A 230,686-nucleotide genomic window follows, 5' to 3' on the forward strand; every position below is an offset into this window, starting at 1 on the left:
TGCTCCCGTTTCTCCACTTAGAGAGATCAAGCATTTGGCTGTTTGATCTCTTTTTCGTTTAAGGGCAACGCAAATCTTGCCGCCTTCCTTGTACCGGGCAATTCACGTACGCTTTGAAGATCGTTCGATCTCTGTATTAGACGCAATGACCATCGCGTACGACCCAGGCAAGACAGCCCGGGCAAGATTTATTGCAGACGAAGAATCATTCTAAGGGAACTAGAACATGTCATCCGCCAAGAGCGTCATCAGCAGCAATCGAGACGCCTGGAACGCCTCCGCCGACCACCACAGAACCAGCCGCGCCTGGACGACTCTCCTCGAATCTGTCGGCATGCCGGACTTTTCCTGCCTGGATGCAACCCTGACCGAGCGCTTGCGTGAGGTCGGTATCGCCGGCAAGGACGTTATCCAACTGGGCTGCAACAACGGCCGCGAATCACTTTCGTTATTTGCCCTGGGCGCCCGAACCGTCGTGGGGCTGGACCAGGCCTCGGCCTTTCTCGATCAGGCCCGTGAGCTGACCGCACGCTCCCCATATACACCGACATTCGTCGAATCCGATGTGCATGAGTTACCGGCCGATCTTCACGAAAATTTCGATATCGCCCTGATCACCATCGGCGTCCTGAACTGGATGCCAGACATCAAGGCGTTCTTCGTCCACGCAGCGAAGGCGCTCAGGCCGGGCGGCACGCTGGTGATCTACGAAACCCATCCCTTTCTGGAGATGCTGGACCCCGAGTCTACCGACCCGTGGAGAATCTCCAGCTCCTACTTCCAGACCGGCCCAATCGTTGAAGACAAAACCATCGTCTACGAAGGCCAAGCCGAGGCCAACGGCATCAGTAGCTACTGGCATCCTCATACCTTGACTGAAATCATCACCGGCACGATCAGTGCCGGTTTGCGCATCAGTCATTTCTCGGAGTACCCGCACTCCAACCGGGAAGAGATCTATGACATCTATGAAGACGGCTATTGGGCTGTGCCGATGTGTTACACCCTGACGGGCATCAAGATGTAGCGAGGATGAAGCAACCGGTAGACATGCATCACTCCAATAAAAAACAAGGATCCGTTCATGACGTTCAATCTCCCCCGCACCGTATTGGCCACCACCCTCGGCCTGGCGCTCGCCTGCGGTTTCACCGCACCGGCCTGGAGCGCCGAACCCCATAAACAAATCCAGGCCGACGCCGAACAGTACAAGGCCGAAGCCCTGAAGCTGCTGGAGCTCCTGGTGAATATCGATTCGGGTTCCGGCTACGAGCCGGGCCTGACCCAGGTGCGCGATATCGCCGTCGATGAGCTGAAAAAACTCGGCGCGACCATTGAACTGGTGCCCGACGCACACGCCCGTAACAGCCACGTACTCGCTACCTTCAAGGGCACCGGCAAGGCCAAAATCCTGTTGATGGCGCATATGGACACGGTGTTCAAGGAAGGCTCGGCAAGCGAGCGTCCATTCCAGATCAAGGACGGTCGCGCCTACGGCCCTGGCGTGATGGATGACAAGGGCGGCATCGTCGCCGGGATCTATGCCCTCAAAGTGCTGAAGAACCAGAACTTCCAGGACTACGCGCAAATCACCTTCCTGCTCGACGCCAGCGAGGAAACCGGCTCGGAGATCGCCTCCGAACTGATCCGGAACACCGCCAAGGCCCACGACGTCACCCTGAACCTGGAACCCGGTCGTCCGGCCGATGGCCTGGTGGTCTGGCGCAAGGGCAGCGCCACCGCGGTAGTCGAGATCAAGGGCAAGGCCGCGCACGCCGGCGTGGCACCGGAGTTGGGACGCAACGCGGCCATGGAAGCAGCCCACCAGATCCTGCAACTGAGCAAGCTGGGCGATGAAGAGAAGAAGACCACCATCAACTTCACCGTGCTCAAGGCCGGGGACCGGATCAATGTGATCCCTGACCAGGCCACCGCCAAGGCCGATGTGCGGGCGGCATTGCCGGAGGAGTTCGATCGGATCGAGAAGGACCTGGCACGGGTTTCGGCCAACAAGCTGATTCCGGAAACCGAGGTCAAGACCAGTCTGTTGCGCGGTTTGCCGCCGATGCCGGAAACCGCCGAGTCGGATGCGCTGGTGACCATCGCCCAGGGGATCTACGGTGAGCTGGGCCGCAAGCTGACTATCGAGGGCAGCGGCGGGGCGGCGGATGCCAGCCTGTCGGCGGGCGTGGGCACGCCGACGCTGGATGGCTTCGGCATTGTCGGCGGTAATATCCATACCCCCGAGGAATACGCCGAGGTGGAAAGCGTGTCTCCCCGGATCTATCTGCTGAGCCGCATGATCATGGAACTGGCCAAGCGCTAGGGCCTGGTTTTGTCAGATCGTTCCCGCAACGCCGGGAACGATCTGAGCGCAGGTTGCCCCCAACTTTGCATCAACCCGCCTGGGTATAACGTTCGATAGTGGGCTGTTCTCGATGCTCCACCGTCTGCCTGAATACTCAGCCAGAGACGTGCAGTACTGATGCCAGCGCGCTCCAGTCTTACAGCAAGATCTGGGCTGATGGGGGCATGCCCATGAAGGAGCTCCGTTCAGTGGTAGTCCAAGTAGTTGACCAATTCGACGCCCGTTCCTACGAAACGGAAGATTACACGCCAGTTGGCGGTCACGGTGATTGGCCAGAATCCTGACATTTCACCTTCTAGCGCGTGTAGCCTCCAACCAGGAAGGTTCACATCATCTGGAGTCTCTGCCCGGTTTAGCGCGAGCAATACGCCGGATAATCGCTTTGCCTGGTCCGGGCTGATGCCACTGGTTGAGCCGCTTTCGAAAAAAATCCGAAGGACTTTGCCTCAATCGACAAAGATGATCTTCGACACCAGGTCCGCGCTGTTCTTGGCCTGCATCTTTTTCATCAGGCGGGCACGGTGGACTTCCACGGTCCGATGGGAAATCGCCAGCTTGCGGGCTACTTCCTTGCAGGTCAGGCCGTTGACGATATGCATCGATATTTCCCGTTCCCGCGGCGTGAGGTCCACCGTGGCGTGGTGTGCCCGATCCAGGCGTTCGAAGTGCCAGACCATCAGCTTGAACGGATCGTCCGGAGTCAGGGTATAGCCCTGGGACCTGGCCCAGAACACCTCGCCGTTCTTGTGCTGCATAAAACGTTCGTCGGCGTAGGAGCCGCTCTTGCTGCGGCGCAGCCAACTGCGACTGCGATTGCCGATGGTCTTGTAGTCGGCCTGGGACGGGTAGATCAGCAGGGTCAACTGCCCCAGCAGCTCTTCGCGCGGGTAACCGAACAACTCCAAGAAGGCCTCGTTGCAATCGAGCATCAGGCGATTGCCGGTGATCAATTGCGCTGCGGGCGAGACCATGAAGGCCAGGCGCTGAAGGTCTTTCAGTTGTTGTGTGAAGACGGTCATTGGCATCCTGCCTCAAGGTAAGTCCGATACTGGCGATTTCCGGCCCGGAATCGCTACGTACCCAGGTAGGTAGTTGTACTAACTGGCGAGCGATACCGGCGATGCGCCATTGTAAGCAATGCCTGATCCATGCCAAGAAGAAAATCACCATGATTCATGATTGTGTCTCCATTGTTGCGGCCGGCCACTCGCGCTTTGGCCGGCTTGAAGGTTCCACCCTGGAAGATCTGATCGTTCAAGTGACCCGTCAGGCGCTGACGGATGCCGCGATCTCGGCTTCGGAGATCGATGCGTTATTCCTCGGGCATTTCAATTCGGGCCTGGTCCCGGACGGTTTTGCCAGCTCGTTGCTGCTGCAAGCCGACCCGGGGCTGCGCTTCAAACCCGCCACCCGCTGTGAAAACGCCTGTGCTTCGGGCTCGGCGGCGATCCAGGCGGGGATCAACGCGATTCTCTCGGGCTCCGCCGAGCTGGTGCTGGTGGTGGGCGCCGAGAAGATGACCGGCAACTCCACGGCCAAGGTCACCAAGGCCCTGGCCGGTGCCGGGTACCAGAACGATAGCGAGGAGGCGGGCTTGAGTTTTCCGCAACTGTTCGGCCTTGCCGCGCAGCAGTACCGCCAGCGTTACCACTGCCCCATGGCGTCCATGGCCGCCATCGCGTCCAAGAACCACGCCAATGCCATGGCCAATCCCCTGGCCCAGATGCATCGGGTGATGGATTTCGAACACTGCAACAACGTTTCCCGGAGCAATCCCTATGTCGCGCCGTCGCTGCGCCTGACCGATTGTTCGCTGATCAGCGACGGCGCGGCGGCCATTGTGCTGGCCTCGTCCCGGCGCGCGCAGCAGTTCCGCCGCGAGGTGCGGATCCGCTCTACCGCCCAGGTCAATGATCTTCTGCCGATCGCCCGCCGTGACATCCTCGCCTTCGAAGGGCCGCAGCGGGCGATCCACTCGGCCCTGCGCAGCGCCAGTGTGACCCTCGGCGACCTCGGCTTTGCCGAAGTCCATGACTGCTTCACCATCGCCGAGCTGCTGATCTACGAAGCCATGGGCCTGGCGCCCCGGGGCGAAGGGCATCGGGCCCTGGATGACGGCACCGTGCGCCCGGGTGGGCGGCTGCCGGTGAACCTGTCCGGCGGACTCAAGGCCAAGGGACACCCGGTGGGCGCGACCGGGGTCTCGATGCATGCCCTGGCATTTCGGCAACTGACCGGCGAACCGATTGGCCTCGCGGCCCAGAATCCCGAGTTCGGTCTGGTATTCAATATGGGTGGCATGGCGGTCGCCAACTACGCTTCGGTTCTTCAGGCACGCAGGAGCTGAGCATGAATATCGCCAACTGGCTGGAAGACACCGCCTTGCGTTGTCCGGAGCAACCCGCCTTGTTCGAGGGGCTGAGGCAAGTCGCCAACTATGGGGCCTTTGTGGCCCTGGTTCGGCACCGGGCCGCGTATCTGGTCAACGAGCACGGGATCGTCCCTGGTGATCGTGTCGCCCTGTTCATGCTGAACTGCTGTGAATACCTCGAGCTGCTCTACGCCATCTGGTGGGTCGGCGCCGTGGCGGTGCCGATCAACTGCAAGCTGCACCCTGTCGAGGTCAGCTGGATCGTCGAGAACGCCCAGGCCCGGCTGATTTTCACTGACGGTGGCGAGGTGTTCGCGCCCGATATCCCGCTGCCGGGTTGCCGAGAGCTGGATCGGGAAGACATGGGCGAGTTCGAGCCGGTGGCTTCGACGGCGCTGGATACCCCTTGTCTGCGTCATGCCGATGACCTGGCCTGGTTGTTCTACACCTCCGGCACCACCGGTCGATCCAAGGGCGTGATGCTGAGCCATGGCAACCTGATGGCCATGTCGCTGTGCTATCCGCTGGATGTGGACCCGGTCAGTGCCGAGGATGCCGTGGTCTATGCGGCGCCGATGTCCCATGGTGCCGGTCTCTACAACTTTATCCACGTGCGCCGTGGCGCGCGCCATGTGGTCCCTGAGTCCCGTGGCTTCAGGGCCGACGAGCTGTTCGGCCTGGCGAACTGGCTGGGCAATGTCAGTCTGTTCACGGCGCCCACCATGCTCAAGCGCATGGTCGAGCAGGCCCGCCGTCAAGGTTATAGCGGGGAGGGCATCAAGACGATTGTCTATGGTGGCGCTCCCATGTACCAGGCGGACCTGAAGGAGGCCCTCGTTACTTTCGGGCCACGACTGGTGCAGATCTATGGCCAGGGCGAGAGCCCGATGACCATCAGTGCCTTGTCCCGCCAGGTGATTGCCGATCGCAAACACCCCGAATGGGCGACGCTGACCGCGTCCGTGGGCCGCGCCCAGTCCTGCGTGGAAATCCGCATCCTCGATCCCGGACACCGGCCGCTGCCGGTTGGTCAGATGGGCGAAATCGCCGTGCGCGGGCCCACCGTCATGCAAGGTTACTGGCGCAACGAGGCCGCAACGCGCCAGACCCTGGTGGAAGGCTGGCTGCTGACCGGTGACGTGGGCTTTGTCGACGAGGCCGGTTACCTGACGCTCACCGACCGCTCCAAGGATGTGATCATTTCCGGCGGCAGCAACATCTATCCCCGGGAAGTCGAGGAAGTGCTGGCACAGCACCCGGGGGTCTTTGAAGTCTGTGTGGTCGGCGAAACGGATGCCCACTGGGGTGAATCGGTGGTAGCGTTCGTCGTCGCGCGCATCGCCGGGACGCTTGACGAGTCGTCGCTCAATGCCTGGTTCGTCGAGCGCATGGCCTCGTTCAAGAAGCCGAAGAAGTATGTCTTTCGCAGCGATCTGCCAAGAAACAGCTATGGCAAGGTCCTCAAGACCGAACTGCGCCTGTGGTTGAAGCACAGCGCCAATGACACCCTCGTTCCCTGAACAACCCTTTTACGGATAGCCATCAGACAGGAGTCCCTTCCATGGGAATGCAACACACAGACCCGGCCCGGCAACGACGCCGGGCGTTTATCGGTGCAACTTCCGGCCACCTGATCGAATGGTACGACTACGGCGTCTACGGCTTTCTCGCCGTCTATATCGGCCGGTCGTTCTTCGTCTCCGACGACCCCACCACCAGCCTGCTCGCCAGTTTCGCCGCCTTTGCCCTGAGCTTTTTCATCCGGCCGTTGGGCGGACTGTTCTTCGGCCCGCTGGCGGACAAGATCGGTCGACGCAAGACCCTGATCACGGTGCTGGTGATGATGGCCGGTTCCACCTGCCTGCTGGGGTTGTTGCCGACCTATGCAACCTTGGGGATTGCCGCGCCGATCCTGCTGGTGCTGATTCGTTGCGTGCAGGGTTTTTCCGCCGGCGGCGAGATCGGCACCATCACCAGCTTTATTTCCGAGTACGCGGGGCCAGGACGGCGAGGCTTTGCCACTTGCTGGCTGATGGTCACGGCGGTGCTTGGCCTGTTGCTCGGTGGCGCGGTGGCCAACGGCATGACCTGGACCCTGGGCGCAGAGCTGATGCAGGACTGGGGTTGGCGCATTCCCTTTTTGATGGCGGCGCCCCTGGGCCTGATCTCGATGTACATTCGCCTGAAGCTGGAAGACAGCCCCGAGTTTATCGCCTTGTTGCAGGCCGGGCAGACCTCGAAGGCGCCACTGCGGGAAGTCTGGCAGTGGAAACGGGCGATTGCCCTGGTGTTCTTTATCATCACCCTGCACAGCTCGATCTTCTACCTGGTACTGACCTTTGCCTCGACCTACATGTCGAGCATTCTCAAGTTCGACAGCGGCACGACCCTGCTCTACGTCTTTACCGCCAGCTTCTCGGCGGCCTTTGTCATGCCGTTCGGCGGGGCGTTCACCGACCGCTACGGGCGCAAGCCGTTTCTGCTGGTGGTGGGGACCCTGGCGACCCTGGCGATGTTCTGGCTGTTCAAGTCGGCGCCGACGGCCACGGCGGCCTCGTTTTTCTGGCCGCTGATGGCGGTGGCGATCCTGTTCGGGCTGTATGCCTCGTCGACCTACGCACTGATGAGCGAACTGCTGCCCACGCGCATCCGTTCCACCGGTATCGCGGTGGCGTACAACATTCCGGTGGCGGTATTCGGTGGCAGCGCGCCGCTGATTTCCACCTGGCTGATCAAGTTGACCGGGGACATTACTTCGCCCTGGTACTTCTATGTCGGCACGGGGGTGGTGTCGCTGATTGCGCTGGTGTTGTTGCGTCAGGGGGATTTTGTTGCCAGCACCGGTGCGGCCCAGACCCGCAAAGTGGTGCCGAGCGCCGCTGCACCGATGCCGGCCAGTTAATGAGATCTTGAGAACGCCACAACCTTGTAGGAGCAGGGCTTGCCCGCGAAGGCGTACTTGAGGCCGCCAAAAGTTTCGCGGGCAAGCCCTGCTCCTACAGGACCGTGTTCAGCCTTGATTGGGCACCGCTTCCCTGGGCGCCAGAATCAGGTCCCGCGCAGAATAGAAACCCTGCACCAACCGATTCTTGGCCCGGTACTCGCACAACACCAGCAGGGTCTCCGGGAGATGGGCGGCCGTTGAGCCGTGCTTGACCACCATTATCTTGCCGCCCGAGCGCAGGCGTACATGTGAACCAGGTTCGAATGTGCCCATCATCAGTGACCTCACAAGGTTACAAGGTTTTTTGTGTCCGCTGCGTCCAACCCCCACCGAGGGCCTTGTAGAGATTGACCTCGGCGGTCAGTTGCGACAGTCGATCGGTGATCAGGCTCTGCTGGGCGCTGAACAATGAGCGCTGGGCATCGAGAAAGGTCAGGCTGTTGTCGACGCCGATACGATAGCGGCGTTCCGCCAGGCGGTAATACTCCTGGTTGGCCTGTACCAGATCGTTCTGCGCTTTCAATTGGTTCTTGTAGGTCTGGCGTGCCGCCAGGCCATCGGAAACTTCCTGGAAGGCGGTCTGGATCGATTTCTCGTACTGCGAAACGCGGATGTCCTTCTGGATCTTCGAGTAATCCAGGCTCGCCTGCAGGCTGCCGGCGTTGAAAATCGGGATATTGATCTGCGGTTGAAACAGCCAGCCTCCCGAGCCGCCCTTGAACAGCCCGGACAGTTCATTGCTGGAAGTCCCGGCGTTGGCGGTCAGGGTGATGCTCGGGAAAAACGCCGCGCGGGCGGCCCCGATGCTGGCATTGGCCGACTGCAACTGATATTCGGCCTGGAGGATGTCCGGACGCCGTTGCAGCAGGTCCGAAGGCAGGCCGGCCGGTACTTCGGCGAGCCAGTCGGAGGCCAGTGGGCGGCTGGACGGGGTGTCCGCGACCGCGGTGCCCACCAGCAAGGTCAGGCTGTTGAGGTCCTGGGCGACCTGGCGCTGAAAGGTCGCCAGGCTGGTCCTGGCGCTTTCCACCGAGGTGCGCGACTGGGCCAGGGCCAGGGACGAGGTGGTGCCGACTTGCTGGCTGCGTTCGGTCAGGCGCAGGCTCTTCTCGTAGGAGCTGAGGGTGTCCTGGGTCAAGGCCAGCAGTTCCTGGTCGGCGCGCCAGGTCAGGTAGGCGTTGGCGACACTGGCCACCAGGCTCAACTGGGTGCTGCGCCGGGCTTCTTCGCTGGACAGATAGGTCAACGAGGCCTGGTCACTGAGGGCGCGGATGCGTCCGAACAGGTCCAGTTCATAGGAACTGATCCCCAGTGTTGCCGAATAGGTGCTGCTGGTCACCGCGCTGCCGGTTTGCGTGAGACTGGCCGGCAGGCGCTGGCGGGTGCCGCTGCCGTTGGCGCTGATCGCCGGGAACAGGTCGGCGCGCTGGATCTGGTATTGCGCCTGGTAGGCCTGGACATTGAGGGCCGCCACACGCAGGTCGCGATTGTTCAGCAGCGCGCTTTCGATCAGTTGTTGCAGCGTCGGATCGCGGAACAGCTCACGCCAGCCCACGTCCGCGGCCATCGTCCCGGAGAGAGCCGGGGCGTAGGCGGGTGTCTGCGGGTATTGTGCGGCGACTGGCGCGGCGGGGCGCTGGTAGTCCGGGATCAGCGAGCAGCCGCTCAGGGCAAAGGCCATGGCCACCCAGGGGCTCAGGGATTTGTTCATTATGCTCCTATCATCCACTTGGCCAACCCATGTCGCCCGCTGACACCCAGCTTGGCCGCGGAACGCTTGAGGTAGGTTTCGATGGAACTGTTCTTGACGCAGAGTTTTTCTGCGATCTCAGGTACGGTGCCGCCGGCCAGCAGCCCCAGGCAGACCTCTTTTTCCCGCACCGAGAGCGTGACCTCGCAAGCACTCAGACGCTCGTTGAACTCGCGCTGCAACTGCGTCTGTTCCAGGGCAACCAGGTTGCGTGGGCTGGACCCACTCGGGCTTTTTGCGCTGGATTGGCGATGGGCACGGGCATGTCGCTCCGTCAGGGGCAACAAGGTCTCGGAGAGGTATTTCAGAAAGGACAGCTCTTGCAGGGTGAAGTCGCGATCCACCCGTGGGCGGTGCAGCGAAATCACACAGCAACGATTGGCCTTGCGCGAAATCAGGCTGCACTGATGGGATGTGCCGAGGCAGTTATTGTCCTTCTCGTTTTTCATCCGGGCATTGAGGTGGATCAGCAGGGCGTCTTCCACTTCCAGCACGCGCTTGACCAAGGGATGGTCGTTGCGGTGCTTGGCATTGGTTGGGCAGACCGCTTGCATCTGCGGGCTCAACTCAAGACCGGCGTAGCCCAGCAACTGGACATCGACAACCGCCGATTGGGCGTCGTCGACGGTCCATTCGCTCAGTTCAACCCGGCTGACCGCCACCGAAGCGTTGATCAGTTGGTGCATGTTCGTCAGGAATGTTTCATTGCCGACGCTGGAAACCAGTTTCCCCAGCTCCAGGTAAATGTGGCTTTTCTCTACATCTTTGGCATTCGTCTGTTGGTTCATATGCTGATCCTGCATATCAGAAGTAGCTTGCAATCCTGTCGTCGGGGAGTACGAAGTCCGTCCGCCCCCCCCGGGACGCTCAAACCATTTCTAGCCTTGATACCTGGAAGTTCAGGTATCACCCGTGAATCCCTTCACAAAAACGATTCAGTCAGTAGTGATAATTAAGCTCAGTTAAGTAGGAAAAGTCTGTAGTGGAAAACAGGGACATCCTACGCCGCGGAGCCGGCGCTGTTTAGTTGACGCTGACATTTTGAGAATGAAAAGCGCTCCTGTCTGAGATTCATGACACTTCACCTGCCTTCAGCGCCTGGGAAATCGCCTGGCCCAGCGCACTGACATAAGGGGCCTTGACCAGTGTGTTGTGGGTTCCGGGCAGCGCTGTGACGCTTGGCGGGGTCCCGAGCAACGCCCCCCAGCCCAGCAGCGGGTCGCTGCGTTCCTGCCCGCTGGCGGTAAACAGCGTGACCTTGAGCGGGATGGCCGGGCTGACATAGGCGCCGACGGCCAGGCGCGTCGCATAGGCCACCGCGAGGTGGCTGCGCAACAAGCCGGCATCGACGTCCTGGGGCAGCTCCTCCGGCAGCAGCCGGTGGCTCATGCACAGGGCCAGCATCGCCTCGATGGCTTCTTCTTGGGCCAGCTCGGTCAGTTGTCGGCGCACATCCGGGTCGACCTGCCCGGGCAGCCAGGCCATCAGGAATTGCCCTTCGCTCAAGGACTCCGGCGCGGCCTGTTCAGGGCGGGCCGAGGCGTCGATGATGCCGAGGAACTCCAACTGCTCGCCGCCGGCTTGCAGCTGACGGGCCATTTCATAGGCGATCAGGCCGCCGGCCGACCAGCCGGCGAGGCGGTAAGGCCCTTGCGGCTGGATCTGGCGAATCGCCGCCAGGTAACGCGCGGCCATGGCCGGCACTTCGAACAAGGGTGTTTCGCCGGCGACCAGGCCACTGGCGGCCAGGCCGTAGAGCGGCACCTGTGGGTCGAGCACCGGGGCCAGGTCGCGGACATATTGCACTTCGCCGCCCAGGGGGTGGACCAGGAACAGCGGCCGTTGCGAGCCGGTACGGCGTACCGGCACCAGATTGCTGTGCTGACCGGGGCGCGTCTGGCCGTCCAGGGTCCGGGCGAAACCGGCGATGGTCGGTTCGACGAACAGATCGCGCACGGCAATCGGCTTGCCGAGCACCTTGCGCAAGCGCGAGGCCATCTGCACCGCCATCAGCGAAATACCGCCGAGGCTGAAGAAGTCGTCATGCCGGCTGACGTTCTCCAGCTTGAACAGGTCCTTCCAGAGGTTGGCGATGGCGATTTCGGTATCGCCCTGGGGTGCTTCGTAAGGCAGAGCCTCGGATGGCTGTTCTTCAGCGGCGGCGGGGACTGCCTCGGCATGGGCCGCACGCGGTAGTGTCGGGGTGTTCTCCAGCACCTGGCCGATCGTCTGTTGCGCGCCGGCCACCAGGTTTTCCAGGACCTTGGCAAACAGCCCGGCGATGGCCTCCACCGTCGCGGTGTCGAACAGGTCGCTGGCGTATTGCAGGCTGCCGCCGATGTGATCGGCGGTGTCCACCAGCGACAACGACAGGTCGAACTGGGTGGTGCGGTGCGCGCTGTCCAGGGACTCGACCTGCAGGCCGGGCAGTTGCAGCGGTGCCGGCGGCGTATTGTCCAGGCTCAGCATCACCTGGAACAACGGGCTGTGGCTCATGCTGCGGGTCGGCTGCAAGGCACTGACCACCTGCTCGAACGGCAGGTCCTGATGGCTGTAGGCCGCCAGTGTCAGGTCCTTGATCCGCACGAGCAACTCGGCGACACGGGTGTCGGCTCCGCTGGCAACGCGCAGCGCCAGGGTGTTGGCGAAGAAACCGATCAACGGCTCCAGTTCCGGACGTTGACGGTTGGCCACCGGGGTACCGACCACCACATCGTTCTGGCCACTCAGATGACTCATCAGCACCGACCAGCCGGCCAGCAGGACCATGAACAGCGTGCTGCCCTGGGCCTGGCTGAAGGCGCGCAGGTCGGCGCTCAAGGCCGGCGAGAAGGCGCAGTTGACGATCCCACCGGCATAACTCTGGATGGCCGGACGCGGACGATCCAGGGGCAGGTTCAGCAGGCTCGGCGCACCTTCCAGATGCTGGCGCCAGAAGTCGACCTGGGCTTGCAGCGCCGGGCCGTCGAGGGACTGGCGCTGCCAGGCGGCGTAGTCCACGTATTGCAGGGCCAGTGCCGGCAACGGGTCCTTTTGGCCTTGGCTGAACGCGGTGTACAGCACGCTCACCTCATGGGCCAGGACACTGTTGGACCAGCCGTCGGAGACGATGTGATGCAGGGTGATCAACAGCACGTGCTCTTCGTCGGCCATTTGCAGCAGCAAACCACGCAGCAATGGCCCCTGGTTCAGGTCGAACAACTGTGTCGCACTGTCCTGACCGAGGCGGACCAGGGTCGCCGCGCGTTCATCACTCGGCAATTCGCGCAGGTCCTCTTGTGCCAGCGGGAAGCGGGTATCGGCCGGAGCGATTTTCTGCAGCGGTTCGCCGTCCACCAGTTCAAAGCGCGTGCGCAGGGTTTCGTGGCGTGCCACCAGGCGATCCAGGGTGGCGTGCAAGGCGGCCTTGTCCAGCGTGCCGGTCAGGCGCAATGCCGTCGGCAAGTGGTAGGCGGCGCCGGCGGCGTGATCCAGGTGATCGAGGAACCACAGGCGTTGCTGGGAGAACGACAACGGCAGGCGGCCCGAGCGGTTGGCCAGGGGAATCGATTGCGCTTCGCTCGGTGCCGAGGCGTTGACCAGTGAGGCCAGGCCCCGCACGGTCGGTGCGTCGAACAGCTCGCGCAGGGTGATTCGCGCGCCGAGCTTGCGCCGCAGCCGCGATAGCAACTGCACGGCCAGCAGCGAATGGCCGCCCAGTTCGAGGAAACCGTCGTTGCGCCCGACCTGATCCAGGTGCAGCAAGCCTTTCCAGATCTCGGCGATGGCCAGTTCGGTATCGCCTTGCGGCGCCTCGTAGGCCTTGCTGGCCAGGGCGTCCTGGCCGGGGGCGGGCAGGGCACGGCGGTCGAGCTTGCCGTTGGCGGTCAGCGGCAGGGCGTCCAGATGGACGAAGGCGCTCGGCACCATGTACTCGGGCAGGTGCTTGAGCAGCTCGCTGCGCAGGTGTTCGGCCGGAACCGGCTCGCCACAGACATAGGCGACCAGGCGCTGGTTCTCCGAATCACCCTGGCTGTCGTCGCGGGAGATGACGATCGCTTCGCGCAGACCCGGGACGGCCAGCAGGGCGTTTTCGACTTCACCCAGCTCGATACGGAAACCGCGGATCTTCACCTGGAAGTCGTTACGGCCCAGGTACTCCAGGGTGCCGTCGGCCAGCCAGCGGCCAAGGTCACCAGTTTTGTAGAGGCGGGCATGCGGGGCGTCGGAGAAACGGTCGGCGATAAAACGTTCCGCGCTCAGTTCGTCGCGATTGAGGTAACCACGGGCCACACCGGCACCGCCGATATGGATTTCCCCGGTCACGCCCAGCGGTGCAGGTTCGCCACGGGTATCGAGGACATGCACCTGGACGTTGGCAATCGGCCGGCCGATGCTCGGTTTTTCACCGAGGTCACGGATCAGGTCGATGGTGGCGTCGACCGTGCATTCGGTCGGGCCGTACATGTTGTAGAAGCGGATGGTCGGGCAGTTGCGCAGCTTTTCCCAGGTGCTGGCGTTGATCGCTTCGCCACCCAGCAGCACGCTGATCGGCTGGTAGCTGCTGCGTTCCAGCAGGCCGGCGGAGAGCAGGGTATCGAGCTGCGACGGGGTCGAGTCGAAGGCATGCACCCGGTGCTGTTCAAGGAAGTCCAGCAGCTCGCCGCCACTGGCGCGGATCAGTTGCGGGATGATCACCAGCTTGTGGCCGGAGAACAGCTGCGAGATGCCCTTGATCGACATGTCGAAGAAGAACCCGGCGTTAAGCGCCACGGTAGCTGGCGTCGGGCAATGCTGGTGGGTGGTGCGGGTCAGCACGTTCCAGAAGTTGAACACCGAACGGTGCTCGACCATCACACCCTTGGACTGGCCGGTGGAACCGGAGGTGTAGATGACATAGGCCAGGTTTTCCGGCGTCAGGCCTGGAACCGTCGGGTTGGCATCGAAAGCCTCATCGTCAGCGGCACGTAGCGACTCGGCGGTATCGAGCAGCAACAGCGGCGTGTCGCCAGCCGGCAGGGTGAGGGCTGTTTGAGTTAGCAGAGCGCGTGGTTGGCTGTCCTGCAACATGAAGGCCATGCGGTCGGCAGGATGCGCCGGGTCGATGGGTACATAGGCACCGCCGGCCTTGAGCACACCCAGCAGACCGACAATCATGTCCAGGCTGCGTTCGGCGCAGATGGCCACGCGTTCGTCCGGCCGTACACCGAGGGCCAGCAGTTGCCGGGCCAGATGGTTGGCGCGGCGGTTGAGCTGGCGATAGCTCAGTTGCCGGTCTTCGCAGACCAGGGCCACGGCGTCGGGATTGGCACGGACCTGGCTTTCGAACAGGGCATGGATCGGCTCTGCCGGCGCGAACGCGGTAGCGGTGTTGTTGAAGCTGTTGAGCAGCAGTTGCCGCTCGGCTTCGGGCACGACGTCCAGGCTGCTGGCCAGACGTGCCGGGTCTTGCTCAAGCGCCTCGACCAGCTCGGCAACGGCCTGGCCAAGATAGGCGGCGATGCGGTGCGGGTCGATACCACTGATGGATTGCGCGGTCAGGGAGAAACCGCTGGCCACGTTCGCTACGGCAATCTCGATCGGGTAGTTGGTGCGGGTTTCAGAGGCGATGAAGTGGATACCTTCATGCTCGCTCATGTCCTCGACGTTCTCCCCGGAGGCATTCACCAGGTCACCGTGACGGCAATTGAGGATCACCGTGAACAACGGCAACGACGCATCCACCGCACTGCAACGCTGGGCCAGGGCCAACGGCGCCTGCTCGTGGGTCAGGAGTTCACTGAGCTGCTGGTAGGCGTCCTGGACAATATCGCCCACGCTGTGGTGTTGCAGGCGAATACGCATCGGCAGGGTGTTGATGAACATTCCCAGCGCATGGTCGGCACCGGTGGTGCCCTGGGAGCGCCCGGACAACACGGTACCGAAGATCCCGTCGTCGCGCCCGCTGGTGGCCGCGACCACCAGGCCCCAGGCCGCATGGAACAGCACCGAGGTCGGTACGCCCTGGGCGCGCGCGGTGCGATAGACCCGGGCACTGAGATCTTCGCTCAAGTGCTGCACCGCACGCTGGATCCCGGCGCCGTTGCCGCGAACATCGAGCACGCCATAAGGCGCGGTGGTGGCATCGACATCGGCCAGCAGGCGGCGGAAGTAGGCCTCATGCTCGGCTTGGGAAACGCTGGCGGCCTGGGCGATGAAATTGCGGTAGGGCTGCGACGGCGGCAGGCTGTCGGCCTGGCCGGCCAGCACCGCCTGGATCTCCAGCATGATCAGGCGCAAGGTGACGTTGTCGCTGACCAGGTGGTGGTCGAGCAATGCCAGCAGCCACTGTTCGCGCCGGGCATCGTAGGTGATATGCGCGGCGATCAGCGGTGCCTGTTGCAGATCCAGGCGCAGATGATGGGTGTCGGTACGCTGGCGTAACGTCTCCAGGGCGTCTTCACCGGGTGCTGTCTCCAGGTTGATCACCGGCAGTTGGGCCCGGCGGTGAACCACCTGCACCGGTTGCGGCAGGCCGTGCCAGCGCAGGGCGGTGCGCAGGATGTCATGGCGGTTGATCACCACCTGCACGGCGGCGAGGAAGTTGTCCAGCAGCGTGCGAGTGGTAAAGGTCACCACGGTGCGCATCAGATAGGCGTCGCCTTCGGACTGCAACAGGTGGTGGAAGAGGATGCCTTCCTGCAAGGACGACAGCGGGTAGATGTCCTGCACGTTGGCGGCACCGCCCGGAACATCGGCGACGATTTGTTCGATCTCCTGCGGGCTCAGCGTCACCAGCGGCAGCATCTGCGGGGTCAGCGCGGTGCAATCGGCCGGGATCAGGTTGGCCGGGACCACCCGTTCGGCACGGCTGCCGCCGGCGAGGACGGTGGCCATGGCCTGCAGGGTTGGCGCCGAGAACACGGTGCGCACATCCAGTTGCAGACCGGCCTGGCGCAGGCGTTCGATCAGGCTGATCACCAGGAAGGAGTGACCGCCGAGTTCGAAGAAGTGATCCTGGCGACCGACCCGCTCAACGCCGAGCAATTCCTGCCAGGCAGAGGCCAGGGTGGTTTCGATCGCCCCCAGCGGTGCTTCGTAGTGGCGGCTGACGGCGGCGGACAGGTCCGGTGCCGGCAGGGCCGTACGGTCGAGCTTGCCGTTGGTGGTCAACGGCCAGGCCGCGAGGGTCACGAAGGCGCTCGGCAGCATATGTTCGGCCAGCACGCCGGCCAGTTGGCCGCGCAGGGCCGAGGACTCGGGAGCGCTGCCGTCTTCGGCGATCAGGTAGGCCACCAGGCGTTTGTCGCCGGGTTGGTCCTCACGGACGATCACCAGGGCTTCGCGGACTTCGGCACAGGCCAGCAGTTGCGCCTCGATTTCACCCAGTTCGATACGGAAACCGCGGATCTTGATCTGCGAGTCGTTGCGGCCGACGTAGACCACGCCGCCATCGGTGCGGTAACGGGCGACGTCGCCGGTGCGATACAGGCGGGCACCCGGCACATCGGAGTAAGGGTCGGCGATAAAGCGTTCGGCGTTCAGCGCGTCACGGTTCAGGTAATGCCGGGCGACCCCGGCGCCACCGATATAGATCTCGCCATTGACGCCCACCGGCACCGGTTGCTGGTAGTCATCGAGGATGCGCAGGCACAGGTCCGGCAGTGCCGGGCCGATCAGGCTCGGTGCGGCGGTGTCGATCTCGGCCTGGCTGACCGGGTAGTAGGTGGCGTGCACGGTGATCTCGGTGATGCCGTACATGTTCACCAGGCGGGTGCGCGACAGCGGGGTACTCGCGGTCCACGGCCGCAGGCTGCGAAAGTCCAGGGCCTCGCCGCCGAAGATGACTTCGCGCAGGCTGTGTTCTGCCTCGCTGCGGCCGCGCGCCTCGATAAACTGGCGGAAGGCACTCGGCGTCTGGTTCAGCACGCTGACCTGCTGCTGGCAGACCAGGGCATAGAAGTCATCCGGCGAACGGGCCACGTCACTCGGCACGATCACCAGCTTGCCGCCGTAACTCAGGGCGCCCCAGATTTCCCAGACCGAGAAGTCGAAGGCGAAGGAGTGGAACAGCGTCCAGGTGTCGCTGTGGTCGAAGTCGAACAACTCGGCGGTGGTGTCGAACAGCCGCGCGACATTGCCGTGCTCCACCAGCACGCCCTTGGGCAAACCGGTGGAACCCGAGGTGTAGATGACGTAGGCCAGGTGCTGCGGCGTCAGGCCCAGTTCGTCGGCCCGCGGGTTGAGGTCCAGGTTGCTGTCAGCGGCGGCGTCTTCGCGGTTCAACTCGTCGAGTTTCAGCACCGGCACGTTATGCGCCAGCAGGGCATCGAGGCAGGCCGTCTGTGCGAGCAACGCCACCGGTGCGCTGTCGTCCAGCAGGTAGGCGAGGCGTTCGGCCGGGTAGGCCGGGTCCAGCGGCACGTAGGCGGCACCGGCCTTGAGCACGGCCAGCACTGCGCAGAGCATGTCGACGCCGCGCAGGGAGAGGATCGCCACCCGATCATCCGGGCGCACCCCCTGGGCGAGCAGGGCGCGGGCAATGCCGTTGGCGCGGCGGTTGAGGGCCTGGTAGCTCAGGCTCTGCTCGCCGAAGACCAGGGCGGTGCGCTGCGGGTGATTGGCCGCCTGGGTTTCGAAACGCTGGTGAATCAGTTGCTCGACAGCGAATGTCGCTTTCGGCGGTAGCAGCGCCGGCGAGGCCTGGCGTTGCGCGGGGGTGAGCAATGGCAGGCCGAGTACCGGTTGCGCAACATCTTCGATCATCGCTTCCAGCAGGATCTGGAAGTGCTGGGCGAAGCGTTCGACGGTGGCGCGGTCGAACAGGTCGCTGGCGTACTCGATCACCCCGGCCAGGGTACCGTTGCTGCTGCCGAGGGTCAGCATCAGGTCGAATTGCGCGGTTTCATGGGCCTGGGCCACGGGCACCAGGCTCAGGCCCGGCAGGCTCAGTTCGACGCCAGCCGGGGTATTGTCCAGCGACAGGGCGACCTGGCATAACGGGTTGTGGCTCAGGGAGCGTGGCGGCTGCAAGGCCTCGATCACTTGCTCGAACGGAATGTCCTGGTGTTCGTGGGCCGCCAGGGTGGTCTGGCGGACCTGCTCCAGCAGTTGCGCCACGCTCGGGTCCTGCCCGAGGTCGACGCGCAGGGCCAGGGTGTTGACGAAGAAACCGATCAGGTTTTCGGTTTCGGTCCGGCCGCGGTTGGCGGTCGGTACGCCGATCACCACGTCGCGCTCGTTGCCCAGGCGCGCCATCAGCACCGACCAGGCACTGAGCAGGCCCATGAACAGGGTGATGTTGTGGGCCTGGCAGAAGTGCTCCAGGCGTTGGTACAGCGCCGCATCGATCTGTACCGGTACGTCGCCGCCACGGTAGCTCTGCACTGCGGGGCGTGGCCGGTCGGTGGGCAGGGACAGCAGCGCCGGGGCGCCGCCCAGGTGCCCACGCCAGAACTCGGCCTGTTCGGCCAGGCGCTCGCCGGTGAAGGTGCGGCGCTGCCACGCGGCGTAGTCGGCATACTGGATCGACAGGATCGGCAGCGGGTCTTCCTGCTGCTGGTTGAAGGCCTGGTAAAGGGCGGCGAACTCCTTGACCAGCACCCCCACCGACCAACCGTCGGAGATGATGTGGTGCTGGGTGATCAGCAGGATGTGTTCGTCATCCGCGAGGCGCAGCAGGCGCCCGCGAATCAGCGGACCCTGGCGTAGGTCGAAGGGCGCCGTGGCTTCGCTGTTGCCAATGCGCGAGGCGCTGAGGCTGGCCTGCTCGTAGGACAGCGTGCGCAAGTCCTGCTCGGCCAGGGCGAAACCGCAGTCCGCCGGGGCGATAATCTGCACCGGCTGTTCGCCGTGGCGTTCGAAGGTGGTGCGCAGGCTTTCGTGACGCGCCACCAGGCGGTCGAGGGCGGCCTTGAGTGCGACGTGGTCGAGATTGCCGCGCAACAGCAGCGACATCGGCATGTGATAGGCACTGCTGGCGCCGGGATCGAGCTGGTCGAGGAACCACAGGCGTTGCTGGGAGAACGACAGCGCCAAGGGCGCGCTGCGCTCGACCGGCTCGATGCTGTCGGTCCCGGTCGCTTGCAGGCCGCCGACCACCCGCGCCAGTTCGGCCACGGTCGGGTGGCTGAACAGCTGGCGCAGCATCATCTCGCCGCCCAGTTGCTGACGTACCCGGGAAACCAGTTGCGCGGCCAGCAGGGAGTGGCCGCCGAGTTCGAAGAAGCCGTCATGCCGGCCCACGCGTTCCAGGCCCAGCAGTTCCTGGAATATCTGCGCCAGGGCCAGTTCGGTGGCGCCTTCCGGTGCGGTGTAGCCGCGCTCGGACATGGCATCCAGGTCCGGCGCCGGCAGCGCGTCCTGGTCCAGCTTGCCGTTGCCGGTCAGCGGGTAGGCCGCCAGGCTGACAAAGGCGCTGGGGATCATATAGTCGGGCAGGGTGGCGCCCAGTTGTTTGCGCAAGGCCGCGATTTCCAGGCGGACCGACGGCTTGGCGATCAGGTAGGCGATCAGGCGCTTGCCCTGGCCCACGTCATCGCGAGCCAGGACCCGGGCCTCGCGCACGCCGTCACAGGCCAGCAGCTTGGCCTCGATTTCCCCCAGCTCGATACGGAAACCGCGAATCTTCACCTGGGCGTCCATCCGACCCAGGTGAATGATCTCGCCGTTGTCCAGCAACTTGCCCAGGTCCCCGGAGCGATACAGGCGCTCACCGGGACGCAGCGGGTCGGCGATAAAACGTTCGGCGGTCAGCTGCTCACGGTTCAGGTAACCGCGACCGACCCCCAGGCCGCCGACACAGATTTCCCCGGCCACGCCGATGGGCAGCAGGCGCTGCTGGGCGTCGAGGACATAGGCCACGGTGGTCGGGATCGGTCGGCCGACATTGGAGATACCGGCAGCGATATCCGCCGCCGCGATGGCCTTGTAGGTCACGTGCACGCAGGTTTCGGTGATGCCGTACATGTTTACCAGCGCCACATGGGCGAAGGCTTGATGGAAGGCGTCGAGCTTGCCCAGCTCCAGGCTTTCACCGCCGAAGATCACATAACGCAGGTGTTCCAGGCGCACATCGCTGCGGGCCAGGGCGGCGCCGCTGAGCTGCAGGAAGGCCGACGGGGTCTGGTTGAGCACCGTCACCTGTTCGCGTTCGAGGAAACCCAGCAGCTCCGCCGGATCGCGGCGCAGGGCTTCGGGGACCAGGCTCAGGCGGCCGCCATGGAGCAGGGCGCCGTACATCTCCCAGACCGAGAAGTCGAAGGCGTTGGAGTGGAACAGCGACCAGACATCCTCGGCATTGAAGGCGAATTCCGAGCGATTGTTGTGCATCAGCCGCACGACGTTGCGGTGTTCCAGCAGCGCACCCTTGGGTTCGCCGGTGGAGCCCGAGGTGTAGATCACATAGCAGAGATGATCCGGGGCGTTGAGGTTGGGCAGGTTGGCCGAATACCGGGCGTTGTGGGGCGCCGCATGGGTCGATTCGGGCGCGAAGACTTCAATGCCGAGCGCCAGCAGCGCGGGGCTGATGTCCTGGCCGGCGATGGCCTTGCTGGTACCGCTGTCGCGCAACACATAGGCGATACGTTCAGCCGGCGAGGCGGGATCGATCGGCACATAGGCGGCGCCGGCCTTGAGCACCGCCAGGGTGGCGACGATCATCGCCAGCGAGCGCTCCAGGACAAGGGCCACCAGTTCCTGCGGTTGCACACCGGCGTCGCGCAGATTGTGGGCCAGGCGGTTGGCCTGTTCGTTGAGTTGGCGATAGCTCAGGTGTTCCTCGCCGAGGTTGACGGCGATATTGTCCGGAGTCAGGCGTGCCTGTTCCTCGAAGATTTGGTGCAGGGTCAGGCTGTCGGGCCAGGCGGCTTCGGTATTGTTGAAGTCGAGGACCTGCCGCTGGCGCTCGGCCGCATCCAGCAGGGCGACGTCGTCGACACGCTGTTGCGGGGTGTCGACAAAGGCCTGCAACAGGCGCACGTAGTGACGCATCAGTTGCTGGATAAATTCAGGGTCGAAGAAGTCGGCGTTGTAGGCCAGGTGACCATTCCAGTGTTGCTCGCCAGCACTGATCAACAGGTGCAGGTCGTTCTTGCCGTAGCCCAGGTTGGTTTCCAGGCTGTTGACCGCAAGCCCGGCGATCAAGGTGCGGCTGTCACTGACCTGCTGGAAGTTGAACAGCACGTCGAACAGCGCGGTGCGGCTCATGTCCTTGGCCGGATTGAGGGCCAGTACCAACTGGTCGAACTGCATGTGGCGATGGCGGCGCGCATCGGCCAGGGTACCGGCGGTCTGTTCCAGCAGGGTTTGCAGAGTGGTGTCGCTGTCGCAGGTACCGCGGATCACCAGCAGGTTGTCCAGCGGGCCGACCACGTCTTGCAGGGCCGGTTCGCGGCAGGCTGCCGTAGTGCCGATGACCAACTCGTCGTGCCCGGCATAGCGCCGCAGCAGGGCGGTGAAGGCGCTCAGCGCCAGGCTGTCGGTACTGACGCCGACTTCCCGGGCCAGCTCGCCGAGGCGCTTGACCAGCGCCGCCTCGATAACGAACTCATGGGTGGCTTCGCTGAAGACATGCACCGCCGCCCGTGGGCGGTTGAGTGGCAGCTCCAGAGCTTGCAGCTTGCCGCGCAGTTGATAGCTCCAGTAGGCCCGCAGGTTTTCGCGCACGGCGGCCGGCAACTGGCGCTGCCAGGCGGCGAAGTCGCCGTAACCCAGGGACAGCGCCGGCAGCGTGGCTTCGCGCTCGGCGCAGGCGGCTTCATAGAGGGCCAGCAGGTCGCGCTTGATCAATTGCATCGACGTGCGGTCGGCCAGCAAGTGGTGCACGGCCAGGGCCAGCACGGCATTTTTCTCGTCCGCGCGAATCAGGCTGGCACGCACCAGGCTGCCGCCGTTCATGTCCAGGGGACGGCGGGTTTCGGCCAGGGCCAGGGCCGTCAGGTTGCCCGGAGTACCCTGGAGCTGTTCCAGCACCAGGCTCGCCGGACCGTCAAAGCTCTGCCAGGCACTGGCGCCGTCGGAATGTACCCGGCAGCGCAGGATGGCGTGGCGGGCCAGCAGCCCGTCGAGGGCGGTTTGCAGGGCCGGGACCTGCAGTTCGCCGAAGATCTCCAGCAGCAGCGCGACGTTGTGATAGACCGGGTTGGCCTCGTACAGGTAGCCGGTTTCGAAGGTGTCGACGAACCAGACCCGTTCCTGGTGATAAGACAGCGGCAGCCGTGCCGGGACCGGCACCAGCGCGCTGACCTCGGGTAGCGCCAGGGCGGCGTCCAGTTCCAGGGCGCCGAGTCGGGTTTGCGGGGCTTCGGTGAAGCACCGCAGCAGGCGTTCGAAGCGCGCCGCCAGGCGTTCGACGGTACTGGCGTCGAACAGGGCGGTGGAATACGACAGGCTGCAGGACAGGCTCGCGCCGCCTTCGTCGATATGTAACGACAGGTCGTGCTGGGTGTTGTCCTTGTGCGACGGCAGGAACTCCAGGTTCAATCCCGGCAATTGCAACTGCCCGCCGGCACCCCCGGCGTTGGTGTAGAGCATGGTCTGGAACACCGGACTGTAGCTGGCGCTGCGAGGTGGCTTGAGGGCCTCGACCACTTGCTCGAACGGGGTGTCCTGGCGGCTGGCGGACTCCAGCAGCAGTTCCTTGACCTGTTGCAGCACCTGGTCGAGGGTCGGGTTGGCGTCCAGGCGCACCCGCAGGGCCAGGGTGTTGACGAAAAAACCGATCAACGCCTGCACGTCCTGGCGGTCGCGGTTGGCGGTCACGGTGCCGATCACCACGTCCTGCTGGCCACTGATCCGGCCCAGCAGGACCGCCCAGGCGGCCATCAGGGTCATGAACGGGGTCGCGGCGCGGGACTGGGCGAAACGCGTGATGGCAGCGGACAGGGCCACGGGCAAATCGAAGCTCAGGGTCTCGCCACGGTAGCTCTGCACCGCCGGACGTGGCCGGTCGGTGGGCAACGCAAGCAAGGCCGGGGCGCCGGCCAGGTGACTGCGCCAGAACTCGACGTGCTGGCTCAGGCGTTCGCCTTCCAGGTGCCGGCGTTGCCAGGCCGCGTAGTCGGCGTATTGCAGGGCCAGGGCCGGCAGGGGATCGGCCTGGCCGGTGCTGAAGGCCTGGTACAGCGCGGCGAACTCCTTGACCAGCACGCCGATGGACCAGCCGTCGGAGATGATGTGGTGCTGGGTGATCAGCAGGCGGTGTTCATCGTCGGCCAGGCGCAGCAGGCTGCCACGGATCAGCGGCCCGTTCAGCAGGTCGAAGGGCGTCGTGGCTTCGCGTTCGCTCAACCGGGCGGCCTGTTCTGCCGCCAGCTCGACGGAGAGGTGGCGCAGATCGTGCTCCGCCAGGCTGAAGCCGCAGTTGGCCGGCGCGATGATTTGCACCGGCTGCTCGCCGTCACGGCGGAAGGTGGTACGCAGGCTTTCATGGCGGGCCACCAGTTGATCGAGGGCGGCCTTCAGTGCGTTGTGGTCAAGGCTGCCGCGCAGCACCAGTGCCGCCGGCATGTGGTAGGCGGCGCTGGCCGTCGGGTCCAGCTGATCGAGGAACCACAGGCGTTGCTGGGCGAACGACAGCGCCAACGGACCGTCGCGGTCCACGGCAACCATGTCGTCCGAGGTGGTATCGACGGTCCGCGTGGCGCCGCGCTGCTTGAGCAGGCGCAGCATGGCGGCACGTTTCAACTGGTCGAGACTATCGTTATGTGAGTTCAATTTATCAAGCATCCTTGGAGACGATAGCGAGCAGTTCGCTTTCAGACAGCGAAGCCATTTCTTGTTGCAGGTCCAGCAGTTCGTCCGACTCGTACTGCGCCAGTTGCAGGGTGGTGACCAGGTCGGCCAGGGCCTGCAGCGACGGGTGTTCGAACAGGCCCCTCAGGGGCACTTCGACACCGAAGGTCTCGCGGGCCCGGAGAGTGACCTGCACCGCCAGCAGCGAATGGCCGCCGAGTTCGAAGAAGTCGTCATGCCGGCCGATGCGTTCGAGGCCCAGCAGGTCGGCCCAGATCGCCGCCAGCAGGGTTTCGGTCTCATCGTTGGGCGCTTCGTACTCGCGGTGGGCGAAGTCTTCGGCGGCAGGGGCCGGCAGGGCGCGACGGTCGAGCTTGCCGTTGGGGCTCAGCGGCAGTTGCTCGACCAGCACGAAGGCCGACGGCACCATGTAGTCCGGCAGTTGCGAGCTGAGGTAAGGCCGCAATGTATGGCTGGCATTGCGTCCGGCCAGGTGCGGCTCGACGCTCAGATAGGCCACCAGACGGGTGCTGCCCGGAACATCCTCGCGAGCGATCACCGCCGCCTCGCGGACACCCGGCAGGGTCAGCATCAGCGCTTCGATTTCACCGGGTTCGATACGGAAGCCGCGGATCTTCACCTGCTGGTCGTTACGGCCGAGGAACTCGAGCACCCCGTCGGGACGCATCCGCACCAGGTCGCCGGTGCGGTACATCCGTGCGTCGTCGCTGAGGCCGAACGGGTCGGCGAGGAAGTGCTCGGCGTTCAATTGCGGCCGGTTCAGGTAGCCACGGGCAATCCCTTCGCCACCGATATACAGCTCACCCGAAACCCCCAGGGGCACCGGCTGGCCTTGCGGATCGAGCAGGTACAGGCGGGTATTGGGAATGGCCTGGCCGATCGGCACCGTGCCCTGTTCATCACCGGAGCAGCGGTGCACCGTGGCCCAGACCGTGCCTTCGGTGGGACCGTATTCGTTGTACAGGGTGATGGCCGGTTCGAAGCTGGCGCATTCCTGCACCAGCAGCGGCGGGCAGGCTTCGCCGGCGACAATCATCTCGCGCAGGCTGGCGTGACCCTTGCCGCTGGCCAGGCTGCCCAGCACCAGGCGGCCCAGGGACGGCACGCAGAGCAGGGTGGTAATCGCCTTGGCATCGATGAAGCGGGCAACGGCTTCGGGATCGCGGGCGGTCTCGGCATCCGGGATGCACAAGGTGCCGCCGCTGACCAGGGTACCGAAAATCCCCGCCACCGAGCTGTCGAAGGCAATCGAGGAGAGCAGCAGGAAGCGCCGGTCTTCGTTCGGTGCGTAGACGGCGCAGCGGGCCAAAGTCGAGGACACCAGGTTGCGGTGCTCGATCATCACGCCCTTGGGCTTGCCGGTGGAGCCGGAGGTGTAGATCACATAGGCCAGGTGCGCCGAGGTCAGGGCGCCGGCGGCGAACCGTGGATTTTCCAGGTTGGCTGCCGGCGTCAGCGTATCGGCCTGTTCGAGCGCCAGGTAGCGGGTCGTGCCAGTCAGTTCGCCCACCGCCGCGCGTCCGAGCGGATCGGCCAGCAGCAAGCGCGGTTGGGCATCCTCGACAATCGCGACGAGGCGTTCGGTCGGGTAGGTCGGGTCCAGCGGCACATAGGCGGCACCGGCCTTGAGAATGGCGAGGATGCTGACGATCATCGCCGCGCCGCGTTCGACACAGATGGCGATCAGGTCACCTGGCTGGGTGCCGGCCGCGATCAGCTGTTGGGCCAGGTGGTTGGCGCGGGCATTGAGTCCGGCATAGTCGAGGCTGCCCTGGGCATCGACCAGGGCGATGGCTTCCGGCGTCCAGCACACCTGCTCTTCGAACAGTTGCTGGATGCAGGCGTCCGTCGGGTAGTCCAGGCGATTCTGGTTGAAGGTTTCGAGCAACAGGGTGCGCTCCGCGGGCGGCAGCACATCGAGTTGCGTGAGGGGGATTTTCGGCGTGTACATCAGCGCCTGGGTCAGTTGCTCCAGGGCACGCTGCATCAGGGCGCAGAGGCGTTGCGGGTCCACCGGCCGCACGCTTTGCACCAACAGGCCGAGGTCGTCGCCGTAGTCGTTGACCGACAGGGTCAGCGGGTAGTTGGTCCGCTCGGCGCTGTCGAGCATGCGCATGCCCGGCCATTGCAACTGGCTGTCATCGCTCTGGTGGCGGTAGTTGAGCAGGCTGGTGAACAGCGGCAGGGCCTTGGCCACGCCACTGCAACGTTGGGCCAGGGCCAGGGATGCCTGTTCGTGGGCAAGCAGCTCGCCGAGGTCGCGGTGAGTCGCCAGGACCAGCTCATGGGCCCCTTGCGCGGCCAGTTGCACCCGCACCGGCAGGGTATTGATAAAGACTCCGAGGGCCCGTTCGGCACCCGCCGAACCTTGCAGGCGACCGGCGACCACGGTGCCGAAGACCACGTCGTCGCGGCCGGTGCAGCGGGCCAGGACCTGGGCCCAGGCTACATGGAACAGCACCGCCGGGGTCATTCCGCGTTCGCGGGCCTGGGCCCGGATACGCCGGCTGAGCTCGCTGCTCAGGTGCACCTCGGCTTCTTCGATGTGGTTGCCGTCGCCCTGGACTTCCAGCAGGTCGAACGGCGCGGTCGGTGTATCGACATCGGCCAGGCGGCGGCGGAAGTAGGCTTCATGGACTTCAGCCGGAGTGGCCTGGGTCTGGGCGATAAAGTCGCGATAGGGTTGTGGCACCGGCAGGCTGTCGCCCTGTCCGTGGAGGATCGCGTGGATTTCTTCCAGGACGATTTCCAGGGTCACATGGTCGCTGGCCATATGGTGGTTGAGCAACGCCAGCAACCAGCGCTCGGAGTGCGGATCGCGGGCGATACAGGCACGCATCAGCGGCGCCTGACGCAGGTCCAGGCGCAGTTGCCGTGGATCGTTGAGGTTGCGCAACTGCTCCAGCGGGTCCTTGTCGCTGTCGAGGGTGACACTGTGCACCGGCAGGCGCGCCAGGCGTTGCACCACTTGCACCGCCTGGGGCAGGCCATCCCAGTGCACGGCCGTGCGCAGGATGTCATGGCGGTCGATCACCTTCTGCAAGGCGTTGATAAAGGCGTCGAGGTGCTGGCGGTCGTCGAACTCGAGCATCGAACGCACCAGATAGGCGTCACCTTCATGGCCGAGCAGATGATGGAAGAGAATGCCTTCCTGCAGCGGTGCCAGCGGGTAGATATCCTGGATATTGGCGGCCCCGCCGGGTACGGCGGCAACGATCCGCTCCAATTGCGTGGTGTTCAGGGTCACCAGCGGCAGCATGTCCGGGGTCAGTTGGGTGCAATCGACCGGAATCCGGTTGGCCGGTGCCTGGAACAGCGCTTCACTGGCCTGGCCCACGGCCAGGGCCAGCTCGCGCAGGCTCGGGGCACTGAAGACCCGCCGCACATCGGCGTTCAGGCCTTGTTCGCGCAGGCGTTCGATCAGGCTGACGGCCATCAGCGAGTGGCCGCCGAGCTCGAAGAAACCGTCATGGCGACCGACACGTTCCAGACCGAGCAATTGCTCCCAGATCGTGGCGATAACTTGTTCCACGGGGCCCTGAGGGGCCTCGTAGGTACGGCTGGCGTAGGCGTCCTGGCCCGGCTCCGGCAGGGCCCGACGGTCGAGCTTGCCGTTGGCGGTCAAGGGCAGGACATCCAGCACCACAAAGGCGCTCGGCACCATATGGCTGGGCAGGCGGGTCAGCAATTCGGCGCGCAATTGCTCGGCGCTGGCCGGTTCGCCACAGAGGTAGGCGATCAGGCGCTTGCTGTCGGCTTGTCCGGCCTGCTGCTCGCGGGCAATGACTGCCGCCTCGCGAACACCTGGCAGGGCGGCGAGGGCCGCCTCGATTTCCCCCAGTTCGACCCGCAGGCCACGGATCTTCACCTGGTCGTCATTGCGCCCGAGGTATTCCAGGGTGCCGTCGGGCAGCCAGCGGCCGACGTCGCCGGTCTTGTACAGGCGGGCGTTGGCCAGTGCGGAGAACGGGTCGCTGATAAAACGCTCGGCACTCAGTTGCGGCAGATTGAGGTAGCCGCGGGCAACGCCGACGCCGCCGATATGGATCTCGCCACGGACCCCCACGGGCAGCAATTGACCGTGGTTGTCCAGCACATGCAGTTGCATATTACGGATCGGCCGGCCAATCGGGATCGAACGCTCCTGGTAGGTCGCCAGGTCCGTGTCCGCCGTGTGCCAGGCGACAACGTCGCTGCACTCGGTGGGGCCGTAGCTGTTGATCACCGCCGGGCGTGGCAGGGCGAGTTTTTCCAGCATGGCGATCTGGATCGGCTCGCCCCCCAGGACCACGCGTTTCAGGCAGGCCAGGGCCTGTTGTGGGTCAGCGTCCACCAGGGCGTGGAAGGCACTCGGTGACAGGTTGATGTGGGTGACGCCGGCCTCGGCGATCTGCGCGACGATGGCCGCGGGGTTGAACGGTTCCTCGGCCAGGTGCAGCGCCGCGCCGACCATCAGCGGCGCAAGGATATTCTTCTGGGTCAGGTCGAAGTTGTAGGAGGAGGCCAGCAGCACTGCGTCCCCGGCATGCAGCGCCAGGTCCTCGAGGTACCAGTCGAGCAGGTTGCGCAGGCCGCGATGTTCGACCATCACGCCCTTGGGCAGGCCGGTGGAGCCCGAGGTGTAGATCACATAGGCCAGATGGCTGAAGTTCAGCGCCGGCACCTGCGGGTTGTGATCCGCTACGTCGAGCAGCGTCGGGTCGTTCAGTTCAAGGGTCGCCAGGCCCGCGGGCAGCGGCAGTTCGTCCAGCCCTTGCTGGAACACCAGGGCCCGTGGCGCGCTGTCGGCGAGCATATGGGCCAGGCGTTGCGCCGGGTATTGCGGGTCCAGTGGCACGTAGGCAGCACCGGCCTTGAGGATACCGAGCAGGCCGATGACCATCTCCGGACTGCGGCGGACGCAAAGGCCGACGGTGTCGTCAGGGCGCACGCCGAGAGCGATCAGGCGGTGGGCGATACGGTTGGCCCGGGCATTGAGCTCGGCGTAATCGAGGGTTTGTCCGGCGCAGACCAGTGCCACCGCGTGCGGGGTGAGTGCCGCCTGGGCCTCGAAGACACGCTGGGGCAGACGCTGCGGCTGTTCGTCCAGGGGCGTTTGCGCTGGATTGAAGGTCGTCAGCAGTTGCTCGCGTTGATCTGCGTCGAGCCATGGCAGGCTCGCCAGCGGTTGTCCGGCATCGCCGAGCAGGGCGTCGAGCAGGTGCAGCAGATGGCGGCTCCAGCGGACGATGGTGCTTTCGTCGAACAGATCGGTGGCGTATTCGAACTGGCCACGGATGCTTTCACCGTCGTCGTTGAGCGACAGGCTCAGGTCGAACTGGGTGGTGCCGGTGACTTGAGGTAGTGGGGTCAGTTCCAGGCCGGGCAGGGCCAGAACCTGGTCGTGAGGGGTATTGCCGAGCACCAGCATCGCCTGGAACAGCGGGCTATGGCCCAGGCTGCGCTCCGGTTGCAGGGCTTCGACCACCTGTTCGAAAGGCAAGTCCTGATGGCTGTAGGCGTCGAGGGTGGTGGCCTTGATCTGCGCCAGCAACTGGTCGACGCGGTGGTGGGCCTGGACATCGACCCGCAGGGCCAGGGTGTTGACGAAGAAGCCGATCAGCGCTTCGGTTTCCTGGCGTGGGCGGTTGGCCACCGGAGTACCGACCACGACTTGCGCCTGGTTGCTCAAGCGCGACAGCAGGATCGACCAGGCCCCCAGCAGGGTCATGAACGGGGTCAGGCCCTGTTGCTGGCTGAACTGGCGCAGCTTGGCACTCAGTGCAACGGGGAGTTCCAGCGGCAAGGTCGCACCGATATAACTCTGCACGTGTGGCCGTGGATGATCGCTCGGCAGTTCCAGCAGGCCGGGCGCACCGCTCAGGTGTTCGCTCCAGAAACGGGTCTGGGCCTGCAGGCGTTCGCCTTGCAGGTGCTGTTGTTGCCAGTTGGCATAGTCGGCGTATTGCAGGGCCAGCGGTGGCAGCGGATCGTCGAGACCCTGGCTGAAGGCGCTATACAGGCGGTTGAACTCGCCGATCAGCACCGCCACGGACCAGCCATCGGAGACGATATGGTGCTGGGTGACCAGCAGGATATGCTCGTCTTCGGCCAGTTGCAGCAGGCGTCCGCGGACCAGCGGACCCTGGTTCAGGTCGAAGGCTGCGTGGACTTCGGCCTGGCCCAGTTGTTCGACCGCCAGTTCACGGGCTTCGCCTGCCAGGGCGCGGAGGTCGTGCTCGGCCAGGGTAAAGCCGATGTCTTCAGCGGCGAAGCGCTGACGGACTTTGCCGTCCTGCCGTTCGAAGGTCGTGCGCAGGCTTTCATGCCGGGCGACGATGCGGTCCAGGGCACGTTGCAAGGCGGTGCGGTCGAGCTGGCCACGCAGGCGCAGGGAGGCCGGCATGTGGTAGGCGACGCTGGCGGCATGGTCCAGCTGGTCGAGGAACCACAGGCGTTGCTGGGCCAGGGACAGTGGCAGGTCCTGGTTGCGGGATACCGCTTCAATCGGCTGGACCCGCGACTGGGCCGCCTGGTCCACGCACTCGGCCAGGGCTTGCAGGGAACTCAGGCCGAACAGGCTGCGCAGATCGATCTCGGCCCTGAGGTCCTGGTGCAGGCGGGCTTGCAGTTGCACGGTGAGCAGCGAGTGGCCGCCGAGTTCGAGGAAGCCGTCGTGACGGCCGACCTGATCCAGGCCGAGCAGGCTTTTCCAGATCCCGGCGATGGCGACTTCAGTGTCGCCTTGCGGTGCCTCGTAGATCTTGCTGGCCAGGGATTCCAGGCCAGGAGCGGGCAGGGCGCGGCGGTCGAGCTTGCCGTTGGCGGTCAGCGGCAGGGCGTCCAGATGGACGAAGGCGCTCGGCACCATGTACTCGGGCAGGTGTTTGAGCAGCTCGCTGCGCAGCTGTTCGGCGGACGCCGGCTTGCCGCACAGGTAGGCCACCAGGCGCTGGTCTTCTCGGGCGATGACCACGGCCTCGGTGACGCCGGCACAGTTCAGCAGCACATTTTCGATTTCACCCAGTTCGATACGAAAACCGCGGATCTTCACCTGGAAGTCGTTACGGCCCAGGTACTCCAGGGTGCCGTCGGCCAGCCAGCGGCCAAGGTCACCGGTTTTGTAGAGGCGGGCATGCGGGGCGTCGGAGAAACGGTCGGCGATAAAACGTTCCGCGCTCAGTTCGTCGCGATTGAGGTAACCACGGGCCACACCGGCACCGCCGATATGGATTTCCCCGGCCACGCCCAGCGGTGCGGGTTCGCCACGGGCATCGAGGACATACACCTGGACATTGGCAATCGGCCGGCCGATGCTCGGTTTTTCACCGAGGTCACGGATCAGGTCGATGGTGGCGTCGACCGTGCATTCGGTCGGGCCGTACATGTTGTAGAAGCGGATGGTCGGGCAGTTGCGCAGCTTTTCCCAGGTGCTGGCGTTGATCGCTTCGCCACCCAGCAGCACGCTGATCGGCTGGTAGCTGCTGCGTTCCAGCAGGCCGGCGGAGAGCAGGGTATCGAGCTGCGACGGGGTCGAGTCGAAGGCATGCACCCGGTGCTGTTCAAGGAAGTCCAGCAGCTCGCCGCCACTGGCGCGGATCAGTTGCGGGATGATCACCAGCTTGTGGCCGGAGAACAGCTGCGAGATGCCCTTGATCGACATGTCGAAGAAGAACCCGGCGTTAAGCGCCACGGTAGCTGGCGTCGGGCAATGCTGGTGGGTGGTGCGGGTCAGCACGTTCCAGAAGTTGAACACCGAACGGTGCTCGACCATCACGCCCTTGGACTGGCCGGTGGAACCGGAGGTGTAGATGACATAGGCCAGGTTTTCCGGCGTCAGGCCTGGAACCGTCGGGTTGGCATCGAAAGCCTCATCGTCAGTGGCACGTAGCGACTCGGCGGTATCGAGCAGCAACAGCGGCGTATCGCCAGCCGGTAGCGTGAGCGCTGTCTGAGTCAACAGCGCCCGCGGCTGGCTGTCCTGCAGCATGAAGGCCATGCGGTCGGCAGGGTGCGCCGGGTCGATGGGTACATAGGCCGCACCGGCCTTGAGCACACCCAGCAGGCCGACAATCATGTCCAGGCTGCGTTCGGCGCAGATGGCCACGCGTTCGTCCGGCCGTACACCGAGGGCCAGCAGTTGCCGGGCCAGGTGGTTGGCACGACGGTTGAGCTGGCGATAGCTCAGTTGGCGGTCTTCACAGACCAGGGCCACGGCCTCGGGGTTAGCGCGGACCTGGGTTTCGAACAGGGCATGGATCGGCTCTGCGGGGGCAAACGCGGTAGCGGTGTTGTTGAAGCTGTTGAGCAGCAGTTGCCGCTCGGCTTCGGGCACGACGTCCAGGCTGCTGGCCAGACGTGCCGGGTCTTGCTCAAGCGCCTCGACCAGCTCGGCAACGGCCTGACCAAGATAGGCGGCGATACGGTGCGGGTCGATGCCTTCGATGGCCTGGGCGGTCAGGGAGAAATCGACACCCTCATCCGCAACCGCCACTTCAATCGGGTAGTTGGTGCGCGCTTCGTTGCTCAGGAAGCGCACGCCGTCCCAGGCCAGTACCTGATCCTGGTTGGCCAGGGAGCCGCCATCGCTCGAATGACGATAGTTGAACAGGCTGGTGAACAGCGGCAGGCCTGCGGCCACCCCGCTGCAACGTTGGGCCAGGGCCAGGGAGGCCTGTTCGTGGACCAGCATTTCACTGAGGTCGCGATAAGTCTCGTCCACCAGCGCGGCGACACCGAGCTGGGCCAGTTGCACCCGCACCGGCAGGGTATTGATAAACACCCCGAGGGCGCGATCAGCCCCGGCCGAGCCCTGCAGACGCCCGGCGACCACGGTGCCGAACACCACATCTTCGCGGTCGGTGCAGCGTCCGAGCACCTGGGCCCAGGCAATATGGAACAACACTGCCGGTGTAACCCCGGCGGCTTGCGCACGGGCGCGGACCTTGTGGCTCAGGGCCGGATCGAGGCGCACGCTGGTTTCCGTTACCCGGGCACCGTCGCCCTGGACATCCAGTATGCCAAATGGCGCGGTAGGCTCATCGACAGTGGCCAGACGGCGGCTGAAGTAGGCTTCGTGGACCTCGGCCGGCGTGGCGAGGATCTGCGCGACAAACTCGCGATAGGGTTGCGGGGCCGGCAGCTCGGTTGCCTGACCCAGCATCAGGGCGCGGATTTCCTCGAGCACGATCCCGAGGGACACGTGGTCGCTGATCATATGGTGGTCGAGCAGGGCCAGCAGCCAGCGCTCGGAGTGCGGATCGCGGGCGATGCAGGCACGCATCAGCGGTGCCTGTTGCAGGTCCAGGCGCAAGTGGCGTGGATCGCTCAGGCGCTCCAGCTGGCGGCGCGGGTCTTCGTCCGGTGTCAGGGTGAGGGTCTGGATCGGCAGTTGGGCCCGGCGATGGACCACTTGCACCGCTTGGGGCTGGCCGACCCAGTGCACTGCGCTGCGCAGGATGTCATGACGGTCGATCACTGTTTGCAAGGCTTCGATAAAGGTATCGAGGCGCTGGCGATCATCAAACTCGATCAGTGAGCGCACCAGGTAGGCGTCGCCCTCGTGGCCCAGCAAGTGATGGAAGAGGATGCCTTGCTGCAGTGGCGCCAGCGGGTAGATGTCCTGGATATTGGCGGCACCCCCGGGAACGGCGGCGACGATCCGTTCCAACTGGGCGGCGCTCAGTGCCACCAGCGGCAACATCTCCGGGGTCAACCGGGCGCAATCGGCCGGGATACGGTTGGCCGGGGCCTGGAACAGGGCCTGGCCGTCGCGGCTGATGGCCTGGGCCATTTCCCGCACGCTGGGGGCGGTGAACACGGTGCGCACGCTGGCGTTGAGACCGTGCTGGCGCAGGCGGTCGATCAGGCTGACGGCCAATAGCGAGTGGCCGCCGAGCTCGAAGAAACGGTCATGACGGCCGACCTGCTCGATGCCCAGCAGGTCCTGCCAGACAGCCGCGACAATCTGTTCGATCTCGCCGCGCGGTGCCTCGTAGGCACGGCTGGCGAAGGCGTCCTGTCCCGGCGCGGGCAGGGACAGACGGTCCAGCTTGCCGTTGGGCGTCAAGGGCATGGCTTCCAGGTGCACATAGGCACTCGGCACCATGTAATCCGGCAGGGCTTCGAGCAAGGCGGCACGCAGTTGTTCAACCGCTACCGGTTCACCGCACAGGTAGGCGATCAGGCGTTTGCTGTCGGACTGGCCGGGTTTGCTTTCCCGGGCCACCACCACGGCTTCGCGGACACCGGCGCAGGCGGCGAGCACGGCTTCGATTTCACCCAGTTCGACACGGAAACCACGAATCTTCACCTGGTCGTCGTTACGGCCCAGGTATTCCAGGGTGCCATCGGCGCGCCAGCGACCAAGGTCGCCGGTCTTGTACAGGCGGGCGTCGGGGTCGGTGGTGAACGGGTCGGCGATAAAGCGCTCGGCACTCAGTTCGGCACGGTTGAGATAGCCACGGGCCACGCCCACGCCACCGATATGCAGTTCTCCGGCCACACCCAGCGGCGCCAGCTGGCCGGCGGCATCCAGTACATGCAATTGGGTATTGCGCACCGGCTTGCCGATGGAGCGGAAATCTTCGTTGTCACGCTCCATCAGGCGGATCGAGGCGTTGACCGTGGCTTCGGTCGGACCATAGGCGTTGAACAGTGCCGGGCGATGGCCCTCACGTTCGAACCACTGGGCCACGGCCTGCTTGCCCACGGCTTCGCCGCCGATCATGAATTGGCGCAGGGAGGTCGGCAGCGCCACATCGGCGTCGCGGCTGACCTGTTGCCAGAACACCGTCGGCAGGTTGGCCACGGTGATCGCGTACTGCTCGCACAGGGCGGCAAAGGCCGCGGTGCCGGCGATCCAGGCATCGCTGCGCAGCACCAGGGTGGCACCGGACAGCAGCGCGCCGAAGATTTCTTCCACCGACATGTCGAAGGTCATGGTGGCGAATTGCAGGACGCGGTCCTGCGGATTGAGGCCGTAGCGCTCTTGCAGGGCACCGATCTGGTTGCACACCGAACGGTGTTCGAGCATGACCCCTTTCGGCTTGCCGGTGGAGCCGGAGGTGTACATCACATAGGCCAGGTGCCGTGAGGTCAGGCCACTGATCCGCGGGTTGGCGTCGTTGCCCGGGGTGTCTTCCAGCCGCAGCTGGGGGATCGACAGCGGCGGCAGCTGTTCGGCCAGGTTGCCCTGGCTCAACAGTACCCGTGGAGAACTGTCGTCGAGCATGTGTTGCAGGCGGTCCTGCGGGTAGTTCGGGTCGAGCGGCACGTAGGCGCCGCCGGCCTTGAGGATGGCGAGGATACCGACGATCATTTCCGGGCTGCGTTCCACCAGCAGGGCCACGCGCTCATCCGGGTTCAGGCCGGCGGCGATCAGGCGATGGGCGATACGGTTGGCCCGGGCGTTGAGTTGGGCATAGCTGAGGGCGATACCTTCGGCCTGAACGGCAATCGCCTCGGGACGTGCCTTGACCTGCTGTTCGAAAACTTCCTGCAACAGCAGGCCTTCAGGGAACGGCACCAGGGCCGGGTTGAAATTGCCGAGCAGTTCGCGGCGCTGTTGGTGATCCAGCAATGGCAGGCTTGCCAGCGGTTGCGAGGCATCCTCGAGCAGGGCGTCAAGCAGGTGCAGCAGATGACGGCTCCAGCGGGCGATGGTGCTTTCGTCGAACAGATCGGTGGCGTATTCGAACTGGCCGTGAATGCTTTCACCGTCGTCGTTGAGCGACAGGCTCAGGTCGAACTGGGTGGTGCCGGTGACCTGGGGCAGTGGGGTCAGTGCCAGGCCGGGCAGGGCCAGGGCCTGGTCACGGGGGGTGTTGCCGAGCACCAGCATGGCCTGGAACAACGGACTGTGGCCAAGGCTGCGCTCCGGTTGCAGGGCTTCGACCACCTGCTCGAACGGCAGGTCCTGATGGCTGTAGGCGTCGAGGGTGGTGGCCTTGATCTGCGCCAGCAACTGGTCGACGCGACTGTCGGCCTGGACGTCGACGCGCAGGGCCAGGGTGTTGACGAAGAAGCCGATCAGCGCCTCGGTTTCCTGGCGCGGACGGTTGGCCACCGGGGTACCGACGACCACTTGCGCCTGGTTGCTCAGGCGTGACAGCAGGATCGACCAGGCCGCCAGCAGGGTCATGAACGGGGTCAGGCCCTGCTGCTGGCTGAACAGGCGCAGCCTGGCACTCAGCCCCGTCGGCAGTTCCAGTGCCAGGGTGGCGCCGAGGTAACTTTGCACCTGTGGCCGTGGGTGATCGGTGGGCAGCTCCAGCAGGCCTGGTGCGCCGCCGAGGTGCTCGCTCCAGAAACGGGTCTGGGTTTGCAGGCGTTCGCCTTGCAGGTGCTGTTGTTGCCAGACCGCGTAGTCGGCGTATTGCAGGGCCAGCGGCGGCAATGGGTCATCGAGGCCCTGGCTGAAGGCGGCATACAGGCGGTTGAACTCGCCGATCAGTACGGCCACCGACCAGCCATCGGAGACGATGTGGTGCTGGGTGACCAGCAGGATATGCTCGTCTTCGGCCAGCTGCAGCAGGTGCCCGCGAATCAGTGGGCCCTGGCTCAGGTCGAAAGGCTTGAGGGCCTCGGTCCGGGTCAGTTGCTCGACCTCCTGTTCGCGGCTTGCGTCGGGCAGCAGACGCAGGTCGTGCTCACCCAGGGCAAAGCCGATATCAGGGGCGGCGAAGCGCTGGCGGACTTCACCTTCGTGGCGTTCGAAGGTGGTACGCAGGCTTTCGTGACGGGCGACAATGCGGTCCAGGGCATGCTGCAAGGCATTGCGGTCGAGCTGGCCACGCAGGCGCAGGGCCGCCGGCATGTGATAGGCGACACTGGCGGCATGGTCCAGCTGGTCGAGGAACCACAGGCGTTGCTGGGCCAGGGACAATGGCAGATCCTGGTCGCGGGAGACCGCTTCAATGGTCTGGACCGACGACCGGACCGCCTGGTCCACGCACTCGGCCAGGCTGCGCAGGGACGTCAGGCCGAACAGGGTGCGCAAGTCGATCTCGACGCCAAGGTCCTGGTGCAGGCGGGCTTGCAGTTGCACGGTGAGCAGCGAGTGGCCGCCCAGTTCGAGGAAGCCGTCGTGACGACCGACCTGATCCAGGCCGAGCAGGCTTTTCCAGAGTTCGGCGATGGCGACTTCGGTATTGCCTTGCGGTGCTTCATAGGCCTTGCTGGCCAGGGATTCCACGCCAGGGGCGGGCAGGGCGCGGCGGTCGAGCTTGCCGTTGGAGGTGAGTGGCAGGTTGTCCAGGTGCACAAAGGCACTGGGCACCATGTACTCGGGCAGGTGCTTGAGCAATTCGACCCGCAGTTGTTCGGCCGGTGCCGGTTCGCCGCACAGATAGGCGACCAGGCGTTTGCTGTCCGGTTGGCTCGGATCGTCCTCGCGGGCCATCACCACCACTTCACGAACACCGGCACACAGGGCCAGGGCGGCTTCGACTTCGCCGATCTCGATACGCAGGCCGCGAATTTTCACCTGGAAGTCATTGCGGCCCAGGTACTCCAGGGCACCGTTGGCCAGCCAGCGACCGAGGTCGCCGGTCTTGTACAGGCGTGCCTGCGGATCGCTGGAAAACGGGTCGGCGACAAAACGTTCGGCGCTCAGTTCCGGCTGGTTCAGGTAACCGCGGGCGACACCGATGCCGCCGATATGCAGTTCCCCGGCCACGCCCAGGGGCTGCACCTGGCCCAGGGCATCCAGCACATGCATCTGGATATTGGCAATCGGCCGGCCGATCGGCACGCTTTCGCCCGGATCGGTGGGACGGCACTGCCAGGCGGTAACGTCGATGGCCGCTTCGGTCGGGCCATACAGGTTATGCAGCTCGACCCCCGGCAGTTGTTGTTCGAAGCGCCGTTGCAGGCCACGGGGCAGGGCTTCGCCGCTGCACAGCACCCGACGCAGGGTAGGGAAATCACGGGCCGCGCGGTGTTCGAGGAACAGGTCGAGCATCGACGGCACGAAGTGCAGCAAGGTGATGCGGTTGTCGCGCATCACCTGGGCCAGGTAGTCCGGCTCCTGGTGGCCGCCCGGGCGGGCCATGACCAGTTCGGCACCGGCGAGCAGCGGCAGGAAGAACTCCCAGACCGACACGTCGAAACCGAACGGGGTTTTTTGCAGTACCCGGTCATTGGCGTCGACGGCATATTCGTCGCGGGCCCAGAGCAGGCGGTTGACCACGCCCAGGTGTTCGTTCATCACCCCTTTCGGCGTGCCGGTGGAACCCGAGGTGTAGAGCACGTAGGCCAGGTGCGTCGGCAGCAGGCCGAGGGCCTGGGTGTCCGGGTTGTAGGCGGGTTGCGCGGCCAGTTGCGCGCTGTCGTTGGTATCGTCGAGCACCAGCACCGGCACGTTCAAGGATGCCAGGCCGTCGAGCAATTCATGGGTGGTGAGCACCGCGCGCGGGGTGCTGTCGCCCAGCATGTAGGCCTGGCGGGCGCTCGGCAGGTCCGGATCGATCGGTACATAGGCGCCGCCGGCCTTGAGAATCCCCAGCAGCGCGACGACCATTTCCGGGCCACGGCGCAGGCTGACGGCCACCCGGCTGTCCGGCTCCACGCCCAGCTCGATCAGGCGATGGGCGAGCTGGTTGGCCCGGCGGTTGAGTTGCGCGTAGCTGAGCAAGGGCCCGCCATCGCCGCGTACGGCGCAGGCGTCCGGACGTTGGGCGGCCTGCTGTTCGATCAACTGGTGGATCAGCACATCGCGGGGATACTCGCGGGCGGTGGCGTTGAATTCCACCTGCAGGCGCTGGCGTTCATCTTCGGCCATCAGCGGAAAGTGCGCCACCGGCGTGTCATGCTGTTCCAGCACCGCTTCGAGCATCGCGAACATGCGCTGTTGCAGGCGCTGGGCTTCTTCGAGGCTGTAATAGGCGGTGTTGAAGTTGAAGTCGAGGTGGACGTCTTCGAACGGGTGGTAGTCGCGGACAAAGATCGCCATCGGCGTCTGCTCGTAGCCGTTGTCCATGGTGATCACCCGCGATGAGGTGCCACCGAACTGATCGTCGCCGTCCAGGCTTTCGAACGACAGCGAAACGTCGAACAGTTGCCGGCGTCCGCTCTGCGCCAGGCGCAGGGTGCGGTTGAGCTCGGCGATGGGGAAGCGCTGGTGGCGGTAGCAGCGGCGCAGTTGCCCGCCGGCGGCGTTCATCAGGTCCAGCAGCGAGCCCTGGGGATCCACCGCCAGGCGAATCGGGCTGACCGAGGAGAACATCCCGGCGGTGGCTTTCTGGCGAGCGGTGGTGCGGTTGTGCACGGGCATGCCGATGACGATTTCATCGACGCCCACGGTGCGGCAGAAATAGGTGCTGACGACGCTGATCAGCACATGGGCCACCGACAGGCTGCGTTCGCTGGCGAACTGCGTCAGGGCGTTGTACAGGGCACGCGGCAGCATGGCCTGGACCTGCTCGCTGGGGGCCAGTTCGTTGGCTTTGCCGGCCTTGAAGTCGGCCCGGCGTTGCAGCAGCGACGGTGGCAATTGCGCGTAGGTGTCCTGCCAGAACTGGCGGTCGCGCTCGTAGCGCGAGGACTGCAGGTAAGCCCGGTCCTCTTCAAGGAACGACAGGTAGGAATGGCCTTCGGCAACCTCTTCGTTGCCGGCCAGCAGACCGTTGTAGGCGGCGCCCACGGCATGGCCGATCAAGGCCACGCCGATACCGTCGGTCACCAGGTGGTGGTAGCGGTTGAGCCAGTAATGGCGCTGCGGCCCGCAACGCACCAGGCGCGCTTCCCAGAGTTGTCCGGTCAGCGATTCGAAGGGTTGACGGAAGGCATCGCGCAGGTAGGCCATGGCCAGTCCGGCATCGTCGTCGGCCTCGGAGAACTCCACCACTTCCAGCTTGACCTTGACCTCGGGCAGGACCCGCTGACGGCCGGTGCCACCCTCGTGGCTGAAGCTCAGGCGCAGGGTGTCATTGCGGTTGGCGACCATTTCAATGGCCTTCTCGAACAACGGGATGTTGACTTCGCCCTTGATCTCCAGGGACATGCCGATGTTGTAGTAGGGCAGATCAGGGTGTGCGATCTGATCGAGCCAGATGCCCTGCTGGACCGAGGCCAGTTCGTGGGACGCGCAGGCTTGCGCGGACAGCTTGTCGGTCGACGAATCCATTTCGGAGCACCTGTTTGCAGAATCAGTGGGTTCGTCTCCGCTCGAAGCGCAGTGGTGCGTAGGAGTAAGGACAACTGCCTGTCGGCGGGACGAAGGAAAAGCGTGGGAAAAAACTAGAGCATCCACTGGGCGATGTCTGTCATGGGAAGCAGGGACAACCCCGTGCGGGGGCCATCGGCGCGTTTGGGACCGCGCGCGCGAGTCTGTTATATCAACGGCCCTGAGTGTTCTTGCGAGGGTCGCACAATGTCATTGATCGCCGAAGTGGATCGCCCTGAGTCGAAGTTCTGGAGTCTGTCGCGGTTTCCCAATCACCCCCAGGCGGGACCTGTCGAGGTGATCGATGCGTTGACGATTTCCCGGGAGGAATTCACCCGTCGCTACGTCAACCACAACCGTCCCTGCCTGGTGAAAAATGCCGTGCGCCACTGGCCGGCGTTCGAGAAATGGCAACGCCTGGATTACTTCAAGACGCATTCGCGCAACAACCCGGTGGTGGTGCGCTCAAAGATCGTCTCGGAGGTCATCGGCTGGTCGAACCCCGAGGTCAAGGCGGCGTTGACCGAGTATGCGGGCACGGTTTACCGGGAAATGCCGTTTCACGAGTTTCTCGATGAGTTGGGCCAGGGGAGTGACCCCCTGGTGGCCGACAGTTGTCGTTTTTCCGAAGGCTCGGCCATCGAGCAGATGAAGGATGATGTCGGCGGCCTGCCGTTCATGCCGCAGCTGTCCAAGTCCCGGCACTACCCCTCCCATCGCAGTTTCCTGTACCGCAATTCCTACACCGACTGGCATTTCCATGTCGTCGACGAGACCTTCATGGCTCAAGTCGTCGGGGCCAAGGAGGTCCTTCTGCTGCCGCCGGACGAGACCAGTTGGCGGGCGCTGCAGCCGGTCGTCGAAGAAGCCGGCTACCTGTACGACATCGATACCCGGCGTTTCCCCGGCACCCGTGGCCTGCAGGCGTTGCGCACGGTGGTGGAGCCGGGCGATGCGCTGTATATCCCGGTGTACTGGTGGCATGCGGTGCAATCGATGGATGACGCATTTGGCGCGACGGTGGCCGCGACCTTTCCGACGCCCTTGCATGTCAGTGGCGATATCCGCTCGCCGATCGCCAGGCGGGTACTGCGTACCTATCTGTTTTCCCGCCTGGCGCCGCTGGTGCTGGGAGCGGTGGCCTACTCCCTGGCCTGGCGACTGGGGCAGCGGGTGAAGTCGGTGTTCACGCTGCGCGATGTGCGCCCATGAGCCGCAAGCGCCGTCTGCCGGCCTTCGACCTGGGGCGAAGTTTCTATTTTCTGTGGTGCGGTGAGTCCCTGGCGATCGTCGGCACGGCGCTGATGGAGTTCGCCCTCGGCGTCTGGGTCTACTCCCATACCGGCTCGGCGGTGGCGTTTGCCAATGTGGTGCTGGCGGCGACCTTGCCGGCGGTGGTGTTCCTGCCCTTGGCCGGCGGGCTGGCCGACCGGGTCAGCCACCGGCTGATCATTGTCTGTTGCGACGTCAGCCTGGCGCTGCTGCTGTTCGGCGTCATGGGCCTGCTCTGGTTCGACCGGCTGGAGCCGCTGCACCTGTACATCTTCAACTGCATGGCCTCGATCGTCTCGGCGTTCCGCAAGCCGGCCTATCAGGCTGCGGTCAATTCGATCGTCTCCCCGGAAAAGTTCACCCGGGCCTCGGGCCTGATGGGCATCAGCAAGAACGCTTCGGCGCTGGTGGCGCCGTTGCTGGCCGGGGCGATCATGGCCAGGGCCGGGTTTGTGCCGATTCTGGCGGTGGACCTGATCACCTTCTGTTCGGGGACCTTGCTGGTGATCAAGGCGTTTTCCCATGTGCGGCCGGCACCGGAGCGCGCCGATGCTGTCGGCAAGAGCTCGGTCTTGCGCGGCTCGCTGAACAATATCACCGCGGCGCTGAAGTTTTTTGCCGCCAGCCACGTGATGGCCGGCTTGCTGTTCTACACCATGCTGCGCAACGCGCTGTTGTCATTGGCAACGCTGATGATGACGCCGTTGCTGTTGTCCACCCTGGGCAGCCAGACCCTGGGCCTGGCCTACACCTGGGCGGCGCTGGGCGGATTGTCGGGCGCCGGGTTGCTGATTTCCATGGGCAACCCGCGGCGCTTGATGGTGCTGGTGGCGGTGGCCGACCTGCTGTTGTCGATCTGCGTCATTGCCATGGGCGCGGTCTCCCATGCCGTTGCCTATTGTGCCCTGGCCTTTGTCGCGATCACCGCGGCGAGTGTCGCCGATGCCAGCGTGAACTCGTTGTGGATGCGCAAGATCCCCACCGGCAATCGCGCCAGCGTGTTTGCCCTGATCAGCATGTTGACCATTGCCACCACGAGCCTGGTGATCTTCGTCGGCGGTCTGCTGGTGGATCACTGGTTCCAGCCAGCGTTGCTGCCTGGCGGTGCCTATGCAGAGTCGATCGGCCACTGGATCGGGGTGGGTGCGGGACGTGGCGTGGGCATGTTGTTTGTGGTGGCAGGGGCATTCTTTGCGTTGCTGTCCCTGACGGTCCTGATCTACGGGCCGATGCGTCGCCTGGAGGGTGCGCCGGCTGAAGCGGCGCCCCTGCGCAGCGGCGATACGGCCCCGGCCGACGCTCTGTGACAAGCGGGTGGGGGCACCCCTGTGCGATGGGGTGCCCTTGTGGGTTGTACCGGATTCCCGTGACAGACAGGCCAGGTCCCCTGGGTCAACCTTTGCAAGCTCCCGCGCAACGTCCCGGATTCGACAGGACTGCGCCGCACCGCCATCCGAGCCGACAACAATCGATAAAGGAGGACCTATGCGTCCGTCGTTTTATGAACCCAAGCGCTTTCCCAAGCTCAAGCACCTTGCCGACAACTGGGAAGTGATCCGTGAAGAGTTTCTCGCCCTCGATGCCCCGACCCTGACCATCAACCGCGTCGGCAAGTCGATCACCGAGATCGTCGATGAAGTGGCCGCCCATATGGAGGCTGGCGGCGAGTATGGCTGGCTCTGGGGTTGGGGCGACGACATGGACGTCATGCCCGAGTGGACCCAGTACGGCCTGGTGGCCTACGACACACCGATCCCCTATGCCCAGGCCGCCATGCCGGGGACCATCGAGCTGTTGAAACAGATTCCCGGGATCAAGCTGTGCGCCTTGCTGCGCATGGAGCCCAATGTGTTCCTCGGTACGCACTCACACACCGGCACCTGGGAAGAAGGCCTGCTGCACATGCAGTTGACCATCGACGCGCCGGCCACCCAGAACTATGCCTACCTCAACGTCAACGGCAGCTTCAACCAGAGCACCAATGGCAACCTGGTGATCTTCGACGGCTCCCTCGACCACTTCGCGGTCAATGCTTCGCGGGCACACCGTACCGTGCTCTATCTTGAGTTCCATCGTGAAAAACACATGGATACCTGAGGTCGACAGGAGCGGGCCGAGTGATCGGGCCGCTCCGCAGGTAGAGTACGGTTGTTGTAAAACCACAAACTGTAGAGGCCCGGCTTGCGGGCCGTACTCATTGCGCCTCGGTAGAAACCTCAATCGACAAATTCCACATGGCGGGCCATTTGACCCAGGCATCGCTTCTGCGCGATGCGGGTCAAGGCGGTCTCTACCGGCTGTCCTGGGACACTCTTCTGGACGGTCAGGCGACCACAGGCTGGAGGGTTTCTTCGAGGAAGCGGAAAGCGGTCTGTTTCGAGTACTGGGTGGAGGCGAAGAACGCCAGGTGGCTGCCGTTGTGCTCGACATGCAGGGTGGCATCGTCGATCGACGCGGCGATATAGCGTGAGCCGCCAATATGCGTGGTTTCATCCGCGTCGCCGGCCACCACCAGGGTCGGCACGTTGATGCGGGCCAGCCGCGACGCCAGCTCGGTCTTGTTCAAGGCATCGTTCAGGCGCGCATAACGATAGAACAGTTCCGGGTTGACGTAGGGGTAGAGCACCACATGGGCGATCGGCTCCGGCGTGGTGGCCAGCGTCGCCTGGTCGAGGAACATCGCCTGCAGGTCGGTGGCTTCCTGGCGGTCAAAGGCCGCCGCTTCCATCAGCCATTCGAAGTTCTGCTGATGGGTGGTGCGCAGGTTGTTGTCGCCCAGGTTGTAGTCGCCGTGCCACAGGCTCAGGGAGGTGACCCGGTTGTCGTGGGCGGCGGCCGCGCTGAGGGCGATCACCGCACCGCCACAGATGCCCATCAGGTGCGCCGTCGGCAGTTGGTAGTGATTCATCACGCTGATCAGGTCGGCGACCTGGGCTTCGGTGTCCACCGCGACCTGGTCGAAGGACGCGCAGGAGCCGAACAGGCCGCGGGTCTCCCAGGTGACCACGAAGAAGCGCTCGCTGAGGACGTTGAACCAGTCGCGGCAAAGATCGAAGGGCATGCCGCAGGGCAGGGCCAGGACAATCGCCGGACGTTCCCGGTTGGTGCTCGCATGCACCGACAGGGAAACGTTGTCGCGGGTGGTCAGGTGCAGTGTCTCGACTTCCGGCACGGCACCGCTGAATTCGAAATGCTTGAGCAGTCGCCCGAACGCCTTGGCCTCTTCGGTATCGTCGAAGTGGTCGTAGCGGTAGTCGAGCGCCTGGCAGATTTTCCGGCTGATAAAAAACTCGAAGGACGACAGCTGTGCCTCGCCACCGTGCAGGTATTGCACGGTGCGCACGCCGATCCGCGCAAAGGCGGCGTTGATCGCCCGTTCCGTGGCTCTCACGCTGGGGGAAGCCTGCTCGGGGAGCAGGCCGTTGTCCGGGGCGAGAAAACTCAGGCACATGGGATCGGGCAAATGGATGGCAAGGTGCCTAAGCATCCTCACGGTCTCGCACAGGCGCATCGCTGCGTCGGTGGAAATAGTCATGGATTTCAACTCCTGTAGGCACATTGCCAGGCCAACTGTCGCCTGGCCGCTGTGGGTCAGACCGCTTCGAATTTCTTGCCGCGGGTGGTATGGGTCACGAGACGGTTGTATTCCGGTGTCTTTTCACCGATCACCTGTACCGCGCCGTATTTCTCCAGGCTGATGCGACCGCCGTACTCTTCGATATGGTCCGAGTCCGGGTAGATCTGTACGTGCGACGGCACATAACGCGAGGCGAAGCCCATACGCATTTCTTCTGTTTCGCCGCTGTGGGGGTAGGAGGCGTGCATCAGGGTCGACCAGAAAATAATGAACTGGCCGGCTTTCATCTGCATCGGTACGGCCGCTGCCTCGTCGGGCTTCCAGTCCTTGTCTATCTGCAACTGGCGATAGTCGTAACCAAAGAAACCGCGACGTACGCCGTCCTTGACCACCTCGCTGTTGTTGGCTTCGGGGTCGTAGCTCATGCGCTTGGTTTCGTCGTAGTTCATGCTGTTCTGGGTGCCAGGAATGAACTGCAGGCAACCATTGGCGATGTTGGCGTCGGTGAACGCGGTCCAGACGGTGATGGTGCCACCGAACTCTTCGGCGTCCGGCCAGAGGATCTGCGGTTTGCCGGAAGCGTTGGCAAAGGTGTCGGCCTGGTGCCAGTCGGTACCTTCATCACCCGGGTATTTAGGGAAGAACTCGGTGCGCCAGCACAGCACATCCGGGCCGAGGATGCTTTCGACGCGGTCGCAGATCTGCGCGCGGCAGATGTGGTTGGCGAGGAATTCGTCATCCAGGTGGCGGTCGTAGTTGGCGATGTTGGTACCGGCGGAGATGGCGTCCAGGTCCTGGTAGGCCGCGGCGCTACGGTCGAGCAGGCGCAGGCGGGTACGTCTCCAGGTTTCTTTCATTTCTTCCGGCGAGTAGGCGTCGAACGGACCGATAAAACCGTTCTTTTCGAACGAGGCACGCTCTTCCGGGGTCAAGGCGAATTTTTTGCTCACGGGCTTTTCCTTTTCGGTCAATGGGCTTGAACAAGAGTGCGGGAGATGTAATCGGCCAGCGCTTTGGCGGTGGCGCCGTCGGCCAGGACAGCCGGATCGATGTTGATCTGGTAATGGCTTTTGAGCTTGCTCAGGGAGCGGATCAGGGCCAGGGAGGTGCCGCCGAAATCGAAGAAGTCATCGTTCAGGCCGATGTTCTTCAGGCCCAGGTCTTCACCCCACACCTTGAGCACGAACTGCCCGGGTGCAACGATGCGCGAGATGTAGTCGGCGAGGACCTTGGCGGTTGCGCCGTCGGCCAGGACACCGGGATCGATGTTGATCTGGTAATGGCTTTTGAGCTTGCTCAGGGAGCGGATCAAGGCCAGGGAGGTGCCGCCGAAATCGAAGAAGTCGTCATTCAGGCCGATGTTCTTCAGGCCCAGGTCTTCGCTCCAGACCTTGAGTACGAGCTGCTCCGGTTCGCTGAGACCCTGGGCGTCCACCGAGTGCGACGGGGTGACGCCGGCGGTCGGCGAGGGCAGCTGTTTCTTGTCGATCTTGCCGTGAGCGGTCACTGGCAGTTGGGTCAGCGCCAGGTAGGCCGAGGGACGCATGTAGTCCGGCAGGCTGGCGGCCACCAGGGCGGCCACTTCGCTGCGGGTCTGCTCGGTCCAGGCGCCGAGGCTCTGGGTCGGGACCACATAGGCCACCAGGCGCAGGTCGCCATCGCCGTAGTCATGGGCGCCGACATGGGCGGCAGAGACGCTCGGGCTGGTTTGCAGGCAGGCTTCGATCTCGCCCGGCTCGATACGGAAACCGCTGATCTTCAGCTGTTCGTCGCAACGGCCGGCATAACGGTACTCACCGTCATTGTCGAGGATCAGCAGGTCGCCGGTGCGGTAGGCGCGGATCGAGGTGCCGGGCAACTGGATGAAACGCTTGGCGTTGAGCTCGCTGCGATTCAGGTAACCCTGGGCCACGCCGGCGCCTTCGATGTACAGCTCGCCGGCCGTGCCCTGGGGCACCGCGACCTGGTTGGCGTCGAGCAGATGCAACTGCCAGCCGTCCAGGGGGTTGCCGATGGAGACCATTGCGCTGCTTTCCAGATCCTGGCCGAGTACGCGCTTGAAGGTGCTGTGCACCGTCGCTTCGGTAATCCCGTACATGTTGATCAGGGCCGGTTTCTGGTCGCCATGGCGTTCAACCCAGGGACGCAGCACGGTGGCCGGCAGCGCTTCGCCACCGAAGACCACATAACGCAGGGCCAGGGGCGCGGTCGCGCCGCGATCGGCCTCGTCGAGGCCACGGAAGGCCGACGGGGTCTGACTGAGCACGGTCACGCGCTGGTCGGACAGCCATTGGCGCAGGGCGGCAGGCGAGCGCGAGACGTCATACGGTACCACGCTGACCTGGCCGCCGTGGGCCAGGGCGCCCCAGATTTCCCAGACCGAGAAATCGAAGCCGATGGAGTGGAACATCGACCAGACGTCCTGGGCGTTGAAGCCGTAGGTCCGTTGTGTGCTTTCCAGCAGGCGGCTGACGTTGCCGTGGGAAACCAGTACGCCCTTGGGCTCACCGGTGGAACCGGAGGTGTAGATGACGTAGGCGCTGGCCTGGTCCGGGTCGCGGCGGCTGCCGTCAACGCTCAGTTCCAGCGCGGGCGCGGACAGCAACTGCTCGAGGGACAGCACACGCAGGGACGGGCTTTTCGGCAGGTTCGCGGCATCGCCGATCACCAGGCCCAGGCCGCTGTCACGGACGATGTGCTCAACGCGTTTGCCCGGGTATTGCGGGTCGACCGGGACATAGGTGCCGCCGGCCTTGAGGATGCCGAGCAGGCTGATGATCAGGTCGGCGCTGCGCGGCAGGTACATGCCCACACGCACGCCATCCTTGACGCCTTCGTGACGCAAACGTGCGGCCAGCTTCGACGACAGCGCCTCGAGCTGGGCATAACTCAATGTCCGAGTGGCGTCGGACACCGCCGTTCGCTCGGGAAATTCACGGGCCCGGGCACTGAATATCTCATGCAGGAAGGCACCGGGCGTGAGAGGGGCTGGCGGGGTGTTAACCGATTCGCCAGTGTTCTTGATCGGCATGACTAACGCTCCTGTGTAATAACAGGTGCAACGTCTTTTCGCCGTGGCGAAAGACGTTGCACTCGAGACATCCCTGCGGCCTGGAGGATCCATTCGAAGAGCCGGCACGATCCGCAGTTGCCGCATTTCAGCACCGACCGCGGGCCTGCGTCTGTCGCGGGAAATGGGGACAAACGCGTGCCGACGGTGATCGCGATGCATCCGCGGCCCGGGTCACCGCTGTCCCGGTTTGCGGTGACAGACAGCCCCCCGCCATCGGTGTTTTTATCCTTGCGCGGCGGCGGAGCCTGTTGATCTTGCCCCGTACAACGTGGATGTGAGGGGCTGTGGTCCAGGAGTTTGTTCATGAGTCTTCAAGCTAACGTTTCGCCTGTTTTCACCGAAGAACCGCTGGCGGATGCGCCGGCCTGGCCCGACCGGGCGGGGGATCCATCGGTACGTTTGTCCCTGCTGGCAGCCGACAGCAGTTTGCCCGTGGTGATCGAACCGGCCGCGCCTGGCCTGGATCCGGTGTTGTGGGCGAGTGCGCAACGCGAGGCGATCGAGGCGTTGCTGTGCCGTCACGGCGCGGTGCTGTTCCGTGGTTTCGAGCTGGGCTCGGTGGCGGCTTTCGAGGCCTTTGCCGAGGCGCTGTCGCCCGGGTTGCACGGCACTTATGGCGACCTGCCGAAGAAAGAAGGCGGGCGCAATGTCTATCGCTCCACGCCTTATCCCGAGCGCGAGATGATCCTCTATCACAACGAGAGCTCGCACCTGGAAAGCTGGCCGCGCAAGCAATGGTTCTTCTGCGAGCAGCCGTCACGGGTCGGTGGCGCGACGCCGCTGGCGGACATTCGCCAGGTGCTCCAGCGTCTGCCGGCCGAGGTGGTCGCGCGTTTCGAAAGCAAGGGCCTGATGTACAGCCGTACCTTTACCGCCGGCGTCGAGCCGAGCTGGGAATCGTTCTTCGGCACCCCTGAACGCAGCGTCGTCGAACAGCGTTGCCGCGAGCAGGGCACCGACTTCGAATGGCTCGACAGCGACACCCTGCAGATTCGCACCCAGTGCCCGGCGGTGATCAGCCACCCGTTCACCGGTGAGCGCTGCTTCTTCAACCAGGTGCAGCTGCACCACCCGTTCTGCCTGGGCGAGGAAATGCGCGAGGACCTGCTCGACATGTTCGGCGCCGACCGCCTGCCACGGCTGGTCAGCTATGGCGACGGCTCGGACATCGAGGACTCGGTCATGGCCTTGATCGGCGAAGCCTACGAGGCCTGTGCGGTGCGCTTCGACTGGCGCAAGGGCGATGTGGTGATGCTCGACAACATGCTCGCCGCCCATGCCCGGGATCCCTACGAAGAACCCCGTCTGATCGTCGTCGCCATGGGCGAAATGACTGCCCGGGATGACGTCTGGCAACCGACCTGAGTGATCGCAATCGAGTGACCCTGGACTTTCAACGACCGGCCATTGCGCGGGCTAATGCATTCAAGGACAGCAACCAATGAAAAACGAGCAAGAGAAGAAGGCCAAACCTGGCTCGGTCATGCGTCTGCTGTGGCGCAATCATCCCTGGCTGACGCTGATGACCCTGTTGACCGGGATCATCAGCGGGGTGGCGTCCATCGCGGTGATCAAGGTGATCAACGAGGCGATTCATGAGGAAAGCTTCCAGTTGCAGTCGTTGTACTGGTTCGTCGGCCTGAGTGCGGTGTCGCTGTTGTTCCGCAACGGTGCCGCGTTGTTTCCGGCCTACGCCAGCATGCGCATCATGACCCGCCTGCGGATTGCCCTGTGCCGCAAGATCCTCGCCACGCCCCTGGAAGAGATCGACCGCCGCGGGGCACCCAACGTTCTGACGATGCTGACCAGCGATATTCCGCAACTCAACAGTACCCTGGTGATCATGCCGTCGGTGCTGGTGGAGTTGGCGGTGCTGCTGTTCGGCATCGCCTACCTGGCCTACCTGTCCTGGGTGGTGTTCGCGGTAACCGTCGGCCTGATGGTGGTCGGGGTGGCGCTGTACCTGTTCTTTTTCCTGGGCGGTATCTCCTTCTCGCACAAAGTGCGTGACGAGTTCACCTCGTTCAACGAATACACCCACGCCCTGGTGTTCGGTCTCAAGGAACTCAAGCTCAACGGCATCCGGCGCCGCTGGTTCAGCCGCTCGGCTATCCAGGAGTCCTCGACCCAGGTGGCGCGCTACAACTTTATCGAACGGCTCTGGTACACCGCCGCCGACAACGTCGGCCAGCTGACCTTGTCGCTGCTGATCGGTTGCCTGCTGTTCGTCGCGCCCATGCTCGGGGTGATCGATACCAATACCATGACCGCCAGCGTGCTGGTGGTGCTGTACATCATGGGCCCGCTTTCGCTGCTGATCGGCGCCATGCCGTTGCTGGCCCAGGGCCGCATCGCCGGCAGCCGCCTGGCGGATTTCGGTTTCTCGATCAACGGCCCGCACCCGGAGCCGGAAGCCCTCGCCAGCGAATCCGCCAATGTGCTGCGCCTGGATCACAAGAAGTCCTGGGACAGCATCCAGTTGCGCGACGTGCACATGAACTATCAGGACCCGCTCACCGGCACCGGGTTCGGCCTGGGACCCATCGACCTGACGGTGCGTGCCGGCGAACTGATCTACATCGTTGGTGGTAACGGCTGCGGCAAGAGCACCCTGGCCAAGGTTATCTGCGGCCTGTACATCCCACAGGGCGGGCAGGTTCTGCTCGACGACAAGCTGATCAACGAAGAGTCACGCAGCGACTACCGTGACCTGTTCTCCGCGGTGTTCTCCGACTTCCATCTGTTCAACCGGCTGATCGGTCCCGACGAAGAAGAGGACGCCAGCACCGAACTGGCGCAGAAGTACCTGGCGACCCTCGGCCTGGAAGACAAGATCAAGATCGAAGGGCTCGGTTATTCCACCACCAAGGCCCTGTCCTACGGTCAGCAGAAACGCCTGGCGCTGGTCTGCGCCTACATGGAAGACCGGCCGATCTACCTGCTCGACGAATGGGCCGCCGACCAGGACCCGCCGTTCAAGCGCTTCTTCTACGAGGAACTGCTGCCGGACCTCAAGCGTCGCGGCAAGACGGTGCTGATCATCACCCACGATGACCAGTACTTCCAGTTGGCCGACCGCATCATCAAGTTGGTGGACGGGAAGATCGTCTCCGACGTGAATTGCTCGGTGCAGGGCAAGCGCGCCTGATTTCCAGCGCTGTTTAACTTTTCCAGGACCGGCCCTTCGCGAAGCTGAGCGAGGTCGGCCGGCCCCTGGACCTGACTCAATTTCCAGTTGTCGCCGCCTTTTGCGCGTGGCGAGGCTGACCCTTTGCGAGAAGAAATGTATGGCACTTGCCCTGACCGCTGCCCAACGCAATATCTGGCTGGACCAGATGACCCAGGGCGACTCGCCGTTGTACAACATTGGCGGCTACCTGGAGATTGACGGGCACCTCGACCCCGAGGTGTTCCAGCAGGCCGTGAACCTGTTGATCGATAAACACGATGCCCTGCGCATGGTCCTGCTCGAGCAGCGTGACGAGCAGGGCGTGCCGTTGCAGGCCTTCGCCGCGACACTGCCGGTATGGGTGGCACCGCTGGACCTGCAAGCACAGGCGGACCCGCGCCAGGCTGCCGCGAGCTGGATGCAGCGTCAGTTCGAACGGGCCTTCAAGCTCGATGGCGGCCCGCTGTTCCGACTGCATTTGCTCAAGCTCGAAGCGCAGCGCTTCTACCTTGTCATCCACGCCCACCATATCGTGCTCGACGGTTGGGGCATCGACGAGCTTTTTGCTTCCCTCTGCCAGATCTACAACGCCCTGCACGATCAGCGCACGCCTGATCTGTCGGCGCCGTCCTATGTCGATTTCATTGAAGACGATCGCGACTATCGCCAGTCGCCGCGTTTCGTTCGCGACCAGGCCTATTGGTTGGAAAAATACCGCGATATCCCCGAGCGCTTGCTGCTCCCGCGCTATCGCCAGGCCCAGGCTGAAGGCCCGAGCCGCAGCAGCCATTTCGCCCGCGGTTTTGCCCGGGGCCTGGAGAATCGTATCGACGACCTGGCCGGCAAGCTGCAGGCCTCGCGTTTCCACGTCCTGCTGGCCGCACTGTACGTCTACTTCACTCGGACCCAGCAGCGCGATGAGCTGGTGATCGGCTTGCCGATCCTCAACCGCTCCAACGCCAGCTTCAAGAAGACCCTGGGGCTGTTTGCCCAGCTCAGCCCGGTGCGTTTGCAGTTCAGCGCCGATCTGCCGTTCGCCGAACTGGTCCAGGGCATCGGTCGGGCGCTCAAGCAGGATTACCGCAACCAACGTTTCCCGGTCAGCGATCTCAACCGCCTGCTGGAGTTGCGCCGTACCGAGCGTACGCAGCTGTTCGACCTGACCTTCTCCTACGAGCAACACAACTCCCTGCTGCGCTTCGGACCGGCGAGCGCCCGTGCGGTGAAGTGTTCGAACAATCACGAACAGACACCGCTGGCGATCCATCTGCGGACCAATGCTTACGATAGTGAATCCCGGCTGCACTACATCTACAACGAGGCGTATTTCCAGGCGGGCGAGATCGAGTCCATGGCCGAGCGCCTGCAGCATGTGCTGGACCAGGGGCTGGCGGATGCACAGTTGCCGGTTCGCGGGTTCTCCCTGCTCAATGCCAGCGAAACCGCGCAGTTGCAGGCTTGGAATGCCGAGCCACAACACTTCGCCGAAGACCGCACCATTCACCAGCAGTTCGAGGCCCGCGCTGTCGAGCGGCCGGAGGCCGTGGCGTTGGTGTACCAGGGTGAAAGCCTGAGCTACGGCGAGCTCAACGCCCGTGCCAACCAGGTTGCCCATCGCCTGTTGGCCCTGGGTGTACGCCCGGACGATCGGGTGGCGATCTGTGTCGAGCGCGGTCCGGCGATGATCATCGGCTTGCTGGGGATCCTCAAATCCGGCGCCGGTTATGTGCCGCTGGACCCGGCTTACCCTCGCGAGCGCCTGGCCTACACCCTCGGTGACAGCGCCCCGGTGGCCTTGCTCAGCCAGCACGCGGTGCAGGAAGCCTTGCCGGCAGTGCAGGTGCCGGTCATCAATCTCGACGATGCGGATCTGCGGGACGAGTCCGTGCGTAATCCGCAGGTGGTGGTGAACCCCACGCACCTGGCCTATGTGATCTACACCTCCGGCTCCACCGGCCTGCCCAAGGGCGTGATGGTTGAGCATCGCAACGTCGCGCGGCTGTTCTCGGCCACCGACGCCTGGTTCGGCTTCAATGAAACGGACGTCTGGGCGCTGTTTCACTCGTTCGCCTTCGACTTCTCGGTCTGGGAAATCTGGGGCGCGCTGCTGCATGGCGGTCGTTTGCTGATCGTGCCACAACTGGTCAGCCGTTCTCCCGAAGACTGCTACAAGCTGCTCTGCAGCGCCGGTGTAACAGTCCTCAACCAGACCCCGAGCGCTTTCCGCCAATTGATCGCTGCCCAGGGCGAGAAGCCGCAGGCGCACGTGTTGCGCCAGGTGATTTTCGGCGGTGAAGCGCTGGACACGGCGATGCTCAAACCCTGGTACGCCCGGGAACTGAACAGTGCCACGCAACTGGTAAACATGTATGGCATCACCGAGACCACGGTGCATGTGACCTACTACCCGCTGCAGGCCGAAGACGCCCAACGGGTGGGCGTAAGCCCGATCGGCAAGCGTATTCCCGACCTGCGCCTGTATCTGCTCGACGGCTACGGCTATCCGTTGCCGCCCGGCGTGGTGGGGGAGCTGTACGTCGGTGGCGCGGGCGTGGCCCGGGGTTATCTCAATCGCGACGAGCTGAACGCTTCGCGCTTCCTCGACGATCCGTTTGACGCGACCCCGGGGGCCCGCATGTACCGCTCCGGTGACCTGGGGCGCTGGCTGGCCGATGGCAGCCTGGAATACCTGGGTCGTAACGACGAACAGGTGAAGATTCGCGGTTTCCGTATCGAACTGGGCGAGATCGAAGCGCAGCTGGCCGCCTGCGAGGGTGTGCGTGACGCCGTTGTGCTGGTGCGCGAGGACGAACCGGGCGACAAGCGCCTGGTGGCCTATGTCATCGGCAAGGCCGGCGTCGAACTGGACGCCGCGCAACTGCGTGATCAACTGCGTCTGGCGCTGGCCGAGTACATGCTGCCAAGTGCCTTTGTCAGCCTTGAAGCCTTCCCGCTGACCGCCAATGGCAAGCTGGACCGCAAGGCACTCCCGGTGCCGGCGGCCGAAGCCTATGCCCGACGCGAATACCAGGCCCCCGAAGGTCCGGTGGAAACCACCCTGGCCAGGCTGTGGGCCGAGTTGCTTGGTGTCGAGCAGATCGGTCGGCATGATCAGTTCTTCGAACTGGGCGGGCATTCGTTGCTGGCGGTGAAACTCATCGAGCGCATGCGCCAGGTCGGCCTGAGCGCCGATGTCCGCGTGCTGTTCGGCCAGCCGACCCTGGCCGCATTGGCGGCCGCCAGCGGCAAGGGCGGCGAGATTGTCGTGCCGGCCAATGCGATCCCCTCCGGCTGCCAGCACATCACGCCGGACATGTTGCCCCTGGCTCAACTTACCCAGGCCCAGATCGACCGCGTGGTGGCCGGTGTCCCGGGCGGTGTCGGCAATGTGCAGGACATCTACGCGCTGGTGCCTCTGCAGGAAGGCATCCTCTATCACCATCTTTCGAGCGACGAGGGCGATCCGTACCTGTTGCAGGCCCTGCTGCGGGTCGACACCTTTGAACAGTTGCTGGGTTTTGCCGAGTCCTTGCAGGCGGTGATCGACCGTCACGATATCCTGCGCACCGCGGTGGTCTGGGAAGAACTCGATGAGCCGGTCCAGGTGGTCTGGCGCGAGGCGCGGCTACGGGTCGAAGCCTTCCTGCCACATCCGGACCAAGGTGATGTGGCCGCCCAATTACAAGAGCATTTCGATCCTCGACGGATTCGCCTGGATTTGCGTCAGGCACCGATGATGCGCCTGCATTATGCCGAAGACGCCGACAACGGCGGCTGGGTCGCGGTGTTGCTGTTCCATCACCTGATCGATGACGCCACCTCCCTGGCCCTGCTGGGCAAGGAGATCGAGGCATTCAGCCGGGGCCGCGGCGCCGAACTGGAAGCTTCGGTCCCGTACCGCAACCATGTGGCCCAGGCCCGCCTGGGAGTGAGTCGCGAGCAGCACGAGGCGTTCTTCCGCGAAATGCTCGGTGATGTCGACGAGCCCACTTTGCCCTTCGGCCTGCAGGATGTGCAGGGCGACGGCAGCGGCGTCGAGGAAGCGCTGTTGCCGGTGGACCCGGACCTGGGCCAGCGCCTGCGGGCCCAGGCCCGACGCCTCGGGGTGAGCAACGCCAGCCTGCACCATCTGGCCTGGGGTCAGGTGGTGGCGCGCTTGTCCGGACGTCGCGACGTGGTCTTCGGCACCGTGCTGATGGGCCGCCTGCACAGTGGCCAGGGCGCCGAACGGGCCCTGGGCATGTTTATCAATACCTTGCCGCTGCGGGTGGCCGCGGGCGAGCAGGGGGTCCAGGCGGCGGTGCGGACCACCCACGCGCGGCTGGCGGCCTTGCTCGGCCATGAACATGCGCCGTTGTCATTGGCCCAGGGATGCAGTGGCGTGGCGGCACCGACGCCGTTGTTCAGCGCCCTGATGAACTACCGGCATGTCGCCGTGGGCGCCCAGGCGCCGCAGGACGCCGGCCAGGCCCGGACCTGGGCCGGGGTCGAGGTGCTTGGCGGCGAGGAACGGACCAACTATCCGTTGTCGTTGTCGGTGGACGACCTCGGCGAGTCCTTTGGCCTGACCGTCCAGGCCGTGGCCGGGGTCGGTGCCAAACGGATCGCCGGTTATATGCATACCGTGCTGGAGCAACTGACCGAGGCCCTGGAGCAACAGCCCGAAGCGCCGTTGCACAGCCTCGACTGGTTACCGGCCAGCGAGCGCCGCCAGTTGCAGGAAGACTTCAACGCCTTCGATTGCATCTATCCGACGGACCTGCTGCTGCACCAGATGTTCGAGTCCCACGCGGCGACCCGGCCCGACGCGGTGGCCGTCACCTATGAAGGCCAGCGTCTGAGCTACGGCGAACTGAACCAGTGGGCCAACCAGATTGCCCATCGGCTGATCGCCGAGGGCATCGGCGCCGACGACCGGGTGGCGATCTGTGTGGAGCGCAGCCTGGAAATGATCGCCGGCCTGGTGGGCATTCTCAAGGCCGGTGCCGGTTATGTGCCGCTGGACCCGTCGTACCCGGCCGAACGCCTGGCCTATATGCTGGAGGACAGTGCACCGAAGGTACTGCTGACCCAGCGCGGCTTGCGCGAACGCTTCCCCCAGGCGCTGATGCCGGTGTTGTTGCTGGAAAGCGAAGCGCGGATCGAGAGCGGCATCGACGCCGCGCCCCGGCACAATCCGCAGATCGAGGGGCTGAATGCGCAACACCTGGCGTACCTGATCTATACCTCGGGCTCCACCGGCCAGCCCAAGGGCGTGGCCATGCCCCACGGGCCGCTGGTCAACCTGATGCACTGGCAGATCGCCCAGACCGTCGAGCACGGCCGGCCCGGACAACGGACCTTGCAGTTTGCCGCCCTGGGCTTCGACGTGGCCTTCCAGGAAGTCTTCAGCACCTTGTGTGCCGGCGGCGAACTGTCGCTGATCCATGGCGATATCCGCCTGGATTTCCGTCGCCTGTTCCAGCATATCCGCGAGCAGCACATCGAACGCCTGTATATGCCGTGCATCGCCCTGCAAGCCCTGGCCGAAGCCATGGTCGCCGAAGTCGAGCAACCCGAGTGTGCGTTGCAGGACGTGATCACCGCCGGTGAACAGTTGCGGATCACCGAACCGATGCGGCGTTTCTTCGAGCGCCTGGATGACGCGCGGCTGCACAACCACTATGGTCCGACCGAGTCCCACGTGGTCACGGCGCTGACCCTGATGGGCGATCCGCAGAGCTGGCCGACCTTGCCGAGCATCGGTCGGCCGGTGGCCAATACCCGTGTCTACCTGCTCGACGAACAATTCCGGCCGGTGCCGGTGGGGGTGGCGGGGGAGCTCTACATCGGCGGTGCCTGTGTTGCCCGCGGCTACCTGAACCGCGATGAACTGACCGCCGAACGTTTTATCCGCGATCCGTTTGCCGCCAACCCGGGGGCGCGGCTGTACAAGACCGGCGACCTGGGTTGCTGGCAGGCCGATGGCCAGATCGACTACCTGGGCCGCAACGACGACCAGATCAAGATCCGTGGTTTCCGTATCGAACTGGGTGAAATCGAAGCGCGCCTCGGCCAGTACCCGGGCCTGCGGGACACGGCGGTGCTGGCCCGCGAAGACCGCCCGGGGGAAAAACGCCTGGTGGCGTATTTCAGCGTGCAGGCCGGACAGGTGGCGCCCGAAGCCGACCAGATGCGTCTGCATTTGCAGGCGCTGCTGCCGGACTACATGATTCCGGCGGCCTATGTGCACCTGGAAAAACTCCCGGTTTCACCTAACGGCAAGCTGGACCGTCGTGCGCTGCCGGAGCCTTCGGCCGATGCCTTCGTCAGCCGCGACTACCAGGCGCCGCTCGGCGACACCGAAACCACCCTGGCCGCGCTCTGGTGCGAAGTGCTGGGTGTGGAACGGGTCGGTCGCCAGGACCATTTCTTCGAACTCGGCGGCCATTCGCTGCTGGCGGTCAAGTTGATCGAGCGCATGCGCCAGGCCGGCCTGAGTGCCGACGTCCGCGTGCTGTTCGGCCAGCCGACCCTGGCGGCGCTGGCGGCGGCCGTGGGCGGCGGGATCGAGATCGTGGTGCCGGCCAACGGTATTCCCGCCGGCTGCGAACGCATCACCCCGGACATGCTGACCCTGACCACTCTGGACCAGGCCTGTATCGACCGCATTGTCGCCGGCGTGCCCGGTGGCACCGGCAACGTGCAGGATATCTACCCGCTGGCGCCGTTGCAGGAAGGCATTCTTTATCACCATATCGCTGCTGAAACGGGCGATCCGTACCTGTTGCAAGCAACTTTCGCCCTGCAGGACCTGGCACAGCTGCGCGGTTTCGCCGAAGCCTTGCAGGCGGTGATCGATCGCCATGACATCCTGCGCACGGCGCTGGTCTGGCAAGCTCTGGAAGAACCGCAGCAAGTGGTCCTGCGCCACGTCGAACTGCCGCTGGAACAGATCGCGCTGGACCCGGCCGCGGGCGATATCCTCGGCCAGTTGCAGCGTCGCTTCGATCCCCGCGAGTGCCGCCTGGACCTTGGCCAGGCGCCGCTGATGCACCTGGCTTTTGCCCAGGATTCGGCCAACCAGCGCTGGGTCGCGATCCTGCTGTTCCACCATATCGCCCTCGATCACACCGCCCTGGATGTGATGAGCGAAGAGATGCTCGCCCATCTGCATGGCGCGGCCGGACAACTACCGGCGGCGATGCCGTACCGCAACTATGTGGGTCAGGCCCGCCTGGGGGTGAGCCGCGAGCAACATGAAGCGTTCTTCCGCGAAATGCTCGGCGATGTCGACGAGCCGACCTTGCCGTTCGGCCTGCTGCAGGTGCAGGGCGACGGGCAGGGCGTCAAGGAGGTCCGCCGCGATCTTCCGGCTGAACTGTGTCAACGCCTGCGCACCCAGGCCCGGCAACTGGGGGTGAGCGCCGCCAGTCTGCATCACCTGGCCTGGGCCCGGGTGCTGGGCAGCGTCAGCGGCCGTGAGGACGTGGTCTTCGGTACCGTGCTGTTGGGCCGTATGCAAAGCGGCCTGGGTGCCGATCGTGCACTCGGGATGTTTATCAATACCTTGCCGTTGCGGGTCGAGGTCGGTGCCTGCGCGGTACGCCAGGCGGTGCGCCAGACCCACGCCCGACTCACCGCACTGCTCGGCCACGAGCATGCGCCCTTGGTGCTGGCCCAGCGTTGCAGCGCGGTGGCGGCCTCGTCGCCGCTGTTCAGCGCGTTGCTCAACTACCGGCACAGCCCGGCCCTTGAAGCCAGCGGCGGCGATTATTGGGCGGACACCCAGGTACTTGGCGTCCGTGAGCGGACCAACTACCCCTGCACCTTGTCGGTGGACGACCAGGGCGAAGGCTTCCTGCTGAGCGTGCAGGTGGCGGCCGGGGTCGATGGCCAGCGGGTCTGCGGTTATATGCAGACGGCGTTGACCCAGCTGGTCGAGGCCCTGGAGTCCGCGCCGGACTCCGCGGTGCGTGACCTGGCGGTGCTGCCGGAGGACGAACGGCGGCTATTGCTGCAGGACTTCAATGCCACGGCGGCCGATTACCCGATGACCCGGACCGTGCACAGCCTGTTCGAGGACCAGGTCCGCCTGCGGCCACACGCGACGGCGGCCGTGCACCATGGCCGGGTCCTGAGCTACGCGCAATTGAACCTGCGGGCCAACCAGTTGGCGGTTTATCTGTTCGGTCTCGGCGTGCAGCCAGGGGCACGGGTGGCGATCCTGCTGGAGCGTTCCCTGGACCTGCTGGTCAGCCAGTTGGCGATTCTCAAGTGCGCGGCGGTCTATGTGCCGCTGGACACCAAGGCGCCGCTGGAGCGCCAGCAGTTCATGCTTGAGGACAGCCAGGCCGCGGTCCTGCTGACCCGGGGCGGTTTTGCGCTGGCCAGCGGTACGGCGACGCGGGTCGATCTCGACACCATGGTGCTGGACGCCTTGCCGACGGATGACCGGCAATTGGCGCAATCGAGCGAAACCCCGGCCTACATCATGTACACCTCCGGCTCCACCGGGGTGCCCAAGGGCGTGGTGGTGCCGCACCGGGCCATCACGCGGCTGGTGATCAACAACGGTTATGCCGACTTCAACGAGCAGGATCGGATCGCCTTCAGCTCCAACCCGGCGTTCGACGCCAGCACCATGGATGTCTGGGGCGCCTTGCTCAATGGCGGCCAGGTGCTGGTGGTGGACCATGACACGCTGCTCGAACCGGCGCGTTTCGGCGAGCTGCTGATCAGCTCCGGGGCCACGGTGCTGTTTGTCACCACGGCGGTATTCAACCAGTACGTGCAACTGATCCCGGAAGCCATCAAGGGTTTGCGGATCCTTCTGTGCGGTGGTGAGCGCAGCGACCCGGCGTCGTTCCGCCGCCTGTTGGCGCTGGCGCCGCAACTGCGCCTGGTGCATTGCTACGGGCCGACCGAAACCACCACCTACGCCACCACCTATCACGTGACCGCGGTGGCCGAAGACGCCGAGAGCGTGCCGATCGGCCGTCCTATCGGCAATACCCAGGTCTATGTCCTCGATGCCCGCCAGCAATTGCTGCCCCTGGGCGTCAGCGGTGAAATCTGCATCGGTGGCAAGGGTGTGGCGCAGGGTTACCTCAACCGCGCCGACCTGACCGCCGAGAAATTTATCGCCGACCCGTTCAGCAACGAGCCCGGCGCCTTGCTCTATCGCACCGGCGACCTTGGCCGCTGGTTGGTCGATGGCCAGCTGGAATGCCTGGGGCGTAACGACGACCAGGTAAAGATTCGCGGTTTCCGGATCGAACTCGGGGAAATCGAGGCGCGCCTGAGCACCCATCCGCAGGTGCGCGAATGCATCGTGCTGGCCCGCGAGGACGTTCCCGGCGACAAGCGCCTGGCGGCCTATATCACCACGACCGGCGAGCCGGCCACGGTGGAAGCACTGCGCGGCTACCTGCAAGGCCTGTTGCCGGAGTACATGGTGCCCAGCGCCTATGTGCAACTGGACGCATTGCCGCTGACCCTGAACGGCAAGGTCGACCGCAAGGCGCTGCCGGTGCCGGAATCGGACGCCCTGGCCCGTGGCGATTACCAGGCGCCGCAAGGCGAAGTGGAAACCCTGCTGGCATCGATCTGGGCCGATGTGCTCAAGGTCGAGCGGGTCGGGCGTCATGACCACTTCTTTGAACTGGGCGGCCATTCGTTGCTGGCGGTCAGCCTGATCGAGCGCATGCGCCAGGTCGGCCTGAGCGCCGATGTGCGCGTACTGTTCGGCCAGCCGACCCTGGCCGCGCTGGCGGCGGCGGTGGGCGGCGGCACGGAAATCGTGGTGCCGGCCAACCTGATTGCCGATGACTGCGCACACCTCACCCCGGACCTGCTGCCGCTGATCAAGCTGACCCAGGCGCAGATCGACCAGGTGCTGGCGAGCGTGCCGGGCGGCGCACGGAATGTGCAGGATATCTACCCGCTGGCACCGTTGCAGGCGGGCATCCTTTATCACCATATCAGCGCCGAACAGGGCGACCCCTATGTTCTGCAAGCGCTGTTCGGCCTGCGGGACCGCGCGCGGCTGGAGGATTTCAGCAACGCCCTGCAAGGGGTAATCGACCGTCACGACATCCTCCGTACCGCCGTGCTCTGGGAAGGGCTCGACGAACCGTTGCAGGTGGTCCTGCGGCGGGCCACGCTGGAAGTCACCGAGCTGTTCCTCGATCCGGCGGCCGGTCCGCTGGCTGAGCAACTGCACCAGCGTTTCAATCCGCGCCACTACCGCCTCGATGTGCGCCAGGCGCCGTTGATCCGCATTGTCTTTACCCACGATGCGGCCGCTGACCGTTGGCTGGCGATGCTGCTGTTCCATCATATGGCCCTCGACCACACCGCGCTGGACGTGGTCCAGCATGAGATCCAGGCGCACTTGCTCGGCGAGGCCCATACCCTGGGCGAAGCGATGCCGTATCGCAACTATGTGGCCCAGGCGCGCCTGGGTGTCAGCCAGGCGCAGCACGAGGCGTTTTTCCGTGGGGTGCTGGGCGATATCGACGAGCCGACCCTGCCGTTCGGCCTGCAGGATGTGCAGGACGGCGGACGTGAAATCGAAGAGGCCAGCCTGGCCCTGGCGCCCGAGTTGAGCCTGCGTCTGCGGGCCCAGGCCCGCCAGGCCGGGGTCAGTGCCGCGAGCCTGATGCACCTGGCCTGGGCGCGGGTGCTGGGCAGCGTCTCGGGCCGTGAGCAGGTGGTGTTCGGCACGGTACTGCTGGGCCGCCTGCAGGCGGGCGAGGGTGCTGACCGGGCGTTGGGGATGTTTATCAATACCTTGCCGCTGCGGGTCGATATCGGTACGCAGACGGTGCTCGCCGGACTCAAGGCCACCCACGGCCAACTGACCGCGTTGCTCGGGCACGAACATGCGCCGTTGGTGCTGGCCCAGCGTTGCAGCGGCGTGGCCGCGCCGGCACCGTTGTTCAGTGCGCTGCTCAACTACCGCCACAGTGTGGTGGCCGCCCCCTCGGCCGAGCATGAAGCGGCCTGGAGCGGTATTGAAGCTTTCGGCGCCGAGGAGCGCACCAACTATCCGCTGACCCTGAACGTCGACGACCTGGGTGATGGCTTCAAGTTGTCGGTGCTGGTCACCGCCGAGGTGGGTGCGCAACGCCTGTGCGGTTATATGCAGGCGGTGGTGGCGCAACTGGTCCAGGCGCTGGAACAGACCCCGGCGGCGACGCTGGACAGCCTGTCGATCTTGCCGCCGGCGGAGCGTGAGCAGGTGTTGGTCGGTTTCAACGCCACCGCCACCGATTCGCCACGGCATACGACGGTGCACGCTCTGTTCGAGTCCCAGGTACAGCGCACGCCTGAAGCCGCGGCGGTGGTGCATGACGCGACGAGCCTGAGTTACCGCGAGTTGAACCGGCAGGCCAATCGCCTGGCGGCGGAACTGCTGGAACTCGGCGTGCAGCCTGGGGAGAGCGTGGCGCTGTTGTTGCCGCGCTCCATCGATCTGGTGGTCAGCCAACTGGCGGTGCTCAAGTGCGCGGCGGTCTATGTGCCGCTGGATATCAATGCCCCACGCGAACGCCAGGCCTTTATGGTGCAGGACAGCCAGGCCGTGCTGGTGCTGACCTACAGCGCTGAAACCCTGGACCAGGGTGTACGGCGTCTTGACCTCGACACCCGGTCTGTCAACGCAGAGCCGGCGGCCAACCCGGACCGAGCGGCAACCGCCGAGTCGGTCGCCTACATCATGTACACCTCCGGCTCCACCGGCACGCCCAAGGGTGTGCTGGTCCCGCACCGGGCCATCGGCCGCCTGGTAATCGACAACGGCTACGCCGACTTCAATGCACGGGATCGCGTGGCCTTCGCCTCCAACCCGGCTTTCGACGCCAGCACCCTGGATGTCTGGGCGCCGCTGCTCAATGGCGGTTGCGTGGTGGTGGTCGAACACTCGGTATTGCTGTCCCAGGATGAGTTCCGGGCGCTGCTGCTGGCGCAATCGGTCAGCGTGCTGTGGCTGACCGCCGGACTGTTCCATCAATATGCCGACGGCCTGATGGAGGTCTTCGCCCGCTTGCGCTACCTGATTGTCGGTGGCGATGTGCTGGACCCGGCGGTCATCGCCCGGGTACTGGCGCAAGGCGCGCCGCAACATCTGCTCAACGGCTATGGCCCGACCGAAGCCACGACCTTTTCCGCGACCTACGAGATCACCTCGGTGGGCAGCGGCGGTATTCCCATCGGTCGACCGATCGGCAACAGCCAGGTCTACGTGCTTGATGCACGTCGCCAACCGGTGGCGGTGGGCGTGCCCGGCGAGCTGTATATCGGCGGGCAGGGCGTGGCCAAGGGGTATTTGAACCGGGCGGAATTGAGTGCCACGCAGTTTGTCGCCGATCCGTTCAGCGCCCGGGAGGGTGCACTGTTGTACCGCACCGGTGACCTCGGTCGCTGGAACGCGGACGGTAACCTGGAGTACCTCGGCCGCAATGACGGTCAGGTGAAGATCCGTGGTTTCCGTATCGAACTGGGTGAAATCGAGGCCGCTCTGGTCACGCACCCGGCGGTACAGGAAGCGGTGTTGCTGGCACGGCAGGACGACGGTGAGAAACGCCTGGTGGCCTATTTCACCCAGGGCGAGTCGCAGCAGACGCTGGATATCGAAAGCCTGCGCAATCATCTGCAGGCCTGTCTGCCGGACTATATGGTGCCCGCGGCCTACGTGCGTCTCGACGTGCTGCCGCTGACCCCCAACGGCAAGCTGGACCGCAAGGCCCTGCCGGCACCGGATGCCCAGGCACTGGTCAGCCGTGGCTACGAGGCGCCCGAAGGCGTGGTCGAAACCACCCTGGCGGCGATCTGGGCCGAGGTGCTCAAGGTCGAGCGGGTCGGGCGTCACGATCACTTCTTCGAACTGGGCGGGCATTCGCTGCTGGCCGTCAGCCTGATCGAACGGATGCGCCAGGCCGGCTTGAGCGCCGATGTGCGCGTGCTGTTCGGCCAGCCGACCCTGGCCGCATTGGCGGCGGCCGTCGGTGGGGGCTCTGAAATCAAGGTCCCGGCCAATGCCATCCAGGCCGGTTGCACCCGGATCACGCCGGACCTGCTGCCCCTGGCCGATCTCGACCAGGCCGCCATTGACCGTATTGTCGCCAGCGTGCCGGGCGGGGTGGCCAATGTGCAGGATATATACCCGTTGGCGCCGTTGCAGGAGGGGATTCTTTATCACCACCTGGCGGCCGAGCAGGGCGATCCGTACGTCTTGCAGACCCTGTTCGAGATGGCCGGTCGCGAGCGCCTGAGTGCCTTTATCGACGCCTTGCAAAGCGTTATCGAACGCCATGACATCCTGCGTACCGCCGTGCTCTGGCAAGGGCTGGAGACACCGATGCAGGTGGTCTGGCGCCAGGCCCGGCTGTATCTGGAGCAGGTCGAACTCGATCCGGCCGAGGGCGATGTCGCCGAGCAGTTGCATGAACGCTTCGACGCACGTCATTCGCGGTTGGACCTGACCCAGGCGCCGCTGATGCGCCTGGTCTTTGCCGAGGACGCGCCGAACCAGCGCTGGGTGGCGATGCTGTTGTTCCACCATATGGCCTTGGACCACACCGCGATGGATGTGGTGCGCCAGGATATGCAGGCGCACCTGCTCGGCCTGGCCGGCCAGCTCGGTGCCGCCGTGCCGTATCGCAACTATGTGGCCCAGGCCCGCCTGGGTGTGAGCCGCGAGGCCCATGAAGGGTTCTTCCGCGAGATGTTGGGCGATATCGATGAGCCGACCCTGCCGTTCGGCCTGCTGGATGTGCAGGGCGACGGTCGCGATATCGAGGAAAGCAGCCTGGCGCTGGACAGCCGGCTGGACCTGCGCCTGCGGGCCCAGGCCCGTCAACTGGGGGTGAGCGCCGCCAGCCTGGTGCACCTGGCCTGGGCCCAGGTACTGGGCAAGGTGTCGAGCAAGCGCACGGTGGTGTTCGGTACCGTGCTGATGGGCCGGATGCAGGGCGGCGAGGGTGCCGACCGGGCGCTGGGGATGTTTATCAATACCTTGCCGCTGCGGGTGGACCTGGGCGAGCAGGGCGCGCGGGACGGGGTCCGGGCGACCCATGCCCGGCTCACCGCGCTGCTCGGCCACGAACATGCGCCGTTGGTACTGGCCCAGCGTTGCAGCGGGGTGGCCGCGCCGTTGCCGTTGTTCAGTGCACTGCTCAACTACCGGCACAGTGCCGCGGCGGAACAATCGGGCGAGGCCCTTGAGGCCTGGCGTGGTATCGAGGTGCTCAGTGGCGAGGAGCGCACCAACTATCCGTTGACCTTGAACGTCGACGATCTGGGCGACGGTTTCAAGCTGACGGTGCTGGTCACCGGCAGCGTCGGAGCCGGGCGCGTTTGCAGCTATATGCAGACAGCGTTGGAAAGTCTGGTGGGGGCGTTGGAACAGTCACCGGCCACGGCACTCGACAGCCTGTCGATTCTGCCGGCCGCCGAGCGTGAGCAGTTGTTGTTCGGGCTTAACGATACGGCACTGGATTATCCGCAGCAGCAGACTATCCATGGGTTGTTCGAGGCGCAGGTGGAACGTACGCCGGATGCCTTGGCGGTGGTCCATGGTGAACAGCGTCTGAGTTATCGCGAACTCAATGAACAGGCCAACCGCCTGGCGCATACCTTGCGTAAACAAGGTGTGCGGCCGGATTCGCGGGTCGGGATCTGTGTCGAGCGCGGGGCGGAGATGGTCGTCGGCTTGCTGGCGATCCTCAAGGCGGGCGGTGGTTATGTGCCGCTGGATCCGGCTTATCCGGTAGAGCGGATTGCCTATATGTTGCAGGACAGTGCTCCGGCAGCCGTACTCGCGCAGGCCGCAACCCGTGACTTGCTGGCAGGGGTTTCGGTGCCCGTGATCAGTCTCGATCAGGGCACCTGGCAGGACGAGTCCGTCCAGAATCCAGAGGTGCCGGGGCTGACGTCGGCACACCTGGCGTACCTGATCTACACCTCGGGGTCGACCGGTCTGCCCAAGGGCGTGATGATCGAACACCGCAACACGGTGAACTTCCTGACCTGGGCCCACAAGGCTTTCGACGGTTCGGCGTTGAACAAGACATTGTTCTCCACCTCGCTGAACTTCGACCTGGCGGTCTACGAGTGCTTTGCCCCTCTGACCTCGGGCGGCAGTATCAACGTGGTGAAAAACGTCCTGGAGCTGCAACACGGCGAACACGATATCGGTCTGATCAACACTGTGCCGTCGGCCCTGAAGGCCTTGCTGGAAGTCGACGGCCTGCCGGAGTCGGTGCACACGGTCAACGTTGCAGGTGAGGCGCTGAAACGCAGTCTGGTGGAATCGCTGTTCGAGAAGACCGGCGTCCAACGCCTGTGCAACCTCTATGGCCCTTCGGAAACCACCACCTATTCAAGTTGGGTAGCGATGGATCGCGAAGACGGTTTTGCCCCGCATATCGGCAAACCGGTGGGCAACACCCAGTTCTACCTGCTGGATGAGCAGCAACAGCCCGTTCCGCTGGGTGTACCGGGTGAAATCTACATCGGTGGCGCCGGTGTGGCCCGGGGTTACCTCAATCGCGACGACCTCACCGCCGAACGTTTCCTCCAGGACCCGTTCAGCCAGGACGCCTCGGCACGGATGTACCGCACCGGCGACCTGGGTCGTTATCTGGCGGACGGCAATATCGAATACCTGGGCCGTAACGACGACCAGGTGAAGATCCGTGGTTTCCGTATCGAACTGGGCGAGATCGAAGCGCGCCTGGCCAAACATCCGGCGGTGCAGGAAGCCGTGGTCATGGCCCGCGAGGACGTGCCGGGCGACAAACGCCTGGTGGCCTATTACACCGTCCAGTCCACGGATAGCGAGCCGGCCATCGACAGCCTGCGTGGCTGGCTGCTGGGGCAACTGCCGGCCTATATGGTCCCGGTGGCCTACGTACGACTCGACGCACTACCGCTGACCCCCAACGGCAAGCTCGACCGCAAGGCCCTGCCGGCTCCGGACGGCGGCGCGCTGATCAGTCGCGGCTACGAAGCCCCGCAAGGCGAGACGGAAACCCTGATCGCCGAGATCTGGCAAACCTTGCTGGGTATCGCCCAGGTCGGTCGGCATGACCACTTCTTCGAACTGGGCGGCCATTCGCTGCTCGCCGTGAGCCTGATGGAGCGCATGCGCCAGGAAGGCCTGGAAGCCGATGTCAGGACCCTGTTCGAACACCCCACCCTCTCGGAATACGCGGCAACGACGGAAAGAATGGAGATTGTTCTGTGAGCGTGATCGAACTGTTGGCAATACTGAAAGAGAAAGATGTGCAACTTGCCGTCAAGGGCGACCAACTGGTCGTCAGCGGCAGGCGACAGTCCCTCACCGAGCCCGCCGTGCTGGCGATGTTGCGCGAGAACAAGGCGGCGTTGATCGAACTGATCAATGCCGGCGAGTATTCCAGCGGCAAGGCCGGGGAAGTGGAGATTCCGGCCCAGGCGATCCCTGCCGGCTGCGCGCGCATCACCCCGGACATGCTGCCCCTGGTCCGGCTCGACCAGGCGGCCATCGAGCATATCGTCGCCAGCGTCCCCGGTGGTGTCGGCAATGTGCAGGACATCTACCCGCTGGCACCGTTGCAGGAGGGCATCCTCTATCACCATATCGCCGCCGAGCAGGGCGATCCCTACGTCCTGCAGGCGCAATTCGCGATTGCCAGCCGTGCCCGTTTCGACGAGTTCACCACGGCCTTGCAGCAGGTGATTGACCGTCACGACATCCTGCGCACCAGCGTGGTCTGGGAAGGCCTGGACGAACCGGTGCAGGTGGTCTGGCGCCAGGCGCGGCTGGTCCTCACTGAAATCGAGATCGACCCCGCTGCCGGCGCGGCTGGCGAGCAACTACGACAACGCTTCGACCCGCGCCACTACCGTCTCGATATCAGTCAGGCGCCTTTGCTGCGCCTGGCCTTCGCCCACGATGCGGCCAACCAGCGCTGGGTGGCAATGCTGCTGTTCCATCACATCGCCATCGACCACGCGGCCCTGGAAGTGGTGCAGCAGGAAATCCATGCGCACCTGTACGGCCAGGCCCAGGCCCTGGGCGAGCCGGTGCCGTATCGCAACTATGTGGCCCAGGCCCGGCTCGGGGTCAGTAGCCAGCAGCACGAAGTGTTTTTCCGCGAGATGCTCGGTGATATCGACGAGCCGACCCTGCCGTTCGGCATTCAGGATGTGCGCGGCGACGGTCATGGTGTCGAAGAAGCGACCCAGACCCTGCCCGTCGAGCTGAGCCGGCGCCTGCGGGCCCAGGCCCGGCAGCAGGGGGTGAGTGCGGCGAGCCTGCATCACCTGGCCTGGGCCCAGGTGCTCGGGCGCCTGTGCGGGCGCAACGATGTGGTGTTCGGCACCGTGCTGCTGGGGCGGATGCGCGGCAGCGAAGGGGTTCGCCGGGCCTTGGGGATGTTTATCAATACCTTGCCGCTGCGGGTTGCCGTGGGCGAGCAGGATGTGCGGGCGGGGGTCAAGGCGACCCATGCGCGGCTGACCGCGTTGCTCGGCCACGAGCACGCCTCGTTGTCCCTGGCCCAGCGTTGCAGCGGCGTGGCCGCGCCGACGCCGTTGTTCAGCACCTTGCTCAACTACCGGCACAGTTCGGCTGAGGCGGTGACGGGGGAGGCGGTGCAGCTGTGGGAAGGGATCGAGGTGTTGGGGGGCGAAGAACGCACCAACTATCCGCTGATCCTGTCCCTGGATGACCTGGGCGAAGGTTTCAGCCTGAATGTGCAGGCGCTTGCCGGTATCGGTGCGCAGCGGGTCTGCGGGTATATGCAGACGGCGTTGGAGCAGTTGGTCCAGGCCCTGGAGCGGGCTTCGACTTCGGCGCTCAACAGCCTCTCGATCCTGCCGGCCGATGAGCGCGAACAGTTGCTGGTGGGGTTCAACGATACGGCACTGGATTATCCGCGGGAACAGACTATTCACGGGTTGTTCGAGGCGCAGGTTGAGCGTACGCCGGATGCTTTGGCGGTGGTGCATGGCGAACAGCGCCTGAGCTATCGCGAGCTTAACGAGCAGGCCAACCGTTTGGCCCATGCGTTGCGCAAGCAGGGTGTGCAGCCGGATTCTCGGGTCGGGATCTGTGTCGGGCGTGGGGCCGAGATGGTTGTCGGGTTGCTGGCGATTCTCAAGGCGGGCGGCGGTTATGTGCCGCTGGACCCGGCTTATCCGGCGGAGCGGATTGCCTATATGTTGCAGGACAGCGCTCCGGCGGCGGTGCTGGCTCAGTCGGCTACCCAGGCATTGTTGGCGGGCGTTACGGTGCCCGTGATCAATCTCGACCAGGACACCTGGCAGGACGAATCCGTCCAGAATCCGCAGGTGCCAGGGCTGACCTCCGCGCATCTGGCTTACCTGATCTACACCTCGGGTTCGACCGGTCTGCCCAAAGGCGTGATGATCGAACACCGCAATACCGTGAACTTCCTGACCTGGGCTCACGCCGCTTTCGGTGATGAGGCGTTGAACAAGACCTTGTTCTCCACCTCGCTGAACTTCGACCTCGCGGTCTACGAGTGCTTTGCCCCCTTGACCTCGGGCGGCAGCATCGACGTGGTGAAAAACGTCCTGGAGCTGCAACACGGCGAACACGATATTGGTTTGATCAACACCGTTCCATCTGCACTCAAGGCGTTGCTGGAAGTCGATGGCTTGCCGGAATCGGTCCATACGGTCAACGTTGCAGGTGAGGCGCTGAAGCGCAGCCTGGTGGAATCCCTGTTCGAAAAAACTGGCGTCCAACGTCTTTGCAACCTCTACGGTCCGTCGGAAACCACCACCTACTCAAGCTGGGTGGCCATGGACCGCGAAGACGGTTTCGCCCCGCATATCGGCAAGCCGGTCGGCAACACCCAGTTCTACCTGCTGGACGAGCAGCAACAGCCCGTTCCGCTGGGCGTGCCGGGTGAAATCTACATTGGTGGCGCCGGTGTAGCCCGAGGCTACCTGAACCGCGACGACCTCACCGCCGAACGCTTCCTCAAGGACCCGTTCAGCCAGGATGCCTCGGCGCGGATGTATCGCACCGGCGACCTCGGCCGTTACCTGCCGGACGGCAATATCGAGTACCTCGGCCGTAACGACGACCAGGTGAAGATCCGTGGTTTCCGTATCGAACTGGGCGAGATCGATGCCCGCCTGGCCAAACATCCGGCGGTCCACGAAGCCGTGGTCACGGCCCGCGAAGATATTCCGGGCGACAAGCGTCTGGTGGCCTATTACACCCTGGCCGATGGACATACCTCGGTCGATATCGACAGCCTGCGCCGTCATCTGCAGGAAAAGCTGCCGGAGTACATGGTCCCGGCCATCTACGTTGTGTTGGACAAGCTGCCGCTGACCCCCAACGGCAAGCTCGACCGCAAGGCCCTGCCAGCCCCGGACAGCGATGCGCTGGTCCGTCGTGGCTACGAAGCGCCCCAAGGCGAAACCGAAATCACCCTTGCACGGATCTGGAGCGACCTGCTCAAGGTCGAGCAGGTCGGACGCCATGATCACTTCTTCGAACTGGGCGGCCATTCGCTGCTGGCCGTCAGCCTGATCGGCCATATGCGCCAGGCCGGGCTCAGTGTCGATGTGCAGGCGCTGTTCAGCCAGCCGACCCTGGCCGCTCTGGCCACTGCCGTGGGCGGCGGGCGGGAAATCGTCGTTCCGGCCAACGCCATTCCGGCAGGCTGCGAGCACATCACCCCGGAGATGCTGCCCCTGGTCAACCTCGACCAGGCCGCCATCGAACAAATTGTCGCGAACGTGCCCGGTGGCGCGGCGAATGTGCAGGATATCTATCCGCTGGCGCCGTTGCAGGAAGGCATTCTCTATCACCATCTGTCAGCCGGCAGCGGCGATCCCTACGTCCTCCATGCACTGTTCACGGTGCCGGATCGCCAGCGCCTGGACGCTTTCGCCCTGGCGTTGCAACAGGTTATCGATCGCCATGACATCCTGCGCACCGCCGTGCTCTGGCAGGGCCTGGAAGAACCGGTCCAGGTGGTCTGGCGCCAGGCCCGCCTACACCGCGAGGCCCTGGAACTTGACCCGCGTGCCGGTGATGTGGCCAGCCAGCTCAAGGAGCGTTTCGACACCTGTCACTCGCGCCTGGACGTGACCCGAGCGCCACTGATGCAACTGGTGTTTGCCGAAGATGAAGCCGAGCAGCGCTGGGTGGCGATGCTGCGCTTCCATCATATGGCCCTGGACCACACCGCCCTGGAAGTGGTCCGTCATGAAATCCAGGCACACCTGCTGGGGCAGGCCGCGCAGTTGGGCTGCCCGGTGCCGTACCGCAACTATGTGGCCCAGGCGCGCCTGGGTGGGCGTCGGGAGGAACACGAAGCGTTCTTCCGCGAGATGCTGGGCGATATCGACGAGCCGACACTGCCGTTCGGTTTGCAGGATGTGCAGGGTGACGGTCATTCCATCGAGGAAGCCACCCGCGTGCTGTCGCCGGCGCTGAGCCTGCGCCTTCGGGCTCGTGCCCGGCAGTTGGGCGTGAGCGCCGCCAGCCTGCATCATCTGGCCTGGGCCCAGGTATTGGGCAAGGTTTCGGGCAAGCAGGACGTGGTCTTCGGCACCGTGTTGATGGGCCGGATGCAGGGCGGCGAGGGGGCCGACCGGGCGCTGGGGATGTTTATCAATACCTTGCCGCTGCGGGTTGCCATCGGCGGGCAGGGCGCGCGTGCCGGGGTCAAGGCGACCCATGCGCGACTGACCACGCTGCTGGGGCACGAACATGCGTCCCTGGCCCTGGCCCAGCGTTGCAGCGGCGTGGCCGCGCCGACGCCATTGTTCAGCGCCTTGCTCAACTACCGTCACAGTGCCGTCGCCAGTGTTTCCGAAGAGGCCACCCAGGCCTGGCAGGGTATCGAGACCCTCGGGGGTGAAGAGCGCACCAACTACCCGCTGACCTTGAACGTCGATGACCTGGGCGAGGGTTTCAGCCTGAATGTGCAGGTCAACGCCGAAGTCGGCGCCATGCGGGTCTGCGCCTATATGGAGGCGGCACTGGAGCATCTGCTCCAGGCGCTGGAGCAGAACCCCGAGGCTCCGTTGAGCAGCCTGTCGATTCTGCCGGCTGACGAGCTTGAACAACTGCTGGTGACGTTCAACGACACGCTGCTGGTTTATCCGCAGGCGCAGACCGTCCATGGTTTGTTCGAAGCGCAGGTGCAGCGTACGCCGGACGCCTTGGCCGTGGTGCATGGCGGGCGCCGCCTGACTTATCGCGAGCTTAACGAGCAAGCCAACCGTCTGGCGCATACCTTGCGTAAACAGGGTGTGCAGCCGGATTCACGGGTCGGGATCTGTGTCGATCGCGGGGCCGAGATGGTCGTCGGCTTGCTGGCGATTCTCAAGGCGGGCGGCGGTTATGTGCCGCTGGACCCGGCTTACCCGGCGGAGCGGATTGCCTATATGTTGCAGGACAGCGCCCCGGCGGCGGTCCTGGCACAAGCGGCTACCCGTGATTTGCTGGCGGGTATTTCGGTGCCGGTTATCAATCTCGATCAGGGCACCTGGCAGGACGAGTCCGTCCAGAATCCAGAGGTGCCGGGGCTGACGTCGGCGCATCTGGCGTACTTGATCTACACCTCGGGTTCGACTGGTCTGCCCAAGGGCGTGATGATCGAACACCGCAACACCGTGAACTTCCTGACCTGGGCCCATGCCGCTTTCGGCGGTCCGGCGTTGGAAAAAACGTTGTTCTCGACTTCGCTGAACTTCGACCTGGCGGTGTACGAATGCTTCGCCCCCTTGATCTCAGGCGGCAGCATCGAGGTGGTGAAAAACGTTCTGGAGTTGCAACAGGGCGAGCACGATATCGGCCTGATCAACACAGTGCCATCGGCGCTCAAGGCGTTGCTGGAAGTCGATGGCTTGCCGGAATCGGTCCACACGGTCAACGTCGCCGGCGAAGCGTTGAAACGCAGTCTGGTGGAGTCGCTGTTCGAGAAGACTGGCGTCCAACGCCTGTGCAACCTTTACGGCCCGTCGGAAACCACCACCTACTCAAGTTGGGTGTCGATGGACCGCGAAGACGGTTTCGCCCCGCATATCGGCAAACCGGTCGGCAACACCCAGTTCTACTTGCTGGATGAACAGCAACAGCCCGTTCCGCTGGGTGTTCCGGGTGAAATCTACATCGGCGGCGCCGGTGTGGCACGGGGTTATCTGAACCGTGAAGACCTGACCGCCGAACGTTTCCTCAACGACCCGTTCAGCCGGGAAGCCTCGGCGCGGATGTATCGCACCGGCGACCTCGGCCGTTACCTGCCGGACGGCAATATCGAATACCTTGGCCGTAACGACGACCAGGTGAAGATCCGCGGTTTCCGTATCGAACTGGGCGAGATCGACGCCCGCCTGGCCAAACACCCGACCGTCCACGAAGCCGTGGTCACGGCCCGCGAGGATATTCCGGGCGACAAGCGCCTGGTGGCCTATTACACCCTGGCGGCCGGGCAGACTTCAGTCGATATCGAATCTCTGCGCAGCCATCTGCAAGAGCAGTTGCCGGAGTACATGGTTCCCGCCATCTACGTGCTGCTTGAGGCAATGCCGCTGACCCCGAACGGCAAACTCGACCGCAAGGCCCTGCCGACCCCGGACGGCGATGCGCTGATCCGCCGTGGTTATGAAGCGCCCCAGGGCGAAACCGAAACCACCCTGGCACGGATCTGGATGCAGCTGCTCAATGTCGAGCAGGTCGGGCGCCACGACCATTTCTTCGACCTGGGCGGCCATTCGTTGCTGGCCGTCAGCCTGATCGAACGCATGCGTCAGGCCGGCCTGAGCGCTGATGTCCGCGTGCTGTTCGGCCAGCCGACTCTTGCGGCCCTGGCTGCTGCCGTGGGCGGTGGGCGTGAAATCGTCGTCCCGGCCAATGCCATCCCGACCCCTTGCGCGCACCTCACCCCGGACATGCTGCCCCTGGTCACTCTCGACCAGGCCGCTATCGACCGGGTTGTGGCTAAGGTGCCGGGCGGCGCGGCGAACGTGCAGGATATCTACCCGTTGGCGCCGCTGCAGGAAGGCATCCTCTATCACCATCACCTGGCCGTGGACCACGTCGACCCGTATCTGCAACACGCGCTGTTCGCCTTCGACAGCCGCGACCGGCTCGACGCCTTCGCCCAGGCCCTGCAAGGAGTGATTGCACGCCACGATATCCTGCGCACTGCGGTGGTCTGGGAAGGCCTCGATACGCCGCTGCAAGTGGTCTGGCGCCAGGCGACCCTGGCGCTGAACGAAGTGTCGCCGGACCCGCTCGCCGGTGATACCGCCGGACAACTGCGCGGGCGCCTCGATTCTCCGCAGACCCGCCTGGATATCCGTCGGGCGCCGATGCTGCAGCTCGACTATGCACAGGACCCTTCCAACCAACGCTGGATCGGCCTGTTGCAGTACCACCACCTGGTCAACGACGCCACCTCCCTGGGGGCGTTGGTGGGCGAAATCGAAGCCCATATGCAGGATCGCCAGGCGCAACTGCCGGTCTCGATCCCGTACCGCAACTATGTGGCCCAATCGCGCCTCGGTGTGAGCCAGGCCGAGCACGAGCAGTTTTTCCGCGAAATGCTCGGCGATATCGACGAGCCGACCTTGCCCTTCGGCCTGCAGGATGTGCAAGGCGACGGCCAGGATATCGAAGAGGCCCGCTGTGCCGTGGACAGCGGCCTCAGCCGCCGCCTGCGGACCCAGGCCCGGCAATTGGGCGTCAGTGCCGCGAGCCTTTGCCACCTGGCCTGGGCCCGTGTGCTCGGTGCGGTCTCGAGCAAGGACGAAGTGGTGTTCGGTACCGTCCTGCTCGGTCGCCTGCAAGGCGGCGAGGGCGCCGACCGGGCGCTGGGGATGTTTATCAATACCTTGCCGCTGCGGGTGGCACTGGGTGGGCTGGGTGTACGTGAAGGGGTCAAGGCCACCCACTCACGCCTTACCGCTCTGCTCGGTCACGAACATGCGCCGCTGACCCTGGCGCAACGTTGCAGCGGCGTGGCGGCGCCGACCCCGTTGTTCAGCGCGCTGCTGAACTATCGACACCTGGCGAGTGGCAGCAGCGACCTGCCGGCCTGGAACGGCATCGAGATGCTTGGTGGCGAAGAACGCACCAACTACCCGCTGACCCTGTCGGTGGACGATCTGGGCGAAGACTTCGCCCTGCACGTCGGTACCTTGGCCGGTACCGGGGCACAACGGGTCTGCGGCTATATGCTCAGCGCCCTGGAAAGCCTGGTCGAGGCCCTGGAACAAACACCGGCCTTGCCGTTGGCGCAGTTGTCGATCCTGCCCGCCGCCGAGCGCGAGCAACTGCTGGTAGGGTTCAACGCCAGTGCTCGCGACTACCCACGGGCGCAAACCGTCCATGGCCTGTTCGAAGCCCAGGTGCGGGCGCGTCCCGAGGCTTGCGCGGCGATCCACGATGGCGTGTCGCTGACCTACGCCGAACTCAACACCCGGGCCAACCGCCTGGCCCGGCATCTGCGCGGTCTCGGTGTACAACCGGGCGACAGCGTGGCGATCCTGCTGGAACGCTCCCATGAGCTGCTGGTCAGCCAACTGGCGGTGCTCAAGTGCGGCGCGGTCTATGTGCCGCTGGATATCAACGCCCCGGTCGAGCGCCAGGGTTTCATGATCGAGGACAGCCAGGCCCGGGTCCTGCTGACTCGCCGCGAGGTGCCGCTGGTCACCAAGGTACAACGTGTGGACCTCGATCATCTGAGTCTGGAGCGCCTGGACGGCGATGACCTGGCGATACCGCAGTCCAGCGAAAGCGTGGCCTACATCATGTACACCTCCGGCTCCACCGGCACCCCCAAGGGTGTTCTGGTGCCGCATCGGGCCATCAGCCGCCTGGTGATCAACAACGGTTATGCCGACTTCGATGCCCGGGATCGGGTGGCCTTTGCCTCCAACCCGGCATTCGACGCCAGTACCCTCGACGTCTGGGCGCCACTGCTCAATGGCGGCTGCGTGGTGGTGATCGGCCAGGTCGACTTGCTCTCCCCGGACAATTTCCAGCGCCTGTTGCTGGAACAGTCGGTAACTGTGCTGTGGATGACCGCCGGACTGTTCCATCAATACGCCGCGGGCCTGGGCGACGCCTTCTCGCGTTTGCGCTATCTGATTGTCGGCGGCGATGTGCTGGACCCGGCGGTTATCGCCCGGGTCCTGGCGAACGCCGCTCCCGAGCACCTGCTCAACGGCTACGGCCCGACCGAAGCCACGACCTTTTCCGCAACCTATGAAATCACCCGGGCGGACAGCGGCAGCCTGCCGATTGGCCGGCCGGTGGGCAACGGTCGTCTTTATGTGCTCGATGCCCAGGCCCAGCCCGTGCCCCTGGGTGTGATCGGTGAGTTGTATATCGGTGGCCTGGGCGTGGCCAAGGGTTACCTGAACCGGGATGAGTTGACCCGGGAAAAATTTGTCGCCGACCCGTTCGACAGCGACCCGCAGGCGCGCTTGTATCGCACCGGCGACCTGGCGCGCTGGCGTGCCGACGGCAACCTGGAATACCTGGGGCGTAATGACGACCAGGTGAAGATCCGTGGCTTCCGGGTCGAACTGGGCGAGATCGAAGCGCGCCTGGCCGAACATCCCGAGGTCAAGGAGGCCGTGGTGCTGTGCCGCGAAGAGACCCCGGGCGACAAGCGTCTGGTGGCCTATTTCACCCCGGCCTTTGCCGGGGCGGTGGAACGGATCGACGCGTTGCGCGGGCATTTGCACGGGCAGTTGCCGGAATATATGGTGCCCATGGCCTATGTGCGCCTTGAGCGCCTGCCGCTGACGGCCAACGGCAAGCTGGATCGCAAGGCCCTGCCGGCGCCGGACGAGCGGGCGCTGATCAGCCGTGGCTACGAGGCGCCCGAGGGAGCAACCGAGACCTTGCTGGCGCAGTTGTGGTCCGAGCTGCTCAAGGTCGAGCAGGTCGGTCGACATGACCACTTCTTCGAGCTGGGCGGGCATTCATTGCTGGCGGTGACGCTGATCGAGCGTATGCGCCAGGCCGGCCTGAGCGCCGATGTGCGGGTGCTGTTCAGCCAGCCGACCCTGGCCGCGCTGGCCGCGGCGGTGGGCAGTGGTCGTGAAATTCGCGTGCCGGCCAATGGCATTACCCTCGATTGCTCGCGTATCACCCCTGAACTGTTGCCGCTGGCGAACCTGGACCAGGCCGCCATCGACCGGATCGTCGCCACGGTGCCGGGGGGCGTTGCCAACGTCCAGGATATCTATGCCCTGGCGCCGTTGCAGGCCGGCATCCTCTATCACCACCTCAGCGCGGAGCAGGGCGACCCCTACGTGCTGCAATCGCAGTTCGCCTTCGACAGCCTGGAGCGCCTGGAAGAATTTGCCAGTGCCTTGCAGTTCGTGATCCAGCGCCATGACATCCTGCGCACCGCGCTGGTCTGGGAAAGCCTCGACGAGCCGGTGCAGGTGGTCTGGCGTCAGGCGCAGCTGGTGCGCGAGAGCCTGGAACCGGACCCGCAGGGCGTTGATGTGGCGAGCCAGCTGCATCAGCGTTTCGACTCGCGGGACTACCGCCTGGATATTCGCCAGGCACCGATGCTGCGGCTGATCCAGGCCTGGGATACGCAAAACCAGCGTTGGCTGGCCTTGCTGCTGTTTCATCACCTGGCGATGGACCACACCGCGATGGATGTGGTGCAGCACGAGATGCAGGCCTATCTGCTGGGGCAGCAGGCGCAACTGGGCGCGCCGGTACCCTATCGCAACTATGTCGCCCAGGCCCGCCTGGGCGTGAGCCAGGAAGAGCACGAGCGCTTCTTCCGCGAACGGCTCGGGGATGTCGACGAACCGACCCTGCCGTTTGGCTTGCAGCTGGCTGATGTTCAAGGTATCGATGAAGCCCGTCTGCCTGTTGGGGTTGCGCTGGGTCGCCGTTTGCGAGTCCAGGCCCGTCAACTTGGGGTAAGTGCCGCCAGCCTGGTGCACCTGGCCTGGGCCCAGGTACTGGGCCGGGTTTCGGCCCGCGACGATGTGGTCTTCGGTACGGTGCTGATGGGCCGGATGCAGGGTGGCGAAGGGGCCGACCGCGCCTTGGGCATGTTTATCAATACCTTGCCGCTGCGGGTGGTCCTTGGCGCTCGCAGCGCACGGGAAGGGGTCAAGACCACCCACGACGAACTGACCGCGTTGCTTGGCCATGAGCATGCGTCCCTGGCGCTGGCCCAGCGTTGCAGCGCTGTCAGCGCGCCGCTGCCGTTGTTCAGCGCCTTGCTCAACTACCGTCACAGCAGCGTTGTCGTGACGGACGAGGCGCTGACGGCCTGGCACGGCATGCAGGCCCTGGGCGGTGAGGAACGCACCAACTATCCGCTGACCCTCAACGTCGATGACCAGAGTGAAGACTTCCTGTTGACCGCCCAGACTGTTCCGCTGATTGCGGCTGAGCGAATCTGCGCCTATATGCAGCGGGCCTTGCACAGCCTGGTCGATGCCCTGGAGCAGACGCCCCAGGCGCCATTGCAGGACTTGTCGGTGCTGCCGGAGGCTGAACGTCGGCAGTTGTTGGAAGCCTTCAATGCCACTGCGGTCGACTATCCGCAGGATCTGACCTTGCATGGCCTCTTTGAAGCTCGCGTGGCCACCGCTGGCGACGCAGTAGCAGTCGTGGACGAGAAGGGCAGCCTGACTTATGACGCGCTTAACCGTCAGGCCAACCGCATTGCTCACCGTTTGATCGGCCTGGGCATCGGCCCGGATGATCGGGTGGCGATCTGTGTCGATCGTAGCCTGGAAATGGTCGCGGGGTTGATGGGGATTCTCAAGGCCGGCGCTGCGTATGTGCCACTGGACCCGGATTATCCGATTGATCGTCTGACCTACATGTTGGAGAACTGCGCTCCGGCGGTGGTCCTCAGCCAAGAGGCTTTGCGTGCGGTACTTCCAGCCAGCAACGTACCGGTACTGTTGCTCGATCCTGAGTATGCCGAACGTGAAGGTTTCCTCGCACAACCAGATAGCAATCCGCTTCGGACCGAGGTTCGTCCCGAGCATTTGGCCTATGTGATCTACACCTCCGGTTCGACCGGCCAGCCGAAAGGCGTGATGAACGAACACCGTGGAGTGGTCAACCGCTTGCTGTGGATGCAGGACGAATACGGTCTGGATGCCTCGGACAGTGTGTTGCAGAAGACGCCATTCAGCTTCGACGTGTCGGTCTGGGAGTTCTTCTGGCCGCTGTTCAACGGCGCACGGCTGGTGATGGCGCGTCCGGGCGGTCATCGTGACCCGGGCTATCTGCGTGAAGTGATTCGCGAGCAGAAGATCACCACCTTGCACTTTGTGCCGTCGATGCTGGATCTGTTCCTCGCTCATGGCGAGGCCGGGGGTAGCGGTTTGCTGCGAGTCATGTGCAGCGGTGAAGCGCTTCCGGGGCATCTGGTGCGACGCTTCAAGCAGCAGTTGCCGGAAGTCGGCCTGTTCAACCTTTATGGTCCGACTGAAGCTGCGGTGGATGTGACGGCCTGGGATTGCACGGGGCCTGAGACGCCAGACAACACGCCGATTGGCAAACCGGTGGCGAACACGCGGATTTATCTGCTGGATGCCAACCGTCAGCCAGCGCCACTGGGGGTGGCCGGCGAGTTGTATATCGGTGGTGTACAGGTGGCTCGCGGCTACCTGAATCGCCCTGAACTGAGCGCCGAGCGTTTCCTCGATGATCCGTTCAACGTCGGGCGCATGTACCGCACCGGCGACCTGGGTCGCTATCTGCCGGACGGCACGGTGGAATACCTGGGTCGTAACGACGACCAGGTGAAGATCCGTGGTTTCCGGATCGAACTGGGCGAAATCGAAGCGCGCCTGGCCGCTTACCCTGGCGTCAAGGAAAGCGTAGTCCTGGCTCGGGAGGACAACCCGGGCGAAAAACGCCTCGTGGCCTACGTCACGGCGCAACAGCCTGAAACCATGTTGGAAATCGAAAGCCTGCGCACTCATCTGCAAGGCGCATTGCCGGAGTACATGGTCCCAGCCGCCTACGTGCAGCTCGATGCACTGCCACTGACGCCTAACGGCAAGCTGAATCGCAAGGCGTTGCCGGCGCCAGATGGTGGCGCATTGATCAGCCGTGAATACGAGGCTCCACAAGGGGAAGCCGAAACCGTACTGGCGCAACTCTGGGCGGAACTGCTCAAGGTCGAGCGCGTAGGGCGGCACGACAACTTCTTCGAACTCGGCGGTCACTCGCTATTGGCCGTGACGCTGATCGAGCGCATGCGCCAGTTCGGCCTGAGCGCCGATGTGCGGGTACTGTTCGGCCAACCGACCCTGTCGGCATTGGCCGCGGCGGCGGGCGGTAGCACGGAAATCGTGGTGCCGGCCAACCTGATCCCCGAACGCTGTGAACACATCACCCCGGACCTGTTGCCACTGGTCAGCCTGACCCAGGCACAGATCGACCGGGTGGTGGAAACGGTGCCTGGCGGTGCCGCCAATGTGCAGGATATCTACCCGCTGGCGCCATTGCAGGAGGGCATCCTGTTCCATCACCTGTCGGCCGGCGAAGGTGATCCCTATGTGCTGCAATCGCAGTTCAGCTTCGACAGCCGCCAACGCCTGGATGACTTTATCCGGGCGCTGCAAAGCGTGATCGATCGTCACGATGTGTTGCGCACCTCGATCGTCTGGGAAGGGCTGGAGACACCGGTGCAAGTGGTCTGGCGCCAGACCCGGCTGATGGTCGAGTTCTTTGAGTCGACCCCGGGAGACGCCGGACCGCTGGCGCAACTGCTGCAGCGCTTCGATCCGGCGCACTTGCGCCTGAATCTGCAACAGGCGCCGCTGCTGCACCTGGCGGTCAGCGAAGATACGCTCAACCAGCGCTGGGTGGGCGTGCTGCTGTTCCATCACATTGCCATCGACCACACCACGATAGCCGTGGTGCAGCAGGAAATGCAGGCCAGCCTGCGTGGGCAGGCGACGCCATTGGCGCCGGCCATGCCGTATCGCAACTATGTGGCCCAGGCCCGCCTGGGTGTCAGCCAGGAGGCCCACGAAACCTTCTTCCGCGAGATGCTCGGCGATATCGACGAGCCGACCCTGCCGTTCGAACAGCAGGAAGTGCGGGGTGACCAACAGGCGATCGCCGAAGCCCACCTGACGCTGGACCTTGAGCTGTCCCAGCGCCTGCGTGGCCGTGCCCGGCAATCGGGTGTCAGCGCGGCAAGCCTGGTGCACCTGGCCTGGGGCTTGGTGCTGGGCCGCCTCTGCCGACGCGAGAAAGTCGTGTTCGGTACCGTGCTGCTGGGCCGGATGCAGGGCGGCGCGGGCGCGGATCGGGCGCTGGGGATGTTTATCAACACCTTGCCGCTGCGCCTGGACCTTGGCGAGATGGGCACGCGGGCCGCGCTCAAGGCGGCCCATGGCCGGCTGACGGCGCTGCTGGGCCATGAGCATGCGTCCCTGGCCCTGGCCCAGCGTTGCAGCGGGGTGCCGGCGCCGACGCCACTGTTCAGCGCCTTGCTCAACTATCGGCACGGTGCCGGTGAGGTCAGCCAGCAGGCGCTGGATGCCTGGCAGGGTATCGAAAGCCTGGGGGGCGGCGAGCGCACCAACTATCCGCTGACGCTTTCGGTGGACGATAACGACGTGGGCTTCAGTCTGACGGTACAGGCGACTGCCGGCGTCGATGCGCAACGGGTCTGCGGTTATATGCAGGTCGCGCTGGCGAGTGTGGTGGGGGCGCTGGAGCAGAACGTGGAGGTGCCGCTGGGACGGCTGTCGGTGTTGCCGGCGACTGAGCGTGAGCAGTTGTTGTTCGGGCTCAACGCTACCGTGCTGGATTATCCGCAGGCGCAGACCATTCATGGGTTGTTCGAGGCGCAGGTACAGCGTACGCCGCAGGCCCTGGCGGTGGTGCATGGCGGGAAGCGCCTGACCTACCTCGAACTCAATGAGCAGGCCAACCGCCTGGCGCACACCCTACGTAAACAGGGTGTGCGGCCGGATTCGCGGGTGGGGATCTGTGTTGAGCGTGGGGCTGAGATGGTTGTCGGGCTGCTGGCGATTCTCAAGGCAGGCGGCGGTTATGTACCGTTGGACCCGGCTTATCCGGCGGAGCGGATTGCCTATATGTTGCAGGACAGCGCTCCGGCGGCGGTCCTGGCCCAAACCTCTACCCGGAATCTGTTAGCGGGCGTTTCGGTGCCCGTGATCAATCTCGACCAGGACACCTGGCAGGATGAGTCCGCCCAGAATCCGCAGGTGCCGGGGCTGACTTCGGCGCATCTGGCCTATCTGATCTACACCTCGGGTTCGACCGGTCTGCCCAAGGGCGTGATGATCGAACACCGCAATACCGTCAACTTCCTGACCTGGGCCCACAAGGCTTTCGACGGTTCGGCGTTGAACAAGACATTGTTCTCCACCTCGCTGAACTTCGACCTGGCGGTCTATGAGTGCTTCGCCCCTCTGACCTCGGGCGGCAGCATCGACGTAGTGAAAAACGTCCTGGAACTGCAACACGGCGAACATGATATTGGTTTGATCAACACCGTTCCATCCGCGCTCAAGGCCCTGCTGGAAGTGGGCGGCGTGCCGAAATCGGTGCACACGGTCAACGTGGCGGGCGAAGCCCTTAAACGCAGCCTGGTGGAATCGCTGTTCGAGAAGACCGGCGTCCAACGCCTGTGCAACCTCTATGGCCCTTCGGAAACCACCACCTACTCAAGCTGGGTGGCGATGGATCGCGAAGACGGCTTTGCCCCGCATATCGGCAAACCGGTGGGCAACACCCGGTTCTACCTGCTGGACGAGCAGCAACAGCCCGTTCCGCTGGGTGTTCCGGGTGAAATCTACATCGGCGGCGCCGGCGTGGCCCGGGGTTACCTGAACCGTGATGACCTGACTGCCGAACGCTTTCTCCAGGACCCGTTCGCCATCACGCCAAATGCCCGGATGTACCGCACCGGCGACCTGGGTCGTTACCTGGCGGACGGCAATATCGAATACCTGGGCCGTAACGACGACCAGGTGAAGATCCGTGGTTTCCGTATCGAACTGGGCGAGATCGAAGCGTGCCTGGCCAAACACCCCGAGGTTCAGGAGTCGGTGGTGATGGCCCGTGAAGATGTGCCGGGTGAAACCCGCCTGGTGGCGTATTTCACCCTGGCCAACGTCGGTGTGGTGCCGGACAGCGGCACCCTGCGGGCTTATCTGCAAGGACTGCTGCCGGACTATATGCTGCCGGCGGCCTATATGCAGCTCGACGCCTTGCCGCTGACTCCCAACGGCAAGCTCGACCGCAAGGCACTGCCGGTGCCGGACAGCAGCGCCTACGCCTCGCGTGTCTACGAAGCCCCGGTGGGTGAAGTGGAAGTCCGGTTGGCGGCACTCTGGGCCGATTTGCTCAAGGTCGAACGGGTGGGGCGCCACGACCACTTCTTCGAACTGGGCGGCCACTCGTTGCTGGCGGTGAGCCTGATCGAGCGGATGCGCCAGGCCAATCTGGAAGCCGATGTGCGGGTGCTCTTCGGCCAGCCGACGCTGATCCAGGTGGCTGCCTCGGTGGGCACTATTCAACGGCTGGAGGTACCGCAGACGAAGATTCCGATGCTCAATCGCAAACGCCGTATCTGAAGCCCCGGCACGGCCCGCCCGATTCGCAATCGGTCGGGCCGTCGCCCCTTTCTTTTCTCCCTCCTGTGCAACCCCCGGCAGGGCGTGCTTTCAGCACGCCTTGTCCCGGCTTCCCATGACAGACAGTCGCCCGTGGATGCTCTAATTTTTGAGGCCTGTGGGGAGCATGGCGAATGGGATGTTTCGCTGGTGTCAGTGGACCGCAGCCCTTTGTTGCTGCGGACCCGATCACGCCTGCGCCCGGACTCCCGTGTTGTCTTCGAGCTTCGAAGCCCCTCCGATCTTTTATCGCGCGAAACGCTGTCTCCGACACCGAGCCTTTGGGCTGTCACCCTCTCCGAAATGATAAACAGCAGGTTATTCGATGCACTTCAGCGAATTGATGGCAGTTCTTTCCACGCACGCGATCCGTCTTCAACAGGAAGAAGACGATCTGGTGATTCTCGGTGACGATGAGGGCCTTGACAGCGCCGTGCTCGACAGTCTCGGCGTGCATAAGGCGGAACTGCTCAAGCTGGTGGCTCGAAACGGCGGGGACTGGTTGAGCCCGGCCTTCCGGATTACCGCGGACATGCTGCCGCTGGCCGACCTCAGCCAGGAGGCGATCGACCGTATCGTCGACGCGGTGCCCGGTGGTGCCGGCAATGTCCAGGATATCTACCCGCTGGCGCCCCTGCAGGAAGGCATTCTCTATCATCACCTGGCCGCCGGGCAGGGTGACCCCTATGTGCTGCGGGCGCTGTTCGGCGCCGATAACCGCGAACGCCTCGACGATTTCGCCCAGGCCCTGCAAGCGGTGATCGAGCGTCACGATATCCTGCGCACCGCCATGGTCTGGGAGGGTCTCGACGAGCCGGTGCAGGTGGTGCTGCGCGACGCCACCCTGGCGGTGGAAGAGCTTGAACTGGCAGCCGCCGACGGGGATATCGAAACCCAGTTGCGCGAACGCTACGATTCCCGGCATTACCGCCTCGACCTGCGCCAGGCCCCGCTGATGCGCCTGGTCTGCGCCGAGGACCGGGCCAATGCGCGCTGGGTGGCGATCCTGTTGTTCCATCACATCGCCATCGACCATGCCGCGCTGGAGCTGGTGCAGGTCGAGATGCAGGCCTACCTGCTCGGCGAAGGCCATGCCTTGCCCGAGGCGGTGCCGTATCGCAACTATGTGGCGCAGGTCCGGCTGGGGGCCGGGGCCGATGCCCATGAAGGTTTTTTCCGCGACATGCTGGCGGACGTCGATGAGCCAACGTTGCCGTTTGGCGTGGTCGAAACCCCGGGCAGCGACCCGCTGATCGAAGAAGTTCGCGTGCCGGTCGCTGCCGCCTTGAGCCTGCGCCTGCGGGCCCAGGCCCGGCAGCTGGGGGTCAGCGCCGCGAGCCTGCATCACCTGGCGTGGGCGCGGGTGGTGGGCGCCGTTTCGGGCAAGTCCGATGTGGTCTTCGGCACCGTGCTGATGGGCCGGATGCAGGGCGGCGAGGGTGCCGATCGAGCCCTGGGCATGTTTATCAACACCTTGCCGTTGCGGGTGAAACTCGAGGGGCACGGGGTCCGTGAAGGGGTCAAGACCACCCACGCGCGCCTGACCGCCTTGCTCGGCCACGAGCACGCCTCCCTGGCCCTGGCCCAACGTTGCAGCGGCGTGGCCGCGCCGGCGCCCTTGTTCAGTTCGCTGCTCAACTACCGCCACAGCGCCGCCGAGTCGGTGGCTTCGGCCGAGACCCTGCAGGCCTGGGCCGGTTTGCACAGCCTCGGCGGTGAAGAACAGAGCACCTATCCGATCACCCTGTCGGTGGACGACCTGGGCGAAGACTTCAGCCTGGCGGTCCAGGCCCTGGCGGAGATCGGTGCGCAGCGCGTCGGCAACTATATGCTGGCGGCCCTCGGTGGGTTGGTCGAGGCTTTGGAGCAACAGCCACAGACACCCTTGCAGCACCTGGAAATCCTTCCGCCGGCCGAGCGTCAACAAGTGCTGCACGGCTTCAATGCCACGGCGCGCGACTATCCGCGGCACAGCAGCCTGCAGGCCCTGTTCGAACTGCAAGTGGCGGTGCGGCCCGACGCAGTGGCTGCCGTCCAGGATGGCCAGAGCCTGACCTACCAGCAACTCAACAGCCGGGCCAATGGCCTGGCCCGCCACCTGATCGGCCTCGGCGTACAGCCGGGCGAACGGGTGGCGTTGCTGCTGGCACGCTCCTTCGACCTGCTGGCCGGCCAACTGGCGATTATCAAGTGCGGCGCGGCCTATGTGCCGCTGGATATCAATGCGCCGGCGGAACGCCAGGCCTTCATGCTGAACGACAGCGCGGCGCGGCAGGTCCTGACCCTGAGCGGCAGCGCGGTGCCCGAAGGTATCCAGCGGGTCGATCTGGACACCCTGGAACTGGACGCCGATGTACCGAACCCGACACTGGCCGGGTCCTCCGAGTCGGTGGCCTATATCATGTACACCTCCGGCTCCACCGGCACGCCCAAAGGGGTACTGGTGCCGCACCGGGCCGTCAGCCGCCTGGTGGTCAACAACGGTTATGCCGATTTCAACGCTGATGACCGCGTAGCCTTCGCTTCCAACCCGTCCTTTGATGCCAGCACCCTGGACGTCTGGGCACCACTGCTCAATGGCGGTTGCGTGGTTGTGGTGGAGCAGTCGGTGTTGCTGTCCCTGGACGAGTTCCGCGCGCTGTTGCTGGCACGGTCGGTCAGCGTGCTGTGGATGACCGCCGGCCTGTTCCATCAATATGCCGACGGCCTGATGGAAGCCTTTGGCCGCTTGCGCTACCTGATCGTCGGCGGCGACGTGCTGGACCCGGCGGTGATCGCCCGGGTATTGGAAGAGGGCGCGCCGCGACATCTGCTCAACGGCTACGGTCCGACCGAAGCCACCACCTTCTCAACGACCTACGAAATTACCTCGGTGGGCAACGGTGGTATCCCCATCGGCCGGCCGATCGGCAACAGCCAGGTCTACGTCCTCGATGCCCTGCGCCAACCGGTGGCTGTGGGTGTGGCCGGCGAGCTGTATATCGGCGGGGAGGGCGTAGCCAAGGGTTATCTGAATCGCCCGGAACTGACCGTCACGCAGTTCATCGCCGACCCGTTCAACACTGAGGCCGGAGCACTGCTGTACCGCACCGGCGACCTGGCGCGCTGGACCGCGGACGGGGTTGTCGAGTACCTGGGGCGTAACGACGACCAGGTGAAAATTCGTGGTTTCCGTATCGAACTGGGCGAGATCGAAGCACGCCTGGCCGATTGCCCGGGCGTCAAGGAAGCCGTGGTGCTGGCCCGTCAGGATGAGCCCGGACATAAACGTCTGGTGGCCTACCTGATTGCCGAGGCCGACAGCACCTTGTCGGTGCCGGAGCTGCGTCGCGAGCTGGCGGCGTCCCTGGCCGAATATATGGTACCCAGTGCCTTTGTCGTCCTCGAGTCGTTCCCGCTGACCGCCAACGGCAAGCTGGATCGCCGGGCCTTGCCGGCACCGGACGCCGACGCCTATGCCAGTCGCGAGTTCCAGGCCCCCGAGGGCGAGCTGGAAATCACCCTGGCGCGGCTTTGGTCCGAGTTGCTGAAAGTCGAACGGGTCGGACGCCATGACCACTTCTTCGAACTCGGTGGGCACTCGCTGCTGGCGGTGAGCCTGATCGAGCGCATGCGTCAATTGGGCCTGAGTGCCGACGTGCGCGTGCTGTTCAGCCAGCCGACCCTGGCGGCGCTGGCCGCCGCTGTCGGTGGTGGTCGCGAAATCAGCGTACCGGCCAACCTGATTGTTGACGGTTGCCAGCGGATCACCCCGGACCTGCTGCCGCTGGCCAACCTGACCCAGGCACAGATCGACCAGGTGGTGGCGACGGTGCCGGGCGGGACTGCCAATGTGCAGGATATCTACCCGCTGGCGCCGTTGCAGGAGGGGATTCTCTATCACCACTTGGCCGCCCGGGCCGGCGACCCCTACGTGTTGCAGACCCAGTTTGCCTTTGACAACCACGAGCGTCTGGGCGCCTTTGTCCAGGCCTTGCAGATGGTGATCGACCGCCATGACATCCTGCGTACCGGGGTGGTCTGGGAGGGCCTGGATTCACCTGTGCAGGTGGTCTGGCGCCAGGCGCGCCTGCACCTTGACGCGCTTGAACTCGACCCTGCCGCCGGCGATATCGGTGCGCAACTGCACAGCCGCTTCGATCCGCGTCACTACCGCCTGGACGTGAGCGAGGCACCGCTGATGCGTCTGGCCTATGCCGAAGATCCGCTCAACCAGCGGATCACCGCGATGCTGCTGTTCCACCATATGGCCCTGGACCATATGGCGATGGAAGTGGTGCAGCATGAAATGCAGGCTTGGCTGCTCGGTGAGACCGAGGCCTTGTCGGCGCCGGTGCCATATCGCAACTATGTGGCCCAGGCGCGCCTGGGTGTCAGCCCGGCCGATCACGAAGCGTTTTTCCGCGACATGCTCGGCGAAGTGGAAGAACCGACCCTGCCGTTCGGTTTGCAGGATGTACAGGGCGATGGCAGCGATATCGAGGAAGCGGTCCAGGCGCTGGATGCGCAGTTGGACCAGCGCCTGCGGGCTCAGGCCCGGCAGTTGGGGGTGAGTGTCGCCAGCCTGGTGCACCTGGCCTGGGCCCAGGTACTGGGCAAGGTGTCGGGGCGCCGGGATGTGGTGTTCGGCACTGTGTTGATGGGCCGGATGCAGGGCGGCGAGGGTGCCGACCGGGCACTGGGGATGTTTATCAATACCTTGCCGCTACGGGTTGCCGTGGGCGGGCAGGGTGTACGCGCCGGGGTCAAGGCGACCCACGCGCGGTTGACCGCGTTGCTGGGCCACGAACACGCGTCCCTGGCATTGGCCCAACGTTGCAGCGGCGTGGCCGCGCCGACGCCATTGTTCAGCGCCTTGCTCAACTACCGGCATAGCGCCGTCGGCAGTGTTTCCGAGCGGGCCGTGCAGGCCTGGCACGGTATCCATGCCCTCAGTGGCGAAGAGCGTACCAACTACCCGTTGACCTTGAACGTCGACGACCTGGGCGACGGTTTCAACCTGACCGCCCTGGTGGCCTCGTCGATCGGTGCGCAGCGGGTTTGCGGCTATATGCACACGACGCTGGAGCATTTGGTGGAGGCTCTGGAGCAGACGCCGCAAGCGTCGTTGCAAGGCCTGTCGATCCTGCCGGCCAGCGAGCGTGAGCAGTTGCTGGTGGGATTCAACGACACGGCACTGGAGTATCCGCAGGCGCAGACCGTTCATGGGTTGTTTGAAGCGCAGGTGGAGCGCACGCCGCAGGCCCTGGCGGTGGTGCATGGCGAGCGTCGTCTGAGCTATCGCGAGCTTAACGAGCAAGCCAACCGTCTGGCGCACACCCTGCGTAAACAGGGCGTGCAGCCGGATTCGCGGGTGGGGATCTGCGTTGAACGTGGTGCCGAGATGGTCGTCGGCCTGCTGGCGATTCTCAAGGCGGGTGGCGGTTATGTGCCGCTGGACCCGGCCTACCCGGCGGAGCGGATTGCCTACATGTTGCAGGACAGCGCTCCGGCGGCGGTCTTGGCACAGGCAGCTACCCAAGATCTCTTGGCGGGTGTTTCGGTGCCCGTGATCAATCTCGACCAGGACACCTGGCAGGACGAATCCGTCCAGAATCCGCAGGTGCCGGGGCTGACTTCGGCGCATCTGGCCTATCTGATCTACACCTCGGGTTCGACCGGCCTGCCTAAAGGCGTGATGATCGAACACCGCAATACCGTGAACTTCCTGACCTGGGCCCACGCCGCTTTCAATGCGGGCGCAACCTCTGTGGGAGCCGGCTTGCCGGCGATGACGGCGGTGAATCCAACATCGCCATCGCGAGCAAGCTCGCTCCTACAGGGATCGGGTTCGGCGTTGGATAAGACGTTGTTCTCGACCTCGCTGAACTTCGACCTGGCGGTCTATGAGTGCTTCGCGCCCTTGACCTCCGGCGGCAGCATCGAGGTGGTGAAAAACGTCCTGGAACTGCAACACGGCGAACACGATATCGGCCTGATCAACACCGTACCGTCGGCCCTCAAGGCCTTGCTGGAAGTGGATGGCTTGCCGGAGTCGGTGCACACGGTCAACGTTGCCGGTGAGGCGCTGAAGCGCGGCCTGGTTGAATCCCTGTTCGAAAAAACTGGCGTCCAACGTCTTTGCAACCTCTACGGCCCGTCGGAAACCACCACCTACTCAAGCTGGGTGTCGATGGACCGCGAAGACGGTTTCGCCCCGCATATCGGCAAACCGGTCGGCAACACCCAGTTCTTCTTGCTGGATGAACAGCAACAACCGGTCCCATTGGGCGTACCGGGTGAAATCTACATCGGCGGCGCCGGTGTGGCGCGGGGTTACCTGAACCGCGACGACCTCACCGCCGAACGCTTCCTCCAGGACCCGTTCGCAAGCACGCCGAATGCCCGCATGTACCGCACCGGCGACCTGGGTCGCTACCTGGCGGACGGCAATATCGAATACCTCGGCCGTAACGACGACCAGGTGAAAATCCGCGGCTTCCGTATTGAACTGGGCGAGATCGACGCCCGTCTGGCCAAACACCCGGCGGTCCATGACGCGGTGGTCACCGCTCGTGAAGACATCCCGGGCGATAAACGCCTGGTGGCTTATTACACCCTGGCCACCGGGTACACCTCGGTGGAGATCGACAGCCTGCGTCAGCATCTGCGGGAGAAGCTGCCGGAGTACATGGTCCCGGGTATCTACGTTGTTCTGGAGAAGCTGCCGTTGACCCCCAACGGCAAGCTGGACCGCAAGGCCTTGCCGGCCCCGGACAGCGATGCGTTGGTCCGTCGTGGCTACGAAGCCCCTCAAGGCGAAACCGAAATCGCCTTGGCGCAGATCTGGGCCGACTTGCTCAAGGTCGAGCAGGTGGGGCGTCACGATCACTTCTTCGAACTGGGCGGCCACTCGTTGCTGGCGGTCAGCCTGATCGGGCGCATGCGCCAAGCGGGTCTGAGCGCCGATGTCCAGGTGCTGTTCGGCCAGCCGACCCTGGCCGCACTGGCCGCCGCCGTGGGCGGGGGCCGTGAAATCAGCGTGCCGGCCAACCTGATTGGCGAAGGGTGCGAGCGTATCACCCCGGATATGCTGCCGCTGGCCAATCTCGACCAGGCCGCTATCGACCGTATTGTCGCCAGCGTGCCGGGTGGCGTGGCGAACGTGCAGGATATCTATCCGCTGGCGCCGTTGCAGGAAGGCATTCTCTACCACCATCTGTCAGCCGTGGACGGCGACCCCTATGTCCTGCACATGATGTTCACGGTGCAGGAGCGTCAGCGGCTGGACGATTTTGCCCAGGCGCTGCAACAGGTCATCGACCGCCATGACACCCTGCGCACCTCTGTGCTCTGGGAAGGCCTGGACGAGCCGGTCCAGGTGGTCTGGCGCCAGGCTCGGTTGCAATGCGAAGCCGTGGAGCTGGACTCTGGGGCCGGTGACGCCGCCGGCCAGCTCAAGGAGCGTTTCGACAGCCGTCATTCGCGCCTGGACGTCACCCTTGCGCCGCTGATGCAACTGGTGTTTGCCCGGGATGAAGCCCGGCAGCGCTGGGTGGCGATGTTGCGCTTCCATCATATGGCCCTGGACCATACGACCCTGGAAGTGGTCCGCCATGAAATCCAGGCGTATCTGCTGGGGCAGGCCGAGCAGCTCGGCAGCCCGGTGCCGTATCGCAACTATGTGGCCCAGGCGCGCCTGGGCCTGAGCCGCGAGGAACACGAGGTGTTCTTCCGCGACATGCTGGGGGATGTCGACGAACCGACGCTACCGTTCGGCCTGCGCGAAGTGCAGGGCGAAGGCCAGCAGATCGAGGAAGCCTCGCAGGTCCTGGCGTCGAGCTTGAGCCTGCGCCTGAGGACCCGTGCCCGGCAGTTGGGGGTGAGTGCCGCCAGCCTGCACCACCTGGCCTGGGCGCGGGTGATGGGGGCGCTGTCGGGCAAGTCGGACGTGGTCTTCGGCACCGTGTTGATGGGCCGGATGCAGGGCGGCGAAGGTTCCGAGCGGGCGCTGGGGATGTTTATCAACACCTTGCCGTTGCGGGTTGCCGTGGGTGAGGAGGGCGTACGCGCCGGGGTCAAGGCGACCCACGCGCGGCTGACCGCGCTGCTCGGCCATGAATATGCGTCACTGGCCCTGGCCCAGCGTTGCAGCGGCGTGGCCGCACCGACACCACTGTTCAGCGGCCTGCTCAACTACCGGCACAGTGCCTCGGAGCAGGTTACCGAACAGGCCGTGCAGGCCTGGCAAGGCATCGAGATCCTCGGCAGCGAGGAGCGCAGCAACTACCCGCTGACCCTGTCGGTGGATGACCTGGGTGAAGACTTCGCCCTGAGTGTCCTGGCTCCGGAGGCGATCGGCGCGCAACGGATCTGCGACTACATGCACACGGCCCTGGTCAATCTGGCCGACGCCCTGGAGCAGGCGCCGCTGACGCCGCTGTCCGCGCTGTCGGTCGTCCCGGCCGCCGAACGCCAACTGCTGCTGGAAGACTTCAACCGCAGCACCGCGCCTTATCCCGCCGGCCTGACCATTGCCCGGCAGTTCGAAGCCCAGGTTCTCGCGACTCCCGACGCCCTCGCGGTGGTCCATGAAGGCCAGGGCCTGAGCTATGTCGAGCTGAATCGCCAGGCCAACCAGCTGGCCCATCATCTGCGCGGCCTTGGCGTACAGCCTGATGACCGCGTCGCCATCAGTGCGGGGCGCAGCCTCGAGATGCTGGTCGGCCTGGTGGCGATCCTCAAGTCCGGCGCCGGTTATGTGCCGATCGATCCGTCGCACCCGGCGGAACGCCTGGCCTACCTGCTGCGCGACAGCGCCCCACGGGTGCTGCTGACCCAGGCCGAGCTGCTTGAACGCCTGCCGGTGCAGGACGTGCCAGTGCTGCTGCTCGACGCCGAATCCCGCCACGCCGCGGGTGTCGACGCGCAACCGCGGAGCAACCCGGATATCGCCACACCGTCCAGCCTGGCTTATGTGATCTACACCTCGGGCTCCACCGGTGAGCCGAAGGGCGTGATGGTCGAGCACCGTCAACTGTCCAATCTGGTGAGCTGGCACTGCCAGGCGTTCGCCCTGGAAGCAGGCAGCCAGACCTCCAGTGTCGCCGGCTTCGGCTTCGACGCGATGGCCTGGGAAGTCTGGCCGGCGCTGTGTGTCGGCGCTACCTTGCACCTGCCGCCGGCTTCTGCCGGCAGTGAAGATGTCGACGGCCTGCTGGCCTGGTGGCTGGCGCAGCCCCTGGACGTCAGCTTCCTGCCGACGCCGATTGCCGAATATGCCTTCAGCCAGTCGTTGCAGCACCCGACCCTGCGCACCCTGCTGATCGGCGGCGACCGCCTGCGGCAGTTCCCCCAGGGCCAGCGCTTCGCCCTGATCAACAACTATGGCCCGACCGAAACCACGGTGGTGGCGACTTCCGGGTTGATCGACGAACACGCCGCGACGCTGCATATCGGCAAACCGGTGGCCAATACCCGGGTCTATCTACTCGACGAACAACTGCGTCCGGTACCGCTGGGCGTGCCCGGTGAACTCTATATCGGTGGCGCGAGCGTGGCCCGTGGTTACCTGAACCGCGCGGCACTGACCGCCGAACGCTTCCTCAAGGACCCGTTCAGCAGCGAACCCGAGGCGCGGATGTACAAGACCGGCGACCTGGCGCGCTGGCTGGTCGACGGCAATCTCGACTACCTGGGGCGTAACGACGACCAGGTGAAGATCCGTGGCCTGCGTATCGAACTGGGGGAAATCGAAACCCGCCTGGCCAGCCACCCTGAGATCCAGGAGGCTGTGGTTCTGGCCCGCGAAGACCACCCCGGCGACAAGCGTCTGGTGGCCTATTACAGCTCGGCTGACGCCACGCTGGAAATCGAAACCCTGCGCGCCTACCTGCAAACGCAACTGCCGGACTACATGGTGCCGTCGGCCTATGTCGCCCTGGACAGTTTTCCGCTGACCGCCAACGGCAAGATCGACCGTCGGGCACTGCCGGCGCCGGATCTGACGGCCCTGGTCAGCCGTGGCTACGAAGCGCCCCAGGGCGATATCGAAATCACCCTGGCGCGGCTCTGGGCCGATGTGCTCAAGGTCGAGCGCGTCGGTCGGCATGACCATTTCTTCGAGCTCGGCGGCCACTCGCTGCTGGCGGTCAACCTGATCGGGCGCATGCGCCAGGTCGGCCTGGCGGCGGATGTCCGCGTGCTTTTCGGCCAACCGACCCTGGCCTCCCTGGCGGCGTCGGTGGGCGCGGTCAGCGACCTGGCGGTTCCGGCCAACGGGATTGCCGCGGACTGCCGGCGCATCACCCCCGACATGCTGCCGCTGATCAGCCTGGACCAGGCCACCCTCGACCGCGTCGTGGCCACGGTGCCCGGTGGTGCGGCGAACGTGCAGGATATCTACCCGCTGGCACCGTTGCAGGAAGGCATTCTCTACCACCACCTGAGCGCCGAGCAGGGCGACCCCTATGTGCTGCAATCGCAGTTCGCCTTTGACAGCCGCGCCCGCCTGAACGATTTCGCCCAGGCGCTGCAAGCGGTTATCGACCGGCATGACATCCTGCGCACCTCCATGCACTGGGAAAGCCTCGACGAGCCGTTGCAGGTGGTCTGGCGCCATGCCGAGTTGAGCATCGAGGAGGTCCATCTGGATCCCCGTGTCGGCGATATCGCCGAGCAGTTGCAGGGGCTTTTCGACCCGCGCCAGGTACGCCTGGATGTCCGCCAGGCACCGATGCTGCGCCTGGTCTTCGCCCTGGATACGGCCAACCAGCGCTGGCTGGCGACCTTGCTGTTCCACCATATGGTCCTCGACCACACCGCGCTGGACCAGGTGAAGCAGGAAATGCAGGCCTGGCTGCTGGGCCAGACCGATCAACTGGGCGTCTCCGTGCCCTATCGCAACTATGTCGCCCAGGCTCGCCTGGGGGTCAGCGAGCAGGCCCACGAGGCGTTCTTCAAGGACATGCTTGGCGATATCGACGGGCCGACGCTGCCGTTCGGCCTGCAGGATGTGCAGGGCGATGGCCATGCCATCGAACAGGCCCATCTGGCCCTGGACGCCGGTTTGAGCCAGCGCCTGCGGGTCCAGGCCCGTCAGTTCGGGGTCAGTGCCGCGAGCCTGGTACACCTGGCGTTTGCCCAGGTCCTGGGTCGGGTCAGCGGGCGTGAGCAGGTGGTGTTCGGCACCGTGCTGTTCGGCCGGATGCAGGCCGGCGAGGGCGCCGAACGGGCCCTGGGGATGTTTATCAATACCTTGCCGCTGCGGGTTGACCTGGGTGAGCGGGAAGTCCGTGAAGGGGTCAAGGCGACCCATGCGCGGCTGACCGCCTTGCTCGGGCATGAGCACGCCTCCCTGGCCCTGGCCCAGCGTTGCAGCGGCGTGGTTGCACCGGCCCCGTTGTTCAGCGCATTGCTCAACTACCGCCACAGCAGCACGGGGGTGACCGAGCAAGGCCAGAGCGCCTGGCAAGGCATGCAGGCCCTGGCGGGCGAAGAGCGGACCAACTATCCGTTGACCGTCAACGTCGACGATCTGGGCGACGGTTTCTACTTCACCACGCTGGTGGCCGCGGCCATCGGCGCGCAACGTGTTTGCGGTTATTTGCAGACGGCCTTGGACGGGTTGGTCCAGGCCCTGGAGCAGGCGCCACAGACGCCATTGCACGCAGTGTCGATATTGCCGTCGGCCGAGCGTGAGCAGTTGCTCGAAGACTGGAATCAGTCCGGCCAGGACTATGCCGCCGAGGCATTGATTCATCGGCAGTTCGAAGCCCGTGCCGAAGAACGGCCGGAGGCCGTGGCGCTGGTGTACCAGGATGAAAGCCTGAGCTACGGCGAACTCAACGCCCGCGCCAACCAGGTTGCCCATCGCCTGCTGGCCCTGGGCGTGCGGCCGAATGATCGGGTGGCGATCTGCGTCGAACGTGGCCCGGCGATGATTATCGGCTTGCTCGGGATCCTCAAGTCCGGCGCCGGTTATGTGCCGCTGGACCCGGCCTATCCCCGCGAACGCCTGGCCTACACCCTTGGCGACAGCGCCCCGGTGGCGTTGCTTAGCCAACACTCGGTGCAGGAAGCCTTGCCGACGGTACAGGTGCCCGTTATCAATCTCGACGATGCGGATCTGCAGGACGAATCCGTGCGCAATCCGCAGGTGCCAGGGCTGACGGCCGCGCATCTGGCTTATGTGATCTACACCTCCGGTTCCACCGGCCTGCCCAAGGGAGTGATGGTAGAACATCGCAACGTTGCGCGGCTGTTCTCGGCCACCGAAGAATGGTTCGGCTTCAATGAGCAGGATGTCTGGGCACTGTTCCACTCATTCGCCTTCGACTTCTCGGTCTGGGAAATCTGGGGCGCGCTGCTGCATGGCGGCCGTTTGCTGATCGTGCCGCAACTGGTCAGTCGTTCGCCTGAAGATTGCTACGCGCTACTGTGCAGCGCTGGAGTCACGGTACTCAACCAGACCCCGAGCGCCTTCCGCCAACTGATCGCTGCCCAGGGTGAAAACGGCCGGCCACACTCGTTGCGCCAGGTGATTTTCGGCGGCGAGGCGCTGGATACGGCACTGCTCAAGCCCTGGTACGCCCGGGACCTGAACGCCGCTACACAGCTGGTGAACATGTACGGCATCACCGAAACCACGGTGCACGTGACCTATTACCCGTTGCAGGCCGAAGACGCCCAGCGCCTGGGCGCCAGCCCGATCGGCAAGCGCATTCCCGACTTGCAGCTGTATGTCCTCGATGACCGTCGCGAGCCAGTACCGGTGGGCGTGGTCGGCGAGCTGTATGTCGGTGGCGCCGGGGTTGCCCGGGGCTACCTGAACCGTGCCGAACTGAGTGCCGAGCGTTTCCTCGACAACCCGTTCAGCCGCGAGGCGAATGCGCGCATGTACCGCACCGGTGACCTGGGTCGCTGGCTGGCCGACGGCAGCCTGGAATACCTCGGTCGTAACGACGAGCAGGTGAAGATTCGCGGTTTCCGCATCGAACTGGGCGAGATCGAAGCGCAGCTTGGTGCCTGCGAGGGCGTGCGGGATGCGCTGGTGCTGGTGCGCGAAGACGAACCCGGCGACAAACGCCTGGTGGCTTATGTCATCGGCGCTGCGGGGGTTGAGCTGGACGCCGCGCAACTGCGCGAGCAACTGCGCCAGTCCCTGGCCGAATACATGCTGCCAAGCGCCTTTGTCAGCCTGGAAAGCTTCCCGCTGACCGCCAACGGCAAACTCGACCGCAAGGCCCTGCCGGCCCCGGATCGCTCGGCGGTGGCCAGCCGTGGCTACGAGGCCCCTGAAGGTGACACCGAGATCGCCATTGCGCGGATCTGGCAGGAGCTGTTGCAACTGGATCAGGTCGGTCGCCATGACCATTTCTTCGAACTGGGCGGCCACTCGCTGCTGGCGGTGAAACTGATCGAGCGCATGCGCCAGGTCAACCTCAGTGCCGATGTCCGTGTGCTGTTCGGCCAGCCGACCCTGTCCGCCCTGGCGGCCGCGGTGGGTGGCAAGCACGAGGTCGAAGTCCCGGCCAACCTCATCCCCGAAGGTTGTGAACACATCACCCCGGACATGCTGCCGCTGGTGTCCCTGAGCCAGGACGATATCGACCGCGTGGTCGCCGGCGTGCCCGGTGGCCTGGCCAATGTGCAGGATATCTACGCCCTGGCGCCGTTGCAGGAGGGGATTCTGTATCACCACCTGGCCGCGGCCCAAGGTGACCCGTACCTGCAATATGCGATGTTCGCCTTCGACAGTCTCGAACGCCTGCACAGTTTCGCCCAGGCCCTGCAAGGCGTGGTGGCGCGACACGATATCCTGCGGACCTCGGTATTCTGGGAAAGCCTCGATGCGCCGGTGCAAGTGGTCTGGCGCGAAGCGACCCTGGGTCTTGAACAGCTTGAGCTGGACCCGGCGAACGGTGAAGTGGTCGAACAACTGCGTGAACGCCTCGATCCACGCCATACCCGCCTGGATATTCGCCAGGCGCCGATGATGCGCATCGGTTATGCCCAGGACCCGGCGAATAACCGCTGGGTCGGCATGCTGCTGTTCCATCACCTGGTGGACGACGCCACCTCGCTGCGCATTCTCTGCGGCGAAATCGAGGCGCATATGCTCGACCGCCAGGCCGAGCTGCCGCCGTCCGTGCCGTATCGCAACTACGTGGCCCAGGCCTGGCTGGGTGTCAGCCGCGAGGAACACGAAGACTTCTTCCGCGACATGCTCGGCGATATCGAGGAACCGACGCTGCCGTTCGGCCTGCAGGATGTGCAGGGTGACGGTCATGCGATCGAGGAAGTGCGGCAACGTGTGGACGACGACCTGAGCCGTCGCCTGCGCTTGCAGGCCCGTCAGCTCGGGGTCAGTGCCGCGAGCCTCTATCACCTGGCCTGGGGTCGTGTACTGGGCGTGGTGTCGGACAAGGACGATGTGGTCTTCGGCACCGTCTTGCTCGGTCGCCTGCAAGGCGGCGCCGGGGCCGATCGGGCCCTGGGCATGTTCATCAATACCTTGCCGCTGCGGGTGGCCCTGGGAGAGCAGGGCGTGCGCAGTGGTCTGAAGGCCACCCATACCCGACTCAGCGGGCTGCTGGCCCATGAACACGCGTCGCTGGTACTGGCGCAACGCTGCAGCGGCGTGTCCGCTTCGACGCCGCTGTTCAGTTCATTGCTCAACTATCGGCAGATCGGCGATACCAACGTGACCGACCAGGCGTTGGCCGCCTGGGAAGGTATCCAGGCGCTGGACGGCGAAGAACGCACCAACTACCCGCTGACCTTGTCGGTGGACGATCTGGGTGAAGGTTTCAATCTGACCGTCATGGCCGAAGGGCAGATCGGTGCCGAGCGGGTCTGCGGCTATATGCACTGCGCCCTGGAAAACCTGGTGCAGGCCCTGGAGCAGGCGCCGGACACGGCCCTGGGCGCGATCAATATCCTGCCGCCGGGCGAACGCCAGCAATTGCTGGAAAGCTGGAACACTCCTCATGCGCTGTATTCCGATGACGCCTTGATCCACCGCACCTTCGAAGCCTGGGTGGTGGCGCAACCGGAAGCCGTGGCCCTGCAGTATGAAGGGCGCACGCTGACCTACGCTGAGCTGAACGCCCGCGCCAACCAGGTCGCCCATCATTTGCTGACCCTGGGCGTGCGTCCGGATGACCGGGTGGCGATCTGTGTCGAACGCGGCCTGGAGATGATTGTCGGGCTGTTGGGTATCCTCAAGGCGGGTGCCGGCTACGTGCCGATCGACCCGGCCTATCCGGCCGAGCGTATCGCCTACCAGTTGCAGGACAGTGCTCCCGTGGCGGTATTGGCCGATGCCGCCGGCCTGGCGCTGCTGGGCACCTTCGACGGCCCACGGGTCGATCTGCGCAGCCCGGCGCTGCAGGCCCAGTCGAGCAGCAATCCACGGGTCAGCGGGCTCAGCCCGCATCACCTGGCCTATGTGATCTACACCTCCGGTTCCACCGGCCTGCCCAAGGGCGTGATGGTCGAGCACCGCAACGTCGCGCGGCTGTTCTCGGCGACCCAGAGCTGGTTCGAGTTCAATGAGCAGGATGTCTGGGCCTTGTTCCACTCGTTCGCCTTCGACTTCTCGGTCTGGGAAATCTGGGGCGCGCTGCTGCACGGCGGGCGTTTGCTGGTGGTGCCACAACTGGTCAGCCGTTCACCAGAAGACTGCTACGCACTGCTGTGCAACGCCGGGGTAACGGTGCTCAACCAGACCCCGAGCGCCTTCCGCCAGTTGCTCAACGCCCAGGGCGAGAGCGATCTGCGCCATTCCCTGCGCCAGGTGATTTTCGGTGGCGAAGCCCTGGAGACCGGGATGCTCAAGCCGTGGTACGCCCGGGTGGCCAACGCCGGCACCCAATTGGTGAACATGTACGGCATCACCGAAACCACGGTGCATGTGACCTACTGCCCATTGGTGGCGGCGGATGCGCAGCGGGCGGGCGTCAGCCCTATCGGCGTACGGATTCCCGATTTGCAATTGTATGTGCTCGACAGCCGTCGCGAGCCGGTGCCGGTAGGCGTGGTCGGCGAGCTGTATGTCGGCGGTGCCGGGGTGGCCCGGGGTTATCTGAACCGTGCTGAACTGACCGCCGAGCGTTTCCTGGCGAACCCGTTCAGCAAGGAGCCCCTGGCGCGCTTGTACAAGACCGGCGACCTGGGTCGCTGGATGGCCGATGGCAGCCTCGATTACCTGGGCCGCAATGACGACCAGGTGAAGATCCGTGGTTTCCGTATCGAACTGGGTGAAATCGAAGCGGCGCTGGCTGCTTGCGAAGGCGTCCGCGAGGCGGTGGTTCTGGCCCGTGAAGACGAGCTGGGGGATAAACGCCTGGTGGCCTATGTGATCGCTGCGCCGGGCCAGGAGGTGGTTGCCGCCGAGTTGCGTGGGCAGCTGTTGCTGTCCCTGGCGGACTATATGGTGCCAAGTGCCTTCGTAGCCCTGGAAGCCTTTCCGCTGACCACCAACGGCAAGCTGAATCGCAAGGCCTTGCCGGCACCGGATGCGCAAGCCCTGGTGCGCCGTGACTACGCGGCGCCTGAAGGTGCAGTGGAAATCGCCATCGCGCAGATCTGGCAATCCTTGCTGCAACTGGAGCAGGTCGGTCGCCATGACCACTTCTTTGAACTGGGCGGGCATTCGCTGCTGGCGGTGAAACTGATCGAGCGCATGCGCCAGGTCGGCTTGGCCGCCGATGTGCGGGTGCTGTTCAGCCAGCCGACCCTGGCGGCCCTGGCCGCGGCGGTGGGCGGGCATCAGGAGGTGCGGATACCGGACAACCTGATTGCTCCGGGCTGTGAGCGTATTACCCCGGACATGCTGCCCCTGGCCGATCTGGACCAGGCGGCCATCGATCGCATTGTCGCCAGCGTTCCGGGCGGTGTGGCCAATGTGCAGGATATCTACGCCCTGGCGCCGTTGCAGGAAGGGATTCTTTATCACCACCTGGCAGCCCATGAGGGTGACCCCTATGTCCTGCAGGTGCTGTTCGCCTTCGACAATCGCGAGCGCCTGGGTGGTTTCGCCGAGGCCTTGCAGAGCGTGGTCGATCGCCATGACATCCTGCGTACCAGCGTGGTCTGGGAGGGATTGGACCAGCCGGTGCAGGTAGTCTGGCGCACCGCGCAACTGGGTGTGGAAGAGGTGGCGGTCGATCCGGCGGCGGGTGACGTACTGGAACAACTGCACGAGCGTTTCGACCCGCGCCATTACCGTCTGGACATTGGCCAGGCGCCGCTGATGCGCATCGCCTACGCACCGGACATGGCCAACCAGCGTTGGGTCGGGATGTTGTTGTTCCATCACATGGCCCTGGACCATACCGCGCTGGAAGTGGTGGTGCAGGAAATGCAGGCCAGCCTGCAAGGCCTGGGCGGGCAATTGCCGGCGCCGGTGCCGTACCGCAACCATGTGGCCCAGGCCCGCCTGGGCGTCAGCCAACAGGAACATGAAGGGTTTTTTCGCGAGATGCTCGGCGATATCGACGAGCCGACGCTGCCTTATGGCATCCAGGATGTACAAGGCGACGGCAGTGGTGTCGACGAAATCCGCCAGGTGCTTGACAGCGGTTTGAGCCAGCGCCTGCGCAGCAGCGCGCGGCAACTGGGGGTCAGTGCCGCGAGCCTGGTGCACCTGGCCTGGGCCCAGGTGGTGGGCCGGGTCTCGGGTCGTGAGGAAGTGGTCTTCGGCACCGTGCTGATGGGCCGCATGCAAGGCGGCGAGGGCACCGACCGGGCCCTGGGGATGTTTATCAATACCTTGCCGCTGCGCCTCAGCGTCGGCGCCCAGGGCGCACTGGCCGGGGTCAAGGCGACCCACGGGCGGCTGTCGACGCTGCTCGGGCACGAGCATGCCTCGTTGTCCCTGGCCCAGCGTTGCAGTGGCGTGCCGAGCTCGTTGCCGTTGTTCAGCACCTTGTTGAACTATCGCCACAGCACCAGCGGCGTGGCCTCGTCCGAGGCCTTGTCGGCCTGGCAGGGTATCCAGACCCTGAGCATGGAAGAGCGCACCAACTATCCGTTGTGCCTGAACGTCGATGACCTGGGCGATGACTTTATGCTTACCACCCAGGCGGTGGGGCAGATCGGCGCCAAGCGGGTCGGCGGTTATATGCAGGCTGCCCTGGCGAGCCTGGTGGAAGCACTGGAACAGCGGCCGCAGGCAGCGCTGAACAGCCTGTCGATCCTCCCGGACGATGAGCGTGAGCTGTTGCTGGTGGGCTTCAACGATACTGCGCTGGATTATCCGCAGGCGCAGACCGTGCATGGGTTGTTCGAGGCGCAGGTGGCGCGTACGCCGGATGCCTTGGCGGTGGTCCATGGCGAGCAGCGCCTGAGCTATCGCGAGCTTAATGAGCAAGCCAACCGCCTGGCCCATGCCCTGCGTAAACAGGGGGTGCAGCCGGATTCACGGGTAGGCATTTGCGTTGAACGTGGGGCGGAGATGGTTGTCGGCTTGCTGGCGATCCTCAAGGCGGGCGGTGGTTATGTGCCGTTGGACCCGGCTTACCCGGTAGAGCGGATTGCCTACATGTTGCAGGACAGCGCTCCGGCTGCGGTGCTGGCGCAGTCGGCTACCCAGGAGCTGTTGGCGGGTGTTTCGGTGCCCGTGATCAATCTCGAGCAGGGCACCTGGCAGGACGAATCCGTCCAGAATCCGCAGGTGCCGGGGCTGACCTCGGCGCACCTGGCTTACCTGATCTACACCTCGGGTTCGACCGGCCTGCCTAAAGGCGTGATGATCGAACATCGCAACACCGTGAACTTCCTGACCTGGGCTCACGTCGCTTTTGACGGCTCGGCGCTGAACAAGACCTTGTTCGCCACTTCGCTGAACTTCGACCTGGCGGTCTACGAATGCTTTGCGCCCCTGACTTCGGGCGGCAGCATCGAGGTGGTGAAAAACGTCCTGGAACTGCAACAGGGCGAACACGACATTGGCCTGATCAACACCGTGCCATCGGCGCTCAAGGCGTTGCTGGAAGTCGATGGCTTGCCGGAATCGGTCCACACGGTCAACGTCGCCGGCGAAGCGCTGAAACGCAGTCTGGTGGAATCGCTGTTCGAGAAGACCGGCGTCCAACGCCTGTGCAACCTCTACGGTCCCTCGGAAACCACCACCTACTCAAGCTGGGTAGCGATGAATCGCGAAGACGGCTTCGCCCCGCATATCGGCAAACCGGTGGGCAACACCCAGTTCTACCTGCTGGATGAGCATCAGCAACCGGTCCCGTTGGATGTTCCGGGCGAGATCTATATCGGTGGTGCCGGCGTGGCCCGGGGTTACCTGAACCGCGACGACCTGACTGCCGAGCGTTTCCTCCTGGATCCGTTCAGTCAGGCCCCGGCGGCACGGATGTACCGCACCGGCGACCTCGGTCGTTACCTGGCGGATGGCAATATCGAATACCTGGGCCGTAACGACGACCAGGTGAAGATCCGTGGTTTCCGTATCGAACTGGGCGAGATCGACGCCCGTCTGGCCAAACACCCGGCCGTCCACGAAGCCGTGGTCATGGCCCGTGAAGACGTGCCGGGCGACAAGCGCCTGGTGGCCTATTACACCCTGGCCGCCGAGCACACTTCGGTGGATATCGACAGTCTGCGCCTGCACCTGCAGGAGCAGTTGCCGGAGTACATGGTCCCGGCGGCCTACGTGCAGCTCGAAGCACTGCCACTGACCCCGAACGGCAAGCTGGACCGCAAGGCCCTGCCGGCACCGGATCTGCAAGCGGTGATCAGCCGTGGCTACGAAGCCCCCGAAGGCGATATCGAAATCGCCCTGGCGCAACTCTGGCAAGAACTGCTGGGCCTGCCTCAGGTCGGTCGGCATGACCAGTTCTTTGAACTGGGTGGCCACTCATTGCTGGCGATGCGTCTGATTTCGCAGATCCGCCAGCGACTGGGGGTTGAGGTGGGCCTGGCGCAACTCTTTGCCCATCCCGAACTGATGGCCCTGGCCCAGGTGATCGCCCAGGCCGGACGCAGCACACTGCCGGAGATCGTGCCGGTGGCGCGTGACCAGGCCTGGCCGTTGTCCTTTGCCCAGCAGCGCCTGTGGTTCCTCGCGCAGATGGAAGGCGCCAGCGCGGCCTACCATATGCCCGCCGGCCTCAGTCTGCGTGGCACCCTTGACCGCGTGGCCCTGCAACGGGCGCTGGAGCGCATCGTCGCGCGCCACGAAGGCTTGCGCACCACCTTTATCCTGGGCGATGACGAACAGCCACTGCAACGGATCGCCTCGGCGGATGCCGGCTTCAGCCTGCAGTTGCACGATTTGCAGGGGCTGGCGGCGGCCGAGGAGAAACTCCAGGTCCTGGCCAGCGAGGAGGCCGTGCAAGCCTTCGATCTGGAACAGGGGCCGTTGATTCGTGGCCGTCTGATCCGTATGGCCGAGGACCACCATGTCCTGTTGCTGACCATGCACCATATCGTCTCCGATGGCTGGTCGATTGCCGTGCTGACCCGCGAGCTGGCCGCGCTCTACGAAGCGTTCAGCCAGGGCCGGGACGATCCGTTGGCGCCGTTGGCACTGCATTACCTCGACTACGCCGTCTGGCAGCGTCGCTGGCTCAGTGGCGAACTGCTGCAAAAGCAGTGCGGTTACTGGCAGCGAGCCTTGGCGCAAGCGCCGGCACTGTTGATGTTGCCGACCGATCGGGTACGTCCGGCACAGCAGGACTATGCCGGTGCCGCGCTGCCGGTGGCCTTCGACGAAAACCTGACCCGTGGCCTCAAGGCCCTCGGCCAGCGTCACGGCACCACCTTGTACATGACCGTCATGAGCGCCTGGGCGGCGCTGTTGGGCCGTCTGGCCGGGCAGGACGACGTGGTGATCGGTTCGCCGGTGGCCAACCGCATGCGCAGTGAAGTCGAAGGGCTGATCGGCCTGTTCGTCAATACCCTGGCGATCCGTGTCGACCTCAGCGAGCAGCCGACGACCGAGTCCCTGTTGGCACGGGTCAAGACCGCGACCCTGGGCGCCCAGGCGCATCAGGACCTGCCGTTCGAGCAGGTGGTTGAAGTGATCAAGCCGGTGCGCAGCCTGTCTCACAGTCCGGTTTTCCAGGCGATGTTGACCTGGCAGGACATGGGCGGTGGCGACTTCGCCCTGGGCGATCTGCAACTCGAAGGCCTGGGCGCGACCCAGACCCTGGCCAAGTTCGATATCTCGCTGGACCTGGGCGAGGCCCAAGGCCGTCTGCTCGGTTCGCTGGAATACGCCACGGCGCTGTTCGACGAAGGCACCATGGTTCGTTACCTCGGCTACTTCCAGCGCCTGCTGGAAGCCATGGTTGCCGACGACAGCCAGGTGCTGGAGCGCGTGCCGTTGCTCGATGCCAGCGAACGTGAACATTTGCTGCTGGGCCTCAATGCGACCGAAGTACCTTATCCGCAGGACAGTACGATTCATCAGCTGTTCGAAGATCAGGTCCGGGCGCAACCGGAGGCCATCGCGGTGGCGTTCCAGGCGCAGCGCCTGAGCTATGGCGAACTGAACCGCCAGGCCAACCGACTGGCTCATCATCTGATCGGTCTGGGCATTGGCCCGGACGATCGGGTGGCGATCTGTGTCGAGCGCGGTGTGGAGATGATGGTCGGCTTGTTGGGTGTGCTCAAAGCGGGTGCGGCCTATGTACCGCTGGATCCGGCTTATCCGGCCGAGCGCCTGGCCTATATGATCGAGGACAGTACGCCGTCGGCCTTGCTGACCCAGCGTGCATTGCAGAGCCATTTACCCGCACTGGCCGTGCCGCTGGTGCTGCTCGACGACGATCAGCGCCAGGGCTTCAGCGAGCGTGACGACAACCCCGTGGTGCCAGCCCTTGGCTCGCGCAACCTGGCTTACGTGATCTACACCTCCGGTTCCACCGGCAATCCCAAAGGGGTGATGATCGAACACCGTGGCCTGGTCAACTACAGCGTCGACGCCGCCCGCCTGTTCGGCCTGACTGCGACAGACACCGTGCTGCAACAGAACACCCTGAACTTCGACCTGTCGGTGGAGGAAATCTTCCCGGCACTGCTGGCCGGGGCCACCCTGGCGCCAAGCCGCGAGATCTTCGGCAGCGAGGGCTCGGAGAATCATGGTATTCGCCCGACCTTCCTGCATATGACCGCCGCTCACTGGCACACCCTGGCCGCCGAATGGCACAGCCAGCCGCAAGTTGCCGCGCAACGTCTGGAAGGCGTGCGCTTGATCAACGTCACCGGCGACGCCCTGTCGGCACAAAAGCTCAAGCTCTGGGATGAAGTCCGCCCGGCACATACCCGCTTGATCAATACCTACGGTCCGACCGAGGCAACGGTGTCCTGCACCGCCGCTTATGTCACCCACGATGCGGTGGCCGGTAGCGAAGGCAGTGGCAACGCGACCATCGGCAAGCCGATGGCCAACACCCGTATCTATCTGCTCGATGCCCATCAGCAACCGGTGCCCTACGGCGTGGCCGGTGAAATCTTTATCGGTGGCGACGGCGTGGCCCGGGGTTACCTGAACCTCGAACAGGTCAACGCCGAGCGATTCCTCGTTGATCCGTTCAGCACCAGCCCTGATGCCCGGATGTACAAAACGGGCGACCTGGCCCGCTATATGGCCGACGGTCGTATCGAGTACCTGGGCCGCAATGACTTCCAGGTCAAGGTCCGTGGCTTCCGGATCGAACTGGGGGAAATCGAGGCACGCCTCGGTGGTTGCAGCGGGGTCAAGGAAGCGGCGGTGATTGCTCGCGAAGACCGTCCGGGAGAAAAGCGTCTGGTGGCCTATGTGGTCGCCCAGCCTGAAGCGAACCTGGATGTTGCCGGTTTGCGTGCGGAACTGGCACCGCAGCTTGCCGAATACATGCTGCCAAGTGCCTTCGTGATCCTCGACGCCTTGCCGTTGACACCGAACCGCAAGCTCGACCGCAAGGCCTTGCCGGCCCCAGTGGACGATGCCTTTGCCAGCCGCGAGCATGTCGCCCCGCAAGGCGCCACCGAGACGGCCCTGGCGCAGATCTGGCAGAGCCTGCTGAATCTGCAACAGGTGGGGCGTCATGACCACTTCTTTGATCTGGGTGGGCACTCGCTGCTGGCCATGCGCTTGATTTCCCAGGTGCGCCAGCGCCTGGGCGTCGAGCTGAGCCTGGCGGATATCTTTGCCCAACCGGAACTGGCGGCATTGGCCCAGGTGCTGGCGCAAGCCGCCGGCAGCAGCCAGCCGCCGATCGTGCCGGTATCCCGTGACCAGGCCTTGCCATTGTCGTTTGCCCAGCAGCGCCTGTGGTTCCTGGCGCAACTGGATGGCGGTAGTTCGGCTTACCACATTCCAGCCGGGCTGCGTTTGCGTGGTGCCCTGGATCGTATCGCCCTCAAACGGGCGCTGGATCGTATCGTTGCCCGTCACGAATCACTGCGTACCACCTTTGTGCAACTGCAGGGGCATGACGCGGAACAACGTATCGCCCCGGCCGACATCGGCTTCAACCTGCAATTGCACGTACTGGCTGGCCAGGCAGAGGCCGAAGAAGAGCTGCTGTCCATCGCCGCCGAAGAGGCTCGCGAGAGCTTCGACCTGCTGCGTGGACCGCTGGTGCGCGGGCGTCTGGTGCGCATGGCCGATGATGACCATGTGCTGCTGGTGACCTTGCACCACATCATCTCCGACGGCTGGTCTGCCGGCGTGCTGACCCGCGAACTGGGCGTGCTCTACGAGGCCTTCCGCCAGGGCGCGGAAGATCCGTTGCCGGCCTTGCCGGTGCAGTACGCCGACTATGCGGTTTGGCAGCGCAACTGGCTGAGCGGTGAAGTGCTGCAACAGCAAGGACAATACTGGCAACAGGCCCTGACCGGTGCCCCGGTCCTGCTGGCACTGCCAAGCGACCGGCCGCGTCCGGCGCAGCAGGACTACAGCGGGCATCTGTTGGGCCTGGCCCTCGATGCCGACTTGACCCGTGGTCTCAAGGCGTTGAGCCAGCGGCAGGGCACCACCTTGTTTATGACGGTCATGGCGGCCTGGGCTGCGGTGTTGAGCCGCCTGTCCGGCCAGGATGATGTGGTGATCGGTACGCCGGCGGCCAACCGTCTGCGCGCCGAGGTGGAGGACCTGATCGGGTTCTTCGTCAACACCCTGGCGGTACGGGTCGAGGTCTCGGCGGCGCTGAGCGTCGAAACCTTGCTGCAACAGGTCAAGCGCCAGACCCTGGCCGCCCAGGCCAACCAGGACTTGCCGTTCGAGCAGGTGGTGGAAGTGGTTCGTCCGCAGCGCAGTCTGTCCCACAGCCCGATTTTCCAGGCGATGTTGTCCTGGCAGAACACCGAGGACGTCGATCTGGCGCTCGGCGATATGACCCTGCATGGTGTCGGGGTGACCAGTCGCACGGCCAAGTTTGACGTGCTGCTGGATATGACCGAGGTGGGCGACCGTCTGTTCGGCACTTTGGAATACGCCACGGCGTTGTTCGACGAGTCGACCATGCAGCGTTGCCTGGGTTACCTGGAAGCCATGTTGCGTGGGATGGCGGCCGATGAACGGGCGCTGGTTGCAGAGATTCCGTTGCTGGACGAGGAACAGCGTCAGCATTTGTTGGAAGGCTTTAATGACACGGCAGTCGACTATCCGCAGGATCTGACCTTGCATGGCCTCTTTGAGGCTCGTGTTGCAACCAGTGGTGACGCGATAGCGGTCGTGGACGAGAAGGGCAGCCTGACCTATGACGCACTCAACCGTCAGGCCAACCGTATCGCCCATCGTCTGATCGGCCTGGGCATCGGCCCGGATGATCGGGTGGCGATCTGTGTCGATCGTAGCCTGGAAATGGTCGCGGGGTTGATGGGGATTCTCAAGGCCGGCGCTGCGTATGTGCCGCTGGACCCGGATTACCCGATTGATCGTCTGACCTACATGTTGGAGAACTGTGCTCCGGCGGTTGTTCTCACCCAAGAGGCTTTGCGTGCAGTGCTTCCAGCCAGCAACGTACCGGTGCTGTTGCTCGATCCTGAGCATGCCGAGCGTGAAGGTTTCCTCGCACAACCAGATAGCAACCCGTTGCGCGCTGAAGTCCGTCCCGAGCATCTGGCTTACGTGATCTACACCTCCGGCTCGACCGGCCAGCCGAAAGGCGTGATGAACGAACACCGTGGCGTGGTCAACCGCTTGTTGTGGATGCAGGACGAATACGGTCTGGATGCCTCGGACAGCGTGTTGCAGAAGACGCCATTCAGCTTCGACGTGTCGGTCTGGGAGTTCTTCTGGCCGCTGTTCAACGGCGCACGGCTGGTGATGGCGCGTCCGGGCGGTCATCGTGACCCGGGCTATCTGCGTGAAGTGATTCGCGAGCAGAAGATCACCACCTTGCACTTTGTGCCGTCGATGCTGGATCTGTTCCTCGCTCATGGCGAGGCCGGGGGTAGCGGTTTGCTGCGAGTCATGTGCAGCGGTGAAGCACTGCCGGGGCATCTGGTGCGACGCTTCAAGCAGCAGTTGCCGGAAGTCGGCCTGTTCAACCTCTACGGTCCAACCGAAGCGGCGGTAGACGTGACGGCCTGGGATTGCACGGGGCCTGAGACGCCAGACAATACGCCGATTGGCAAACCGGTGGCGAATACGAAGATCTACCTGCTGGACGCCAGTCGTCAGCCAGTACCGCTGGGTGTGGCAGGCGAGTTGTATATCGGTGGTGTGCAGGTGGCTCGCGGCTACCTGAACCGCCCCGAACTGAGCGCCGAGCGTTTCCTCGACGACCCGTTCAATGTCGGTCGTATGTACCGCACCGGCGACCTGGGTCGCTATCTGCCGGACGGCAGGGTGGAATACCTGGGCCGTAACGACGACCAGGTGAAGATCCGTGGTTTCCGGATCGAACTGGGCGAAATCGAAGCGCGCCTGGCTGCTTATCCTGGGGTCAAGGAAAGCGTAGTCCTGGCTCGGGAGGACAACCCGGGCGAAAAACGCCTCGTGGCCTACGTCACGGCGCAGCAGCCTGAAGCCGTGTTGGAGATCGAAAGCCTGCGTGGCCATCTGCAAGGCGCACTGCCGGAATACATGGTCCCGGCGGCCTATGTGCAGCTTGATGCTCTACCACTGACGCCCAACGGCAAATTGGACCGCAAGGCCCTGCCGGCCCCGGATGGCACGGCACTGATCAGCCGCGAATATGAAGCGCCGCAAGGCGAAGTGGAAAGCGTACTGGCGCAACTCTGGGCGGAATTGCTCAAGGTCGAGCGCGTAGGGCGGCACGACAACTTCTTCGAACTCGGCGGTCACTCGCTATTGGCCGTGACGTTGATCGAACGCATGCGCCAGGTCGGCCTGAGCGCCGATGTACGGGTGTTGTTCGGCCAGCCGAGCTTGTCGGCACTGGCGGCAGCGGTGGGCGGCAGCACGGAAATCGTAGTGCCGGCCAACCTGATCGTTGAAGGCTGCACGCATATCACTCCGGATCTGCTGCCATTGGTCAATCTGACCCAGGTGCAGATCGACCGGGTAGTGGCGAGCGTACCGGGTGGCGCGGTGAATATTCAGGACATCTACCCGCTGGCACCGTTGCAGGAGGGGATTCTCTATCACCACCTGGCGGCGGAGCAGGGCGATCCCTATGTGCAGCAGGCGCTGTTCTACCTGGAAGACCGCGCGCGGCTGTTGGCGTTTATCGACGCCTTCGAGGGTGTGATCGGTCGCCACGATATCCTGCGCACCGCCGTGTTGTGGGAAGGCCTGGACGAGCCGTTGCAAGTGGTGCTGCGTCGGGCACCGATGGTGCTGGAAGAAATGACCTTTGCGCCTGAGTCCGGTGATATCGCCAGCCAACTGCGTGGGCATTTCGATCCGTTGCACTACCGGCTCGATGTGCGTCAGGCGCCATTACTGCGCCTGGCCTGCACCTACGACGCCGCTCAGCAGCGTTGGGTCGCCTTGCTGCTGTTCCACCACATGGCCCTCGACCACACCGCGCTGGACGTGGTGCGCCACGAGATGCAGGCCTATCTGCTGGGGCAGCAGGCGCAACTGGGGGCGGCGGTGCCGTATCGCAACTACGTGGCCCAGGCCCGTCTGGGTGTCAGCCAGGCGGCTCACGAAGCCTTCTTCCGCGACATGCTCGGCGATGTCGACGAGTCGACCCTGCCGTTCGGCCTGGCCGATGTGCAGGGTGACGGCAGCGCCATCGAGCAGGCCCACCTGATGGTCGACGAAACCTTGAGCCTGCGCTTGCGTCAATGTGCACGCCAGCTCGGCGTCAGCGCCGCCAGCTTGCATCACCAGGCCTGGGCCCAGGTGGTCGGCGGCCTCAGCGGTCGCGAGGACGTGGTGTTCGGCACCGTGCTGATGGGCCGGATGCAAGGCGGCGAGGGGGCGGATCGGGCGTTGGGGATGTTTATCAACACCTTGCCTTTGCGCATCGAGGTCGGAGCGCAGGGTGCCCGGGCCGGTGTCCGGGCGACCCATGCCCGCCTGAGCGCCTTGCTCGGTCATGAGCACGCTTCCCTGGCCCTGGCCCAGCGTTGCAGCGGCGTCGCCGCTCCGGCACCGCTGTTCAGTGCCTTGCTCAACTACCGGCACAGTGGCGGGCAGCTCGACAACCAAGCCCAGGCGGCGTGGAACGGGATCGAGAGCCTGGGTGGCGATGAGTGGACCAACTACCCGCTGTCCCTGAGTATCGATGACCTCGGTGAAGCCTTTGTGCTGACCGCGCAAGTGCTGGCCGAAATCGGTGCCCAGCGCATCTGCGGCTACATGCATGCGGCGCTGGACAACCTGGTGGAAGCGCTGGAACGCACGCCGGAAATGCCGTTGCATGATCTGCCGATCCTGCCGCTGGCGGAACGCCGGCAGTTGCTGCTCGACTTCAACCGGACCGAACGTGCCTATCCCCACGGCCAGTTGATCCATCAGCTGTTCGAGGCCCATGCGGCGGCACGGCCACAGGCAATCGCGGCTCGTCAGGGTGAGTTGACTGTGAGCTACGGTGAACTTGATACCCGCGCCAACGCCTTGGCCCACAGCCTGCGCGAGCAGGGCGTGGTGCCGGGTACCCGGGTGGCGATCCTGCTGGATCGTTCGATTGACTTGCTGGCGAGCCTGTTGGCGACCCTCAAGTGCGGCGCCGCTTACCTGGCGCTGGATCGCCTGGCCCCCGAGGAGCGCGTGCGCTTCATGCTCGAGGACAGCGAGGCAACGGTGCTGCTGACCCGCAGCGACCTGTCGGCCCCCGAAGGCACGCCACGCCTGAACCTGGATACCCTGGAGTCGCTGACCCTGGCGGTCAACCAGGCGCCACCGGCACTTGAGGGCAACACGGCGGGAGACACCCCGGCCTGCATCATCTACACCTCCGGTTCCACCGGTCAGCCCAAGGGTGTGATCGTCAGTCACAACGGCCTGGCGCGTCTGGTCCAGGACAATGGCTACTACGATTTCTCTCCCGAGGATCGCGTGGCCTTCTCCTCCAACCCGGCGTTCGACGCCAGCAGCCCGGAAATCTGGGGTGCCTTGCTCAATGGCGGGCAGTCGGTGATTGTCGAGCATCAGGTGCTGCTTGAACCGACGGCCTTTGCCCGGTTGCTGCAGCGCAGCGAAGTGACGGTGTTGATCACTTCCACGGCCTTGTTCAACCTGTATGCCGGGTTGATCCCCGAAGCCCTGGCGGGACTGCGCATGGTCATGTGCGGTGGCGAGCGGGCTGATCCGGCGTCGTTCCAGCGGGTGCGCGAGCACTCGTCCACGGTCCGCCTGTTCAACGGTTACGGTCCGACCGAAGCCACCACCTGCGCCAGCCGCTACGAGGTGTTCGACATACTGCCGGGGACCCTCGGCCTGCCGATCGGCCAGCCCAACGCCAACGTGCGCATCTATGTGCTCAATGCCCGGCGCGAGCCGGTGCCGGTGGGTGTGGTCGGCGAGATGTATATCGGCGGTGCCGGGGTGGCACTGGGTTACCTGAATCGCCCGGAAATGACCGCCGAACGCTTCAGCGACGACCTGTTCGCCGAGCATCTCGGTGGCCGGCTCTATCGCACCGGTGACCTGGCGCGCTGGCTGCCGGACGGCAACCTCGAGTACCTGGCGCGCAACGATGGTCAGGTGAAGATCCGTGGTTTCCGCGTGGAGCTGGGGGAAATCGAGACCTGCCTGCATCACTGTGCCGGTGTGCGCAACGCCGTGGTGGTGGCGCGCGAGGACAGCCCGGGCGACAAGTACCTGGTGGCTTATTACACCGTGCAACCCGACGGCGAAGTCCCGGAGTCCGAAGCTCTGCGTGCGCAACTGGCCGCCGACTTGCCGGAATATATGGTCCCGGGTGTCTGCATTCGCCTGGATGCCTTGCCCCTGACGCTCAACGGCAAGGTCGATGTGCGGGCCCTGCCGGCACCGGAGGCGGAGCAGTTCGCCACCCACGCCTTCGAGGCGCCGCACGGCGATCTGGAACATCGTCTGGCGCAGGTCTGGGCCGAGGTGCTCGACCTGGAGCGGATCGGGCGGCATGACAGTTTCTTCGCCCTGGGCGGTCATTCGCTGCTGGCGGTGCGCCTGGTCAGCCAGCTGACGCTGGCCGGGTTGCCGGTGTCGCTGGCCGAGCTGTTCCAGCACGCCAGTGTCGCGGCGCTGGCCGGGTTGCTGGAAAGTCGCACAGGTGAAGTGCGTTCGAATGAGCAACTGGTGCCGGTACGCACCACCGGTAGCCAACGGCCGTTGTTCCTGGTTCACGAGTTCACCGGCCTGGACCTGTACTTCCCGACCCTGGGTCAGCATATCGACAGCGATATCCCGGTCTACGGCCTGCCTGGCGTGGCCCTCGGGCAGACGCAGTTGCAGACCATGGAATGCCTGGCGACCCGTCTGTTGCACCTGATGCGCACGGTCCAGCCGCAAGGGCCTTATCGCCTGGCCGGCTGGTCGTTCGGCGGGGTGTTGGCCTATGAGATCGCCATCCAGTTGGTTGGCCTCGACGAGGAAGTGGAGTTCGTCGGCTTGATCGACACTTATCTGCCGCGCCTGGTGGATCAGGGCCGGGCCCGCTGGAATCCGGATAATGCGCACCAACAGCATCTGCTGGAGCACTGCGAACGGTTCTGGACGGGCCACGACGAGGGGGCGGCTGTCCTGGCCCGGCTCGAAGGGCTGCGTTCAGAACTTCAGTCCTTCGATTTCGAAGGCCTGCTGCAACGCTGCCGCGAACAGGGCGTGCTGCCGCCGGAGCTCGATGTCTACGGGACCCAGGATCTTTGGCAGTACCTGGATCGCGAAGTCGCCCACGGTCATGCCCAAGCTCACTACACGGTGTACGCCAACAGCGTGCCGGTGCATCTGTTTACCGCCAGCGAGCGGGCCCATGACGCACCGGCCCACAGCGGCTACCTGGGTTGGGATGATGTGCTGCCGCTGAGCCAGTTGCACAGCATCAAGGTGCCGGGTGATCACCAGAGCCTGATGCAGGCGCCGCATATCGAAGGTCTGGCGCAGGCGATCAACACGGCGCTGGCCGGTCTGGCCGGTCGTCCGTCGCCGACCCGCGGTGTTCACCAACCGTTGCTGACGATCCAGGGTGGGAGCCGCGATCACACGCCGGTGTTCTGCGTGCCGGGGGCCGGCGACAGTGTCACGGGCTTTATCGGCCTGACCGATGCGTTTGGTCCGCACTGGCCGATCCATGGCCTGCAACCGCGCGGGCTGGATGGTCGCACGGTGCCCTACAGCCTGGTGGAGACGGCCGCCGAGGCTTATCTGCTGGCCATCGACAGCGTGCATCCGACCGGGCCGGTGCATCTGCTCGGTCACTCCTTCGGTGGCTGGGTGGTCTTTGAAATGGCCCAGCGCCTGACGGCGCGGGGTCGCGAGGTGGCTTCGCTGACCTTGATCGACAGCGAGTCGCCGGGGGGCAACGGTGTGGTGGGTAAACCTTATACGGCGATGGGCGTGCTGGAGCGCCTGATCGAGACCATGCAACTGGCCGCGGGCAAGTCGATGGAGGTCGATCAGGCCGCCTTCGCGGCGCAGGACGATGCCGGCCAGATGCGCTTGCTGCATGCCGGGATGGTGCGGGCCGGGTTGTTGCCGCAGCGTTCGGCGCCGGACTCGATGCGTGGGCCGGCACGGGCTTTCGGCACGGCCTTGCGTACCCGTTATCAACCGTCGTCGATCTACACCGGGCCGGTTCGCCTGGTGCTGGCCGACGACCCGGTGCTGGACGCGGCGGGCAACCAGCGCGAGCAGCAGTCGATGGTCGCCGGCTGGCGCCGTTGTGCACCGGATCTCACCGTCTGGCGTGGGCCGGGCAACCATTTCACCATCCTCAAGGCGCCGCATGTGCAACATCTGGCGAGCTGGTGGCGAACCCATCAATAACACAGTCTCTTCAAGCCCGGCGGCGGGGCCGCCGGGTCAACCCTCAACACATTCGTGGCTTTCTATGAAAAAGTTGAAGTTTCGCAAAGTGGTAATCGTGGTAGTGCTGCTGGTTCTGGCGGCGATTATTTTCTACAGCGTGCAGGCCCCGGCAAAACCGCCGGAGTACCTGACCGCCAAGGTCGAACGCACGGATATCGAGAACTCCGTGCTGGCCAGCGGGGTCCTGCAAGGTATCAAGCAGGTCGATGTCGGTGCGCAGGTCTCGGGCCAGCTCAAGTCGCTGAAGGTCAAGCTCGGCGACAAGGTCACCCAGGGCCAGTGGCTGGCGGAAATCGATCCGGTGGTGCTGCAGAACGCCCTGCGCCAGACGCAGGTCAATGAAGAGAACCTGATCGCGCAGAAACAGGCGGCGGCCTCGCAACTCAAGGATGCCAAGGCGACCTACGAGCGCTACAAGCTGCTGCGTGAGGACGACGCGATTTCCAAGCAGGACTTCGAGACCGCGCAATCGAACTTCGAGGTCAAGGGCGCCAACCTGCTGTCGCTGGAAGCGCAGGTCAGGGACGCACGGATCCAGGTCGAGACCGCCCGGATCAATCTGGGCTACACCCGCATCGTTGCGCCGATCAACGGTGATGTGGTGGGCATCGTGACCCAGGAAGGCCAGACCGTGATCGCCAGCCAGCTGACGCCGGTGATCCTCAAGCTCGCTGACCTGGACACCATGACCATCAAGGCCCAGGTCTCGGAGGCCGACGTGATTCATATCGTCCCGGGCCAGGAGGTGTATTTCACTATCCTCGGTGACGCCGACAAACGTTATTACGCCAAGTTGCGCGGCACTGAGCCGGCGCCGCAGAACTTCCTCGATGCCCAGGCCACCGGCGCCAGCAAGCAGAACACCGCGGTCTTCTACAACGCCTTGTTCGATGTGCCGAACCCGGATCATCGCCTGCGCATTTCCATGACCGCCCAGGTGCATATCGTCCGTGACCAGGCCAAGACCGTATTGACGGTGCCGGTGGCGGCACTGGGTGACAAGAACCAGGACGGCACCTTCCCGGTACGGGTGGTGGATGATCAGGGCCAGGCGCAGATCCGCAATGTGCAGACCGGCATCAACAACAATGTGCGGGTCGAGATCAAGAGCGGCCTGGCCGAGGGTGACAAAGTCGTGATCGGAGAGCCGTCGGCAACACCTGTGGTAGCGGGAGCCTGACCATGAGCCGACCCCTGTTGGAACTCAAGGGCATTACCCGCCGTTTCGTCGCCGGTGAGAAGGATTTCATCGCGCTCAATGACATCAACCTGACGATCAATGCCGGCGAGCTGGTGGCGATTACCGGCGCCTCGGGCTCCGGCAAGTCGACCCTGATGAACGTGCTCGGTTGCCTGGATCACGCCAACAGCGGCAGCTACAAGGTCGACGGGCGTGAAACCAGCACCCTCAGTGACGATGAGCTGGCGGAGTTGCGCCGGGATCACTTCGGCTTCATTTTCCAGCGCTATCACCTGTTGCCGCACCTGGGGGCGACCCACAACGTCGAAATGCCGGCGGTCTATGCCGGCACCGGCGAGACCAAGCGCTACAGCCGCGCCCAGGAACTGCTGGTGCGCCTGGGTCTGGCGGGGCACCTGGAACATCGGCCGAGCCAGTTGTCGGGCGGTCAGCAACAGCGGGTCAGTATCGCCCGGGCGTTGATGAACGGCGGCGAAATCATCCTCGCCGACGAACCCACCGGGGCCCTGGACAGCGTCAGCGGCAAGGAGGTGATGAAGATCCTGCTGGAGCTCAACAGCGCCGGGCACACGGTGATCCTGGTGACCCACGATGAAAAGGTCGCGGCCCATGCCGAGCGCATCATCGAGATGCGCGATGGCGAGATCATCGCCGACCGGGTCAACGCCAATCGCCCGGTGGTCAACGAAAAAGCCACCGAGCGCCTGCCGGCCAAACCCAAGCAGGGCAACCGGCTGATGGCCAGTCTGGCGCTGTTCCAGGAGGCCTTCGTGATGGCCTGGGTGGCGCTGATCTCGCACCGTATGCGGACCTTGCTGACCATGCTCGGGATCATTATCGGCATCACTTCGGTGGTGTCGATCGTGGCCATTGGCGAAGGGGCCAAGCGCTATGTGCTCAAGGACATCCAGGCCATCGGCAGCAACACCATCGAGATCTTCCCCGGTAGCGACTTCGGCGACAACAAGGCGGGGTCCATCGAGACCCTGGCACTGTCCGATGTCGCGGCCTTGAGCGGCTTGTACTATATCGACAGTGCCTCGCCGAATATCGGGCGCAACCTGTTGGTGCGCTACCGCAACCTCGATGTGACGGCGACGGTCAGTGGGGTCAGCCCGAGCTACTTCCAGGTGCGCGGCACCAAGATAGGCTCGGGGGTGTCGTTCACCAAGGACGACGCCAGGCGCCAGGCGCAGGTGGTGGTGATCGACTACAACACCCGTACCCGCCTGTTCGGCCCGACGGTGGACCCGCTGGGCCAGGTGATCCTGGTGGATAACCTGCCGTGTACGGTGATCGGCGTGACCGAGGACAAGAAAAACATCTTCAACACCAGCAAGAACCTGAATATCTGGATGCCCTACGAAACCGCGGCGGGTCGGGTGTTGGGCCAGAGCTTCCTGGACAGCATCACGGTGCGGATGAAGGATGGCCAGCCGAGCAAGGTGGTCGAGGACAACGTCAGCAAGCTGATGGAGAAACGCCATGGGACCAAGGACTTCTTCACCTACAACCTCGACAGCGTGATGCAGACGGTACAGAAGACCAGCCAGTCGCTGGCCTTGCTGTTGTCGTTGATCGCGGTGATCTCGTTGGCGGTAGGGGGCATCGGGGTGATGAATATCATGCTGGTATCGGTGACCGAACGGACCCGTGAGATCGGTATTCGCATGGCCGTGGGGGCACGTCAGTCGGATATCCGCCAGCAGTTCCTGGTGGAGGCGGTGATGGTCTGCCTGATCGGCGGGGTGATCGGCATCAGCCTGTCGTTCGGCATCGGCTATGTGTTTTCCCTGCTGGTCAAGGAGTGGCAGATGGTGTTCTCGGTGAGCTCGATTGTCACCGCGTTCATCTGTTCGACGCTGATCGGTATCGTCTTTGGCTTCGTGCCGGCACGCAATGCCGCGCGGCTTGATCCGATCGAGGCGTTGGCGCGGGATTAAGAAGAAGGGCCCGTCGTTTGTACGACGGGCCCTTTTTGATCTCTCGGGGTGACGCTGATCATGTGGGAGTGGTGCCTGCCCGCGAAGCTTTCAGCGTCGCGGGCAAGCACCGATGGGCTCAGCCTACCGCGCTGACGCTGGTAACCCGTGCCGCGCTGCTGCTCTTGAGAGCCTGTTCGAAGCGATCGAGGACCTGGCCCACTTCCGACTCGGTAATGTTCAGGGGGGGCAGGAAGCGCAGGACCGCGCTATGGCGTCCGCCGGTCTCGATCATCATGCCGTTGTCGAAGCACTCCAGCTTGATCGCCCGCGCCCGTGCGCCATCACCCAGCCCTGGACGCGAGCCGGTGCCCGGCTTGACGATTTCCACCCCGAGCATCAGGCCACGGCCGCGCACATCGCCGATAAAGGGGAAGTGCCGGGCAATATCCTCCAACCCGCTTTGCAACTGCTCGCCGCGCCGCGCGGCATTGCCCACCAGGTCGTGCTCCCTGATGTAGCGCATGGTCGTCGCCCCGGCGACCATGGCCACCTGGTTGCCACGGAAGGTCCCGGCGTGCATGCCCGGGCCCCAGGTGTCCAGGTGCTCGGCATAGACGATCACCGACATCGGGTAGCCGCCACCGATGGCCTTGGACAGCACCAGGATATCCGGCGTGATCCCGGAATGTTCGATGGCGAACAGGCTGCCAGTACGCCCCAGTCCGGTCTGCACTTCGTCGATGATCAGCAGGATGCCCTGCTCACGGGTGATCTCGCGCAGGGCCCGCAGCCACTCGGCCGAGGCCGCGATGCAGCCACCTTCGCCCTGGACCACTTCGACCACCACCGCCGCCGGCTTCGACACACCGCTTTCCGGGTCACAGAGCACGGTGCGGATGTAGTCGATGGAGAGACGGTCGGTGTGTTCGCCATCGGTGCCGAACGGGCAGCGGAAGCGGTAGGGGAACGGCAGGAAGTGGGTGCCCTGGGCTATCAGGCCCGCCTTGGGATTGAGGTTGCCCATGGCCGACAGCGCCCCGGCGGTCATGCCGTGGTAGCCGCCATGGAAGGCCATCAGTGGGGAGCGTTGAGTGTAATGGCGGGCCAGCTTGATCGCCGCTTCGACCGCGTCCGAGCCGCTGGGGCCGCAGAAGAGGATCTTGCTGTGGTCACGCAGGCCGGCCGGCAGGGTCGCGAACAGCTCCTGGACGAAGGCGTGCTTGGCCGGGGTGGCCAGGTCCAGGGCCTGCTGCAGGTGATCGCTGTTGAGGAACTCGATCACCGCATCACGCACCACCGGTGGGTTGTGACCCAACGCGAGGGTGCCGGCATTCGACAGGCAGTCGAGGTACTCCTGACCGTTGGCATCCTTGACCCGCATGCCCCTGCCGCTGACAAACAGGCGTTGGAACGTCGCTGCATAGGTGCGCGCGTTCGACTCCAGTTTCTTGAGATTACTTAACTCTTCCATAGTCGATCACTCATTGGCACAGGTGCGAATTCATTGGCGGCTCATTTCGAGCTGAGCCCGATTCTGTAAGAGCCCTGCGGTGATCGCCACTTTATTGCGTCCGGGATGTCCCCGTTTTCCACGCCAGACAGGCCGTGGCTGCTGGGGTTAAATGCGTGCCACGAAAGGACTTTATGGCGCGGGAAGAAAACACCGCGCCGGCCCTCGTAGCCGTCTGCGCCATCACCCGTTTTCCTATTTCCCAGGACGCCTGTGCCTAGGTGTCTTCGAGAGCGTTATGCCTATCGCCAAACCTGCCGCCCACCGCCTGCTGTCGATGTTGTTCGCGACGCTGTTGGGCGGTTGTACCTTGGGGCCGGATTACCACTTGCCGGCAGTGGCCGTGGCCCGCCAGTGGCATGCGCCGTTGCCCCATGGGGCAACGGTGGTGGGGTTGCACGATTGGTGGCAGCAGTTCAATGACCCGGCGCTGGCGACCCTGCTGCAGCTGGCCGAGGCGGACAGCCCTTCCCTTGATCGGGCCCTGGCGCGTATCGCCCAGGCCCGCGCAACCCTGGCCGGCAGCATCGCCGACGCCCAGCCGCAGCTCAACGGCGGGCTGACCAAGGCCCGGGCCGGCCTGCGCCAGAGCGGGTTGAAGCAGCGCGGCACCACCTCCGGTGCCACCCTTGATGCGGCCTGGGAACTGGATCTGTTCGGCAAGCTGCGGCGCAACGACGAAGCGTCGCGCAACTTGCTTGAGGCCCGTGTCGATGACTGGCACGACGCCCGGGTGTCGCTGGCCGCCGAGGTCGGTGATGACTTCGTGCAATACCGCGGCTGCCAGATGCTGGTGAACGCTTACCGAGACCAGGCGCAATCCCAGGACCAGACCGCACGCCTGACCCGGCTGTCGTTCCAGGCCGGCTTCACCTCCGCCGCCGACGCCGCGCTGACCGATGCCAGCGCCGCCGCCAGCAGCGCGACCCTGACCAATCAGCAAAGCGAGTGTGATGTGTTGCTCAAGAGCCTGGTGGCCCTGACCGGCGGCGCCGAAGAACAGGTGCGCGAAGTGCTCGCCCAGACGCCGGCGCGGCTGCCCGAGCCGGCGTTGCTGGACGTGCGGGAAATTCCCGCCAACCTGTTGCGCCAGCGCCCGGACCTGGCCTCCAGCGAACGCGAACTGGCCGCGGCGAATGCACAGATCGGCGCTGCCCAGGCCGACCGACTACCGAGCCTGAGCCTGGTCGGCTCGTTTGCCGTGGGCAACACCAGCGGCGCCTACAGCCGGAACTGGAGCCTCGGCCCGCAACTCAGCGTGCCCCTGTTCGATGGTGGCAAGCGCCGGGCTGCGGTCGACTCGGCCCGGGCCGGGTACGACGCGGCCCTGGCGACCTATCGACAGACCCTGCGCACGGCGGTCATGGAGGTCGAGCAGTCGCTGGTGCGCCTGGATGCCACGCGGCATTCGGAAGTCGATGCGCAGCGCGCCACCGACGGTTACCAGGAATATTTCCAGGCCATCGATCGTAACTGGCACGCCGGCAATGCCAGCCTGCTGGATCGTGAGTTGGCCCGTCGTTCGGCGTTGTCGGCGCAGATCGAGCTGATCACCTTGCAGCAGAATCAGGTGCGCTACTGGATCGCGCTGTACAAGGCCCTGGGCGGTGGCTGGCAGGATAATCGCGCGGGACTTGCCGGCGCCGCGCCGACGCGAGGCGGGGCATGAAGCCGAGCCTGGGTTATGGGCTGCTGGCGGTTGCCGCCCTGGCACTTTCGGGGTGGCTGCTGTTTGGCCGCGCCGCCTCGGCACCGGCTGCCGCGGTCGTGCCGGCCACCAGCCTGAGTGTCGAGACGGTTCAGCCGCGCCGCGAAGACTGGCCGCAGGAGTTGCTGGCCAGCGGTGCGCTCGCGCCCTGGCAGGAAGCCGTGATCAGTGCCGAAACCGGCAGCCTGCGCATCGCCAGCTTGAACGCCGATATCGGTGACCGGGTGAAGCAGGGCCAGGTGCTCGCGACCTTGGCCGATGACAGCGTGCTGGCCGAGGAAAACAAGCAGAAAGCCGCGGTCGCCCAGGCCGTTGCGCAGTTGCAGGAGGCCCGTTCCAATGCGCGGCGTGCGGCATTGGTCGGGCAGAGCGGGGCCTTGTCGGAGCAGCAACTGGAAGAATATCGGGTCAAGGTGCAGACCGCCGAGGCCAATCTGGCGGCGGCGAACGCCGACCTGCGCACCACCCGCATCAAGCTGACACAGACCCGCATCGTCGCGGTGGACGACGGGATCATCTCCGCCCGCAAGGCCTTGCTCGGCGACGTGGTGGCGGCTGGCGCCGAACTGTTCCGGATGATTCGTGATGGCCGTATTGAATGGCAGGCTGAACTGGACGCGCAACAGTTGTCGGGAGTGCGGGCCGGCCAGCCCGCCCGCGTGACGCTGCCAGGTGGCACGCAGGTCGAAGGGCGGGTGCGGCTGGTCTCGCCGGTACTCGACAGCAAGACCAGCCGGGCGCTGGTCTATGTGTCCTTGCCGAGGGGCTCCATGGCGCGGGCCGGCATGTACGCCAGCGGCCGTATCGAACTGCCGACCCGTGCGGCGCTGACCGTTCCGGACACCGCCGTGGTCCTGCGCGATGGGCGTTCCTACGTGTTTGTGCTGGGCCAGGACATGCATGTCAACCAACAGGGCGTAGAGGTCGGGCGCCGTCGCGGGCAGGCGCTGGAGATCGTCGGCGGCCTGGCGGAACAGGCGCGGATCGTGCGCAGTGGCGGCGCATTCCTCAGTGACGGGGCGAGTGTGACCCTGGTCGGCAGCGAGGCCCTGGCCCGATGAATATTTCCGCGTTGTCGATTCGTTATCCGGTCCCGGCGGTCATGCTGTTCGTGCTGCTTACCCTGTTCGGTGTGTTCGGCCTGGAACGCCTCGGCATCCAGGACTTCCCGGACACCGATCTGCCCACAGTCGTCATCAGTGCCTCGCTGGAAGGCGCGGCGCCCGAGCAACTGGAAACCGAGGTGGCACGCAAGATCGAGGACAAACTGACCTCGCTACGGCTGTTGCAACATGTCACCACGCTGATTGCCGACGGCAGCGTGAGCATCAACGTGACCTTTGCCATCGACAAGGACGGCAACGAAGCCCTCAATGAGGTGCGCAATGCGGTGGACAGCGCCACGCCGGAGTTGCCGGCGAACCTCGATACGCCGTCGGTATCGCGCCTGACCACCAATACCTCGGCGCTGCTGACCTATGTCATCGGCGCACCGCGGATGGACGAAGAGGCCTTGTCGTGGTTTGTCGACAATGAACTGAGCAAGCAACTGCTGGCGGTACGCGGGGTGGCCAAGATCGTCCGGGTCGGTGGCGTGGACCGCGAAGTCCAGGTCGACCTCGACCCGGCGATGATGGCCGGCCTGGGCCTGAGCGTGAACGACGTGGCCAGCCGCCTGCGGGCCATGCAGAAAGACAATTCCGGCGGCCAGGGTGACCTCGGCAGCGGCCAGCAGGCCTTGCGCATCCTCGGCGCTATCGACGATCCGGCGGCGCTCGGGGCCATCCGCATTCCCATCAGTGACGGGCGCATGCTCGCCTTGCAGCAGTTGGCCACGGTGCGTGATACCCATGCCGAGCGCAGCACCCGGGCTTATCGCGACGGCCAGCCGCTGATCGGTTTCCAGGTGATCCGCTCCCTGGGCTTTTCCGACGTCGGGGTGACCGCCGATGTCCGCCAGGCGATGAGCCGGTTTGCCGGGCAACACGAGGATATTCACGTCGAAGAGGCGAGTAACACCGTTGCACCGGTGCTGGACAACTATCGCGGTTCCATGGCGCTGTTGTACGAGGGCATGTTGCTGGCCGTCCTGGTGGTCTGGTGGTTTCTGCGGGACTGGCGGGCCACCATTGTCGTTGCCACGGCACTGCCGCTGTCGATCATCCCGACCTTCGGCGTGATGTATTTCGCTGGCTTCACCCTCAACACCATTTCCCTGTTGGCCCTGGCCCTGGTGATCGGCATCCTGGTGGACGATGCCATCGTCGAGGTGGAGAACATCGCGCGGCACCTGCGTATGGGCAAAAGTCCACGGCAGGCGGCGATCGAGGCTTCCGACGAAATCGGCCTGGCGGTGCTGGCAACCACCGTGACCCTGGTGGCGGTGTTCCTGCCCACGGCCTTTATGGGCGGGATTTCCGGCAAGCTGTTCCGGCAGTTCGGCGTGACCGCCAGCACGGCGTTGATCTTTTCCCTGTTGGTGGCGCGCTTGTTGACGCCGATGATGGCGGCGTATGTGCTCAAGGCCGGGCCGCATGTCGAGCATGACAGCCGCTTGATGACTCGTTACCTGGGCTGGATCCACGCCAGCCTGACCCGGCGCAAGGCCACCATGGCCCTGGTCAGTGTGCTGTTGCTCGGCTCCCTGGCGCTGATTCCGCTGCTGCCCACCAGCTTTCTGCCGGCCCAGGACAATGCCCGCAGCACCATCAGCCTGGAATTGCCGCCGGGCAGCAGCCTGGCGCAGACGGCGGCGATCACCCTGCAGGCCGATGCGCGCCTGCGCGCCATCGCCGAAGTGGCCCACGTTTTCGCCGCAGTGGGCAGTGGCGATATTGCCGGCGGTGGTAATCGCAAGTCGGTCCTGACCGTCGACCTGCTACCGCGCAACCAGCGCGAGCTCAAACAGTCGGCGGTCGAAGCGAAGATGCGCGACGCCCTGCGGGGGTTGCCCGGGGTGCGGGTCAATGTCGGCGGCGACGGCAGTGGCGAACGCCTGCAAATCGTCCTGGCCAGCGATGACGGCGACTTGCTCGAGCGTACCGCCACGGCCCTTGAGCCGCAGTTGCGGCAACTCAAGGGCATCGGCAACGTGACGTCGAGCACGGCAGTGCAGCGCCCGGAAATCCAGATGCGTCCGGATTTTGTCCGCGCAGCCGAACAAGGTATCAGTAGCCAGGACATTGCCGACACCTTGCGCATGGCCACCTACGGCGATTTTTCATCGTCCCTGGGCAAGATCAATCTGTCCCAGCGCCAGGTGGATGTCCGGGTGCGCATGCAACCGCAGGTGCGCAGTGACCTGGAGACCATCGCCCAGTTGCGGGTCAAGGGCCGTGACGGCCAGGTCGCGCTGGCTTCCCTGGGGCAGATCAGCATGGGCAGCGGCCCGGCGCAGATCGATCGGCTCGATCGCCTGCGCAATATCACCCTGTCCATTGAACTCAATGGGCGCAATCTGGGCGAGGTGATGGAGCAGGCCAGGCAGTTGCCGGTGATGCAGCACCTGCCGGCCCAAGTGAAACTGGTGGAGCAGGGCGAGTTGCAGTTGATGAGCGAGTTGTTCGGCAACTTCAGCCTGGCCATGGCCGTCGGCGTGTTCTGTGTCTATTCGGTGCTGGTGCTGCTGTTCCATGACTTCATGCAGCCGCTGACCATCCTCTCGGCCTTGCCCCTGTCGTTGGGCGGAGCCTTGTTGGCGCTGTTGATCGGTGGGATGAGCTTTTCCCTGGCCTCGGTCATCGGCTTGCTGATGCTGATGGGGATCGTGACCAAGAACTCTATTCTATTGGTGGAGTACGCGATCATGGCCCGTCGTGACCAGGGCATGAGCCGCTATGAGGCGTTGATCGATGCCTGCCACAAACGGGCGCAGCCGATTCTGATGACCACCATCGCAATGGGCGCGGGCATGCTGCCGACGGCGCTGGGATGGGGAGGGGAGTCGAGTTTCCGCCAGCCGATGGCGGTGGTGGTGATCGGCGGCCTGTTGGCCTCGACGGTGCTCAGCCTGTTGGTGGTGCCGGTGATCTTTACGTATGTCGATGATGGGCTTGAAGGGGTCAAGCGGTTCTTTCGCACACCTCGATAGATGCAACAGGCTGCTATCGAGGTGTTTTCACGAATGAGAGCAAAACGTCAGAGGGCGTTTTGCAGGGCGAGGGTGTTTTCCGGGCCCGTCCTGGCGTCCGCCGAATGCATCCAGCGGATCAGCGAACGACGACCGCCGATGCCCATCTTGATGGAGGCACGCTTGAGATAGCTTTCCACTGTATTGACCCGTAGCGCCAGCTGGTCGGCCAGTTCCGGTGCCGTACGCCCGGCCAGCAGGCCGACGCAGACTTCGGTTTCCCGTGAGGACAGATTCAACCCGGACATCTCCAGGCGTTCGATAAAGCGCTGACGCAAGGCATCCATGCCGCCGTTTTCCAGCTCCTGGGTGATCGAGAGGGCTTCCTGACGGACCGGCGTCGGCAACAGGGCCTCGATATGCTCGCCTATCATGGGCAGCAACAGGCAGGAGAAATCCTGGAGGAGCGCGCGTTCCTGCGTGGAAAATCCCAGGGACGGATTGGATCGATAGACCGACAGCGCGTAGCAGCGATTTTTCGTGCGGCATATCAGGTGCAGGTGGTTGGGGGAAGCGTGCTGCGTGGACGCTCGCTGGCAGCAGGCCAGCTCGGTTTGAGGTGCCGGCCAGGTGTCGTCGCCTGGCTGGGCGGGCTGCTTGACCGACGAGGCATTCATCAGGGTGTCGGTGCAGATCGGGCTGATGCCCACGCCACCGATACTCGAGGTGATCGACTGTGCGGCATTCGCGGTGTCGATCCGCAGCTCGGTGATGTGCGTGGCGTCGACGGGCAGTTGGGCAGCAATCAGGTCATGCAGCACGCGCGGAAAATTACGGTTGCCGGTGCTGGCAATCACTTTGCCGACTGACGGGAAAAGTCTTTGCAAGTTCATCCGTTCTCCATTTTTTTATTCTGGGCACATCGGCAAGCGCCGCCCACGGTCCATGAGGATTATTGGTACGTATTAGTTTATTTGGGTCATATAACGAGTTGCGTTGCTTAAATGAGTCGCGCCGTAATCGACCGCAGGCAATGCAATCAACGGCAGCTGATCGCCTGTCAGGCACTGCATATGATTTATCTTGAGCATATTGTCATAGATTCTGGGCGTACACTCCAAGGTGCCATAGATGACTTTCTCACCCTTGCTGCCTTGTGCCACATTGTGTCGATGGAGGGCCCAGCCAGAGCGCCTTAGAATTTTTTCCATCATGGCATCTACAATAACCTCATAAGTGCTGACCTCTTGGCTACGGGCAAACTGTAACATTGCCATGAACAGTGCGGCGGTACGAAAATCAACTTTGGTCTTGCTGAAGTCGTTGCTCGATGTGTCGGTGCTCAACAGCGCAAAGCGGGTGGCCTCCCAGCAGTCAAACGGGTCGGGCCTGGACAGATCGTCACTGAGCATGAAGCTCAAGGCGCCACACATCAGGGTCGGTTTACAGGAGGGGCGAAGTCTGACACAACCGGTCACCAGTGGCCCTTTGTGGGAGTAAATATAGATCGCATCATCATTGTCATATTCATCGAATTCATAATCGCTGCCGGCGTAGCTTTCAATATCCCATTTCCGGCGATCGATAAAAGCGGCTTTGCGGATACTGAGTATTTGCTCTAATGCCTGGGTCGGCAGTTCGCTGTAGCTGGCGATAGCGATATGCACGTCGGAGAAAATGTACGAGTGCTCGGAGAAAATGTACGAGTGAGGGAAATAGCCGATCATAAGTACGTCGCGGATAGGGAGGAGGTGCTTATTTATAGTGATCCTGTATAAGCGCGGCAACTGTACTTAAGTGCAGGTGGCTGGCGAGGGCAAAGTACTGTTTAATTGTCGTCGTGAGACTTTCGCTGATCCGGCTGTTTATCGGTGTTTGGCAGGTTGTACGATAACTGTGATGGGTGGGGGGATTATAAGAAGGTGGTCCCCGTCGCTGTGACAATGCTCACGAGTTGGCCTTCTATTTGAAGAGTCTGGACGCGAATTCATCAAGCTGCAACAAAGGCAAGGGTGTTTTTGCTGTTAATAGGAAAACGGATTTTCCACTCTGGAAAATAAGTCGACTGGAAAATAAATCTATTTTGGATTTTCGGGGGGGGGTCATGTATTACATTGCAATTGCAATGCTCACGGTATTACTGGTGCCAGGGCCGACCAATTCGCTGCTGCTGCAGTCTGGGGTCAGTCGCGGTCTGGGCGGTTATTCGCTGAAGTTGATTCTTGCCGAATGGATGGCCTACCTGATCCAGATTTCCGCCTGGGGTATATCCATCGATGCGCTGACCGCCAATTACGGCTGGGTGGTGGTGGCGACGAAGATCCTCGCGGTGGTTTTCCTGTTCTACATTTCGCTGAAGCTGTGGTTTTCGGTGCATCTGGATACGTCAGGCAAGCCCGCTGCCATCTCGGTTTCGGCGCTGTTCCTGGCGACACTGACCAATCCGAAAGGGCTGTTTTTTGCTTCGTTCGTTGCCCCCGCCGGAACCTTCATGCACCTGGAAAGTTATCTTTCATTCATGGCGATCTTCTCCCTGGTTATTCTTCCCGTGGGGATTGTTTGGGTGGGACTGGGAACGGTCTTTGGGCGCAATCTGCCATCGATAATATCTGGTAATCGGGTCAATAGATTTGTTTCATTGGTCATTGGTTTGTTTGCCAGTATGGCGTTGTATAACTTGGCCTCGAAAGTAATATTGGCGTGATGAGAACACGTGAGTCGGCCCCGCAAGTGCGAGACCTGTGCGGCGATGAAGGGGGGCGACTCGAGCGTGGACAGTTAAAAGATATTGTGCCGAATGGCCTTGACCATGGCCTGCTTGACATTGGTACAGCCCATTTTTTCGGTGATTTTCTTGGCGTAGAATTTCACCGTCCTTTCAGTGATATTCATGATCAGGCCGATTTCCTGGTAATTCTTGCCGAGGGCCAGCCAGTGGAGGAATTCAATTTCCCTGGGACTCAGCGAGAGGAGCTCTTCCTGGCTCACCTCAATCGGTCGATATTGATGGGCAATGGTCCCGATGGCCTTGATCAGGAACATGTTCGACTGGACGATACGATCAAAGTCAGGGTCGCCCTCAACACAGGGCAGGTGCAGGGAACCAAAGGCGCTGCCGGGTTCATGAAGGGGAATGCTGAAGCCTTGATCAATGCCATAGCGCGCGGATTGTTCGAAGACTTTGCTGGGCGCATGAGTGCAATCGTTTACCGTCGTCCAGAAGAACGGCCGCGAAGTGATGGCCGCGTTGGCCATCACCGGGTCGGACTTGTAGAGCGCCTGCTTGCGGTAGGTCTCAACCCATTCGGCGGGGTAGCTGCTATGGATCGAGATATCACCGTTATCAACTAAGTGCGAATCGAGGTAGACATAGGCAAATCGTGTTATTTCCAGTTTATAGAATACCCAGGTCAAGACATCTACATAGGTTTTTGTGCTGGCCCCAGGGATGTTGTTCTCAACTTCTCTAACCAAGTCAAACGTATGTTTGATTGTGCGGAGTTTAGGCATGACAAGCGGGCTCCGGTTGGCTGGATGTGCTCTGTTATATGGATCCAAATGGGGTGTGTCTGACTTATAGCATCGCCCGAAAACCATTTCAATATGTGTCAAATAGAAAACATAATTTGACGCAAGGGCGATTAAATCACTTATTTTTGACGCTTTGTGCTTTCGTCGGCTCGGCCAAGTGGTCAAGTTTCCTCGATGATTAAGGGCGTATTAAGAGTTTCGGGATAATCGCAGGGGGATGTAATGGGATCAGAGCGCCGCTCTCTTCATTCCTCCCTCAGGCCTGACGGAACCGGTCGATAGCGCCGCCCCCTCAGTCTCAGCTAAGTTTACCTGGGTAGTCTCCTCCCTGCGCCGATTGTGGCGCCGTTAAGGAGACGCCCGCAGATGAAAGCGCTGACCACAGCCGACTGGCTGAACAAGGTTCCGGAAGTGACACTGTCCTTCTGGGTGATCAAGATCATGTCCACCACCGTGGGCGAAACCGCGGCCGATTTCCTCGCCGTCGACGCCGGCCTGGGGCAGGGCCTGACCAGCATCGGCATGGCCGTACTGCTGGCCATCGCCTTGTTCGGCCAGTTGCGAACCCATGCCTACACCCCTTGGATCTATTGGCTCAGCGTGGTGCTGGTGAGTGTGGTCGGGACGCAGATCACCGACCTGCTCACGGACAAGCTGGGCATCAGCCTGTATGTCAGCACGGCGATCTTCTCGGTGTTGCTGGCGATCAATTTCGGCATCTGGTATGCCCGCGAACGCAACCTTTCGATCAATGAAATCGTTACGCCGCGCCGGGAGTGGTTCTACTGGACGACAGTGCTCTGCACCTTTGCTCTCGGTACGGCGGCGGGCGACCTGGCCACCGAGGCCCTGGGGCTTGGCTTCACCCTCGGTTCGCTGATTTTCGCCGGGTTGATCGCCTTGACCCTGATCGCCTGGCGCCTGGGCGGTAACGCAGTGCTGACTTTCTGGATCGCCTACATCCTTACCCGTCCGTTCGGTGCCTCCCTGGGCGACCTGCTGACCCAGGCCAAGACCTACGGCGGCCTGGGCATGGGCGCCGCCTGGACCAGCGCGATCTTCCTCAGTGTCATCCTGATCCTGGTGGTCGTCGCGCAGTTCAGCGTCGGCAACCGCAAGCTCGCCACTCAATAACCCATTCAAATACACCCAAGGAATTGTCATGTTCAACGTTCAATCCGTTATGCGCAAAGCCGCTGTTCTTTCCGTGATTGCCTTCCTCGGCCTGGCCGCCGGCTGCTCCAAACCCACTGACGCGGCCAAGGTTGCCGCGGCACCGGGCACGGCCAGCGCACCTGTGGCAGCAAGCCAGGCCACGGCCTCGAAACTCGGCGACCTGTCGGCCTTCCAGAACATTGCCGTCGATGTCGCCGCCCTGGTCGAGAAGAACGATCTGGCGGGCGCCAAGACGCGGATCAAGGACCTGGAGCTGGCCTGGGACTCCGCCGAAGCCGGCCTCAAGCCGCGTGCCGCGAGTGATTGGCACGTGCTCGACAAGGCCATCGACAACTCGCTGGATGCCCTGCGTGCCGGCAGCCCGAAACAGGCCGACTGCAAGGCGACGATGGATGAGTTGCTGAAAACCTTCAACGCCATGCAAGGTAAAAAATGATCTTGAGTCACCCGGTTCGAATTTTGTTGGCCGGATAAATCGCTTCGTGCACGGGTGAACAGATGCTTCAATGCAGGCTCGGCAATCATCACGCAGGATGAGCGCCGAGTCTTTTTTTAGCGGAGAGGGATATGCGGGTATTGCTGGTCGAAGACGATCCCATGATCGGCGAGGCGATCCAGGGCGCATTGATGGATGCCAGTTACGCCGCCGACTGGGTCAACAACGGCACGACCGCCCTCACGGCGCTGGACACCCAGCACTATGACCTGGTGCTGCTCGATCTCGGCTTGCCGGGCAAGGACGGGCTCGAAGTGCTGGGTTGTATTCGCGCTCGCGGTAACGGCGTGCCGCTGTTGATCATCACCGCCCGCGACAGCCTCGATGATCGCCTGGAGGGCCTGGATGGCGGTGCCGACGACTATCTGCTCAAACCTTTCGACATGGCTGAATTGCTCGCGCGCATGCGCGCCGTCCTGCGCCGCAAGGGTGGTACCGCGCTGTCGCAACTGAGCAACGGCGTGGTCTCCCTCGACCTGATCTCGAAACAAGCCAGTACCGAGGCAATCCCCGAGGTCCAGCTCTCCAGTCGCGAGTTTGCCTTGTTGCAGGCCCTGCTGATCCGACCGGGGGCGATTCTCTCGCGCAGCGATCTGGAAGACCGGATCTATGGTTGGGACAACGAAGTGGAAAGCAACGCGGTGGAGTTTCTGATCCACGGCTTGCGGCGCAAACTGGGCAGCCACGTGATCAAGAACGTCAGGGGCATGGGATGGATGGTTTCAAAAAACGCCTGAGTGAGTCGGTCCAGCTCAGGCTGTCGGTCTCGCTGTCGCTGGCTATTCTGATCGTCGCCCTGCTGGCCGGAGTCTTTGCCTTTGTCTCGGCTTTCGACGAGGCCCTCGAAATGCAGGACAACACCCTGCATCAGGTGGCCGTGCTGTTCGAACGCCAGCAGATGACGCTGGCCTATCCACGGCCGGAGGGCGTGGTTGCCGGCGACGATGAAGAGTCCCGGGTGACCGTGCAGTATCTGGGCGATGACAAGCGAGCCCCGGCCAATGTCGAGACCGGTGGACCGCTGCCGCTACCGGCGACCCTGGCCGATGGCCTGTCGACGCTGACGGTTGCTGGCGAACCGTTCCGGGTGCTGGTCAGGACCTTGGGCAACGGTCAGCGCATCGCGGTGGCCCAGGAAACCGGTATCCGTGACAGGGATGCCCGTGAAAGTGCCTGGCGCGGCCTGTTGCCGTTTCTGATCCTGTTTCCCGTGCTGCTGCTGGTGGTGGCTGACCTGTTGCGCAAGTTGTTCCGGCCTATCACGGTGCTGGCGGCGGAGATCGATCGGCGTGGCGAGCAGGAGCTCCACGCGATTGACGAAAATCATGTTCCGGCAGAAGTCCGGCCCTTTGTGCTGGCGATCAATCGCCTGCTCGGCCGGGTCGCCCAGTCGATGGAAAGCCAACAGCGTTTTGTTGCTGACGCCGCCCACGAATTGCGTTCGCCGCTGACTGCACTGTCCCTGCAAGCGGAGCGGCTGGCTGCCAGCGAGATGTCGGGTCTGGCCCGGGAGCGCCTGTTTGTCTTGCGGCGGGGCATCGAGCGGGGCAAGAGCCTGATCGAGCAACTGTTGGCGCTGGCCACCGCCCAGTCGAACGCGATGCCGTCCAGTGCGCCGGTCTCGGTGCACGCGGTCTATCGTCGGGTACTGGAGGACTTATTGCCGCTGGCCGAACTCAAGCAGATCGATATCGGTGTCGAAGGGGCAGAGGACGTGCACCTGGCGCTCAGCGAGATCGACCTGCTGGCGCTGGTCAGGAATCTGGTGGACAACGCCATTCGTTATACGCCCGCCGGTGGCCGTGTCGACCTATGGGTCAGCCGGGAGCAGGGTGGAGTGCTATTGCAGGTCAAGGACAACGGCCCCGGTATCAGCGTTGAAGAGCGCGAGCGGGTGTTCGATCCCTTCTATCGCAGCCTGGGCAGCCAGGCAGTCGGCTCCGGGCTGGGGCTGTCCATTGTCAAGGCCATTGCCGAGCGTAGCGGAGCGCGTATCCGCCTGGCGTACTGCGATGAGGTGGCGCAGCGAGGGTTGTGGGTTTCGTTGTGGTGGCCGCTGACGACAGCCTAAGCTAATGCAAAAAAGATATTTATTGAGGGTTTTTAAGATCGTATAGCTTTAACCCAGTGCTGATCAATCGCTGGGTTCCTTGTCTTTCCCCTGCCTTGAGCAGCTGTTTATCGGCGTGTCAGTTCGACTGATTGCGGGATGAATACCTTTTCAAATCACAGGGGAGTGAACCATGCCGAACTCGCTGGACATCACCGCGCTGCCTTTGCTGGACCTGTCCTTGCTTGAGGGCAGTTGCGAGCAGCGTCAGGGCTTTCTCGATGCACTGCGCCATGCCGCGCGGGACGTGGGCTTCTTTTACCTGACCGGACATGGCATCGACAGCGCGCTGTTGCAGCAGGTCCAGGTCCACGCCCGGGAGCTCTTCGCCTTGCCCGAGGCGGCGAAAAACGCGGTCGGCATGATCCATTCGCCACACTTTCGCGGGTACAACCGCGCGGCTTCGGAGATCACCCGGGGCCAGCCGGACCTGTGCGAACAGTTCGATGTCGGTGCCGAGCGTGAAGCCCTGACGCTGGATGAAAACACCCCCCGTTGGGCACGCCTGCAAGGCCCGAACCTGTGGCCTGTCGAGTTGCCGCGACTCAAGCCGTTGCTGCTGGAATGGCAGCAGGCGATGACCGCCATGTCGCTGCGCCTGCTGCGGGCTTTCGCCCAGGCCCTGTCATTGCACGAACAGGCTTTCGACCCGCTGTATGGCGACAGGCCCAATGAACATATCAAGCTGATCCGCTACCCCGGCCGCGCACCAGGCGAAAGCCGCCAGGGCGTGGGTGCCCACAAGGATTCCGGCTTCCTCAGTTTCCTCTTGCAGGACCAGCAGGCGGGTCTGCAAGTGGAGGTCGAGGAGGGCCGCTGGATTGATGCGTTGCCCCGGGACAATACCCTGGTGGTGAATATCGGCGAATTGCTCGAACTGGCCACCAACGGTTATCTGCGGGCCACGGTACACCGGGTGCAGTCTCCGCCACTGGGCAGCGAGCGCCTGTCGATTGCCTTTTTCCTCGGCGCGCAACTGGATGCGGTGGTGCCGCTGTATCCCTTGCCGACGGCGCTGTTGCGCGAAGCGCGGGGGCCGGCCAGCGATCCAGCCAATCCACTGTTACGCGATGTCGGCTGGAACTACCTCAAGGGCCGCCTGCGTTCCCACCCCGATGTTGCCCAACGCTTCTACGCCGATGCACTGCTCCCCAAGGCGCTGAGCGCCTGACCCCCATCATTTGATCAAGGACTATCAGCATGTTGAAAAAAACCGGATTGACCCTGGCGGTCTGGGCGGGCCTGTTCTCTTCGTTCGGCGCCCTGGCGGCCGAGCCGCTGCGGGTGGCGGCGGACCCGGTGCCCCACGCACAGATCCTCGCGTATGTGCAGAAAATCGACCCGCAGTTGAACCTCAAGATCATCGAGATTCCCAGCGGTGTGAACTCCAATGAGCTGCTGGCCCATGGCGATGTCGACGCCAACTACTTCCAGCACCTGCCGTACCTCAAGTCCCAGGAGCAGGCCCTGGGGCAGAAGTTCGTGGTGGCGGCGACCGTGCATATCGAGCCGCTGGGGATCTATTCGCACCGGCACAAAAGTTTTGACCAGGTGCCACAAAAAGGTACCGTCGCGCTGCCCAACAATGTCACCAACCTCAGCCGCGCGCTGTACCTGCTGCAAGACAATGGCCTGATCAAGCTCAAGCCCGGCTTCAATGATCCGGCCATTGACCAGGCAACGCCCAAGGACATTGCCGAGAACCCGAAACAGTTGAAGATCCTCGAGATCGAGTCGCCGCAGTTGCCCCGCGCCCTGGATGATGTCGACCTGGTGGTGATCAACGGCAACTACGCGCTGGAGGCCGGACTGTCCCCGGCCAAGGATGCCCTGGGCCTGGAAAAGGCGGCGAACAATCCCTACGCGAATATCCTGGTGACCACTCCGAAACTGCAGGATGACCCTCGGATCAAACAGCTGGCCAAGGACCTCAACTCAGCCCAGGTGGCGGAGTTCATCACCGACACTTACTCGGGCTCTGTGATTCCGGTGACGGTCGCGGACCGCCAGCCATGATCAGCGTCGAGCAGTTGAGCAAAAGCTACGGCGAAGGACAGGCGCCGGTCCTCGACCAGGTGTCCCTGAGCATTCCGGACGGTGCGATCTACGGGATTGTCGGGCGTAGCGGTGCCGGCAAGTCGACCTTGCTGCGTTGTCTCAATCTGCTCGAGCGTCCCAGCAGTGGACGCGTGGTGATCGACGGCCAGGACCTGACGCTGCTGTCCGACCAGGCATTGCGCCAACAGCGCCAGCGCATCGGCATGATCTTCCAGGGATTCAACCTGCTGCATTCGCGCAATGTCTTCGACAATATCGCCGTGCCGCTGGAGATCGCCGGTCTCCCCAAGGCCGCTCGCCAGGCGCGGGTGCGCGAGCTGCTGGATCTGGTCGGCCTGGGGGGCAAGGCCGAGGCGTTTCCTTCGCAACTGTCCGGCGGGCAGAAACAGCGGGTAGGCATCGCCCGGGCCCTGGCTGCGCGGCCGGCCTATCTGCTCTCGGATGAAGCCACCAGCGCCCTCGACCCGGAAACCACGGCATCGATTCTTGAGCTGTTGCGCGATATCAATCGCCGGTTGGGGCTGACCATTGTGCTGATCACCCATGAGCTGGACGTGATCAAGTCGATCTGCGATCACGCGGCTGTGCTGGATCAGGGGCGGCTGCTGGAGTCCGGGCCGCTGGAAAGATTACCGGCCGAGCGGGATTCGTCTCGCGATCGCTCCTTGCTGTCGAGCTACAACCTGCCGTTCAAGAGGGCCGTCCCAGCGCTGAAACTGGCCAAGGTGGTGGATTTTCTCAAGCAGCGCGGGGGCAGGGCTGAGCCGTCATGAATCGAACCGTCGACTGGAACGAGATTTTCCAACTGCTGCTCAATGCCACGGGCGAAACGCTTTATATGGTGCTGTTGGCGGGATTGTTCACCTTGCTGATCGGCTTGCCGCTCGGCGTCCTGCTGTTTGTCAGCCGCCGCCGTGGCCTGTACCCCATGCCCCGCTTGAACAGCAGCCTCAGCGCGCTGGTCAACCTCGGCCGCTCGCTGCCGTTCGTGGTGATGTTGATCGCCTTGATTCCACTGACCCGGCTGATTGTCGGCACCACCCTGGGCAGCACCGCCGCCGTGGTGCCGATTACCATCGGTGCCTTTCCGTTTTTTGCCCGTATCGTCGAGAACGCCATGGATGACGTCGACAAGGGACGGATCGAAGCGATCCTGTCCATGGGCGGTGACATTCGCCATGTGATTTTCAAAGTACTGTTGCCCGAAGCCCTGCCGGCCTTGCTGGCGGGGATCACCCTGACGCTGGTGATGCTGATCGGCTTTTCATCCATGGCCGGGGTCATCGGCGGTGGCGGTTTGGGGGATCTGGCGATTCGTTATGGTTATCAGCGCTTCAACAACCAGGTGATGGTCGCCACGGTGATCGTGTTGGTGATTCTGGTGCAGGGCGTGCAAAGCCTGGGTGACCGATTGGTACGTTCCCTGGCGCATCGGCGCTGAGCCGCTTGCTCAGTCCTGATTCCTTGAGATCGGCGACTGCATCCTGGTGGTCCGAGAGGGCAGAGTGGGGAGACCGAAGTCGATTGCCAGGCTCTGCTTTCAAGAAGCGGGGCTGGATTTGAATACACCGCTGAGGACAAACGCATAGCGCTCCGGACGGATAAAAAAGGTGGTCCGGTCACAGCAGCGGCCATCGGCAAAATACGAGGTGCGCTCCATCACCAGCAGCGCCGCGCCACGTTTCACATTCAGGGTATTGGCCAGGTGCTTGTCGGCTTCCTGGGCGCGAATCGCCATATCGGCGCGGGTGACCGGGGCGCCGGTGATCGATTCCAGGATCGAATAGATCGGGCGGTTCTCGACAGCCGTCCACACTACATTCGCCAGTTCGGCCGGCAGATGGCTGCGGCCCAGGGCGATGGGGTCGTCGTCGACAAAGTGCAGGCGCTCCAGCAGCAGGCACTGGTCGGTCTCCGCAAACAGGGCGTGCAGCGCCTCGGGCACCGGCTGCAACTGATGATCGAGGACCCGCATGCTCGGCTTGAGGCCTTGCAACAACAGCGCCTCATGAAAACTGCGCAAGGCATCGAGACCATGGCGGACCTGCTTGGCCGCGACGAAGGTGCCTTTGCCTTGCTTGCGTTCCACCACGCCGTCGTCGCTGAGCTTGCCCACGGCCAGGCGGATGGTCACCCGGCTCACCGCAAAGCGCTGGCCCAACTCGGCCTCCGAGGGCAGCTTGCCACTGGGTTCGTAGGCGCCGCGTTGAATCTCTTCCAGCAACTGATGGGCGATCTGTTCGTAGAGCGAGGTGGTGCTGTCACGAAGAATGGGCGTGGACACTGCGGGGTTCCGTGATCTGAGAAGCCTGGCGCCCGGCGGAGCCTTCACTTCTAAGGTTATAAAAATCGATTATTGGGATAACTTGTATTAATACGTATTATGTCATGTATTCCCATTGTAGACGACCTGACGACACTTGCCATGCCAGAAACCTTCCTTTGTGCGCCGCAGCCAGCCGATGCATTGAGCGTCGAGCAGATCAGCTTCAGCTACCCCAATGGTCATCGGGTGTTTTCCTCCTTCAGTCTCAGTGCCGCCCCCGGTGAGTTTGTCGCAATTCTCGGGCCGTCCGGCTGTGGCAAGACCACCTTGCTGAACCTGTTGTCGGGGTTTGTCCGACCGCAGGCGGGGCAGATCCGTTTGAACCAGGCCACGGTGAGCCCGGAGCGTTCGGAGTTGGGTTATGTGTTTCAGTCGCCGCAGTTGTTTCCCTGGCTGACAGCCCTGGAAAATGTCCGTTTCGGCTTGCGCATGGCCGCTGATAGCAGCGAGTCGCAGCAGCGCGAACAGGCCATGCAGTACCTGCGCCTGGTCGGCTTGGAGCAGGCCGCGCAACGTTTGCCCCATCAGCTTTCCGGCGGGATGCAGCAACGGGTCTCGCTGGCTCGTACCCTGGCGCTGGAGCCGGAGGTCTTGCTGATGGATGAGCCGTTCGCCGCACTGGATGCCATCAGCCGTAACCACATGAATGAAGAAACCCTGCGCATCTGGGCCGAACTGGGCCAGACCGTATTGTTCATTACCCACGATATCGACGAAGCGGTGTTCCTGGCGGACCGGGTCATCGTCCTCAATATTGCCCCGGGCGGTATTCACAGCGAACTGAAGATCCGGCTGCCACGGCCACGCTCCAATCTGAAAACCCGCCGCCTGCCGGCTTTCCTCGATTACCGCAATGAACTGATGGAGCGTATTTCCCAGGTCATGGCGCTGTCCGAGGCCCGTGTTTCCTCTCCCTCTCCCTGCCTTGAACTCGAGTCGATCCGATGATCAAACGTACGCTGCTTGCCCTTTCATTGTCGGTTGCCGCCATGGCCGGCAGTTCATTGGCCGTCGCTGGGGAAGCCAAGCCGCTACGGGTGGGGTATGTCTTTGCCATGGCCAACGCCCCGGCATTGATCGCGGACAAGGAGGGGTACTACCGTGAGGAAGGCCTGAACGTGGATCTCCGGGCGCTGGGTGATGGTCCGGTGATCCAGCAGGCGCTGGCGGCCGGTGAGCTGGACGTGGCCTATGTCGGTACGCCACCGGTGTACCAGTGGTTTTCCCGAGGCTTGCAGAGCCGGATCCTGGCCAAGGTCAATTACGGCCAGGCGGCGGTGATCGTCGACAGCAAAAGCCCGATCAACGCCCTGGCCGAGCTCAAGGGTAAAAAACTTGCCGGGGTGAAGAAGGGCAGCGGCATGGACGTGCTGCTGCGCGGCTATGTGCTCAAGGAAAAAGCCGGGCTCAACCCTGACCATGATCTCGATATTATCGACATGCCCCCCGGCAATATGAACGCGGCCCTGGAGCGTGGCATCGTCGATGCGGCGTTCTCCTGGGAACCCTTTGTCAGCCAATCCTTGCTGCGGGGTTCGAGCCGGGTCCTGTTCGATGTCAACCAGGCCTTGCCCCAGTACCCCTGGTACGTGGTGATCGCGCTGCCGAAAACCTTGCAGGAACGCCCGGACGACGTGGTCAAACTGCTGCGCGCGCATCGCAAGGCCATTGCCTTTCTCAACGAACATCCTGACGAGTCGAACCGGATCATCGCCGAGGCATTCAAGCTTGAAGCGGTGCAAGGACCGGACGGCAAGACCATCGCCCCGGAAACCATCGTTGCCCAGGCCCGTACCCGGCTGGGGTGGTCGGCGGACCTGGAGGCCACGGACATCCAGTTTATCCAGCGCCTGATGAACTACTCCCATGACCTGGGTTTTATCGACACCACGCTCAAGACCGAGCAGATCGTCGACACCTCCTACCTGGAAAAAGCTTCGCGCTGAGTCTGCCCATGTCCTTGCCAAAACCGAATTGGGGATGGGCCTCGCTGCCGTTCCTGCTGTTGATCTGGGTGGCCCTGGCCAGCCGTTTTCCCACCTACATCCTGCCGCAACCCTGGGACGTCGCTCGTGAGGCCCTGCGTTGGCTGGGCGACGGCTCGCTCTGGCAGCACCTGCAAGCCAGTGTCCTGGAAGAGCTCGGCGGATTCTGCGCGGCGGTGATTGTCGCCGTACTGCTGGGGGCTGCGGGTGGGCTGTCTTCGCGCTTCCGTGACTTCATCGCACCACTCAACAGCCTGTTCATGGCCATCCCGCCGATCGCCTGGGCGCCGCTGATCATGATCATCTTTGGCCTGGGTTATGTGTCCATCGTGCTGGTGATCTTTATCGCCGCGGTGTTCCCCATGGCGGTGACGATCCAGGAGGGCGTGCAGGGCATTCGCGGCGGGGAAGTCCGCGCGGCCCGCACGCTGGGGGCCAGCCCCTGGCAGTTGCTGGCCCATGTCTACCTGCCGGCCTCGCTGCCGTTTGTCACGGCGGCCCTGCGCATCGGCTTCAGCCAGGGTTGGCGGGCGCTGGTGGCGGCGGAAATGATCGGTGCCTCCCGGGGCATCGGCTGGATGGTTTCCACCGGTGGCCAGATCGGCAACAGCAGCCAGGTGCTGCTGGGCATTGTCCTGATCGGGCTGACCGCCTGGCTGATGGAGAGCTTTGTGTTCCGGCGCATCGAGCGTCATTACCAGCAATGGCGCGAGCAATAAGTCGCCGGTGCCCCCTTCAAACCTTCAATGAACCCGTACGAGGTGTCATGTGAGTCATCAGTTCGATCCCCGCGAAGCCGGGCACTATATTGCCCCGCAAGGCCTGTATGAACGCAACAAGCAACGCCCGTTCCTGGGGGCGATCAGCTGTGATCGGCAGACCCTGGTGGCCGGCCAATGGGACGAGATCACCCTGGTCTACGAGGTCGGTGGCAGCGGGCTGGCGGACGGTGCCTGGTTGAAGCTGGCGTTCAAGTTCTACTCCGACTGGGCGTTGTTCCAGACCTCGAACCCGGCCGGTCCCAACTACGTCAGTGCCGAATATCAGGCCGGTGAATTGGTGCCGGGGCAGAGCCAGGCCACGGTGCAGCACCTCAAGGTGCGCTTTGACCAGAAGGGCCATGAGCGGCCGTTCCAGAAAGCCGTGATCATCGATATCGTCGACGGCTACCTCAATCCTGGCGACCGTATCGTCATCCGCCTTGGTGACCGACGCCAGGGCGGCGCGGGTACGCGGGTGCAGAGTTTCGTCGAGAAGGACTTCCGTTTCCGCTTGTTTATCGACCCGCTGGGCAGCTCGAAGTTTGCCGAAGTGCCGGGTGATCCGTTGCTGGATATCGTCCCGGGACCGGCGCAAAGCGTGCAACTGATCGTGCCGCGGCTGATCAGCGCGGGTGAAGCGTTCGACGTGCTGCTGCGGGTCGACGATGCCTGGGGCAATACCTGTCGCCAGCTGCCACTGGAAGGGCTATTGACCCTGACCGGTCCTGAAGGCGAACAGCGGCAACAGCCGTTCCGCCTGGCGGCCGAAGGTTGGGCGATTGCCCGGCTTGAGGGGTTGAAGTTCGGCGCGGTAGGCGAGTGGCGCTTGTCAGCGGAGGTGCAGGGGGCGTTTGTGCGCGGGGCCCGGGCCTTTGTGACGGTCGACCCGGCGGGTACGGCATTGCGTCCGCTCTATGCGGACCTGCATGTGCATTCCGACGACACCGTGGGCACCAATGACACCTTGTACAACCTCAGTTATGGCCGTGACGTCGCCGGGCTCGATGTGCTTGGTTATACCGCCAACGACTTCAATATCACCGAGCAGCGCTGGGACCAGGCGGTCAAGTTGATCCACGAGCTCAATGAGCCGGGTCGCTTTGTCTGCTATCCCGGGACCGAATGGTGCGGCAATTCCTGCGCCGGCGGTGACCGCAATGTGGTGTTCCTGCACGGTCGAAAGCCGGAGTTTCCTTTCGACAACCAGGGGCGATTGGTTCGTTCCTTCGAATGGAACGAGTTTACCGCCGGGACCATCAAGCCCGGCGCCTGGCCGGTGGACGAGCTGTATGCCGCCTATGCCAAGGACCCCGAAGGCCATCTGATGATGCCGCACGTGGGTGGGCGTCGTTGCAACCTGGATTGGCATCATCCGGAGCTGGAACGTCTGATTGAAGTGGGCTCGGCGTGGGGGCAGTTCCATTGGGTCTACGCCGAAGCCTTGCAACGTGGATATCGGGTGGGAGCTGCCGCCAACAGCGATGAACACCAGGGCCGTTGCGGTGGCGGTGTACCAGCCACGGCGGTGTTCGGTTCCCGTGGCGGGCTGACCGGGGTGGTTGCCGACAGCTTTGACCGTGACAGCGTCGGCAAGGCATTGCGTGCCCGTCGGACCTTTGCCACCACCGGCGAGCGCTCGTTCGCCAGCCTGCGCGAGGGTGCGCACTTTATGGGTGAAGTGTTCACTGCACGGGCGGATGCGAGCCTGGATTATCGCTTGCTGGGGGAGGCGGGTTGGGAGCAGGTCGAGTTGTTCGACGGCGAGCAGCGGGTCTGGTCGCGCAACCTGCATGAGGAACTGGGTTTCTCGGGGCACGGCATTCGCCTGCGGTTGGGGGGTGCACGGATCAAGGACCGTTATCGCGGTGCCTACTGGACGGGTGAGATCCGGGTCACCGGCGCGGTGATCAAGGGCTTCCGCGCATTGGGTCTCGATCATCCCGAACAGACCGTGTGGCGCAAGGATGCAACGACACTGGCGTTTCGCACCGATACCAATGGTGATACCGACAGCATCGAGATCGACCTGTCGCAACTGGCGGGGGCGACCTTGCAGATTCACAGCCGTATCGATAATTACATCAAGGTCGGCGACCCGTCCGAGCCACAACCTTATGTGCATGCGCCGACGGTGCTGATGGAGTTGTCCGGTGAGCAACTGCTGGCCCAGGGGCAGGTAATCGAGGAACTGCCGGGGGCGGAGTTGAAGGTCTCCCTGGAGCGGACCACCGATGCGTTGTTGCCGCGAGAGGTACAAGGGCGGATCGAGCTGGCGGCGTTGCAGCTGGAAGCGGGGCGCGAGCATCCGTTGTTCATCTGCGCACGGCAGCGGGATCAGTCGAGGGTCTGGACTTCGGCGTTGTTTTTGACGGTGTAGGCCGACCAGGAAGCGCAGGGCGCCAACCGTCCAGGGCTGGCGCCTTGGGTTGAAACAGGCTATCTGTTTGGGCATCGCGAGGATGCTGGACTCAGGAGCAGATGATGGCCAATACACCGGATAACGATGAAGCCCTGGAGGTCCAGCGGATGTGTGAGGTTGCGCAGTTGTACTTGAAGAGAACCCTGACACCCCGGGAGGTTGAAGAGATCGTCGCTTTTGTGGCGGCTAAAAGGGCGCGGACGGAAAGTCGCCAGAAGGGATGATGAATGAGTCTTTACAGGTTTCGTGTCTCGTCAGTATTCGAGGTGCGTATGCCTGCGATCCTGTTCATCTGTATCTATCTGGCGCCCTGGTGGCTTGATAGAGTTTGAGGCTCTTCTCGGCAAGGAACTGCTCCATGGACCTGACTGCTATCCCCTTCGGTACGACTGATTGGTCGACTATCGAGCCCGTCGCCCATCCGGGCCAGACAGGCACCGCCTATTGGCGGACTTGTCAGTTTGGCGCTACCCGTGTGCGGATGGTCGAGTACAGTCCCGGATACCTGGCCGACCACTGGTGCTGGAGAGGGCATATCCTCTTGTGCCTGGAGGGCGAGCTGGAGACCGAACTGGAAGATGGCCGTCGGTTCATCCTGTCTGCGGGGATGAGCTATCAGGTCGGCAACAATAACGAGGGGCATCGCTCATCCACTACCAGCGGGGCCAAGTTGTTTATTGTGGACTGAGCACGTCGTTTAATATGACGGCGGTTATTTCCTTAAGAAATTACATGGCCTAGAAATGTGGGAGCTTGACCGTCCTTTGAAATGACTTTCAAAAAAAAGCTCAAGACAGTTGCTTCCACAGGTATTGTGTTTGCCCCTATGATCAGTAGAGGGACCTAGGTTTGCAGAAAATGGCTCGCAATGGTTCCGGAGCAAATCGGTTCAACCGATCCGGTCAGGACCACGCCGCCGACGCCATCCCATTTCACCCGCACCGTTCCACCGTCACATTCCACCTCGACGGCATTGTCCAGAAGGCCACGACGAATCCCGCCCACGACCGCCCCGCAGCAGCAGGAACCCGAGCCCAGGGCGATACCGCCGCCACGTTCCCAGATGCGTAAACGGATATGGCCACGGTCGATGACCTGGACGAAATGCACATTGGTCTTCTTGGGGAAAAACGCATCGGTTTCGACCGTGGGGCCAAAAGCCGCCACGTCGACCGCTGCCAGATCCTCGACAAAGAAGGTGCAGTGCGGATTGCCCATGCTGCAAGCCGTGGGGCTTCCGGGCAGCGGCAAGCGGTTGGTGTCGACCTCTTCGGCAAGCGGGATCGACTGCCAATCGAGCGAAGGTTTGCCCATGTCCACCGACACCCGCTGATCCGACTCGCGGACACAGGTCAGCAAGCCGCGGTCGGTCCTGAGCAGAACCGAAGTGCTATTCGCCTCACGCATCAACATATCCGCCACGCCACGGGTTGCACTGCCGCAGGTTTCGAGCCTGGAACCATCCGCGTTCCAGAACAGCAAGCGTGCCGCCGCCTCTTCGAAGTCGAGTACCACGGCCAACTGATTGAAACCGATGCCTCGATTCCGATCACCGAGGCGACGAGCCACCTCGGGAGTGATCGGATCGACTTTGCCGCGCAGGTCGACAATAACGAAATCGTCGCCGTGGGCATGCATCTTTACGAAGTTCAGCGTCATACGGGGCCTGTTTTTCCGCCTTATTTTATCTTGGGCATATCCAGTATGGATCTGATAAAGGCGTCGTCGGCGTTGGCCAGGAGTTCAGACACGTACCACTGGCCTTGGACTTGCCTGAAACCGATATGAATACCGATTAATTGCCCGTCATCGCGTTCGATCAGATAGGCTCTGTTTTCAAACACTTCACCTTTGGTCTCTTTGGGGGTCAAGTGTATTTTGTATATTTCATGTTTCCCGAGCCAGGCGGAAAGTGTGTTCTGGCTTTTGGAGATGAGATCCTTCTCCTTGGTTTGCCACTTGTCAAAGTGTCCGGAAAAAGCCTTGCTCCAGCAATCCGAGGCCAACTTGTTTTCAATGCACTGACTGTATTGGTTCTCGAACTCGTCTTTGTAGGCAATGGCGTCGTTGGCGTAGGCGGAACTTGCAGTTGCCAGGAGGGACAGGCAAAAAACAGCTTTCTTGAACATTCTGATCTCATCTTGAATTTAGGGATTTGCCTTTCGGTTCAACCCTGTCTTGCTTAGCCACCGGCATTCGCTTTCGCTCTTGCAGCCACCGATGGATCACGCGTCGTGCTCCTACAGTACCTCACCAGGTTCAGGAGTGGATAGTCGGCTTCGGAAGCCCGCGATGACAGCGCGCCCGGCGCTGTCATCGCGGTGCCGGGGGGAAGGGCTCGATCAGGCCGCGTTGGCTTCTTTCTTCAGGCTCTTGATGTCAATCACGAAACGGTATTTGACGTCGCCCTTGAGCATGCGGCCATAGGCTTCGTTGATGTCCTGGATATCGATCATCTCGATATCCGAGACCAGTCCGTGCTTGGCGCAGAAGTCCAGCATGTCCTGGGTTTCCTGGATGCCGCCGATCAGGGAGCCGGCGAGGCTGCGGCGCTTGAAGATCAGGTTGAACACCGAAGGCGAAGGGTGCGGACTGTCAGGGGCGCCGACCAGGGTCATGGTGCCGTCGCGCCTGAGCAGGGCGAGGAAGGCGTCCAGGTCGTGGGGCGCGGCCACGGTGTTGAGGATGAAGTCCAGGGTGTTGGCGAACGCGGCCATTTCATCCGCGTTCTTCGACACCACCACTTCATCGGCACCCAGGCGCAGGCCGTCTTCACGCTTGTTCGGCGAGGTGGTGAACAGCACCACATGCGCGCCCATGGCATGGGCGATTTTCACCGCCATGTGCCCCAGGCCGCCGAGACCGACCACCCCGACTTTTTTGCCAGGACCGACTTTCCAGTGGTGCAGCGGCGAATAGGTGGTGATGCCGGCACACAGCAGCGGCGCGACGGCTGCCAGATTGGCTTCACCGTGGGAAATGCGCAGGACGAACTTTTCCTTGACGACGATATTGTCCGAATAACCGCCATAGGTGTTTTCACCGCCGAACACCGGGCCGTTGTAGGTGCCGGTGAAGCCACTCTCGCAATATTGCTCTTCACCTTCGACGCAGGATGCACAGTGCTGGCAGCTGTCGACCATGCAGCCGACACCGGCCAGGTCGCCGACCTTGAATTTGCTGACATTGGCACCGATTGCGGTAACCCGGCCGACAATTTCATGCCCCGGTACCGACGGGTACAAGGTGTTGTGCCATTCATTACGCGCGGTGTGCAGGTCGGAGTGGCAGACGCCGCAGTAGAGGATCTCGATCTGCACATCGTCGGCGCCGGGAGCGCGACGTTCGAAGGTGAAAGGCTTGAGTGAATCCTTGGGATTTTGGGCCGCGTAGCTATACGTCTTGGTCATGGCGTCGTCACCTTGGGTTTCATGGGGCAGGAAATAACTTGACCAGCATAGCCACTGAATCGTTCAAGCGGATGACGATCCTGAGACAGGGGGACAAGCCGGTCTATCCGTGTCCGCAAGCCCCCCGGTTGGTTCAGCCCTGCCACATGGACAGTTCGACGTCTTCGGCGAACGGCGTGGACAGGTAACCCTCGGCAGGATTGCGCACCCGTGCCAGGTACTCGGGGCTATGGTCGGCATTGTCGGCGATGATCAGCGCGCCAGGCCGCAGGCGGTTCTGCAGCAGGCCGAGGATCTCGGGGTAGAGCGCCTTGGCACCGTCGAGCAGGACCAGGTCGATGCTTTCCGGGAGGTCGACACTGAGGGTTTGCAAGGCATCGCCCTCGCGGATATCCACCAGGTCGAGCAGCCCGCCGAGCGCCAGGTTGTTCCGTGCCCGTAGCACCTTGGATGGCTCGAATTCGCTGGTGATCAAGCGGCCGCCGCCATTGTCCCGCAGGGCGGCGGCGAGGTGCAGGGTCGAGAGGCCGAACGAGGTGCCGAATTCGACAATGGTCCGTGCCGTGCAACTGCGCGCCAGCATATACAGGAGTGTCCCGGTCTCTCGCGAGACCGCCAGGGGAAAATCCTTCAGGCGGGTATAGAACTCGAGGTAGTCAGTCTTGCTGCACATCAGGCGCACGCGCTCTTCTTCCGAGATATTGCCGGCGGCGGCGACGAGGGTTGGCCAGGTTTCATCGGCCTCGGCGAACAGGCGGTCGAGCAGGGGCGCGAGGGGGGCTTGGGTCAGGGTTTTCATGGGGTTTTCCAAGTGGGGTCGGTGAGGGTTTATAATGCGAATAAACCTTCATGTTTTCTATTCGCATTGCGAGCCTTGCCCATGACCGATCACCCAAGTACGCGGATTACCTCACGCAAACAGCCCAAGCAGGCTCGTTCCAATGACCTGGTCGATTCGATTCTGCAAGCGGCTATTCAGGTTTTGGCGAAGGAGGGCATGCGCCGCTTTACCACCACGCGGGTGGCCGAACGGGCCGGGGTCAGCGTCGGTTCGGTGTATCAGTATTTTCCGAACAAGGCGGCGATCCTCTTTCGCCTGCAGAGCGATGAGTGGCGCGAGACCAGCGAGATGCTGCGCGGCATCCTTGAAGACACCCGTAATCCGCCGCTGGAACGGTTGCGTCTGCTGGTTCACGTCTTTATCCGCTCCGAATGCGATGAGGCCGAGGTGCGCGTGGCACTGGATGACGCCGCGCCGTTTTATCGCGATGCACCCGAGGCGCAGGAGGTAAGGGCGGCGGGCAAACAGGCTGTCGAAGTGTTCATGCGCGAGGTACTGCCCGAGGCCTCGGACGCGACCCGGGCCGTGGCCGGCGATCTGATCAAGGTGACGCTCAGTTCGGTGGGCAAGCAGTTTTCGGAAAGCCCACGGACCCCGGCGCAGATCGAAACCTATGCGGATGCCATGGCCGACATGTTTTGCGCCTACCTGCGAGGCCTCGGACACTGTTGACAGCCCTCGTCGGATCAGGCCGCCTGATCCAGCACCTGGTCATCCCGTTCGGTATCGCTGTTATTCTCGACCGAGCTCCGGTCGAGAAACAGAAACACCACGGCGGCCGTCAGCACGGTGATAGCCGTCAGTACCCACAGCAAGGTGCTGAACGCGGCACTGTAGCCCTCGGCCAATGCCGCGCGTCCGGCGGCGGGCAGCAATTGCATGGCGCCGGCAAGATCGCCGGTGGCCAGATGCTGTGCGGCGCCGACGATATCGGGTGTCGCCGTGCCGCCGAGGTGGCTGGCGGTGAAGGCCGACAGCAGCGCCATGACGACGGCAATGGCCACCCCTTCACCGGCCACCCGGGTGGTGCTGAAAATACCGGTGGCCATGCCGGCGCGCTCCTTGGGCACCACGCTGACCGCCATGCCATCCATCAAGCCCCAGGGCAGGCTGATGCCGACACCGATGACGAACATGGGCCAGGCCAGCGCGGTGGTACTGCTGCCCACCGGTACATGGCCCAGCCAGAACAGCCCGGCGGCACACACCAGCAAGCCACTGCCGCACAAGGTCGAGGGCGACAGCCAGCGAGTCAGGTAGCCTGCGACAATCGGCAATACCAACAGTGGCGCCGACAACGCCACCAGCAACCAGCCGGCGGCGACCTCGCTCATGCCTTCGATGCCGACGAAGCGGATTGGCAGCAGGATCAGCAGCACGACGAAGGAATAGGCCGGTGCGGCCGCCAGCAACTGCACGCCGACGAAGCGCGGGAAGCGGAACAGCGTCAGGTCGAGCATCGGCTGGGCGACCCGCTGTTCGATGATGACGAAGGCGGCGAAGGACAGCAGCGCGACGGCGAACAACCCGAGCACCAGCGGATCGGCCCAACCGCTTTCCGGCGCCTTGAGGATGGCAAAGGTGAAGATCCCCAGCGCCCAGGTGAAGGTGATCGCGCCGGGCCAATCGATACCGGCCGCCTCGGGGTTGCGCGACTCGTTCATATAGCGCGTGGCCAGGATCAGTGAAATCGCCGCCAGCAAGGTGATCAGCAGGAAGATCACCTGCCAGCCGAACGCCTCGATCATCGCGCCGGCGGCCACGGGGCCGAAGGCCAGGCCGATACCGAAGCTGGTTCCGACGAAACTGAACGCCCGGATGCGTCCCTGGCCTTCGAAGACTTGGGCCAGGGCGGCCATGCCACTGGAGAAGGCGGCCGCGGCGGCCAGTCCCTGGGCTGCGCGCAGGACGTCGAACAGCGTCAGGCTCGGGGCGAAGGGCAAGGCCGCGGCGAGCAGGGCAAAAGCGCTGACGCCGCCGATAAAGACTTTCTTGCGGCCATAATTGTCCGCCAGCGCGCCGGCCAGCATCAGGCAACTGCCGAAGGTCAGCATAAAGGCGTTGGTGACCCAGTTCAGTTCCATCGGCGAACCGCCGAAGGTGCGGCCGATGGCAGGCAGGGCCACGGCCGCCGCGGTGAAGTTGAAGGGCATGGTGATGGCCGTGATGCAGACGGCCAGCAGTATCAGCCTCTGTTGAAGCAAGAGTGGAGTGGGCATCTTGAGAGATCCTTGTAGCGGGCGGGTGTATCTGCCCTGGGTAAGCGAGACGACGGCCGCGATTTGCTGGTTTGTCCGGGCTGTCGGAACATGCAAGGATTTTAATGAGCGGGTAATCTGGCAAAAAGCGGTAAAAATTCCGCCCATATCGGAATAAAAGGATCGAATAGGAGGCGGCAGGTGGATCGACTGAGTGGCTTGATGGCCTTTATCCGCACGGCCGAACTGGGCAGTTTCGTCGCGGCGGGCAGGGCGTTGGGGCTGTCGGCTTCGGCCGTCGGCAAGGGCGTGACCCGGCTTGAACAGCAGTTGGGCGTGCGGCTGTTTCAACGCTCGACCCGCAGCCTCAGCCTGACCGACGAGGGCCGGGTGTTCCAGGAGCGTTGCCGGCGCATCCTCGATGACCTCGACGACGCCCAGGCGACCTTGTCGCAGTCCACGGAAATCCCCCGTGGGCGCTTGCGCATCAGCATGCCGGCGGCCAGCTATCATCTGTTCCAGTCGGTACTGACGGCGTTCATGGCGCTATATCCCGATATCGAACTGGACCTCGACTTCAGCGACAAACTGGTGGATGTGATCGAGGAAGGCGTGGACATCGCCATTCGCAGCGGCGAACTGCCGGACTCGCGGCTGATGAGCCGACCGTTGCCGGGCGTGCAACCAGTGCTGTGCGCTGCGCCGGCTTATCTGGAACGCCATGGCACGCCGCAGACCCCGGCTGAACTGGACGATCACCTGGCGGTGCGTTTTCGCTATTTCAAGAATGGCAAGCTGCTGGACTTTCCGTTGATGCGCGAGGAGGGCGCGCGGGAGCCACGGACCCGCACGGTGATGATCAGCAACAATATGGAAATGGTGCTTGCGGCACTGGTCAAGGGCTTTGGCCTGGGGACCATCCCGGACTTCCTCGCCCGCGAGGCCCTGGCCGACGGTTCGTTGCGCTGCCTGCTGCATGGCTATCTGATCCCTCCGGACAGCATGAGCATCGTCTGGCCTTCGAGCCGCCAGCTGTCGCGCAAGATTCGCGTCTTCGTGGACTTCATGTGCGAGCGGCTGGAGCAGGAGGCGGTGCAGTTGCGTGCGACCCTCGCGCAGGAGTGTCTCTATGCCCGCAGGAGCGAGAGCCCGCTGGCTCGCGAGGGTGGTTGAGCGCTGATCCTGGGCGTCAATCGCTTTCCAGCAATGAGCGGGCGAAGTCATCCGAGGCTATAAAATCCAGGGTCTTGCGCAGTTGCAGGGATTCCTCTGCACCGAATGCCTGCTCGAAACGGCACGACATCCGCTGGGAGATCTGCCGGGCTTCTTCGTATTTGCGCTGGCCTTCCTCGGTCAGCAGCACGCGCCGGCTGCGCCGGTCGAGCTCGTCCACCTGCAACACCACCAACCCGTCGCGCACCAGCGGCTTGAGGGTATGGCCGAGTGCGGAAAGGTCCATCACCAGGGACTGGGCCAGGTCACGCATTTTCGGCCGGTCGGCGCGGGCGATATGCGACAGCAGGGAATACTGGGTAGCTTTCAGGCCGCAGGCTGCGAACGCTTCGTCATAGATTTGTCCCAGGCGCCGGGACGCACGGCGCACAGCACCGTTCGCGCAACTGCTGGTCTGGGGGCTGTCAAGACTGGGTGGCGCACATTTCAAGGACTGATCACTCTCTAATGCAAAGGTCGAGCCAGTAATTATGCCTGTGACCGCCTCGAGAACAAGGTTTTTTCAGGTCATGGCCGAAAACGGCCTATCTGACAAGAAATATACTTGCGTATGCCTCTAAGATCTATATCGTGGCATATACCTCTTTATGACCTGGATGTCAGGGCAATTTGCCCGGGTGGAAAAGGCGACAGGGCAGAAGCAGGGCGCTACGGCCAGCGTCCCTCTCGCCTGCATCACGTACCTTCTTCCGTGTTCAATCCCCTGTCTGGATCACACCTATGCTGAGCCTTGTGCGCATTGCATTACGGCGCCCCTACACCTTCCTGGTGTTGGCTATCTTCATCCTGATCGTCGGGCCGCTGGCCGCCTGGCGTACGCCGACCGATATCTTTCCGGAAATCCGCATCCCCGTGATTGCCGTGATCTGGCAGTACACCGGGTTGCCACCGGATCAGATGGCCGGCCGTATCACCTCGCCCTTCGAGCGGGTCCTGACCACCACGGTCAACGACATCCGCCATATCGAGGCGCAGTCGCTGAACGGTTTCGGCATCGTCAAGGTGTACTTCCAGCCGGGGGTCAATATCAGCACCGCGAACGCGCAACTGACCTCGGTGTCCCAGGCGATCCTGCGCAACCTGCCACCCGGTACCGTGCCGCCCTTGATTCTCAATTACAGCGCCTCGACGGTCCCTATCGTGCAACTGGCGTTATCGGGTAACGGGCTCAGCGAACAGAAGCTCGGCGACCTGGGGCTCAATACCGTACGCCTGTTGCTCACTTCGGTGGCCGGTGCGGCCGTGCCTTATCCGTTCGGCGGTAAAACCCGCCAGGTGCAGATCGACCTCGATTCAGCGCGGATGCAGGCCCGCGGGCTTTCGGCCCAGGACGTCGCCACCGCCCTGGCGACGCAGAACGTGATCACCCCGGTGGGCACGCAAAAGATCGGCAGCTACGAATATATGCTGCAACTGAACAACGCGCCTTCGGACTTCCGCGACCTGGAAAACCTGCCGATCAAGACCGCAGACGGTACCACGGTATTGATTCGTGACGTGGCGACGGTGCGCGACGGCAACCCGCCGCAGACCAATATCGTCCACGTCAACGGCAACCGCTCGGTGTTGATCCCGGTGCTCAAGACCGGTTCGGCCTCGACCCTGGGGGTGATCGCCGGGATCAAGGACAAGCTGGCCGAATCCAAGGCGGCCTTGCCGCCGAACCTGAATATCGACCTGATCGGCGACCAGTCGCTGTTCGTCCGTGCGGCCATCAGCGGTGTAGCTCGCGAAGGGATCATTGCCGCGGCACTGACCAGCCTGATGATCCTGCTGTTCCTCGGCAGCTGGCGTTCGACGGTGATTATCGCCGTGTCGATTCCGCTGGCGATCCTGTCCTCGATTGCCACCCTGTCGATGCTCGGCGAGACCCTCAACATCATGACCCTGGGCGGGCTCGCGCTGGCGGTGGGGATCCTGGTGGACGATGCCACGGTGACCATCGAGAACATCAACTGGCATCTGGAGCACGGCAAGCCGGTGGAGACGGCGATACTCGATGGCGCCGCGCAGATCGTCACGCCGGCGTTTGTCTCGCTACTGTGTATCTGTATCGTATTCGTACCGATGTTCTTCCTCGACGGGGTTGCGCGTTTCCTGTTCGTGCCGATGGCCGAAGCGGTGATCTTCGCCATGATCGCCTCGTTCATCCTCTCGCGGACCCTGGTTCCGACCCTCGCCAACTACCTGCTCAAACCCCATGTACATGGGGATGACGGGAAGCCCCATGTAGCGCCGTCGAACAATCCGCTGGTGAAGTTCCAGCGCGGCTTCGAGGCGGCTTTCGAGACCTTTCGCGGGCATTACCACGCAGCCCTGGAAGGTGCCTTGCAGCATCGGCGTACGGTCGTGGTGGCGATGCTGGCCTTTGTCGTGGCCTCGTTCGCCCTGGTGCCGTTCCTGGGGCGCAACTTTTTTCCCGAGGTCGACTCCGGGCAGATCCTGCTGCACGTGCGCGCTCCGGTGGGCACACGGGTGGAGAGCACCGCGCAGCTGATTGCCGAGATCGAGAAGTCGGTCCGCACGATAATCGAGCCCGAGCAACTGGCCGCGCTGGTGGACAATATCGGCTTGCCCATCAGCGGTATCAACACCGCCTACAACAACACCGGGACCGTGGGCTCCCAGGACAGCGATATCCAGATCAGCCTGAAAGAGGGACATCGGCCAACCGCCGAGTACATAAAGGAACTGCGCGAGACCCTGCCCCGTGAGTTCCCCAATGCGGTGTTCTCGTTCCCGGCCTCGGACATTGTCGGGCAGATCCTCAACTTCGGCTCTTCGGCGCCGATCGACCTGCAGATCAGCGGTAACAACCTGGCGGCCAACTTCACCTATGCCAGCAGCCTGCTGCGTGATATCCGCCGGGTCCCCGGCGTGGTGGATGCGCGTCTTCAGCAGTCGCAGCAACTGCCGACCTTCAAGATCGATGTCGACCGGACCCGGGCGCAACTGGTCGGCCTGACCGAGCGTGACGTCACCAACAGCCTGGTGGTCAACCTCGCCGGTTCCAGCCAGGTGGCGCCGACGTTCTGGCTCAACACGGCCAACGGCGTGTCCTACCCGATCGTCCTGCAGACACCGCAATACAGCCTCGACAGCCTGGCAGCCCTGCACAACCTGCCGTTGACGGGTAACGCCAGCGCCGCCGCGGACCAGACCCTCGGCGCCCTGGCGTCGATCGAGCGCAGCCATAGCAATTCGGTGGTGACCCAGTCGGATATCCAGTCGGTGGTGGAGATCCTGACCTCGATCCAGGGCCGTGACCTGGGCGGGGTGTCCGCGGATATCCAGAAGATCATCGCGGCCCATGCCAGCGACATCCCCACCGGTTCGAAAGTACAGTTGCAGGGCCAGGTGCAGACCATGAACTCGGCCTTCAACGGCCTGCTGTTCGGCTTGCTCGGCGCGGTGGTGCTGATCTACCTGCTGATCGTGGTCAACTTCCAGTCCTGGAGCGATCCGTTCGTGATTATCACCGCCTTGCCGGCGGCCCTGGCCGGGATTGTCTGGATGCTCTTCGTGACCCACACGCCGCTGTCGGTGCCGGCCCTGACGGGGGCGATCATGTGCATGGGCGTGGCCACCGCCAACGCCATCCTGGTGGTGAGTTTCTGTCGCGAACGCCTGGCCGAACACGGCGATCCGCTCAAGGCCGCCCTGGAAGCCGGTTTTACCCGTCTGCGCCCGGTGCTGATGACGGCCATCGCGATGATTATCGGCATGGCGCCGATGGCCCTGGGCCTGGGGGAGGGCGGTGAGCAGAACGCACCGCTGGGCCGCGCCGTGATCGGCGGCCTGGGCTTCGCCACCATCGCCACGCTGTTCCTGGTTCCACTGATTTTCAGTCTTGTCCATGGGCGCGATGCGCGCGCCGCATCGCCTGCCATTGCTGCTCAAGGGGTCTGACATGTCCACCGATACCACCGTACCCAATCCGCCCCCTCGCACACGCTCACGCCGTGGTTTGATCGCTCTTGTGTTGGGACTGGCGTTGCTGGTCGCCGTCGTGGTGCTGGGCATCAGCGTGCGGGCCAACGAGTCGCGGGAGCTGAAAACCTGGACCAACGCCCAGGCGCTGCCCAGCGTCAACCTGATCACCCCGGGCGTCCAGCCCCAGGGGCCGGTCCTCAATCTGCCCGGGCGGATGGAGGCGTATTCGCGGGCCTCGATCTTTGCCCGGGTCAACGGTTACCTCAAGTCCTGGAAGGTCGATATCGGGGCCCACGTCAAGGCCGGGCAACTGCTCGCCGAGATCGATACCCCCGAGCTCGACCAGCAACTGCTACAGGCCCGTGCCAACCTGGCCTCGGCCCAGGCCAATGCCACGCTGGCGCAAACCACGGCCAAGCGCTGGCAGGCGATGCTGGCGTCCGATTCGGTGTCGCGCCAGGATGTCGATGAGCGCACCGGCGACCTGGCGGCGAAACTGGCCAACGTCAAATCGGCCCAGGCCAGTGTCGAGCAGTTGGTCGCGACCAAGGGCTTCCAGCGCCTGACGGCACCCTTCGACGGCGTGGTCACCGCGCGCTCCACCGATGTCGGCGCCCTGATCAGCGCCGGTGGCAGCGCCGGGCGGGAGTTGTTTGCCGTTTCGGATGTCAGCCGCCTGCGGGTCTATGTGCAAGTGCCGCAGACCTTCTCGCCGCAGATCCGCATCGGCACCACGGCCCGGCTCACGGTGCCCGAGTACCGCAAGGAGTCGTTCAACGCCCGGGTGATCGCCACCGCCGACGCGGTGACGGCGGCTTCCGGCAGCACCCTGGTGCAACTGCTGGTGGACAACCCCGGCGGTCGCCTGTTGCCGGGTGGCTACACCAGCGTGCAGTTCGACCTGCCGGTCCAGGCCGATGTGCTGCGCCTGCCGGCCAGTGCCCTGGTGTTCGATGAGCACGGCATGCGGGTCGCGACCCTCGACAAGAACGATCATGTGCTGTTCAAGACCATCAGCATCGCCCGCGACTTTGGTGACACGGTGGAAATCGGCAGCGGCCTGGACGCCGGCGACCGGGTGATCGACACGCCGCCCGATGGCCTGGGCGACAACGATGCGGTGCGGGTGGAGGCCAAGCCCCATGGCTAAGCGCAGCCTGCTGTGGCCATCGGGCCTGTACCTGATCGCCAGCCTTGGCCTGGGTGCCTGCTCGCTGGCGCCGGCGCTGAAAGTGCCGAAGACCCCGGAGCCCGGGCAGTTCCATACCCAGGGCCCGTGGACGCTGGCCACGCCCGACGATCAGGCCAGCCGGGAAGGCTGGTGGCGGATCTACAAGGACCCGCAACTGGATGCGATGCAGCAGCAGTTGCTGGTCAACAACCCGGACCTGAGTGCTGCCTTGGCGCATTATGTCCAGGCCAGGGCGTTCGTCGACCAGACCCGCTCCGGGTTGTTTCCCAAGGTCGAGGCGATCGGCAATGGCCAGCGTATACGCCAGTCGGATACGCGCCCGTTGCGCTCGGCCACGTCGCCGAATGTCTACGACTCGGCAACGCTGGGTATCGAGGTCGACTATGAAGTCGACCTCTGGGGCCGCGTGCGCGACACGGTCGCGGCCGGTGTCAGCGAAGCCCAGGCGTCACAGGCCGACCTGGCCTCGGTACGCTTGAGTCTGCAGGCCCAGTTGACGGACAACTACATCCACCTGCGCGGCCTCGACTGGCAGAACCAGTTGCTGAGCGAAACCCGCGATGCCTATACCAAGGCGTTGAGCCTGACCGAGGGGCTGCACAGTGGTGGGATCGTCTCCGGCCTGGATGTGGCGCGGGCCCGTACCCAGTTGTCGTCGGTCAAGTCGCAGTTGAGCCAGAACCGGGTCCAGCGGGCGCTGATCGAGCATGCAATTGCCGCGATGCTGGGGGAGTCGGCGTCGACCTATGCCATTGCCTCGAACACCGCGCCGATTGCCTTGCCCAGTGTGCCCACGGGCCTGCCTTCGACGCTGTTGCAACGGCGTCCTGACATCGCCGCCGCCGAACGTCGGATCGCCGCTGCCAACGCCCGTATCGGCGTGGCCAAGGCCGCCTGGTTCCCGGCGATTACCCTGAGCGCCCAAGGGGGCTATCAGAGTGACGAGTTCGCCAACCTGCTGACGGCCCCGAACCTGTTCTGGGCGATTGGCCCTTCGCTGGTGGCGACCCTGTTCGACGGTGGTGCGCGCCAGGCCCAGGTGGATATCGCCAAGGCGGCCACCGATGAAGCGGCGGCCAAGTACCGTAGCGTGGTGCTCGGTGCCTTCGAACAGGTCGAAAACAACCTTTCGACCATCGCCGGGCTCGACAACGCACTGGTCGATCAGCGAGACGCAGCGGCGGCCGCACAGTATTCCGAAGACCTGTCCCTGGCCCGCTACCGTCAGGGAGCCGTGGCTTACCTGGATGTGGTGACGGCGCAGGTCGCCTCGCTGGAAGCGCGGCGTTCGGTGCTGGAACTGCAGACCCAGCAGTTGAGCGCCAATGTCGGCCTGATCAAGGCGCTGGGCGGTGGTTGGAACATCACGCAGTTGAACGGCAAGCCCGAGGTTGCAGTCAATCAGGCTGCAGCAGGCAGCACCACGGCACCTCATTGAACCCAAGGAGTCTATCGAGCATGACGAACCCATCGGAGTATCTGCCACCCAAGGTCTGGACCTGGCACACCGAGAATGGCGGGAAATTCGCCAATATCAACCGGCCGATTGCCGGTGCGACCCACGACCAGGACCTGCCGGTCGGACGTCACCCGCTGCAGCTGTATTCCCTGGCCACGCCCAATGGCCAGAAGGTCACCATCCTGCTCGAAGAGCTGCTGGCCCTCGGTCACTCAGGGGCGGAATACGATGCCTGGTTGATCCATATTGGTGAAGGCCAGCAGTTCGGCAGTGGTTTTGTCAGGGTGAATCCGAACTCGAAGATTCCGGCACTGATGGATTACAGCGGTACAAAACCGATCCGCGTCTTCGAGTCGGGGGCCATCTTGCAGTACCTCGCCGAGAAGTTCGGCGCGTTCTTCCCGACCGATCCCGCGGCCCGGGCCGAATGCCTGTCCTGGCTGTTCTGGCAGATGGGCAGCGCGCCGTACCTGGGCGGTGGTTTTGGGCATTTCTATGCTTATGCGCCGACCAAGATCGAATATGCGATCGACCGTTTTGCCATGGAAACCAAGCGTCAGCTCGATGTGCTCGACCGGCAACTGGCGGTCAGCGAATACATCGCGGGCAGCGAGTACAGCATCGCCGACATGGCGATCTGGCCCTGGTACGGTGGTCTGGTGAAAGGTCGGCTCTACGAGGCGGCGGAATTTCTTTCGGTGCAGGATTACCGGCATGTCCAGCGTTGGGCCGATGCTATCGACGCACGGCCCGCCGTGCAGCGTGGGCGCATGGTCAACCGGGTGTCCGGGGAGCTCTCCGGGCAGTTGCGCGAGCGCCACGATGCCAGCGATTTCGCTACCCGCACCCAGGACAAGCTGGCTGTTGCGAGCGAGTAACCCTGTCGATAGCGGCGTCTAAGCAAGATGATGAGGTGGCGTGCGCTGGCCGCCCGGGTGAGGACGTGACAAGCTGGAGCGTGCTTATTATAATTTGATTATCATAAGCCGCTTCAGAGTGTCGGTATCTCCATGGAAAGCAAGACTGCACGCTTGACCGTACTCATTGACCCGGTCAAGAAAAAGGCCCTTGAGGAGCTTTGCGCTGCCCAGGACCTGACGCCGTCCCAGGTGGTCCGCCAGTTGATTCGCGACTACCTGGAAACCCACGGTGTTTCCTATTCGACCCAGAGCAAGACCGCCGGCAAGGTGCAATGACACGGCCGTTCGACGCCGGGCAGACAGGCTTTACTGCCCGGGTTCACGGGTTGCGGTCAGTGCCGAATTGAAGTCGGCATGATAGTGCCCAGGCCCCAGTGCCTGGAGTATCCCGGCCTTGCGCAGCTTGCCGAGGACTTTCTCGTTGGCTTCGCACAACTTCACGACAATGTCTCGGCCATGTAGCTGCTCGATGACTTCGAGCAGGGTCTGCAAACCCGTGATGTCCATGAAGGGCACGTGATTCAGGCGAATGATCAGGGTCCCGGGATCGGTGTGGGTCTGTGCCAGCACCCGTTCGAAGGTCTCCGCCGCCCCGAAGAACAGCGGCCCCTCGATGCCATACACCAGGACATTGGGCGGTAACTCGAGCTGGCCGTTGAGGCGCAGCTCGACCTCCAGGTCCTTGCCGACCATTTTCTGCACTTCCACCGAAGACGCCATTCGCCGCATGAATTGCAGCATGGCGAGAATGACGCCGATATTCACGGCGATGGTCAGGTCGCTGAAGACCGTCAGCAGGAAGGTGATCAGCAATATCGCGATATCGGCCCGTGGCGCCCGCTGGAGCATGCGCTTGAAGTGCTTCAGCTCGCTCATGTTGTAGGCCACGACAAACAGAATGGCCGCGAGGGCACACAGCGGGATATTCGAAGCCAATGGCGCCAGGAAGGAAATCAGCAACACCAGGGTCAGCGCATGGGCCAGGCCGGCGAGGGGGCTGTTGCCGCCGTTGCGGATATTGGTCGCCGTTCGGGCGATGGCGCCGGTCGCGGCAAAGCCGCCGAACAAGGGGCTGAACAGGTTGGCGATGCCCTGGCCGATCAATTCCTGGTTGGAGTCATGCCGGGTGCCGGCCATGCCGTCGGCGACCACCGCCGAGAGTAACGACTCGATGGCGCCCAGCATGGCGATGGCGAACGCCGGGCCGATCAATTCGATGATTCGCGGCAGGGTCACTTCCGGCAGGCTCAAGGTCGGCAACCCCTGGGGGATCCCGCCGAAGGCGCTGCCGATCGTGGCCACTCCGGGAAACTGGAAAAACGACTGCATGACGGTGGCGACCACCATCGCGACCAATGGCCCGGGCACGCGTTTCATACCGGGGAGCCTGGGCGTGAGCAATACCAGCAGCAGGCTCAGGCATGCCAGCAGGGTTGTCGCCGGGTGAAGCTGCGGCAGCGCTTGAAGCAGGTGCCAGAGCTGTTCATGAAAATGACCGGCGGCGACTTTCGGCAGGCCGAAGAAGTCTTTCCATTGTCCGACCCAGATAATCACGCCGATACCGGCGGTGAAGCCTACGATCACCGGGTCGGGGATGAACTTGATAATGGCGCCGAGCCGGGTGATCCCGAGCAGCAGCAGGATCGCCCCGGCCATGAACGTCGCTATCTGCAGGCCGTCAATGCCGTAGCGGGCGCTGATACTGGCCAGGATCACGATAAAGGCACCGGTGGGGCCGGCGATCTGTACCCGGCTGCCACCGAACAGGGACACCAGCAGGCCGCCGACAATGGCGGTGTAGATGCCTTGTTCGGGCTTGACCCCCGAGGCGATGGCAAAGGCCATGGACAGCGGTAGCGCGACGATCCCCACGATGACGCCCGCGACCAGGTTGCGAGACCAGTGCTTGCGCCCCAGCAATCCGGATTTCCACGCTTCTCGTATCGCGATCATGACGCTTGCTCCACGGGGGTCATGTGCATAACATTAACATATGATGATAATAAAACAGCAATAGGATTCTGTAGTCCCCACCGATGCCGGAATCCTTGCTGTTCGCCGTCGTGGAATCAACGGGAGCGTCCGGAAAGCAGCCGTAGCCAGGGCGGTAGATGCAAGGCGCCCATGATCAGGTACATCGTCACCATGCCGTCGAGGGCAAAGGTTCCCTGCATCGACGAGCAGGCCATCTGCGTGCCCGGGCTGAGGGCCGTGAGCAGTGCCATGCCGGCGAAGGTTGGGGCCGCGGCCAGGCACATCCAGTCGGCAATGCTCAGCGCATTGCCGGCTGGCGCTCCGTTCGATCGATCTTCATTTGTTCGACTGGACAAGAGCATGCTGCTTACTCCTGATCGTATTCGTCGTGGCGGCGCCACCAGATACCCTGCTCGTTGCGGCCCTTGGGCGCGCGGTCGAGCCACTGGTACATGCCCCAGATACCGTCCAACCCACGGGCATAGCTGGAGTAGGTGTGGTAGATCTCGCCCTCTTCAAGCACGAAGGCGCTGAGACCGGGCCGTTCGCGAATGAAGGTGGCTATGTCGGTGCCGGTGGCGGCGGCGGTCCGGGCAATCGGACTTTCACTACCTTGCAACTGCCACTCCTTGACGGTCTGGCCTCTCTGTGGCCCCGCCAAAGGCGCCTCGCGCAGGTAGTTGTAGACGATGCCGCCTTCGCGCTGCTGCTCCTCGCTGAACCAGACATTGAAGTCACTGTTGAAATCGCTGCCGAACGAGCTGGCCCAGTCGAAGCTCCAGCCCATGCGCTGCTTGAACGCCTGCAGCTTGGCCAGCGGTGCCCGCGAGATGGCGGTAAAGGCGACGTCATGGTGTTCGAGATGGATAACGATGCCATTGAAACCATCGGCGATCGACGAGCAGGACGGGCAGCCGGCGCTGTAGTCAGGCCCGAACATGAAGTGATAGACAAGGAGCTGCGAGCGGCCCTTGAACAGCTCCAGCAGTGAGACGTTGCCCGCCGGGGTGTCGAAGCGGTAGGCCTTGTCGATCCGTACCCAGGGCAGTGCCTGGCGTCGCCGGGCCAGGGCGTCGCCGCGCCGGGTCAGTTCCTTTTCATCGGCTAGCAGGTCGAGTCGCGCCGCCAGCCATTCTTCGCGTGTGCCAATCTTCTGTGTGGTCATCAGGGTTCTCCATTTGCCAGTGCTCGTCGTACCATCGGTTGTGCGAGCGGTTACGGGGTGGTCGTTAACAGACTAGGACGGGCCTGGCAGATGGCGGGAGTGACAAGTGTGACGGGATGCCCATGGACGCGATGATCACGGCGGCGGCGCGGCTGCTTGCCGGCGGGGATGTCCTCGGCGCCTTGAAGCGGGTGGCCCTGCGCGACGACGGGCCCGGGCTTGCGCTGCGCGGTATTGCCATGGCGCAGTTGGGTGATCTGGTGCGTGCCAGGGCGCTGCTCAAGCTGGCAGTCCGTGCCTTCGGGCCGCAAGAGGCGGTGGCGAGGGCGCGCTGCATTGTCGCCGAAGCCGAGATTGCACTGGTCTCCCGTGACCTGGCCTGGCCGGTCAAGGCACTCGCCGACGCGCGGGCGGTTCTCGAGGGGTATGGCGATCGCTTGAATGCCGCGCATGCGCGTCATCTCGAAGCCCGGCGCCTGCTGTTGACCGGTCATCTTGGCCAGGCCGAACGTCTGCTGGACGCGCTTGAACCGAGATTGCTGGCGCCGCCCTTGAGGGCCGCTTACGAGTTGGCCTGCGCCGGGATCGCCATCCGGCGCCTGCACACGGCGGCGGCACGCGCTGCGTTGCAGCGGGCGGAAAATGCCGCCCATGAGGCGGGTATCGGCGTATTGGCGGCTGAAGTCGAAAGCGCCTCGCAGGTCCTGAAGATACCTGCGGCACGTCTGATCACGGGGGGTGAGGCGCGTTTGCTGCTGTTGGAGGAAGTCGAGCAACTGTTTGCCTCCGCGGCGTTGGTGGTGGATGCCTGCCGCTACGCTGTGGTTGAAGGTCACACCCAGGTATCGCTGACGACGCGACCGGTCCTGTTCGCGTTGCTCCGTGCCCTCGCCGAGAGCTGGCCGGGTGCGGTCTCGCGGCAGGTGCTGATCGCCCGGGCATTTCGCGGCAAGGAGGCCGATGAATCGCACCGGGTCCGGCTGCGGGTCGAAATAGGACGGTTGCGGGGTGAGATTCGCGGGTTCGCGCAGGTGAGGGCGACCGGCGAGGGCTTTGTGCTCATGCCGCGACAGGCCCATGAGGTGGTTATCCTGGCACCGCCTGTCGAGGAGCGGCATGGTTCGCTGCTCGCCCTTTTGGCCGATGGTGAAGCGTGGTCGAGTTCGGCCCTGGCGATTGCGTTGGGGAGCAGCCCGCGCACGGTGCAGCGGGCGCTCGAAGCCCTGGCGACGACAGGCAGGGTGCAAGCTTTCGGTCGTGGGCCGGCCTGCCGCTGGACGCTCCCGTCCGTGCCGGGGTTCCCGTCAACGTTGTTACTCCCGGGGCCGCTGGACAGCGACTAGACTGAGCTCATGAAAAACTCTCAAGCTGAAATTCTTCGTGAATACGGGCCTTTTCCAGGGGCCGACTCGGTTGCGGGCGTGACCTATGACGGCCAGCACATCTGGTTTGCCTCGGGTGACAGGCTCAATGCCCTTGACCCGGAAACCGGGGCGGTGGTGCGCTCGATCGATGTCGCCGCGCAGGCCGGCACCGCTTTTGATGGCCGGTACCTGTTCCAGATTGCCGAGGGGCGCATCCGCAAGATCGATCCGAAGACCGGCGAGGTGCTTTCGAGCATACCGGCCCCCGGCGATGGTGGTGACTCCGGACTGGCATGGGCCGAGGGAACGCTCTGGGTCGGGCAGCATCGGGGTCGTCGGATTCATCAGGTCGATCCCGAAACCGGGGCGGTTCTGCGCATTATCGAATCGAAGCGCTTCGTCACGGGGGTGACCTGGGTTGATGGCGAGCTTTGGCACGGTACCTGGGAAGACGACAAGAGCGATGTAAGGCGGGTGAATCCGCAGACGGGCGCGCTGCTGGAGCGGATCGATATGCCGGCTGGCGTGGGGGTGTCGGGGCTTGAGTCCGATGGCCAGGATCGATTTTTTTGTGGTGGCGGAAACAGTGGCAGGATCCGGGCAGTCCGTCGACCCCGATAAACAGAAAGTTGCCAGCGAGGCCGGTGGTGCCTGTTTGGGCACCATCGCTGGCAAGCTCGCCGGCCGCTGGTTGGGCAGCCTGGCTGCTTTCAAACGTGCGCGAAACCTAGGCCATCAGGCCAGGATGATTTCCTTGAAGCGGGCTTTCAGTGCCTCGAACGCCACTTCTTCGCTGGCCCGCTGATTGGTCACCAGCACATCGATGCGTTCCGGCGGGCAGAAGCTGATACGGCTTTGTACGCCGAGCTTGCTGTAGTCGGCAAGGATCACCACCCGTTCGGCGTGCTCGGCCATGGCCCGTGCCACCTCGCTTTCGCGGTGATCGTAGTTGCTGGCGCCGTGGTGGGCGTCCACGCCTACCGGCGAGAGCAGCGCGAGGTCGGCGCGATAGCGACCGATTTCCGCCACCGTGGTTGCGCCCACCGTGGCCGGTGAACGGTCACCGAGGGAACCGCCGAGGATGATCACTTCGTTGTGCAGGCTGCCCGGTGCGCTGCCGCGCAGGTGCAGCGCGACATTGAACGCGTTGGTAATCACCGTCAGCCCACCCAGTTTGGCCAGTTCCTGGGCAAGAATTTCAGTGGTGGTGCCAGCGTCGATAAAGATCGTCTGCCCATGGCTGAGCAAACCCACCGCGGCACGGGCCAGGTCACGCTTGAACTTGACGTTGATATGCGCGCGCTCGGCTATCGGCGCCTCGTCCTCGACCATGATCGCGCCACCGTGGATGCGTTTCAGCTCGCCCAGGGCTTCCAGCGCCACCAGATCACGCCGCACTGTTTCGCGGGAAACATTCAGTTCCGTGACGATGCGGTCGGTGGTCACGCGCTGCAAGGTTGCCAGCAGTGCACGAATCCGCTGGTAACGCTCTTCTTGCCACATACCTCATGTCCTTGCTGTTGGGATCAGTATCCGAGCACGCATTGTGGGAGACGGGACAGCGCTGTCAAGTCGGCGGCCCATCACCATCGGTGAGAAAGTGTCGATGTGCCATAAATGTGTAATATTGTGGCATTGTTGTATTTATGTGTATTTGGCGTTAGCCTCATTGCCGGGCGGCCGGTTCCCCTGCCCCCTTGCCTTGAAACACGCACTCGCCGTCGCCTCCGTTTGCGACCATTCTTCTAATTCCAGGAGTTATGCCATGCAGCGTCGCCAGTTTCTGAACACCCTTGCCGCCGTTTCCGTTGTCAGTCCCTTGTTGTTGAGCGGCCGCCTTGCCGAGGCCGCGACGACCAAGGCCGTGCCCAGCGAGTTGGACCCGGCACGCTGGTCGCCGTTGAACCAGAAGCGCCTGCAGGCGGTGATTGACCAGCATGGCGTGAAGAGTGCGTCCTATCACCCGGACAAGCGTCCGTACGCGGTGTTCGACTGGGACAACACCTGCATCATGAACGACTGCGAAGAGGCGCTGCTGGTCTACCAGATGAACAACTTGCAGTACAAACTCAGCCCCGACGAGTTTGCCGCCGTGCTGCGCCAGGACGTACCCAACGGTCCGTTCATGAAGGATTACCTCACGGTCGACGGCAAGCCGGTGAACATGGAAGACATCGCCGCCGACGTCGAAGCCGACTACCGCTGGCTGCACGCCAACTACAAGGGCCTGGCCGGCAGCAAGAGCCTGGAAGAAATCCACGCCACCGACCAGTTCAAGGACTTTTTCACCAAGCTCTACTTCATGTATGACGCGATCTGCGACAGCTATCCGGTGGAGATCGGCTACAAATGGATCATCTACTTCTACAAGAACATGAGCACCGCCGAGTTGCAGGCGATGGCCGAGGCGTCCAATAACCACGACCTGGGTGATGGCCTGCGCAAGGTCAAGTACGAGAGCCCGAGCAGCCTGCCGGGCAAGGCCGGGGTGGTCGCCGATACGCACTTCCACGGTATCCGTATCCACGAGGAAATCCGTGGTTTGATGCACACGCTGCGGGCCAACGGCATTGACGTGTATGTCAGCACCGCGTCCATCGACGATGTGGTCCGGGTGTTCGCCGGCAACCCCAACTACGGCTACGGCGTACCGCCGGAAAACGTGATCGGCCTGCGCCTGTCCATGACCGACGGCAAGTACGACAGCAGTTACCTGCCGAACTGGCACTTCAACTACGGCCCGGGCAAGACCATCGGGATCAAGAATATCCTGGTGGCGAAGAAGGGTTATGGCCCGGTTCTGGTGGCCGGTGACAGCGACGGCGATGCCTGGATGCTGCGTGACTTCAAGGACACCGCCGTGGGCGTGATCGTCAACCGCATGAAAAAGGGCGAGATCGGTGCCGACAGCCAGAAGGCCGCCGAGCAGTTGGGCAAGGCCGATGCGCGGTTCATCCTGCAGGGCCGCGACGAGCAGACCGGCCTGATGATCCCGGACGAGAAATCGATCAAGTACGGCAAGACCGAGCGCAAGCTGCTGGCCTGAGTCCGTCGGCTCGCGGGTGGCGCAAGGTCGCCCGCGAGTCGCGCTGTTATCCGGCTTGTTGATCCTGGCGCTGTCCAGGGTCGCAAGTCAGTTGTTGCGCACTCTTCAACATTCCGTTCGACGTGCACTATCCCGCTACGACTTTTCCTCGATTACCCGTTGTTACAGTGATCTCTCGAACGCAAGTTTTGTGACTTGTCGTTAGGTCATCAACCGGTTTTTCTATTTATCGAGAGTCGTTTTATGAATACCGACGCCCCCGTCAGCAACACCGCGCTTATCCTGCTTGAGGGCAGGAACGATATTCCCAACGTCAGCGACCTGGCCACTCATAAAGTACCCGGCCCCGATCTTGTTACGGTAGTGACCCTGCGCGATCTGACTCACCCCGATCAACCGGTGACGCTGGATACGAGCCGGCAAAAGGGCGTGCTGTTCAGTGTCAAATACGCGTTGTGCCAAAGACAGGCCAGGGGCCGGTATGAACTGTTCAGCCGAGTGTATTTCGGCGACACGCTTACCCATGAGGGACACCACCCGGTGACACTGGGCGATCAGGATCAAAGGGATATCGTCATTCGCGTGGATCCCAGGACCAGTCCGTCTCCCGTTGCAGTTACCCGGCTGGTGGTTCTTGAGGGCACTGGCGATTGGACAACCCGGGAAGCTCGTGATCCAGATCGGGTGACGGTGGTCAAACTGATGGATGTCACTGATCCCGCACAGCCGATCATTATGGACATGAGTCGAAAAACAGGAAGTCAGTTCGAAATAAAATACGCCCACTGTCAAGTTCGGCCAGGGCATGTCTATCAATTGTCAGGTGAGACTTACCAGAAAGATCAGATCACTCATGTCGGAAGTATGGGGATTAACCTGGATGGCAATGGGCACAAAGGACTGTCCATAGAGTTTCGTAAACTTGTTGATCGGGACCTGATGCCGCGCGAGCGCTGAGACCGATCTTTTGCGGGGGACGTACTACACTGGTGGAGTGATGGCGTCCGCCGCATTTGAACGCTCAAGCAGCCTGGCCTCGGAGTAGTTTCATGAAAACAAGGAACATCAGGTTGACTTCCAGATCCCTGCTCGGTTTCGGGCTGATCTGTCTGCTGCTGATCAGCCTCGGGCTGACCTCGCTGTACCGCATGAAAGAAATCCACGATGCCTCCCTGGAGTTGCAAACGAACTGGTTGCCGAGTGTGCGCCAGGCCGCCCGTATTCAGAATGCCGCGTTGCTCTACCGGCTCGATGGCCGCCGCTTCGTCATGGATGAAGACCGCCTGAGCAAAAGCTCCCTCGACAAACTGGCCGCGCTGAAAACCACCCTGAGCCAGGAAACCGAGAAATACGCATCGATGGTTTCCAGCCCCGAGGAAAAACAGCGTTATGACCAGGTGATCGTGAATGTGCGCACTTACCAGGACCTGCTCGATCAACTGGTGGGCATGAGCCAGACCGCGTCCTTCGAGGCCATGACCCATTTCATTCGTGACACCAGCAGCGAAGCGGCGAAAAAACTGCAGACGTCGATTGAAGCGCTGATGAGCATCAACGAGGAGGGCGCCGGGCGCTCGGGGCAGGTGGCGAATGCCAGCTATAACAGTGCGTTCCTGCTGACGCTGATATTCATTGTCTTGGCCCTGGTGGTCACCTGCGTCGTGGCGCTGCTGTTTACCCGCAGTATCGCGCAGCCGATCAATGCCTTGCGCCTGTCGATGCAGAAGATCGCCGACGGCGACCTGAAGAGCAAGGTGGAGATCAGCGGACGGGATGAAATCACCGACTTGCAGACCGTCGCCGCCGCCATGCGTTCGAGTCTGAAGAACACCATCGAACATATCTCCGACTCATCCCGGCAACTGGCTTCCGCGGCGGAGCAGATGAGCGCGATTACCCACGAGTCGACGGCGGGTATTCAGCAGCAGAGCATCGAAACCGATCAGGCGGCCACTGCCGTCAACCAGATGACCGCGGCCGTGGAAGAAGTGGCCAGGAATGCCGTTTCGGCCTCAGAGTCGACCCAGGCTTCGGAGCGCTCGGCGCGGGTCGTCCAGGACCGTGTGGGCGAGACCATCGACTCCATCGAGCGTTTGAGCAGCCGCGTCGAACAGACCAAGAGCGATATAGAAGGCCTGGCCGGGCAAGCCCTGCACATTGCCAAGGTGCTTGACGTGATCGGCTCCATCGCCGAACAGACCAACCTGCTGGCGTTGAACGCCGCCATCGAGGCCGCACGGGCCGGCGAGCAGGGCCGTGGCTTTGCGGTAGTGGCGGATGAGGTGCGCGCGCTGGCCCATCGGACCCAGCAGTCGACCCAGGAAATCGAGCAGATGGTCAAGGGCATCCAGGTCGACTCGAAGAAGGCTGTTGAATCGATGAACCACAGCAGCGAAGAAACCCGGGTGACCCGCTCGCTGGCCCATGAGACGGGCCTGGCAATCAAGGAAGTGACCTTGTCGATTTCCCATATCAATGACAAGAACCTGCTGATCGCCACGGCGTCCGAGCAACAGGCGCAGGTGGCCAGGTCGGTTGATCGCAACCTGGTGAGCATTCGCGATCTGTCCATCCAGAGTTCATCGGCCGCCAGCCAGACGTCGATTGCCAGCAGCGAACTGTCCAAACTGGCCGGGGGCCTGAATCACCTGATTGCGCGGTTTTCACTGTAGCCAGGCCCCTGGGGGGAGGCGCTTGAGTGTGACAAGAAACCAGGATGTCCATCATGCTAAGACAGATACAGGTGAGCGAGCTTCGTGTCGGCATGTATGTGCAATCCTTCTGTGGCTCCTGGATGGACCACCCGTTCTGGCGCAGTCACTTTCTGCTGGATGATGAAACGGATCTGCAAAAGATTCGTGCTTCCGGCCTCGCCGCGCTCTGGATAGATACCGACAAGGGTCTGGATGTCGAGGTCGAGGAACCCGCTGCGCCGGAGCTCGAGGCACTGGCGATTCCGGCGCAGGAGCGGCCACGCAATCGCCCACGGATTGCCATGAGCGACGAGGTGGTCCATGCGCTGAATCTGTGCGCCCGGACCAAGGCCGCGGTACTGAGCCTGTTCGGCGACCTGCGCATGGGCCGGGCGGTTCATCCCGAGCAGATCTCCCACCTGATCGCGGAAATCTCCGATTCATTGATGCGCCATCCCGACGCCTTGATCAGCCTGGCCCGGCTCAAGACCAGCGATGAATACACCTACATGCATTCGGTGGCGGTGTGCGCGCTGATGATGAGCCTGGCCTACCGCCTGAACCTGCCCGAGGGCCTGGTGAAGGAGGCCGGCATGGCGGGCATCCTGCACGAAGTGGGCAAGATGATGGTGCCTGCCGAGTTGCTCGGTAAAACCTCGCCACTCACTGAGGCCGAGTTCGATATCCTGCGCCACCATCCGGAGATCGGCGCGAAGATGATTCTCGACACCCACCATTTCAGCCCGAGGGTGGTGGATGTCTGCCTGCATCATCACGAGCGAATCGATGGCAGCGGCTATCCGCACAAACTCTGCGGCACGCAGATCAGCCTGTTTTCGCGGATGGCCGCGGTGTGTGACAGCTACGACTCGGTGACCTCCGAGCGACATGGCAAGCAGGCCTGGACGGCGGCCGAGGCCATTCGAAAAATGGCCGATTGGAAAGGCCAGTTCGATGAGCAGATCTTCCATGCCTTCGTCCGCTGCATCGGCATCTATCCGGTGGGAGCCCTGGTGCTGTTGCACAGCGGTCGCCTGGGGATCGTCCTGGAGCAACACGAGCATTCATTGCTGACGCCCCGGGTGAAGGTGTTCTACTCCGCGAAGCTGCGAATGCCCATTGCCCAGAGTGTTATCGATCTTGCCGTTGTCAGCGAACAGGACTCGATTGTCAGCCTGGAGTCGGTCAAGAAGTGGGGATTCAAGCACCTGGACGAACTGTGGTCGGGTATTTCCATCGGCAAGCAATCGATCTTCAGTACCGCATAGGGGTCAGGCGGTGACTTCCACCGCCAGTGCCTTGACCAGGAATTCGATAAACGCCCGGGTCTTCTGCGGCACCCGGCGCGCCGAGGGATAGACCGCGTTGATGCTGATCGCCGGGGCTTGCCACTCGCACAGCACCGGCACCAGGGTACCGGCGGCCAGGGCGTCCTCGACGATAAAGTCCGGCAGCAGGGCGATGCCCATGCCGGCTTGTGCCGCCTGGGCCAGCAGGTCGCCATTGTTGGCATGCAGGGGGCCGGTGACATTGACCCGCTGGGTTTCCTTGCCATTGCTCAGTTGCAGGCTGACACCGCTTTGCAGATAGCCGTAGTTCAGGCATTGGTGGGCCGTCAGGTCCTTGGGTGTTTGCGGTGTGCCTGCTCGGGCCAGATAGGCCGGCGAGGCCACCATGATGCGCGGCGCGGGAGCGAGCAAACGGGCGACCAGGGACGAGTCTGGCAGGCTGGCGATGCGGATGGTGACATCGAAGCCGCCGCGCACCGGGTCGACTTGCTGGTCGCTGAGCACCAGTTGCAGTTCCACGTTCGGATGCTGTTGGTGAAACAGTGGGATCAACGGCCCCAACCGCCGCAGGCCGAAGGACATGGGCGCGTTGACCCGCAGCACGCCGCGCAGTTCGCCGACGCCGTCGCGGGCCCGTTGTTCGGTTTCATCCAGGGACGCCAGCAGCTCGCGAGCCGCCTCGTAGTATTCCGCGCCGGCTTCGGTCAGGTGCAGGCTGCGGGTGGTGCGTTGCAGCAGTTGCACGCCAATGGCCTCTTCCAGCGCCTGGATCTGCTTGCTGACTTTCGAGCGCGGCACATCCATGGCCCGGGCCGCCGCGGCAAAGCCATTGGCGCCGACGGTGGCGACGAAGGCGCGCATGCAGTCGATACGATCCATATTGTCTCTTTTCCAGAATCAATGCTTTGCCGATTCTAGGGCGTTGACTTGAGCTTATCCAGCTCCGGGGATGGCGCGTCTCGAATTGATGTTCCTGTAAAAAATTTCATCCTGCGGGGAACAGGCTGAAATGCACCGATCGATAGGATGAGCCCAAGTCAGCCGGAACCCGTGCTGACGAACTCAAACTATTGGAGAGTGACTGATGAAATCCCTTAAAGCGTTGTTGATCGTAACCCTGATGACCGCCTCCGTCGCGGCGATGGCCGAAGGCGGCGGTGATAAAGTCATGGCCCGCATGGACGCGGCCCGTGATACATCCATGGCCTATTACCAGCAGGCTGAAAAGGCCCAGGCCGTGGCGGCCGGCAAGCAGGCGTCCGATAGCGTCGAACGCACCAACTGACGGTGCGGGTCGAGCAGCCCAGCGGTTCGCCCCACAGGCGTTTGACGCCTGGTGAGGCGGGCCGGGTCAGGAGAGAAAAGGCATCAAGCGAGTCGCTGACTAGCCGTGTGGCAGGAGGACTCGAAAAGAGCGTTGTCCCGGGCAGAGGAGTAACCGACTGCCCGGGTAGTCATTGGCGTATCAGTGAGCCAGCAGGGCTTCGAGCTTTTCCTGGTCACGGGCGAACTGACGAATACCCTCGGCCAGTTTCTCGGTGGCCATGGCGTCTTCGTTGGAGGCCCAGCGGAACTGCGCTTCGTTCAGGTTCAAGCGTGGTTCACCGGCGGCCCCCGGCACCAGTCGACGTTCCAGCTGGCCTTCGTCCTGGCCCAGTTTTTCCAGCAGGTCGGGGCTGATGGTCAGGCGGTCGCAACCGGCCAGTTGTTCGATCTGGTTGAGGTTGCGGAAGCTTGCGCCCATGACCACGGTCTTGTAGTCGTTGGACTTGTAGTAGTTGTAGATACGGGTGACCGACTGCACGCCCGGATCGTCGGCACCGCTGTACTCGTTGCCGGTGGACTTCTTGTACCAGTCGTAGATCCGGCCCACGAACGGCGAGATCAGGAACACCCCGGCATCGGCGCAGGCCGCGGCCTGGGCGAAGGAGAACAGCAGGGTCAGGTTGGTCTGGATACCCTCTTTTTCCAGCTTTTCGGCGGCGCGGATGCCTTCCCAGGTCGAAGCCAGCTTGATCAGCACGCGGTCACGGCCTACGCCGACCTTGTCGTACAGCTCGACCAACTGGTGGGCCTTGCTCAGCAGGGCACTTTCATCGAAGGACAGGCGTGCGTCGACTTCGGTGGAAATCCGCCCTGGAATCACTTTGAGAATGCCACTGCCCACGGACACCGCGAAATGGTCGCAGGCCAGGCCCACATCGCCCTTGGCGTGGGACACGGCGGCCTTGAGCAGGTCGGCGTAGCCTGGCAGCGCGGCAGCCTTGAGCAGCAGCGAAGGGTTGGTGGTGGCGTCGACCGGCTTCAGGCGGGTAATGGCGTCGAGGTCGCCGGTGTCCGCGACCACGGTGGTGAATTGCTTGAGTTGTGCAAGCTTCGAAGTCATGAGCGTCTCTGTCGGGAAGGGCGTGGATCCATGCACTGATTGAGTGCGGCTGCGGTGAAAAGTTCGGTCAGTCGAATGTCATCAAGAATGCCGCCGAAGCAGGGGTTTGTGCAACCCAAACTGTCGGGCGGTTCAGGTTTGTGCACTGGGCATCAGCGTGGCGATCAAGGCGCGGATGGTCCCGGGCAGGGCTTCGAGTTCGCGCACCAGGATGCTGCGCTCGCGAATCGCCCAGGGCTCGTCCAGCGCCACGGTCACCAGTTCCATGGTCCGGCTGTGCCGCATGGCGGCGGACTCGGGAATGATACCGATGCCCACCCCGGCCTCGACCATGCGGCAGATGGCTTCGAAGCTGGAGACCTGGATACGCAATGACAGGGTCTTGCCGAGCCGTTCGACATGCTCGCGCAGAAAGCTTAGCAAGGTGCTGCCTTCATGCAGGCCGATATGCTGGAACGCCAGGGTCTGGCCGAGGGTCACCGACGGCTGCGCCGCCAATGGATGGTCCACCGGCATGATCAGCACCAGGCGGTCGGTGCTGAAGTGCATCACCTGCAGGCCGCTGGCTTCCACGGGACCGGCGATGATGCCCATGTCGGTGGTGCCGTCGAGTACGCCACGAACGATATCCCGCGACAGCCGTTCCTGCAGGTCCACCGTGACCCCGGGACGCTGGGAGAGAAAACCGGCCAGCACCTCCGGGAGAAACTCGGTCACCGCCGTGGTGTTGGCAAAGATACGGATATGCCCGGCCGAATCGCCGCCGTAGCTGGTGAACTCGCTCTTCAGATAGTCGACCTGACGCATGATCAGCCGCGCATGTTGCAGCAAGCGCTGGCCGGCCGGGGTGACTTCCACGCCACGGCTGTCGCGGTACAGCAGGCGGGTGTCGAGTTGCGCTTCCAGGGCCTTGATCCGCGCGCTGGCGGCAGCCGGGGAGAGGAAGGCGCGCCGGGCGCCCTGGGTCAGGCTCGGCGATTCGGCGATATGAATGAAGAGGCGTAGATCCGCCAGGTCGAAATGCATGGGGCGACTCCGGTCAGGGGCTGCGTGCAGGTAGGACGTTGGCGTTCAGCATAACTGAACGCCGGCTTATAGAAATGCAAATTCTCGGAACGGGCTGCACCTTGCATCATCGGTTCATGACAACAACCGGCAAGGGGAAAACCTTCCATGAGTGCAACGGATCTGAGTGCCTGGCTAGGACGGACCGAAGAAGCCCACGACCAATTGAGCCGCAACCTGCTCAAGCGTATTGCCGCGACCTTCGGCGAACCGGCTCCGGCCCATGGCGAGGCGTTGCCGCCGCTGTGGCAATGGTGTTTCTTCCAGGAACCGCTGGCCGAGAGCCTGTTGGGCGGCGACGGTCACCCGGCCCGTGGCGGCTTCCTGCCGCCGGCGGACAATCGCAACCGTATGTGGGCCGGCGGGCGCCTGGAGTTCTTCGAGCACCTGCGTGCCGGTCACGATGCCACCCGGCTGTCGACCATCAGCCATATCGAGGAAAAACAGGGGCGTAGCGGTGCCTTGCTGTTTGTCACCGTGCGGCATGAATACTCCCAGGACGGCCGGCTGGCGATTCGCGAAGAACAGGACATCGTCTACCGCGAGCCCACCCCCCCGAAGCAGAGCAGCGGCGAAGCCCTGATCGAGGGCGGCTGGCGCGAAGCCGTGGAGCCGACGCCGACCCTGCTGTTTCGCTACAGCGCCGTGACCTTCAACGGCCACCGCATCCACTACGACTACCCCTATGTCACTGGCACCGAAGGCTATTCCGGCCTGGTGGTGCACGGTCCGATGATCGCCACCCTGAACCTGCGGGCGTTCTGCCGGGCCAATCCCCAGGCGACCCCGCGGCGTTTTTCCTATCGCGGCGTGCGCCCGCTGATCGCACCACAACCCTTCGAAGTCGGCGGACGGATCCTCAGTCCCGGGGTCGCCCAGCTCTGGGCCGGCAACGCCGCCGGCCTGGCCCAGCAGGCTGAAGTGCACTTCGACTAACAATAAAAAGGCCGTCACCCGATGAATCCGAATAACAACGAAGAACTCAAGGCCATTCGCGAAGGCGTGCGCGCCTTGTGCGCTGAATTCGATGCCGCCTACTGGCGCAAGATAGATGAAGAGAAGGGTTTTCCCGAGGCTTTCGTCAAAGCCCTGACCGACGCCGGCTGGCTGTCGGCAATGATTCCCGAAGAGTACGGCGGCTCCGGCCTGGGCTTGGCCGAAGCCTCGGTGATCCTTGAAGAAGTGAACCGCTGCGGCGGCAACTCCGGCACGGTGCACGGCCAGATGTACAACATGTTCACCTTGTTGCGCCACGGCAGCGAGGCGCAGAAAAGTTTCTACCTGCCGAAGCTGGCCAGTGGCGAGTTGCGCCTGCAATCGATGGGCGTCACCGAGCCCACCACCGGCACCGACACCACCAAGATCAAGACCACCGCGGTCAGGCACGGCGACAAGTACGTGATCAACGGCCAGAAGGTCTGGATCTCGCGGGTCCAGCATTCCGACCTGATGATCCTGCTGGCCCGGACCACGCCCCTGGCCGAGGTGCAGAAGAAATCCGAGGGCATGTCGATCTTCCTGGTGGACCTGCGCGAGGCCATCGGCAACGGTCTGACCGTGCAGCCCATCGCCAATATGGTCAACCACGAGACCAACGAGCTGTTCTTCGACAACCTTGAAATCCCCGTTGACAGCCTGATCGGCGAAGAGGGCAAGGGCTTTCGCTACATCCTCGACGGCCTGAATGCCGAGCGCACGCTGATCGCCGCCGAGTGCATCGGCGACGGCCGCTGGTTTATCGAAAAGGCCAGTGCCTATGCCCGCGACCGGGTGGTGTTCGGCCGCCCCATCGGGCAGAACCAGGGCGTGCAGTTCCCGATTGCCGAAGCCCATATCGAGATCGAGGCCGCCGACCTGATGCGCTGGCGCGCCTGCGAGGAGTACGACAGCGGGCAGAACGCCGGGGCCAGCGCCAATATGGCCAAGTACCTGGCGGCCAAGGCGTCCTGGGAAGCGGCCAACGCCTGCCTGCAGACCCACGGCGGTTTCGGTTTCGCCTGTGAATACGACGTCGAGCGCAAGTTCCGCGAGACCCGCCTGTACCAGGTGGCGCCGATCTCCACCAACCTGATCCTGTCCTACGTGGCCGAGCATCTGCTCGAACTGCCACGCAGCTTCTGAGGCGCCGCGCATGAGCCATACCCAAGCCCTCTGCGAATTCCTCGCCGGCCTGCGTTACGAACAAGTACCGCAAGCGGTGTTCGAGCGCACCGAAGATCTGTTCCTCGATTGGCTGGCCTCGGCCCTGGCCAGCCAGGGTGCCCATCCGATTCCGTTGTTCGAGGCCTATGCCCGCAAGATGGGCCCGGCAAGCGGCCCGGCGCGGATCCTGGTCAATGGCCAGGGCAGTTCGGCGTACTTCGCCGCCCTGGTGAATGCCGCGTCCTCCCATCTGGTGGAGCAAGACGATCTGCACAACAGTTCCGTGCTGCACCCGGCCACGGTGGTGTTCCCGGCGGCCCTGGCGGCGGCCCAGGATCTCGGCAAGTCCGGCCGCGAGCTGTTGCTGGCCTCGCTGGCCGGCTATGAGGCTGGCATTCGTATCGGCGAGTTCCTCGGGCGTTCGCACTATCGGATCTTCCACACCACGGCCACCGTCGGCACCCTGGCGGCGGCCGTGGCCGTGGGCAAGCTGATGGACTTCGACCAGGGACAGTTCAGCAACCTGCTGGGCAGCGCCGGCACCCAGGCCGCCGGGCTCTGGGAGTTCCTCCGGGATGCCGCCGATTCCAAGCAGTTGCACACCGCCAAGGCTGCGGCGGACGGCCTATTGGCCGCCTACCTGACGGCGGATGGCCTGACCGGGGCGCGCAATATTCTCGAAGGTGACCAGGGGCTGGCCGCCGGGATGTCCAGCGATGCCGATCCGACGAAGTTGTCCGATCGCCTGGGCAGCCGCTGGGCGCTGGTGGAAACCTCGTTCAAGTTCCACGCGTCCTGTCGCCACACCCATCCGGCCGCTGATGCGTTGCTGGAGCTGATGTGGCAGGAAGGCTTGAGTCATGAACATATTCGGCATGTGGAAACCCGTGTGCATCAGGGTGCCATTGATGTGCTCGGACGGGTCAAGGTGCCGCAGACGGTGCACCAGGCCAAGTTCTCCATGGGCACCGTGCTGGGCCTGATCGCCGTGCATGGCAAGGCCGGGCTGCCGGAGTTCCACCAACTGTCCTTGACCGATCCGGCCGTATCGGCGTTTCGCGAGAAGGTCAGCATGACCTTGGACCCGGAAGTCGATGGCGCCTATCCCCAACGCTGGCTGGGCCGGGTGGTGGTCACCACGGTTGACGGGCGCACCCTGTACGGCGTCATCGACGAGCCCAAGGGTGATCCTGGCAACAGCCTGTCGCGGGCCGAGCTGGAAGACAAATTCCGCCGTCTGCTGCAGTTCTCCGGGGCGCGCTCGGCCGAGCAGGCCGAGGGTTTGATCCGTCAGGTCTGGGACCTGCGTAATACCACTGACTTGAAGGAGCTGCGCTGATGAATACGGCAGCAGGCAATACCCCGGCACCGCGCCCGTTGGACGGCATCACGGTGATCAGCCTCGAACACGCCATTGCCGCGCCGTTCTGTACGCGGCAACTGGCGGACCTGGGCGCACGGGTGGTGAAGATCGAGCGCCCCGGCAGCGGCGACTTTGCCCGTGGTTATGACGAACGTGTTCGCGGCCTGGCCTCGCACTTCGTCTGGACCAACCGTTCCAAGGAAAGCCTGACCCTGGACCTCAAGCAGGAGCAGGCCGGCGATATTCTCGAAAATCTGCTGGGGCAGGCCGATGTACTGGTGCAGAACCTCGCGCCGGGGGCTGCCGCGCGCATGGGTTTGTCCTTCGAGGCGCTGCATGAACGCTTTCCACGGCTGATCGTCTGCGATATTTCCGGTTATGGCGAAGGTGGTCCTTATGAGAAGAAAAAGGCCTACGACCTTTTGATCCAGAGCGAGGGTGGCTTTCTTTCGGTGACCGGTGGGCCGGGTGAGGAAGAGCTGGCGAAGGCCGGCTGCTCCATCGCCGATATCTCCGCCGGGATGTACGCCTACAGCGGCATTCTCTCGGCGTTGCTGCTGCGGGAGAAAACCGGGGAGGGCAGCCGCATCGACGTCAGCATGCTGGAAAGCCTGGTGGAGTGGATGGGCTACCCGATGTATTACGCCTTCGACGGTGCGCCGCCGCCGCCACGGGCCGGTGCGGCGCACTCGACCATTTATCCCTACGGGCCGTTTCCGGCGGGCGACGGCGGCACCGTGATGCTCGGGTTGCAGAACGAGCGTGAGTGGGCGGCGTTCTGCGACAGGGTGCTGCTGACCCCCGAGCTGGCGGTGGACGAGCGCTTTTCGGCCAACTTCAAGCGTTCGGCCAACCGTGAGGTGTTGCGTCAGATCATCGTCGACAGCTTTGCCCGGCTCAGCACCGAGCAGGTGATTGCCCGGTTGGAAGAGGCGCAGATCGCCAATGCCCGGGTCAACGACATGCAGGGTGTGTGGGACCACCCGCAGCTCAAGGCCCGGGATGGCTGGCGCGAGGTCGGGAGTCCGGCGGGGAAACTCCCGGCGTTGCTGCCGCCGGCGCGCAATGCGGCGTTTGAGCCGCGTATGGAGGCGGTGCCGGGGTTGGGCGAGCACACCGGGGCGATCCTCAGTGAGTTGGGCTTTTCCGCGGAGGCGGTGGAGCGGCTGCGGGTGGATGGGGTGGTTTGAAAAGAATGGGCTGCTCTCAAGGGCCCCTTCGCGGGCAAGCCCTGCTCCTACAGTTTGGCGTCGTACACAAATATGGGGAACGACAGAGGACTGTAGGAGCAGGGCTTGTCGGTACGCCGCACCGCCGCGAAGAACGATAACGCGGTCCCCCCAGACAGGCCGCGCAACCAAAAAACAAGGAACACAACATGTCTTCATCCATTGCCCGCTCCGCGCTCTTCGTGCCCGGCAGTCGTCCCGAGCGTTTCGCCAAGGCCCTGGCCAGCGGCGCCGATGCCGTGATCGTCGATTTCGAAGATGCCGTCGAAGAACCGCTCAAACGAATCGCCCGTGACCACCTCGGCCAATTCCTTACCGCCAATCCCCAGGCCCGGGTCCTGGTCCGCATCAACGCCCCGGACCACACCGAACACAGCGCTGACCTGGCGTTCTGCAAGCAACACCCTGGCGTCAGCGGCGTGCTGCTGCCCAAGGTTGAGAACGCCGCCCAGGTCGGCGCCGTGGCGGCGACCGGCAAACCCGTCTGGCCGATCATCGAAAGTGCCCGCGGTTTGTTGAGCCTGGCTGAAATCGCCAGCGCCCCCGGCGTCGAGCGCTTGTCCTTCGGCGGCCTGGACCTGGCCCTTGACCTCAACCTGAGCAGCGGCTCGGACGCCGCGCAGTTCGCCCTCGACCAGGCACGCCTGGCGGTGATCGTGCATTCACGGGCCGCCGGCCTGGTCGCTCCGCTGGACGGCGTACATCCGGCCATCGACGACCCCGAGGGCCTGCGCCGCTCAATCCGCCATGCCTATGAAATGGGCTTTGCCGGTGCGTTGTGCATTCACCCCCGGCAGGTGCCGGTGATCCACGCGGCCCTGGCGCCGAGTGCCGAAGACCTGGCCTGGGCCCGCCGCGTGGTGGACGCCGGCAGTGACGGCGCCGGAGCCTATCAGGTCGACGGGCAGATGGTCGACGCCCCGGTCTTGTTGCGGGCCCGCCGCTTGTTGGCGCTGGTGTAGGCCATCACCGCAGGCTCGACAGGCCGATCCTTGGCCGCTGATCGGAGACCGCGTCGTACTCAGCCTTCGGCAATAAACCCAGAGTTTACGGAGCGTTCACCTGAGCCGAACGCAGGTACTCAGAATTCGAAATTCTCTATACGCATGGCTTTAGGCAACCTGCCTACAACACAACAATAAGAAGGTGACTTACATGTTCAAGTTGACCCGGGCGCTGTTCTGCGCCGCCACCTTGCTCACCGTGGGCCTCGCGCAGGCGGCCGAGCCCATCGTGATCAAGTTCGCCCACGTCGTCGCGGAAAACACACCCAAGGGGCAGGGCGCGCTGCTGTTCAAGAAGCTCGCCGAAGAACGCCTGCCGGGCCGGGTCAAGGTCGAGGTCTATCCCAACTCGTCGCTGTTCGGTGACGGCAAGGAAATGGAAGCCCTGCTGCTGGGTGACATACAGATGCTGGCACCGTCCCTGGCCAAGTTCGAGCAGTACACCAAGCAGATCCAGATCTACGACCTGCCGTTCCTGTTCAACGACATGGCCGCCGTCGACCGCTTCCAGGCGGCCCAGGGCAAGGCGCTGCTGACTGCGATGCAGGGCAAGGGCATTCTCGGCCTGGCCTATTGGCACAACGGCCTGAAGCAGATTTCCGCGAACAAGGCGCTGCACGTACCGGGCGATGCCCGTGGCCTGAAGTTCCGCGTCCAGGCTTCCAGTGTGCTGGAGGAGCAGTTCAAGGCGATCCGCGCCAATCCACGCAAGATGAGCTTCGCCGAGGTCTACCAGGGTTTGCAGACCGGCACCGTCAACGGCACCGAGAACACCTGGTCGAACTATGAAAGCCAGAAGGTCAACGAGGTGCAGAAGTACTTCACCGAGTCCAACCATGGCCTGATCGACTACATGGTGATCACCAACAGCAAGTTCTGGGATGGCCTGCCGCCGGATATTCGCAGCGAGCTGGAAAAGATCATGGCCGAGGTCACCGTCGAGGTGAACAAGCAGGCCGAAGCGCTGAACCAGAGCGCCAAGCAGAAGATCATCGACGCCAAGACCAGCGAAATCATCGAGCTGAGCCCCCAAGAGCGCGGGCAATGGCGTGAGGCGATGAAGCCGGTGTGGAAGAAGTTCGAGGGTGAGATCGGTGCCGACCTGATCGATGCGGCGGACAAGTCCAACCAGCCCTGATACCTCCTTTTCCCTCTCGCGGAGTCCTGTCCATGCAAACGCAACCCTTGCGGCGCATCTGGGAACATTTCGAGGAAGGCTTTATCGCTTTCCTGCTGGCGGCCATGACGCTGGTGACCTTTGTCTATGTGATGGCCAACAACATCTACACGCTGTTCTTCAACCTGGCTGATCGCTGGGCCTGGAGCCGCGCCTTCTTCAACAGCCTGGGCGACGCCACCATGACCGTGGCCCAGGACATGACTTGGAGCGTGGCCCTGACCAAGGCCATGTTCGGCTGGCTGATCTTCTTCGGTATCTCCTACGGCGTGCGCACCGCCGGCCACCTCGGGGTCGACGCCCTGGTCAAGCTGACCCCGCGTCCGGTGCAACGCTACCTGGCGCTGCTCGCCTGCGCCTGCTGCCTGGCCTACGCCGGGCTGTTCATGGTGGCCAGCTACAAGTGGCTGAGCGCGGTACTCGCCGCCGGGATCGGTGCCGAAGACCTCGATCAGTATGGGATCAAGGTCGGCTATATCGTGGTGATCGTGCCGGTGGGTTTTGCCCTGGTGCTGATCCGCTACCTGGAAATCTTCTACCGCATTTTCACCCGTCGCCAGGCCGGTCTGGGCCTGGCAGATGAAGCCGGCGAAGCGAGCAAGCTGGCGAGTGAACACAAGGAGCAGCACTGATGGCCGTTCTCTGTCTGTTTCTGCTGTTGTTCACCTTCATGTTCCTCGGCGTGCCCATTGCGATTTCCCTGGGACTGTCCGGCGCGGTGTCGATCCTGATCTTCAGCCAGGACTCCCTCAGTTCCCTGGCGATCAAGCTATTCGAGACTTCGGACGCCTACACCTTCCTGGCGATTCCGTTCTTCCTGTTGTCCGGTGCGTTCATGACCACCGGCGGCGTGGCCAAGCGCTTGATCGATTTCGCCAACGCCTGTGTCGGGCATATTCGTGGGGGCCTGGCGATTGCCGCCGTGCTGGCCTGCATGTTGTTCGCCGCCTTGTCCGGTTCCTCGCCGGCGACGGTGGCGGCGGTGGGTTCCATCGCGGTGGCGGGGATGGTCCGTTCGGGTTATCCGAAGGAGTTCGGTGCCGGGATCATCTGCAACGCCGGGACCCTGGGCATCCTGATTCCGCCGTCGATCGTCATGGTGGTCTACTCGGCGGCCACGGAAACCTCGGTGGGCAAGCTGTTTATGGCTGGGGTGATTCCCGGGCTGCTGCTGGGCCTGATGCTGATGGTGGCGATCTATATCGTTGCGCGGATCAAGAAATTACCGGCGCAACCCCGGGCGACCTTTCTCGAGTGGTTGACGGCGGCGCGCCGTGCCTTCTGGGGGTTGCTGTTGCTGGTGATCATCCTGGGCGGGATCTACAGCGGCCTGTTCACCCCGACCGAAGCGGCGGCGGTGGCGGCGGTGTATTCGGCGTTTGTCGCCTTGTTCATCTACAAGGACATGAAGATCCGCGATTGTCCCAAGGTGCTGATGGAGTCGGGTCGACTGGCGATCATGCTGATGTTCATCATCGCCAACGCCATTCTGTTCGCCCATGTGCTGACCACCGAGCAGATCCCGCAGCAGATCACCAACTGGGTGGTGTCCGAAGGGCTGACGCCGATCGGCTTCCTGATGATGGTCAACGTGGTGCTGTTGGTTGCCGGTAGTTTTATGGAGCCGTCGGCCATTGTGCTGATCCTGGCGCCGATCTTCTTCCCGATAGCGGTGAAGCTGGGGATTGACCCGATTCACCTGGGTATCGTCATGGTGGTGAATATGGAAATCGGCCTGGTGCACCCGCCGGTGGGGTTGAACCTGTTCGTGACCTCGGCGGTAACCGGGCTCACCCTGGGACAGACTATCCGTGCGGCGTTGCCGTGGTTGATGATCCTGCTGGCGTTCCTGATCCTGGTGACCTACGTGCCGATGATCTCGCTGACGCTGCCGCACTGGTTGGGCATGCCTTGATGCTCTGGAAGAGCAAGGCCAGCCCACGAAGCTTTTGGCAATCTTGAGGGCCTCTTCGCTGGCAAGCCAGGCTCCTACAGGTCTGTGTCGTACACAAAATCTGTGGCCGACAATGCACTGTAGGAGCAGGGCTTGCCCGCGAAGCTTTTGGCGATCTTGAGGGCCCCTTCGCTGGCAAGCCAGGCTCCTACAAGGACCGCGCCTGGCTTCGAATTTCCTTCAAGGGCAGCCAGGGGTCACTGGCCCGCTGGTGGCCGCTGCGGCATCACCGAGGTGCCGAAGGTATTGCCCATGCGTACGCTGGTGGCGGCCGGCGTTGCCAGTCCCAGTTTGTTGGGGGCTTTTTTGCTGATGTCGGGGTTCAGTGCTTCCTGGTTCTTCTGCCGCGCCTGGGTCTGCTCCGGGTCGCTCATCTGCTGGCTCAGGCAGTTGTAGTCCGGGGCCTTGTAGCCGCCGACACTGACGTCGATGCAACCGACCGGTTGCGCGGTCGGCTCAGCGGCCAGCGCCGAGCCCGATAGCGCGAGCAACAACAGCGCGGTAAGGGTTGATGAGCATTTCATTGACGCCTCCTGGCGACCCTGGAAGAAGGGTTTCTCTGGTCCTTTAGTCTAGATCAAAGCCGTTCGCCACCAGGTGATGGTTTTTTTGCAGTGAACGTAACATCAGGTTCATAAACAGCCCTCAGGATGACGATTTTCAGGAACACGTCAGCTGTGCAGGGACTTCGATCCGTGGCGGTGCGTCTGTCGTTCTTTCGCTATCCCTTGGCGAGCCTGGTCCTGGCCGGCTGGCTGCTGGGCGGGATTTGTTCGTGCCTGGCGGCGGAACCGGTCCAGCTTGATCCCGAGGCGCGCCTGGACCTGGACATTGCCGCCCAGGAGCTGGCTGGTGCACTGGATACCTTCAGTCGCCTGACCGGCATGGCGGTGCTGGTGGACCGCGACCTGACCCGCGCACGTCGATCCTTTGCCGTGCAGGGTCGCTATCGGGCCAGCGAAGCCTTGAGCCTGTTGCTCACCGGCACTGGCCTGATGGCGCGTTACGCTCGGGCCGATGCCTTCACCCTGCAAGTGGCGCAAGTCAACGAGCGGCCGACGGGCAAGGGGAGCGAGGGTTCGGCGGCGAGAGCCATGGCAAGCAGTTATGCCCAGGCGATCCAGGTGGCGATCGAGCAGGCCTTGTGTGCGTTGCCGCTGACCCGGCCGGGGACTTACCGGGCGGTGTTGCAGGTGTGGATCGGGCGTGCCGGTGATGTCCAGTACAGCCGCCTGGTCAGTTCCACCGGAGATATTCAGCGCGACGGGGCGCTGGTGGCACGGTTGAGTGGTGTGCGTGTCAGGCGTCCCGCGCCAACGTCGCTGCATCAACCGATAACCCTTCTAATAACGCCGAACTCAGCAGGAAGCAGCATGGAATGCACAGAGCGGGAAGGAGCCTGATAAGTATGAAGAATATCGGGCAGAGTCCTATGGTCCGGTTGTTCCTGACCTCCTATGACGACTTCAAGGCGCGCTTGCGCCGACGCCTGGGTTCCGAGGATCTGGCCAACGACGTCCTGCACGAAACCTACCTGCGGGTCGACCGCATGGAAGCGCCGCTCAACCTCACCCAGCCCAACGCCTATCTGTACCGCATGGCGCTTAATATCGCCGCCGATCGCCGTCAGGCCGACGCGCGCTTGTTGACGGGTGAGGAAATCGAGGAACTGTTGCAGGTCAGCGACGAATCCCAGGACCCGGAGCGGGTCGTGGGGGGGCAGAAGGAGATCCAGTTGCTGCTCAGCGCCCTGTATGAACTGCCGCCACGGCGACGGCGGATCTTTATCGCGGCGCGTCTGGAAGAAGCGCCGCACCTGGAGATTTCCCAACGTTTCGGGATTTCCACGCGCATGGTCGAAAAGGAATTGAAGGCCGCCCTGGGGCATTGCGCGGCACGCCTTGAAAGAAAAGTGATTCAGCGGTTCGGTCCCGGTGCGGGAAAACCGTCTAGGTAATAGACCAGCAAAATTTTCTTGAGTACCTGCGCGCTTGAACACGACTTCCATGACTGATTCCCGGGCCGGCGAGACCGCTCGATTGCACAGCGAAGCCCAGGATTGGCTGATCCTCCTGACCTCGGGGCGGGCCACCGCCGGCGATGCCCGGGCCTTGCGCCAGTGGTGCGCGCAGAGCCCGGAACACGCCCAGGCGTTCGAACGCAGCAAGTCGATGTGGCACTCCCTCAAGCCGGCCACCTTGCAATTGCAGCATCCGCCCCGTGCCCGGCAGTTTGGCCGAAGGGCTTTTCTCGGCGCTGCCATTGCGGCGTCGGCGGCTTTTTTCCTGGTGCGCGAAACGATACCCGGCGGTTTTTCCGGGCTGGGTGCCGATTACGTCACCGAAGTCGGCGAGCAGCGGCGCATCGACCTGAGCGACGATATCCGCCTGGAGCTCAACACCCAGACCCGGATCAATCGTCTGGCGGCGGTCGGCGGCAGCCCGCGGATCGAACTGGTCAGTGGTGAAGTGGAAGTGGTGACGCGCTCGCGTGAGTCGATCAGCGTCCAGGCCGGTCCGGGCTGGTTACATGCCGATCAGGTGCGTTTCAACGTGCGTCATATTGACCAGAGCGTTTGTGTGACCTGTATCGAAGGTCTGCTGACGGTGCAGGTGCAGGGCCGCAGCTTTCGTCTGGAGAGTGGCCGACAGTTGACCTATGACGCCCAGCATACCGGCGAGCCGCAAACGGTCGATGCGGCGAACGTGATCGCCTGGCGTAACAAGATGCTGGTGTTCAATGATGCGACCCTGGCCTCGGTGATCGACGAGATCAACCGCTATCGCCCGGGCATGCTGGTGTTGCTCAATGCCGAGTTGGGCAAACGCAAGGTCCAGGCGCGTTTCAGTCTCGATCAGTTGGCGGGGGTGGCGTTGTTGATCCGCGATGCCTACGGAGCCAAGTGCACCGAGTTGCCGGGTGGCGTGGTGTTGCTGAGCTAGCGAGGCCCGCTATTCCAGCGGGCCCAGCACCTGGCGATAACGCTCCGGCCCCTGGGGTGTGTCGCGCACCAGGGTGATTTCCAGACCCTGGGGATTATCCTGATGACTACCGCCCAGGTTGCGCCAGCCCTTGCCCGGTTGCCAGACCCGCAAGTCCATTTCCCGCACCTGAGCCAGTACCGCGACACCCTCCTTGGCCGCCGGCAACGGGAATTGCGTGCGCGCCGGTCCAGCAGCGCGATACAGAGTGCCGCCCTGCAACCACCAGCGCACCCGTTGCAGAGCGCCGTCCTGCTGCGGCGCGGCGCGGATCAGCTCCAGGCGAAAGCCCTTGCCCTCGGCGCTGCGTACGCTCAGGGCCACGGGGGCGGGCGGGGCTTCGTGTTCGGTATCCACCACCACCGGTTCCACCAGTTCAATGCTGGCGCGCAGCGCCACATCACGCTCCAACTGCCCCAACGCCGCCAGCAGTTCGCGGGTCTGTCCGGCGCTGGCCTTGAGGTGTTCGTCGGCGCGGTTGACGCTGTCCAGCCCGCGCCAGGCGATCACGCTGACAATCGCCATCAGCATGATCGCGACCATCACTTCGATCAGGGTAAAGCCTTGCTGGCGCCTGTTCATTGCACCTTCACCTCGCCGGTGGCGCTACGCAGCACGCTGATACTGTGCTGGCCGTCGGAGAGCGACAGGCGCAACGGCACGCCGATCCACTCGGCGGTCAACAGCAGGCTTTTGCCCGGGTCGATACGCACCTGCATCGGTGTGCTCAGCCAGGCGCGGGGGCGCAGCTGCGGGTCCTGGGCGAACTGCTCGACGCCGCCCTGGTCGTCGCCGCGGCTGAAGCGATAACCCTTGCTGTCGCTCAGCCAGCGAATCGGCCGGCCATCGGCCCGGACCTCGGCCTGGGCTACCTGCAGGGCCTGGGCCAGTGTCTCGGCGTCCTTGCGCAGCAGGTGCAACGGGTCCGGCTTGATGCTCAGGCCAATGGCCGCACTGGCGATACCGATGATGACCAGCACCACCATCAGTTCGATCAGGGTGAAACCGGCTTGGGGGCGCACGACATCCATTCGACAAGGGCTCCTTGGGGGTTGATACAGGCTGCGCCGCGAAGATGATGAGCATGTGAAATAAAAACGTGAGAATTGACAGGTAGTCTGATGGGAGCGCGTTTCTGTAGGAGTCGGCTTGCTGGCGATACGAATTCATGGTCGACATCGTTGTCGCCTGATACATCGCTATCGCTGGCAAGCCAGCTCCCACAGGGATTTGCGGCGCAGCCTCTGTTTCGGATCACTGTCGAGAAGGACCTCAAGCATGCAATGGAGTCACCGTTTTTCCCCGCCGCAGTTCGTTCAGGCGCTGGCCTTGCTCGCGGCCCTGGCCGGTGCGCTGACCTGGTCCAGCCTGTTGCTGAAGCCCGCGCCATCGCTGTTACCCGAAGGCCTGCCGCAAACCGCCGGCACCCGCAGCGACAACCCTGCCCTGCAATGGTTTTCCAACCAGCCGGCGGTGCTCGATATCAAGGTCTCCGGAGTCATGGCCGGGGTGCACGGAGCGGTGGCGATCCTCAGTCTCAACGACGGCCCTCCGCGCAGTTTCCTGGCGGGCGAAACCCTGAGCCAGGGCGTACGCCTGCTGGCCATCGAGCCCGAAGGCATTGTTGTCGAGCGAGGCACGGAAAAACTCCACCTGAACGTGACCCGCCTCAGTGCTGCGCCGTTCCTGCCGAAGCTGACCCGCCCTTGAGTGCCGGTTGGGCCGGGCTCAGCACGGTTTCCAACTGGGCCAGCGGTGGCGCCTCGCGGCTGCGATCGAGGACCAGGATATCGACTTTGAACAGACCGGCGCCGAACGCGCCGATCATCTGGTCGCAGCGCAACATCAGCCGGCCCTGATCGCATTCGAAGGATTTGCGCCCGACGGGCAGGCGTCCTTCCAGGCGCAATTCCGCCAGACGGCTCTGGGCCGCCAGCAAGGCGATGGATTTGTCCCGCAACAGCCCGTTGCTCTGGGTCATCACCCCGGCCATGCGCACGGCGGCGGACAGCGCGACGGCGATGATTGTCAGGGCCACCAGCACTTCGATCAGGGTGAAACCACCTTGGTGGTGTGGACGGGGCATCAAGTCGACTCGAGAGGGGAACCCGGGCTCAAGACTAGGGGGCTTGTTTGACCGCCTGCTGACCAAAGCTCCCGAGCTTTTCGCAACGGCTTGCCGTTGATTCGCCTTCAGCCGATGACAGGTCTTCCCTTAACTGTCCCTGTGGGCGCCACTCACCGGCAGGCGGCTGCCGAGGCGATACCGCGACGAGGGATGGGTCAGGCGAACGTAGGTGACAATCTTGTTCTGGCTCCAGGTCCGCCGTACCAGGATCAGGCATGGCTCCAGGGCGTCGATCTGCATATGCCGGCTTTCGTCGCTGCTGGGGTGACCGGCCTCGACAATATGCTCCATCTCGTCGGGACGAATGACCTGCAACAGGTAGCGTGCCGGTTGCAGCTGTTCACCGAACTCCTGTTGCAGAAAGTCCGGCACCAGCTCGGGATTGACATAGCGATCCTCGAACTGCACCGGCACGCCTTCTTCGCTGTGCACGCAGATCAGGTGAAACACCGACGAGCCGGTAGGCAGCGCCAGCGCGGCGGCCACCGGCATCGAGGCCGCCTCGCGGCCCAGGTGCAGGACCCGGCAGGAATAGCTGTGCCCGCGGGCGATGATTTCATCGGCAATATTGGTGATGCGCAGCAGATTCGATTGCGGCTTGCTTTCGGCGACAAAGGTGCCGACGCCGGAGATACGCAACAGATGACCTTCTTCCGTCAGCTCGCGCAAGGCCCGGTTGACGGTCATGCGCGAAATGCCCAGTTCCTGCACCAGGCGGTTTTCCGAGGGGATCAAGTCGCCAGGCTTCCATTCGCCGCTGCGCAGCTTGTCTTGCACAAAGTCCTTCGCGCGCCGATAGAGGGCTTGCGGTGCATTTTTGATCATGGGTCAGTCCGCATCTTTTTGAGCGGCAAGAACACTTGCCAGGGCTTTGAGAAAAAGGTCGTTATCCTCACAGCTACCGATGGAGACACGCAAGTACTCTGTGTAGCCGTCTTCACGCCAGGGTTTGACGATAATGCCCTTGCCCAGCAAGGCCTGGTTGATGGTTTCAGCCGGATAGGGCGTGCTGAAGAAGAGGAAGTTGGCCAGCGACGGCGCGGTGTCCAGGCCCAGGTTCTGCAAGGCAATCACCATATGCCGGCGCTCATGGGCGACGTGGGCGAGGGTGGCTTGCAGGTGCTCCTCGTCGGCCAGGGCGGCAATCGCCGCGGCCTGGGCCACGCGATTGATATTGAACGGCGTGCGCAGGCGGTCGATCAGGTCGGCCAGCATCGGGTCGCTGACGATGCCGTAGCCGATCCGCAAGCCGGCCAGGGAATACGCCTTGGAGAAGGTCCGCAGCAGGATAAAGGGCTTGCCGCTGGCCTGGATCAGACCGAGGCAGTCGGGATAACCCTCTTCGAATTGCGCGTACTCGTAATAAGCCTCGTCGAACACCAGCAGGCACTGGGCCGGCAGTGCCGCCAACAGGCGTTGCAGCTCGTCGGCATCGAGGGTGCAGCCGACCGGGTTGGAAGGGCAGGAAAACATCAGCAGACGGGTTTTCGGGGTCAGCGCCTGAATCATTGCCGGCACGTCGAAACGGCCTTCATCGGTCATCGGCACGCCCGTCACCCGGGCCCCGGCGGCGATGGGGTAGATAAAGTGCAGGCCGAACGAGGGCACCACAGTGACCACTTCATCGCCATGGTCGAGGAACACCCGGCTGATAATGCTCAGCAAATCTTCGGAACCGTTGCCGAACACCAGCTGATTGCCCGGTACGCCGAGCTTGGCGCTGAGGGCCGCGCGCAGTTCCAGGCAGCTGGCATCCGGGTACAGTGCAATGCTGGAACAGGCCAGGGTCATGGCGGCGGCGACCGCCGGTGCCGGCCCCAGGGGGTTTTCGTTGCTACCCAGCTTGGCCACCCGGGTCAGCCCGAAGCGTTTGCGCACCGCTTCGGTGCCAAGGCCGGCGTTGTAGCTGGCCAGATCACGCACCTGGGGGCGGGCGAGGAGTTGCAGTTCAGCAGCGTTCATACCGGGGAAGCCTCTTTGTTGTCTTGCCAGAACGCATTGCGATCCAGATAGTTCTGCAGGAATTGCTGCAGACGGGGGTGTTCGGTGTTGTGGAAGATTTGCTGCGGGGTGCCCTGGGCCACCACCTGGCCCTGGTCGAGGAACACCACCGAATCGGCGACCTGGGCGGCGAAACCCATCTCATGGGTGACCACCACCATGGTCATGCCTTCCTTGGCCAGGGTCTTCATGACCTGCAGGACTTCGCCCACCAGCTCCGGGTCGAGGGCCGAAGTCGGTTCGTCGAACAGCATGATGTGCGGCTCCATGGCCAGCGCCCGGGCAATCGCCACGCGCTGCTGCTGACCGCCGGAGAGCTGGATTGGATAGACATCGGCCTTGTGCGCCAGGCCGACTTTGTCGAGCATCGCCAGGGCGCGTTTACGGGCTTCGGCGGCCGGCAGCTTGCGCACCCGCAGCAGGGCTTCGCTGACATTGCCCAACGCGGTCATGTGCGGCCACAGGTTGAACTGCTGGAAGACCATGCCGATATTGCGCCGGACCTGATTGATCTGGGCTTGCGCGGCGCGTTTGCGGCCCTTGCCGTTGTCCGGCACATAGCCAAGCAACTGGCCTTCGATATGGATCTCGCCTTCGTCGTACTCTTCGAGAAAGGCCATGCTCCGTAGCAGGGTGCTTTTGCCCGAGCCGGAAGGGCCGATCAGGCACACCACTTCGGAATGCCGGACCTGCAGGTCGATCCCCTTGAGTACACGCAGGGCGCCGAAGCTCTTGCCGACATTGTGCAGGCGCACCATGGGTTGCGAGTCGCCGGGGAGTTGTTCGGAGGTCTTCATGGGGTCACCTTGTTTCGGGACAATGGGTGGCAGGGGGCGTTGTTGGATAGTCATTGCGGCTGCCTGCTCATAAAGCGGCCGACCCGGGTCTCCAGGACCATGCCCAGGCGTGAACAGAACTCCACCAGCAGCAGATAGCCGATACACAGCACCAGCAGGGTTTCGACGAAGGCGAAGGTTTGCGAGCCGATACCGGTCATGACCATGGTCAGCTCCGGGATGGTGATGATCGACAGCACCGCGGTTTCCTTGCACAGGATGGTCACCAGGTTGACCAGCGCCGGCAGGATGATCACCAGCATCTGCGGCAACTGGATGCGCAGGATGCATTGCCAGCGGGTGATGCCCAGGCAGTCGGCCGCCTCCAGTTGGCCACGGGCCACCGACTCGAAACCGGTGCGGAAGATCTCCGCGAAGTACACGCTGCCATAGATGCCCAGCCCGAGGATCCCGGCGGGAACAGGGTCCAGGCTGAGGCCGAAGGACGGCCCGCCGTAATAGACCAGGAACAGCTGGACCAGAAACGGCGTGCTGCGAATCACCTCGATAAACGCCCGTAGCGGTGCACGAATCAGGTTGTTGCCGAACAATTGGGCCACGGCAATCAGCAAGCCGAGGAACAACCCCAGGACCACCCCGGCGGACCAGGTGCCGAGGGTGACCGTGAAGCCCTGGGCGATATCGTCGAGGTGCTCGGTAATGACCCGGTAGTCGAAGATCATGTCTGTTGCTCCTTCATGCGTCGTTCCAACAGGCCGCCGCAGAACGCCAGTGGGATATTGATCAGGCAATAGAAACCGGCCAGCATCAGGTAGTCCTGGACGAACAGGTAGTCGCTGGCCGCCAGGTTCTGCGCGGTACGGGTCAGGTCGGCGAGACCGACCACCGACACCAGCGAGGACGCCTTGATCAGCAGGATCATTTCATTGACCAGGGCCGGCAGGGTCAGGCGCACGGCTTGCGGCACACGGATGCGGACCAGCATCTGCCGGGTACTCAGGCCCAGCAGCCCGGCCGCTTCCAGCTGACCACCGGGGATGGCGAGAAAGCCGCCCCGGAGGATTTCAGCGATATAAGCCCCGGCGCACAACGACAGGCTGATGATCGCGGCCGTCAGCGGCGACACATTGGGCAGCCCGACCCGTGGCAGGAAGTAATAGACAAAGAGCAATTGCACCAGCAGCGGAATGCCCCGGAACACGAAGATGTAGCCGCCCCCCAGGCGCCTGAGCAACGGCAGCGGCGACAGGCGCAGGCTGGCGATCAGGATGCCGATGAAAAAGCCGATCACCAGGGCCGCGGTGGAGACCTCGAGGGTCACCAGCAGGCTGGTCAGCAGCAACGGCAGGTTCTGCAAAAATAAAGGCCAATCGAACATTGCAGTGACTCCAACTCAGCTGATCGCCGGCCAGGCTTGGCCGGCGATCAGGTCCTCCAATGGGCGGGCGGATTTACCAGGTTGGGGTGAAGTCGGCTTGCGGCACATTCATCTCGGCACCCAGCCACTTTTTCTGCAAGGCCGCCAGGCGCCCGTCCGCATGCATTTTCAGCAGGGCGGCATCGAGTGCGGCGATCAGGCTGTTGGCGTCGTCATCCTTGCGTCCCAGGTAGGCGAAGTAGGAGGTTTTGCCGAACGGTGGCTGGACCACTTTGAAGGCATTGCTGCGCTGGGCGGCGACATAGGAAATGTTCGGCAGCGAGTTGGCGACGGCGACGATGCGCTTGGCCGCCAGGTCCGCGTAGGCCTGGTTGTTGTCGACGTATTCACGGATGGTGACCTTCTCCGGCAGCGTCGCGGCGAAGGTCTTCAGTTCCTCGAGTTGCGCCGAGCCTTTGCCCGCGCCCACGGCCTTGCCGGCGATGTCTTGCGGCTTGGTGATGCTGTTGTCGTTGGCGCCAATCATCAAGGCCACGGTGGCTTCGGCGATCGGCAGCATGAAGTGATAACGCTCTTTACGGGCCTGGGTGACGATGATCGGGCCGGCGACCACGTCGAATTTCTTCGCTTCAAGCCCCGGCAATACGCTTGGCCACGGCAGGTCGAGGAATTTCACCTTGACTCCCAGTTCCTTGCCCAACTGCTCGAACAGCTCGGAGTTGAGGCCTTTCTGCTTGCCGTTGTCGGTGAAATCGAAAGGCGCAAATTGCAGCTCGGTACCTACCACCAGTTCACCGGCTTTCTTGACGTCCGCCAGTTGATCAGCATGTGCCGCCAGGGAAGCGACGCTCAGGGTGAGCGCCAGGCACAGGCCGTTGAATCGTTTACTGAATAGAGAATCGAGTTGCATGGTGTCACTCCTTCAGGGGATGCAGCGAGGTTGAGTGTGTGTTCCTGCGGTGATTCAGCTTGGTAACAGCAGTTAACGTGCCATTGCGGTATATACAGCCCTCAGGCGAGAATCTTGCCCGGGTTGAGAATGCCGTTGGGGTCGAAGCAGTCCTTGAGTTGGCGCATCACGGCGAGGGCCTCGGGGCCGACCGAGTGATGGAGAAACTCGCGCTTGAGCAGTCCGATGCCATGTTCGGCGGACACCGAGCCGCCGAGTTCGCCGACCGCGCTGTAGACCAGCTCCTCGATGGCCAGGATCGGCGCGGGTTGGGGCAGGGACGCACAGTCCAGGGTCAGGTGCAGGTTGCTGTCACCGATGTGGCCGAAGTACACACTGTGGTTGCCCGGCCAGTGCTGTTCCAGGCGTATGCGGCAACGCTCGACGAAGTCGCCGATCAGGCCGATGGGCAGGCTGACGTCGAAATTCAATGGGGTCATGCGGACAGGAAACTCACCGGTGGCTTCGCGGATCTTCCAGAGTCCCCGGGCCTGGGCCTGGGAGCTGGCGAGAACCGCATCAAGGACCTCACCGGCGGCGAACGCCTCTTCCAGTGAGGTTTCCAGCTGCTCCTGGGAACCGGCGGACTCCAGCAGCACATACAGCGGATGCTCCAGTGACATCGGTGCCGTCGAGTTTTCCAGCCAACTGACGCCGAGGCGGAAGAAGTCCTGCCACATCAATTCATAGGCCTGCGGCGTGCCGACACTGCGCTGGATCCGCCGCAGCAGGCTGACCGCGCTGGCGTAGTCGGGCAGGGCGCAGAGCAGGGTGCTGGTCTGGCCCGGTTGCGGGGCGAGCTTCAAGACCGCGCGGGTAATCACGCCCAAGGTGCCTTCGCTGCCGATAAAGCACTGTTTCAGGTCATAACCACAGTTGTTCTTGATCATCTTGTTGCGCAGATCGAGCACCCGGCCATCGGCCAGGACCACTTCCAGTCCGAGTACCAGGTCGCGGGTCATGCCGTAGCGGATCACCGCATTGCCACCGGCATTGGTGGCGATATTGCCGCCGATCTGGCACGAGCCGCGAGCGCCGAGGTCCAGGGGGAAGACAAAACCGGCGTTGAGCGCCGCCTGCTGGATTTCCTCCAGCGTGGTGCCGGCCAGGACGCTGATGGTGGCGGCGGCGGGGTCGATCTCTTCAATGCCGCGCAGGCGTTCCAGGGACAGGGCGATATCGTCGGCCCTGGGCACAGCGCCGCCCGCCAGCCCGGTCATGCCGCCCTGGGGAACCACCGATTGTCCGGCACCATTGCAGATCCGCAAGGCACTCGCCACGTCCGCCGTGGTTCGTGGCAACAGCAGCGCGGCGGGACAGGCCGGGGCATGGCCGGTCCAGTCGCTGTAGTGACGCTGACTGATATCGGCGCCGGTGACGACGGCGTCATTCCCCAACGCCTGACGCAGCAGTTCGAGGGTGTGTGGTAAATCGCTCATCGGCTCAACTCACGGTCGGAAAGGGTAGAGGGCGTCGTCACCAGGGCACGACGATCAAGCTGGTTCAGGTTCGCAGTGCCCAGCAAGGACAGGGCCAGGCGCAGCTCTTGCGCCAGCAGATCGAGGGCATGGCCGGCGCCGGCCTGTCCGCCGACGGCGACTCCATACAGGGTAGATCGCCCCAGCAACACCGCGTCGGCCCCCAGTGCACAGGCTTTGAGAATGTCGCTGCCGCGCCGGATACCGCTGTCGAGCAGCAACGCGAGCTTGCCCTTGGCCACGGCGGCAATTGCCGGCAGGCAGTCGAGGCTGGCGGGAACCCCGTCGAGTTGACGGCCGTCATGGTTGCTGACCACCAACCCGTCGAGTCCCAACGTCACGGCTTTTTCGGCATCCGCCGGGTGCAGCACGCCCTTGAGCAGCAGCCGATGGGGCCAGCGCTCGCGTAACCGGGCCAGTGCGTCCCAGTCGAGACCGGTGTCCATCTGGCTGCCGATAAAGTGCGCGGCGCCTTCGATGGTGCGTTGTCCGGGCGGCAGGTAGCGCTCGATATTGCCCAGGATCGGCAGGCCCCGTGGCCATAGCGCCTGGGCCATCCAGCGTGGGTGACAGAGTACGTCGAGCTGGTTGCGCAGGCTCAGTTGCCGGGGGCGGACGAAGTTGCGCCGATCCCATTCGCGATTGCCCAGCAGTACGGCGTCGCTGGTCAGCAGCAAGGTCCTGCAACCGACCGCGTCGGCCCGTTGCAGCAGGTCCGCGCCAACGGCGGGGTCACGCAGGCAATAGAGCTGGAACCAGAGATTGACCTCGGGCACCGCCGTGACCAATTGTTCCAGGGAACTGGTGGACACGGTACTCAAGGTAAAGGGCAGGCCGCGCTCGGTGGCGGCGCGGGCCAAATGAATATCGGCATCGCGGTAAAGCATCGCGTTGTAGCCAGTGGGGCCGATGGCCATGGGCAGCGGCAGCTCTCGCCCGAACAGCGAGCGCTGGGTTTGCGTCACCGAGCAGGGCATCAGGGTGCGCGGTAACAGCGCTATATCAGCAAACGCCCGGCGATTGCGGCGTAGCGTCAGCTCTTCCTCCGCTCCGCCTTCCAGGTATTCCCAGGCGAAATGCGGCAGGCGTTGCCGGGCCATGACGGCCAGTTCGGCAATGCTCTGTGCCCGGTGAAAATCCGGCCCTGAATAGTAGCGACGCATGGCGATCCCTATGGCGTGAAGAAAGTGGCGCAGCAGGGCTGCGCCAACCCGGTGTTAATCAGGCATACAGACGTGCGGCGGGCAGCCAGCTCTCGAAGGCGGCGGATTCGACCCAGTTCCTGGCCGCCGCGATATCGGGCGCGAAGTAACGGTCTTCGTCGTAGTGCGCGACCTCGCGGCGAATCATCGCCAGGACTTCAGCGAGTTTTTCCGAGGTCTTGAGCGGGGCATGCAGGTCGACGCCCTGGGCGGCACCGAGCAGTTCGATGGCCACCACGGCGCTGCTGTTGCCGGCCATATCCAGCAAGCGGCGAGCCGCAAAGGTCGCCATCGACACATGGTCTTCCTGGTTGGCCGAGGTCGGCAGGCTGTCCACCGAGGCCGGGTGGGCCAGGGTCTTGTTCTCCGAGGCGAGGGCCGCGGCGGTGACCTGGGCGATCATGAACCCCGAGTTCAGGCCGCCTTCGCGGACCAGAAAGGCCGGCAGACCGGAGAGCGCCGGGTCGACCAGTTGCGCGATCCGTCGTTCGGACAGGGCACCGATTTCGGAGATCGCCAGGGCCAGCACATCAGCGGCCATCGCCACCGGTTCGGCGTGGAAGTTGCCACCCGAGAGCACGTCGCCGTCGGCGCTGAACACCAATGGGTTATCCGAAACCGCGTTGGATTCACGCAGGAACACCCCGGCGGCGAAGCGCAGATGGTCCAGGCAAGCGCCCATGACCTGCGGCTGGCAGCGCAGCGAGTAGGGATCCTGGACCCGGGCGCAATCGATATGGGATTGACGGATCTCGCTGTTCGCCAGCAGTTCACGATAGAACTGGGCCACGTCGATTTGTCCGGGCTGACCGCGTACCGCCTGGATGCGCGGGTCGAAGGGCACGTCCGAGCCTTTCAAGGCTTCCACGCAGAGGCTGCCGGCCACCACGGCGGCGCTGAACAGTTTCTCGGCGGCAAACAGCCCGCGCAACGCCAGTGCGGTGGAGACCTGGGTGCCGTTGATCAGCGCCAGGCCTTCCTTCGGCCCCAGCACCATGGGTTCCAGGCCGGCAATCGCCAGGCCTTCGACGGCATCCATTTCCCGCCCTTCATGGCGCACGCGACCGACGCCGATCAGCACGGCGGACATATGGGCCAGCGGTGCCAGGTCGCCCGAGGCGCCCACCGAGCCCTGGGACGGGATGCACGGATAGACCTTGGCGTGATAGAGCTTGACCAGCGCTTCGATCACTTCCCAGCGGATCCCGGAAAAACCACGGGCCAGCGAGCCGACCTTCAATGCCATGATCAGGCCGACGCTGGCATCATCGAGCAGCGGCCCGGTGCCGGTGCAGTGGGAGAGCAGCAGGTTGCGTTGCAGCTTGGCCAGCGACTCGGTGGCAATCGAGGTCCTGGCCAGCAGGCCGAAGCCGGTGTTGATGCCGTACACGGTGCGCTGGTTGGCGATGATCTCGTTCACCGTGCGGGTGCTGGCGTCGACGTTTTCGCGAGCGGCGGGGTCCAGCTCGATCGCGCATTGCTTCTGATAGATGACGCGCAGTTGATCCAGGGTGAGTTGACCGGGCTTGAGCTGCAGAGGTGCGGGCATGGCAGTGTCCTAAGGCGGAGGGTGGGTGGAATAGGTGGCTATATGTTCCTGTATATACAGGATGAGCAATATGCGGGCCAGAACTGCTATTCCGCCCAGAGAGTGGCGTTTCAGACCCGATTCCCGTCGCTTGCGAAAAAATGACAGTGGCTGTTGAATCTTGAATGTGTAACCAAAAGCCGCACCAAAACCGCGCCTCCCGCACACTGTTGGGGCGAATTGAAACCAATGGTAGTAGGGTTTTTCGCGAAACAAGGCTTGCGGGCAACGGATGCTCGCTTTGGCCTGCAAGGTGTCGCGGGGAGATAAAGGCGGGGAAGCAATGATGAAAATTCATGCTGTATATACAGGTTGTGGCGATTTCACTCGCCAAACGACTGGCCGGGCTTCGCGAGACTGAACGCTGGCGCTAGAAACGCGCAACGGGGTGGCAGGTATTTCCTCCCGAGGATTTTCAATACCGGTGACATATCTTCTTGCAACAATCCGCGGCGAATCGAATCAAGCCAAGGAATGTCGAGATGGATATCGCGCACATCAGTTCCCGCTCGCGGATCGGCGCCCAGAAAGGGTTCACGCTGATCGAGATCATGGTCGTGGTGGTCATTCTCGGGATCCTCGCGGCCATTGTGGTGCCCAAGGTTCTCGACCGCCCCGACCAGGCCCGGGTCACCGCCGCCCGGCAGGACATCGGCAGCCTGATGCAGGCCCTCAAGCTCTATCGCCTCGACCACGGCACCTACCCGAACCAGAACCAGGGCCTGAAGGTCCTGGCCGAGCGCCCGGCGAATGCCAAGGACAGCACCTGGCGCTCCTATCTCGAACGCCTGCCCAACGATCCGTGGGGGCGTCCTTACCAGTACCTCAACCCCGGGGCCAACGGTGAAGTCGATGTGTTCTCCCTGGGCGCCGACGGCAAGCCGGGCGGCGAAGGCACCGATGCTGATATCGGCTCCTGGCAGTTGTAGTCCGGGTCATGACCAATCCTTCGCTGACAGCCGCCGGGCAACGCGGCATGGCGATTATCAGCGCCTTGCTGATTGCCGCCGTGGTCGCGGTGATCGCCGGCGGCATGCTCGCGCGCCAGACTGTCTTCACCCGTAGCCTCGAAGCCGAGCAGTCGCGGGTCCAGGGCGCCTGGCTATTGCGCGGCGGCCTGGAGCTGAGTCGGCAATTGCTCTGGGATGCCCGCCAGCACGATCCCTTGACCCGTCTTGACCAGGCCTGGGCCCAGCCGCTGTCCGCCGCCGGCCTGAGCGAGCGCGGCGGGCACTTCAGCGGGCGCCTGGAAGACGAGCAGGGCAAGTTCAACCTGCGCAATCTGGTCCGCGACAGCCGGGTCGATCCCGATCAGGTGCGGGCTTTCCAGCAGTTGTGCGAGTCGATCGGCGTCAAGCCTGCCGTGGGCCAGCGGATTGTCCAGCGGGTGACCGCTGCTTACGCGTTGCTGCCGGATAACGCGCCCGCTGCGCCACCGGTCAAGGGCAGCTTTGACAGCGGCCGGCTGACCTCGCCGGGAACCGCGCTCAAGCCGCTGCCGGCGACCCGGCCGATGTTGCACAGCCTGGATGACCTCGGCGCCCTGGCGGGTGTGGACGACGCGGTGCTGGCGCTGCTGGCACCCCATGTGACGATCCTGCCGGCCAACACCTGGGTCAACGGCAATACCGCCAGCGCCGAAGTCCTGGCTTCCCAGGTGCCTGGGCTGTCGTTGTCGCGTGCGCGCAATCTGGTGTCTGAGCGTGATGCCGGACGCTGGTTTATCAACCGGGGCGATTTCGTCAATCGCCTGCGGATGCCCGAGCTGGTGGTCAGCGATATCAAGGTCGGCATCACCAGCGACTGGTTCCGCCTCAATGCCCGTTCACGCAGCGACAGCCGCCGGGTCAGCCTGGCGGTGCTGTTATATCGCCAGGAATTGCAGATGCCCCAGGTGATCTGGTCGCGGGTGGGCGTATGACTGCCCTGCGCTTGGCCTTGCCGCCGTTGGAGACGCTGACCCTGGACAGCCCGCTGGAGTTTGCCTGGCTGGATCGCCAGGGCAAGCTGACCGACCAGGGCCGCGGCAGCCTGGCGCAGTTGGGGCAGGTGCACAAAGGCGTCGCCGTAGAGTGTTACCTGCATCCGCGCGACAGTCTGCTGGCCAGTCTCGAATTACCCAACCTGCCGCCGGCCAGGATCCAGGCGGCGGTGGGCTGTGCGGCCCAGGCGCTGATCCTTGGCGGTTGCGAGTCGATGCATATCGTCCACAGCCCGCGGGATGCCCAAGGGCAGGTGCAGGTCGCCTGGTTGCAACGGACGCTGCTGGAGCACTTGGGCGCTGTGCTGCGTCAGTCCGGGCTCAAGTTGCGTGGCCTGTACCCGGCGGCCTACTGCTTGCCGGTGGACGCGACCCAAGCGCCGGTGGTGGCGGTGCGCGACGAGCATCTGCTGATGCGCCGCAGCCAGGACCAGGCCCAGGTTCATCCGGCCGTCGACGCGGCTCTGACGGAGCTGCTCAATAGCGGTGGCGTGGTGCATTGGGTGGGTGCTGGGGCACCGGACAACGCCTTGGTCCAGAGCCTGCCCGAAGACCGGGCCTGGTCTGGCAAGGCGCCGGGTTGGGGTTTGCACGGTGCGGTCCAGCCGATGGCAGGCAACGCCGGTGGTTGGGGACGCGCGGTTGCCTGCATGGTGCTTGCGGTGGCGGTCTGGGCCGTGGGTCTCAACCTCTATGCCGCTCGCCAGGTGGAACAAGGCCAGCAACTCAAGGCCTGGATGACCCAGCGGGTCAAGCAGGCATTCCCGGCCTTGCCGATGATCCTCAATCCATTGCAACAGGCCCGTCAGCAATTGGCCTTGCGCGAGAACGGCGCGCCCGGTGACAGCGGTTTTACCCGGTTGGTCCAGCAGGCCGGCAGTGCCATGCCCTTTATGGTCGGCAGCCTGCAAACCCTGGTCTTCGAACACGGCGAACTGCACCTGAGCCCGCTGCCGGGCACGCCGGGCGGCGGTCGCGACAAGGCCTGGCAACTCAGCCTGACCCAGGCCGGGGTGGAAGCGACGGCGGTTGCCGATGGTTGGGTCCTGAAAACCATCGGCCCACAACCGCTGGCGGAGAACGACAGTGAATAAGGCCTTTATCAATCGCTATCGAAACCGCTGGCGCCAGCTTTCGAGCCAGGCCCGTCTGTATTGGCAAAGCCTGGCCCCGCGCGAGCGACAGTTGGTGCTGGGTATGGCGGTGGGAGTCTCGGGCCTGCTGGTGTGGTTCGTGCTGATCCAGCCACCGTTGCAGAAGATCGACTTCTGGCGCCTGGAAACGCCCAGGTTGCGGACCCAGGCGCAGACCCTCGACGGCCTGCTGCACGGGCTTGCCGGCCCGAATGCCGGCAATGTCGAGGCCGGATTGCGCAGCAGCCTGGACGCTGGAGGGCTGGCCGGACATTACCAATTGCAAGGTGTCGGCGGCGGCTGGCTACTGACCTTCGACGATGCCCCGGCGGATGGTCTGGTGGGCTGGCTGCTGGGCACCCCCCCTTTATTCACCCTGGAAGTGGTCGAGGCCCGCTTGCAGCGCAAAGGCACGACCGAACCCGATGACACGGCAGGCAAACTGTCCGGAACCGTTCGCATGGATCAGGCGCTTGGCGCTAAGGAAGCTTCATGAAGTGGTCAGGTTCTTTATCGGCCTTGCGTTGTCGGCAGGCCGCGGCGCCCTGGTTGTTGATGGCTTTGAGTGCCTGCAGCAATAGCCCACCGGAGTCGCAGCCACCCTTGCTGGTGGAAAGCGAGTTGGGCCGGCCCCTGGCCTCGACGGTCAAGAATGGCGATGCCGTGGCCGATCGGCAGCGGCTCCAGGCCCAGGTGGAACAGCAACATCGCCAGCCCCGTGCGCCGATCAGTCCCGCAGCGGGCCGGGGCGCGGCCAAGGGCAGTCCGGCGCCCAGCCCCTTGGGCAACCAGCCGGTGCAGTTGAATTTCGTCGACGCCGATATCCAGGCGGTGGTCCGTGCCTTGTCGCGTTCCACCGGGCAACAGTTCCTGGTGGACCCACGGGTCAAGGGTAACCTGACCCTGGTTTCCGAAGGCGAAGTACCGGCCCATCAGGCCTATGACATGTTGCTGGCGGCCTTGCGCATGCAGGGTTTCAGCGTGGTGGATGTCGGCGGGGTCAGCCAGGTGGTGCCGGAAGCCGATGCCAAGCTGCTCGGTGGGCCGATCTACAGCGCCGACCGTCCAGCCCAGGGCGGCATGCTGACCCGGACCTTCCGCCTGCAATACGAAAACGCGGTGAACCTGATCCCGGTGCTGCGCCCCATCGTCTCGCCGAACAATCCGATCAACGCCTACCCGGGCAATAACACCGTGGTGATCACCGATTACGCGCAGAACCTGGATCGGGTCGCCACGCTGATCGCCAGTATCGACACTCCCAGTGCCATCGACACCGATGTGGTGACGATCCAGAACGGCATTGCCAGCGATATCGCCAGCATGGTCTCCGAATTGCTGGACAGCCCCGGCAATGATCCGACCCAGAAGATCATCGTGCTCGGCGACCCGCGTTCCAATTCGATCATCATTCGCTCCGGCAGCCCGGAGCGCACGCAACTTGCACGTGAATTGATCTACAAACTGGACAATGCCCAGAGCAACCCGAGCAACTTGCACGTGGTGTACCTGCGCAATGCCCAGGCCGGCAAGTTGGCCCAGGCCCTGCGCGGGCTGCTCACGGGGGAAAGCGACAGCGGTGATGGCAAGGGCGACCCGACCCGGGCCATGCTCAGTAATGGCGGGATGAACAGCAACAGCGGCAGCCAGAACGGCCAGGCCGGCACGCAGAGCAGCAGCGGCACCACAAGCAGTGGCACCGGCACCACGGGCGGTTCGTCCTACGGGCAGGGCGCGCGCGCCGGGGGCTCGCAGGCGGGCGGTGCAAATCAGGGCTCGGACCAGAGCGTGGCCTTCTCGGCAGGTGGGGTGACCATCCAGGCCGATGCCACCACCAATACCTTGCTGATCAGCGCGCCGGACCCGCTGTATCGCAATCTGCGGGAAGTCATCGACCAACTGGACCAGCGCCGCGCCCAGGTGGTGATCGAAAGCCTGATCGTCGAAGTCAGCGAAGACGATGCCAATGAGTTCGGCGTGCAATGGCAAGCCGGCAACCTGGCCGGCAATGGGGTGATCGGTGGGGTCAACCTGGGCGGCACCAATCTGGTCAGCACCGCGAAGAGCAGTATTGATGTACTGCCCCAGGGGCTGAGCCTCGGCTTGGTCAAGGGATCGGTGAATATCCCCGGCGTGGGGCAGGTCATGGACCTCAAGGTGCTGGCCCGGGCCTTGAAATCCAAGGGCGGTTCCAACGTGCTGTCGACGCCGAACCTGCTGACCCTGGACAACGAAGTGGCGAGCATCTTCGTCGGCCAGACCATTCCCTTTGTCAGCGGCCAGTACGTTACCAACGCCAGCAGCTCTGGCAGCAATCCGTTCCAGACCATCCAGCGCGAGGAGGTCGGTCTCAAGCTCAATGTGCGGCCGCAGATTTCCGAAGGCGGCACGGTCAAGCTGGATATCTACCAGGAAGTCAGTACGGTGGACGACCGGGCTTCGGCGGCGGCCGCCGGCACGGTGACCAACAAGCGTGCGATCGACACCAGCATCCTGCTGGATGACGGCCAGATCATGGTTCTCGGTGGCCTGTTGCAGGACGGTTATACCCAGACCAATGACGGCGTGCCCTTTCTGTCGAGTATTCCCGGGATCGGTGCGCTGTTTCGCCATGAGCGGCGCGAGACCAACAAGACCAACCTGATGGTGTTCCTGCGGCCCTATATCATTCGCGACGGTGCGGCGGGACGCAGCATCACCCTGAACCGTTATGACTTTATTCGCCGGGCCCAGGGCAGCCTGCAACCGGATCGCAGTTGGGCCATGCCGGATATGCAGGCCCCGCAGTTGCCGAATGCGGCCCAGGCGATCCCGGGTTCCGCGCCGTCGGCCCCGCAAACGCCACGGGCGGCGATTCGCGCGGTGCCGTTGTCGGTCAACGAGCGTGCCCAGCCATGAGTGCGCTGCCTTACGCCTGGGCCAAGGCGCAGCGGGTGTTGCTGCGCGACGGTGAGGATGGGGCGGTATTGACCGCCTGTCCCTCGACCCCGGGCTGGGCCATCAGCGAAGTCCGCCGACAGTTCGGTCCGGCCCGCCTGGAACAGGTCCGCGACGAGGAACTGGACGGCCTGCTCGCCAGCGCCTATGCCGATACCGGCAGTGCGGCGGCGGTGGTCGGGGCGGCGGAAAACGAGGTGGACCTCGACCGGCTGATGCAGGACATCCCGGAAATTACCGACCTGCTCGACACCCAGGACGGCGCCCCGGTGATCCGCATGATCAACGCCTTGCTGACCCAGGCCGCGCGGGACGAGGCCAGCGATATCCATATCGAACCCTTCGAGACCCATTCGGTGGTGCGCTACCGGGTCGATGGCACCCTGCGCGATGTGGTCTCGCCGCGCAAGGCGCTACATGGCGCGCTGGTGTCGCGGATCAAGATCATGGCGCAGCTGGATATCGCCGAGAAACGCCTGCCCCAGGACGGTCGCATCGCCTTGCGCGTGGCTGGTCGCCCTATCGATATCCGCGTTTCCACCGTGCCCACCGGCCATGGCGAACGGGTGGTGATGCGCCTGCTGGACAAGCAGGCCGGGCGTCTGCAACTGGAAACCCTGGGCATGGACCCCGATGTGCTGTCCCGGCTCGACCATCTGATCCGTCAACCCCACGGCATCGTGCTGGTCACCGGGCCCACCGGCAGCGGCAAGACCACCAGCCTCTACGCCGCCCTGGCGCGGCTCGACGCCAGTACCAGCAATATCCTCACCGTCGAGGACCCGGTGGAATACGACTTGCCGGGCATCAGCCAGATCCAGGTGAATGCCAAGATCGACATGACTTTCGCCCTGGCCTTGCGGGCGATCCTGCGCCAGGACCCGGACATCATCATGATCGGCGAGATCCGCGACCTGGAGACCGCGCAGATTGCCGTGCAGGCTTCGCTCACCGGGCACCTGGTGCTGGCGACCCTGCACACCAATGACGCGGTATCGGCGGTCAACCGCCTGATCGACATGGGCGTGGAACCGTTTCTGCTGGCTTCGTCGATGCTCGGTGTGCTCGCCCAGCGCCTGGTCCGGCGCCTGTGCCAGCACTGTCGCCAGGAAGACCCGGCCGCGCCCGGCACCTGGCGTCCGTTGGGCTGCAGCGTGTGCAATCACACTGGCTATAGCGGCCGCACCGGTATCCACGAGCTGTTCTGCATTGACGACGATATCCGCAGCCTGATCCACCAGGGTGTCGGCGAGCAGGCCCTGCGCCTGGCCGCCCGTGCCGCCGGGATGTTGAGCATGCGCGAGGACGGCGAGCGCTGGGTACGCAGCGGCGCCACCGCGCCGGAAGAAATCCTTCGCGTGACACGGGACGCCTGATGAATCGCTATCGCTTCGAAGCCGCCGACGCCCTGGGCAAGATCGAAACCGGCCATCTGGAAGCCGACAGCCAGGGCGCGGCCATGGGCCTGCTGCGCAGTCGCGGGTTGACCGCCTTGCTGGTCCAGGCCGACGGCGTCCAGGGCGGTGGCAGCGCCAGCGGGATGTTCAGCGCCAAACTGTCGGACAACGACCTGGCCTGGGCCACCCGGCAACTGGCGAGCCTGCTGGGCGCCAGCCTGCCGCTGGAAGCCGCGTTGAGCGCGACGGTGGAGCAGGCCGAGCGCAAGCACATTGCCCAGACCCTGAGCGCGGTGCGCGCCGATGTGCGCGGCGGCATGCGCCTGGCCGAAGCCCTGGCCAAGCGACCACGGGACTTTCCCGATATCTACCGGGCGCTGATCGCGGCGGGCGAGGAGTCCGGCGACCTGGCCCAGGTAATGGAGCGGTTGGCGGATTACATCGAGGAACGCAACAACCTGCGGGGCAAGATTCTCACTGCGTTCATCTATCCGGGAGTGGTCGGACTGGTGTCGGTGGCCATTGTGATTTTCCTGCTCAGTTATGTGGTGCCCCAGGTGGTCAGCGCTTTTTCCCAGGCGCGCCAGGATCTGCCGGGGCTGACGGTGGCGATGCTCAATGCCAGTGACTTTATCCGCGCCTGGGGCTGGTTGTGTTTTGGCGTCCTGGTGGGCGGTTTGTGGGGCTGGCGCTTGTATTTGCGCAATCCGGCGGCGCGGCTGGGCTGGCACAGTCGGATCTTGCGCCTGCCGCTGATCGGCCGCTTTGTGCTGGGACTGAACACCGCGCGATTTGCCTCGACCCTGGCGATTCTCGGCGGTGCCGGGGTGCCGTTGTTGCGGGCCCTGGAGGCGGCGCGGCAGACGGTGTCCAATGATCGTTTGAGCCTGAGCGTGACCGAGGCCACGGCGCGGGTCCGTGAAGGGGTGAACCTGGCGGCGGCGTTGAAGGTGGAGAAGGTGTTTCCACCAGTGCTGATCCATCTGATCGCCAGCGGGGAGAAGACCGGGTCATTGCCGCCGATGCTGGAGCGGGCGGCGCAGACCCTGTCGCGGGATATCGAGCGGCGGGCCATGGGCATGACCGCGCTGCTCGAACCGCTGATGATCGTGGTGATGGGGGCGGTGGTGCTGCTGATCGTGATGGCGGTGTTGCTGCCGATCATCGAGATCAATCAGTTGGTGCAGTAACTGATGTCGTGACCCGCCACGGATCCACCTGGATAACGCACGCCTGAAAGCGATGGGCTTCGAAGGACTGCTGGCGGTATTCCCACGGATGGGTATTTTCCGAACCTGCTGGGGAACTCTGCAAAGGGATACTATCGAGCGGACCAGCAGCGTGAATTCCTTGGAAAATCCGGAGACTGTCACATGGATACGGATGAAAAACTGCGAGAGCAGGTACTTGACGAACTGAAATGGGATTTGGCATTGAAGGCCGATCAAATCCTGGTGCAGGTGTCCGACGGGATCGTGACGATTTCCGGCCATGTCGCCAGCCACGCCGAAAGATGGCACGCCGAACAGGCTGTCACCCATGTTTCAGGGGTGGTGGATCTGATCAACAATATCGAGGTTGTTCTGCCGTCGCAGCATGTGCGTACGGACAGTGATCTCGTCGCGGCGGCGGTCTCGGCCTTGCAATGGAACACGTCGCTGGCCGACCAGCAGGTCAAGGTCAGTGTGGCGGATGGCTGGCTGGTGCTTGGCGGCGAAGTGGATTCGGAGCATCAGCGCCAGACGGCAGGCTATGCGGTGCGCTATCTGCAGGGGATCAAGGGGATCAGCAACGATATAGTGGTCAAGCCGCATGCCTCTTCGGATACGATCAAGACCGATATTGAAGCCGCCTTCAGGCGCAAGGCAATTATCGATGCCCACGGGATCGAGGTCCGCGTGCAGGACGGTGCGGTCACGCTTTCCGGCGCCGTGGGATCGCTCCTCGAGCGCGACATGGCCCGCTCGACGGCGGCGGGTACTGCGGGAGTGCTGAAGGTTGTCGATAACCTGGTGGTCTCGGCGGCCAGCGAGAGTCCAGGCATATAGAACGGCGGCAGGTACCGGCATACGCTGTTTTTACATGGGCGGCGGGCGCTTCATGCCCGCCTGGCCTGCGGCGGTCAAAGTATTGGCTCACCCGCTGCCAAGGCGATGCGGGCCAGCTCGGGAATGGATTTTGCCTCGGTCCTGTCCATGATCGAGGCCCTGTGCTTTTCAACGGTCCGTTGACTGATCCCCAGGTCGACAGCGATATTTTTGCTGGGCTGGCCGGCCAGTACCAGGGCCATGATCTGACGCTGGCGTGTCGTGAGGGTGGCAATATGTTCAAGGGCGGACTGGCGGCGGGCCTTGGCGCCCGCGGTTTTCCTGTGAATGACCAAGGCCGTGTTCAAGCTGGTCAGGATGTCCTGGTAACGAAACGGCTTTTCCAGAAAGTCGCAGACGCCAATTTTCATGGCCTCGACGACCGTGGCAACACGGCTGTTGCTGCTGGTCATGATAATCGGTAGTTCGTCACCCTCGGCCCTTAGCCGGCTCAGCACCTCAAGTCCGCTTATTCCCGATAGGTGTGTATCCACAATCAGGCAGGCCTCCTGCTCCCCGGCGTAACCCTCGAGAAACCTTTCGCAGCTGCAATAGTCCTGGACTGCATAGCCGTGGGCCTCCAGCTCCGCGCGCAAGCTGCGGCGCAAAACAAGGTCGGCGTCCACCAGGTACACGACTGGACGACAGCGCCAACGTACTGCGCTGGAAGGGTATGGGGGCAATGATTGTTCCTGGGTCGATCGGCTTACTCGCATGATTGACATTCCCGACAGGAGGTGTTTTTGAGGGACCGATTTCTCGATGCTACGCCGCCCGGGATGGGATTTATTTGACCTATGTAAAGAACCACCGATCTAGATCGTCTTTAAGCACGCCCGGCGCCCTGCGGTTTTATTCCAGGAGACACGCCGCTGATGAGTGAATGGCATATGGGTAGATTCCGAGGCTGGTCAGCCACCGCCAAGACGGTACATCGTGTCGGCGTGTTCGATCTGCGTGACAGATGGTTCCGATCCGTTATGCGTTGGCTGACTCAACCTCATTGAAGGCAACCGCTATGGCCTATACGACGATCAACCCTTACAACGGCAAGTTGCTCGCGCAATTCGAGACGCTTACCGATCAGCAACTGGAGCAAAAGCTGGCCACTGCGGCGCAGTGTTACCTGACCTGGAAAAACACCTCCTATGCCCAGCGCGCGGCGATCATTGCCAAGGCCGGCGAACTGATGCATGCGCGCTTCGACGAGTTGGCCCGCAAGGTCACCCTGGAGATGGGCAAACGCATCAATGAAGCCCGGGGCGAAGTGAAATTCAGCGCCGACATCCTGGCCTACTATGCGAAAAACGCCGAACGCTTCCTGGCCCCGGAAGCCCTTCACCCGGTCGAGGGGGAAGCGCATATGGAGAGCAGTCCCATCGGTGTGGTTTTCGGCGTCGAACCGTGGAATTTTCCCTTCTATCAGCTGGCTCGCGTGGCCGGTCCGCATTTGATGGCGGGCAATGTGCTGGTGATCAAGCATGCCGGTTGCGTGCCCCAATGCGCGATTGCCTTTGAGCAGCTTCTCCTCGATGCGGGAGCTCCCCCGGGGTTGTACACCAACCTGCTGATCTCCCATGAGCAGTCCAGGCAGGTGGTCGACGACGAGCGTATCCGCGGTGTCGCCCTGACCGGTAGTGTCGCCGCCGGACGCAGCCTGGCGGCCTGGGCCGGACAGAACCTGAAGCCGTCGTCCATGGAACTGGGTGGCAGCGACGCGTTTATTGTGCTCGAAGATGCCGATCTGGACCTGGCGATCAAATGGGCAATCTGGGGGCGGATGTATAACTGCGGGCAGACCTGTTGCGCGGCCAAACGCTTTATCGTCGTGGACAAACTGGCCGATGCGTTCCTCGAGGGATTCCAGGCGGTGCTCGCGGCGATGCTCCCCGGTGATCCGATGGATGAAAAGACCGCCCTGGGCCCGTTGTCCTCGGAAGCCGCGTTGTTGCAACTGCTTGAGCAAGTGCAGACGGCGATTGCCCACGGTGCCAAGGTTTTGCTCGGCGGCGGACGGATCGATCGGCCCGGCGCATTTATGGCGCCGACCATCCTCACTGATATCGCACCCGACAACCCGGCGTTCCGCGACGAGTTCTTCGGCCCCGTGGCGCTATTTTTCCGGGTGCCTGACGAAGAGGCGGCCATTGCCCTGGCAAACGACTCCGACTTCGGCCTGGGGGGCTCGGTGTTCACTCGTGACCTGGCCCGGGGGCAGCGTGTCGCCAGCCGCATCGAGACCGGCATGATGTTTATCAATAGCATCAGCTGGAGCGATGCCGAACTGCCGTTTGGTGGCATCAAGAACTCAGGCTACGGCCGTGAGCTCGGCAATATGGGCATCCAGCAGTTCGTCAATAAAAAGCTCGTGCGCTACGTCTCGGCCCAGGCTCCCGTCTGAAGTCCTGGCCCGGAGACATTACCGGCGCCCGGCACAGGTCGGGCGCCTTCAATGGAGCGCGTGATGTACGTCAATCTGGCTGTGCTGAAAGAAACCCATCCGCACGAGCGACGTGTGGCTCTGGTGCCGGGCCTTTGTGCAAAATTGCGCGCACTCGGCGCCAGGCTGCATATGCAGGCGGGGGCCGGCGAGGCGAGTTTTCTCCCGGACTCGGCCTATCCGGACGTTGTGTTCCTGAGCAGCGCCGGGCAACTGGTACATGAGGCCGATGTGGTCCTGGCGGTGCAGGCACCTTCCCTGGAGCTTATCGGCAAGCTGAAACCCGGTGCGGTGCTCCTGTGTTTCATCTATGCACAAAAGAATCCGGCCCTGGTGCAACGCTTGCTGGAGCGACAAATCACCTGCTTTGCCATGGAGCGCTTGCCGCGCATCACCCGGGCCCAGTCGATGGACGCGCTTTCAAGTCAGTCGGCGTTGTCCGGGTATTACGCGGTACAACTGGGCTCGGTGCACATGTCGCGGATACTGCCCAAGGTCACCACGGCGGCCGGCATCGTCGGTCCGGCACATGTGCTGGTCCTTGGCTTGGGCGTGGCCGGACTGGAGGCCATTGCTACCGCGCATCGGCTGGGCGCTGTGGTGGAGGGCTACGACGTCCGCCCGGAAACCGCGGAGCAGGCGCGATCCCTGGGGGCCGGTTTCGTCGATGTCGGCATCGATGCGCGCGGCAAGGGCGGGTATGCACGGGAGTTGAGTGAAGCGGAAAAAGCCCAGGTCGCGCAAGTCCTGACCGAACATATCCAGCAGGCCGACCTCGTCATTACCACGGCGGCGGTACCGGGACGACCCTCTCCACGCCTGGTCAGCGCCGCGCAACTGGCCGGGATGAAACCCGGGGCGGTGATTGTCGATCTTGGCGCCGAAGGGGGAGGCAATTGCGAAGGCTGCGTGCCCGGACAGACCGTCATGGTCGGTGGGGTGACCTTGATGGCGCCGCTCAATTTGCCCTCATCCTTGAGTCAGGACGCCAGCCAGCTGTACGCGAAAAATCAGTTCAACCTGCTGGCGCTGATGCTGAAGAACAATGTCATCGACATCGACTGGGACGATGAGATCCTGGCGCAGACCGTGCTGACCCATGCCGGCCAGCTCATGGATCCAGCGAGCCACGCCGATGCCGAACCGGACCACGCCGCCAGGGAGACGCGCTCATGAACAGTGTTGGCTTCGTCGGTCTTTATATCTTCATGCTGGCCGCTTTCGCCGGCTGGGTCATTATCGGCCGGGTCCCGGCCATTTTGCATACCCCGTTGATGTCGGGCTCGAACTTTGTCCATGGCATCGTTGTGGTCGGTGGCCTGATCGGATTACTCGATGCGGTGACGGTCGCCGAACAAGCGGCAGGCTTTGTCGCGGTCTTGCTGGGGGCGGGTAACGCGGCAGGCGGCTACGCCGTAACCGGCCGAATGCTCGCGATGTTCCAGACCAGCGCGCCTGAGCCCAAGCGGCGCAAGGCCCATCATTCCGCGACCAGAAAGCCTGAAAAGGCCTGAGGCTTGAGCATGCTGATTATGACTTCGCAATGGCTGATCGGGCTGGTGTATCTCGGCGCGGCCTTTTTATTGATCTTCGGGTTGTGGCGGATGTCCTCGCCGGTCACGGCAGCGGGCGGCATTCATGTGGCCGGCTGGGGCATGCTGGCCGCGGTGATAGTGAGTTTTCTCTACGTATTTTCCGTGAGTGAAGCGGCCAGGCCGCAACTGCCGGTCAACGTCTGCCTGGCGCTCCTTGCCCTGTTGCTGGGCGGCGGGGCGGCGTGGTGGAGTGGACGCAAGGCGGCCATGACCGCCATGCCGCAGATGGTGGCGATCTACAACGGCATGGGCGGCGGGGCAGCGGCGGCCATTGCCGCCATGGAGTTGTTCGGGCATCGGGTTTTCGATCTCTCGTCGTTGGCGGGCACCTTGTTTGGCGCCCTGATCGGTGCGATCTCCTTGTCCGGCTCCCTGATCGCCTGGGCCAAGCTGGACGGTCGCCTGAACAAGCCATTACGCATGAAAGGGCTGCAACTGATCAACGCCCTGTTGATGCTGGTGACCCTGGGGGTGGGCGCCTGGTTGATGCTGCTCATGCAAGACGCAGGTGGTGCGCCGGGCAATGTCCTCTGGTTGATCGGCGTGTTCTTCGGCTGTGCCTTGCTGTTCGGCGTGTTGATGACACTGCCCATCGGCGGTGCCGATATGCCGGTGGTCATTTCCATCTACAACGCCTTCACCGGCCTGGCGGTCGGCCTCGAGGGTTTCGTGTTGCAGGTCCCGGCGATGATGATCGCCGGCATGCTGGTCGGCGCCGCTGGCGTGCTGCTCACATTGCTGATGGCAAAAGCGATGAATCGCTCGGTCGCTCATGTGCTCTTTGCCCGTTTTGGCGACCAGCCCACTCGCAAGGGAACCGCCATCTCGGGCGAGCTCAAGCCGACGGCGGCAAGCGATGCAGGCGTGGCGATGCGTTACGCGAACAAGGTCATCATCGTTCCGGGCTATGGCCTGGCGGTCGCCCAGGGCCAACAAAAGCTCTATGAGTTCGTGAAATTGCTGCAGGCGCACGGGGTGCTGGTGAAGTTCGCCGTGCACCCGGTGGCGGGGCGCATGCCGGGACAAATGGACGTGTTACTGGCCGAGGCCGGGGTGCCCTACGATCTGATTTTCCAATTGGAAGATATCAATAGCGACTTTCCCGACACCGATATGGTGTTGGTGATCGGTGCCAACGATGTGGTCAACCCCGCCGCGCGCAGCGACAAGTCGTCGCCGATCTATGGCATGCCGATTCTCGATGTCGATAAGGCCCATCATGTCTACGTGGTCAAGCGCGGGGAGGGCAAGGGCTATGCCGGTATCCAGAATCAGCTGTTTTACGGAGAAAACTGCAACATGGTTTACGGCGATGCACAGGCCGTGCTGGTCAAGATGATCGAGGCGGTCAGGGGCTTGGCCTGAGTGATCGGTCGATATTTGTTTTCCTGTTTGCCTGGCAGCGGCCAGACGAGCAACCACCACTCTGAAGAAGGGGCGTCCGATGGAAGGTAAAATGTTGGCGGCTGTTGTCGAAGCGTTTGGAAAACCATTGGTTATCCGGCATCTGGACGTCCCGACAGCCGGACCGGGGATGATCCTGGTCAAGGTCGAAGCTTGCGGTGTGTGTCACACCGATTTGCATGCGGCGCGAGGCGATTGGCCACTCAAGCCAGGGCTGCCCTTTACCCCCGGGCATGAGGGCATCGGCACGGTGGTGGCGCTGGGCAGCGGCGTCACCGCGGTACAATTGGGCGAGCGCGTGGGGGTGCCGTGGCTTTATTCGGCCTGTGGTCATTGCGAGTATTGCCTCCAGGCCTGGGAAACCGTGTGCGCGCAAGCCGAGTTTGGTGGCTACACACGCAACGGCGGATTCGCCGAGTACATCCTGGCGGATCCGGAATATGTCGCGCATATACCGGCGTCGCTGGATCCTTGTGAGGCGGCACCGATCATTTGTGCCGGGGTGACGAGCTACAAGGGCATCAAGGAGGCCGATGTCCGTCCGGGGCAGTGGATGGTTATTTCCGGTATTGGCGGATTGGGCCATCTGGCGGTCCAGTACGCCAAGGCCATGGGGCTGCGGGTGTGTGCCGTGGACATCGACGAGCGCAAATTGGCCCATGCCACCGAACTGGGCGCTGACGCCGTGGTGAATGCCAAGGGCGACGATGCAGTGGCCGCGGTGATTGCCGCCACTGACGGCGGCGCCCATGGGGTGCTGATCACCGCGCCGTCGCTCGGGGCGTTCAAGCAGGGGGTGGCGATGACCCGCAAGCTCGGCACCTGCGTCCTGGTCGGCCTGCCGCCGGGCGACTTTCCCATGGATTTGTTCGGGGTGGTCGCCAATTGCATCACGGTACGCGGTTCGTTCGTGGGTAATCGCCAGGACATGGCCGAGGCCCTGGCATTTGCCGCCCAAGGCAAGGTCAAGGCGGATATCGAGCGCCAGCCGCTGTCGACGATCAACCAGGTCTTCGAGCGGCTGGAAAAGGGCGATGTGGCCGCCAGAGTGGTGATTGATTTCACTCTGGATTGATCGGGGTGGTGGTGGTGGTGGTGGTGGTGGTGGTGGTGGTGGTGGTGCCGCTGACCAGTTTCATCACCACCACAAAAAACACCGGCACAAACATCACCGCCAGCGTCGCCGTGATCATCCCTCCGATCACCCCGGTGCCGATGGCCTGCTGGCTCGCCGAGCTGGCGCCGGTGGCAATCGCCAGCGGCACCACGCCGAGGATAAACGCCAGGGACGTCATGATGATCGGGCGCAGGCGCAGGCGCGCTGCCTGCACCGTCGCATCCAGCAGATCATGACCCTCGTCGTAGAGACTCTTGGCGAACTCGATGATCAAAATCGCGTTCTTCGCCGACAGGCCGATGATGGTGATCAACCCCACCTTGAAGAACACATCGTTGGGCATCCCGCGCAAGGTCACTGCCAGCACCGCGCCAAGCACCCCCAGGGGCACGACCAGCAGCACCGAAGTCGGGATCGACCAGCTTTCATACAGCGCCGCGAGACAGAGGAACACCACCAGCAGCGACAGCCCCAGCAGCGTGGTTGCCTGGGAACCGGACAAACGCTCCTGCAACGACAGGCCGGTCCATTCCAGGCCCAACCCCGTCGGCAACTGCGTCACCAGCCGTTCCATCTCCGCCATCGCCTGTCCGGTGCTGTGCCCGGCCTTGGGCTCGCCGGAAATGGCAATTGCCGGGTAGCCGTTGTAGCGGGTCAGTTGCGCCGGGCCCTGGGTCCACTGCGCCCGGACAAAGGCCGACAACGGCACCATTTTTCCGTTGCTGTTGCGCACATTGATCTTCAGCAGATCGGCCACCTGGCTGCGTTGGTCGCCTTCGGCCTGGATCACCACCCGTTGCATGCGCCCCTGGTTCGGGAAGTCGTTGACATAGCTCGAGCCCAGGGCGGTGGAGAGCAGGGCGCCGATATCGGCAAAGGACACCCCCAGGGCATTGGCCTGCTGGCGGTCGACCTCCAACTGCACCTGTGGCGCTTCGGCCAGGGCGCTTTCACGGACATTGGCCAGCACCGGGCTCTTTTCCGCCGCCGCCAGCAGCTGGGTACGGGCTTTCATCAGCGCCTCATGCCCCACGCCGCCACGGTCCTGCAAGCGGAACTCGAAACCACTGGAGGTGCCGAGGCCATCCACCGGGGGCGGCAGGATGGCGTAGGCCACGGCGTCCTTGATCTCGCCCAACGCCAGGTTGGCGCGATCGGCAATGCCTTGCGCCGAGTCCTTGGCACTACGCGCCGACCAGTCCTTCAGGGTGGTGAAGGCCAGGGCGGCGTTCTGCCCGCTGCCGGAGAAGCTGAAGCCGAGGATCATGGTGGTGTCACCGACCCCCGGCTCCGTGGCGTTATGCGCCTCGATCTGCTCCACCACCTTGATCGTGCGGTTCTGGCTCGCCCCCGGTGGTAGCTGGATATCGGTGATGGTGTAGCCCTGGTCTTCCACCGGCAGGAACGAGGCGGGCAGGCGCATGAAGCACAACCCCAGCACGACCAGCAACAGGCCGTAGACCAGCAGGTAACGGCCGCTGCGTTTCAGCGCATAGACCACCCAGCCTTCATATTTATTGCTCAGCTGTTCGAAACGCCGGTTGAACGCGCCGAAGAAACCGCCCTTGGCGTGATGTTCGCCCGGGGCAATCGGCTTGAGCAGGGTGGCGCACAAGGCTGGGGTCAGGGTCAGGGCGAGGAAGGCCGAGAACAGGATCGAGGTGGCCATGGACAGCGAGAACTGCTGGTAGATCACCCCCACCGAGCCCTGCATGAAGGCCATGGGAATAAACACTGCCACCAGCACCAGGGTGATGCCGACGATGGCGCCGCTGATCTGGCCCATGGCCTTGCGGGTGGCGTCCCGTGGCGACAACCCCTCGTTGGCCATGATCCGCTCGACGTTCTCCACCACCACAATGGCGTCGTCCACCAGGATGCCGATGGCCAGGACCATGCCGAACATGGTCAGCACGTTGATCGAGAAACCCAGGGCCAGCATGGTGGCGAAGGTGCCCATCAGCGCCACCGGCACCACCAGGGTCGGGATCAGGGTGTAGCGGATGTTCTGCAGGAACAGGAACATCACCGCGAACACCAGCAGCATGGCTTCGCCCAGGGTATAGATCACCTTGGTGATCGAGACCTTGACGAAGGGCGAGGTGTCGTAGGGGATCTTGTATTCGACCCCGGCCGGGAAGTAGCGCGACAACTCGTCGAGCTTGGCCCGCACCAGGTTGGCGGTGTGCAGGGCATTCGCTCCGGGGCTCAACTGCACGCTGAAGGCGGTGGACGGCTTGCCGTTCAGGCGGGTGCCGTACTGGTAGTCCTGGCTGCCGACTTCCACCCGGGCGACATCGCCGATGCGCACGCTGGAACCGTCGGGATTGGCCCGCAGGACGATATCGGCGAACTCCTTCGGCGTGCTCAGCTGGCCCTTGACCAGCACCGCCGCGTTGATTTCCTGGGTCGGGCGCGCCGGCAGGGCGCCGATGCTGCCCGCCGAGACCTGGGCGTTCTGCCCGGCCACGGCGGCGCTGACATCCGCCGGGGTCAGGTTGAAACCCACCAGCTTCTGCGGGTCGATCCAGATCCGCATGGCCCGTTCGGCGCCGTACAACTGGGCTTTGCCGACACCGTCGAGGCGCTTGATCTCGTTCATCACGTTGCGCGCCAGGTAGTCGCTGAGGGCGCTTTCGTCGTATTTGCCGTCACTGGAGGTGAGGGTGGCGAGCAGCAGGAAGCCGGCGGAAACCTTTTCCACCTGCAAGCCTTGCTGGGTCACGGCGGCGGGCAGGCGCGGCTCCACCGCTTTCAGGCGGTTCTGCACATCGACCTGGGCCATTTCCGGGTTGGTGCCGGGCTGGAAGGTCGCGGTGATGGTGGCGCTGCCCAGACTGCTCTGGGACTCGAAATACAACAGGTGATCGGCACCGTTGAGCTCCTGCTCGATCAGGCTGACCACGCCTTGATCCACGGTCTGCGCCGAGGCGCCCGGGTAGACGGCGTAGATTTCCACCTTGGGCGGCGCGACGTTGGGGTACTGGGCCACTGGCAACTGCGGGATGGCCAGGGCACCGGCCAGCAGGATGAACAGGGCGACCACCCAGGCGAACACCGGCCGGTCGATAAAGAAATGCGGCATGCTCACTGTCCTTTGGACTGGGCGAGGGGAAGAGGGCTGTCGTCGACCTGCACCCGCTCGCCGGGCCGGGCGTGTTGCAGGCCCTCGACGACGATGCGTTGGCCGGCCTTGAGGCCGTCGGTGACGATCCAGCGATCGTTCTGCACCGCGCCCAACTGCACCGGCTGTTGGCTGATCCGCTGTTCGGCATCCACCAGCAGCACCTGGGCGATCCCGGCGCTGTCACGCTGGATGGCCCGTTGCGGCACGGTGATCGCTTCGCGGTTGACCGCTTGCTCGACGCGGACCCGGACGAAACTGCCGGGCAGCAGGTCGAGGTCCGGGTTGGGGAACTCGCTGCGCAGGATCACCTGGCCAGTGCCGGGGTCGACGCTGATATCGGTGAACAGCAACTTGCCCGGCAGCGGGTAGGCACTGCCGTCGTCCTGGATCAGCGTAGCCTTGGCCTGGTTCTGCCCGACCTGCTGCAACTGCCCGGCGCGCAGGGCGCGGCGCAGGTCATTCAGTTCGCGGGTCGACTGGGTCAGGTCGGCGTGGATCGGATTCAACTGCTGGATCAGCGCCAGGGCGGTGGTTTCGTTCTGGCCGACCAGGGCGCCTTCGGTTACCAGTGCACGGCCGATACGTCCGGAAATCGGCGCGGTGACGGTGGCGTAGCCAAGGTTGAGCCGGGCCCGCTGCACGGCGGCCTTGTTCGCGGCGACATCGGCGGCACTCTGGCGCGCGGCGGCTTCGGCGTTGTCGTAGTCCTGGCGGCTGACGGCGTTACTCTCCACCAGATCGCGGTAGCGCTGGTGTTGCAAGCGGGTCTGGAAGGCATTGGCCTCGGCCTTTTGCAGGCTGGCAACCGCACTGTCGAGGTCGGCCTTGAACGGCGCCGGGTCGATGCGGAACAACACGTCGCCCTGTTTCACGTCGCTGCCCTCACGAAACACCTGCTGCAGCACCACGCCGGCCACCCGCGCGCGGACTTCGGCAATGCGCGGCGCGGCGATGCGTCCGCTCAGTTCGCTATTGATCGACAGGCTTTGGCTCTTGAGGATCTCGACCCGAACCTTGGGCGGGGGCGGTGTTTGCGGGGCATTCGCGGATTTGTCACAGGCGCTCAGGGCCAGCGCCAGGGCTGACAGGCAGAGCGGGGCAAGCAGCTTCTTCAACATAACAGAGTCCCAATAATGGCCCCTGCATGCTAAGGGCCGTGGTCAAGCGGTGCTGTGAAGCTATGTAGGGCGTTGGTGAAAAAGTGTGAAGCTTCTGCTCTCGGACGTGCGTAGGCGTATATCCTTCACGGTTTTCCGCTTCGTAAATTTACCTATGCCTAACATTCTGCTGGTCGAAGACGACAGCGCCCTCAGTGAATTGATCGCCAGCTACCTGGAGCGCAACGGCTACCAGGTCAATGTGCTGGCCCGTGGCGACCAGGTGCGCGAGCGGGCGAAACAGACCCCGCCGGACCTGGTGATCCTCGACCTGATGCTGCCGGGCCTCGACGGCCTGCAGGTGTGCCGCCTGTTGCGCGCAGATTCGGCGACGCTGCCGATCCTGATGCTCACCGCCCGTGATGACAGCCATGGTCAGGTACTGGGCCTGGAGATGGGCGCCGACGACTATGTGACCAAACCCTGCGAACCCCGGGTATTGCTGGCCCGGGTACGGACCCTGTTGCGCCGTAGCAGCCTGGCCGATCCGCAGGTGGCCAGCGACCGGATCCTGATGGGCAACCTGTGCATCGACCTCTCGGAACGCACCGTGACCTGGCGCGAACAGCCGGTGGAGCTGTCCAGCGGCGAATACAACCTGCTGGTGGTGCTGGCCCGGCATGCCGGCGAAGTGCTCAGTCGCGACCAGATCCTCCAGCGCCTGCGCGGCATCGAGTTCAACGGCACCGACCGTTCGGTGGACGTGGCGATTTCCAAGTTGCGCCGCAAGTTCGACGACCATGCCGGCGAGGCGCGCAAGATCAAGACCGTCTGGGGCAAGGGTTACCTGTTCAGTCGCTCCGAATGGGAGTACTGAAACCATGCTGAAGATCCTGGTGCGGCTGTACCTGATCACCATCGTCACCTTCAGTGCGGCGATCTATCTGGTGCCTGAGCTGGTGATCGGGGTCTTCCACGAGCGCTTCATGCGTTACAACATGGACCAGTCGCGGGGCTTGCAGAGCCTGCTGATCGAACAGTTTCGCCAGGTGCCGAAAGAGCAGTGGCCGGCAATGGCCACTCGCCTGGACCAGCGTTTCGGGCCCTTGCAGGTCAGCTTGACCCGTGTCGATGACCCGAGCTTCAGCGCGCCGGAGCAACAACGCCTGCGCGGCGGTGAGGATGTGCTCCGCCTCGGTGATTGGGGCACGCGGACCCTGGCGGTGTCGCCGCTGGATGAGCAATGGGCGGTGGCCCTGCAAGTCCCGCCCGACCCGCTGGACGTGAACCTGTTGTACTGGAGCATGAACGTACTGATTGGCGCGGCGTTGCTGGCCTGCCTGCTGTTCTGGCTGCGCCCGCACTGGCGCGACCTGGAGCGTCTCAAGCAGACCGCTCGGCGCCTTGGCCAGGGGCAGTTGAGCGAACGCACGAATATCCCGCCACGCTCCAATATCGGCGAGCTGGCGGCGGTGTTCGACACCATGGCCGGCGATGTCGAAGGCCTGCTCAACCAGCAGCGTGATTTGCTCAACGCGGTGTCCCACGAACTGCGGACACCCTTGACCCGCCTCGACTTCGGCCTGGCCCTGGCCTTGTCCGAGGATCTGCCGCCGGCGTCCCGCGAGCGCCTGCAAGGGCTGGTGGCGCATATCCGCGAGTTGGACGAGCTGGTGTTGGAATTGCTGTCCTATAGCCGTTTGCAGAACCCGGCCCGCTTGCCGGATCGGGTCATGGTCTCGCTGGACGAGTTCGTCGACAGTATCCTCGGCAGTTTCGACGAGGAGCTGGAAGCCCCGGACACCGTGCTGGACGTCTTGATGCACGGGTCGCTGGACCGCTTTGTGCTGGATCCGCGCCTGACCGCGCGGGCGGTACAGAACCTCTTGCGCAATGCCATGCGTTATTGCGAGCGGCGGATCCAGATTGGCGTCAGGGTCAACCCGGAAGGTTGCGAGCTGTGGGTCGATGACGACGGCATTGGCATTCCCGAGCCAGATCGGGAGCGGATTTTCGAGCCGTTCTATCGCCTGGACCGCAGTCGCGATCGTGCCACCGGCGGCTTTGGCCTGGGCCTGGCCATCAGCCGGCGGGCGCTGGAAGCCCAGGGCGGCACCCTGACCGCTGAGCAATCGCCGCTGGGTGGGGCGCGTTTCCGCTTGTGGTTGCCGACCGTGGCCTGCTAGAGACGCTTCGCTGCTGCGGCTGGATTACTTGCGCCGCTGCTTGACCAGGCGCTTTACCCCTTCCAGCACCAATACCGCCACCGCCAGCCAGATCGGCAGGTAGGTCAACCATTCTCCCGGTCCGATGCTTTCCCCCAGCAACAGGGCGACGATCACCAGCAGCACGGGTTCCACATACCCCAGCAGCCCGAACAGTCCGAAGGCCAGCATCCGGCTCGCCAACAGGTAGCAGATCAGTGCGGCGGTACTGATCACCCCCAGCAAGGGAATCAGGGCATACAGCGCCGGCCGTTGGCTGACCACGGCAAAGCCCTGTTCGCCGTGTTGTACGAACCACCACGCCACCGGCAGCAGCAACATCATCTCGAACCAGAGTCCGCCCAGGTTGTGGGTGGCGTTGCGCCGACGCAACACGAAGTAGATCGGATAGCCGATGGCTACCAGCAGGGTGGTCCAGGAAAAGCTGCCGACCCGGTACAACTCGTTGAGTACGCCACAGAGGGCGAGCAGGGCGGCCACGGTCTGCAGCCGCGACAAGCGTTCGCCGTAGACGATGCGGCCGGTGAGCACCATGGTCAGCGGCAAGAGGAAGTAACCCAGGGATACATCCAGGCTATGCCCGTTGAGCGGTGCCCAGAGGAACACCCAAAGCTGTAAACCGAGCAGTGCCGAAGACAACAGCAATTTGAGCAGCAGCAGTGGCTGCTGCCGGACTCGGACGAGGATCGCGGGGACCAGCTTCCAGTCTCCGGATACCAGCATGAACACCGTCATGCAAGGCGCGGTCAGGAGCATTCGCCAACCGAAGATCTCCTCGCCGTTGAGGGGCGCGAGCAGAGACGTATAGAAATACATGATGGCGAACAGGCAGGACGCCAACACCGATAAAACGATACCTCTGGACACAACAGCCTCACGCAACAGTGGATTCGGTTTTTTCCGGCAGGATAGCACCCTGCTTGAACAACAAGGCCTTCAACCCGCTTTCAGCGTCGATATCGGGGAACTCCGGCGGATTGTCCAGGCGGCGTTCGAACAGCATGCCCGGCGCTTCGCGGGTCACGCCATCGATCAGGAAGTCCGAACCCACGGCCGGATCGTTCATACAGGCGAGGACCCGGCCGTCGGCGCTGAGCAGTTCCGGCAGACGGCGCAAGACCCGCTGGTAATCCTTGCTCAACAGGAAGCTGCCTTTCTGGAAGGACGGCGGGTCGATGATCACCAGATCAAACGGGCCGCTGCTGATGACTTTGCCCCAGGACTTGAACAGGTCGTGGCCGAGAAAGCCGACCTTGCCCAGGTCGTGGCCGTTCAGGCGATGATTGTCACGCCCACGGCTCAGGGCCGCGCGGGACATATCCAGGTTGAGCACATGGGCGGCCCCGCCGGCGAGCGCCGCCACGGAAAAGCCGCAGGTGTAGGCGAACAGGTTCAGCACCCGCTTGCCCTGGGCATTGGCCCGCACCCAGTCGCGGCCGTAGCGCATATCGAGAAACAGGCCGTTGTTCTGTTTCTTGCCCAGGTCGACCTGATAGCGCAGGCCGCCTTCGGTAATGACCCATTCCTCAATGGCCTGGCCCACCAGCCATTCGGCGGGGCTCAGGGGCAGGTAACGATGGTGCAGCAATAAAGTGTGTGCACCGCTGGCCAGCCAAGTGGGTGACTGGCTGATCTCCATCAGCAGGTCCTTGAGGGCTTGCAGTTGCTCGGGCTCCGGCTCCTTGAACAGCGACACCAGCACCACGCCCTGCAGCCAGTCTACGGTCAGTTGCTCCAGTCCCGGCCAGCAGCGGCCCCGGCCGTGGAACAGGCGCCGGGTTTCCGCGGGGGCGGCCGCCAGGGCCGTGAGCAGGTGAGTGTGGAGGGTGGACAAGGCGTCGGGGTTCATCAGGCGGTGCCGGCAAGGAAAAAGGGCCGGCATTCTAACCCTATCCGTCTATTTCGCTGTGGGTTGTACCGCCACGCATTTGATTTCCACCAGCAGCCCCGGGTGGGCCAACTCCGTTACGCCGACGCAGGTCCAGGCGCACCGGCCCTTGGGGAACACCCGGTTCTTGACCTCGCGGAATACCGCCATGTGCCGGGACATGTGCACGTGGTAGGTGGTCATCTCGACCACATCCTCGAAGGTACAACCGCCGGCGGCCAGCACCAGGCGCAGGTTTTCCCAGGCCGCCGCGAACTGCCGGGCGGGATCCTCGATGACCTCCAGTTGCGGCGTGCGGCCCACCTGGCCCGCGCAGTAGAGCGTGGCGCCGACCTTTACGGCAGGTGCATAACCCGCGCGTTCGGCAATCAGGGTCATGGATTCCGGGATGATGATTTCACGGTCAGTCATTGCGTGCTCCGCCACATTCACAAGAGCGCCGAGGGTAGCGTATTGCCACACCGGTGTGCCGTTCAGCGACGTTGTGCCGCATGAGCCGACCCTTGTTGTTCGCCCCGATCTGCCATCGTCATCCGCGATGGCAGGCTCGCCAATGCCTGATATACGCCTCAAAGGGCCCTTATTAAGATCGGTTTCACCGCGACCCTTTCTCTCGCCTCTGTTTCCTGTGCCATCGCCGCACTCATGGTGTTCACGCTGCAGGAAACCAAAGGCGTCCAACTTACCAGCGGCAACTGATCCGCCCCCTTGATAGAGAACCGACCCATGAAAAACTTCCGAATCGGCCAGATTGTGCCCAGTTCCAATACCACCATGGAAACCGAGATCCCGGCGATGTTGACCTCGCGCTACTCGCTGTTTCCCGAGGAGCACTTCACGTTCCACTCCTCGCGTATGCGCATGATGCACGTCAGTCCCGAAGAGCTGAAAAAGATGGATATCGACAGCGATCGCTGCGCGCTGGAGCTCAGCGATGCACGGGTCGATGTCATGGCTTATGCCTGCCTGGTGGCGATCATGTGCCAGGGCGCGGGTTACCACAAAGTCTCCCAGGAGCGCCTGGGCAAGACCGTCGCCGGCAACCACTCGAACGCCCCGGTGCTGAGTTCCGCCGGCGCGCTGATCGACAGCCTGAACCTGCTCGAATACAAGAAGGTCTCGATCATCACGCCGTATATGAAGCCCCTGACCCAGCAGGTCATCGACTATATCGAGGCGGCCGGGATCGAAGTGGTCGACTCCATCAGCCTGGAAGTCTCCGATAACCTGGCGGTCGGTCGCCTGGACCCGATGAACCTGGTGGCCCACGCCGACAAGCTGAATATCGGCCAGGCCGACGGCGTGGTGCTGTCGTGCTGCGTGCAGATGCCCTCGCTGCCGGCGATCCAGATCGTCCAGGATCGTCTCGACAAGCCGGTGCTGTCGGCGTCGGTGGCAACGGTCTACCAGATGCTGAAACATCTCGGCCTCAAGGCCCAGGTGCCGAACGCCGGGCATCTGTTGTCCGGGGCGTTCTGAGTCGGCAGCGGACGGGGTACTATGGGCGCCACTCAGGCCCGTATGCCCCGGTACCGCCCATGAAGCTCGATCCCGTCTCCCTGCGACTCTTTGTCAGTGTCATCGAAGAGGGCACCATTGCCGCCGCCGCCAAGCGCGAACATATCGCCGCGGCGGCGGTGAGCAAGCGGCTCAGCGAGCTGGAAGAGCTGCTCGAGTCGAAACTGCTCAATCGCACCAACAAGGGCATTACCCCCACCGACGCCGGGCTGTCGCTGCTGTTCATGGCCCGCAGTGCGCTGAACAACCTCAACGAAATCGTCGTGCAGATGCGCGATTACTCCCATGGTCGGCGTGGCTCGGTGCATGTCCTGGCCAATATCTCGGCCATCACCCAGTTCATGCCGGGGCTGGTCAAGTCCTTCATGACCGCGTACCCGCTGATCAATATCAGCCTGGAAGAACAGCAGAGCCTGGCGATTACCAAGGCGGTGGCGGAAAACCGCGCCGAGATCGGTATCTTCACCCGTCTGCCCCATGGCGCGGACATCGAAGTCTTCCCGTTCCGCAGCGACCGGCTGGTGCTGCTGGTGCCCGACGATCACCCGTTGGCGGCGCGGGAGTCGGTCAGCTTCGGTGAAACCCTGGATTATGAATGCGTCGCCTTGCGCAGCGGCACCCACCTCAATTTCCAGCTGATCAAGGCCGCCAACGACCTGGGCCGCTCGTTGAAAATCCGCATGGAAGTGTCCAGCTACGACGCGCTGTGCCTGATGGTGCAGGCCGGGGTGGGCATCGGCATCATGCCGCAGGGCAGCGTGGGGATTTACAACCTGAGCGGGACCCGGGTGGTCGGACTCGACGAGACCTGGGCCTGCCGTGAACTCAGTGTCTGTGTGAGGTCGCGCGAGGCGCTGTCGGTCGCCGCGGGACTGTTTCTCGAGCACCTGATCGCGGAGTGCTGAGCCTCAGCGCTGCGCGGCGCGGCTTATTGGTGCGCGCCGGCGCGCTTGAGCAGGCGCTTGCAACGTTCGGACAGGTGAAACACCTGCAGGTGCTTGCCGACCTTCTCGTAGCGCTCGCGCAGGGTCATCAAGGCGGCAATGGCCGAGTAGTCGACGAAGTTCAGGTGGCGGCAGTCGAGGGTCACCTGGGCGGGGTCGTTGGCCGGGTCGAACTGATTGAGAAAGGGCGCCGTGGAGGCAAAGAACAGGGTGCCATGCAGGCGGTAAAGCTTGCTGCCGTCGGCCTCCAGATGGCTGTCGGCGTACAACTCCCGGGCTTGCTGCCAGGCGAAGTTGAGCGCGGCGACGACGATCCCGCAGAGCACGGCGGTGGCGAGGTCGGTGAACACGGTGATGACGGTTACCGCGAGGATCACCAGCACGTCATTCAGCGGCACCTTGTTCAGGACCCGTAGCGAGGCCCAGGCGAAGGTCTGTTGCGCAACCACGAACATGACCCCGACCAGGGCCGCCAGCGGGATACGCTCGATAAAGGGTGAGAGGAACAGGATGAACAGCAGGATCATCACCCCGGCGACGATCCCGGACAGCCGGCCGCGACCACCGGAACTGAGGTTGATCACGGTCTGGCCGATCATGGCGCAGCCGCCCATGCCGCCGAACAGGCCGGAAACCATGTTGGCCACGCCCAATGCCGCGCATTCGCGATCCGGGTAGCCGCGGCTTTCGGTGATCTCGTCGGTCAGGTTCAGGGTCAGCAGGGTTTCCAGCAGACCGACCATGGCCATCAGGAACGCGTAGGGGGCGACGATCCGCAGGGTTTCCAGGTTCCATGGCAGTTGTGGCAGGGCCAGCACCGGCAGGCCACCGGCAATATGCGCCATATCGCCGAGGGTACGGGTCGGCAGGTCGAGCAGGTACACCGCCAGGCCCACGCCAAGGATCGCCACCAGTGCCGGCGGCACGCTGCGGGTCAGGCGCGGTAGCAGGTAGACGATGGCCATGGTCAGCAGCACCAGCCCGCTCATCAGGTACAGCGGCTTGCCACTCAGCCAGGTTTCGCCGCTCTTGAAGTGTTCCAGTTGGGCCAGGGCGATGATGATCGCCAGGCCGTTGACGAAACCGAGCATCACCGGGTGCGGCACCATGCGCACCAGCTTGCCCAGCCGCAGCAGGCCGAAGGCGAGCATGATCAGCCCGCCCAGCAGCACGGTGGCGAGCAGGTACTGCACGCCGTGTTGCACCACCAGCGCGACGATCACCACGGCCATCGACCCGGCGGCGCCGGAGATCATGCCCGGGCGTCCGCCCAACAGCGCGGTCAGGGTGCAGATGATAAAGGCGCCGTACAGGCCCATCAGCGGATTGAGGTGGGCGACCAGGGCGAAGGCGATGCATTCGGGCAGCAGGGCGAAGGCGGTGGTCAGTCCGGCCAGGGCGTCGGCGCGCAGGCGTTGGGGTTTCATGGCGTACCTGAAAGACGAGCCGGCAGCACCGGCGGCGAAAAGAAGGGGGCGGATGGTACGCAATTGAATGGGCGGCGGCCAGTTAGCGCAGTTCGGCGAGGCTTGCCTGGATCAACTCGGACAGCTGTCGTACCGCCGCTGTCGGCGCCGCCACGGCCTGGTGCAGGACATAACCGAGCATGGGCAGCGCCGGCAGGCTTTCAATCAGCGCAAGCTGAGGGGGCAGGCCGATGCGGGTGCGTAAAGTGATACCGAGTCCGGCCGATACGGCGGCCCAGATGCCACTGACACTCGGGCTGGTCAGCACCACTCGCCAGGGGATACGCGCCTGGTCCAGGGCCTTGGTTGCCGCGCTGCGCAAAATGCATGGCGCATCGAAGACCACCAGGGGCAAAGGCAGGTTGTCGGCAGGAGAGGGCGCCGGCAACTCGCGCGAGCCGATCCAGTGCATCTGCGTTTCACCGAGGCGCGTGGCGTGCGGGGTGCTGGCGCCGGCTTCCCAGGCCAGCGCCAGGTCCAGGCGGCCATTCTCGATCATCGATAACAGCTCGGCGTTGCGGGCGATGCTGACCTCAAGGCTGACCAGTGGGTGGACCCTGGAAAAACGCCGCAGTACGTCGCTGAGCAGATGTTCGGCGAAATCATCCTGCAAGCCGATGCGCACCGTGCCTTCGATACGGGCGCCTTGCAGACGGCTGAAGATCTCGTCGTTCAGTTCCAGCAGGCGCCGGGCATGGCTGAGCAGGGATTCGCCCGCTGCCGAGAGGATCAGGCCGCGCCCCGACTTTACCAGCACGGCGCTGCCGACCTGGCTTTCGAGCTTCTTCAGTTGGGCACTGACCGCCGAGGTCGAGCGCCCCAGGCGTTCGGCGGCCTTGGCGAAGCTGCCAAGCTCGACACCGGTGACAAAGGTGCGCAGTACATCCAGGTCGAAGGTGGGGTGACGCATGAGTAATCATCCACTTATTAGGGATTGTGGGTTCTATCTAATCTGATATTCGGAACTATCGTCGCTGGTTAACCTGCCTCCGTCAAATCAACACTGTGTTGGAGGTTGTATGCCTTTTGCCCGTATTTCCCTGCATCGGGGCAAGTCCCCCGAGTACCTTCGCCGATTGTCCGAGGAGCTGCATGAGGCCCTGGTGGAAAGTTTCGAGGTACCGCCTACCGATCGCTTCCAGGTGATTCATCAGCACGAGGTGGGCGAGCTGATCTTCGATCGCGACTACCTGGGCGGGCCGCGCAGCGAGGACTTTGTGCTGATTGCGATTACCGCCGGGCGCATCAGGGATACCGCGACGAAACAGTGCTTTTATCGGCGGTTGGTAGAGCGGCTGAGTGTGGCGCCGGGGATTGATCCTGAGGATGTCATGGTGGTGATCAGCACCACCCAGGCCGATGAGTGGTCGTTTGCGGGAGGGCGGGGTAACTGACACACCGCCTGACCCGGGCAAGACCGGTTATCATGCGCGGCCCTTCGCTGCCGACTGCCGAGGGTGCGTCTCAACCCTCGGAGCCCGATGTTCGATGTCCACGATCACCTTGTTTGAAACCCCGCCCCCGGAGTCGATCCATAGCCAGATCCAGCAGATGGTCGTGGATTACGTCACCGACGTCAGTCAGGTGGCTATTGCGCCGAGCAACCCGCTCTACAACCTGTATCAGTATGGCGTCGGTTATGAGGTGCATCTCTATATGCAGGCGATGGACGGCTCCAAGGGCCTGGCCGTCGAATTGATCGTGGCAACCGATGCCCGGGATCCCGAGAAGGTCATCGGTTTCCTGCTGTATTTACCGGTCAAGGATGATCCGCAAGCCTGCTCGATCGCTTATATGGCGGTGCGTGAAGGCCATCGGCGCCAGGGTGTGGCGCGTGCGATGCTGCAACCGGTGCTCCAGCGCTATCCCCACGCGGAACTGGCCTGTGTCGTCGGCAAGGTGCCAGTGTTCGAGGCCCTGGGTTTCCAGGTGCTGGCCGCGCGCGGGCCGCAGGTATTGATGAATACCCGTGACCACGGCACGGACGGGCTGGTGGCGGTGCTGGATATCGCGCCGATCTATCGTTCCCTGGAGGTGCGACAGATTCATGCCTACCTGTTGCAACAACACGGCAAGCGCGCGATGGTCGACGCCGAGAAGCAGCGTGACCGCCAGCTCGACCAGATGACCCGCCACGCCAGGGCTTTTGTCCTGGAGCGGCTGGGCGACCATTGATAGTTACGGGGTGCCGAACATCGCGGTCCAGTAGATCCCGGAATCGCTCTTCGGGTCCACCACGTAGGCCGCGCCCAGCTCGCGGAATCGTGGATTCATCAGGTTGGCGCAGTGACCGGGGCTGGCCAGCCAGCCGTCGACCACCTTGCGTACGGTGTCCTGGCCGGCGGCGATATTTTCGCCGATCATCTGGCCGTTATAGCCCGCCAGCTCGGCCCGATCCCCCGGCATGCGTCCGTCACGGTCCTTGTGATCGAAGAAGTTGTTGTTGGCCATATTCCGGCTATGGCCTTCAGCGGCGCTCGCCAGTACCGCGTTCCAGGCCAGGGGCGTGGTGGCGGCGAACGCCTGGCCGCCGCATTGGTGCGCTTGCGTGCGGGCGCTGTTGATCTGCTCGAGAAGTTTCTGGCCTTCCGCCTGCCAGTCGCCCAGGCGCGCGCTCAGCAGCGGCCGCGCCAGCACGATGCGCCATTCGCGTCCCTCGCGGTTGACGCCGATATCGACGAACTGCGGGTTCAGCACCACCTGGCAGAAACTTTCCTCCACCGCTTTCATCGCCGCCGCCGCGTCACGTGGCCCTGAGAGGCTGATCGCCTGCACGGTGACCATCGGATACGCCTTGGCACTCAGCGCCTGCTGCAAGTCGCCCGGGTTATTGATGGGCAACACCAGGCGGGGATCGCTGACCAGTGGCGGCAACTCCAGTGAGGCCTGGCTTCCACAGCGCTGCACCTGGCTGCGGTAGTGGTTGATCGAGTCAACCAGTTGCACCTGATCGACAGGGGCGGCGTTGGCCGCGAACACCGGGCCCAGCGTCAGCGTGGCCAGACCGATAAGCGATGGTATGAAGCGCATGGGCATCTCCCTGGGACGGACTGCGCCCATCATGCCGGATTTCCCACTGCAGGAGCACTTGAACCTTGGCCGGCTTATCCTACAATTTCGGTAGGTTTTCTCTGTGTAAAGGCGAGGCATTTTCATCCAGTCACGTAGCTGAGGTATTATGTCGCAGCACGGAAGCGTCTAGCGTGCCTATCCGAGGTGACCGGACGTCGAAGGAATCGAGAAAAAAGCCTTACTGGCTGAGTCGTATGAGCTGACAGATTGCGCTTGTCGACCAGGTCCGGGCAGAGGCAAACAAAATGAGTGTCACCCAACGTAGCTGAAGCCAATGACTAATAAAAAGTCAGCGCAGGAGGGACATGAACGTGAGGCCGGTGGTTTTTCATGGGCCTTGTATGTCTACCTATCCTAGGTATTACCGAATGTTGAAGAAACTGAACACAGCACTGCTGGGGCTGGCAGTGACGATGGGCGCGATGTCCGTACACGCGGCCGAGACAAAGAAAGTCGATGTGCTGCTTATCGGCGGGGGCATCATGAGTTCGACCCTGGGGATCTGGCTCAATGAGTTGCAGCCGGACTGGTCGATGGAAATGGTCGAGCGCCTCGATGGCGTCGCCGAAGAAAGCTCCAATGGCTGGAACAACGCCGGTACCGGTCACTCCGCCCTGGCCGAGTCGAACTACACGCCGTACGACAAGAACGGCAAGATCGATATTTCCAAGGCGATCGAGATCAACGAGTCGTTCCAGATCACCCGTCAGTTCCTGTCCTGGCAGGTCCGTCAGGGCGTGCTGAAGAACCCGCATTCGTTCATCAACTCGACGCCGCACATGAGCTTCATGTGGGGTGACGACAACGTCAAGTTCCTCAAGGATCGCTACGCGGCGCTGCAGACCAGCCCGCTGTTCAGCGGCATGCAGTACACCGAAGATCAGGAACAGATCAAGAAGTGGGTCCCGCTGATGATGGAAGGGCGTGATCCGAAGCAGAAGATCGCGGCCACCTGGACGCCTATCGGCACCGACGTGAACTTCGGCGAAATCACCCGCCAGTACGTCGCTTACCTGCAGGCCCAGCCTAACTTCAAGCTGAAGCTGTCCAGCGAAGTCGAGGATATCAAGCGCAATGACGACGGCACCTGGCGCGTCACCTACAAGAACCTGAAGGACGGCAGCGAAACCGCGGCCGACGCCAAGTTCGTGTTCATCGGTGCCGGTGGCGGTGCGCTGCACCTGCTGCAGAAGTCCGGCATCCCTGAGGCCAACGACTACGCGGCCTTCCCGGTCGGCGGTTCGTTCCTGGTCACCGATAACCAGGACATTGCCCTCAAGCATATGGCCAAGGCCTACGGTATTGCTTCGACCGGCGCGCCACCCATGTCGGTTCCGCACCTGGACACCCGTGTGCTGGATGGCAAACGCGTGATCCTGTTCGGGCCATTCGCGACCTTCTCCACCAAGTTCCTGAAGAATGGTTCGTACTTCGACCTGCTGACCAGTACCACCACCCACAACGTCTGGCCGATGACCCGCGTCGGGATCGAGCAGTACCCGCTGGTGGAGTACCTGGCCGGTCAGTTGATGATGTCGGATGACGACCGCTTCAACGCCTTGAAAGAATACTTCCCTGAAGCGAAGAAAGAAGACTGGCGCCTGTGGCAAGCCGGTCAGCGCGTGCAGATCATCAAGCGTGACGAAGAGAAGGGCGGCGTTCTGAAACTCGGCACCGAAGTGGTCACCGCCAAGGACAACAGCATCGCCGGCCTGCTGGGTGCATCGCCGGGTGCTTCCACCGCCGCGCCGATCATGCTGACCATTCTGGAACGGGTCTTCAAGGACCAGGTTGCGACGCCTGCCTGGCAGGAAAAGCTGCACCAGATCGTGCCGAGCTACGGCACCAAGCTGAACGGCAACCCTGCAGCGGTCCAGAAAGAATGGGACTACACCGCTGAAATCCTGCAACTGACCAAGCCTCCGGTGATCGGTCAGACCGCCGCTGCGCCAGCCGCACCGGCTGCGACTGACAAGCCAAAAGCCGACACTCCAGCGGCTGACATGGCGCTGTAAAGACCCGGCCTCGCTTCGGCGAGGCGCTGTAAACCGAAGAACACCCATTGCCCGCTCATGCGACCGGCCAGTGGGTGTTTTTTTATGTCCACGAAAAAAGGCTTTCGGCGAACGATGGATATCACTCAAGGTCAGGGACAGGCTTAGGCCATACATCCTGCCCATGGAGCTTGTCCATGAAGGTGTCGATAAACGTCGACACCGCCAGGGGCAACTGGCGCCGGCTCGGATAGATCACGTTCATGCCCTGGCTCTTGCGCTGGTAACCGGGCAATACCGGCACCAGCAGGCCGGCCTGGACATCGAGGCGAGCCATGGTCGGCGGCAACAGGACGATACCCAGGCCCGCCAGGGCGGCCTTGCGCAGCGCCTGGGCGGTGTTGGCGCTGAAGCGGCCGCTGACCTGCACTTCCTCCATGACGCCGGCCGGGCTGCTCAGGCGCCAGGTGGTGTGGCCGCCGGGGTGTGGGGCGCTGATGCAGTCATGCTGAACCAGCGCCTGCAAGGTCGGCGGCACGTCATGCGTCGCGAGATAGGCTGGGCTGGCCACCAGACCGTCGCTACGGGGCCCCAGCAGTTGGCGTCCGACAAAGGCCGAATCCTGCAGGGGACCGGCGCGAAAGGCGACGTCGATCTGTTCGGCGATCAGGTCGGCCTTGGCGTCGCTGAGGACGAAGTCGAGCTTGACCTGGGGGGAACGGGCGAGAAATTCGGCGACCCAGTCCATCGGGAAAAACTCGAAGAAGTCGGCGGTCGCCGCCACCCGTACCAGGCCACTGGGAACCTGGCTGCCGCCTTGCAGCTCGTGGCTGGCGTCGAGCAGACCGTCGACGGCCCCGGCGCAACGGGCATGGAAGGCCTGGCCGGCGCCGGTCAGCGTCAGCTTGCGGGTGGAGCGTTGCATCAGACGCGTGTCGAGCCGGGCTTCGAGCTGCTGGATTCGCCGGCTCAGGGTATTGGCCGGTATGCCCAGGTGCCGAGCGGCCTCGGCAAAGCTGCCGTAGCGTACCACCTGGACGAACATGGCAATTTCATTCAGGTCGAGCATGGCAAAATTA

129 protein-coding genes and 1 pseudogene are annotated in these 230,686 nt (G+C 63.6%); 78 read left to right on the forward strand and 52 right to left on the reverse strand.

Annotated features, from left to right (window positions below):
* Positions 1–226: 226 nt before the first annotated feature.
* Positions 227–1,027, forward strand: a complete 801-nt coding sequence (locus M5C56_RS14210) for a class I SAM-dependent methyltransferase (RefSeq protein WP_103499338.1) — start codon at positions 227–229, stop codon at positions 1,025–1,027.
* 57 nt (positions 1,028–1,084) lie between these two features.
* On the forward strand, positions 1,085–2,326 hold the full coding sequence (locus M5C56_RS14215; RefSeq protein WP_103499339.1) for a M20/M25/M40 family metallo-hydrolase: 1,242 nt from the start codon (positions 1,085–1,087) through the stop codon (positions 2,324–2,326).
* 70 nt (positions 2,327–2,396) lie between these two features.
* Here the strand turns inward: M5C56_RS14215 and M5C56_RS14220 are convergent.
* The 3 genes and pseudogenes from M5C56_RS14220 to M5C56_RS14230 all read right to left on the reverse strand — a co-directional run.
* Positions 2,397–2,553, reverse strand: a pseudogene (locus M5C56_RS14220) (addiction module antidote protein, HigA family); the annotation flags it as partial.
* Positions 2,554–2,799, reverse strand: coding sequence for a type II toxin-antitoxin system RelE/ParE family toxin (locus M5C56_RS14225; protein WP_103499340.1), 246 nt, complete (start codon positions 2,797–2,799; stop codon positions 2,554–2,556).
* A gap of 15 nt (positions 2,800–2,814) precedes the next feature.
* Positions 2,815–3,387: a LuxR C-terminal-related transcriptional regulator gene (locus tag M5C56_RS14230; RefSeq protein WP_103499341.1), complete on the reverse strand. Its 573-nt coding sequence runs from the start codon at positions 3,385–3,387 to the stop codon at positions 2,815–2,817.
* 149 nt (positions 3,388–3,536) lie between these two features.
* Here M5C56_RS14230 and M5C56_RS14235 point away from each other — a divergent pair, with 149 nt between their 5' ends.
* Genes M5C56_RS14235 through M5C56_RS14245 form a run of 3 tightly spaced genes read left to right on the forward strand, consistent with a single transcriptional unit; the run spans position 3,537 to position 7,641 of the window.
* Positions 3,537–4,715, forward strand: coding sequence for an acetyl-CoA acetyltransferase (locus M5C56_RS14235; RefSeq protein ID WP_103499345.1), 1,179 nt, complete (start codon positions 3,537–3,539; stop codon positions 4,713–4,715).
* A gap of 2 nt (positions 4,716–4,717) precedes the next feature.
* Entirely contained in the window at positions 4,718–6,259 is a 1,542-nt protein-coding gene (locus M5C56_RS14240) for an AMP-binding protein (RefSeq protein WP_103499342.1), read from the forward strand.
* 41 nt (positions 6,260–6,300) lie between these two features.
* On the forward strand, positions 6,301–7,641 hold the full coding sequence (locus M5C56_RS14245) for an MFS transporter (RefSeq protein WP_247263496.1): 1,341 nt from the start codon (positions 6,301–6,303) through the stop codon (positions 7,639–7,641).
* Between the two features lie 108 nt (positions 7,642–7,749).
* Here M5C56_RS14245 and M5C56_RS14250 read toward each other — a convergent pair whose 3' ends face one another.
* The 5 genes from M5C56_RS14250 to M5C56_RS14270 all read right to left on the reverse strand — a co-directional run bounded on the left by M5C56_RS14250 (position 7,750) and on the right by M5C56_RS14270 (position 40,250).
* On the reverse strand, positions 7,750–7,956 hold the full coding sequence (locus M5C56_RS14250; RefSeq protein ID WP_103499346.1) for a hypothetical protein: 207 nt from the start codon (positions 7,954–7,956) through the stop codon (positions 7,750–7,752).
* 19 nt (positions 7,957–7,975) lie between these two features.
* Positions 7,976–9,394: an AdeC/AdeK/OprM family multidrug efflux complex outer membrane factor gene (gene adeC, locus M5C56_RS14255; RefSeq protein WP_247263495.1), complete on the reverse strand. Its 1,419-nt coding sequence runs from the start codon at positions 9,392–9,394 to the stop codon at positions 7,976–7,978.
* Positions 9,394–10,221 carry a helix-turn-helix transcriptional regulator gene (locus M5C56_RS14260; protein ID WP_103499344.1) on the reverse strand — a complete coding sequence of 276 codons (828 nt, stop codon included), beginning with the start codon at positions 10,219–10,221 and terminating at the stop codon, positions 9,394–9,396. Before M5C56_RS14260 ends, adeC begins: the two co-directional genes overlap by 1 nt.
* 283 nt (positions 10,222–10,504) lie before the next feature.
* Complete coding sequence (locus M5C56_RS14265) at positions 10,505–24,106, reverse strand: non-ribosomal peptide synthetase (RefSeq protein ID WP_248766928.1); 13,602 nt, start codon at positions 24,104–24,106, stop codon at positions 10,505–10,507.
* Positions 24,107–24,110: 4 nt separating this feature from the next.
* On the reverse strand, positions 24,111–40,250 hold the full coding sequence (locus M5C56_RS14270; protein ID WP_248766929.1) for a non-ribosomal peptide synthase/polyketide synthase: 16,140 nt from the start codon (positions 40,248–40,250) through the stop codon (positions 24,111–24,113).
* Positions 40,251–40,496: 246 nt separating this feature from the next.
* Between M5C56_RS14270 and M5C56_RS14275 the strand changes: the two genes are divergently transcribed.
* The 3 genes from M5C56_RS14275 to M5C56_RS14285 all read left to right on the forward strand — a co-directional run bounded on the left by M5C56_RS14275 (position 40,497) and on the right by M5C56_RS14285 (position 43,658).
* Positions 40,497–41,501, forward strand: a complete 1,005-nt coding sequence (locus M5C56_RS14275) for a cupin-like domain-containing protein (RefSeq protein WP_103498873.1) — start codon at positions 40,497–40,499, stop codon at positions 41,499–41,501.
* Entirely contained in the window at positions 41,498–42,868 is a 1,371-nt protein-coding gene (locus M5C56_RS14280; protein WP_103498872.1) for an MFS transporter, read from the forward strand. Before M5C56_RS14275 ends, M5C56_RS14280 begins: the two co-directional genes overlap by 4 nt.
* Before the next feature lie 178 nt (positions 42,869–43,046).
* Positions 43,047–43,658 (forward strand): aspartyl/asparaginyl beta-hydroxylase domain-containing protein, encoded by a 612-nt coding sequence (locus tag M5C56_RS14285; protein ID WP_103498871.1) that lies wholly within the window; start codon positions 43,047–43,049, stop codon positions 43,656–43,658.
* A 226-nt stretch (positions 43,659–43,884) separates the two neighbouring features.
* Here M5C56_RS14285 and syrC read toward each other — a convergent pair whose 3' ends face one another.
* From syrC to M5C56_RS14300, 3 genes are read right to left on the reverse strand one after another with little or no spacing between them, the layout of a single operon-like run.
* Positions 43,885–45,096 carry a syringomycin E biosynthesis aminoacyltransferase SyrC gene (syrC, locus tag M5C56_RS14290; protein WP_103498870.1) on the reverse strand — a complete coding sequence of 404 codons (1,212 nt, stop codon included), beginning with the start codon at positions 45,094–45,096 and terminating at the stop codon, positions 43,885–43,887.
* A gap of 56 nt (positions 45,097–45,152) precedes the next feature.
* A complete protein-coding gene (gene syrB2, locus M5C56_RS14295; RefSeq protein ID WP_103498869.1) occupies positions 45,153–46,088 on the reverse strand; it encodes a syringomycin E biosynthesis L-threonyl-[L-threonyl-carrier protein] 4-chlorinase SyrB2 in 936 nt (311 codons plus the stop codon).
* A gap of 17 nt (positions 46,089–46,105) precedes the next feature.
* Positions 46,106–48,169 (reverse strand): amino acid adenylation domain-containing protein, encoded by a 2,064-nt coding sequence (locus tag M5C56_RS14300; RefSeq protein WP_247263197.1) that lies wholly within the window; start codon positions 48,167–48,169, stop codon positions 46,106–46,108.
* A 345-nt stretch (positions 48,170–48,514) separates the two neighbouring features.
* On the opposite strand from M5C56_RS14300, the gene M5C56_RS14305 reads away from it, so the two are divergent.
* The 7 genes from M5C56_RS14305 (at position 48,515) to M5C56_RS14335 (ending at position 118,515) form a co-directional block, all read left to right on the forward strand.
* Positions 48,515–49,576, forward strand: coding sequence for a TauD/TfdA family dioxygenase (locus M5C56_RS14305; RefSeq protein WP_103499708.1), 1,062 nt, complete (start codon positions 48,515–48,517; stop codon positions 49,574–49,576).
* Positions 49,577–49,652: 76 nt separating this feature from the next.
* Positions 49,653–51,359 (forward strand): cyclic peptide export ABC transporter, encoded by a 1,707-nt coding sequence (locus tag M5C56_RS14310; RefSeq protein ID WP_103499707.1) that lies wholly within the window; start codon positions 49,653–49,655, stop codon positions 51,357–51,359.
* 139 nt (positions 51,360–51,498) lie between these two features.
* On the forward strand, positions 51,499–67,611 hold the full coding sequence (gene sypA, locus M5C56_RS14315; protein WP_247263196.1) for a syringopeptin non-ribosomal peptide synthetase SypA: 16,113 nt from the start codon (positions 51,499–51,501) through the stop codon (positions 67,609–67,611).
* A complete protein-coding gene (locus M5C56_RS14320; protein WP_247263195.1) occupies positions 67,608–83,975 on the forward strand; it encodes a non-ribosomal peptide synthetase in 16,368 nt (5,455 codons plus the stop codon). Before sypA ends, M5C56_RS14320 begins: the two co-directional genes overlap by 4 nt.
* A gap of 364 nt (positions 83,976–84,339) precedes the next feature.
* Entirely contained in the window at positions 84,340–115,329 is a 30,990-nt protein-coding gene (locus M5C56_RS14325) for a non-ribosomal peptide synthase/polyketide synthase (RefSeq protein WP_247263194.1), read from the forward strand.
* Between the two features lie 64 nt (positions 115,330–115,393).
* A complete protein-coding gene (macA, locus tag M5C56_RS14330) occupies positions 115,394–116,551 on the forward strand; it encodes a macrolide transporter subunit MacA (RefSeq protein ID WP_103498129.1) in 1,158 nt (385 codons plus the stop codon).
* A 2-nt stretch (positions 116,552–116,553) separates the two neighbouring features.
* The gene (locus tag M5C56_RS14335) at positions 116,554–118,515 is read left to right on the forward strand and encodes a MacB family efflux pump subunit (protein ID WP_103498128.1); all 1,962 of its coding nucleotides are present in this window, start codon (positions 116,554–116,556) and stop codon (positions 118,513–118,515) included.
* A gap of 118 nt (positions 118,516–118,633) precedes the next feature.
* Here M5C56_RS14335 and M5C56_RS14340 read toward each other — a convergent pair whose 3' ends face one another.
* The gene (locus M5C56_RS14340; RefSeq protein ID WP_103498127.1) at positions 118,634–119,968 is read right to left on the reverse strand and encodes a diaminobutyrate--2-oxoglutarate transaminase family protein; all 1,335 of its coding nucleotides are present in this window, start codon (positions 119,966–119,968) and stop codon (positions 118,634–118,636) included.
* Between the two features lie 277 nt (positions 119,969–120,245).
* On the opposite strand from M5C56_RS14340, the gene M5C56_RS14345 reads away from it, so the two are divergent.
* The 3 genes from M5C56_RS14345 to M5C56_RS14355 are packed head-to-tail and all read left to right on the forward strand — an operon-like array spanning position 120,246 to position 125,805.
* Positions 120,246–121,676 (forward strand): efflux transporter outer membrane subunit, encoded by a 1,431-nt coding sequence (locus tag M5C56_RS14345; RefSeq protein ID WP_103498126.1) that lies wholly within the window; start codon positions 120,246–120,248, stop codon positions 121,674–121,676.
* Positions 121,673–122,776 carry an efflux RND transporter periplasmic adaptor subunit gene (locus M5C56_RS14350; RefSeq protein ID WP_103498125.1) on the forward strand — a complete coding sequence of 368 codons (1,104 nt, stop codon included), beginning with the start codon at positions 121,673–121,675 and terminating at the stop codon, positions 122,774–122,776. Before M5C56_RS14345 ends, M5C56_RS14350 begins: the two co-directional genes overlap by 4 nt.
* Positions 122,773–125,805, forward strand: a complete 3,033-nt coding sequence (locus M5C56_RS14355) for an efflux RND transporter permease subunit (RefSeq protein WP_103498124.1) — start codon at positions 122,773–122,775, stop codon at positions 125,803–125,805. Before M5C56_RS14350 ends, M5C56_RS14355 begins: the two co-directional genes overlap by 4 nt.
* A gap of 47 nt (positions 125,806–125,852) precedes the next feature.
* Here M5C56_RS14355 and M5C56_RS14360 read toward each other — a convergent pair whose 3' ends face one another.
* Both M5C56_RS14360 and M5C56_RS14365 read right to left on the reverse strand, forming a co-directional pair.
* Complete coding sequence (locus M5C56_RS14360) at positions 125,853–126,677, reverse strand: helix-turn-helix transcriptional regulator (protein ID WP_103498123.1); 825 nt, start codon at positions 126,675–126,677, stop codon at positions 125,853–125,855.
* Positions 126,678–126,749: 72 nt separating this feature from the next.
* Positions 126,750–127,511, reverse strand: a complete 762-nt coding sequence (locus M5C56_RS14365; RefSeq protein WP_103498122.1) for an acyl-homoserine-lactone synthase — start codon at positions 127,509–127,511, stop codon at positions 126,750–126,752.
* 377 nt (positions 127,512–127,888) lie between these two features.
* Between M5C56_RS14365 and M5C56_RS14370 the strand changes: the two genes are divergently transcribed.
* Positions 127,889–128,488 carry a threonine transporter RhtB gene (locus M5C56_RS14370; protein ID WP_103498121.1) on the forward strand — a complete coding sequence of 200 codons (600 nt, stop codon included), beginning with the start codon at positions 127,889–127,891 and terminating at the stop codon, positions 128,486–128,488.
* Positions 128,489–128,562: 74 nt separating this feature from the next.
* On the opposite strand, the gene M5C56_RS14375 is transcribed toward M5C56_RS14370, so the two are convergent.
* The gene (locus tag M5C56_RS14375) at positions 128,563–129,294 is read right to left on the reverse strand and encodes a LuxR family transcriptional regulator (protein ID WP_177100490.1); all 732 of its coding nucleotides are present in this window, start codon (positions 129,292–129,294) and stop codon (positions 128,563–128,565) included.
* 387 nt (positions 129,295–129,681) lie between these two features.
* On the opposite strand from M5C56_RS14375, the gene M5C56_RS14380 reads away from it, so the two are divergent.
* The 8 genes from M5C56_RS14380 (at position 129,682) to M5C56_RS14415 (ending at position 136,596) form a co-directional block, all read left to right on the forward strand.
* Positions 129,682–130,449 (forward strand): hypothetical protein, encoded by a 768-nt coding sequence (locus M5C56_RS14380; RefSeq protein WP_103498119.1) that lies wholly within the window; start codon positions 129,682–129,684, stop codon positions 130,447–130,449.
* Between the two features lie 28 nt (positions 130,450–130,477).
* Positions 130,478–130,927 carry a hypothetical protein gene (locus M5C56_RS14385; protein ID WP_103498118.1) on the forward strand — a complete coding sequence of 150 codons (450 nt, stop codon included), beginning with the start codon at positions 130,478–130,480 and terminating at the stop codon, positions 130,925–130,927.
* 131 nt (positions 130,928–131,058) lie between these two features.
* On the forward strand, positions 131,059–131,724 hold the full coding sequence (locus M5C56_RS14390) for a response regulator (protein ID WP_103498117.1): 666 nt from the start codon (positions 131,059–131,061) through the stop codon (positions 131,722–131,724).
* Positions 131,700–133,058, forward strand: coding sequence for an ATP-binding protein (locus M5C56_RS14395; protein ID WP_103498116.1), 1,359 nt, complete (start codon positions 131,700–131,702; stop codon positions 133,056–133,058). Before M5C56_RS14390 ends, M5C56_RS14395 begins: the two co-directional genes overlap by 25 nt.
* A 172-nt stretch (positions 133,059–133,230) precedes the next feature.
* Positions 133,231–134,268, forward strand: a complete 1,038-nt coding sequence (locus M5C56_RS14400; RefSeq protein ID WP_103498115.1) for an isopenicillin N synthase family oxygenase — start codon at positions 133,231–133,233, stop codon at positions 134,266–134,268.
* A gap of 29 nt (positions 134,269–134,297) precedes the next feature.
* On the forward strand, positions 134,298–135,113 hold the full coding sequence (locus tag M5C56_RS14405; RefSeq protein ID WP_103498114.1) for a MetQ/NlpA family ABC transporter substrate-binding protein: 816 nt from the start codon (positions 134,298–134,300) through the stop codon (positions 135,111–135,113).
* Complete coding sequence (locus tag M5C56_RS14410) at positions 135,110–135,928, forward strand: ATP-binding cassette domain-containing protein (protein ID WP_103498113.1); 819 nt, start codon at positions 135,110–135,112, stop codon at positions 135,926–135,928. Before M5C56_RS14405 ends, M5C56_RS14410 begins: the two co-directional genes overlap by 4 nt.
* Positions 135,925–136,596, forward strand: a complete 672-nt coding sequence (locus M5C56_RS14415) for a methionine ABC transporter permease (RefSeq protein ID WP_103498112.1) — start codon at positions 135,925–135,927, stop codon at positions 136,594–136,596. Before M5C56_RS14410 ends, M5C56_RS14415 begins: the two co-directional genes overlap by 4 nt.
* A 99-nt stretch (positions 136,597–136,695) precedes the next feature.
* On the opposite strand, the gene M5C56_RS14420 is transcribed toward M5C56_RS14415, so the two are convergent.
* Positions 136,696–137,439 (reverse strand): GntR family transcriptional regulator, encoded by a 744-nt coding sequence (locus tag M5C56_RS14420; RefSeq protein WP_103498111.1) that lies wholly within the window; start codon positions 137,437–137,439, stop codon positions 136,696–136,698.
* A 141-nt stretch (positions 137,440–137,580) separates the two neighbouring features.
* Between M5C56_RS14420 and M5C56_RS14425 the strand changes: the two genes are divergently transcribed.
* The 5 genes from M5C56_RS14425 (at position 137,581) to M5C56_RS14445 (ending at position 143,334) form a co-directional block, all read left to right on the forward strand.
* Complete coding sequence (locus tag M5C56_RS14425; RefSeq protein WP_103498110.1) at positions 137,581–138,429, forward strand: ABC transporter ATP-binding protein; 849 nt, start codon at positions 137,581–137,583, stop codon at positions 138,427–138,429.
* Entirely contained in the window at positions 138,426–139,427 is a 1,002-nt protein-coding gene (locus M5C56_RS14430) for an ABC transporter substrate-binding protein (protein ID WP_103498109.1), read from the forward strand. The genes M5C56_RS14425 and M5C56_RS14430 overlap by 4 nt, the downstream gene beginning before the upstream one ends.
* A gap of 8 nt (positions 139,428–139,435) precedes the next feature.
* Positions 139,436–140,185: an ABC transporter permease gene (locus tag M5C56_RS14435; protein ID WP_103498108.1), complete on the forward strand. Its 750-nt coding sequence runs from the start codon at positions 139,436–139,438 to the stop codon at positions 140,183–140,185.
* Positions 140,186–140,234: 49 nt separating this feature from the next.
* On the forward strand, positions 140,235–142,604 hold the full coding sequence (locus M5C56_RS14440) for a hypothetical protein (protein WP_103498107.1): 2,370 nt from the start codon (positions 140,235–140,237) through the stop codon (positions 142,602–142,604).
* 400 nt (positions 142,605–143,004) lie between these two features.
* Entirely contained in the window at positions 143,005–143,334 is a 330-nt protein-coding gene (locus M5C56_RS14445) for a DHCW motif cupin fold protein (RefSeq protein ID WP_103498106.1), read from the forward strand.
* Positions 143,335–143,489: 155 nt separating this feature from the next.
* Here M5C56_RS14445 and dapF read toward each other — a convergent pair whose 3' ends face one another.
* The 4 genes from dapF to M5C56_RS14465 form a co-directional block, all read right to left on the reverse strand.
* A complete protein-coding gene (dapF, locus tag M5C56_RS14450; RefSeq protein ID WP_103499860.1) occupies positions 143,490–144,305 on the reverse strand; it encodes a diaminopimelate epimerase in 816 nt (271 codons plus the stop codon).
* A 20-nt stretch (positions 144,306–144,325) separates the two neighbouring features.
* The gene (locus tag M5C56_RS14455) at positions 144,326–144,775 is read right to left on the reverse strand and encodes a hypothetical protein (protein WP_103499859.1); all 450 of its coding nucleotides are present in this window, start codon (positions 144,773–144,775) and stop codon (positions 144,326–144,328) included.
* A 213-nt stretch (positions 144,776–144,988) separates the two neighbouring features.
* Positions 144,989–146,056: an NAD(P)-dependent alcohol dehydrogenase gene (locus tag M5C56_RS14460; RefSeq protein ID WP_103499861.1), complete on the reverse strand. Its 1,068-nt coding sequence runs from the start codon at positions 146,054–146,056 to the stop codon at positions 144,989–144,991.
* A gap of 133 nt (positions 146,057–146,189) precedes the next feature.
* Entirely contained in the window at positions 146,190–146,855 is a 666-nt protein-coding gene (locus tag M5C56_RS14465; RefSeq protein ID WP_247263193.1) for an O-methyltransferase, read from the reverse strand.
* An 81-nt stretch (positions 146,856–146,936) separates the two neighbouring features.
* On the opposite strand from M5C56_RS14465, the gene M5C56_RS14470 reads away from it, so the two are divergent.
* The gene (locus M5C56_RS14470; protein ID WP_103499447.1) at positions 146,937–147,569 is read left to right on the forward strand and encodes a TetR family transcriptional regulator; all 633 of its coding nucleotides are present in this window, start codon (positions 146,937–146,939) and stop codon (positions 147,567–147,569) included.
* 14 nt (positions 147,570–147,583) lie between these two features.
* Here the strand turns inward: M5C56_RS14470 and M5C56_RS14475 are convergent, their stop codons facing one another.
* Positions 147,584–149,116 (reverse strand): MFS transporter, encoded by a 1,533-nt coding sequence (locus M5C56_RS14475; protein WP_103499446.1) that lies wholly within the window; start codon positions 149,114–149,116, stop codon positions 147,584–147,586.
* A 180-nt stretch (positions 149,117–149,296) separates the two neighbouring features.
* On the opposite strand from M5C56_RS14475, the gene M5C56_RS14480 reads away from it, so the two are divergent.
* Positions 149,297–150,268, forward strand: a complete 972-nt coding sequence (locus M5C56_RS14480) for a LysR family transcriptional regulator (protein WP_103499445.1) — start codon at positions 149,297–149,299, stop codon at positions 150,266–150,268.
* A gap of 16 nt (positions 150,269–150,284) precedes the next feature.
* Here M5C56_RS14480 and M5C56_RS14485 read toward each other — a convergent pair whose 3' ends face one another.
* Complete coding sequence (locus M5C56_RS14485; RefSeq protein ID WP_103499444.1) at positions 150,285–150,698, reverse strand: MarR family transcriptional regulator; 414 nt, start codon at positions 150,696–150,698, stop codon at positions 150,285–150,287.
* A gap of 350 nt (positions 150,699–151,048) precedes the next feature.
* On the opposite strand from M5C56_RS14485, the gene M5C56_RS14490 reads away from it, so the two are divergent.
* The 5 genes from M5C56_RS14490 (at position 151,049) to M5C56_RS14510 (ending at position 158,108) form a co-directional block, all read left to right on the forward strand.
* Complete coding sequence (locus M5C56_RS14490; RefSeq protein ID WP_247263192.1) at positions 151,049–154,237, forward strand: efflux RND transporter permease subunit; 3,189 nt, start codon at positions 151,049–151,051, stop codon at positions 154,235–154,237.
* Between the two features lies 1 nt (position 154,238).
* Positions 154,239–155,411, forward strand: coding sequence for an efflux RND transporter periplasmic adaptor subunit (locus M5C56_RS14495; RefSeq protein WP_103496129.1), 1,173 nt, complete (start codon positions 154,239–154,241; stop codon positions 155,409–155,411).
* Positions 155,404–156,891, forward strand: coding sequence for an efflux transporter outer membrane subunit (locus tag M5C56_RS14500; protein WP_103496128.1), 1,488 nt, complete (start codon positions 155,404–155,406; stop codon positions 156,889–156,891). Before M5C56_RS14495 ends, M5C56_RS14500 begins: the two co-directional genes overlap by 8 nt.
* 20 nt (positions 156,892–156,911) lie before the next feature.
* Positions 156,912–157,790 (forward strand): glutathione-dependent disulfide-bond oxidoreductase, encoded by an 879-nt coding sequence (yghU, locus tag M5C56_RS14505; protein ID WP_103496127.1) that lies wholly within the window; start codon positions 156,912–156,914, stop codon positions 157,788–157,790.
* A gap of 132 nt (positions 157,791–157,922) precedes the next feature.
* Positions 157,923–158,108 carry a ribbon-helix-helix protein, CopG family gene (locus M5C56_RS14510; protein WP_103496126.1) on the forward strand — a complete coding sequence of 62 codons (186 nt, stop codon included), beginning with the start codon at positions 157,923–157,925 and terminating at the stop codon, positions 158,106–158,108.
* Positions 158,109–158,138: 30 nt separating this feature from the next.
* Here the strand turns inward: M5C56_RS14510 and M5C56_RS14515 are convergent, their stop codons facing one another.
* From M5C56_RS14515 to M5C56_RS14525, 3 genes are all read right to left on the reverse strand, one after another.
* Positions 158,139–159,785: a SulP family inorganic anion transporter gene (locus M5C56_RS14515; protein WP_103496125.1), complete on the reverse strand. Its 1,647-nt coding sequence runs from the start codon at positions 159,783–159,785 to the stop codon at positions 158,139–158,141.
* Between the two features lie 116 nt (positions 159,786–159,901).
* Complete coding sequence (locus tag M5C56_RS14520) at positions 159,902–160,168, reverse strand: hypothetical protein (RefSeq protein WP_103496124.1); 267 nt, start codon at positions 160,166–160,168, stop codon at positions 159,902–159,904.
* Between the two features lie 5 nt (positions 160,169–160,173).
* The gene (locus M5C56_RS14525; protein ID WP_103496123.1) at positions 160,174–160,971 is read right to left on the reverse strand and encodes a thioredoxin family protein; all 798 of its coding nucleotides are present in this window, start codon (positions 160,969–160,971) and stop codon (positions 160,174–160,176) included.
* A 122-nt stretch (positions 160,972–161,093) separates the two neighbouring features.
* Between M5C56_RS14525 and M5C56_RS14530 the strand changes: the two genes are divergently transcribed.
* Complete coding sequence (locus tag M5C56_RS14530) at positions 161,094–162,314, forward strand: helix-turn-helix domain-containing protein (protein WP_103496122.1); 1,221 nt, start codon at positions 161,094–161,096, stop codon at positions 162,312–162,314.
* A gap of 9 nt (positions 162,315–162,323) precedes the next feature.
* Positions 162,324–162,956: a PQQ-binding-like beta-propeller repeat protein gene (locus M5C56_RS14535; RefSeq protein ID WP_103496121.1), complete on the forward strand. Its 633-nt coding sequence runs from the start codon at positions 162,324–162,326 to the stop codon at positions 162,954–162,956.
* 114 nt (positions 162,957–163,070) lie between these two features.
* Here the strand turns inward: M5C56_RS14535 and M5C56_RS14540 are convergent, their stop codons facing one another.
* Positions 163,071–163,838 carry a DeoR/GlpR family DNA-binding transcription regulator gene (locus tag M5C56_RS14540; protein ID WP_103496120.1) on the reverse strand — a complete coding sequence of 256 codons (768 nt, stop codon included), beginning with the start codon at positions 163,836–163,838 and terminating at the stop codon, positions 163,071–163,073.
* A 262-nt stretch (positions 163,839–164,100) separates the two neighbouring features.
* On the opposite strand from M5C56_RS14540, the gene M5C56_RS14545 reads away from it, so the two are divergent.
* The 4 genes from M5C56_RS14545 to M5C56_RS14560 all read left to right on the forward strand — a co-directional run bounded on the left by M5C56_RS14545 (position 164,101) and on the right by M5C56_RS14560 (position 169,342).
* Entirely contained in the window at positions 164,101–165,381 is a 1,281-nt protein-coding gene (locus tag M5C56_RS14545) for an HAD family hydrolase (RefSeq protein ID WP_103496119.1), read from the forward strand.
* A 243-nt stretch (positions 165,382–165,624) separates the two neighbouring features.
* Complete coding sequence (locus tag M5C56_RS14550; protein ID WP_103496118.1) at positions 165,625–166,338, forward strand: hypothetical protein; 714 nt, start codon at positions 165,625–165,627, stop codon at positions 166,336–166,338.
* 92 nt (positions 166,339–166,430) lie between these two features.
* The gene (locus tag M5C56_RS14555; RefSeq protein WP_103496117.1) at positions 166,431–168,053 is read left to right on the forward strand and encodes a methyl-accepting chemotaxis protein; all 1,623 of its coding nucleotides are present in this window, start codon (positions 166,431–166,433) and stop codon (positions 168,051–168,053) included.
* 53 nt (positions 168,054–168,106) lie between these two features.
* Positions 168,107–169,342, forward strand: coding sequence for an HD-GYP domain-containing protein (locus tag M5C56_RS14560; protein WP_103496130.1), 1,236 nt, complete (start codon positions 168,107–168,109; stop codon positions 169,340–169,342).
* A 3-nt stretch (positions 169,343–169,345) separates the two neighbouring features.
* Here the strand turns inward: M5C56_RS14560 and M5C56_RS14565 are convergent, their stop codons facing one another.
* Entirely contained in the window at positions 169,346–170,242 is an 897-nt protein-coding gene (locus M5C56_RS14565; RefSeq protein ID WP_103496116.1) for a LysR family transcriptional regulator, read from the reverse strand.
* Positions 170,243–170,447: 205 nt separating this feature from the next.
* On the opposite strand from M5C56_RS14565, the gene M5C56_RS14570 reads away from it, so the two are divergent.
* Positions 170,448–170,648, forward strand: a complete 201-nt coding sequence (locus tag M5C56_RS14570; RefSeq protein ID WP_103496115.1) for a co-regulatory protein PtrA N-terminal domain-containing protein — start codon at positions 170,448–170,450, stop codon at positions 170,646–170,648.
* A gap of 180 nt (positions 170,649–170,828) precedes the next feature.
* On the opposite strand, the gene tal is transcribed toward M5C56_RS14570, so the two are convergent.
* Positions 170,829–171,749: a transaldolase gene (gene tal / locus M5C56_RS14575; RefSeq protein ID WP_103496114.1), complete on the reverse strand. Its 921-nt coding sequence runs from the start codon at positions 171,747–171,749 to the stop codon at positions 170,829–170,831.
* Between the two features lie 132 nt (positions 171,750–171,881).
* Positions 171,882–172,775, reverse strand: coding sequence for a LysR family transcriptional regulator (locus M5C56_RS14580; protein ID WP_103496113.1), 894 nt, complete (start codon positions 172,773–172,775; stop codon positions 171,882–171,884).
* Positions 172,776–172,922: 147 nt separating this feature from the next.
* Here M5C56_RS14580 and M5C56_RS14585 point away from each other — a divergent pair, with 147 nt between their 5' ends.
* The 8 genes from M5C56_RS14585 to dctM all read left to right on the forward strand — a co-directional run bounded on the left by M5C56_RS14585 (position 172,923) and on the right by dctM (position 181,644).
* On the forward strand, positions 172,923–173,750 hold the full coding sequence (locus M5C56_RS14585; protein WP_103496112.1) for a MaoC family dehydratase N-terminal domain-containing protein: 828 nt from the start codon (positions 172,923–172,925) through the stop codon (positions 173,748–173,750).
* Positions 173,751–173,771: 21 nt separating this feature from the next.
* A complete protein-coding gene (locus M5C56_RS14590; RefSeq protein WP_247263191.1) occupies positions 173,772–174,935 on the forward strand; it encodes an acyl-CoA dehydrogenase family protein in 1,164 nt (387 codons plus the stop codon).
* Positions 174,936–174,945: 10 nt separating this feature from the next.
* A complete protein-coding gene (locus M5C56_RS14595; protein ID WP_103499834.1) occupies positions 174,946–176,295 on the forward strand; it encodes an MmgE/PrpD family protein in 1,350 nt (449 codons plus the stop codon).
* Positions 176,295–177,509 (forward strand): CaiB/BaiF CoA-transferase family protein, encoded by a 1,215-nt coding sequence (locus M5C56_RS14600; protein ID WP_103499833.1) that lies wholly within the window; start codon positions 176,295–176,297, stop codon positions 177,507–177,509. Before M5C56_RS14595 ends, M5C56_RS14600 begins: the two co-directional genes overlap by 1 nt.
* 188 nt (positions 177,510–177,697) lie before the next feature.
* Positions 177,698–178,510 (forward strand): CoA ester lyase, encoded by an 813-nt coding sequence (locus M5C56_RS14605; RefSeq protein WP_103499832.1) that lies wholly within the window; start codon positions 177,698–177,700, stop codon positions 178,508–178,510.
* Positions 178,511–178,703: 193 nt separating this feature from the next.
* Positions 178,704–179,690 carry a TRAP transporter substrate-binding protein gene (locus M5C56_RS14610; RefSeq protein ID WP_103499831.1) on the forward strand — a complete coding sequence of 329 codons (987 nt, stop codon included), beginning with the start codon at positions 178,704–178,706 and terminating at the stop codon, positions 179,688–179,690.
* A 32-nt stretch (positions 179,691–179,722) separates the two neighbouring features.
* A complete protein-coding gene (locus tag M5C56_RS14615; protein WP_103499830.1) occupies positions 179,723–180,361 on the forward strand; it encodes a TRAP transporter small permease in 639 nt (212 codons plus the stop codon).
* Positions 180,361–181,644 carry a C4-dicarboxylate TRAP transporter large permease protein DctM gene (gene dctM, locus M5C56_RS14620; RefSeq protein ID WP_103499829.1) on the forward strand — a complete coding sequence of 428 codons (1,284 nt, stop codon included), beginning with the start codon at positions 180,361–180,363 and terminating at the stop codon, positions 181,642–181,644. The genes M5C56_RS14615 and dctM overlap by 1 nt, the downstream gene beginning before the upstream one ends.
* A 236-nt stretch (positions 181,645–181,880) precedes the next feature.
* Here dctM and M5C56_RS14625 read toward each other — a convergent pair whose 3' ends face one another.
* Complete coding sequence (locus tag M5C56_RS14625; protein WP_103497945.1) at positions 181,881–182,207, reverse strand: hypothetical protein; 327 nt, start codon at positions 182,205–182,207, stop codon at positions 181,881–181,883.
* Between the two features lie 171 nt (positions 182,208–182,378).
* Between M5C56_RS14625 and M5C56_RS14630 the strand changes: the two genes are divergently transcribed.
* From M5C56_RS14630 to M5C56_RS14640, 3 genes are read left to right on the forward strand one after another with little or no spacing between them, the layout of a single operon-like run.
* Positions 182,379–183,086 (forward strand): TonB-dependent outer membrane receptor, encoded by a 708-nt coding sequence (locus M5C56_RS14630; RefSeq protein WP_247263190.1) that lies wholly within the window; start codon positions 182,379–182,381, stop codon positions 183,084–183,086.
* 5 nt (positions 183,087–183,091) lie between these two features.
* Complete coding sequence (locus M5C56_RS14635; protein WP_100941089.1) at positions 183,092–183,640, forward strand: sigma-70 family RNA polymerase sigma factor; 549 nt, start codon at positions 183,092–183,094, stop codon at positions 183,638–183,640.
* Between the two features lie 49 nt (positions 183,641–183,689).
* The gene (locus tag M5C56_RS14640; protein WP_103497944.1) at positions 183,690–184,625 is read left to right on the forward strand and encodes a FecR domain-containing protein; all 936 of its coding nucleotides are present in this window, start codon (positions 183,690–183,692) and stop codon (positions 184,623–184,625) included.
* A gap of 9 nt (positions 184,626–184,634) precedes the next feature.
* On the opposite strand, the gene M5C56_RS14645 is transcribed toward M5C56_RS14640, so the two are convergent.
* Complete coding sequence (locus M5C56_RS14645) at positions 184,635–185,246, reverse strand: prepilin-type N-terminal cleavage/methylation domain-containing protein (RefSeq protein ID WP_103497943.1); 612 nt, start codon at positions 185,244–185,246, stop codon at positions 184,635–184,637.
* Positions 185,243–185,695: a GspH/FimT family pseudopilin gene (locus M5C56_RS14650; RefSeq protein WP_103497942.1), complete on the reverse strand. Its 453-nt coding sequence runs from the start codon at positions 185,693–185,695 to the stop codon at positions 185,243–185,245. The genes M5C56_RS14645 and M5C56_RS14650 overlap by 4 nt, the downstream gene beginning before the upstream one ends.
* A gap of 247 nt (positions 185,696–185,942) precedes the next feature.
* Between M5C56_RS14650 and M5C56_RS14655 the strand changes: the two genes are divergently transcribed.
* Positions 185,943–186,374, forward strand: a complete 432-nt coding sequence (locus tag M5C56_RS14655) for a general secretion pathway protein GspC (RefSeq protein WP_103497941.1) — start codon at positions 185,943–185,945, stop codon at positions 186,372–186,374.
* On the opposite strand, the gene gspI is transcribed toward M5C56_RS14655, so the two are convergent.
* From gspI to hutH, 10 genes are all read right to left on the reverse strand, one after another.
* The gene (gene gspI, locus M5C56_RS14660) at positions 186,334–186,750 is read right to left on the reverse strand and encodes a type II secretion system minor pseudopilin GspI (RefSeq protein ID WP_103497940.1); all 417 of its coding nucleotides are present in this window, start codon (positions 186,748–186,750) and stop codon (positions 186,334–186,336) included. The two genes, M5C56_RS14655 and gspI, sit on opposite strands and share 41 nt — an antisense overlap.
* 129 nt (positions 186,751–186,879) lie before the next feature.
* On the reverse strand, positions 186,880–187,617 hold the full coding sequence (hutC, locus tag M5C56_RS14665) for a histidine utilization repressor (RefSeq protein WP_100941096.1): 738 nt from the start codon (positions 187,615–187,617) through the stop codon (positions 186,880–186,882).
* 3 nt (positions 187,618–187,620) lie between these two features.
* Positions 187,621–188,754: a histidinol-phosphate transaminase gene (gene hisC / locus M5C56_RS14670; RefSeq protein WP_103497939.1), complete on the reverse strand. Its 1,134-nt coding sequence runs from the start codon at positions 188,752–188,754 to the stop codon at positions 187,621–187,623.
* The gene (locus M5C56_RS14675; RefSeq protein ID WP_103497938.1) at positions 188,751–189,590 is read right to left on the reverse strand and encodes an amino acid ABC transporter ATP-binding protein; all 840 of its coding nucleotides are present in this window, start codon (positions 189,588–189,590) and stop codon (positions 188,751–188,753) included. Before M5C56_RS14675 ends, hisC begins: the two co-directional genes overlap by 4 nt.
* A gap of 50 nt (positions 189,591–189,640) precedes the next feature.
* Positions 189,641–190,312 (reverse strand): amino acid ABC transporter permease, encoded by a 672-nt coding sequence (locus M5C56_RS14680; RefSeq protein ID WP_103497937.1) that lies wholly within the window; start codon positions 190,310–190,312, stop codon positions 189,641–189,643.
* Positions 190,309–190,968: an amino acid ABC transporter permease gene (locus M5C56_RS14685; protein WP_103497936.1), complete on the reverse strand. Its 660-nt coding sequence runs from the start codon at positions 190,966–190,968 to the stop codon at positions 190,309–190,311. The genes M5C56_RS14680 and M5C56_RS14685 overlap by 4 nt, the downstream gene beginning before the upstream one ends.
* A gap of 73 nt (positions 190,969–191,041) precedes the next feature.
* Positions 191,042–191,878: a transporter substrate-binding domain-containing protein gene (locus M5C56_RS14690; protein WP_100941101.1), complete on the reverse strand. Its 837-nt coding sequence runs from the start codon at positions 191,876–191,878 to the stop codon at positions 191,042–191,044.
* Between the two features lie 101 nt (positions 191,879–191,979).
* The gene (locus tag M5C56_RS14695) at positions 191,980–193,356 is read right to left on the reverse strand and encodes an FAD-binding oxidoreductase (protein WP_103497935.1); all 1,377 of its coding nucleotides are present in this window, start codon (positions 193,354–193,356) and stop codon (positions 191,980–191,982) included.
* A complete protein-coding gene (locus M5C56_RS14700) occupies positions 193,353–194,558 on the reverse strand; it encodes an alpha-hydroxy acid oxidase (RefSeq protein ID WP_103497934.1) in 1,206 nt (401 codons plus the stop codon). Before M5C56_RS14700 ends, M5C56_RS14695 begins: the two co-directional genes overlap by 4 nt.
* Before the next feature lie 58 nt (positions 194,559–194,616).
* Entirely contained in the window at positions 194,617–196,146 is a 1,530-nt protein-coding gene (gene hutH / locus M5C56_RS14705) for a histidine ammonia-lyase (protein WP_103497933.1), read from the reverse strand.
* 521 nt (positions 196,147–196,667) lie between these two features.
* Here hutH and gspG point away from each other — a divergent pair.
* The 8 genes from gspG (at position 196,668) to M5C56_RS14745 (ending at position 205,681) form a co-directional block, all read left to right on the forward strand.
* The gene (gene gspG / locus M5C56_RS14710; RefSeq protein ID WP_103497932.1) at positions 196,668–197,114 is read left to right on the forward strand and encodes a type II secretion system major pseudopilin GspG; all 447 of its coding nucleotides are present in this window, start codon (positions 196,668–196,670) and stop codon (positions 197,112–197,114) included.
* A gap of 8 nt (positions 197,115–197,122) precedes the next feature.
* Positions 197,123–198,106: a type II secretion system minor pseudopilin GspK gene (gspK, locus tag M5C56_RS14715; RefSeq protein ID WP_103497931.1), complete on the forward strand. Its 984-nt coding sequence runs from the start codon at positions 197,123–197,125 to the stop codon at positions 198,104–198,106.
* Entirely contained in the window at positions 198,103–199,260 is a 1,158-nt protein-coding gene (gene gspL / locus M5C56_RS14720; RefSeq protein WP_103497930.1) for a type II secretion system protein GspL, read from the forward strand. Before gspK ends, gspL begins: the two co-directional genes overlap by 4 nt.
* On the forward strand, positions 199,253–199,795 hold the full coding sequence (gene gspM / locus M5C56_RS14725; protein ID WP_103497929.1) for a type II secretion system protein GspM: 543 nt from the start codon (positions 199,253–199,255) through the stop codon (positions 199,793–199,795). Before gspL ends, gspM begins: the two co-directional genes overlap by 8 nt.
* The gene (gspD, locus tag M5C56_RS14730; RefSeq protein WP_103497928.1) at positions 199,792–202,197 is read left to right on the forward strand and encodes a type II secretion system secretin GspD; all 2,406 of its coding nucleotides are present in this window, start codon (positions 199,792–199,794) and stop codon (positions 202,195–202,197) included. Before gspM ends, gspD begins: the two co-directional genes overlap by 4 nt.
* The gene (gspE, locus tag M5C56_RS14735) at positions 202,194–203,612 is read left to right on the forward strand and encodes a type II secretion system ATPase GspE (RefSeq protein ID WP_247263189.1); all 1,419 of its coding nucleotides are present in this window, start codon (positions 202,194–202,196) and stop codon (positions 203,610–203,612) included. The genes gspD and gspE overlap by 4 nt, the downstream gene beginning before the upstream one ends.
* Complete coding sequence (gene gspF / locus M5C56_RS14740) at positions 203,612–204,823, forward strand: type II secretion system inner membrane protein GspF (RefSeq protein ID WP_103499064.1); 1,212 nt, start codon at positions 203,612–203,614, stop codon at positions 204,821–204,823. The genes gspE and gspF overlap by 1 nt, the downstream gene beginning before the upstream one ends.
* A 183-nt stretch (positions 204,824–205,006) precedes the next feature.
* Positions 205,007–205,681 carry a BON domain-containing protein gene (locus M5C56_RS14745; RefSeq protein WP_103499065.1) on the forward strand — a complete coding sequence of 225 codons (675 nt, stop codon included), beginning with the start codon at positions 205,007–205,009 and terminating at the stop codon, positions 205,679–205,681.
* 74 nt (positions 205,682–205,755) lie between these two features.
* On the opposite strand, the gene M5C56_RS14750 is transcribed toward M5C56_RS14745, so the two are convergent.
* The gene (locus M5C56_RS14750) at positions 205,756–206,346 is read right to left on the reverse strand and encodes a response regulator (protein ID WP_247263188.1); all 591 of its coding nucleotides are present in this window, start codon (positions 206,344–206,346) and stop codon (positions 205,756–205,758) included.
* Positions 206,347–206,738: 392 nt separating this feature from the next.
* On the opposite strand from M5C56_RS14750, the gene M5C56_RS14755 reads away from it, so the two are divergent.
* The 5 genes from M5C56_RS14755 (at position 206,739) to adhP (ending at position 212,234) form a co-directional block, all read left to right on the forward strand.
* Entirely contained in the window at positions 206,739–208,121 is a 1,383-nt protein-coding gene (locus M5C56_RS14755) for an NAD-dependent succinate-semialdehyde dehydrogenase (RefSeq protein ID WP_103499067.1), read from the forward strand.
* A 63-nt stretch (positions 208,122–208,184) separates the two neighbouring features.
* Entirely contained in the window at positions 208,185–209,336 is a 1,152-nt protein-coding gene (locus M5C56_RS14760; RefSeq protein WP_103499068.1) for an NAD(P) transhydrogenase subunit alpha, read from the forward strand.
* Entirely contained in the window at positions 209,333–209,674 is a 342-nt protein-coding gene (locus M5C56_RS14765) for an NAD(P) transhydrogenase subunit alpha (RefSeq protein WP_103499069.1), read from the forward strand. The genes M5C56_RS14760 and M5C56_RS14765 overlap by 4 nt, the downstream gene beginning before the upstream one ends.
* A gap of 9 nt (positions 209,675–209,683) precedes the next feature.
* Entirely contained in the window at positions 209,684–211,120 is a 1,437-nt protein-coding gene (locus tag M5C56_RS14770) for an NAD(P)(+) transhydrogenase (Re/Si-specific) subunit beta (protein WP_103499070.1), read from the forward strand.
* A gap of 79 nt (positions 211,121–211,199) precedes the next feature.
* The gene (adhP, locus tag M5C56_RS14775) at positions 211,200–212,234 is read left to right on the forward strand and encodes an alcohol dehydrogenase AdhP (RefSeq protein ID WP_103499071.1); all 1,035 of its coding nucleotides are present in this window, start codon (positions 211,200–211,202) and stop codon (positions 212,232–212,234) included.
* Here adhP and M5C56_RS14780 read toward each other — a convergent pair.
* A complete protein-coding gene (locus tag M5C56_RS14780) occupies positions 212,221–215,361 on the reverse strand; it encodes an efflux RND transporter permease subunit (protein ID WP_103499072.1) in 3,141 nt (1,046 codons plus the stop codon). The genes adhP and M5C56_RS14780 overlap by 14 nt on opposite strands.
* A gap of 2 nt (positions 215,362–215,363) precedes the next feature.
* Positions 215,364–216,521 carry an efflux RND transporter periplasmic adaptor subunit gene (locus M5C56_RS14785; protein ID WP_103499073.1) on the reverse strand — a complete coding sequence of 386 codons (1,158 nt, stop codon included), beginning with the start codon at positions 216,519–216,521 and terminating at the stop codon, positions 215,364–215,366.
* Positions 216,522–216,675: 154 nt separating this feature from the next.
* Here M5C56_RS14785 and M5C56_RS14790 point away from each other — a divergent pair, with 154 nt between their 5' ends.
* A complete protein-coding gene (locus tag M5C56_RS14790) occupies positions 216,676–217,377 on the forward strand; it encodes a response regulator transcription factor (protein WP_248766930.1) in 702 nt (233 codons plus the stop codon).
* A 4-nt stretch (positions 217,378–217,381) separates the two neighbouring features.
* On the forward strand, positions 217,382–218,686 hold the full coding sequence (locus M5C56_RS14795; protein WP_103499075.1) for an ATP-binding protein: 1,305 nt from the start codon (positions 217,382–217,384) through the stop codon (positions 218,684–218,686).
* Between the two features lie 24 nt (positions 218,687–218,710).
* On the opposite strand, the gene rarD is transcribed toward M5C56_RS14795, so the two are convergent.
* From rarD to M5C56_RS14810, 3 genes are read right to left on the reverse strand one after another with little or no spacing between them, the layout of a single operon-like run.
* The gene (rarD, locus tag M5C56_RS14800; RefSeq protein WP_103499076.1) at positions 218,711–219,592 is read right to left on the reverse strand and encodes an EamA family transporter RarD; all 882 of its coding nucleotides are present in this window, start codon (positions 219,590–219,592) and stop codon (positions 218,711–218,713) included.
* A gap of 7 nt (positions 219,593–219,599) precedes the next feature.
* The gene (locus M5C56_RS14805; protein WP_103499112.1) at positions 219,600–220,574 is read right to left on the reverse strand and encodes a class I SAM-dependent methyltransferase; all 975 of its coding nucleotides are present in this window, start codon (positions 220,572–220,574) and stop codon (positions 219,600–219,602) included.
* A 48-nt stretch (positions 220,575–220,622) separates the two neighbouring features.
* Positions 220,623–221,024: a RidA family protein gene (locus M5C56_RS14810; RefSeq protein WP_103499077.1), complete on the reverse strand. Its 402-nt coding sequence runs from the start codon at positions 221,022–221,024 to the stop codon at positions 220,623–220,625.
* A gap of 315 nt (positions 221,025–221,339) precedes the next feature.
* Between M5C56_RS14810 and M5C56_RS14815 the strand changes: the two genes are divergently transcribed.
* On the forward strand, positions 221,340–222,092 hold the full coding sequence (locus tag M5C56_RS14815) for an Asp/Glu racemase (protein ID WP_103499078.1): 753 nt from the start codon (positions 221,340–221,342) through the stop codon (positions 222,090–222,092).
* 59 nt (positions 222,093–222,151) lie between these two features.
* Positions 222,152–223,036, forward strand: coding sequence for a LysR substrate-binding domain-containing protein (locus M5C56_RS14820; protein WP_103499079.1), 885 nt, complete (start codon positions 222,152–222,154; stop codon positions 223,034–223,036).
* Positions 223,037–223,059: 23 nt separating this feature from the next.
* Here M5C56_RS14820 and M5C56_RS14825 read toward each other — a convergent pair whose 3' ends face one another.
* Entirely contained in the window at positions 223,060–224,502 is a 1,443-nt protein-coding gene (locus tag M5C56_RS14825; RefSeq protein WP_103499080.1) for a SulP family inorganic anion transporter, read from the reverse strand.
* Between the two features lie 82 nt (positions 224,503–224,584).
* Entirely contained in the window at positions 224,585–225,451 is an 867-nt protein-coding gene (locus M5C56_RS14830; RefSeq protein ID WP_103499081.1) for a LysR substrate-binding domain-containing protein, read from the reverse strand.
* Positions 225,452–225,560: 109 nt separating this feature from the next.
* Here M5C56_RS14830 and M5C56_RS14835 point away from each other — a divergent pair, with 109 nt between their 5' ends.
* Positions 225,561–225,935 (forward strand): tautomerase family protein, encoded by a 375-nt coding sequence (locus tag M5C56_RS14835; RefSeq protein WP_103499082.1) that lies wholly within the window; start codon positions 225,561–225,563, stop codon positions 225,933–225,935.
* Between the two features lie 94 nt (positions 225,936–226,029).
* Complete coding sequence (locus tag M5C56_RS14840) at positions 226,030–226,716, forward strand: GNAT family N-acetyltransferase (protein ID WP_103499083.1); 687 nt, start codon at positions 226,030–226,032, stop codon at positions 226,714–226,716.
* Positions 226,717–226,719: 3 nt separating this feature from the next.
* Here M5C56_RS14840 and M5C56_RS14845 read toward each other — a convergent pair whose 3' ends face one another.
* Entirely contained in the window at positions 226,720–227,571 is an 852-nt protein-coding gene (locus M5C56_RS14845; protein WP_103499084.1) for a CAP domain-containing protein, read from the reverse strand.
* A gap of 410 nt (positions 227,572–227,981) precedes the next feature.
* Here M5C56_RS14845 and mqo point away from each other — a divergent pair, with 410 nt between their 5' ends.
* Positions 227,982–229,628 carry a malate dehydrogenase (quinone) gene (gene mqo / locus M5C56_RS14850; protein ID WP_103499085.1) on the forward strand — a complete coding sequence of 549 codons (1,647 nt, stop codon included), beginning with the start codon at positions 227,982–227,984 and terminating at the stop codon, positions 229,626–229,628.
* 121 nt (positions 229,629–229,749) lie between these two features.
* On the opposite strand, the gene M5C56_RS14855 is transcribed toward mqo, so the two are convergent.
* Positions 229,750–230,676 (reverse strand): LysR family transcriptional regulator, encoded by a 927-nt coding sequence (locus M5C56_RS14855; RefSeq protein ID WP_103499086.1) that lies wholly within the window; start codon positions 230,674–230,676, stop codon positions 229,750–229,752.
* Positions 230,677–230,686: the final 10 nt, after the last annotated feature.

Source organism: Pseudomonas sp. MWU13-2862 (genome assembly GCF_023242495.1).
GTDB classification, from domain to species: Bacteria; Pseudomonadota; Gammaproteobacteria; order Pseudomonadales; family Pseudomonadaceae; genus Aquipseudomonas; species Aquipseudomonas gingeri_D.

Coding starts and splice junctions, on each gene's coding strand:
- M5C56_RS14210 (WP_103499338.1), top strand. CDS start 227: ATGTCATCCGCCAAGAGCGTCATCAGCAGCAATCGAGACGCCTGGAAC.
- M5C56_RS14215 (WP_103499339.1), top strand. CDS start 1,085: ATGACGTTCAATCTCCCCCGCACCGTATTGGCCACCACCCTCGGCCTG.
- M5C56_RS14230 (WP_103499341.1), bottom strand. CDS start 3,387: ATGACCGTCTTCACACAACAACTGAAAGACCTTCAGCGCCTGGCCTTC.
- M5C56_RS14235 (WP_103499345.1), top strand. CDS start 3,537: ATGATTCATGATTGTGTCTCCATTGTTGCGGCCGGCCACTCGCGCTTT.
- M5C56_RS14240 (WP_103499342.1), top strand. CDS start 4,718: ATGAATATCGCCAACTGGCTGGAAGACACCGCCTTGCGTTGTCCGGAG.
- M5C56_RS14245 (WP_247263496.1), top strand. CDS start 6,301: ATGGGAATGCAACACACAGACCCGGCCCGGCAACGACGCCGGGCGTTT.
- M5C56_RS14250 (WP_103499346.1), bottom strand. CDS start 7,956: ATGGGCACATTCGAACCTGGTTCACATGTACGCCTGCGCTCGGGCGGC.
- adeC (WP_247263495.1), bottom strand. CDS start 9,394: ATGAACAAATCCCTGAGCCCCTGGGTGGCCATGGCCTTTGCCCTGAGC.
- M5C56_RS14260 (WP_103499344.1), bottom strand. CDS start 10,221: ATGAACCAACAGACGAATGCCAAAGATGTAGAGAAAAGCCACATTTAC.
- M5C56_RS14270 (WP_248766929.1), bottom strand. CDS start 40,250: ATGGATTCGTCGACCGACAAGCTGTCCGCGCAAGCCTGCGCGTCCCAC.
- M5C56_RS14275 (WP_103498873.1), top strand. CDS start 40,497: ATGTCATTGATCGCCGAAGTGGATCGCCCTGAGTCGAAGTTCTGGAGT.
- M5C56_RS14280 (WP_103498872.1), top strand. CDS start 41,498: ATGAGCCGCAAGCGCCGTCTGCCGGCCTTCGACCTGGGGCGAAGTTTC.
- M5C56_RS14285 (WP_103498871.1), top strand. CDS start 43,047: ATGCGTCCGTCGTTTTATGAACCCAAGCGCTTTCCCAAGCTCAAGCAC.
- syrC (WP_103498870.1), bottom strand. CDS start 45,096: ATGACTATTTCCACCGACGCAGCGATGCGCCTGTGCGAGACCGTGAGG.
- M5C56_RS14300 (WP_247263197.1), bottom strand. CDS start 48,169: ATGCCGATCAAGAACACTGGCGAATCGGTTAACACCCCGCCAGCCCCT.
- M5C56_RS14305 (WP_103499708.1), top strand. CDS start 48,515: ATGAGTCTTCAAGCTAACGTTTCGCCTGTTTTCACCGAAGAACCGCTG.
- M5C56_RS14310 (WP_103499707.1), top strand. CDS start 49,653: ATGAAAAACGAGCAAGAGAAGAAGGCCAAACCTGGCTCGGTCATGCGT.
- sypA (WP_247263196.1), top strand. CDS start 51,499: ATGGCACTTGCCCTGACCGCTGCCCAACGCAATATCTGGCTGGACCAG.
- M5C56_RS14325 (WP_247263194.1), top strand. CDS start 84,340: ATGCACTTCAGCGAATTGATGGCAGTTCTTTCCACGCACGCGATCCGT.
- macA (WP_103498129.1), top strand. CDS start 115,394: ATGAAAAAGTTGAAGTTTCGCAAAGTGGTAATCGTGGTAGTGCTGCTG.
- M5C56_RS14335 (WP_103498128.1), top strand. CDS start 116,554: ATGAGCCGACCCCTGTTGGAACTCAAGGGCATTACCCGCCGTTTCGTC.
- M5C56_RS14340 (WP_103498127.1), bottom strand. CDS start 119,968: ATGGAAGAGTTAAGTAATCTCAAGAAACTGGAGTCGAACGCGCGCACC.
- M5C56_RS14345 (WP_103498126.1), top strand. CDS start 120,246: ATGCCTATCGCCAAACCTGCCGCCCACCGCCTGCTGTCGATGTTGTTC.
- M5C56_RS14350 (WP_103498125.1), top strand. CDS start 121,673: ATGAAGCCGAGCCTGGGTTATGGGCTGCTGGCGGTTGCCGCCCTGGCA.
- M5C56_RS14355 (WP_103498124.1), top strand. CDS start 122,773: ATGAATATTTCCGCGTTGTCGATTCGTTATCCGGTCCCGGCGGTCATG.
- M5C56_RS14360 (WP_103498123.1), bottom strand. CDS start 126,677: ATGAACTTGCAAAGACTTTTCCCGTCAGTCGGCAAAGTGATTGCCAGC.
- M5C56_RS14365 (WP_103498122.1), bottom strand. CDS start 127,511: ATGATCGGCTATTTCCCTCACTCGTACATTTTCTCCGAGCACTCGTAC.
- M5C56_RS14370 (WP_103498121.1), top strand. CDS start 127,889: ATGTATTACATTGCAATTGCAATGCTCACGGTATTACTGGTGCCAGGG.
- M5C56_RS14375 (WP_177100490.1), bottom strand. CDS start 129,294: ATGCCTAAACTCCGCACAATCAAACATACGTTTGACTTGGTTAGAGAA.
- M5C56_RS14380 (WP_103498119.1), top strand. CDS start 129,682: ATGAAAGCGCTGACCACAGCCGACTGGCTGAACAAGGTTCCGGAAGTG.
- M5C56_RS14385 (WP_103498118.1), top strand. CDS start 130,478: ATGTTCAACGTTCAATCCGTTATGCGCAAAGCCGCTGTTCTTTCCGTG.
- M5C56_RS14390 (WP_103498117.1), top strand. CDS start 131,059: ATGCGGGTATTGCTGGTCGAAGACGATCCCATGATCGGCGAGGCGATC.
- M5C56_RS14395 (WP_103498116.1), top strand. CDS start 131,700: ATGGATGGTTTCAAAAAACGCCTGAGTGAGTCGGTCCAGCTCAGGCTG.
- M5C56_RS14400 (WP_103498115.1), top strand. CDS start 133,231: ATGCCGAACTCGCTGGACATCACCGCGCTGCCTTTGCTGGACCTGTCC.
- M5C56_RS14405 (WP_103498114.1), top strand. CDS start 134,298: ATGTTGAAAAAAACCGGATTGACCCTGGCGGTCTGGGCGGGCCTGTTC.
- M5C56_RS14410 (WP_103498113.1), top strand. CDS start 135,110: ATGATCAGCGTCGAGCAGTTGAGCAAAAGCTACGGCGAAGGACAGGCG.
- M5C56_RS14415 (WP_103498112.1), top strand. CDS start 135,925: ATGAATCGAACCGTCGACTGGAACGAGATTTTCCAACTGCTGCTCAAT.
- M5C56_RS14425 (WP_103498110.1), top strand. CDS start 137,581: ATGCCAGAAACCTTCCTTTGTGCGCCGCAGCCAGCCGATGCATTGAGC.
- M5C56_RS14430 (WP_103498109.1), top strand. CDS start 138,426: ATGATCAAACGTACGCTGCTTGCCCTTTCATTGTCGGTTGCCGCCATG.
- M5C56_RS14435 (WP_103498108.1), top strand. CDS start 139,436: ATGTCCTTGCCAAAACCGAATTGGGGATGGGCCTCGCTGCCGTTCCTG.
- M5C56_RS14445 (WP_103498106.1), top strand. CDS start 143,005: ATGGACCTGACTGCTATCCCCTTCGGTACGACTGATTGGTCGACTATC.
- dapF (WP_103499860.1), bottom strand. CDS start 144,305: ATGACGCTGAACTTCGTAAAGATGCATGCCCACGGCGACGATTTCGTT.
- M5C56_RS14455 (WP_103499859.1), bottom strand. CDS start 144,775: ATGTTCAAGAAAGCTGTTTTTTGCCTGTCCCTCCTGGCAACTGCAAGT.
- M5C56_RS14460 (WP_103499861.1), bottom strand. CDS start 146,056: ATGACCAAGACGTATAGCTACGCGGCCCAAAATCCCAAGGATTCACTC.
- M5C56_RS14465 (WP_247263193.1), bottom strand. CDS start 146,855: ATGAAAACCCTGACCCAAGCCCCCCTCGCGCCCCTGCTCGACCGCCTG.
- M5C56_RS14470 (WP_103499447.1), top strand. CDS start 146,937: ATGACCGATCACCCAAGTACGCGGATTACCTCACGCAAACAGCCCAAG.
- M5C56_RS14475 (WP_103499446.1), bottom strand. CDS start 149,116: ATGCCCACTCCACTCTTGCTTCAACAGAGGCTGATACTGCTGGCCGTC.
- M5C56_RS14490 (WP_247263192.1), top strand. CDS start 151,049: ATGCTGAGCCTTGTGCGCATTGCATTACGGCGCCCCTACACCTTCCTG.
- M5C56_RS14495 (WP_103496129.1), top strand. CDS start 154,239: ATGTCCACCGATACCACCGTACCCAATCCGCCCCCTCGCACACGCTCA.
- M5C56_RS14500 (WP_103496128.1), top strand. CDS start 155,404: ATGGCTAAGCGCAGCCTGCTGTGGCCATCGGGCCTGTACCTGATCGCC.
- yghU (WP_103496127.1), top strand. CDS start 156,912: ATGACGAACCCATCGGAGTATCTGCCACCCAAGGTCTGGACCTGGCAC.
- M5C56_RS14510 (WP_103496126.1), top strand. CDS start 157,923: ATGGAAAGCAAGACTGCACGCTTGACCGTACTCATTGACCCGGTCAAG.
- M5C56_RS14515 (WP_103496125.1), bottom strand. CDS start 159,785: ATGATCGCGATACGAGAAGCGTGGAAATCCGGATTGCTGGGGCGCAAG.
- M5C56_RS14520 (WP_103496124.1), bottom strand. CDS start 160,168: ATGCTCTTGTCCAGTCGAACAAATGAAGATCGATCGAACGGAGCGCCA.
- M5C56_RS14525 (WP_103496123.1), bottom strand. CDS start 160,971: ATGACCACACAGAAGATTGGCACACGCGAAGAATGGCTGGCGGCGCGA.
- M5C56_RS14530 (WP_103496122.1), top strand. CDS start 161,094: ATGGACGCGATGATCACGGCGGCGGCGCGGCTGCTTGCCGGCGGGGAT.
- M5C56_RS14535 (WP_103496121.1), top strand. CDS start 162,324: ATGAAAAACTCTCAAGCTGAAATTCTTCGTGAATACGGGCCTTTTCCA.
- M5C56_RS14540 (WP_103496120.1), bottom strand. CDS start 163,838: ATGTGGCAAGAAGAGCGTTACCAGCGGATTCGTGCACTGCTGGCAACC.
- M5C56_RS14545 (WP_103496119.1), top strand. CDS start 164,101: ATGCAGCGTCGCCAGTTTCTGAACACCCTTGCCGCCGTTTCCGTTGTC.
- M5C56_RS14550 (WP_103496118.1), top strand. CDS start 165,625: ATGAATACCGACGCCCCCGTCAGCAACACCGCGCTTATCCTGCTTGAG.
- M5C56_RS14555 (WP_103496117.1), top strand. CDS start 166,431: ATGAAAACAAGGAACATCAGGTTGACTTCCAGATCCCTGCTCGGTTTC.
- M5C56_RS14560 (WP_103496130.1), top strand. CDS start 168,107: ATGCTAAGACAGATACAGGTGAGCGAGCTTCGTGTCGGCATGTATGTG.
- M5C56_RS14565 (WP_103496116.1), bottom strand. CDS start 170,242: ATGGATCGTATCGACTGCATGCGCGCCTTCGTCGCCACCGTCGGCGCC.
- M5C56_RS14570 (WP_103496115.1), top strand. CDS start 170,448: ATGAAATCCCTTAAAGCGTTGTTGATCGTAACCCTGATGACCGCCTCC.
- tal (WP_103496114.1), bottom strand. CDS start 171,749: ATGACTTCGAAGCTTGCACAACTCAAGCAATTCACCACCGTGGTCGCG.
- M5C56_RS14580 (WP_103496113.1), bottom strand. CDS start 172,775: ATGCATTTCGACCTGGCGGATCTACGCCTCTTCATTCATATCGCCGAA.
- M5C56_RS14585 (WP_103496112.1), top strand. CDS start 172,923: ATGAGTGCAACGGATCTGAGTGCCTGGCTAGGACGGACCGAAGAAGCC.
- M5C56_RS14590 (WP_247263191.1), top strand. CDS start 173,772: ATGAATCCGAATAACAACGAAGAACTCAAGGCCATTCGCGAAGGCGTG.
- M5C56_RS14595 (WP_103499834.1), top strand. CDS start 174,946: ATGAGCCATACCCAAGCCCTCTGCGAATTCCTCGCCGGCCTGCGTTAC.
- M5C56_RS14600 (WP_103499833.1), top strand. CDS start 176,295: ATGAATACGGCAGCAGGCAATACCCCGGCACCGCGCCCGTTGGACGGC.
- M5C56_RS14605 (WP_103499832.1), top strand. CDS start 177,698: ATGTCTTCATCCATTGCCCGCTCCGCGCTCTTCGTGCCCGGCAGTCGT.
- M5C56_RS14610 (WP_103499831.1), top strand. CDS start 178,704: ATGTTCAAGTTGACCCGGGCGCTGTTCTGCGCCGCCACCTTGCTCACC.
- M5C56_RS14615 (WP_103499830.1), top strand. CDS start 179,723: ATGCAAACGCAACCCTTGCGGCGCATCTGGGAACATTTCGAGGAAGGC.
- dctM (WP_103499829.1), top strand. CDS start 180,361: ATGGCCGTTCTCTGTCTGTTTCTGCTGTTGTTCACCTTCATGTTCCTC.
- M5C56_RS14625 (WP_103497945.1), bottom strand. CDS start 182,207: ATGAAATGCTCATCAACCCTTACCGCGCTGTTGTTGCTCGCGCTATCG.
- M5C56_RS14635 (WP_100941089.1), top strand. CDS start 183,092: ATGAAGAATATCGGGCAGAGTCCTATGGTCCGGTTGTTCCTGACCTCC.
- M5C56_RS14640 (WP_103497944.1), top strand. CDS start 183,690: ATGACTGATTCCCGGGCCGGCGAGACCGCTCGATTGCACAGCGAAGCC.
- M5C56_RS14645 (WP_103497943.1), bottom strand. CDS start 185,246: ATGAACAGGCGCCAGCAAGGCTTTACCCTGATCGAAGTGATGGTCGCG.
- M5C56_RS14650 (WP_103497942.1), bottom strand. CDS start 185,695: ATGGATGTCGTGCGCCCCCAAGCCGGTTTCACCCTGATCGAACTGATG.
- M5C56_RS14655 (WP_103497941.1), top strand. CDS start 185,943: ATGCAATGGAGTCACCGTTTTTCCCCGCCGCAGTTCGTTCAGGCGCTG.
- gspI (WP_103497940.1), bottom strand. CDS start 186,750: ATGCCCCGTCCACACCACCAAGGTGGTTTCACCCTGATCGAAGTGCTG.
- hutC (WP_100941096.1), bottom strand. CDS start 187,617: ATGATCAAAAATGCACCGCAAGCCCTCTATCGGCGCGCGAAGGACTTT.
- hisC (WP_103497939.1), bottom strand. CDS start 188,754: ATGAACGCTGCTGAACTGCAACTCCTCGCCCGCCCCCAGGTGCGTGAT.
- M5C56_RS14675 (WP_103497938.1), bottom strand. CDS start 189,590: ATGAAGACCTCCGAACAACTCCCCGGCGACTCGCAACCCATGGTGCGC.
- M5C56_RS14680 (WP_103497937.1), bottom strand. CDS start 190,312: ATGATCTTCGACTACCGGGTCATTACCGAGCACCTCGACGATATCGCC.
- M5C56_RS14685 (WP_103497936.1), bottom strand. CDS start 190,968: ATGTTCGATTGGCCTTTATTTTTGCAGAACCTGCCGTTGCTGCTGACC.
- M5C56_RS14690 (WP_100941101.1), bottom strand. CDS start 191,878: ATGCAACTCGATTCTCTATTCAGTAAACGATTCAACGGCCTGTGCCTG.
- M5C56_RS14695 (WP_103497935.1), bottom strand. CDS start 193,356: ATGAGCGATTTACCACACACCCTCGAACTGCTGCGTCAGGCGTTGGGG.
- M5C56_RS14700 (WP_103497934.1), bottom strand. CDS start 194,558: ATGCGTCGCTACTATTCAGGGCCGGATTTTCACCGGGCACAGAGCATT.
- hutH (WP_103497933.1), bottom strand. CDS start 196,146: ATGCCCGCACCTCTGCAGCTCAAGCCCGGTCAACTCACCCTGGATCAA.
- gspG (WP_103497932.1), top strand. CDS start 196,668: ATGGATATCGCGCACATCAGTTCCCGCTCGCGGATCGGCGCCCAGAAA.
- gspK (WP_103497931.1), top strand. CDS start 197,123: ATGACCAATCCTTCGCTGACAGCCGCCGGGCAACGCGGCATGGCGATT.
- gspL (WP_103497930.1), top strand. CDS start 198,103: ATGACTGCCCTGCGCTTGGCCTTGCCGCCGTTGGAGACGCTGACCCTG.
- gspD (WP_103497928.1), top strand. CDS start 199,792: ATGAAGTGGTCAGGTTCTTTATCGGCCTTGCGTTGTCGGCAGGCCGCG.
- gspE (WP_247263189.1), top strand. CDS start 202,194: ATGAGTGCGCTGCCTTACGCCTGGGCCAAGGCGCAGCGGGTGTTGCTG.
- gspF (WP_103499064.1), top strand. CDS start 203,612: ATGAATCGCTATCGCTTCGAAGCCGCCGACGCCCTGGGCAAGATCGAA.
- M5C56_RS14745 (WP_103499065.1), top strand. CDS start 205,007: ATGGATACGGATGAAAAACTGCGAGAGCAGGTACTTGACGAACTGAAA.
- M5C56_RS14755 (WP_103499067.1), top strand. CDS start 206,739: ATGGCCTATACGACGATCAACCCTTACAACGGCAAGTTGCTCGCGCAA.
- M5C56_RS14760 (WP_103499068.1), top strand. CDS start 208,185: ATGTACGTCAATCTGGCTGTGCTGAAAGAAACCCATCCGCACGAGCGA.
- M5C56_RS14765 (WP_103499069.1), top strand. CDS start 209,333: ATGAACAGTGTTGGCTTCGTCGGTCTTTATATCTTCATGCTGGCCGCT.
- M5C56_RS14770 (WP_103499070.1), top strand. CDS start 209,684: ATGCTGATTATGACTTCGCAATGGCTGATCGGGCTGGTGTATCTCGGC.
- adhP (WP_103499071.1), top strand. CDS start 211,200: ATGGAAGGTAAAATGTTGGCGGCTGTTGTCGAAGCGTTTGGAAAACCA.
- M5C56_RS14780 (WP_103499072.1), bottom strand. CDS start 215,361: ATGCCGCATTTCTTTATCGACCGGCCGGTGTTCGCCTGGGTGGTCGCC.
- M5C56_RS14785 (WP_103499073.1), bottom strand. CDS start 216,521: ATGTTGAAGAAGCTGCTTGCCCCGCTCTGCCTGTCAGCCCTGGCGCTG.
- M5C56_RS14790 (WP_248766930.1), top strand. CDS start 216,676: ATGCCTAACATTCTGCTGGTCGAAGACGACAGCGCCCTCAGTGAATTG.
- M5C56_RS14795 (WP_103499075.1), top strand. CDS start 217,382: ATGCTGAAGATCCTGGTGCGGCTGTACCTGATCACCATCGTCACCTTC.
- M5C56_RS14805 (WP_103499112.1), bottom strand. CDS start 220,574: ATGAACCCCGACGCCTTGTCCACCCTCCACACTCACCTGCTCACGGCC.
- M5C56_RS14810 (WP_103499077.1), bottom strand. CDS start 221,024: ATGACTGACCGTGAAATCATCATCCCGGAATCCATGACCCTGATTGCC.
- M5C56_RS14815 (WP_103499078.1), top strand. CDS start 221,340: ATGAAAAACTTCCGAATCGGCCAGATTGTGCCCAGTTCCAATACCACC.
- M5C56_RS14820 (WP_103499079.1), top strand. CDS start 222,152: ATGAAGCTCGATCCCGTCTCCCTGCGACTCTTTGTCAGTGTCATCGAA.
- M5C56_RS14825 (WP_103499080.1), bottom strand. CDS start 224,502: ATGAAACCCCAACGCCTGCGCGCCGACGCCCTGGCCGGACTGACCACC.
- M5C56_RS14830 (WP_103499081.1), bottom strand. CDS start 225,451: ATGCGTCACCCCACCTTCGACCTGGATGTACTGCGCACCTTTGTCACC.
- M5C56_RS14835 (WP_103499082.1), top strand. CDS start 225,561: ATGCCTTTTGCCCGTATTTCCCTGCATCGGGGCAAGTCCCCCGAGTAC.
- M5C56_RS14840 (WP_103499083.1), top strand. CDS start 226,030: ATGTCCACGATCACCTTGTTTGAAACCCCGCCCCCGGAGTCGATCCAT.
- M5C56_RS14845 (WP_103499084.1), bottom strand. CDS start 227,571: ATGCGCTTCATACCATCGCTTATCGGTCTGGCCACGCTGACGCTGGGC.
- mqo (WP_103499085.1), top strand. CDS start 227,982: ATGTTGAAGAAACTGAACACAGCACTGCTGGGGCTGGCAGTGACGATG.
- M5C56_RS14855 (WP_103499086.1), bottom strand. CDS start 230,676: ATGCTCGACCTGAATGAAATTGCCATGTTCGTCCAGGTGGTACGCTAC.